Raw genomic sequence first — 184,614 nt, 5'->3', positions numbered from 1 at the left:
TGGTTCGAGCACTACAACACGCTTCACCCGCACAAGGCTTTGGGATATCGATCCCCGCGTGAGTTCTTAAACCGTCAAACAGAAATCTGATCCTGTCCGGTTTTTATGGGGCAACTCCAGTATCGTCAGGAAGCAATACCGGTGAGGAGATTTTTAAACCCCATGCCAAGATCAATATAAGATACATCCAACAGTAGTTGCGCCGAATGCGCAGAATAAGCGCCTCTCGGTAGCTGATAAGAAAAGTCGGCTTGCGAAGGCTCTGGGCAATTGCGGCCGCCCAATCCGAATTCAGCTCAGCCTGCGGGCTTAGAACCTGTGCAAAGTAGTAACGCTCTAGCTGGCGCACGCGACCCCTGTAAATGTCGAAGAACCGATAGCGCCGAGCTTCGATGATCAAGAGCAATGATACTAGTAGCATACCGAACAGAATGACGCCGTGGTGGGAAGTCGGCGTCGATAGCGAGATCGACAGCAATGCCGCAACAACCGTGATGGCCCAATTTGAGGTCCGGTCCAAGCGATCTCGCCAACCGGTCATGCGACCCATCTCCCCACGGTAGTAGTGGATGACCGCATTTATCTTTTCGGATGAGGTGGTCGGAAGTGGAGGCCCAACCTGATCTCCCAGCGCTTGCCCGGCCAGTGGCTTTTGGTTCAGTCCGATCAGCGGTTCCATATGTACCTCCTCCGATGTCAGTATGGGATTAAAATGTCGGAGCCAACTACGGCCTGCCAACATGCAGTATCATCCTGCTATATCGGCCAAACAAAGCAAGAGCATCGGCACGCTGACAAGCAGGACGATAATTGAAAGAGGGAGGCCCCACGGGGGTAATCCCCGAAGCGATAACCGCTTGGTCCCATAACCGCAGTGTTGCACTGGTGACCGACCGGGGTCGGGAAGTCGTAGCCGGCTCCGATGGCGACAGCCGTCAAGAACGCATCCGGTTGAAAGCCGAGGTTCTCCGCAAGAGGGGGCGGCGATCGGAAGCATGACCAGCACTGTTGCGGCGTTATTCAGGAATGGCGCAACTGCAAGGCGGCAACTAAGATACGTGCAAGAGCCCCATAAGGAGGCAGCATCTCCGCGGTTCGAGAAAGCAAGTTGGGCGATCACATCGGTTGTACCGGTCGTCTTCAGCGCGTCGCTGATCGGGATCAAAGCAGCGAGCATGATGAGCATAGGGGCGTCCAGATGACTGTAGATGTCGCGAAGTGAAACCGATCCAGTCACAAACATGAGGAAGGCTGCTCCGAACAACGCGGTCGCTAGTGGCACACAACCGAAGGCGTCGCAGCAACAAGATTAAGAAACGGAACTATGCCATTACGAACACTTCCAAATTTTAGATGCCCACCGACTGCAAGAATCCCCATCCGCGTAGCAAATCAAGCAATTTTTGCGGGTGTTTCTGCAATACAACGAGATCGCCGTTGCGGATCTTGATCTCGCCTAACGTACCGTAAACCGCTTGTCACGGCGGCTGATCGCCAAGAGATTCAAACCGGTATTCTCCAAGGGCGCGACGTCTTTGGCCACTCAAGGCGATCAACCGCGAGTGCTCGCCAACGACTGCTTCGACAGAACTTGCATTCTTGCCGTCCGGAATTTTTGTTTCGGTGAATTGAGAAATCGACATGGCTCGTGACCGCTCGCACGCTGGAAAGCGAAAAGATGCTTCCAAGTCTTATTCCAGGTGTAATTCGCTGAAAATGATATTGTCCACCCTTGAGAGCGCAACACTGACGGCTTGATTTGCGCGCCATGAACCTCTCTGTTATGCGGCTTTGCAATACGGGTACGCCTATATTTTGGTTGCCGTCTCGATAATGCTCGATGCTGCCGTATCTAAGCATGCATGTGTCAAATAGTCGTGGCATCCAAATCACAAGGAGGCGCCCATTGAGCGCGGAACCATCAAAGGCCATAGATAACCGCAGCGCGGTTCCAGGTCATGGTCCATTGGCAAACACGGCATTATCGGGGCGGATGATCCTCATTCTGGTTGGTGTTGCGGTCACCTTGCGGGTCGGCCAGGAAATATTCGTGCCACTGGCCCTCTCACTTCTCCTGACCTTTACGCTTGCGCCTATCGTTTCATTTCTCAGGAAGCGATACGTGCCGAAAATTGCAGCGGTCATTTTAGCGGTCGCTTCCGCATTCTTTATGATTGCTGCATTCAGTTTCGTCGTGGCCGGACAGGTTTCGAATTTGGCGGAGAATATTCCTACCTATCAGCGCAACATCGTCGACAAAGTGCATGCCCTCAGCCAAGCCGGATCGGGAAATGGAGTACTGGCGCACCTGAGCAAGGTAGTGGAGCGGGTCGGAACCGAGATGCAGAATAGGGCGGCGGAAAATAGAGATCCGTCTACGACCGCCCCGACAAATCCCGAACCCCTACCAGTTGAGATTGTTACGCGTTCCAAGCCAATCGAAACGCTTGTTAATGTCATTCTCCCGCTAATCAGCCCTTTCGCGACTGCCGGCCTCGTCATCGTTTTGGTCATTTTCATGTTGTTGGAACGAGAGGAGCTTCGGGACAGGTTCATCCGCTTGGTCGGTCTGGGCGATCTTCATCGAACAACGGCGGCACTTCAGGATGCAGGCAAGAGAGTAGGAAAGTATCTTTTAATGCAACTGGTAGTAAACGCCCTGTATGCTGTCCCGATTACTATTGGTCTATGGCTGCTTGGTATACCAAACGCTGTCCTGTGGGGACTGTTGACGCTGGTTTTACGATTCGTGCCGTATATCGGCCCGGTGATCGGCATGGTCCTGCCGCTGTTCCTGGCATTGGCGATCTCGCCGGGCTGGTCGCTCGTTGCTTGGGTCGCCGCGCTGTTCATCACGACCGAGCTGATCAGTAACAACGTGATCGAACCATGGCTCTACGGCAGCCATACAGGTCTGTCTCCGCTGGCAATCATCATCTCAGCAATCTTCTGGTCGTGGTTATGGGGTCCCCTTGGTCTGATGCTGTCGACGCCACTGACGGTCTGTCTGGTCGTCCTGGGAAGGTACGTTCCACAGTTCAGCTTTCTCGACGTTCTCCTTGGAAATGAACCTGTCCTCCAGCCTCAGGAGAAACTCTACCAGAGATTGCTTTCTGGTGACCCGAGCGAAGCCACGGACAACGCAGAGGAGTTCCTCGAGAACGAATATCTTGTCGACTATTACGAAAGGGTCGGCCTCCCGGCTTTAATGCTCGGCGAGTTGGATCGCCAGCGAGGAGTCATGACCGAACAGCAGATTGCCTTGGTTGCTTCCAGCACTCAAATACTGATCGGCAATCTCGCCGATATTGCGGAGGAAGAAGAGAACGAAGAAGAGGAAGAAAAGCTGGATGAAGGCAAGCCGGTTGGAGACGGCCTGGAACTTCCCGACGGCAAAGGCCGGTCGATAGTATGCCTCGGTGGAAGAGGCGTCTTGGACGATGCCGCAGCTGGGATGGTGGCACAGGTCTTGGCTGTTCAGGGTGCAGAAGTTGTTTTGGCCGAATACAGCGTGAGTGGTGGGCGCAATCTAAACGCTTTGACAACTAACGGAGTAGATACGGTGCTCGTCACATTTCTCAATGGGAACTCAAAATCGCATGCGCGGCAGATCGTCCGGCGGTTGAAGCGTTCCAAGCCATCCTTGCGGGTCGGGATATTCATGCCGATGGCAGATGGCGAACGGCAAATCCGAATCGAACCTGAGGAGATCAGTGCCGACTTCGTTTCCATCAACCTTACTGAAGCTGCCCGAAGCACTCTCGGTGAATCTGATGCGGTTATGCTAAAAACCGCAGCAAGGAAGTTGGCAAGACCGCGACCACGCAGCGGTCGGACAATCGCCGCCTGACCGACGAATTTCATTTGTTTACCTCAGCGCCCCGGTCACGCCTTGATCATGAGAAATTTGACTACGATACGAGCCGCCATGCATCTTGTGCTGCCGCAAGCAGACGCCCTTAATCAATCAGAGTCAGTTTCTCGACGGAAGCAATTTCGGGAAATGGTTGTCACGCGATAAGGACGAAGATTTATCAATTCAGATCTTTCCAAGAGCATAGACTGCGTCCGTACCTGTCGTGACGGGTTTTCGTGCCGGAACTTCCGACCGTGCAACCTTCCGCCAGGATCGTATATCCACAGCAGCTTTGTTCGCCTTACTACAGACGTCGCCTCGGCGTTACCCTCTCTCTCAGCTAGAACGTGAACCCGCTTGGTTTCGAAGCATCTAGTCGCGTGGAAGAAGGCTGTACCGTGCGCGCCCAAGTCCTGAAAAGCTGAGCGCCAGCCCGCGCTTGAACGGTGGCACATGATCGAGGACGCGCAGTACGAGGTTGCGCAGCCGGCGCAGTGGCACCGAATGGACCGTGGCAATCCGTGTCAGCCGCCCGGCCAATGCCAAGACGTCCGCTGCCGCAGGTCTGCGGATGCGGGCATAATCGTCGAGTAGGGTTTCGGGTTCATGGTCACGTACCACGCGTGTCAGCGCCTCGCCGAGCACGATCGCGTCGACCAGGCCGGTGGTCATACCTTGTCCGCCCGCCGGGCTGTGGACATGCGCGGCATCACCGATCAGCAGGAACGGCCCCTTGCGATAGGTCTCGGCGAGCCGGTGTTGGACACGGAAGCGCGAAGACCAGCCGATATCAGTGACGCGTAGGTTCTTAGCCGGTCCGCGGGCATCAAGCAGCTTTTGGATGTCGTCGATACTGGGCTTTTCTGGCGCATCGTCCAGTGTCGCGACGACGCGGAAGGAACCGCCTGGAAGCGGCGCGACAACCACAAGTCCCGCCGGCGAGAGGAACATCGAGACCTCGCGAGTGCCAAATGGCCAGTCCATCCGTACATCGGCGAGTATGAGGGACTCGCCCGATGTGCTGCCCTCGAAGCCGATCCCGGCCGCCTCGCGGATCACGCTGCGCATTCCATCGGCGGCGACAACGAAGCGCGCGTGGATGCTCTGTTCGCCCGTCTTAGTTTTGACGCGAACGGTTGCGCCGCCCGCTGTGGCCGTTGCGGCGAGCGCGGCGGTGCCGCGATGCACCACACCGCCAAGGTCTTTCAATCGTATTGCAAGCAGTCCTTCGGTAGCCGATTGCGGTATCATCAACAGGTGGCGGAAGTGCGAGGGCAGAGAATCGAAGGTTAGATCGAGCAGCGCCTGGCCGCGGTCACGCACCGTGAAGTGGGAGACTGGCAGCGCCTGTGCCTCCATCATGCTGGCGGCGTCGATCGTCTCCAGCATTTCCAGCGTATGTGCGTGTACGACCGCGGCGCGCGAGGTGTTCCGTGGGCCTTCCAGTGCATCGATCAACAGGTGATCCACGCCGGCCGCCTGCAGTCGGGCGGCAAGGGCGAGGCCGGTCGGACCGGCACCAACGATCAGGACTTGAATATCAACGGGCAGCATTGAACGGCTCCTTTAAATTTGCCAACAAGTGTTGACTAATTTAGCCACTTGATTTTGTCAACATCTGTTGGCAAATTAACTCCCATGACAGTACAACGCGCCACTCCCAAATCGATTCGTACCCGCAAGGCGATTGAAACCGCAGCCAGAGAACTGTTTTGCACCAACGGGTTTGAAAGGACCACGGTCCGCGACATAGGCGCCCGCGCCGGCATCGATCCGTCCATGATCATCCGATATTTCGGCAGCAAGGACGCATTGTTCGCGCAGGTCGCGGAGCCTAATCTTCAATTGCAAGATCTCGACATCATCGACATGGACGGGATCGGCGAGGCACTGGTCCGCCATTTTCTCGCACAATGGGAAGGAGAACAGGCGGGCAGAGGGCTGCCGGTTCTGTTGCGTTCGGCGGCGTCAAACGACGACGCGGCCGGCCGGATTCGCGATATTTTCCAGGAGCAGGTTTTCCCAGTGATCTCTCGCGCAGGTCCGCCCGAAACGGCGCCAGATCGTGCTGGGCTGGTGGCGACCCAACTCCTTGGCCTTGCTTTGGCGCGGTACGTTCTCCGGATCCCGCCTGTGGTTGCCATGTCGTCCGACGTCATCGTCAAGACCATCGGCGAGACGGTACAGCGCTATGCAACCAAGGGATGATCGGGGACATCGAGCGTGTTTCCCTGTGTTTCGAGCTCGCGAAGAAGCTTGGGCGCGATCACGGTGCCAAGCGGGGGACAAGATCACTCGCGGACCGTCCTTCAGATGAGGATAATGCGTCTACGCATCGCCGGCTCCAGCTGTGGCGTTGAAGCCGATTAAGGCCGCTGTCCGTGTCAGGTATTCATACTATGAACGGCCCGGAAATTGATTGCCAGCCCCTTTGCCGGTGGTGTCGGTTGGCGGTCGGCTATTGAGACCGTATAGATTGCAAGGTTGTAGTCTACGCACCTCCGAAATCAATTGAAGCGGTACGACAGAGTAGTTCTGTCGATCGGCACTACGAGCGTGTAGGGGTGAATGGTTTCGTCCAGCTTCAAAATGCGGCACAGTGTTAGTGGAATTTTTGCAAGTGCATTGTCTCATGCAACTGAAGCGCCTCGAAGGAACTAAAGCTGTTGGCGGGCATTTTTCTCTTTTGCAGGGGAGACTACAGATGGCACCACGCTCGAACTGGAAAGGGTTTCTCAAGATCGGTCAGCTTACTTGCGCCGTCTCCCTCTACACTGCAGCTTCGACATCAGAACGAATTGCCTTCCACACCCTGAACCGTAAGACTGGAAACCGCGTCCGTCGTGAGTTCGTTGACAGCGAAACCGGTAAGGTGGTGGAGCGGGATGATCAGGTTAAGGGTTATGAAGATTCCAGCGGGCACTACGTCGTATTCGAGCCTGAAGAGGTCGCCGCAGCGGTCCCAGATGCTGACAAGACGCTCGACGCGGACATGTTCATCGGTTGCGATGAAATCGATGATGTCTACTTCGACAAGCCATACTACCTCTCTCCGTCGGATAAGCAGAGCCTTGAAGTCTACACTTTAATCCGCGACGGGCTCGAAAAAAAGAAGGTGGCCGCCATCGCGGAGACCGTGCTGTTCCGCCGTATTCGCAAGCTTTTGATCAGACCGCATGGAAAAGGGCTGGTCGCATCAACTCTCAATTTTGATTACGAGGTTCGCTCGGCAGAAGAGGCGTTTAGCGACACGCCGCATCTGAAAATCGAAAAGGAACTGCTCGATCTTGCCGACCACATTATTGGTAGCAAGATGGGCAAATTCGATCCCAGTAAGTTTGACGACCGCTATGAAGAAGCGCTTACGGAAGTCGTCAAGGCCAAGCTTGAGGGAAGGGAGATCAAGCCTCGCCCGGCTCCGGAACCCACGAAGGTCGTGAATCTGATGGATGCCTTGCGACAGAGTGCGGGTCTCAAGGCTGAAGCCAAAAAGCCGAGCAAGAAATCAACAAAGAGCGCTGACAGTCAACCAAAGAAAAAGGTTCCGACCCGGAAGGCGAGCTAACGGTTCATGACGTCATCTTTTCTTCTTTGACGCGTCCAAGCTCTTTTTAAGTGCATCCATGATGTTGATGACGTTGCTAGGCCCCAAGCTCTCGGCTTTGGGGGCGGCCTTCGTCTTCGGTTTGCCCTTTTTCTTGGCCGCGATCATATCCAGAATGCGGTCTTGTACCGGATCGTCAACGATGGAAGGGTCCCATGGCGTTGAGCGCGCCTCGATGAACTTTTCCATGAGCTGCATGTAGTCGGATTGGGATTTTTTGGGTCCGATCGCTTTAAAGTATTCCGTCGGGTCACGTACTTCGTCGCCATAACGAAGCGTCCATAGGACGATCCCATTGTCGCGGGGCTGGAGCATCACGGCACGTTCGCGCCGATACATAACAAGGCGAGCTATTCCGAAAACACCCTTGGTTGCCATCGCCTCCCGGATGACAGCGAACGTTTCCTCTCCGACCTTGTCGCTTGGGGTCAGATAATGTGGCGTGTCGTACCAGATCCATTCGATGGAATCTTTTGGGACGAAGGTCTCGATATCTATCGTGCGGGTGCTTTCTAGGGCGACGGCGTCAATCTCATCGTCTTCAAGCATCACGTATTCGTCTTCGTCGCGCTCAAAGCCTTTGACCTCGTCATCTTCATCAACCTCGCGGCCGGTCACGGAATCAACGTAGCGGCTGACGACACGATTCTCCGTGGCTCGGTTCAGGGTGTGAAACCGTACTTTTTCACTCTCGGTGGTCGCTGGGACCATGGAGACCGCGCAGTTCACCAGAGAAAGCTTGAGGTAGCCTTTCCAGAATGATCGAGGTGCCATGCAAGATACTCCGTGGGAATTCTTCGTGAACGGCGTGATGCCGCGTTTGTTCCTCTTTGGGGGCACTTTCGATTTATTGGGAAGGATGCGAGGAAAAGGGAGACAGCCGCATCTGCCTCGGCTCCGGGCGTTGAATAGGTTGGATGAACGACGACGGCTGCGTCATCTGCGATGAATGCCTCATTGCCTGATGTATTTCGCTTGGTCGTCGATGTACTTGCAATGCAACCGTCGTATCCCCCTGGACCTCCACAAATCTTCTGGCTGTCACCTGTTAAAGCAACCTGTGATGGATCGTCTACCAGCTTCGGTAAGGACCATGCTAGAATCGGCGCTGACAACAAGTATCAAAGCAACTGCGCAATGAGTTAGCTACTGCCACCAATGAATTACCCTGCCGGCTGGACCACCTGAAAAGGTGGCCTCAAGGAGGGACTATGCAGCGAAATTCTTCTTTGGGCGACCTCCCTTAAGCCATTAAGTCTCGATGAAGCGGCCTTCGCGCCGGACGTTACCTTCCCACCGGTCGAACCCAATTGGGCTGCATCCACTTCCTGGATCCCAAAATTTTGTCCATCAGAGATGGAACATAGAGATCGGCATCGATATCCGGCCAGTGAAGCCCAAGACCCTTGGCCTCGACAACGACGTTGTTCAATTGCGAAGCGGTGGCACCTTTAAGCCCTTGCAGTTCTCGACGGGAAAACCGACGAAAGATGCGTTGTTAAGCACCACAACGATGGCGTCATGCTCGGCATCGTAGCGGGCCGACGTGGTGTATGGCCCCAACTGCGACTTCATTCCGCTCATGTTGGCCATGTCGAACTCAAGATCAGAAATCTCCATATGCCGCGCCATGCTTCGCATGTACCTTGCGCGCATCGTCCAAACTCCTTGCCATCCTACCGGGTTCTGGTTTTCCGAACCCTCTGTTCTCTCTAATTCTGGCAGCCCATCAGGGCAGTTCATGAAAAAAACCGCGGAGCAGTCGTTGCCAATGAGGTGTACATGAGCAGGCCATGATCGTTGGGATAAACGACCGTTCGGGGTCTTCTTATAATCGCTGACGAATTGCCCTTCTACCGCGACGTTTTCGGTCTCACTGAGATTCCTTGCCCGAACTTCCCAGTAAAGGGTGCTGGCTCGCCTGCGGAAGGCTTCAAGTACACCTTGTCGTTTACCCGGAAGGCACCTTCCGGCGGAGCCCGACTATCGATCGAAACGAATGGCATTTCGCGTTCATCACCTCTGATTTCGATGGGGTGGTGGACAAGCTAAATTCCTTTGGCTTCAGCGCCAACCTCGCCGAGGGCTGTCGCTGTTCGGTTATTCAAAGCCTGCCGCACCTCCTCGCGCGGCAGGCTTTTTCGTTTGCATTTCCGCCAGCACAGGATTGCCTCCCAAGATGAACCGCTGATAGTTTCATGGATCAAGCGAATGCCTCAATGTGCGTTCGAAATGTTCGGCGCATATTGCAGGTGAAACTAAAAGTTGACCTCGTTCGCTATATGGGCTATCAGTGGTTTATCGATCTTTTGCTTGCTGAACTTTGGTTGCCGCGCGATTAGCACCGCGCCTGAACGAACTTCCCTATCAAAATCAATCGCTATCACCATCCGCAAGACACCAGTCCTGCGGTCGCTTAACATTGCTTTGAAAGAGTTCATCATGACCACAGGCCAGTAAAATGGTTCAATTCCACCAAGGGCTTCGGCTTCATCCAGCCTGACAATGGCGGCGCTGACGCGTTCGTTCATATCTCAGCCGTCGAACGCGCCGGAATGCGCGAAATCGTAGAAGGCCAAAAGATCGGCTACGAACTTGAGCGCGACAACAAGTCGGGCAAGATGTCAGCCTGTAATCTCCAGGCTGCTTAATTTGGACTGCTTCCGCTTTGACCACGGATGTACTGGCACTGCGGGAAGCTAGTTTTTTGAAGGCCGGACGTTTGTCCGGCCTTTTCATTTTCAGCCCACTCGATTGGAGGACAGATGTCCGGATATAACCACCGCGAACACGCCGAAGCCGCCTTCGGTCATATTCAGTCCCAATTTTTCGCGCGCGGAAACGCGTTCGAGGAGATTGATTATGTGACGACGGCCCGAGAAGAAAAGACACTCCGCCTACGCGAGGCGCGGCTTGCCAAAGAGGATCAGGATCGCCTGAGCGCCTCCACAAAGCCTGCCTTGAAAACCCGCAAGAGGGCCTGATCATGTCCGAGGATCACAGCTACGATCATTCCGATTGGTCGCCCCGCGAACTTCGCGGTGCGCTCGAGGCGGCGGGAGTGGCTCTTTGGTCCTGGCAGGTGGATACCGATGCACTTCTCATGGACAGTCATGGCTACACGCTTTGGGATGTCACCAAAAAGCAACCTCTGACCTTCGAGCGGCTTTCGGAGAAAATACATCCCGCCCGACCGAGACAGGGTTCGGGCGGCGTTTACGGCGACCAGGGGCGTCATCGGTCCGTACGAGATCGATTTCCGGATCATCGTCGACATGGAAGTCCGCTGGATATCCGCACGGGGACGCGGAAACGACGTTGGCATCAAAGACAGGAAGATGACAGGTATATTTCTGGACGTGACGGGCCGGAAAAACGCCGAGGAAAGGCATGAGCTTCCTGCAGGCGAAATGAGCCATCGGGTGAAGAACCTTTTGGCTATCGCCTCAGGCCTGACGCAGATCACTTCGCGGTCTTCGTCCTCTGTCGAAATCATGACTAGACAGCTTACTGGTCGTCTGACGGCACTCGGGCGCGCTCATGAACTGGTGCGACCGCTGTCAAACGGGCAGGGCAATGCGGCACTGCTCGGCGACATTTATACCGTTTGTTGGCACCATATGACGATGATGGAGCGTTCGCCGGGCGGATCAGGGTAGCGGTGCCTCGACTGGGGGTCGGTGAGACGGCCGCCACGGGGCTTGCGCTGGTTGTCCACGAGCTTGCGACAAACGCCGTAAAATACGGCGCGTTATCGTTGCTCGAAGGAACACTTGACGTATCGGGCACCATTGTCAGTGACAATGTGGAAATCCAGTGGACTAAACGCGGCGGACCCGAAGTGAATAGACCAGACGGTCCTGGCGGCTACGGTAGCAAACTTCTAAAGGTGACCGGCCGGATTGCTACCGCGCTGGCCTACGGGCCGCGGGTAGCTTACAAATCGGGACCTCGGCGAACCGGGCGGTTAAGCCCGACTCTCCAAGAAGTTCACAGTCACCACATTCCCATATGGCGTTCGGAATCCTATGAGCAAACCTATATTCGACACTCTGACTGGCATGTACTTCACGGTCGATGACCCCGATGGAAGTTATGGCACGGGGCAAATTATTCGCCTCGCTGCGGAGGGGGTCTACTTTATCCGCTTTGACGGCAACGAGGTGCCGCTCCCCTTGGAACTAGTGTCAATCGGCGAGATGCTGGAGGCCACCGATGAGGAGTACAAACGTTGGCGGTTCTTCGACACGGTCGAGGAACGAGACAAATGGATCGAGTGGCTGGATGCTCCATCGAAGCCTCGCGTGATTTCTCTCGTGAGGCCGACAAAATGAGGGATCAGTCTCGTTCGCTAGCAGTGAAGGCGCGGGGCTAATGGAACGTAATGAACGCCCACCAAGGCCTACATAAATACCCCGCGTGGAACGCAAGGCTTCGGCAAAGGCAGGCGATGCGTACAGGATGGAACGGTTGGGCATCCCCCAGCCTTCTCAGGCAACGACTGCCTGCCTTCCTGATCTTTGCCCTCTCGGACCCGAAGGCCAGGCGCTCACAAGGACTTCTCGCCACGCTTAACCGACTGGCAGGAAACGCGCATTAACCGGTCTGCGCTGAGTAGGTCTGTTTCGGTTGACCGTATCCTGGTTGATGCGCCCTAATGCCGGCCCAAGAGTTTACGAGGACCGATTTCAGGCAGCCGTCGCCCGATCTGCAATTCATCCGGTGATCATTGCCACCGGACCAGCCAACAGAGGGCTTCTATCCGCCCGCGTCTCTATGGCTGCACTCTGGTTGTGGGACAGACATTGAACCTGCGGCCTTCAGGTTATGAGCCTGACGTAATTAGCGGGCTGCTCTACTCAAGGCGCTCATCGACCGAGACCGAAGTGTAATTGGCCCACACGCTCCGAGATATTTCCTCCATCGTCGCATATTCGGCGTCGTCGTCGTCAAGCAGCGTCAGAAAACCGCTATTCGCCTCAATGTCACCAGGGGTGATGAATCCCCATTCACATTCTTCGCAGTGGCCGTAAATATCTTCTGTCGCCAAGTTGCGAAAGAGAAACAGTCGACCTTGGCGACATGATGGGCAGTTTCCGGCGTGGTACCTGAGCATACTCTTCAGTAGGGCAAAGATAATTCGATATCCACCGCTGAGACCCGTTTGGCTACGCAAAGCGAGGTGTCAGGCCACTCCACTCCGACTTGGCCGCCCCAAAGTGATCGGCGTTTACCATGTTGGTTAAACCGGTGGTAACCGCCACGGGCTGTGATGCTCGCAAACTGCGTTTGGAGGATTCACAAATGCCGTACGGTTGGATGTTCATTGGGGCGCTGGTCGCTTGCGCGCTAAGTCTCCTGGCGATCGAACATGATCCGCCGGACCTGACACCCTCGCCCTCGCTTGTCGTTGTCAAACAAACGCCCTAACCGTGCGACTTTCCAGCGTTTCGGAACTTTCGACGATCAATTGGGTTCCCCCGTGGAGGAGACCCACGATGGATGACGAAATTCTCGCAATCGGGCTGATTAACCTGGTTTTTGGCGTCGTGGCTCTGGCGCTTGGATACCTTTATACGCTTCCCCGAGACCACCTACCCGCAGAAATTTCAGCGCCGCTCGCTTTAGCGATAGGCAATCAATGACCGCGCGAAACGTGTTGTTCTTGATCGTCGCAGCGTTCTTCGCTGTTTCGATTCTGCTGATCTACAATGCCTACTACAAGCCCGTTTCGATGAGCGGCGTAGGCTTGCCAGCTGTCACCGATCAGAACTAAATTCCCTAACCAACGAAGGAGAGAGATGTGAGATATTTTGTCGGCTTTGCGCTGCAGGTGAAAGACCGCCCGCATCCAATTATCGAGACCGATGGCGCAGCTCCCGGCTTTTCTGCCGGTCAACTGGTTCGCGTGGAACAGCTGGGACAAGGCTGGTTTCAAGTTCAGCAGGTCTACACCGAGGTCCTACCTGAACAGATCAACACCACGGTTCTTCTTGGCACCCTTGCGCCTGCCGGCGCTTTATCTGCCGATGAGGCTGTTCCAATATTGGATGCGGATATTTGGAAATCCACGATCTAAATTCTGTGACAGCCGTACCTTGCATCGCCACCCAAATGGAGCTTTCCGGTTGATATCTGCACCCAACCGGCGGACAACGTCTGAATGCCCCACTTGAGACGATGGGGTTCGACTAGGGCAGATTGGTTGCGGAGCAGGATTCGAACCCTGCGACATCCAGCAGGTCTGGCGAGCTACCGGGCTGCTCTACTTCGAATGTGGATTGAAAATTCAACGCCGAGCTCCATTTCATTAATTGGAAATTACTTAGGAGGATCCAGCATGAACCGGAATACCCTTATTGGCCTTGCAGTTGCCGCCGTGGTTGTTGTCCTTGCGCTTATTTTCATGATGCCAGGGAGCAATGACACTGCGACAACAACAACTACACCGCCGGCTACGACGACCGAGCCGTCAACCACGACTACGACTCCGACGACAACTCAACCAACGACAACTCAACCGACAACAACACAACCGACAACAACGCAGCCTTCGACCACGACACCAGCTCAATAAAAGCAAATTGAACGCGACCATCCTACCGCGTATGACGGGGTGGTCGCATTTGCTGTCCCGCCGGATGCCTTGAGGAGGCCTGGGGTTCCAATCACGTCGGGCAAGGGCCCATGATTATGAAGCTTGGAGTTCGCCCTGGCACTCGGCAGCCGTCACAATCTCCGTTAAATGCGCAAAACCGATACGTGCTTTCGTGAGAATCGACGAACTGGCCATCGCCAGCATCATAACGTCGTCCAGCACCTCTTTGAGATATTCGGCCGCTCGCCGCTCCGACATAGTCGACGAGGAGCTGGCAACTATCATCACAACAAGACCAAACATGCGGCGGTAGCTGATGGGCTGGCGGGCCTCTCTCAGCCACTCGATACGATCGATGTCCATGCGTTTCCCCAATATTGCTGGTGGCAAACGCGATGGGCCCCCTAAAGTTTCAAGGGGATTCCTGCATGGTAAACACTCAGTTAACGCGCGCCAGGTGCCGAATGCGGTCCTAACAGGACACTGCGGGCGACCGACAAAGGCGAGCCGCCATCAACGCACCATTTTAGATTGAAAGAACCAGGGAACTTTTGCCGTAAGTCTGAGTTCGTTGTTTGAAGGATATCCCAATGCGCAACGGCAAACTAATAGCAGCCCTAATCGTCGCTCTCGCCGTCGTCCTTGCGCTTGCGCTAATTCTTCCCGGCCACGGCGATACAACGCCGGGACAACCATCGCCTCATGCAGTCGAACAGTCTCAGCAGAGACCGCACCTCGTATTCGAGCAGTTGCGCAGGACATGACTATGGAAAAGTCAGAAACGGGACTAGCCCCATCGAATGACACGCCCGCAAAGAACCGGCGCAAGGTTATTGCTGGTGGTGGTGTGGTTATGGTGATCGGCGGCATCGCAGTTGGCGCGTTTATTCTGTACGCGATCATCATGATGTACGGGATTTTCTATTCCCAGTAAGTGGCTCAAAAGGCATACCATCACCAGATGGAAGAACGCATATTTGCGTTCTCTGGATTTCGTCGGCGCCGAATTGACGCAAATCAGCCGAAGTCGCCCTGCCCAATTATACTTACGCAGCAACAAGTTGATCCAAAGCTATATTCACGGAACGTTCTTTGCCAAAGAGTGATATCAACACCTTTGCAACCGAACCCTGGCTGGGCATCTGGGCGGGGGCCTCGAATACGACTGATTGAGAGAGGGCTTGATTTTAAAGTTGCGGATGGATGGAAGCCGACTGTCGTCTTAGCAAACGGATGAGCCTACGCGAAGGCTTGGAAGCGCTTTACGATAATGTAGCCGTCATACGGCTTTGGTCAGCACTTCGCCGAGGGCGGCAGCTTGATCGTCCGGCCTGACGCGTCTTGAGGCGATAATGGATTCCGGCCTTGGAAAGCGAGTTGCCACCTCATGCGCGAGGTCGATACCTGAGTGCTGGCCGGGCATCTGGATATCCGTGAACAGGAAATGGATCGTCTGTTTTTCGATGATATCGAGGGCTTCATTGGCAGTTCCTGCCTCGATCACGACAAACCCAGCGTCTTCCAATGCGTCAATGACAGCCATTCGGATGAGAACTTCGTCGTCGTGTCGCGGCATTCCGGCGATCATCGGATAAAGCGCCTGTTCGTTGACGAGGCAAAGTCAAAGCTTGTCCGACCCGTTCACTGCCTCAGCTGCCTTGTAGGCCATCTGGGCACACCTGAACGGGATCTTATTTCGATGATACTGCGAGAGGTTCCAGATCGCGTTCACACCTTAGTTTCCGGCCGCCGCAAGCCGCTCGACTTACAAGAATTGTCACCAGAGCTTTTTTCGCGAAACGTCCGACTTCGGTCATCATTTCCATCACCCCCGGTATCCCGTCTCAACAAGGGGACATGGCTGCGACAGGTCGTCAACCAAGTAGACATTGCAAAGTTTCATGGTGCCAACATCGTCGGAATTGCTGGTATCCTATCATCGACAGTCCTCCGTGGCACGCCCCCAACTCCAGGAGCCGCTGGAGCCACGGTCTCATAAGGAAGGACTTGTATGTGGATCCGTGGTTGTCGGCGGAACTTGCGCAAGTCACACTCAACAAAGCCGCTCGCTACGAGCAAGCCGCGGCCCTATTTCCAGCTGGTATAGTCGGCGGCAACGCATCCGAACGGGGCTCGATCCTGACCGAAACGCTTCTTCAGCTGATCGCATCCCCATTCGTTCAATGGCGCCGGCATCAGGTTGTTAATGTCCATGCCCGGAGACTGAAACTGCGTTTCGGAGCTCGTCACATACCAAAGCCAGAAGCCGAGCACGCCGACGATAATGAGGAGCAGCACCCCGAAGACAGTTTGAAGTCGCCTCCAGAGCGAGATGGTTTTATTCGGCGTATCGACTAGAACCAGCCGCTGACCGTTGACATCGCGATCAGCAAACGGAGCCAGTGCAGCCACTCGCTCTTCATTTGCCAGCGAGACGCGGTGGAGACGATTATCGAGCAGCACCGGCAAGGCCGTTTTGCCGTGCCTGACGGCTAAGCCGATGGAATGGCCATTGGCCGACCCAATGATCAGCGGTTGTTCGCCGTGCTTCATGCGGGTGTAGGAGGACCGTCCGGTTTTATCGCTGGCAATCTTATCATTGTAGGTAATTGAGAGGACGTCGCGTTTGCGATCGAATGCAGTAATCTCAACCGGCACTGGCACTAGAGACGCCGGGTTGCGCAACTGCCCTTTGACCCGCCAGATGCGCAAGGCAAAAAATATCATTCCAACACCCATCCCGCCCAAAAGCACGGTCAAGACGGCCAGCGTGATGATCCGGTTCCAAAGCTTATCCAAGCCGAGGCTCATGGTCGCTAATTCCGGGTGTTCTGCGGAAATCACTAGGCCGGTTTCATAGTCGCCCATATGGAAATCGACGAACATGATCTCGACATCGGTATCGTAATTTTTGCCGTTGTGGCTGTAGACCAGACGCGCTTCGCAGTCGGTGAAGATAGCTTTGCGAGTGGTGCACTGGCCATTTTGAACGTCACCGCTTTCCAATACCAGCGGGTTTTGGCTGATTTGCAAGTCGCGGTAGACGCCCGGTGCTTCCCAAATAAATATGAACACTGTCAGCACCAGGATGATTGGCGTGGACCAGAAATAAGCCCGCGGTGTCGAGATCACGTCGCGTGCCAGGGAGAGGGGGCGTTTAGGGAGGTTAAGTGTGTGCGTCAACATTAGGGCCTTTCAATATTTCTGCTCATAAATCACGGAAGACCAAAGTTCGGCCACCAGGCTAGCGCCTTGGATGAGGGAGCATCTCGACGAACCTGTCGAACATTGCAACGTCGTATCGGAATGGGTTTGTTGCGCCGTCTGTCTGAGGGAGCCTCTGCGGCAATTCCCACCGGACAAGATCTTGCATGACCGCCGCGAGCGTTTCGTACCACAGCACCATGGAGTTGCTCAGTCTAAGGTGTAAGTCAAAGTTGGGCCGCGATCTGCTGGCGTCGTGGTCTCGTTGAGCCTGAGCGACGTCAGGATCAATTTTCTTGAACAGGTAGCGATCTGCAAAGCCCAGGCGCTGATGATAGAGCGCCAGCCGGGTAAACTTTAGCTGCGCGATCCAATGAGGCTCAGCGACCTCTCCCGTCTGCCACATCGCCCAGATGAAATGCAGCTTCAACGGATCAGTGTCACAAACAGCGACACCGTTAGCTCGCTCCATGGCAACTGCTTCCGACCAACGCCTGGAGTTCCAATCCGTCCATATCCGGGCGGCCTCTCCGGGTCCAGCTTGCCGATCGGGCCGCTTTGCGGGGTAGCTTTCCTTGACTAAATACTGTGCGGCGTGGTGTTGGCACCATGTTGTTTTGCCCGCAGCACTTATGCCTTCGACGACGATGATCATGTATGTTCAGCACTTATTTCAACGAGTGGTTTTCGGTCCGCGACGTTTTTGCCGTAAAAGGCATATTAATACAACGCCAACCAACCGGAAGTGACCTTCAATGCGACGAGGAGCGCCCCTGTTTGGAAACATGCGGCCTATTAGGAGCGACGCGAAATGAACGTTTCCGCGGCATTTCCGGTATACCTAAAACTCACTTATGAGCGCATCCCAGCCGTTTAGGACTCGTTAACCATAAACTCTTAAATTAACGGCTTCGGCAGGCTCTCCTCCCATGCTGTCGAAGTAAAAACTCGGGCCTGAGACTTGTTCTCGGGCCCTTTTTTCGTTCTGCGCCCTGGCGACGACCTCAACTAGCTTCGAGACGTACATCCAGCCATCGGGAACAACCGTCGCTTCATAAGTCTTTACATAAATTGGTAACCCGAAAAGAGGGTTGCATTGGTAAATTCCGCCTTCAGAAAAGAATTCATTTGTCATGACCCTGGAACTGCAGAACGTAATTCTGGAAATGATCGCCCGCGGCGAAGCTTTGCAGGCAACGATCGAACGACTGTGCCTTGAGGTAGAAGCTCTGGTCCCGGGCACCGTTTGTTCGGTATTGTCAGTGGACGCAGGACACCTTCATCCTCTTGGAGGGCCGTCTCTCCCTCACTCCTATTCGGCCGCGCTCGACAATCTACCCATCGGGCCGCTGGCGGGATCCTGTGGAGCCGCTGCATTCCGAGGGGAAGCTGTTTCCGTTACGGATATCGAGCACGATCCTCGCTGGGTAAACTTCAAGGATCTGGCTCTGCCGCTCGGCTTCAAGGCCTGCTGGTCTACGCCGATATTCAGTGGCGACCGTGTCGTCGCGACATTCGCCTTTTACTTTCGAGAATGCAGGAGGCCTAACGACCTTGAACGGCGCATCGTCGATGCCTGCATTCATCTTTGCTCTATTGCAATCGAGCGGGAGGAGCGGGTCTGCGAGCGCCAGCGTTTGACCTATACCGATGTCCTGACGGGCCTGCCGAACCGTGCGAAGTTCAATCAGGTTTTGTCTGAGCATGCAAAGCACGGGGAAGGCGGTTGGGGAGTTCTCCTCGCCGATCTGGACAATCTGAAGGTCGTCAACGACACGTTCGGACACGGCACTGGCGACGAACTCATCCAGGTCGTCGCAACAAGAATTGCCTTGGTGGCGGGCATTGGGCGAGCATTCAGGATCGGTGGCGACGAATTCGCAATCGTGGTTGACAAGGATCCGGCATCTTCATTGTCGATGCTGGCAACAAGGATACTCGAGGTCATCAAGGAGCACGCCCATTGCTGCGGCCACGTCATCGTTCCCGGCGCCACGCTGGGTGGGTGTCTTGCGGGCCCAGGTGAACCCCCCGACCAGGTTCGCCAATGCGCCGATGTCGCGTTGTACCACGCGAAAGAGCGGAGTCGGGGCCAATTCATCGAACACAGCTCGGGGCTCGGTACGACCTTCACGAGACGCTTCCGGGCTATTCGCGATGTCAGTCTTGCGCTTGCCGAACACCGTATACACGCTCATTACCAGCCAATTGTACGGCTCGATTCGGGCGAGGTGGTGGGTTTCGAGGCTCTGTGTCGTATGACGACGCGGTCCGGTGAAATCATCTCTGCTGCCAACTTTCACGAGGCAACTAAAGATGCCCATGTTGCCGCCGAACTGACGCATTGCATGCTCTCGCGTGTTGCCAGTGACATGCGCAGCTGGCTCGACAGCGGACTGCCTTTCCAGCATGTCGGCATCAATCTTTCGGCTGCGGACTTTCATGCCGGCCATCTGCAGGAACGGGTTTGTACGGTATTTGCGGAAGCTGGTGTTCCACTTAAGCACGTTATCCTGGAGGTGACAGAATCGGTTTATCTCGGCCAGCGTGATCATGTGGTCGCCGACGAGATCAAAGCGCTGCGTAACCGCGGGATGCGTGTTGCGCTTGACGACTTCGGAACAGGGTTTGCCTCGCTAACCCATCTCCTGACGGTCCCGGTCGATATCATAAAGATCGACAAGTCCTTCATCGAACGGCTGGTTCCAGGCGACGGCGCCGTCGTCATTGTCGAGGGTTTGCTCAACATTGCCAACAAGCTAGGCCTGCGTGTCGTGGCCGAAGGGATCGAAACTGATACACAGCTTGAGCAGCTGGTGTCTTTCGGATGCAAACTTGGACAGGGATATCTGTTTTCGAAAGCTGTCGATCGGGATGCGGCCACATCGCTACTAGCCCGCTACGGCCAGCATGCGGCGATTGATTGCCTTCCGCTCAGAGCTTGATGGCGATCAGGCGGCGCCAGTTCGGCCACCGCCCGTCTTAGGTGCTGGGCCGTTTCGTTCTACCGAATATGCCGGTCGCTGTTTCTCTTGCTGCGCTCTGCCATAAGTTTACCGATCTCCGGCGCCAGCAGATCATGTCTTTCAGCGAAGGCGACGAATATCCGCGCCAATCTGCTTGTCGATCTCAACCGATATTCCTTGAATGGCGCCCCGCCGGAACGCCAGGTCTTGTCGGGAAGGGAAAGTAGACAGCTCCGCTGTCACAAAACTCTATTGGGAAATTCAGACGCTGCCTTTGATAAAGATTTCCAGACGGAACGTTTTTGCCGGGGGCAGTCGGGTCCCGCCTTCCGCGTTGCGGCGCTTCTCTAATCGGCGGGTTGAGGTCAAGCGCTTTCGCGCTTACTCAAAGCGAAACGAGTTCGAGCAAAGTCCGGTTTCGGCCCAAAGCGGCCCTACCACATTCACTGCAGGCGATGGGGCGAGCAGTCCCTCGATCGCGTCTGCCCGCGCATCCCTCTCGACGGCTGTTCCAAGCCGTCGAGCGACATATTGAGAGCCAAGCTCTGCAGCATCACCGCGTCGGCCGTCAGTCCATGATCGATTGAAATTTGCGTCCGCACGGAGGTGGGCCGCTGCAGCGGTCAACAGGATTGTTGATGAGCGCGTATCGCAGGCGCTTACTTCATTGTTGCCGGATAACCCAGCAGTTTCAGGCACTCTTCCATGAGTTGACGAGCACTGGCTTCGTCGATGATAAGTCGAACCTGATCTCGTTCCGTTTGGATCGTAAGCATGCCCAACTCGGGCGTCTCCGAAATCGTAACAATTTTGGAGCGCAGAACTTTAATTGCCTTGGGCTTCTTCTTCTTCCAGAACATCGGTAGATTTTAGCGGTCCTGAGAAATCCTTCAAGACCGTTTCTATATTAGACTTCGGTTCCAAATTCTCTAAGGCTGGTGGTCTCCCGTAGTCACGGCCAATATCTGGCGTGGCTTGGCGCTCTCTGGTAACCTGCAGCTCATCGATAGAGGTGCTTTCGTGATCCGGCCATTTTTTAAGCTTGCGTTGATTTTGTCTGTTATCGCACCGTCCCTCGCGCACGCGATGTTCGTTGCCAACTATGCGAGTTGGAAAAAGGGCCCTCCAGAGGTCCAACAGGCCTATTTGGTTGGCGTGATCGATGACTGGGCGGGAACATCCACCCCCGGAGAGCCGCCGTGGATGAAAGCCCAACGCACGGGGGTTATCAAGTGCATTAGAGAGCGGGGAATCAGCGCCACCATGCTCGTGGACCTTGTGAATACCCATTACAAAAACTACACGGCCGATTGGCGCGTTCCCCCAGCAATTGTCGTGAAAGATGTTTTGATGGCCACATGTCTGGCTGACGTTAACATCGAGCGGGAGAAAGCCGGGTTCAGCCCATGGGAGCGAAAGAACGCCCAGATTTCCCGCGATAACTGACCGCGTAGGCATTTGAACTTAGGGTGGGGGGCTTGTAATAGGCCCGAAGCCGAATTGACTTGCAGCCAACACCACTTCACCACACGGGTCATCATCGACTGGGCGGCCTCGTACAGCAGCGTTCGCATCATCGCATCTCCGCGGTGAGAAACATGGCCAACTCGGCTGACTTCACCTGATTGATTAAGTACGGGTGTGAGCCCAAGCACGGCTCCGACCGATCGCGAATGGCGGAATCGACTGGGAATATCGACTGTCGGGACATAGGCGAGCGAGACGATAGGTCCGACACCAGGCGAAAGATTATGTGGCAGTATCCGAAGCATTGGTCACATCACAGAAGTGTCCGTTGCACTGGTTCGCTGAGCTGAGGCTGGTCAGGGTCTCCACGCCGCGTCAGTTCGGTTTGTGCGCTAAACCAGATTTCGACATCCCGATCATGAATGAATTCTCGCAGCGTCGTATCGCTCAGGCGATCCCAACCCTTGCCGCGATCCGGACCGGATGGAACGCGGGGCAAAAGGCCGGGCTCATTGCTCCACGCCAAAAGGTTTTCTAGCGATTCTCTGTTGAGAAGATCCCGCAGATGATGGGCCGTGACATAGGCGTCCGGCATTGCGCGGTGAGCGGGCAATCCAGTCTCGTGGTTCAGACCTTGTGGCATGCGTTGGTAGCGAAGCATCTGGTTGGAGAAGCGCGGAAGTTCCGGCCATACACGCATCGCACATTTCCAGGTGCAGATCCAAGGAGTGCCTCCGGTAAAGCGCGGGGTGCAGTACCGCTGCTCGAAGGATGCACGGTGGGCCGCCAACGCATCGATGCGCCCTGCCGGACGAAGAATGCGGGAGGCAACCTGTTTCCAGTAGGGTGCGTCCGCCACGTCTGCGTCTAGAATATGATGCACCGCCATCGTGTCCGGCGAGATCAATCGCCCGGGATTGATGAGCAGCGCGCCGCGCTCATCTGTTACCTGCCAACCGCCGTCCTCATCGGCGATGACGTCCTGCCATCCGATCTCGCAGACGTCGTTCGGTCCATTACCACCGGTCTCCAGATCGATGACGCGAACTCTTGCGTTAGAAAATTCGGCGATGCCTACCTGCCTTTCAAAACCGGGCACTGCTCAGAAATCGAGACCGAGCTGCGGTGATCTCTCGGCCACGGCAATTTCGTTGTTGGTCAGCGAGGAAAGAGTGACCCCAAGCAGTCGAACCGATCGCTTGAACGGAAAAACAGTCGCCAGCAGGCCAGACGCGGCTTCGAGAAGCTCGTGCATCCCTGCAAAGGGTAACGCGACCGACCGGCTTCGCGTTGCCTGGGTGAAATCGGAATATTTGATCTTCACGGTCACGGTCTTGCCCGCGATGCGGTTCGTATCGCAGTAGCGCCAGACTTTCTCTGCAAGCGCCGCTAACTCGGCCTTGGCCAGATCGAGGTTGTTGATGTCTTGGGCGAACGTGTCCTCGGCACCTACGGATTTTCGGATCCGATCCGAGCGGACCTGGCGTTGGTCGACACCGCGGGCAATGCCGTAAAAATAGGGACCCGACTTGCCGAAGTGCTCGGTGAGGAACTGCAGCGACTTATTCTTGAGATCGGCGCCGGTCTCGATCCCGTATTTCCTCATGCGTTCGGTTGTAGCCGGACCTACCCCATGAAATTTTTTGACCGGCAGGGACTCCACAAAGCCCGGTCCGTTCTTCGGGGTAATTACTGCCTGGCCATTGGGCTTGTTGAGATCGCTCGCCATCTTGGCGAGGAACTTGTTGTAGGAAATCCCGGCAGACGCATTCAGTCCGGTCGCCTGCCTGATCTTTGCGCGGATCTCCAGCGCAATCTCGGTGGCAATTTCCATGCCTTTCAGATTTTCAGTCACATCGAGATAGGCTTCGTCAAGCGAGAGAGGCTCGATCAACGGCGTGTATTCTGCAAAAATCCCGCGGATCTGTTGGGAGACGGCTTTGTATACATCAAAGCGTGGGGACACAAAGATAAGGTCGGGGCATTTGCGCTTGGCAGTGATCGACGGCATTGCCGAATGGACACCGAATACCCGCGCCTCATAACTGGCTGCGGCCACCACGCCACGAGCAGCCGACCCGCCTACTGCAAGCGGTTTCCCACGCAAATCGGGGTTATCCCGCTGTTCGACTGACGCGTAAAAAGCATCCATGTCGACGTGGATAATTTTTCGCACTGTGGTCTGCATCATTGCACTCATGGGTCAATCAATCGGTATGGAAACAAAAAGGGAACATAGCAGTTTTCGCAGAAGAATCCAACATTAATGCTGTTTGGACGCACGGACCGCGCAACCACCAGGGTGTTTGCGGCGTTTGTTGCCATAACGCTAGAAACAGGAGATAGGCACATGGCAGACGACAGCACCACGACAATCCGGGCGATTTTCGAGACGCGAGCAGCCGCCGACCTTGCCGTGGAACACTTGGTTCAGCAGCACGGCATCTCTAGACCGGATATTTTCATCCAGTCCGCGACGGACGAAAATACATCCGGTTCAAAGCCGTCGGGTGGTGATGTTTCCCATGAGGGCGGCGATCGCGACGACGCTGCACTTGAGGGGGAGATTGAGGTCTCAGCCGACATCTCAGCCAGCCAGATCGCTGCTGTCCAACGCAGCTTAGGTGAAGCTGGCGCGATCCGCGTCTCTGGTCGATGAGCATGTTCGCAGCCGGCACTGTTTCGGCTTCGAACTCGTATGCGTAGAGGACAATCACCAATGGCCGACAGCCTTTCGACTTACCGCGCCAAGCGCGACTTCAAGAAGACGGAGGAGCCGAGCGGCGAAGCCAAGGTCAACGCCTCGAGCCGCCGGCGGTTCGTTATCCAGAAGCATGATGCCACGCGCCTGCACTACGACTTGCGGCTTGAGCTTGATGGCGTTTTCAAATCCTGGGCCGTAACCAGAGGGCCCTCGCTCGATCCGCACGACAAGCGATTGGCCGTCGAGGTCGAAGACCATCCGCTCGACTACGGCGACTTCGAGGGCACTATTCCGAAAGGTCAATATGGCGGTGGTACTGTCATGCTGTGGGATCGCGGCTACTGGGAGCCGGTGGGTAACAAAACGCCAGAAGAAGCGTTGGCCAAAGGCGATTTCAAGTTTACCTTGGAGGGCGACCGCCTGCATGGCAGCTTCGTCCTGGTGCGCATGCGCCATGACCGCGACGGTGGCAAGCGCACCAACTGGCTTCTGATCAAACATCGCGATGAAGCAGCCGTAGAAGAGAGTGGCGCAGCAATCCTCGACGACAACGAAACTTCGGTCGCATCGGGCCGGACGATGGAAGCCATCGCTGCAGGCAAGGGGAGAAAACCGAAGCCGTTCATGCTCGAGGGTGGGGCCGTGGAAGCCGACGCTGTCTGGGACAGCAATCACGGCCTTGCGGCTGAAGAGCGCGAAACTGGTACAAAGTCCACACTGAAGACTAAGGCGACGAGGAAAAAGCCGACCATTTCGCGCAGTAAGAAATTCGCCATGCCCGACTTCGTTGCGCCACAGCTGTGCGACAACCTCGCGCGTCCACCATCGACCAGCGGCTGGATCCATGAAATCAAGTTCGACGGCTACCGCATTCAGATGCGCATCCAAGGCGGTGAGGTTACGCTCAAAACCCGCAAAGGCTTGGACTGGACGGCGAAATGGTCTGCCATCGCCAAGGCTGCCTTGGCACTCCCCGAGTGCATCATCGACGGCGAAATCTGCGCCCTCGATGAACGGGGCGCACCCGACTTTGCCGCGTTGCAGGCAGCACTGTCGGAGGGAAAAACCGAGGATCTGGTGTATTTCGCATTCGATTTGCTGTTCGTTGGAGAGGAAGACCTGCGGGATTTACCTCTGGCTGAGCGCAAGGACCGTCTGGCAGCACTGTTAGTCGATGCCGGGGAGGACCCGCGTCTGCGCTTCGTCGAGCATTTCGAGACGGGTGGCGACGCTGTGCTGAAATCAGCCTGCCGCCTATCGCTCGAGGGCATTGTCTCCAAGCAGGCTGACGCACCCTACCGGTCGGGCCGGACCGACACCTGGGCAAAGTCGAAATGCCGCGCCGGCCATGAAGTGGTGATCGGTGCCTATGCAAAGACCAACGGCAAATTCCGCTCGCTGCTTGTTGGCGTCAATCGCGGCGAGCATTTCGTCTACGTCGGGCGGGTCGGCACGGGATACGGTGCCAAAACCGTCAAAACGTTGCTACCTAAGCTCCAGGAGATGGAAACTGCCAAATCGCCGTTCACTGGGCTCGGCGCACCGAAGAAGACCGCGGATATCGTCTGGCTGAGGCCGGAGCTTGTGGCTGAAATTGAGTTCGCCGGCTGGACCGCCGATGGCCAGGTCCGACAAGGCGCGTTCAAAGGCTTGCGGGAGGACAAGCCGGCGGCGGAGGTCGAAGCTGATGAGCCTGCGTCTCCTTCACAAGCTGACGTGCCCAATCCGGAGACTGACAAGCCACCGGCCAAGCGGTTCCGCAAGGGCGCAAAAGAAGAGGTCATGGGGGTGATGATCTCTAGCCCGGAGAAGGTGCTTTGGCCTGACGCCGGTGACGGAGAACCGGTCACAAAAGTCGATCTAGCGCGCTACCATGAAGCCGTCGGATCCTGGCTGATCGACCATATCAAAGGCCGTCCGTGCTCGATTATTCGAACCCCCGATGGCATCAGCGGTGAGCAGTTTTTTCAGCGCCATGCCATGCCGGGCACCTCGAACCTGCTGGAGCTCGTGACAGTCTTCGGCGACAAAAAACCCTATCTTCAGATCGACCGGGTCGAAGGCCTTGCTGCCATTGCCCAGATCGGCGGGATCGAACTGCATCCCTGGAATTGCGAACCGGGCCAGCCGGAAGTGCCGGGCCGTCTGGTCTTTGACCTTGATCCCGGCCCCGATGTGGCATTTGATACGGTCGTCGAAGCCGCACGCGAAATCCGCGATAGGCTGGAAGAACTTGGCCTTGTCAGTTTCTGCAAGACGACGGGTGGCAAGGGCCTGCACGTGGTCACCCCGCTCACTGTACCCAAAGGCAAGAAGCTCAGCTGGGATGAGGCCAAGGGCTTTGCGCATGATGTCTGTCAGGAGATGGCACGCGATAACCCAGACCTCTATCTGATCAAGATGGCGAAGGCCCAGCGCGAGGGGCGGATCTTTCTCGACTATTTGCGCAATGACCGGATGGCGACAGCTGTGGCACCGTTATCGCCGCGGGCACGACCGGGGGCGACCGTGTCCATGCCGCTCAACTGGACGCAGGTTAAGGCCGGCCTTGATCCAACACGTTTTACCATCCGGACAGTACCCGGTTTCCTCAAGAAGAGCACGGCCTGGCAGGATTACTGTGACGGTCAAAGACCGCTGGAGCAGGCCATCAAGCGGCTGGCCAAGGCGAAGAAGGCGGTCGCCTGATCAGCGGTCGGACATATTGAAGACGGCGGCGTTATCCTGGGCTTCGCGAAGACCTTTGTAGGAAGCATGACGCAAATTGCCCTCGTCGGTCCACCCCCGAAACTCAATCTCTGCAATTAATGTCGGTTGCGAAAAGACAAGATTCTTGCCCTTCAGCGGCACGGCCGGCGTTTTGATCCGAAGCTTGTCGAGCGTCGCCTTCAGGTAGACCGCGTCCTTCTGCTTGAAGCCAGTGCCGACGGCCCCGACAGAGATCCAACCGGTGCCGCGGCGAGCGGCAAGCAGAAGGCTGCCCAGTCCGCCACGGGCAGATGCCGATTGCTCATAACCCACGACGATGAAACTTTCGCTCTGGATACATTTGATTTTCAGCCAATCGCCATGTCGGCCGGATCGGTAGGTGCTGTCCCGGCGCTTGGCGATAACGCCTTCAAGACCGAGGGAGCGGGCATTTTCAAGAAGTTCGCCGCCATCTCCGTCAACCTCCTCCGAGAGCCGGATCGTGGTGCCCGCGTCATCGAGTAGATCCTCCAGCAGATGGCGTCGGACCGAAAGCTCCGTGCCCGTCAGGTCATGGCCGTCGAAATAGAGGAGATCGAAGGCAAAGAGGACGGCCTCCGTTGACGCCCGCTTTCCACCGCGGCCGCCGAGCGACCGCTGCAACGCGCCGAAATCGGAGTGCCCATCATCGTTGAGCACCACGGCTTCACCGTCCAGAATTGCGGTTCCAACACCGAGCTTGCCGGCCGCGTCGGCAATTGCCGGAAAGCGATGTGTCCAGTCGTGGCCGCCGCGGGTGATGATCCGCACGCCCTTCGGCTCGATATGGATGGCAAGTCGATAGCCGTCCCACTTATTCTCAAACGCCCACTCTGGTCCTCCCGGCGCTGTTGGTTTCAACAAAGCCAGGCATGGCTCGACACGGTCCGGCATGAGATCGAAGGGTAGGTTGGGTTGCGCTGGATCGCGCTGTCGGCGAGGCTTTGACTTGGCGACCTGATTATTCTGCAGCAGCGGTTTGGCGCATTGCCTCATCTGGTAGCTCGTGTTTCGGCGGCGACGGATTTCTTTAGAGCATCCATGATGTTGATAACGTTGCTGGGTCCAGGGGACGACGCGGGTGTCTTGGTCGTGCCTTTTGCCGGTTTCTTCAGGGCTCTCTTCTTGGTCATGATGATATCGAGCAGACGATCTTGGACAGGATCGACCACCATCTTGGCATCCCAGTGCTGGGTCTTCTTCTTGATCAATTGCTGAATAAGGGGCATCAGGTCCGAATCTGCTTTCTCGTCGCCAACGATTTCGAAATAGCTGTCCTGGTCGCGGACCTCATCACCATAGCGCAGGGTCCACAGAACGATACCCTTGCCACGTGGCTCGAGCATGACGGCGCGTTCCCTCCTCGAAATCACCAGCCGTGAAATGCCGACCATGTTCTGCGATGCCATGGCGTCGCGGATAACCGAGAACGCTTCCTGGGCAACGGTCTCGTTCGGGGAGAGGTAGTACGGCGTATCGAGCCATATCCATTCAATCGTCTCACGTTTCGTAAAGGTTGAGATATCGATGGTGCGGGTGCTTTCGAGCGCGACGTTCTCAAGCTCGTCGTCCTCGAGAATGATGTATTCGTCCTCACCGCGCTGGTAGCCCTTGACCTCGTCATCTTCCTTGACGTCCTTGCCCGTAACCGAATCCACATAGTGGCTGACGACACGGTTCTGGGTTTCGCGATTGAGCGTGTGAAACCGGACTTTCTCGCTCTCGGATGTCGCCGGCATCATTTGCACCGGGCAGTTCACGAGTGAGAGTTTCAGGTAACCCTTCCAGTAGGGACGGACAGCCATTGGGTTCTCCTATCAGCCGGCGCGGCGGGTTGGTGCTGCTGCAGTTTTCGCGTTAGCGGGTTTGGCTTTCGCCCGACCGACACCCTTGTTGGCATTGGCTGCCGCCCGATTGGGCTTCTCTTCCTTGGCGCCGAGGCCAGCGCTTTCGCGCAATGCCTGGAGCAGATCGCTCGACTTCGAGACTATCGGAGCCTTCTTTTTTGGCAAGGATCGGCCCTCGATCTTCGCTTTGACGAGTTCAGCTACGGCCTCCTCGTAGCGGTCGTCGAAGGTGCTGGCGTCAAAGCTACCCTTCTTCTTGCCTATAATCAGTTCCGCGATTTCGAGCAGCTCCGGATCGCTTTTCATATCCGGCAGGTCTTCGAAGGCCTCCTCTGACGAGCGGACTTCATAGTCGAAGTTGAGGGTCGAAGCGATAAGCCCCTTTCCGTGCGCGCGGATGAGGACCGTGCGCAAGCGGCGGAAGAGCACCGTTTGGGCGATTGCCGCAACCTTAGCCGCTTTCATACCGTCGCGCAGAAGCACATAAGCATCGGTGCTCATCTTGTCCGGTGCCAGATAATAAGGCTTGTCGAAATAGACATTGTCAATTTCGGAGCAGGGGATGAAAGACTCGATTTTCAGGGTCTTGTCACTGTCTGGGACTGCGGCTGCGACTTCGCCCGGTTCGAGCACGATGTATTGGCCGTTCTCGACCTCGTAGCCCTTGACCTGATCATCACGCTCGACTGGATTTCCAGTCTCGCTATCGACGAATTCACGTTTGACCCGATTACCGGTCTCTCGGTTCAGGGTATTGAATGCAATGCGCTCAGACGATGAGGCCGCCGTATAGAGCGCCACAGCGCAAGACACCTCTCCGAACTTTATGAAACCTTTCCAATTTGCTCGTGGGGCAACCATGATACGCGTACTCCTGATACAACTGACGCGATTCAACGGAATCAAGAACCGAATCGTTCCGAGGCAAAATGAATCATTTTCAGTGACTTAGCTGGGAGCGAGTTCGCGTTTGACAAGTCTGGCCTAGCGTCCTGATTTGAATGCATCTTTTGTCGCTGACGCGCGTTTATCGAGACGACAACCACAAAGGAGTCCTGTCATGACAAAGCGCGAATTGATCGATACCGGCACTGATAAGCGTTATGTCCGCCGTGATGAAGACGGCAAGTTCAGTGAGAGCGTCGATGTCTCGCGTTCCCTCTCGGCGGATGCCCGACACGAAGCCAAGGATGACGCGAAACCCGGCAACGGTGACAAGGGCGATCGCAAGCGCGGATCTGGCCGGTGAAACTCGCCACCTACAATGTCAACGGCATCAATGGCCGCCTCGACGTGCTGATCCGCTGGCTCGCCGAGGCGGAGCCAGACGTTGTATGCCTGCAAGAATTAAAGACGCCAAATGACAAGTTCCCACGCAGGGAAATCGAGCGCGCAGGCTACGGCGGGATCTGGCACGGTCAGAAATCCTGGAATGGTGTGGCTATTCTTGCGCGAGACAGGGAACCAGTCGAGACGCGGCGTGGCCTGCCCGGCGATCTCCACGATAGCCACAGTCGCTATATTGAAGCCGCAATCGACGGAATGGTCGTTGGTTGCATCTATCTCCCCAACGGCAATCCGGCTCCAGGGCCCAAGTTCGAGTACAAATTGCGCTGGTTCGAGCGCCTGCAATCCTATGCTGCAGAGCTACTGGAGCTGGATGTCCCTGTCGCTCTCGTTGGCGACTTCAATGTCATGCCAACGGACCTCGACGTTTATAAGCCTGAGCGCTGGATTGACGACGCTCTGTTTCGTCCGGAAGTGAAGGCGGCCTATGCCGACCTGGTCGCACAAGGGTGGACTGACGCCATCCGGCATCTTCATCCCGATGAGCGCATCTATACTTTCTGGGCATATTTCCGCAATGCATTCGCGCGGGATTCCGGCCTTCGGATCGACCATTTCCTCTTGAGCCCACTCCTTGCTGGAGATTTAAAAGAGGCTGGCGTCGACAAATTTGTCAGAGGGTGGGACCACACCAGTGATCACGCTCCTGTATGGATCGAAATCTAGCCATGCGAAAAAGAGTTCTGTCGCTGCGCCCAAAGTCCGACGTAGCATCGATCGGTATCGTGCGATGAACAGCTCATTTCCCGGTAACAAGAGTTTCGACTGGCCTGGGTTCCACCCTCGGTCTTCAAACATCGATACCCCAAAATTATTTTAATCGCGCAAGGACTTGAATCATCTACTTACCGCTCTGATTCGGCTTATGAATCTTTCGACCTTTTAAATCTGAAGGACAAAATTCCTATAACCCACCCGCTTGACTCTGGCGCCGCTCGGGAACAGAACGTGAACTTCAGGAATTAAAGCGGCATGAAGTCGTCCTTAGTACACACGAACCGACAGGATTCCGTGAGCGATGATGGCTGCCCGCGAGCATGTCATAGCCGATCTACGCAGCCGCATCGCATCCCTCGCGAGTGGCCCTGCGAAGCAATTGGACTGTCTCCCGTTCGGTGTTGGCGAGATCGATGCAGTGCTGCCTGGAGGTGGCTTGGCGCGCGGTGCCCTTCATGAGTTCGCAGGGGGTGGCGCCGGTACGGTCGATGGAGCAGCGGCAGCCCTGTTTGTTGCCGGAGTCGCCGCGCGGACGAAAGGCAAGATCGTCTGGTGTCTGACGCGGCCGGATCTGTTTTTCCCAGCACTTGCACAGGCCGGCCTAAATGCAAACCGGGTCATATTTGTCGAGGGCGACAAGGAAGAGGACGTCCTCGCGTCCATGGAAGAAGCCTTGTCCTATGGGGGCCTCGGCGCGGTTGTGGGGGAACTCGTCCGGCTGCCGATGCTGGCAAGCAGGCGCCTGCAGCTCGCGGCGGAAAAGAAGGGAGGCCTTGCCCTCGTTGTTCGCAGATGGCGGCGGCAAACTGAAGCCAACGACTTTGGCCAACCCACCGCATCGACCACGAGATGGCGCGTCAGCGTGTTGCCATCGGCGGAGTTACCGGTGCCCGGCATCGGGCGGGCAAGATGGTTGCTGGAGTTGATGAGATCGCGTGCGGGCGAGTGTGCTGAGTTTATCGTTGGAGCGTGTGATGACCAGGGTCGTATCGATCTTTCTTCCCGATCTGTCGACGGATCGCATTCGTCGGGCCGATCCCGCCATTCCGGTTGAGCAGGCCATTGCCGTGATTGCAAAGAGCGGATCGAAACGCTGGGTCTCTTCGGCCGATGCTTCTGCAAAGAAGGCAGGTGTCCGCATTGGCATGCCAGCCGCAAAAGCCCAGGCCCTGTTCCAGGGACTGCTGATGATCGACGCAGATCCACGAGCCGACGCCGCAGCGCTCGAACGCATCACCCTTTGGGCGCTCACCCAATATTCCCCGATCGTCTCCGTCGATGCCCCCGACGGTATCGTCATGGACACGGAAGGTGCAGACCATCTCCAGGGCGGGGAGCTTGCGATGCTGACAGGCATCGCCAATCTGTTCAGAGGCAGGGGTCTGATGACACGTGTCGCCATCGCTGACACATGGGGTGCCGCTCATGCCTGCGCGCGCGCGATCAGCCGGGACACCGTCATCGTCCCCCGGGGCGAGACCGTGCGAGCCGTCGAGCGCTTGCCCGTCGCCCTGTTGCGGCTACCGGAAAAAATCGTCAGCGATCTCAGAACTCTCGGATTCCGCACAATCGGGGAGCTTTCGGCGACACCGCGGGCACCGCTGACACTGCGCTTCGGACCTGAGATCGGGCGCCGGCTGGACCAGATGTTTGGTCGCGCCAGGGAGCCCATCGACCCCATCCGCAGTCCCGAGCAGATTGAGGTCAGCCGCTCTTTCCAGGAACCGATCGGGGCCGCAGAGACGATCGATAAATATGTCGGGCGTCTTGTCATCCAGCTCTGCCACGAACTTCAAAGAAAAGGGCTCGGCGTTCGACGTGCCGACCTCATAGTCGATAAGGTCGACAACACCCGCCAGGCGATCCGCGCAGGAATGGCAAAGCCCGCAAGGGACGTAGCGTGGATGACCAAGCTGTTCAGGGACCGCACGGAAAAAATCGAGCCAGGTTTCGGCATCGAGAAGCTGACCCTCGTGGCCGTGATGTCGCAGCCGCTCACGGAGACACAGACGGCATCGTCGTTTATCGAGGATGTCGTCGAAGATATCACGCCCCTCGTCGACATCTTTGGGAACCGCGGCCAACGGGTCTACCGCCTTGCGCCAGTCGCGTCCGATGTCCCTGAGCGCAGCGTCCAGCGTATTGCTGCAACCGCTGATGATGTCGATGTCTTCTGGTCACATCAATGGCCGCGCCCGGTTCGTCTCCTTGCCCATCCGGAACTGGTCGAGGTCATCGCGCTGCTTCCCGACCATCCGCCCGTTTCCGTGACATGGCGCGGCAAACGCCGACGGGTCAAAAGCGCTGATGGTCCCGAAAGAATTTTTGGCGAATGGTGGCAGCGTACGTCTGAATGGGCTGCCGTTCGCGACTACTTCATCGTTGAGGACGACGCAGGCGAGCGGCTCTGGATCTTCCGGTCCGGCGATGGTGTCGATGGCGGGACGGGCTCTCACAAATGGTTCGTGCAGGGGATTTTCGCATGAGATATGCCGAGCTCCAGGCGACGACACATTTCAGTTTTCTAAGGGGCGCAAGTTCGGCGCAGGAGCTGTTTGTGACGGCGAAAGAACTGGGCATTGAAGCGATTGGAATTGTCGATCGCAATTCACTGGCCGGGATCGTCCGTGCTCTCGAAGCCTCCCGTGAAACCGGCGTACGGCTGGTCGTCGGTTGCCGCCTCGATTTGGCTGACGGTATGCCGATCCTGGTCTATCCGACCGACCGGGCAGCCTATTCCCGTTTGACCCGGCTGATCACACTTGGCAAAAGCCGCGGCGGCAAGAACAACTGCCTCCTGCATCTGGACGATGTTGCAGCCTATGCGGAAGGCCTTATCGGCATCTTAATCCCTGATCTCCCCGACGAAACCTGCGCTGTCCGTCTTCGCAAGATGGCCGACATTTTTGGAGATCGCGCCTACCTTTCATTGTCGCTCAGACGACGGCCAAACGATCAGTTGCGGCTGCATGAGCTGTCCAATACGGCCGCGCGTTTTAGGGTGAAGACCGTTATCACCAATGATGTGCTGTTTCACGAGCCGGGCAGACGGCAGCTTCAGGATATTGTCACCTGCATCCGCAACAATACCACGATCGACGAGGTCGGATTCGAACGCGAACGTCATGCTGACAGGTTTTTAAAGCCGCCGGAGGAAATGGAGCGTCTGTTTCCGCGCTATCCGGAAGCGCTGCGGCGAACGATGGAGATCGTTGATCGCTGCAAATTTTCGCTTGAGGAATTGACTTACCAATATCCGGAAGAAGCCATTGTTCCTGGGAAGTCGGCGCAGCAATCCCTCGAGCATTATGTCTGGGAAAGTGTACCGGATCGTTATCCGGAAGGCCTGCCGCCAAAGACCCTGCAGATCGTCCGCCACGAACTCGATCTGATCCAGAAGATGAAATACGCTCCATATTTCCTGACGGTGTTTTCGATCGTCCGTTTCGCCCGATCGCAAGGTATTCTCTGTCAGGGGCGCGGATCTGCGGCAAACTCTGCCGTCTGCTACATCCTCGGCGTCACCTCTATTGATCCGGAAACCAACGATCTTCTGTTCGAGCGCTTCGTCAGCCAAGAACGCGATGAGCCGCCCGATATCGATGTCGATTTCGAGCATGAGCGTCGCGAGGAAGTCATCCAATGGATCTACAAAACCTATGGCAAGGAAAAGGCAGCGCTGTGCGCCACGGTAACGCGCTACCGCGCCAAGGGTGCAATCCGCGACGTAGGCAAGGCGCTCGGCCTGCCGGAGGATTTGATCAAAGCGCTGTCGTCCGGCATGTGGTCCTGGTCAGAAGCGGTCAGCGACCGAAACGTCAAAGAGCTCAATCTCAATCCGGACGATCGCCGGCTGGTGCTAACTCTGCAACTGGCACAGCAATTGATGGGCGCACCACGTCACCTTGGACAGCATCCCGGCGGCTTTGTCCTTACGCATGACCGCCTCGACGATCTGGTTCCCATCGAGCCTGCGAGCATGAAGGACCGCCAGATCATCGAGTGGGACAAGGACGATGTCGAGGCGTTGAAGTTCATGAAGGTCGACGTGCTGGCGCTTGGCATGCTGACTTGCATGTCCAAGGCCTTTGATCTGATCCGCGAGCACAAGGACGACGACCTCGATCTGTCGAAGATCACACAGGAGGATCCCGCGACCTATGCGATGATCCGCAAGGCCGACACGCTCGGGACTTTTCAGATCGAGAGCCGTGCGCAGATGGCGATGCTGCCGCGCCTGAAGCCACGGACATTTTACGACCTGGTCGTTCAGGTGGCGATTGTGCGTCCAGGCCCAATCCAGGGCGACATGGTGCACCCCTATCTGCGGCGGCGCGAGGGCAAGGAAAAAGTCGAATATCCCACGCCGGAGCTGGAAGCCGTGCTTGGGAAGACGCTCGGCGTCCCCCTGTTTCAAGAGTCGGCCATGCGCGTTGCGATGGTCTGTGCCGGCTTTACCGGCGGCGAGGCTGATCAATTGCGCAAGAGTATGGCGACGTTCAAGTTCACCGGGGGCGTCAGCAGGTTCAAGGAAAAGCTGGTTTCCGGCATGGTGCGAAACGGCTATACCGCAGAGTTTGCGGAGAAGACGTTCAGCCAGCTCGAAGGCTTTGGCTCTTACGGCTTCCCGGAATCCCATGCGGCATCCTTCGCACTGATCGCCTATGCCTCCAGCTTTGTGAAATGCCACCACCCGGATGCGTTTTGCGCAGCCCTGATCAACAGTCAGCCCATGGGATTTTACGCCCCCGCCCAGATTGTCGGCTGCGCTCGTGCCCATGGCGTCGAAATTCGCCCGGTATGCGTCAACCAGTCACGCTGGGACTGCACCCTGGAGCGGATCGGCAATACCGGGGGTCATGCTGTCCGGTTGGGCATGCGGGTCGTGAGAGGCCTGGCTGTCGCTGACGCCGCCCGGATTGTCGCCGCACGCATGAACGGTGAGTTTGATTCCGTCGACGACATGTGGCGTCGGTCGGGCGTTCCCGCCGCCTCGCTGGTTGAACTTGCGCAAGCCGATGCGTTCCGGCCGACCCTGCAGCTCGAAAGACGCGACGCGCTGTGGGCAATCAAGGCATTGCGTGACGAGCCGCTGCCCTTGTTTGCCGCTGCTGCCGATCGCGAAATGCAACCCATCGCCGAGCAAAGGGAACCCGACGTCAAGCTCCGGCAGATGACCGAAGGCCACAACGTGGTTGAGGATTATGGCCATACCGGGCTCACGCTTCGCGACCACCCTATCGCCTTTTTGCGAAAAGATCTGGTGAAGCGCAGTATCGTGACCTGCGAAGAGGCCATGACCGCACGGGATGGTCGATGGGTCATGACCGCAGGCCTGGTGCTCGTGCGGCAAAAACCCGGCTCTGCGAAAGGTGTGATGTTCATCACGATCGAGGATGAGACCGGCCCCGCAAATATCGTCGTCTGGCCAAAACTATTCGAAAAGCGGCGGCGGATCGTGCTTGGAGCGTCGATGATGGCGATTAACGGACGCATCCAGCGGGAAGGCGACGTCGTCCATCTCGTCGCCCAACAGCTGTTCGACTTGACCCAGGACCTTTCCGGGCTCGCAGACAGGGACATGGAGTTCAGACTGCCATCCGGTCGCGGCGACGAGTTTGCGCATGGCTCGGTCGGCGGTGGCGATACACGCGATCGGGCACCTTCGCCTAAGCCCCGGGACATTTTTGTCCGTGACCTCCATATCGACACGTTGAAGGTCAAGGCGCGGAACTTCCAATGACGGTCATCTGCTTGTCTGTCGTTCGGTCGCACCCTATCGTGCGGCATGATGAATGATCCTGCACACGATGCCTTCGAGCGCGCAATGGAGCGGTTTGCCGATGGTTATACCCAAGGCCTGTTCGAGGGCCGGACATGGGGCGTGACCGTGAAACGGTCCGCAGATCGCAAACGCATCTGGCTCTACGCCGAACACTTGGCCGGATCCGACATTGTCAGCTTCAATCTCTATCGGCTGCAAGGTGCAGGCCTGGAACTAAAGCCGTGCGAAATGTCGTCCGAAAAGGCCGTCGCTTTCGTGGTCGGCTTCGACAGCGGGTCGTCGACAGCGACCTGATCAGCCGTCGATGCCGGCCCACCACTCAGCATAAGGCGTGTTTTTGGCAAGCTTGCGATTGTAGTCTGGTGCGGCGTCATCCCACCAGACAAGACCGCGCTCTCCGAGGGCGATTTTGGAGTCGTCGACCCGTTTGCGCGCAGCGGCCGTTGCGTCCTTGTCTCCCCTGGCATCCCGAACCGCCCGACGTGCCGCCATCAGTTCGCTTACCAGATTGACGCGTTTCGTCTCATCAAGGCCGGGATCGCTTTTACGCCAAAGCCTACCCCGGACCACGAAATATCGACCGTCGGGAGTGTCTGGATATGCTCGCTCGTCTTTTGTCATTCAAAGCTGCGCGGAGAATAGGTCCGCGGTCTGGCGGGGATGCCCGCCCAGGCCGCCAACCGCCGTGTATCGCGGCAACACCGTCATCCTCTCTTCCGGAAGTGGCCTCTGGAGATTCTTGGCCTCCTTCCAGTCCGCAGTCATCCAGATCTCGCATTCTTCGCGTGTCGTCAGCAGGACAGGCATGGCCTTGGGATGGATTGGTTTGACGATCTCGTTGGGATTGGTCGTCAGGAACGCGTAGATATCGTGCTCGCCCTCACGCGGCGCTTTGATCGGACCCCGGGCACCGGTCCATTTCGTGTGAATGCCTGCAAGCGCGAACACCGGTTGGTCTTCATTCACCACGAACCAGCGCAGGGGCTTCTTGCCAGTTTCAGGATCGGCCACCTGCTCGTACTCACTGAACGCTGTCGCCGGTACCAGGCAACGGTGCCCGACACCAAGCCATTGCTGCCAATGCGGGATCCATGTCTTACGAACATTGGTAACGCCCTTGTCCGGCTTCCCGTCAAGGTGCTCCTCCGGGGTTGGCATGCCCCAGACAGACATGGCCAGTTCGCGTTCACCATTTGCATCGACCCGAACGATCGGGCCGGGACGGTCGGGATGGACGTTCATGGAGGGTGGCAGATTGCCCTCGCGATATCTGGTGATATCGACGAAATCCCGGATGGCTTGCTGATTGCTCGTCAGATTGTAAAGGTTACACATAAAGCCCCTCCCGCTGGCACGAAGATAGACGATCCTGCTCGACTATCAACGCTCAGACGCCGAACGCGTTGCATCCAGTCGGGCGCCTGCAGTTCCTGCATTACAGGAACGGGCCGTCGCACGCCGATAGTAGAAACGTGCTGCGCGAAAAATCTGCCAATTACAGCAGACCAGCAAACGAATGGAGCGACCTTAACGCCTGAACGGCCTGCGCTTTTTCACACTATATTTACACATCAAAAACCCCCGAAGGTTGATATCCAACTTTCGGGGGGCATTTTACCGAGGCCGGGTCCTCGACTACAAGCGGCCGTTTAGCCCGCTAGTGCGTGGTGCTGGATATGAGTGCGTCGATGAGTTTAATCTGCGAGCGATTGCCGCGCTTATATTCGTTGATCAGTATCTTCGCTTCCGCAGTCGCATCCTTGCGCAGAATGTGGTGCTGAGTACACCAGGCATCGAGGACGGACTGGAGCATAGTAAGGTCCATTGGCGGTATTGCGATATCGGATTTATGCATCATTTTCCTCCCAAGGATTGACATCTTTTTGGTGAGAAACTGCCTCCCAGCAGCCTCCAGCGCATTCAACCGTAGTCTAATGTAATAGGCGCACAAGATAAAAATGTGACATTCAGGTTGAGGTACGTAACCGATTTTCTTTATGCAGTAATCACCTGAGCGTCCGGGGTTATGAGGGCGCAACCGTACCACGCACCTGATGCGCGGCAAGACGGAACATTGGTTCCGCCGATGGGTTGATACCACACAATTGCCCGGCTGTCGGTGCAATGTCCCAAGGAAACAATCCCATGGTTAAATTACTCGAAGAGCTGTTCCTGAACACACTCAAAGACGTCTATTTTGCGGAACAGAAGATTGTCGACACATTACCCGACATGGAGCAGGCAGCGACGAATACTCAGCTGAAGTCTGCTTTTCGCAAACACCTTGATGAGACCAAAATCCACGTAACGCGCCTGGAAGCCGTCTTCAATGTGATTGGCGAGGAGCCAGAGGCGAAGACGTGCGACGCCATCCTCGGCATTACCGACGAGGGTGCCGAAATCATGGAAGAATACGAAGGCTCACCTGCCCTTGATGCCGGCCTTCTGGCTGCTGCTCAGGCCGTCGAACATTACGAAATGTCACGCTACGGCACGCTACGCACGTGGGCGCTGGAACTTGGCTATGAAGAAGCCGCCGAGATTCTACAATCTACTCTCGATGAGGAACAAGCCACCGATCTTGCACTCACCGCGATCGCCACGTCCGTCGTAAACCAAAAAGCCGAAGGCTGATCATTCGTTGGGGTCTGACAGGTGTCAGTCCCCGACTTTTGCCAGATAATCGTTATGTCCATAGGTTTTACATATCTGCTCACAAGACTGCGGGGGACTGAGCTGTTGGTCGGCTCAGAGGCGCAGACTATTGACGAGATCAAGTCGTTGCTTGTCGAGAACGGCGTGCCAATTGAAAGCGGCTTGGCCGAGCTTCACCAGGTCGGGAAATTGAAAATCGGCAAACAGACCTCTGAAGGACTGATCGAGACGATTCTTTTGGTGAAGCCATGCAAAGGCGCTGAAAGATCGGCGGCGGACGATCCCGCAAGCCTGCCGCAGAACAAACAGGAAGCAAAATTATGAGCGCTCGTAAGGGAGAACTGACTGCGGCTGACATTGACCGCGGTTGGCCATTTCAAATCGCGCTGGATGGCGCTCTTTGCACGGGCCAACAGAGCGTGGTCCAGGCCGAATTCTGCAAGGGCCTTTCGCGGTGTGTGCGCGGCCATTCTCTGTTCCACGATGACAAAACGTTCGTCGTTCAGTGCTTTTCGCTGAAAGAGGATGCCGAAAAATTCATGAACCGTTTTGGTGGCGAGTGGTTTAATCCACGAGAGCGTGGTCGAGGAAACCAATGGAATAAATGCTCCTAGGTAAAATTTGCCGGACGATAAAAGTGAGCGGGAACGATCCTGTACTTAAGCAACTTGTACTGGAAACGAAGGCACGATCAGATCGTCGGAAGTATTTAGAGCCATCATATCGCAATGATGGAGGGCCCTTTATTAGCTCGCCCTAAATACGACTTGCGAGTGTGCAAAGTCCGACCTGCACAGAGGACGTCCCATGAAGAACTGGCTTTCAAACAGAGCATGCGCTCCCCGCATTTTTGCAGCAGCGACGTTTTCATTCGCCGTACCAGCCCAAGCTGAATGTCGCTCAGCCCTCAACAACCCCGAATGGCCCAGGATCGCACATTCAGTTGCCGCACTGCAACTGTGCGAACAAATACCGGTCGGCCCCAATCATACCGCCAGATTTCAAGTTATTTCGGTGGACATGTGCTCCTTTCCGAGTGGCATCGATTCCGTAACGGCCAGAGCGTTGCTGACCTGCGAATCCGGCGCGGACTCGCTGATCCAGATACCTTCACTTGACAGTGAGGTCTTGGCGACGGTGACTTTTGACACCAAAGCATGTCGTCTTGTGGATTCTGATCTTCAAATCAGCGGTGAGATTGGAGCACTCATGTCTGGCCTAGAAGACACGCAGCAAACTGCTCGCGCCTGGGCCCAGTCCGAATTATCGCACCTGTGCGCATTACAGCGATGAAGCGCAGTGTTCGGCCTATCGAAGGGTGATGCCTGAAAGTTCCTTGGGACCGGCTACCGTCTGGTGTCTTGGCGACAAATCGGTTAGCGCTGCGATTGTGTTTTTAGCCGCAAATCACACTTGAACCCCGACATTGGTTCGATTAACTCAGAATCGGGTTTGTCGAAAGGGATTAACCGGATGGGCACTGGGACAAATCGTACGCTGCTTATCCTTGAGGATGAGCCTTTCATCGCGCTCGATGTGGTGGACGCTCTCCGCAACACGGCCTATAATGTTGTGACGCTGAGATCATGCTCCGACGCGAAGAATTGGCTGCAATTTCAAACGCCTGCAGTGGCGATTTTAGATATCAGTCTGCAGGACGGCGAATGTGCCGAAGTCGCTGCGACCCTTGTTGAACGACAGGTGCCGTTTGTCGTCCACTCGGGTTACGTCGATGGGGCAAGCGAAGTGTTTTCGCATGGCAGATGGATCGATAAGCCGGCGCAGCCGCATGCCATATTGGATGCTGTGAATGCTTTGAATCCCGTACACTGAAATTCGCCGGCGTTTGATGCGATGGCAACCATTTGGCACGCGTACGCCATCTCTACACACGGAAACTGAGGGGATCAGACCGAACTCCTAGATGCAGTGGCCCTCAATGAAGCCGTTTGGCTTGCAGGATGATTTCGACCGATCCATTCAACGGCTGACTGGTTGAGTTCGAGCGCGCCAAACTGGGAAAGATGCGCTAGTCCTCCTCTACAGGAACATCCTCAAAGCTTTGGGGAAGCGATCAGATGGTGACTTCGCTGTTTTCGGTTCGTGTTAAGAGATACCGGATGCCCTTGGTGTTCATGACCTAAATGTCCTGACTTTTCTCAGTGACCACATTTCTCCCAGTTTTGGCGTCCCTGTCGGCGATTGCCCACTCAGTCCCCGTTTTGGTTTAAGCTGGCTCCGCCATCTCAATAATATCCATCTCAGCCGTAAAGTTCGTCCCGTCATTCCTTTGGTAGATGAACTCGCCCTGCAGTTGCGACACGACCCCCTTGATGAGACGAGAACCCATTCCCGAGTGCATGTTTTCGCGGTCGAACCCCACACCGTTGTCACTGATGACCAGGCATGCCCTGCGCTTGGACAACGCCTTCAACGTCACGGCGATTTTCCCGCCCTGGGTATTTGGGAACGCGTACTTGAGGCTGTTTGTGACGACTTCGTTGGCGAGAAGCGCCAAAGGCGTGGCCGTGTCGGCGGAGACATCGATGTCCTCAATGGCATATTCGACTTCGACTGATGCCCCGTAGGACTTGACGAGCATATCAACCACCGCAGTGAGGAGATGCTTAGCCGACACCTTTGCGTATTGATCACGACTGTAAATCTGCTCGTGGACAGCTATCATCGCAGCGATGCGGTCGAACAAGGACTTCTGCACTTCCGAAGGCAGCTGCTGCATCCTAATCAGCGACTGCACAGACTGGAGGTTGTTTTTGACGCGGTGATGGATTTCCCGGAGTAGTAGCTGGTTTTCTTCTAAAGCCACCGAAAGGGCCGTCGAACGGGCGATGTCTCGCGATAAAAGGTGCCTGATCCAGCTTGCAGCCGCGATTAGCCCGATCGCCGCGAGGCACAGCACTCCGACAGCGATCAACATGTCGTTCCAGAAGGACCGCATGCCCGCCTGATATCCGGCGGAACTTACGGCGATGAAATCTGTCCCCTCAACCGACCGATATCCTACGGTCCGGGCGACGCCGTCAGCCGGGGAAACCGCGAAATATGTTCCGGTGGGAGATTTGGGAAGATAGTCCGTGAACAGGACATAGCCGCTCATGTCGAGTGGCCCGCTTGCCAGCGGAAACCGAGCAACGAGCTGGCCATCGCGACGGATGATTCCAACCGTTGAATCTGGCCCCAAATCGGCCGACTCCAAAATGTCCGCGAAGATATCGACCTCGAAAGAAACCATCGCCGCGCCGACAAACGCGCCATTCCGTTCAATGCGGCGACTAAAGACGAAAATCTGCTGACCGTTCTGACGACTGACCAGCAAAGATGAAACGTGTTTCCGCGCGCCCTTTTTAAGCTCCGCAAAATACGGCCTGTCCGTGATCGGAACTGGCTTGACCACAGGATCGGTGGAAAGAAGCGTCGTTCCGTCCCGGTCAACGACATAAGCCTCCACCTGACCAGGAAGGTTTTCCACCGCCTCATTGATGTCCCTTACCTTAGATTTATCCCCGACGCGGACATCGGAACCGAGCGCCTCATCGATTCGCTGAAGGGCTTGCCAGGCGAGGGCGTCAATCCACTTCGCATTGGTAGCAACGATCTTGGAGGCGGCGACGGCTTGGTCCTCCGTCCGTTGCTGGGCGGAGGTCCAGCTTTCGTAAAGCCATAGTCCCAATAGCAGCAGCAACCCTACAAACATCGTCCCCATGACGGCGGTCGCGGCTTTCGACACGGTCGCCGTGTGTAGTCCCTCGAATTTCATAGTCGCCCATCACCCCTTGCGATGCGATCCGTCGCGCGCGTAACCACAGTAGCGAAGCTGTGACGACAGTTCTAGCGACGTGCCGAGGGCGGGAACTTAACCGTCGGCGATCACAAAGACAATCCAAGCCATGGGCGGATAGCGGACGCGGGGCGGTTCGACATAACGCGCGACGACCCGACGACTGGCTCACGTCGGGCACATGTCCCCATGGGCATTCCTCTCTCAGTTGCCTGGCCCCATGCGGGGTCACAAAAGACACCTTCAACTCAACCCCCGCTAATCATTGCCTTTACGCGAAGGGCAAGCGCTTCACTCGTGAAGGGCTTCGTCAACACCTGCATGCCACGGTCAAGGTGGCCGAAGTTGAGCACGGCGTTTTCAGCATACCCGGTAATGAAAAGAACTTTGAGCCCAGGCAACGTTCCGCGCATCGCATCAGCGAGTTGGCGACCGTTCATTCCGTTTGGAAGCCCCACATCAGTCAGAAGCAGATCGATGTCCGTTCTTGTGCGAAGCACCGCCATAGCGGTTGGGCCGTCTCCGGCCTCGATTATCTCGTACCCTAGTTCCTCGAGAGTCTCGACCGCGACCATCCGGACGAGGGGTTCGTCGTCGACGACAAGGATAGTTTCGCGCTCGGCCGCGCGTGGGGCAACGGTCGTCTCCAGCGTTTCGTCGTCAACGTGTTTACCGACAAAACGCGGTAGATAAAGGCTAATCGTCGTGCCTTTCCCGACCTCAGAGTGAATTTTCGCGGTGCCCCCAGACTGGCCCGCAAACCCATAAACCATCGACAGCCCAAGTCCCGTACCCTGACCCGTAGGCTTTGTGGTGTAAAAGGGGTCAAATGCGCGCGCGACCACGTCCTTTGTCATACCTGTCCCGGTATCGCTCACACCAAGCCAGACATACGCCCCAGCCGACAGTCCCGGTTCCCTCGCTCCTCGTTCGTCGAGCATTCGGTTTCCTGTCTCGATAGTGAGTTGCCCGCCGTCAGGCATGGCGTCCCTCGCGTTGATGCAGAGGTTCAGAAGGGCGTTTTCGAGTTGGCCGACATCGACGAAGGTGGTCCACAGCCCGTCCGTTGCAACGGTCTCGACTTGAACGGCCGGTCCAACGCTTCGGGATATCAGGTCGTACATGCCTGAGACGATCCGATTAAGGTCGGCCGCCTTGGGATCTAGCGTTTGCCGCCTTGAGAACGCGAGAAGCCGCTGGGTCAGACCCGCAGCTCGCTTAACAGCGGATTTCGCCCCGACCAGGTAGCGGTCAATATCGGCAATGCGTCCCTGCGTCAGCCGCGTCGTTATCAACTCGAGACTGCCGCCTATCCCTGCCAGAATATTATTGAAGTCGTGCGCGAGGCCGCCCGTGAGCTGGCCGACGGCTTCCATCTTCTGGGAGTGACGAAGAGCTTCCTGCGCGTTCAGGAGCGCCTTTGTCCGTTCTTCGACATGAGCTTCAAGGGAGGCGTTGAGCTCGGCCAGAGCCGCAGCGGTTTCACGCAGGTTGGCCTCTGACCTGACGCGCTGGATGTGCGCCCACGATCGCTCGGTCACCTCTCTGATCAATGCCAGTTCTTCGTTCGACCATACGTGCGGCACCTTGTCGTGGATTGCCATCAGCGCCGTTAGCCTGCCCTCCCTGATTAAGGGCATGCAGATCGTCGCCGCGATTCCGATATCCTGAAAGGTCTTGGCCTCCTCGGGCGCAATTTCAGCAATATTATCGTTGATGATCAGGGGGAATCCCCGGCTGAGGTTCCAGACAGCAAGCTTACCAAAATCAGCAAGGCTATAATGACCAACGATGGACGGCGAGCCCTCCGCCGCCCAGTCGCCCCGAATTGTGAAACCGTCCTCGTCCTCGTCCATGTCGGCGTAGGCGCAGTTTGAAAGTGAAAGATGCTGACCGACCATTTTTGTCGTAATAGCGAGGATGGCGTCGGCGTCGCGACGCATTCCAGTTTCTCGCGCCAGGTCGTCGAGAAACCGCAATCGGGATTCTGATTGCCGAAGGGCGAGGTCGGCCGCTGTGCGCTCGGTGACGTCCACGCCCGACAGGAAGATGTCCGTGACGTTCCCGGAACTGTCCTTAACTGGTTGACAGGCGAAATCGACAAAGCGGTTCTGGACAACGCCGCCTGGCATTGCATGAACAGAGAAGAGTGCTCCGTCAGCTGAATACGGCTCGCCAGTTTTTCTGATGTCGTCTAGTATTGCGAGATAGCCCTGTTCAGCTACTTCGGGCACTGCATCTCGCAACGACCTGCCGACAACATCCCGGTGGCTGACGAGTTCGAGATATGCCTGATTGGCGTACTGTATAATATGATCGGGCCCCGACAGCATTGCCATGAACCCCGGTGCGTTCGCGAACATCTGGCGATAGCGCTCGGTCTCGGACAGAAGCCGTTGCCGCCCCTCGACCGCTTCCGTCGTTTCCACGACGGTATCGATAATTCCGACGACTGCACCACTCTCGTCACGGATCGGGCTGTAGCAGAACGTGAAATACGCAGTCGCCACCCGACCGTTTATCGTCGTCTGTAGAGGGAAGTCCTCAAAATATACGGCGTCACCGCCCATAGCTTTTTCGGCGATCGGCTTAAGTTCGTCCCAGATTTCCCTCCAGCCGGCGCGCAAAGGCTTGCCGAACGCTTCTTCTTTGGCACCCAGCAACGGCAGGTAGCCGTCGTTACAGATCGCGATCAGATCAGGCCCCCAGAACAGGCACTGCGGAAACCTGCTGGCGATCATAGCGTCGACGGTGATCCTGAGGGCGGGAGACCATTTATCAATTGGTCCCAGCGACGTCTGGTCCCATGGAAACGCGCGCACCTTGTCAGCCATCACGCCAGTGGACGAAGGAAATGAATTCACCGGAATCGCGCCCCGATTAAATGATTGAGGCATTAAATAGAGAAGCTCGAGGCAAATGGAAGAGTGGACAGTTGGGGCATGCACCAATGGCTATGCAGTATTTCTTGCGGGTCCTCTCAGCACGGATGTTCAGTGCCGACGCCAACATATCTATCAGTAGTGCAAGCCTGACCGGGACGCGGCTGGAAATCTCACCGAAAACCGTGTGCCTTTGTTGCCCTCCGCGTTAGCAGCATTAAGCTGGCCACCGAGCTGCGCTGACAACGCCCGCACCACTCTCATACCAAGACCACTAAGCGATTGGGAGACATCGAAGTCGTCGGGCAACCCTTTACCTCGATCGGAAACCGCGAGTTCCTGCATTCCTGACTGCTCGTGGTAGGACACAGTAATCGGTCCCGCCCCGTGCTTGACGGCGTTCATCACGAGTTCATTGACGATCAATCCGATCGGTTGAATGAACGCATGCGATATCATGCCGTTACCGCAGACCAGCTGGACCGGTGCGCTAACAATACCGGAGATGTCTTCGCAAAGTCGCCCGAGGTATTCGGATGCCAACATGTCACCAGCGACGTCCTGAGCATATGCGTGACGGTGGACGCGGGCCACGGCAGCAACTCGGTTGGCCGCATCTTTGAGTTCGGCAACAGCTTGCGAAGCGTGCGGTAATTTCCCTTGCATGGTCAGCATCGACGAGACGAACTGCAAGCTGTTCATCACCCTATGGTCGATTTCCTTGGCCAGCATTTTCGAGGTCGCGATCGCCCGTTGTGCTGACAGTCGCAATTCAAGGTGATCCATGACGACAGATGCCAGGTCTTTCAGGTCGTCAATCTGCTTCTGGTCGATGGCCCGCACTTGCTTGTCGATGATGCAGAGGGTTCCAAGGTTGTAGCCATCAAGCGTCCGCAACGGCACGGCAGCATAGAAGCGCAAGCCGAATTCTCCGGCGACGAGGGGGTTGGCGAGCGACCGAACATCCTTGGCTGCGTTTTCCAAGATATATGGATCGTCACCAAGGATTGCGGAGGCGCAAAGTCCAGGATCGCGATCGATTTGTTTTACCGGAACACCGTGGTGCGATTTGAACCAGATGCGATCGGTATCAACGATGCTGACGATAGCAATCGGCACATCAAACAGACGAGCCGCCATTGCGGTGACCCGGTCGAACATTCCGTCTGGAGGCGTGTCCAGGATATCGTACCGGCGCACAGCGGCCATGCGCGAAGCCTCGTTGGATGGAACGATGCTCGGATCGACTTGGAATTGTACCACGCTTGAAGCTCCATTCACGCCTTCCGCCGGCGAAGTCCAAATTCGGTTCGAAGTTATTGCAATCATGACCAAACGTGCGGATTTCGAATGTGTTCCTAGCAGGTTCGCCGCAAACCACGGAAATGAACATTATCGAAGGCACAGATTGGCGTCCCCCGCATTCAAAGATATCGTCATCGGTTGGGACTGTACCGTTCGAAGTCAGTTAATCGATAGCCTTAGGGAGGTCGCGGCTTAGACGGCTTAGTATTTCGTCAGGCGAAAATCCTGTTCTCGCTGACAGATCGACACGCACCTCCGGTCCGAGTGCCTCCGACGACTGGCTATCGTTGATTTCGAACCCGGTTTCGACCCACGATTTCGCCGTTTGTCACGCGGTAGCGTCAGCGGCGGAGTCTTCAGGTATACGGGCTAAAGCCAGCCAGTCTTTTTAAAGCGGTAGAAGAGTACGCCGCACAGGGTAACGATGACCCCCAAGACCACGAAGTAGCCATACCTGCTCTGCAACTCGGGCATGTTTTGGAAGTTCATCCCGTAGATACCAGCGATTGCGGTGGGTACCGCAAGAATGGCGGCCCAAGCGGCGAGCTGTCTGGTGATCGTACCCTGCCGTTGTTGTTCGAGGAGATTACTGGCCTCGAACACTGAGGTAATGACGTCCCGGAGGCCGGACATCATCGTCTCGACGCGTTTTACGTGATCGAGGACGTCCCGAAAATACGGTTTGGCGTTATCGTCTACGCACGGCAGCTCAAGATGCGTCAGTTTTCCGACGACCTCCGCCATTGGTCCCAGTACACGCTGGAACAGGATGACCTGACGGCGCATCCGGAAAATTCGCCTGATCTGCTCACGTTCGAGAAAAGAAGCGAGCATGTGCTTTTCCATTGCGAGCACGTTGTCTTCCATTTTTTCGACCATGGGCAGGTAGCCGTCGACGATGAAGTCGATAATCGCATGCAGAATGTAATCGGGGCCATGGTTCAACAGGTTCGGCGACTGCTCGAGCTGTTCCCTCAATTCCTTGTGCGCGCGTGCCGATCCGTGACGGACGCTGACGATGTGATGCTTCCCGACGAAAATGCAGGTCTCTCCATAGACGATCTTGTCGCCCTCCAGATGCGCGGTCTTGGCTACGACAAAAATCTGCTCGCCGTAAACGTCAACCTTAGGGACCTGGCGGCCGTTGAGCGCATCTTCCACTGCCAACGGGTGCAGTCCGAACATTGCTTTGAGCTTGTGCATCTCATCTGCCGTCGGTTCGGCGACACCGATCCAGGCGAACTCGCCGTCTTTCGGTTTGAACGGCTTTTCACCCAAAGGCAGTTCGTCTGCGCGATTTCCGCCGCGGTAGATGTAGGAGGCAACGACTGTCATGAGATGCATGTGCTTTCATCGATTAGGGATCATGGCCAATTCCTGCGGCGGCGCGATGCCCGGCAAGAGGCTCGTGCGTGCCGAAACTTACAGGCAATTAACTTTGAGTTCTCAGGCGCTTAATCAAGGGAGCCGAAGCGCGAACGAGGACGATGGTGAAGCCGCCGATTACTATGGCGAGAGCCGCCTGAATCGCCGATGTCGTTGTCCAATGAAGGATTTCGCGAAAGTAAGCGGACACGGTACCAATTCCCGTTGCTATGCCTTCGATGAAATGCTCGGGGCCATGATAGCCGAGCTCGGCCATACCATGCACCAGAATGCTCCCTCCGACCCACAGCATTGCGGCCGTACCGATCATTGCCAGTATGCTGAGAAAGACAGGCACTCCCACGACGAGCCCGCGCCCGAACGACCTCAGTAGTCCGATGGGCGTGCCAGCAAGCGCCAGGCCCAGATCGTCGGCCTTCACGATGAGCGCGACGACGCCGTAGACGGCCAACGTGATCAGGATACCAACGGAAGCGAGCACCGCCGCCTGCGTATAGATATTGGACGCGGCAACGTTGGCCAGCGTCAATGCCATGATTTCGGCGGACAGGATGAAATCCGTCCTGATTGCGCCTGAGACCTTCTGGTTCTCCAGTGTGGTTGGGTCGGTTGTTCCCGATACGGCAGTTTCGTGGTCGTGAGTGTCATGAGGCACAAAGGCTTCGTAAAGCTTCTCAGCGCCTTCGTAGCAGAGATAGACGCCGCCAATCATGAGCAGCGGGGTGATAGCCCATGGCGCGAAATAACCGAGGAAAAGTCCGGCTGGCAGGAGGTAGAGAAGTTTGTTTTTTAGTGACCCGAGAGCAATCCTGGCGATGATCGGCAGCTCGCGCGCCGGGGAAAGGCCGACGACATATCGCGGCGTCACCGCCGCGTCGTCGATTACGACGCCTGCCGCTTTCGCGCCGGCCTTTGCAGTCTGCGCGGCAATGTCGTCCAGCGATGCTGCGGCCAGTTTGGCAATTGCAGCGATGTCGTCAAGGAGCGCGATAAGTCCTGTGGCCATGTGAGGTTCCGTTAGTTTTTGAAAGGAGATATTCTTTGGTCGCGCCCATGTCCAGATGGGTGACGCCTGCTCTCTGAGAACAGTCCTCGCCGACTTTGTTGCGAGATCCGAATTCAGATCGAAACTTGCTCCCCGATTTCAACCACGCGGTTTGCCGGAAGCTTGAAGTAGGCCGACGGATCGACACCCAAGCCAGCAAAAGCGATATAGAGGTTTTCCCGCCATCCCGGCAGACCGGAATTGGGATTACCGATCAACGTCCAACGCCCGAGGAACGAGGTCTGCATGAGGAACAGCACGTACTTGAAAGTGACAATGATCGTCAGCGTCCAGACCATCAGCGAAATCACACCAACGACTTCCTGCTGACTAATACCGTCGTGGGAGAACGGCCGAAGGGCTTCCCGAAAGGCATAGAGCGGGCTCGTACCGATATAGCCGAAAACCACCCTGAACCAAGAAGGAGAGACACTTTCACGTATCGGATTCTGGGAAGGGTCGGCGGTGATGGCTGTGATGAAAGCTCCAGCGGCGCTTGGCGCTTTGCAGTGCGTTCACGCTATATGGTGCACCGCAGCGTTCGCGGCAACTATCGCATCTGTCTGGGCTGAATGACGAATGCGCGCGGGTTGCCCTGATTAGCTTTCAGTGCTGTCACGTGTGTCCATGGCCATGTCATGGAGCGCTTGCGTGTCTTCGGGATCGTATTCCGCGGACAGGATGACACTCAAAAACGCCGCGCGGGCAATCTCCTTCTTCGTGGCTTCCGGATGCCGCTCCTTTACCGCGGCAATCAGCGCCTTGGGTTTCATACCCGGCGTCGCGAGTTGCCTGATCGTTTCGGCAATGCCTTCGATCTCACGAAGTTCTTTCTCGCGCATGAGCATCTCCGATGGACAGTTGCCTCGCACACATGCCATTTTTGAATGAGAGTTTCATGACTGTGCCAAAAAGGCGGCCCATCATATCGCACTGCCGCCCTGGAGGGCGTTGCCGCCGGATGCGGCGATCAGACATCCAAACAATCTGAGGAGGTCAACCACGTCCGCTTGGCCACGTGTCCTTCGATTTTTTGCCATACACCCGTGCTTGGCGCCAATGGAAAAGTTCTTGGCCTCTTCGGGGTGTGCGTCGAGACGACCGCGAGGGTCGCATCCGACCGGGCGGCACTGGCCACGGTGGATCGCGAGCGCTCCCGACTGTTCGAGATGACCCGCGACTTGTTCGGGGTCGCGACGATCGACGGCCGGTTGCTCTCGATCAACCCCGCCTGGTCGCGGCAGGCCGTTCGATCAGACGGGTTCCTTTTGAATACGCCCTTCTCGGAAATCATCCATCCTGACGATCTGGCGGCAACCGGGGAGGTCATCAATGCGATGATCGCGGGGAAGCCCGTCCATCAGTTCCATGTCCGCCTTCTCCGAACAGACGGAACGCCGATAGCCTTTGCATGGTCAGCGATGCCCGAGGGACCTGGCAGCGATCTTTTCCACACCGTCGGCCGGGACATCGCTGAGGAGGTGGCCTCCGCCTCCGCGCTCGCCAGAGCACACGCTCGCCGAAATTGCTTAAGGAAAGAACGGCGAGGAGTGCTACGGAAGGCTGATGGACCTGACTCGACAACTGCCCCTCCCGCTCCGACCCGCTGCACTTTTCCGCAGTCCCATCATGGCAGGCTTCGAATGCGGCCTCGTCCATCGCGGTCGCCACGACCTTCTAATCACGACCGGGCACACGGCGGATAGGCGGTTGGCCGATCATTTCCGTATTGTTTGCGAGCACGGACTTCTCACGATCCGTGACGGCCTTGTTCCTGGACATCACGCGCTTGAGCGCCTCGTCGCTGCACGGCACGCGGGCGTTCAGGCGATCTGGGATCTTTCCCACTATCATCGCAATCAGGATCCAGTGCGATGCGCTCGCATCGCGTCCGAGGCCGCCCTTTCGGCGAATGGCGATGAGAAGCTGTGGCTCTGTCCTGTGAACGAGCCTTCGCTCTACCCAATGATCACCGGAATGCCGCGCCACGATGCCATCGAGATGGCGGTCCTCATGGCCAGGGTAGCCCGCGACCATCATCCGGATGTCGGGATCCTAACGAACGACCCCATTACCGGGGTGGGCGAGCGTCAGTTCGAGGCGACGGACGCGATCGTCTCAGCGGTCGACGTGGACGTCGTCGGAGTAAACTATTACCCCCACACGGCGCGAACCTCGCTGGTGAAGGTCCTGCTCGCGACATGGAGGCGGTACCGCAAGCCGATCATGGTGTCGGAGACAAGCTGGCACGACGGCCATCCCGTCCACCACAGTCGGTATCCCGGCTTCAACAAGGGTGGGTGGCTCCGGCACGTGCTGGAGCAAGTCGATGTTGCAGCGTTTCATGGTGCAATCATAGCCGGGGTCTGCTGGCATCCCATCGTTGACTGCCCACCGTGGCACCGGCCATTCTCCGCAGACCGTTGGAGCCATGGTCTCATACGCTCGGACCTGTCGGTTGACCCGGACCTGTCGGTTGAGCTTGCCTCGCTACGCGTTCGCGCTGCGGCTTAGTTTGATTGGAAACCTGACCGGCAGACGCGCGTTATAATATCCATGAGCCACGAAGCTACACCAGACAACGTCGAGCGGACGACTGAAGACGACACTAAACCCGGTGCCGATGTCCGCTTTCTGTTCGACAGAATGACTGTGGAGCGGTTCCGGAAACGTTTTCCCCGCGCCCGGTGGAGTGACTCTCGTCAAACATGGTTTGTGCCAGGCCGCACTGCCTCCGGTCGGTTCACTCGATGGCTGGCAGAAATGGAGGCAGAAGCCGACGCGTTCGGTGACGCGAAGGGCAGGGACGCGTTCGATTTCGATCCGATCGCCAGCATATACTTGAAACTCGTAAGATCGGGCTTCCATATCAAGACTCCTTACTCGAGAACTGTCGTCGACAGGCTCCGAGAGGTTCCTTACTCACGATGGGACAGCGACCGCAAGCTATGGCACGTTCCCTTTCAATCGTTTCAAGATCTCAAAGATCGATGGCCGGAAATCGAGAAAGCAGCACGCCGGAACGAGCCTGAGCAACGCCGACGCCGCGCCGATGAGCGAAAGGGCACCGAGCAGGAAGCGAAGTCGAAAGCGCGGACGGCCGAAAGGAAGCGACGACGCTATCCATTGAACAGCGACGACCTGCCGCCCGTGGGCCGGGTCGTCGCGATCCAGTATGGGCTCGTGGTCTTTGAAGGAATGACCGGAGAGCTCGTTGATCCAGAAGTCGTCGGCGAATTCTACCTCAGCATCACCGACGACCATGTCTGGGGAATTTGGCGGAAACCTACCTTTGAAGAACTCTTGCAGGCGTGGCCGTCGAAAACGCCTCCGGCCCATGGAGCGGGATGGTGGCAGCCGACGATCGAGGAACTCCGGCCGGCTCGGCGGGCGGCAAGCCGGAAGAGGGCGCAACAACAAACGCTGTAGCTTCACCCGGTCGGGCTGATGGCGCTGTTATCGGCGCTTGAGGATCGCCAGGTCGCGGTCCAGGTCACGATTCACTATCATGCCAAGCATCAGATGGTCAGCCAGTTCGACCAAGGCGGCGGCTATCTCTTCTGGGTTCCATCCAGCCTCCACTGCAGAAAGTGCGACATCTGTAAACGGATCGGCCATGGCCTCTTGGCAGCGAAGAAACCGGTCGGGATGGTTGTCGGTCGACGGTGGGGTTATTTGCTTCATCAAAGGGAGATGTCGTTAAACCCCGCACCGTCAAGGCCCCGACCCGGTCTACGTTATAGAAACCGTGGCGAGAGACGTGGAACCTCTCAGTGGTCGTGCCGACTGTTAGAATCTCTTTTAGTGATATTGCCGGAGAGCCAGTAGCGTTTGTCTTCCTGGGAGACGACATTCGAACCAGGCGAGGGCCGGGCTTGGTAGGACGGACGTGGTCGTGATTGGCGAGATTTTTCGGAGCCTCCTGAGACACCGGCCTCTAGGACTTAACACACGCATTCGGTAGTTTTTTCGGCTGGTGAGTCGGTCGGTTTTGGAACTTAGTTGCGTCCGCAGTGTTCTGGGCATGGGACGGTTAACGATCCCGAAGCAGGAGAATCCCATGAACAAACTTCTTATCGCAACGGCTGTAATCGCCCTTTCCGCAACCTCGGTATTCGCACAGGAAACCAAGCCGGCCGCCAACCCCGACGGCGACACCCCGGCAGTCGCGACGCCTTCCGAGCAGAACTCGACCGCACCCGTCGAAGGCGCGAACAGTTTCACCGAAGAGCAGGCCAAAGAGCGCATTGCCGAAGCCGGATATGCCGACGTCACCGACCTGAAGCTCGACGACAAGGGTGTCTGGCAGGGCAAGGCTACCAAGGATGGCAAGCCTCTGATGGTGTCGATGGACTACCAGGGCAACATCGTCGCCAAGTAAGCGCAGTTCAAGAACAAACGAGGAGTAGCAATATGACGAAAACAGTGACCGGTCTTTTTGACACGTATTCAGATGCAAGCTCGGCGGTCGACCAGCTAAAGGCGGCCGGAATCGCCGACGGCGACATCAGCATCGTCTCCAATAATTCGGACGGACGTTACAACGACAACGATAATGACGCTGCCGAAGATGCGGGCACAGGCGCTGGCATTGGCGCTGCCGTCGGCGGCGTTGGCGGGCTGCTGACTGGCCTTGGTATCATGGCGATCCCAGGTGTCGGCCCGGTCGTCGCCGCAGGTTGGCTTGCGGCCACGGCTGCTGGTGCTGTTGCTGGCGCGGTCGTTGGTGGTGCTGCGGGTGGCATTGTCGGAGCATTGACGGACTCCGGTGTCGCTGAGCGCGACGCCCATGTTTATGCCGAGGGCGTCCGCCGCGGCGGTACTTTGGTGACTGCCAAGGTCGAAGATGCCCGCGCCCCGGAAGCCGAGGCGATCCTTCAGCGCTCGAACTGGGTCGATCTTCCTACCCGCCGGACGGCCTATGAGGGGCAGGGTTGGACCTCCTTCGACGACAAAGCCGATCCATACTCGCAGGCGGAAATCGATGCCGAGCGTGCGCGATATGCAGGTCGTGCCTCGTCTCTCTGACGGCTGGTCAACGCTTGTCATGGAACGGGGCCGATACGATATCGGCCCCGTTCGCACGTCACGCCGTCCTCCGATCAGGTCGCCTGCGGTCAAAATTCGTCCCAGTCCGACGCGACGGCGGCCGCTCACTGGTTACCAGCCAAACGGTCCCCCGGGGTACGGACGATATCACGTGGTTTTCCTGTTTAATTTCGCGCCGCAGCCGCATCCGCATGGTTGCTGCCCGTCTTGAACCGACCTCGCGATGCGCACCCAAGCGGCTCGGTTACCTGAAGATTTCGGCACCTGCGGTGATGGAGCGTGAAGCTTTCGCTCCGGGGCGCAGTTAAGAAGCCAGCAAGCGTCAGGGCGGCCACACGGTTGTCATTCAATGATTTGGACGGCATCGACGCGCAACTACTCTAAAATGTTAGACCCCGGCTCAAGGCCAGGCTGGGAATTACGAACAACCTCGCAACGATATTTGCCCAGCCAAACAAACCTCGTGAGCTCGCTACACTTTCTGTACTGGACGGATTTCCATTGAAGTCGCATAGTTTCGTCGCGGAGGTGATCCGAATGGCAAATGACGGCTATAACCATTTTTGTCCGGTGGCGAAGGCATGCGAAATGCTAGAACCCCGCTGGACGCTTCTTTTGTTGTGTGAACTTTGGTCAGGCTCGACCCGGTTTAACGAAATCCGGCGAGGCGTCCCTGGCATGTCACCGACGCTGATGGCCAAACGTCTGCGCGAGATGGAAACGCGCGGTCTCATCACCCGCATAGAAAATCGGGCCACGGGTGAGATCAACTACACGACAACCGCAGTCGCCGATGAACTCGAGCAGATTGTTCACGCGCTTGGCGAGTGGGCCCACCGGAATGTCGATGCCGAGGTGACGCTCGAGAACCTCGACGCGCGACTGCTCATGTGGAACATGCGTCGCAAGATCGACGCGAGGGCATTGCCAAGCACGAAACGAAGCGTCATCGAGTTCACGTACCCTGAATTGCCGGAAGATGAGCGAAACTACTGGCTGATCGCGAAACCCGGTGTTTTTGTCGACTTATGCTCAATGGATCCGGGCCACGACGTCGACCTTTTTGTTTCGGCTGATCTTAAATCCATGACGTCGGCCTGGATGGGGCTTTCCAGTCTGCAGTTAGAAATATCCGAAGGCAGAATCTCATTGATTGGAGATACGGCGATTGCAGCCTCCGTGGACAAATGGCTGGTGCGCAGTTCCTACGCGAGGTGTTAAACCACCTTGGCGTTTGATCCAGAAAGTGTATCAGGGCCGCTACACTTTCTACACTGGCACCTTACCACACGTGGGCGCAGTCTTATCTGGCGAACCAAAGAGCCTTGTGGCCCTATTTTTTCCAGAGGAGGAAGTCATGCAGCCAGCCGTTCCAGTTTCACCGGACTTAACGATCGTTGCGTCCCCTGATCTCAATGCCGTGAAAAATCGACAACAGGTCGCGTGGGCGTCGGGCGACTATGCCGTCATCGGAACCAGCCTTCAGATTGTCGGCGAATCCTTGTGCGAGGCCATCGATATCCGGGCAGGGCAGTCCGTGCTGGATGTCGCTGCTGGAAACGGTAACGCCACGCTGGCGGCCGCCCGACGCTGGTGCGACGTCACTTCAACCGACTACGTACCCGCACTTCTCGAGAAAGGGCGCGCAAGAGCCGCAGCAGAAGGATTGACTGTGACCTTCCAGACTGCCGACGCAGAAGCATTGCCGTTCGAGGACGCATCATTCGACGTCGTCCTTTCCACCTTTGGCGTGATGTTTACGCCGAACCAAGACACCGCCGCCGATGAGATGGTTAGGGTATGCAAACCTGGCGGAAAGATCGGCCTGGCCAACTGGACACCGGATGGATTCATCGGCCAGCTCTTCAAAACGATCGGCAAACACCTGCCGCCGCCAGCGGGTGTAAAGCCGCCATCGCTGTGGGGAACACAGCAGCGCCTTGAAGAGATGTTTTCCAAGAACGGCGCGATTGCGGCGTCGCCGAGGACGTTCACTTTTCGCTATCGATCGCCCGCGCATTGGATCGACGTCTTCCGTACATGGTACGGGCCCGTCCACAAGGCGTTCGCTGCGCTGCCGCAGGGACAGCAGGACATGCTTGAACGGGACCTTCTTGGCCTCATCGGCCAGTTCAATCGCGCCAACGATGGCACCATGGTCGTCGCAAGCGACTATCTCGAGGCCGTCGTGACACGACCGGCAACATAGAAAATCTGGAGGTCGGGGCGGGTGAGACGAGTGATGCAACTCACACCGGAGCTAGTCGAGAAGTGCCATCGGCGTGAGGTCGATCAAGACCGCCACACGGCCTCACCCCTCTGGAGGACGCCGACTATCTGCTATTGATCGACAAGCGTGTCGAACCGATCCCCGAATTCGTGAACCTCACCGGAGGCTTACCTTGACGATCTGAGAACCGGAACTGGAAGACTGACATGTCATTCCGGGCAGATCCCTAAGGCTGCTTTTTATTCCGTTATGGGACAATCTGCACCGCGCTGATAGTCGGCGGCCGGATGCGCCTGTAAGCGGCCTCGACAAACCCGTAGAGACCAAAAGCAAGCAGACCAACGGCAGCAACGGCATAAAGTATTGCACCGAATGGAAGCTGTCGGACCCATGCCAGGGCGTCCGATATTCCCCCCGCCTGATCGGGATCGACCGTGACGGCCGCATAGATGAAAAACACTCCTGTGATGACAAAGACTGAGCCGCGAGCGGCCAAACCGTAGACGCAGATCCAGTCGATCGCAGGTGCGGCCGTGGGCGGGATTTCAAGGTACTTTCGGTATCCATGCCCGACACCCTTGGTGATCTGAGCGATCCCTGCACCGATGACAGCCAGACCGACAACACCAAGTATATAGCGGCCGAACGGTTGTTCGACCAGCCAGGCACTGACACCCTCTTCACCATTTGATCCGCCTTGTCCGCCAAAACGCAAGGCCAGGCTCGCCGCGTAGAAAGCCAGGCTGCTGTAGACGGCAGCGCTGATCAGGAGACCGAAACGTATGCCGTAGCCTTTCAGCGTGTCCGGCTGGCAATCGGCGTTCGCGAAGGCCTGTGCCAGACGCCAGGCGATAAGACCAAGCAGGCCAACAGCGATCAACCCGAGCCAGATTCGGCCAAATGGCTGTTGAAGGACGACGTCGAGTGCTGATCTGGAGTCAGGTTTTCCGCCGCCGAAAGAAGAAAACAAGGCAAGCGCGGCAACAAGGATGTAGACGACGCCACGTCCCGCGTAGCCAGAGCGGGCAAGCCATTGGAACGGTGATTGGGTTTGCATGTTGCCTCGTCGGTGGAGGGGTCGGGGGAACTATCACGTAGCCACGCCTCAACTCCGCCGCAGCCAGCATGTTCCCCTCACTAAGGCAAATTCAGCTGTGGCAGAAACAGCGACTGTCTGTCGATTCAACTCCTAATATAAGAACCTGTTCATTCTTGTGGCAGCCAAAGTCCGCGCAACAGCGGATCGCGTCCGGCCTTGTGCGAAACGACAAGAGGGGCCGCTTTACTCTGGAGCGCGAGGCACGCTCTGCGCCATGCACCTTCCTCCGCTCCCAGCGCCGTCTGAAGCCAGGCAAGCGTCAGGCGTTTCGTTGCTTCCAGCGCGTCGGGTGCCTCGATTTCTGTTTCCTTTGCGTCAAGCCCGGCGATCCCGCCAAGACCGTGCCCAACGTCATGGATCATCAACAGTGCCTCTGCCCCGGGCGCATCGTGAAACGCGTCCGCATGCCATTCAGGCCCGCGGTGCGTGAAACGCGGATTATCCCGATCGCCACAGACTACAAGGCTGGGCGTCGTCAGCATGGCGAAATCCACGTCGAAGAACGGAAAGCGGGCAGCATTCTCGTCCGTCATATCCTTCCCGCCGCGGCCAGGAGCGGCGAGCAGAATGCCCGCCGAAATGCGAGGGTCGGCGAAATCCTCCCCATTCAACTGCGCACCCAACAGCAGCCCGACGGTGTGGCCGCCGAAAGAATGGCCGGCCGCTGCTATCCGTGAGTAATCCAGCCTGCCCTCAACCGCAGGCGCCTGGCGTTCCACCTCTGGCAGTTGGTCGAGGATCGCCTTCATCTCCTCCACACGCTCACGCCAGAAGAACGGCGCGCCGGGTGCGTCGCCGGGCAGTCCTCCGACGCGGGAGCTCGCATGCGTCGGCTGGATCACCGCGAAGCCGCGCTCGGCCCAAAATTGCGCGAGTGGAGCGTAACCGTCTTTTGACGGGATATAGTTGGAGGGTCCAAAGCCATGCGATAGCAGCACGATGGGCAAGTTGTCGCCCGCCGCAGGTGCAGTCAGACGCAGTTCCAGGGGTTGGCGACCGGGCATCGCAAGACGGATCGGGGTGTAGGCCACCGTAAGGGTAGCGTCAGGCGAGGGAATGTTGCCAGCTAGGTCGATCAGATTGTTCATTTGAGATGTCCTATGTAGGGCGGAGCAGGGGTCTACTCAGCGCAGTGGCACGCGTCGCGAAACCAGGCTTGCGCATCCGCACCAGCTGGGATTTTCATCGGCGCTTCCGGTTCGGTTATGGCACGCCACACGGCCTCGGCCACGTCCTCCGGCGTCGTGAATTCTGTGCCGGAACGCAGCGTTGTCAGGTAGTCGCGGACGAATGCATCGTATGGCTCGGGGATCTCCATCCCCATGCGCGCCACCGCATTTTTGCCAAACCCCGTGGTCGGCGCCGAACCCGGAAGGACAAGTTTCGCACGCACTCCGAACAGAGCGGCCTCCAAAGCGAGACTCTCGGTGAAAGCGTTCAGCGCTGCCTTGCTGGCGCTGTAGACGCAGAGTGCGGGCAGCGGCTTGAAGGTGACGCTGGAGCTGATGTTGACGATAACGCCTGACCGACGGATACGCATTTGTGGAAGAACGGCTTTGGTCATCGCCATTGCGCCGAACACGTTCGTTTCGAACAGCTCGCGGACCTTCGCTATCTCGGCGCCTTCCAGCACATTGAGCATGCCGACACCGGCATTGTTGACCAGCGCGTCGATCGGCCCCGCCGCTTCGACCGCATTCATGATGCTGTCCTCGCTGGTAATGTCCAACGCCAGGATTTTGAGTCTTTCATTTTGGGGCAACAGGTCGGTCTGCGGAGTGCGCATGGTCGCGACCACGTCCCATCCTGCAGTCACAAATGTTTGCGCTATGGCGAGACCGAAACCGGATGAGCAACCGGTGATGAGAATGTTTGGCATGTTCTGTCTCCCGACAATTGACTTGCCAAGAGATGGACCTGCGATCCCGGACTTGCTATATTTGATTGTCCGATATGTTTTAGCATGAGTCCGAAACCATGACCGATCCAATCGCCGAAGTCGTTTCCCTGCTCAAGCCAAGCCCGTCAATCTCAAAGCTTGTGACGGGCGGCGGTCAGTGGCTCGTCGAGCGCACGGAACTTGGAAACCCCTTTTATTGCGCCGTGGTCGAAGGCCATTGCCGGATGACGATCACCGGTCGTGAGCCAATGTTGCTGACGGCCGGCGACTTCGTGCTGGTTCCGAAAATCTTCTCGTTCACGATGAGCAGCCTGGAACCGCCGCCGCGCGGAGCGCTTGCCCAGCGTCTTGAGACCAGCCCGGGTGTCTTCCGGCTCGGAGACCCAGAAGCGCCCACGGAGATCAAGGCTATGGTCGGCCATTGTGCCTTTGGATCGGATGACAAGGCTCTTCTCGTCTCGCTGCTGCCAGAAGTCATCCATGTCCAGGGCGAGGGCCGGCTGATGATGCTGGTTGGGATGATAGACGACGAAACGAGAGCCGACCGTACCGCCCGTGAGATGGTGCTTCACCGGTTGCTGGAGGTGCTGTTGATCGAAGCGTTGCGCTCAACGGCAAGCGCAGCGGTCCCACCCGGTCTCCTGCGCGGCATGGCCGATCCGCTGCTGGCGCCGACCTTACGCCGGATTCACGCGGATTCGGGCCGCAGCATGACGGTGGAAACACTCGCGCGGGACGCCGCCATGTCTCGCTCGACCTTCTTTGATCGCTTCCGGAAAGAAGTTGGCGTGGCCCCGATGGAGTACGCGACCGGCTGGCGCATGGCGCTTGCGAAGGAGCTGCTTCGCAAGGATGTTGCCACGGCGCAGATTGCGCAACGCGTTGGCTATGGCTCTGCAAGCGCCTTCAGCGTCGCGTTCAGCCGGTATGTGGGGATGCCGCCCGGCGCATATTCTCGATCTAACGCTGCTGAATAGCGGGGCAGCGCGATGGCGAAAGCGGTCGCCAGACTATATTCCGGTTTTCACCTATCAATATAGGCGGCCAGTTCATCGGGCGTCCCGTTCGGAAAGGCCTGCTTTAGAAAATCCAGGAATGCCGACACGCGAGCGCTCAGCAGGCGTCGCGATGGGTAAAGTGCCCACAACGCGATCTCGGAACCATCTATATCGCCCCAGTGCAGCAAAGTGCCGTCCGCAAGGTCGTGGCTCACCAGCGAAATCGGCAGGCGTGCGGCGCCGACGCCGGCTCGTACCGCATCCCGCACCATGATAAGCGACGACAATGCGAGGATCGGCTCGATGCCGATCTTCCAAGCTCCCTTTGAAGTCGTCACCTTCCAAGTCTGCCGAATACCTGCCCCCCGGACCACGCCGGGCACTGGGTGGTCTCCCGCCGGACGGACGAGCTCGGGGCTTGCCACAACAACGAGCCGGTCGCGCAAAAATACTCGACCGACGAGTGCTTCGTCCGGATCTGGATTGACCCGGATGACCAGATCATAGGCCTCCTCGATCATATCGACGGCCCGGTCTTCCGTGGTGATTTCCAGCCTGACATCCGGATATTTCAGCGCAAAGCCCGCCGCGATCTTACCCATGGCGGTCTGTGACAGAAGAAGCGGTGCGCTGATGCGCAAGCGGCCACGCGGCTTCTCCGCGCCGGAAGCAATCGCCGCCGCTGTTTCGTCCAGCTCCGTTAGCAGAGCGGCTGTGCGCTCATGAAGGGCGCGCCCTTCCTCTGTGAGTTTCAGGTCTCGTGCGCCGCGCTCGAACAGCCGAAGATCGAGGGCAGCCTCCAACTCCGTAACTCGCCGGGACAGAGTGGCTTTGGGGCGACCTGTCGCTCGTGCGGCTTTGCCAAAGCCGCCATAACGCGCGACGAGATTGAAATCAGCGAGGGCAAGGAGGTCCATAAGCGTTCCAACTGTGGGACGGCGCGTCTAAAAAGATGGCCTATTGGACCAACCATGAACCATTCATATTCGGGGTGTCAAGCAACAGCAACCCTGGAGAAATTCCCATGACCATTCTCGTGACCGGTGCCTCAGGCAATGTCGGCGTCCAAGTTATCGAACATCTCATCAACCGCGGCGCTGATGTCCGCGCTCTCGTCCGCGATCCTTCAAAGGCCAATTTCCCGGCGGGTGTTGCCGTCGTAAAAGGCGACTTCCTGGACCCCGACTCCCTGCGCAGGGCCTTTGATGGCGTGTCTACGCTGTTTCTGTTGAATGCTGTTGTGTCCGACGAATTCACCCAGGCTTTGATCGCGCTCAATGTTGCCCGGTCGGCAGGCATCGAACGGATCGTCTATCTGTCGGTGATCCACCCGGACGTCTATGTGAACGTGCCGCACTTCGCCGGCAAGTTCGGCGTCGAGCGGATGATCGAACAGATGGACTTTCACGCCACCATTCTACGCCCGGCCTACTTCATCCAGAACGATCTGATGATTAAGGATGCCATCACCGGCTACGGCGTCTATCCGATGCCCGTGGGCGACAAGGGGCTCGCCATGATCGACGTGCGCGATATCGCGGAGATCGCAGCCCTTGAGCTTCTGCATCGCGAACACGCTGCACAGCCGCTTCCGATCAATCGCATCAACCTGGTCGGCCCACAGACGCTCACCGGCCGGGACATCGCCGCCATCTGGTCAGATGTTCTTGACCGTCCGATCAACTATGGCGGTAGCGATACTGCAGCCTTCGAGCAGAACCTCAAGCAGTTCATGCCGCCGTGGATGGCTTACGACATGCGCATGATGGGCGAGCGTTTCCTAACCGATGGAATGCTGCCTGAAGGCGGTGACGTCGAGCGACTGACAACGCTTCTCGGCCGCTCGCTCCGCTCTTATCGCGACTTTGCCTTCGAAACCGCTGCCTCTGCCTGATGCAAGCGCCGTCCACCACTTAAAACAAGGACCGTCATTATGATCTATTCGACCGCAACTATCCCGGTGAATCCGGAAGGCGAAACCAAGCTCTCCAGGGAACAGGTCTGGAAGGGCCTTGAGCTGAAGGCGCGCGATGCGCGCCTCTTTCTCCCGCCCGGCCTCTGCACCCGCTGCGACGTCGTCGAGGAAAGTGCTGCCCACTTCGTTCGCGAAGCCACCATCGCCGGCTCCGACATCAGGGAGATCATCACCCTCGAGCCGCACAGCAAGGTCACCTTCTTCCAGGCAACCGGCCCCCGTGAAGGCGCCATCATCAATGAGCTGTTCGAGGACGAAGCCGGCGCACTGCAGCTGAAGTTCTACTGCTACCTCGGCCTGCGCGGTAAACAACCTGATGGCCTAGAGGAACAGGCCGAGCAGAAGCAGTTCGACAGTGACCAGGGCTACAAATCGGCCCTCGTATCGACGCTGAAGCGAACCCGCGAGCTGCTCGCAGAAGGCCGGCTCTGATTAACGATCGCAACAACCAGTCCGGGCTGCCTCCTGAGAGGTGCCCAGCCTTTCAAACGGAGCATAGACATGACCACATCCACGACTGACAAAACTCTCGCCGCTGCGCCGAAGATCCTGGTGCTCGGTGCCACGGGGCCGACCGGCCGCCATATCGTCAGCCAGGCGCTCGCCCGCGGCTATGATGTTACTGTCCTGTTGCGCTCGCCGGACAAAGCCACCGATCTGATGGGCGCGAAGATCGTTGTCGGGGACGCTCGGGATGAGAAAGCATTGCGTCAGGCTGTTAAAGATCGAGATGCCGTGATCAGCGCGCTCGGCACACCCGCAAGCCCGTTTCGTGAAGTCACCCTTCTCTCAACCGCAGCCCGCGCGCTTGTCAATTCCATGAAGACGGAACACGTCTCGCGTCTCGTCACCATAACTGGTATGGGCGCTGGCGACAGCGCTGGACACGGCGGCTTCCTGTTTGACAATGTGATCTTCCCGCTGCTTCTGCGCAGGGTTTACGTCGACAAGAACCGACAGGAGGCGATCATCAAGGGCAGTGATGTCGACTGGACCATCGTCCGTCCTGCGATCCTCAACAACAAGCCCGGGCGCGGCACGGCCCGGACACTCACGGACCTGGGCGACTTCCATGGTGGATCGATCTCGCGGGTGGCAAAGTTCACTCTCGATCAGGTCAACAGTGATGCTTGGCTGCGCAAATCGCCGCTAATTACTTGGTGATGCACTGGGGCCGGCTGGATAGGCGTCGCCGGACTGAAGGCGGCGCCTCCTCACCTCGCAAGTGCCAGGCTAACTCTGATATAAGTCAACCCAATCAACACAGGTCGATCAGCATCGTCAGGAAAGCCCGAACAGCAGGATTGGCGCGACGGCTTACCGGCCAGAGCGCCGTGATGTTGTCGCGCTCAACAGCGAAATCGGGCAACACTGGGAACAGTTTTCCGCTCTTTACCCACGATTCGGCAACGAAACTCGTGCTCATGCCAATACCAGCGCCGGCCGCCATCGTTGCCATGACACCTTCGCTCGCATCGACGACGATACCTGAGGGCGGCACGATTTCGACTTCGCGATCGCCGATCCGGAAGGGCCATCGAAACATCTGGCCCGTGCTTTGATAGCGCAGGTTGACGGTTTCGTGTTCCGAAAGATCGTTAGGATGCATGGGAGCACCGTGTTGGGCCAGATAACCGGGCGACGCATAGCAGCAGAGCCGATGCGGTGAGAGCCGGCGCAATATAAGGCGAGAGTCGGCGAGATCACCGATCCGCACAGCCAAATCGACGCTTTCTTCAACCAGATCGACGATTTGGTCGCTCAGCTGCAGGTCAATCGTCACCTTGGGGTAGAGTTCGCGAAACCGCGGAAGTGCGGGCGCGATCACGTGCAGGCCAATCGGCAGCGATGCCGCAATGCGCAAGCTGCCCGACGGCTCCGCCCGTGCCGCCTTCGCCACCTGCTCGATCTCTTCGGCATCGCGCAGCAGACGAAGCGCACGTTCATGCAGATCGCGCCCCTCCGAGGTGAGCGTCATCGATCGTGTCGTGCGGTTGAAGAGCTGAACACCGAGATGCCGCTCGAGCCGCTGGACACTCTTGCTGATGGCCGAGGGCGAGACGGACAGGGAGCGCGCAGCGGCGGTGTAGCTGCCAAGTGACCCGGCACGGGCGAAGGCGATCAACCCGGTCAGGCGTTCGAATACTATTTGTTCCTTCATGGCACTATTAAACGGAATCACGCAGCCATTATCAACCCTGACAAACGGTCATATCTCTCTCTTTGAAACGACAGCTTTGAATGGAGGTTGAGATGACTGAGATGATGAAAGCAGTGCTCCTGCACAGATTTGGTGCTCCGGAGGTCTTGCGCTACGAGGACGCACCTCGACCAACGGCGGCAAGCGGCGAAGTTCTGGTCCGGGTACATGCGGCAAGTCTCAATCCGCCGGATCTCTATCTGCGTGACGGCTATCGTGCGCTGCCGCCAGAATGGCAGCCCGATCCTATATTTCCGTTGATCCTGGGCACCGATGTTTCGGGCGTGGTTGCGGCGGTTGGCGACGATGTTTCGGGATTCAGCGTCGGCGACGACGTGTATGCGATGGTGCGTTTCCCGGAGGATCTTATGAAAGGCAGCGGCGCCTATGCCGAATATGTCCGAGTGCCGGTATCTGAACTGGCGTTGAAGCCGGCAGGGATTGATCATGTTCAGGCGGCCGGGGCGCCCATGTCACTGCTGACGGCCTGGCAGTTTTTGGTTGACCTCGGCCATGACGCAGCAAACCCCTTCCAGCAGTTCCGTCATGCGCCAATCCCGCTCGATGGCAAAACGGTGTTGGTGAACGGCGCTGGAGGCGGCGTTGGACATCTGGTGGCCCAGGTGGCGAAGTGGAAAGGGGCGCGCGTAGTCGCTGTCGCGTCCGGCAAGCATGAGGCACTGCTGCGTGAACTGGGCGCAGACGCCTTCATCGATTACACCAGATCGGCCGCAGAAACGGTCGCAGAGGATGTCGATCTCGTAGTCGATGCCGTCGGCGGTGCGAACATGGAACGCTGGTTGACGGTCCTCAAGCCGGGCGGAGCTCTGTATCTCGTCAATCCTCTGGGGTTTTCGGGCCATGATAACGCGGCAATGCGCGGTATCACGGTTTCCTCGACACAGGTTCGCTCCAGCGGCGCGCAGTTGGCCGAGGCTGGTCTCTTGCTGGAGAACGGCACAATCCGTGTCGTCGTTGACAGCACCTATCCGTTGGCAGACACCGCGATTGCGCATCAGCGTGCCTCTCTCGGCGGCGTTCAGGGCAAGATCGTGCTCGTCGTTTCCTGATCACTGGGGCGCCGATTGCAAGCAAACCGACGATCAGGGCCACCATAAGGAATGCCTCATGCTCATCGTGACCGGATATGTGCAGGTCGAGCCCTCTGAGCTCTCGCAATTTTATAATGAGTTTCGCGTTCTCGCGACGGCTACGCGACAACGGACCGGCAACCTCTCCTATGATGGCGCTGTGGACGATCCGCAAGCCGGTCGGTTTCTCGTGATAGAGAGGTGGGAAGATCAGGCGTCGCTCGGCGCTCATCTGGAGGCCGCCGACACGGTGGCTTTCGTCAACCGATGGCGAGTCCGAATGTGGGGCGACATTCAAAAATATGACGCTTCAAAAGGGCGTGGCCTCATGGACTGACGGAGGACTGAACTGATGGGCAGATGCTCCTTCCGCCGGTATCGGAATAATGCCTGCTTCGTGCTGTGGTGGTGCCTACGGAGGCGGTCACTTCTCTTCTTGGGCAGGTTTACGATGGTGTAGCACAATTGGTGAATGCTTAGGAGGTCGGCTCCGGAACAGGAGGTTCCGGATTTCTTTAGTCATACCGCAATGCCGCAATTAGCGCTCTGAGTGCCGGTGGTGATTGTCGCCGGCTTGGATGGTAGAGACGAAACCCCGGAAAGCTCGGGCACCAGTCTTTGAGAACTTGTACCAGCGCACCCGAGGCGATGTCTCCTGCTACATCATGTTCCATGATATAGCCAAGCCCGACGCCGGCCCGCACGGCTGCCAATGGAAGATCGCCGTCATTGGCAATCAAAGGTCCGCTGGTGCGGATCTTGATATCCTTGCCGTTCTTTTCGAATTCCCACGGCAGCAACCCGCCCGATGTAGTCAGTCGATAGCCAATGCAGGCATGGCGATCGAGATCGTAGGGCGTTTGCGGCGGTGCAATCCCCTCGAAATAGGAGGGCGTTGCGACCACCACTGTTCGGAGGTCCGGGCCGATTTTGACAGCAATCATGTCTTTCTCAACGGTCTCGCCGAGCCGGATGCCGGCATCGAAGCCGGCCGCGACGATATCGGTGAAGCTGTCATCGATGTTAACCTCGACCCGAACCTCCGGATTGGCAAGCAGGAAAGCCGGCAGCTTTGGCACGAGCACCATCTTTGCGGCATAAGCAAACGTGGTCAACCGCACCGTGCCGGACGGATTATCGCGCCATTCCGCCAGCGCGCCCAATCCGCTCTCAATATCTGCAAAGGCAGGATTGAGAGATTGCAGCAGCCGTTCCCCGGCTTCGGTCGGCGATACGCTGCGGGTCGTACGCGCTAGAAGGCGCACTCCCAGCCGCTCCTCTAACCCGCGCATCGCATGGCTAAGCGCAGACGGCGACATGGCCAGGATGGCCGCAGCCCGCGTGAAGCTGCGTTCGCGTGCGACCGCAGCAAAAACCATGAGATCATTGAGGTCGTTTCGTTCCATTGCTGCATGATGCTCATAAGTTCATGCGGCGGGCAACGCTGATCCCTGCAGGTCATCAGCGGTGCATGTAGGCATACAAACGCTTTTGCTTCTGAACGGAAGCGAATGGGTTCAATGAAGATCATTTTCGGTGGTTGACACTGGTTTGATGCCGGGATAGTTATACGTATAAGTGATACGTATCAGCGAGGGACAGGTGAAGCGCGCAACGCAAAAGGATGTAGCGGTTCTGGCCAGAGTTTCTCAGGCTGCAGTATCAATGGTGCTGAGCGGGGGCGACGTCTCGTCTGTGTCGGCCGACACTCTTGTTCGTATCCGGCAAGCGGTGCGCGACCTAGATTATGTTCCAAACCGATCTGCCCAAGCATTGAAAACCAACCGCACCATGACGGTGGCGTGCATTGTTCCGGACATCACGAACCCGTTCTATCCGTCTCTGTTGCGAGGCGTCCAAACAATTTTGGAGGCGGAAAACTACGACGTCATCTCGATCAATACCGACGGATTGCGAGATCGCGAACAGCACTTTCTGGAGTGGCTGAGGCAGGGGCGGGTGGACGGAGTGATCGGCGTATTTTGGACTGTGCGTGCACCCGAATTTGCCCCACTGATTGAAGCAGGCTTACCTATCGTTCGCATCGAGTCCGCGAAAAAGACGGGCGGATCGCTGGCGATTGATGACATTTACGTCGATGGTCGTTCGGCCGCGCATGACGTCACCCGGTACCTTGTAGAAAAGGGGCATCGCCAAATTGGCATGATTGCGGGCCATGGCGGTCCGGAGTCGGTGCGTGTGGAGGGCTACAGGACGGCGCTTCAGGCCGCCGGACTCGACGCACAAATCGTGGTCGATGACGTTTTTACCGAGGAAGGTGGATTTCGCGCAGCACTGGCTCTTCTCGATGGCGTCCTTAGACCGACTGCGATTTTTGCCGCAAACGATCTGATGGCAATCGGAGCCATGCAGGCGATCCGCGAACGTGGCCTAAGCATACCTCACGATATTGCAGTCGTCGGCTTCGACGACATTTCCGCGTCCAAGCTTGTATCGCCGCCGCTGACTACCGTCGCCCAGTTTCAAAGCGGGATTGGCATGAAGGCGGCAGAAATCTTGATGGAACGCCTGTCCGGCAGAAAGACAGGTGCAGGAACGGTGCTGGAAATGCCGTTTCGATTAATTGAACGCGGATCAGCCTGATTGTCAGGCTGTTCAAAAATCCTTGGAGGAGGAAACTATGAACGCACGTACTCTCATAAAGACGTTTGCCGCGTTGTTGTCGGCGAGCGCGATTTGCAGCACTGCGCTTGCGCAGGACAAGAAGCCCGTATCCTGGTGGTATGAAAACGCTGCACCCGAAAACCAGCAGTTCCTCAAAGATCTACTTGTGAAGCCGTTCAACGAAGAAAGCTCGGATGCGGCGCTGTCGATTGATTTCCGTGGGGCTGAACTCGACAAGCAGTTGCGTATCGCGATGCTGTCGGGCAGCGGGCCGGATGTCGTCTACACTGCTGGCCCGAGTTACGTTGCCAGCATGGCGCAGGCCGGACAGCTTCTTCCACTGGACGACTATGCAGCAAAGATGGGATGGAACGATCGGATCCTGCCTGTGTTCCTTGAGCTCGGAAAATACGACGGCAAACTGTATGCACTGCCCAAGACGTACGAGACCCTCGGCCTTTTCTACAACAAGACGCTATTTGAGAAGAACGGCTGGACACCGCCCAAGACTATTGCCGAATTCGAGGCGCTCGCTGAGGCCATGAAAGCCAAGAACATCGTGCCGTTCGGCGCGGGAAATGCCGATTGGCGTCCCAGCAACGAGCACTACGTTTCCATCGTGCTCAACTCCGTTGCCGGGCCGGATAACATGTACAAAGCACTGAAGGGCGAGATTCCATGGACTTCTGAACCCTTCGTCAAAGCAGTTGATACCCTCAATAAATGGTGGCAGGCCGGATATTTCGGGCCAAATTATTTCTCGCTGACCGGTGAACAGGCCTTTGCCCAAATCGCAACGGGCGCAGCGGGCATGGCCCCCACAGGCACATGGAATTTCACGAACGTTCCTAAGTATTTCAAGGAAAACAATGCCGAACCTGGCTTCGTCGGCTTTCCAAGCGGGAAGGGCGTGGCCTATCCGATCTATGCTCTTGGAATCGGATCGACGTTTTCCATCGCGGCGGGCTCGAAGAACCCGGATGGTGCGGCGGAAGTCGTGAACTATGTATTTAGTGACAAGTTCTACGGGGACATGAATACAGTCTGGCAGGGCGAATGGAACACACCGCTCCGTGATCTTAGCAAGGTGAAGGTGGGCGACGCCGTGCTACCGCTTTACACCGAGACGATGAAAAACCTGGCGGACTCGGTTAACAAAAACCAGTACGGCTACACCACTTGGACGTTCCTGCCACCAGCGACTGATACATATCTTGTTAGCGGCATCGAGGAACTTTGGCTGGGTAAAACAACCACGGCCGAATTTCTTACGAAGCTCGATGCAACTTTCCAGCAGGAAAAGGCAGCGGGTAAAGTCCCTGCTATCCCAGCCCGCCAGTAAACCAAGACCCTTTCATAAAGCACGATCTGGAGACGGTAGCGGCAGATGCCGCTACCGTCAGCCTGGAGACGAGCATGCATAGACTCTACATTTTACCGACACTTGCCATCAACGCGATCATCATTCTGGTGCCCGCGATGCTCACCGTCACATTGGCGTTTTTCCAATGGGACGGAATTTCTGCCCCGGTCTTTGCCGGGCTCGATAATTTTCGCGCGTTATCCGATGACGGCGTGTTCTGGAACGCGCTTACCAACAACCTCATCTGGACAGCAATCTTCTTGATTGTGCCCGTGGCAATGGGGCTATTGGCGGCCACAATGCTGTTGCTTGTCGATCGAGGCCGGACATTTTTCCAGGTCGTCTACTTCCTGCCCGTTATCATCGCAACCGCGATCACAGCGCGGGTCTGGCAAGGGATGATCTATAGTCCGGTCACAGGCGTGTTCGGCCTGCTGCAACATACTGGGCTCCCGATCACCAACCCGTTATCGCAGCCGTCCATGGCGCTGTTCGGAGTGGCGGCCGTCGATCTTTGGCATTGGTGGGGTTTCCTGTGCGTCATCTTCTTTGCAGCGCTAAGGCAGGTGCCACAGGAGCAAATCGAAGCAGCCAGGCTCGAGGGTGCAACCTTCTGGCAGATGATGCGGTACGTTTTGCTGCCCGGAATCCGTCCCACCATAACGCTCATGATGATCATGACGGTCATATGGTCCTTCCTGGTTTTTGACTTTGTCTACATCCTCACCCAGGGCGGTCCGGCATTCTCAAGCGAAGTGCTTTCCACGCTCGCCTATCGCAAGGCTTTCTACGACCTGAACGTCGGCCAAGCTGCGGCAACATCGCTCGTCATCAGCGTATTTGGCCTGATCGCGACGTACTTCTACATCCGAATTCAGTCAAAGGAGACCGAACAATGAGACTGGTCGAAAGCCGTCGCACGTTGACGGTCACCTATATTTGCCTGGGAATCGCAGCGTTCATTGCGCTTTTCCCTATTGCCCTTCTGGTTCTGAACTCTCTCAAATCGGCGCAGGAGATCGTCCTCAATCCGCTATCGTTTCCAAAAACCATCCGATGGGACAATTTCAGCCGAGCGTGGGCTGACGCACACTTCAGCCAGACCTTCCTGAATTCCGTCATGCTGACTGCTACGACGATCATTATGGTCTGTACAACTGGATCCGCAGCGGCATACGTGCTGGCCCGCAAGAAAATCAGACGATGGAAGGCGGTTACAGGATACCTACTGGCGACTACGACTGCACCGATCCAGCTCTTCCTGTTCCCGTTGTATTTCGCCTTTGCACGGCTTGGATTGATCAACAACATTTTCGCGGTCGCTCTTGTGTACACCGCCATCTACAGCCCGTTCGCTATCATGCTTCTTAGGACCTACTTCCTGGCCGTGCCCAAGGAGCTGGAAGAAGCCGCGTTGATCGACGGTGCGACGCACTGGCAAGTGTTCACAAAGGTCATGCTGCCAATGGTCTCACCAGGCATCCTGACAGTCGCACTCATTATTGGGCTTTATTCCTGGAACGAGTTCCTGATCGCCACGACCTTTCTTCAGCAGCAGGACAGCACGACCGCCGTGGTTTCGTTCTTCCTCCTTAGCGGCCAGTACAGCTCCGACTGGGGCGAGATCATGGCCGCCGCTCTCATCATCGTACTGCCAATCGTCATCCTGTTCGTCTTTCTGCAGCGCCGCTTTATTGAGGGCATGGCAGGCGGATCGGTAAAGGGCTGATCCGCGACAACACTTTTAAGGTGAAATCTATGACAATCCCAAACGACTATCTGGAACGCGTCTACGCAGGCGTACTGGGCAAGCTGATCGGCGTTTATTTGGGCCGACCGTTCGAGCAATGGACCCACCAGCGCATTATGAGGGAGCTCGGCCCAATCGAGTATTACGTAAATGAGCAACTAAATGAACCCCTCGTCGTTACCGATGACGATGTAGCCGGGACTTTTACGTTCGTGCGAGCCCTTGAGGATTATGGCATCACGGCAGACCTCTCAGCTGAAGATATCGGCAAGGCGTGGTTGAATTACATTGTAGAGGAGAAGTCGATCCTGTGGTGGGGCGGCAATGGCAACTCGACCGAACATACCGCCTGGCTCAATCTCAAAAATGGGATTCCTGCACCTCACAGCGGGTCGATGGCAACCAACGGATCAACCGTCGCCGAACAAATCGGGGCGCAGATATTTGTCGACGGCTGGGCGCTTGTGTCACCTTGTCAACCACAATTGGCTGCACAACTGGCGCAAAAGGCTGGCAGCGTGAGCCACGATGGTGAGTCCGTATATGCGGCCATGCTGTGGGCGGCGATGGAGGCGGAGGCCTTTCGTTCCGCTGATATCAATCACCTCATCGATACTGGTCTATCGGTAATCCCGAAAGACAGTCTGATTGCAAAGCTGATTGCCGAAATTAGAGATTGGCGCAAAACTGACGACGACTGGATGGTGACGCGGCAGCGTATAGAAGACCAGTACGGGTACGCACAGTATCCGGGAAACTGCCACGTTGTGCCGAACCACGCCCTGATGATCATGTCTGTGCTATACGCCCCCGATGATTTCCAGCGCGCGCAGATGATCGTCAACACCTCGGGGTGGGACACAGACTGCAACGCGGGTAATGTCGGCTGTTTGATGGGAATTATGCTCGGCTTGGAGGGAATTGACGCTGGGCCTGACTGGCGCGGCCCCATCGCAGACCGTCTCCTGATTTCGTCTGCCGATGGTGGTAACTCCATCAACGATGCAGTCCGGATGGCCTACTATCTGGCCAACCTCGGACTGACGCTTGCAGGACATGCGCCACTCAGTGCTCCGAAGGCAGGTGCGCAGTTTCATTTCTCCCTACCGGGCAGCACGCAGGGCTTTAGGTCGCAGGATGGTCAGATTCGTTTGTCTGTCACAAACATTGCGACTGAGCACGGACGAGCGCTTGCCGCACGGTTCGAGGCTCTTGGCCCTGGCCAGGTTGCTGCGGTAACCACCCCGGTCTTTTCGCCCCGCGAAGTTTTGCAGATGAAGGTCTACGATCTCATGGCGACACCGTTGATCTATCCGGGGCAAGATCTCGAAGCGGCCGTCGCCGCAGACGTAAGCAACATAGGTGCGCTGTCAGTGACCTTGAGACTGCGGGTATACGATGAGTACGACAATCTCAGAACCCTCGATAGCGCTCCGGTCGCACTCCAACCCGGCGATAGTTCAGTGCTTCGATGGACGATTCCTGATTTGAGAGGTCAACCTATCGCCGAGATTGGCGTCGCCTTCACTGCATCAGGCAAGCGTGCCGACGGTTGCATCGTCATTGATCACGTTCGTTGGAGTGGAGCGCCGCAACTCACTCTGCAAAGGCCCGAAGAGGAGGGTACCTTTTGGCGCATGGCTTGGGTCAACGGAGTCAGTTTCTTCTCCAAACGTTTTCCGCCGAGCTTTCGCATCTCCCAGGATCGCGGTGATGGGATCATCATTCACGGAACCCGCCAATGGACGGACTACACCGTCGAAAGCGACGTCATGTTGCATCTTGGAACTGCAGGGGGACTTGCCGCTCGGGTTCAGGGCCTGCGCCGCTACTACGCGCTCCGACTTGTGCGCAAAGGAAGACTTCAGATTATCAAAGTCCGCGACGACGTCACCACCATTCTTGCGGAGGCAGCGTTCCCCGTAGAACTCGAAGTCACGGTGAGCATGAAACTGATGGTCCTCGGAACGCGGATACTAGGAGAGGCGGATGGAACTGCGATTGAGGCGTGCGACGACGGCGACCAAGCGTTCCTCGATGGTGGTATCGGTCTCGTTATTTCCGACGGCGCGATATCAACGCCCAGCATTACTATCGGTGCGGCGGAGACGATGATCGCAGACGTGGACACCGCAAAGGAGACTTCTGATGTCCTTCGTTGAGATCAACAATGTCAAAAAGTCCTATGGCGCACACCCGGTTTTGCATGGCATCGACGTCGCCATCGACGAGGGCGAGTTCGTGGTTCTGGTTGGACCTTCGGGCTGTGGAAAGTCCACTTTGCTGCGCATGATCGCCGGACTTGAAGATATTTCGGGAGGGACGATCGGGATCGCGGGGCGAGTGGTCAACCACCTTCCACCCAAAGAGCGAGACATCTCTATGGTGTTTCAAAACTACGCACTTTACCCACATATGACCGTCGCCGAAAACATGGCATTTTCGATGACATTGGCGGGAGCTGCGAAAGCTGAGAAGGCAAAAAGAGTTGGTGAGGCTGCCGAAATTCTTGGTCTCACACCGTTGCTCGATCGCTATCCGCGGCAGCTTTCCGGCGGACAGCGTCAGCGCGTCGCCATGGGGCGGTCAATCGTGCGGAAACCCCAGGTGTTTTTGTTCGATGAACCGCTATCGAATCTCGATGCCAAGCTCCGAGTAGCCATGCGCGCCGAAATCAAGGCGCTTCACCAGCGCCTTGGGACGACCATTGTCTATGTGACGCACGATCAGGTCGAGGCGCTAACAATGGCGGATAAAATCGTCGTCATGCGAGACGGCCACGTCGAGCAAATCGGCGCTCCGTTGGATCTGTATGATTTTCCGGACAACACATTCGTCGCAACATTTATCGGCTCCCCGTCGATGAACCTAATTGAAGGGACCATTCGCAGTGGCGACAAGGGAATGATCTTTGTTGCCGACAACGGTGATAAACTTCCGCTTGCAGATCGTAAACTTCCAGATGGAACCAGAGTAACTTATGGAATCCGGCCCGAACACCTCGCTCTCTCAGATGCGGAGCGCGGGATAGCAACCAAAATCGTCCTCGCCGAGCCGATGGGTTCGGAAACCCAGGTGCTACTGGCGCTGGGTGGTGTGAAGGTAGTCGGCGCCTTTCGGGAGCGAACATCGTACGTTTCCGGGGAAACCATGTACGTGGCGCCGGAATTGAACAAGATTTGCTTGTTCGCCGCCGATACCGGTAACCGCATTGCGTGACTGTATCGTACAAGGGCCGAAGTGAGAACGAAGTGTGGCTCAGGGAAAGCAAGCCGTTGACTCCCTTACGACGATACGAGGGGAAAGCAGGATCGGCCCGTCTACTGCTCCCCGCCCCAATACGGCTCGTATAGCGATTTCCGCAATTTCCTGGATGGGCTGTCTAACCGTTGTCAGTCTTGGCAGAACAAGGGATGCAAGCGGTATGTCGTCGAACCCGATGATCGATAAGTCCTCCGGCACTCGGATGCCCATATCCCGTGAGCATCTAAGAAGCCCGATAGCCTGCTGATCGTTGGCTGTAGCGATAGCCGTTGGCCTTATCTCGACCGGAACCGAAAGGAGTTTTCTGCCCATCTCCTCGCCGGACTTGTAGTCGAACTGACCCTCGACGACTGTGAGCTCAACGTCCTTTCCAAATCGTCCGGCGGCTGTTGCGATCGCATCGCTGAAACCTTTCAACCGCAACAGCGAGACCTCGGTTGTCCTTGGACCGCCAATGTAGCCGATGCGGATGTGCCCGAGCGTTAAAAGATGTTCGGCCGCCAGCCTCCCCCCTTCGATGTTGTCTACCGATACAAGCGAGTGTCCGGCAAGCGGGCGGTCAATCGTCACGCAGACCATGTCTTTGGACAACCGTTCACTGACGAGACTATTGCTGACGGGAGCAATCACAATTCCCGCAGGCACGCGTCCGAGGAGACTCTTGATCTGGGTCTTTTCTGCTTCTGGGTCATCGTGGGTATTGGCAAGCAATACGGAATACCCAACCGCGGACGCCAAGACTTCGAGATGCTTTGCAAGGTCCGCAAAAAACGGGTTGGTTATATCAGGTATCACCAAACCAATTATGTCTGATTTGTTCAGCCGCAGGCTGCGTCCAAGACTACTAGGACTGTAGCCCAGCTTCTCTATCACCTCTTCGACCCGGAGCCGAATGGCTCGGTTCACGGTGGCGTTCTTGCCAAGAACGCGAGACACGGTTCCAAGCGACACTCCGGCATCTCGTGCGACATCTTTAATTGTCGGCTTCAAATCTGTTCTCCATCATTCCCGGCAGGACGAATAACATATGTGATGAAAAGTACCAGTTCTCGCCATGAAACGTTTCATATTGACCTTCAAGATTTTTCCCATTACCAAAATGTAACGTTCTCATAGAATTTATGAAACGTTTCACCGATGGCTGGAGGGCTGTCGGACCAATGGAGGAATGGTCATGAAGATTTTCACTATCGCATCGATTCTTGCGCTCTCTATCACGACAGCGCTGCCAACACTTGCCCAGGCCGCCGACAAGCCCGTTGTCGGTCTCGTCATGAAGTCGTTGGCCAACGACTTTTTCAAGAACATGCTCGAGGGTGCAGAAGCCCATAACAAGAAGCGCGGTGACTACGAGCTCAAAGCTATCGGAATGCAGAACGAGACTGATTTCGAGAGCCAGGTGAACGGCGTCGAAAACTTCATCACGCAGGGTGTCGACGCAATCGTTATCGCCCCGGCGGATTCTCGTGCCATGGTCGCTCCTTTGAAAAAGGCTATGGATGCAGGCATCACCGTCATCAATTTCGACGTCTCGCTCGACGAACAGGCGAAAAAAGACGCTGGGATCGATCTGGCTTTCGTCGGACCTGATAATCGTGCCGGCGCCAAAATGGTTGGCGAGGCCCTGGCCAAAGAACTGGGTGAGGGCGGCAAGGTCGTAATCATCGAAGGCAACCCCGGTGCGGACAACGCCGCCCAGCGGAAACTCGGTTTTGAAGATGCGGTTGCGGCTGGCAAGTTGGAGCTCCTGGATTCGCGCACCGCGCATTGGGAAACCGAAGAAGCCAATTCGGTCTTCTCGAACATGCTGACTGCTCACCCGGACATCCAAGGCGTTCTCGCCGCAAATGACTCGATGGCCATCGGTGTTGTCAAAGCTCTGGATGCAGCGGGCCGCAAGGACATTAAGGTCGTCGGTTTCGATAACGTTCCAGCCGTGGCTCCTCTCCTGAAGGATGGCAAACTGCTTGCGACCGTTGATCAGTTTGGCTCGCAGATGGCAGCGAACGCCATCGACAAGGCGCTTGCAGTCGTCGCAGGCGGACCAAAGCTCGAGGGCTGGATCAAGACGGACATCGAATTGGTGACGAAGGCCAACGTGAAGTAACTCCTGCAAGCGCAGCCGTGCCGGACTGTTCCGGCGCGGCATTTTCCGGAGGTTCTTCGATGATCATCTCACAATCAAACTCGACGTCACCTTCCGCTCAGGGGGATATGACGACGAAGCCAGTTCTTGAGTTGCAAGACATCAAGAAGAGCTTCGGGGCTACAGTCGCGCTTAATGGCGTGAACCTGTCTGTAAACAGCGCGGAAGTTCACGGTCTCATCGGCGAAAACGGCGCAGGAAAGTCAACACTGATTAAAACGCTTTGCGGTATCGTCAAGCCAGACTCTGGCTCGATAAAGCTCGCGGGCGAGGCTTACACACCCCAGACCCCAAGGGACGCCAAAGCGAATGGGTTGCAGGTCGTACACCAGGAATTCAATCTGCTTCCCTACCTTTCCGTCGCAGAAAACATCTTCATCGAACATCTGCCTCGCAACATTTTGGGCGTGGTGAAGCGGCGTGAGATGAACGAGCGCGCTCGTGCAGCACTGGATGCGATCGGTCTCAGCGACATCGATGTGCGCTGGCCAGTTGAACGGCTAGGGATTGCTCACCGACAGCTTGTAGAGGTTGCGCGTGCTTTGATGACGGAAAGCCGAGTTCTAATTCTGGACGAACCAACTGCAACGTTGACGTCACGCGAGACCGAGCGGTTATTCGCCATCATTGGAGGCCTCCGTGCCCGCGGCGTCGCAATCATATTCGTTTCTCACCACCTCGACGAAATCTTCCGTATGTGTGACAGGGTGACAGTTCTGAGGAACGGCGAAACAGTATTTTCTAGTGCTATCGACGACACCGACCAGGATGAGCTCGTTCGCAGCATGGTTGGTAAGCAGCTACAAAAGGAAATGGCTAGTGACGTTGCTTCCAGCGCCGGAAGCGAAGTTGTCCTCTCCCTCAAAAATTTCCGGCATGTTCAATCTCCGCATCAGGACGGCGTATCCTTCGACTTGCATAAGGGCGAGATACTCGGGGTCGCTGGGCTTGTCGGCTCGGGCCGGACGGAACTGCTGCGTGCGATATCGGCAGCCGAGCTCCCTTTGTCCGGGCAATTGACACGGGATGGGAAGGTTGTTGCGTTTCGCTCGCCTAAAGATGCCATCGAAGCGGGAATTGGATTTGTTACCGAAGACCGGAAAGATCAGGGTCTCATCTTGTCCATGACGATCGCCGCAAACGTGACGCTAGCGTCTCTGCAGAAGGTGTCCAGCATGGGACTGCTCGACAGGAACGCCGAAAATCTGGTGACCCAGCGGTTGGGATCGGATCTTCAGCTTAAATATGGAGGAGCCGGCTACAACGTTTCTACGCTGTCTGGCGGAAATCAGCAGAAAGTCGTTCTTGCCAAGTGGTTGGCGCGCAACCCTCGCGTTCTCCTGTTGGACGAGCCAACTCGTGGCGTCGATGTTGGAGCGAAAGCGGAAATCTATGCACTTATCCGCCGACTTGCTGAAGATGGCCTAGCACTTCTCATTGTCTCTTCGGAACTCCCCGAGTTAATGACGCTTTGCGATCGCATCCTTGTAATGTCGCAGCACCGGATCGTCGGCGAAGTTCCCCGACCGGAGTTTTCGGAAGAAAAAATATTGACTTACGCCTACCAGGGCGAACGACGAAAGGCGGAGCATTGATCATGGACGCAGTTGGAAACCCGCCTTCGACAGGCAGCAAAGAGAAGCCCATGACGAAGATTTCGATGAAACTTGTACTTCGGGACGCAGGGATCGGCATCGCCCTTTTGGTTTTGATCGTTTTTTTCTCGCTGAGCACGGAGCATTTCCTTAATCCAAATAACATCTCAAATATCCTCACGCAGATAACCATCAATCTGATCCTGGCCATCGGCATGACCTTCGTGATTCTCATCGGGGGCATAGACCTGTCCGTCGGATCAATGCTTGCGTTATGCGCGGTAGTCGGCGGAAGCGTGCTTACGATTCCTGATCTCGCGGTTTGGCAGGCCGTAGTCCTCGCAACCGTCGCTGCAGTGGCGACAGGCGTCATTTGTGGGTTCTTGAACGGGTGGATCAGCGCGTTCTGGGGGCTTCCTTCGTTCATCGTCACTTTGGGTATGCTCAACATCGCCCGTGGCGCCGCATTGCAAGTGACCGACGCGCGGACGATCTATTCGTTTCCGCAGACATTCAACGACTTTGGATCGAAAATGTTGTTCGGTATTCCGGTCGTTTTCCTGATTGCTTTGGCCCTGGTCGCATTCGCGTGGTTTGTACTTTCCAAAACCGTTTTTGGCCGACTGCTCTACGGTATCGGCAACAATGAGGAGGCTGTGCGACTGGCTGGCCATTCACTTATGTTCTATAAAGTCGCCGCGTTCACAATTGCAGGAGCGCTCGTCGGGATCGCGTCTATCATCTACATGGCGCGCCTGAACATCGCGAGCCCGATTATCGGCATTGGATTCGAACTCAATGCAATTGCTGCGGTTATTATCGGTGGGACCAGCCTAAGTGGGGGCCGGGGCACGGTTATTGGAACCCTGCTCGGAGCTTGCATCATTGGTGTGTTGGCGAACGGCCTAATTCTATTCGGCCTGAGCGACTTTCTGCGCCAGATGATCACGGGCGTTGTCATCATCCTCGCCGTGATCATCGATAAATATCGCGAGCGTATCACAGCGGTTTAACGGAGAGCCGAACGGTGTGCCCAGCCAAGGCGGCGCACCGTTTTGCTTCCATGACCTGCCAAGGCAGTGTGATACTTGTTAACCCGGCAAGAACGCCCTCAACGGCCACGCCTGGCGCCCCTTGATGCAGCGGGGCGGCACATTCCAGAATATCTAAATTGATAAATTCGGAGCGGGGCGTACGCGCCAGAACGCGCACTCCCAGCCCCTCCTAAAACCCGCGCATCGCATGGCTACGCGCGGACGGCGACATGGCCAGGATGGCGGCAGCCCGCGTGAAGCTGCGCCCCGTGCGACCGCAGCAAAAGCCATGGAGATCATTGAGGTCGTTTCGATCCATTGCTGCATGGTGCTCATAAGTTCATGCGGCAGGCAACCGCTAATCCCTGCAAGCCATCAGCGCTACATATCCTCATACAAATGAAGGAGAATAAGCATGGATTTGACCAGCTATCGTACACTTGGAAAATCGGGCCTGATCGTTAGCCCAGTGGCACTTGGCACCATGACCTTCGGCGCGGAGCGCTCGGGTTCTGGTGAAACTGCATCGCGCGCTGTTTTTAACGCCTATGTCGATAAAGGCGGGAATTTTCTCGACACCGCAGATGTATATTCTGGCGGCCGCAGCGAAGAGATGCTCGGCGGCTTTCTGGCTGACAGCGGTCTGCGTGACCGGCTCGTCGTCGCCACCAAGTCCGGCTTTCCGCGCGGCCAGGGCACACCGCTTTGGGGTGGCAATGGCGCCAAGAATATGCGCATTGGTATGGAAGGCTCACTGAGACGCTTGCAAACAGATTATATCGACATGTACTGGATGCATGTCTGGGACCGCACGACACCAGCGGAAGAAGTGTTGCAAACGCTGACGGATGCGGTGAGGTCGGGAAAAATCCTGCATTACGGTTTTTCCAATACGCCTGCTTGGTACGTGGCGAAAATCGCTACACTGGCCGGGGTGCATGGCCAGCCAACCCCAATCGGCCTTCAATATGCCTATTCGCTGATCGACCGCGGCGTGGAACTGGACCTACTCCCGGCTGGTTCCGAATTGGGGATGGGCATGGTGCCATGGAGCCCGCTCGCTGCCGGACTGCTGACCGGAAAATACGGTCGCGATAAGATTGCTGATGCCGGGCGGGTCAACGCTCTGCCTGATAAGGCCTCGGTGGCAAGCGATGCCGAGAGTGACGGACGTTTGAACGGCGATAATCCATTCGGCGGTATGCTGTTTACCGAGCGCAATTTCGATGTCGTGGATGTCGTGAAGAGCGTGGCAGCCGAACTCAGGCGATCGCCGGCGGAAGTCGCACTGTCTTGGGTAGCGAAGCGTCCCGGTGTCTCGTCTGTCTTGATCGGAGCCAGCCGCGTCGAACAGCTGCTCCAGAATATCGCATCGCTCGAAGTCGTGCTAGACGACAGCCAACTCGAACGTCTGCAGCAGGCGACGGCTCTGCCGCAGCTAAACCCCTACTTTATCTTCGAAATGCCGACGAACCGAATTTTCGGAGGGCAGGCGGTCGAGGGTTGGCGCGCCTGATATAGACAGCTTCCACCGCCTTCGCAGTGCGAGGGCGGTGGAGAAACGCTCCCCTGATCGTGTCAAAACGATAGATTGAATTTCACGTTTCTTCTGGGCATCACGTTAGAGGCGAGAGACACAGTTGATCCGAGGCAACTCCGGGCATCCGTGACGTCAATCAGAGAACGCATGTGGCAAAAGGTGTCTACCGCCTATTCCGTCCCGCGTTGTTGGGTCGATATCGGACACTCAGAGTGTCCCCATTTGGGACCTCCTTACGACAACGGATCTTTCTTCGCCGGTAGTCTGATTGGTAAAGTGTAAGCAATCCTACGGGATTACTGTCACCGCCATCCCCTCGAACGAACTGGCGCGCGATAGGTGCAAATCGGCAGCATTGCTCTTGTCTTCCTGTTCTCTAGGCCATGCAGTGGAAGGCCTTACACTGGAAGCATCGGAGGGCAGTCCGATCAGCGATCGTTGGTATTAAAACGGTGGCGACACGCACTGAGCTCGCACAAGCCATCTCGTGTGGACACCATCTTCGTTTCGCGTCCTTCATCGAATGCGCAGAAACCTATATCTGCGACGTAGCGGTCATAAAGCGTCAAGCCTGGCGACCTGCTTGATGGATAGCGCACGATAATCGCACCCTTAGCGTCGATCCTTTCATTAACTTGGGCACAAGATTGATCCTGTCCGTTCAAGCGATCGATCGCAGACGCTGAAAGCGGTATGAGTGCCGCAACGACACATAGGCAGCGTCCGTACCATAAGAGCATTTTAAGTCTGGTCATTGTCGCGCCCCTAGCTACAGAATTCAGTAATTTGCTAATTTGTGATCGTAGCTTGCTTTTTCCTTGATCCGGGGGAGATCCAGGAAGCTGGCGTGAGTTGTGGTGAGAAACAGTATGGAGTCTGCGGGCGCGCAGAGCTGGGTCAGAAATTTTGGTCAAAATCAGTCAGCCTTCGTTCGTCCGGCCCGGCGGAAAGACCCCCATTCAAGAAGGCTGGCCGCCGTGCGGTGGGCATTTGACGGGTGACATCGATCCTTGAGGGCTCGCCAGCGCTCCCTTCGGCTGATAGCAATTTACGCGTGGTCTCTTGTCAAGCGAAGATCGATCTCACGGTCCATAAAGCTCCATTCAATGGTCGATCTTAATTGGCCGAGCATCTCCTCAAATGCCGCCTCGTCCGTAGGCGCGTAATCGAGAAATCCTAAAAAATCGAAAGGGGCTTCAGTTCCCATGTCTCTGCAATGAAGCAGCCGTCGGGCAACAGCTGGGAGATAACGGAGTCCGATCGCAATATGGTGTGACTGTTCCTCAAGGATGGAGCGGCGTTCATCTTGTGCGAGGGCCCACCAATTCGCGTTTTTGCGTAAGAGAATTAGCGCTGCATTGGTCGCCTCAGCCCGGCCGATGGGGGCCTGCTTTTCAACCAGTTCGAGCTTTTCCGAACGGGTTGTGTATCGTTCATTTGTTGCGACCCCGCGGAGTACCCAAGCGGCATCGGTTGAAATCACCGGTCGATTGCCGGAAATCATTGCCAACCGGGAAACTAATGCTATGGGGGAACCCCGAAGAGTGCAATGGGAGGTGACCGACCATTCGCCTGTGTCGCCGCCAACAAATGTCGTGGTTCTCCGATCTATTGTGTCCGTTTTATCAACATCCGTCATTGTATCTCCCAGTAGTTCAATGCCGATGCGGCAAGAAACCACCTTGCCGCTGGACAAGCACCGCATCATTTCTTGCTTCCTCGGAGCAGGAGATATTACAGACGAAACCATATTTCTTTCGAAAAGGACCGGTCGCGTCGTTACAGATCCTAACGCAACATGATGGGGAGCCCCGTCATAGTTTATGCCACCTTGATCTTCTGACGACCACAGAAGCCCCTTTGCAGGCGTCCCCGATATGGCATCGTAGTCGGAGAACGAACGGCCTTTTCGCTCCTGGATACGGTAGTTGCGCCGGTCGTCCCACGACATTTTTGCTCCTCCCGAGCTGTTTCGTCGGTTCAGACGAGATATCAGAAGACCTGTCTGAGCAGGTGCGGATCCTTGGCTACGCTTGCTGAAATGGCGCCGTAGCTCATCGGTAAATGAACGCATTTTCTCTTCGAACAAGGCTACAGCGGCGGTGACCTGCTTCCGCGCGGCGGTCACCACCATCTTCTTATTACGGGCGAGGGTCATTTCCTGGACCGTCAGCTTCGCGGCTGCGAGCGTTCGGGAATTGAGGCGATATCCTTGGTGTCGATCTGAGCGCCGATCCGCATGCGCTCGAGAATTTCTTGCCGGGAGCCGACGTCGGCTGCGACGAGCGCCTTCATCACAGTGAACGAAGCGCGCCTTGCGTAGGATTTCCTCCGATCCTTTCAGGGCCCTTGAAAACCCGACGTAGGTCGACAGTTCCAGGGCAGGGAGATTGCAGCGCGCTTTCAAGAAATGTTTTGCTTCGGCCGGCGGGACGGCTTCCATTAGTTTTTCGACCTCGGCCGCCATCTGCAGAACCTTATCAGTCATCTGCTCCTGAAGCTGAAGGATCCGGTTGCGTGCAGTGGAAAGTGCTTGTGCCTTGACGTCGATATCGCTCTTTCGATGTGTCCATTTAGGACGTCCATACGGCATCGGATATTTCAGGGCGGGTAATCGGATTGGTAAAATGTGAGCGATCGCACAGGATTCAACGTCGTTGCACTCATCGCCGATTTGTGCAAGCGCCCGAATACATCAGATAGCATTGCGCTATGCCTGCGTGTCCGTCAGTAGGCCATCCGCTCAGCGATCGTTGCTGTGAGACCTTTCGCGGCAGGCACTGAGCGAACACATCCCATCGCGGGTGGATATTGCCGTGGACTGAAGCAATTCATCGGATTCGCAAAAGCCGACATCTGCCACGTAGCGGTCATACAGCGTCAAGCCTGGTGGCCTTTTCGACGGATAGCGCACGATAACCGCGCCATCGGCTTTGACCTGCTCATTCACTCCGTCACAGGAATAATCCTGGGCGTTCAAGCGGTCTATGGCCGCCGTTGGAAGGGGCATTAGGGCCGTAATGACCCCATAACACAGGAAGCGTGCGTTTATTGAGAATATTTTAGTTATCGTCATTGTCGCGTCCCTTGTTCCTGAATTGAGGAATTCCTGATGCATGATCGTAGCTTCGCTGTCGCGTTGATCCGAGGAAGATCGGAGAAGCCGGCGTGAGTTTTGGTTAGAATGGCCTTGGGTGTATGGGCGCGCATTTAGGTGCGCCGTTCCTGCAGAGCCGGGCGCTGTGTCATTTAGCTTGAGACTGAGTTCGACGAGCCGCAGGCGGCATCGAAGGCTGCGATACCGAGATTGCCCAGGGATTCGGTTAAACTGAATTCCGCTGCTGCCTATCTTGAAGTATACGGCGTCTGTCACCCACCAGGCTGACCGGCACACAATGAGCAAATCGGGTTCGACACCACAGGGATCGTGTCGGATCTCAACGCGCAGACTGGAGGGTTTCACTGCGGGTTTGGTGGCTGCTCAACGGCCATTAAGCGTGGTCTCTTAGCAATCGTATATCGATCTCACGATCCATGAAGCTCCATTCAATGCTCGCCCTCAGTAGCCCAAGCATGTCTTCAAAAGCGGCCTCGTCGGCAGGGGCGTAGTCGAGAACCCTAAAAGGTCGAAAGGCTTCCGATCCCATGTCTCTGCAATGAAGCAGCCGTCGGCGGACGTTGCCTCGCGGCACATGTTCGAGCAATCAGGGAAATTGTTCGTTCCAAAGGCTCGAACAAAAGTCTAATAGAGGAAAGCCGCTTCATTGGAGGCCCGGCCAGAGGTGTAGAATTCGGCCTGGTTCGGGTCTTCCAGTTTTGACAGTTCCGCCCCGATGAGCTCGAATGCATCATCTTACGAAATCGATCGATATTTGTCCGTTTCGGCGTCGTATCTGGCTGGTTCGCCTTCAGAAACGTCGCAACGCCTTGAGCGATGACTTGTTGCTCGGCCAGTACCTTTGCCACCGCCTGCAATGCACCCATCCGCCCGCGGCAGCATCATAGGCTTGGACCCCGTCCGGCCGTACGTCTGGCATCGAAATCTTCCTCAGTGAAAGCGAACCATGCACAGGTGCGAAACTAAATGGTTGCGGCTGCTCATATTCGTGGGTTCAGTTCGTGACGGTGGTGGAGACCGCGAAATTGTCTTCCAGCATTTGAAACTTCGAGATCTTTCCTCCCAATATCGTGAGGATAATCGCGAACTCAGATATGACCGATTTGCCGGATTTCATCGACAGCGTCTCAATATTACCAACGATGACGGCTCGATTTTCGCTGGAATACTTTCGACCTCGAACTGAGCGGATTCGATGATCTGACGGGTCTCGTTCAGAAATGAGACCAGTCCATTTCGGACCTGGCATAAGTCTGCCCAAGAAAGTGCCTTTTGATCACCATGAATTTCAAAAATGAGGTCATCATGGAACGCCTCAGCGATCTTGCCGGGGTCATCGCCTCGTCCAATGCATCTGATCAGATCTCGAGCGATCACAACATTGTACTTTTGGCTCATCTTGTCTGCTCCGAGCTGCATTGTCTGGGGCAACTTCAGGACCGAGAGCAACTTGGCTATCAGCCCTCCGTCAGATCGTTTGGGCGATACAGTTTTCCTTCCTCGGCCTTGTAGAAATACTGGCTCGCAACGAGCCAGCCCTTGAGCGGCCTTAGGGGCGGAATGCACGTTGCAAGTAAGAAAGGCCCCGTTACAAAGAGCTGGGTCCAGATGGACGCGTTGAACCGCACTTCCAGCCACACTGAAAGCAGTACCGTCGGCACGCACGCGAAACAAATGACGAAGAACGCTGGGCCATCTGCCGGATCAGCGAATGAATAGTCCAAGTCGCAGACCTCGCATTTCGGCTTCAACTTCAGGAAGCCTTCAAAGAGGTGTCCCTGTCCGCATCGAGGACACAAGCCGCGAATTCCCGTCTGTACGGGCGGGAGCGGAGGATAGTCCCTTTCTGCGTTCATTAACTCATCCTTCGCGTTTCGCTTTTTTGGGATATCTACCAACGTAGGTTGGACCGCTCTACCTTCGGAGCAGTTGACCGAGGGCAGGGTTCCGTGGCCGGCCTGCCGCAGGCACATCTTAAAATCCGAAGGCTGTCAGGCCAGGATGATCATCCGGCCGTCGGCCGAGCGGCCAGTGAAATTTCCGATCACCTTCGGCAATCGGATGCTCATTTATGCTGGCGTGGCGATGCCGCATCAGGCCGTCGTCTCCGAACTCCCAGTTCTCATTTCCATAGGCGCGCAACCAGTTTTCGCTGTCATCGCGAAACTCGTAGGCATACCGAACTGCGATACGGTTCCCATCAAAAACCCAGAGATGCTTGATAAGTCTGTACTCCAACTCCTTGGCCCATTTGCGTGTGAGAAACTCCTCCACAGCATACGGCCCACAATGAATTCGGCTCGATTGCGCCACCTCGTGTTCTCGGAGTAGGCGAGCGCAACCTTCGCCGCGTCACGGGAATTCCACCCATCTTCCGCAAGTCGAACCTTCTGAATTGCCGTTTCGAACGAATATTGGGGAAGTGGAGGGCGCGTCATGGAAAATTTCCTTTAGACTCTCTTTTGCTCCAGGTTTGCAGGCAGTTTGTCGGCAAGCCACCGGAAAACTAAAGGTCCTTTCGGGTGAAAGTTAACACATCCCTTTGAATGCGCGCCCAGCGTCTCATCGCGTTCACCGCACTATCACTGGCCGAATGTCAGTTCGGAAGCGAGACGTCATAAGACGGCGTGAAAATTTGTTAGCGCCACCGAAGCAACCGAGGTGTCGACGCCGGCAGATTGTCCGGCGGACCATGGCGCCTCGCACGACAACTCACGCCGTTTGCCGACGTCTAACAGGACTTGCTCATCGGGAAGATGTAACCGTCCAACTGACACCCCGCTAACGTCAAAGGAAAATTCCTCATGAGTATCAACCGCGAAGAAGTCGAGCGTCGTCGCATGCGCCCACTGGCAACTCCTACTGATCTTTCCAAGGAAGCAAGTGCCGATACGTCGGCCTCGCTGACGACGCTGCTAGCCGATGTATTCTCACTCTATGTAAAGACGAAGAACTTTCACTGGCACATTTCGGGTCCTCATTTCTGCGAATACCACCGGGTGCTGGATGAGCAGGGGGATGAGCTGCTTTCAATGACCGACGCCCTCGCTGAGCGCGCCAGGAAGATCGGCGGCGCCACGATTCGATCCGTCGGTCACATTTCCCGGCTGTCGCGCTTGTCGGACAATGATGCAGATTTCGTGACCCCCAAGGACATGATGGCGGAACTCTGCCAGGACAACAGAGCGCTCGTGGCAGCTATGAGGGCGACGCACGACCTCACCTCAGAACTCAGAGACGTGGCGACAACGAGTCTTTTGGAAAACTGGATCGATCAAGCCGAGCGGCGTGCTTGGTTTTTGTTTGAAACCGGACGTGACGTTCAGTAGCTCCATCAGGCCTCCCAACAGCGAGATCCGTCGCTGATGAACCGCAGCGACGGCGTCATTTCAGTCTGGAAATAAACTTTTGAGGGCGCTACTCGAGGGTACTCAGATGAAAATTGTAAACGTTGAGAAGCCTGTTGTGCGAGTGGTGGATGACGACACTGCGGTCAGGGCCTCTCTTGTCGGGCTCATGCGGTCGAACGGGTTGAATGCGGCTGGATTCGGGACGACCCGCGCGCTCCTCGAGGCGGATGACCTTAGCAAGCCGGGCTGTCTCATTCTCGACGTTCATCTCGAAAACGAATGCGGATTGGAGTTCCAATCCTATCTCAAGCGGTCCGGAAATAAGACCCCCGTCATCATCATGACAGGTCACGGCGACATCCCCATGACGATCCGGGCGCTCAAAGGTGGCGCGTCGGATTTCCTGTGCAAGCCGATTCCCCATCGAGACTTGATGGAAGCCGTGTGCAACGCGATCGAAGCGGATCGTCGAAATAGGCGGGAGATTGAAGCGTTGGGGGAACTCCACGAACTGGCGGGACGACTGACCCCGCGGGAGCGGGAGGTCATGGACGCTGTCGTCGGCGGATTAATGAACAAGCAGATCGCGGCAAAGTTTGGGATTAGCCTTGTGACGGTGAAACTTCATCGAGGGAAGGTCATGCGCAAGATGGAGGTTCGGACGATTGCCGACTTGGTCAAAAGGGTGGAGCTAATTAGGTTTCGCTAGCACAATCAGGTGCGGGCTTGTTGGCTCACCAATCATTCGGAATTCGAAGGGGCTTTTGTTCTCTGAAACCTTGGTCCGACAGTGCTGCCCAGTAGTCACGCGAAAGGTAGAGTCGCGTTTCCGAGCAATGTTTTCAAGAGTTCTCCTATTTTTGAAGGAAGATCGACGTGGTTCCATCCCCCATTGTCGATGCACGTTAAAAGCGACGGGGTGACAGCAGTGGGCCAGCCGACCGAAGTACTCAACGATCAAACGATAAATCCAATCGAACTGCGCAAGGCTTTCGGCACATTCGTCACCGGCGTGACGATCGTGACCACGCGAGACCAACCAGGGGCGCCCAGGGGAATGACGGCGAACTCGTTCACGTCCGTCTCGTTGGATCCTCCCCTTGTGTTGATCTGCATCGGTAAATCTGCCCTGAGCTGCGAGGCGTTCGAGAAATCATCTTCGTTCGCTGTGAACATCCTCCATGAGGGTCAGAACCAGCTCGCTGCGGTCTTCGCGTCCAAGTCGCTTGACAAGTTTGAGAACGTCGCCTTCGACACGGTACACACGGGCTCGCCCGTTCTGACCGACAGTCTCTCTTGGTTTGACTGCTCAGTTTACAGCAAAATCGACGCGGGCGACCACGTCATCCTCATTGGAATGGTGCGAGCTTTCGGCACGAGCCCAGCAGCTCCACTAGGGTTTTGCAGGGGCAGATACGCCCATGTCAAAGACGCGCTACCCGATGGATGGCTTCCGTCCCAAGGCATGGTCATGGGCTATCTGATCGAGAAAGACGGCAAAATCTTGCTCCGCTCGGACGGCAAAGGAATGTTCGGACTTCCAGTCTCCAAGAAGCGAAAAACGGGAAGTTTCATCGAACTGGCCGGCGGGAACGAGATCAAGGTCATCCCTGAGAGCACTTTCCTTTACTCGGTGTTCGATGTCTCCGACGGCGATCCGGGCTACATTGTATACCGGGCCTCGCTCGCATCGGACTTCGATCCGGCGGCCCTAGCGCCTGAACTTCAATTTTTCTCGATCGACCAGCTGCCACTTCAAGAAGTGGCAACTCACGACCTTCGGGCCGTACTCAGGAGATATATCCGCGAGCACGCAGACAATCGCTTCGGCATCTATATGGACCATCCAGATGGCGGGCGGATCGCGATGCTGGAGTCCGAGATGTCGAGCTCGCGCGTCAACACTGACACCGCACACAACTTCAAGCATGTCGCTGCGGGAGTTTGAGCGATGGACAATGCGAAAATTCCTCTGACAACGCCTACAGCCACTGACAACGCGGTCTTTGGAAAAAAGCTCTATGGCGGATCTCATGAACCCGTTTATGGCGGCGCGCTATCATTCATGCGTCGCCGCTTTTCCCGCGATCTGACTGACATCGATGTGGCGATTTGGGGCATTCCCTTCGACGCCGCGGTTTCCAACCGCCCCGGCGCGAGGTTCGGTCCACAGGGCGTTAGACGCGCATCTTCGATACTTGAAGGCGACCCCCAGTATCCATTTCGGAGAGATCCATTCGAAAATCTCGCCGTCGTCGATTACGGGGACTGCGCGCTTGATTTCAGCCGGCACAGCGAGGCCCCGTTTCACATGGAGGCTCAGGCACACGAGATCGTCAAGACTGGAACGACCCTGCTGACAATCGGCGGCGATCATTTCATCACGTGGCCGATGCTCAAAGCGCACGCCCGACGCCACGGACCAATGGCCCTGGTACAGTTCGACGCTCATCAGGACACCTGGCTCGACGACGAAGGACGGATCTCGCATGGCTCATTCGTTGCCCGCGCGGTTCACGAAGGCATCATTATTCCAGAGAGCTCCATCCAAGTCGGTATAAGGACCCACGCGCCTGATACTTGCGGCCTTGAAATCTTGTACGCGGATGATGTGGAGCGACTTGGGATTGACGGCGTCGTCAAGCGCGTCCGAGACCGTGTAGGGGATGCGAAAACCTACATTACCTTCGATATCGATTGTCTCGATCCTGCTTTCGCCCCGGGAACTGGGACCCCTGTCGCCGGCGGCCTTTCCTCACGCGAGGCGCTAATGATCCTGCGACGGCTTGGAACGCTCGACATCGTTGGCGGCGATGTCGTCGAGGTGGCTCCCGCCTACGACCATGCGGATATTACGTCCATCGCGGCCGCCGCGGTCCTGCAACATTACCTTTGCCTTCTCGCAGAAAAGAAAGCGGGCGTGCTTGGTTTCGAGGTTTCGGCTGGTTTGTGGTGACAGGAAACAGCCAAGGAGCCCCGCCAACTCACCAACAAAGCAGCAACCGCATTACGTCGCACCTAAAGCGAAACGTCAGTATTGAATGAGATGTCCATGAAAAGAGCAGTCAGCACGATCGAAGGGTCACGGCAGAATCTCTACATTGGGGGCAGATGGGTAGAACCCCATAGCGGCGTTTACGTGAAGAGTTTCGATCCGACAACGGGAATGCCATGGTACGAGTTTGGCAATGCCGACGCGCAAGATGTCAGCGATGCGGTCGACGCCGCGCGGGCGGCATTCGAAAACCCGCAATGGCGTCGCATTACCCAGACGGACCGCGGAAAGCTCGTTCGAAGGCTCGCGGAGCTCGTTCTTGAGAACGCCGACGTCCTTGCGGAAATCGAGACCCGCGACAACGGGAAGCTGCTGAAAGAAATGCGCGCCCAGATGCGAGCGTTGCCAGACTCCTATACCTACTTTTCCGGAATGGCTGACAAGTTGCTGGGTGAGACCGTTCCCGTCAACAAGCTCGATATGCTGAATTTCACGATGCGGGAGCCGATCGGCGTGGTTGGCATGATCACGCCGTGGAACTCGCCCCTCATGATGCTGACGGGCACTCTTGCACCCTGCCTGGCGATCGGCAACACCGTCGTCATCAAGCCTTCCGAGCACACGTCGGCGTCTACGCTTGCTCTTGCCGAGCTCATCGAGGAGGCGGGCTTTCCTGCAGGTGTCGTGAACGTCGTGACCGGCGGAGGCAAGACGACCGGTGATGCGCTGGTGCGGCACCCTGGACTGTCCAAGATCGTCTTCACCGGGAGCACGACCACAGGCCGGACAATTGCTGCGAACGCTGCCCACAACCTGATTCCCTGCCAGATGGAATTGGGAGGGAAATCCCCGCATGTCGTGTTCGGAGATGTGGACATAGACCGCACGGTCAACGGCGTCGTGGCCGGGGTGTTCGCCGCTGCCGGGCAGACGTGTGTGGCTGGATCCCGTTGTTTTGTCGAAGCGAGCATCTACGATCGTTTCGTGGAGGCTTTGGTCGAGCGGACCGGTCGCATTATGGTTGGACATCCCATGAATGACGCGTCGGACATCGGTCCGCTGGCGATACCGGAGCAAATCGGCAAGCTCAAGCATTACGTTGCGTCTGGCGTCTCCCAGGGAGCACGCATCGCAGCAGGCGGCAAACAGCCTAGCCGGGAAGACCTCGCCGATGGCTGGTACTACGAGCCGACCGTAATGACCGAGGCGACGAACGACATGACGTTCATGCGCGACGAGCTGTTTGGCCCCGTCGTCGGCATCGTCCCTTTCTCGTCTGAGGAGGAGATGATCTCGCTGGCGAACGACACACGCTATGGCCTTGCTTCAGGGATCTGGACCAAAGACATCGACCGCGCGATGCGTTTCGCCAACAAGGTCAATGCCGGAACGGTCTGGATCAACACATACCGCTCGGCCGCCTTCATGTCCTCGATGGGGGGCTTCAAGGAGAGCGGATACGGCCGAAGGGGAGGGTTTGACGTGATGCGCGAGTTCTCAAGGGTCAAGAACGTCGTCCTCGATTACTCCGGCGCCATGCAGGATCCCTTTGTCATTCGTCTGCGCTGACACGCTTCAATAATCGGAGAAAAAAATGAAGTTCTCAGTTTCCCTTTATCTTGAACGAAAATCACCCCAGATGCAGATGGGGGAGGTGAAGCAGAATCTGCTTGATCTCGCGAAGATGGCAGACCAGGGTGGGTTCGAAGCGATCTGGACTGCGGAGCATCACACCATCGAGCTCACCGTCGCCCCAAATCCATTCACTGTGCTGACATGGCTTGGGCAGCACACAGAACAGATACGGTTGGGCACTGCGACCATCGTGGCACCTTATTGGGACCCGATCCGCCTGGCCGGTGAAGCAGCGCTTTGCGATCACCTCACGAACGGGAGGCTCGAACTCGGTATAGCGCGAGGATCCTACCAGTACGAGTTCGACCGGATGGCTGGCGGAATTCATCAACAAAAGGGCGTTGCCTACATGAAGGAACTGCTGCCTGCGGTCCGCAAGCTGTGGGAGGGCGACTACGCGCATGACGGAGAGTTCTGGAAATTCCCGACTGCGACATCAGTTCCAAAGCCACTACAGCAGCCGCATCCCCGGATATGGGTCGCCGCTCGGGATCCTGGCACGTTCGACTGGGCTGTCGGGCAGGGGGCAAGCATTCTCTCGACGCCTCTCGCCGCCCCGAACTCCGAGATCGCAGTCCTGGGCGCGAAATTTGACAAGGCAGTCGCGGATCATCCGGAGGTGGCCCGTCCAAGGTTTATGATGCAGCGTCGGGCCTGCGCATTTGAAAAGCCTGAAGACAAGCAAGTGGCGATCGAATGCAGCGTGGAATATGGGCGTCTATTCGAAAACCTCTTCCAGAACCTCGGAAACATCAAGAATGGTTTTCCAGAACCGGTCCCGTATGACTCCGTGTCCGGGAAGGAGAACTACAATCCCGAGAGCATCGCACGGAATTTCCTATTCGGCACCCCGGACGAACTGATTGAAAAGCTTCTGATGTACGAAGCGGCTGGCGTCGACCAGGTCAGCCTCGGAATAAACTTCAATCTGCCCGTGTATCTTCAGAAGAACACGATCCGGTTGTTCGCAAAAGAAATCATCCCGTTCTTCGCCGATCGTGAACGACGGGTGAGGTTGGACGCAGCGCAATGATGGAACGTCAATTCACAACGAAGGATGCGGTGCTGAGCTACCGGATCGACGGTACAGGGGAACGGCCGCTCCTGTGTATACACGGGGTCGGGTCATCGAAGGAAGCGTGGGCCGATGTTATCACGCTTCTGTCGAGCGAGTACAAGATAGTGACTTTCGACTTGAGAGGACATGGCCAGTCCACAAAGATCAAAGGGCGCTACGAAATCGACCACTTTGTCGACGATGCTCTTTCGATCGCTGATGCTGTGGGATTCAAGAGATTTCATCTCGCTGGCTTTTCGCTTGGTGGTCTGATCGCGCAGCGGATAGCCTTGATGCACGATGAGAGGGTCGAACGACTTTATCTGCTTTCCACTGTCGCTAACCGAACGGATGAGGAACGGTCGAAAGTCCTTGCAAGGCTCGCTGCATTACAGAGTACCGAGCGCGGTTCGCACTACGATGCGTCCATGGTTCGGTGGTTTTCCGACGAATTCAGGGAGACCCATCCAGAACTGTTGGCTGAGTTGAGAGATCGCAATGCTCAGAACGACCCTGAATGCTATGCCGCGTCCTATCGGGTTCTGGCGGAAACCGATTTCGGCGGCCTTCTTGATCAGATTCGATGCCCGACACTGATCGCGACAGGCGAGGGCGATGTAGGATCAAATCCTCGTATGGCACAGTCGATGCACGAAGCGATCCGCGGATCGGAACTGCATATACTGCCGAAATTACGTCATTCCATCTTGACAGAGGCGCCTGAGCAGGTGGCCAACCTTATCCGAAACTTCGCAGCAGAGGGTTGACGAACGTGGACGGTCAATTGAAGCGGGATGGCGAGAAAATCCGGAGACAGGTCCTGGGGGACAAGTATGTCGAGCGGGCGATCAACGACGCCGACGCTTTCTCAGCGCCGTTCCAGGATATGCTCAATGAATATTGCTGGGGCACTTGCTGGACCGATGACGGCCTCGATCTCAAGCAGCGGAGCCTTCTAAATCTTGGTATGCTCGCCGCGCTGGGGCGAATGCATGAATTCAGTCTTCATTTCCGAGGGGCGATTAGGAACGGCCTTTCAGAAGAAGAGCTTCGATCAGCGTTGATGCAGATCGCGGTCTACTGCGGCGTTCCCGCGGGCGTTGAGAGCTTCAGGGTCGCGCAGCAGGTACGTAACGAACTTGAGATGGAGTCCAGCGAGGTCCCCAATGATCTTTGAGGAGCGCATCTACAGGATCCGAAGCGGAATGATGAGCAGCTACCTCAAACTTGTCGGCCAGGAGGGGCTGGCGATACAGCAACCCATACTTGGAGATTTAATCGGTTACTTCGTGACCGAAATCGGCGACCTCAACCATGTCGTCCATCTGTGGCGCTTTCAGAGTTACGAAGACAGATCGCTCCGTCGGAGGCGTCTATCGGAAAACGAGTTATGGCAATCTTTCACGCCGCGTCTATCGGCCTGCATTGAGACAATGGAGAACCGAATTCTGACGCCAACTGATTTTTCGCCGTTGCAGTAGAGAGGCCGTGGAGCAACAACAGCCGCATCGGGAGAGGAAAATCCGCTGCGGACAATCTGGGAACAACAGCATGACTGAACGGCTTAGAATCGAGAACCTCTACAAGGTCTTTGGCGGTAGTCCCGAGCGAGCGATGTCGCGTCTCCGGAGCGGTTCGACCAAAGAGAAGGTGCTCGCCGACACCGGCCTTGTCGTCGGCTTGAACAATGTCAGCCTATCGGTTCCATCCGGGTCGATATACATGATCATGGGACTATCGGGCTCTGGAAAGTCAACCTTGGCCCGTTGCATCAATCGCCTGAATGAGCCAAGCGCCGGTAAGATCCTGCTGGACGGCGAGGATCTTGTCGCGCTCGGTGAAAGACAGCTGCGGGAAGTCCGTCGCACCCGAATTTCCATGGTCTTTCAGCACTTCGCGCTCCTCCCCAACAGAACGGTGACGGAGAATGTGGAGTTCGGTCTCAAGCTTCGCGGGATACCGCCAGCAGTCCGTCGCCGGAAGGCGGAAGAAATCCTATCGATTGTCGGACTTGCCTCTTGGTCCCATCGCCTACCTCACGAACTGAGTGGAGGGATGCGGCAACGCGTCGGTCTCGCACGCGCACTCGCGACCGATGCCGACGTTCTGATAATGGATGAGGCGTTCAGCGCTCTCGATCCGTTGATCCGCGCTGAAATGCAGGAAGAATTGCTGCGTCTGCAACGAACCTTCCAGAAGACGATCCTCTTCATCACGCACGATTTTCAGGAGGCTCTCAAGCTCGGTACTCGCATCGCGATCATGGCAGACGGTGAACTCATGAGGGAAGGCGAGCCACAGGAGATCGTGCTCGATCCCCAAAGCGACTATGTGACTTCCTTCACGAAGGACGTCGATCGGTCTCGTCTGTTCGACGCGAGAGCGGCGATGAGACCAGGAGAGGTCCAGACCATCCGTGGAAGCCAATTCGCGCTCTGCGAATACGGGGCGATAGCACTGGACAGCGGCAATCGTGTCAAAGGTCACATTGCACTCAAGGACATCGACAGGCTTCGCGCCGGCGACGACATGTCCACGCTTTTAAGTGCTGACTTCAAAACGGTCCCTCCGGACGCAAAACTTCTCGATGTTTCCCGTCTGTACAAATCTGGACGCCCGCTCGTCGTAACGGATGAAGATCAACGCTTCATCGGTACGGTCTGCGCCGAATCCATTCTGAGCCAGATTGCAGCCCTGCCCACCGGATCGGCATCTGCGAGGAGAAACCCCAATGTTTGACGCCGATGATCTTGCAGTTTTCCCTGTCGCTGACTGGATCCAAACGGGAGTCGAATGGCTTTCTTTCAATTTCCGTCCGGTGTTCGTGGCGATCAAGTGGCCGATCGAAAGTATTCTGATGTTCAATCAGGATGTCATGCAGTCTGTCCCGTTCCCGGTAATGGTGATTGCGATCACGCTGGCGGCCTATCTGCTTGCTACACGGTCTACTGCAGTTTTTACCGCTGTTGCCTTGATCGTCATTGCTGGCCTGGGCGTCTGGGTGGAGGCAATGACGACACTGTCCCTCATCATGACTGCGATCGTTCTGTGCACGATCATCGGAATACCGATTGGGATCTGGTCTGCCAAAAGCGATCGAGTTTGGAGCGTGGTCCGGCCAATTCTCGACGTCATGCAGACGACGCCGACTTTCGTGTACCTCGTCCCGGTCGTCATGCTGTTCGGCGTAGGAACGGTCCCCGGCGAAGTGGCGGTCATAATCTCGGCAGTGCCGCCGCTGATTCGCTTTACCAACATCGGCATTCGACAGGTTGATATCGAGATCGTCGAGGCTGGGCATGCGTTTGGCGCCGATCCACGGCAACTGCTCTGGGAAATCCAGTTGCCCCTCGCCATTCCCACAATCCTCGGCGGCCTGAACCAGACTGTTTTAACAGCGATGGTGATGTCGGTCGTCGTGGCCATGATCGGAGCCGAGGGTCTGGGCCTCGTGGTCATGCAAGGTCTCGGTCGGCTTGATGTCGGCAGCGCCGCGATCGGCGGCATCGCGATCGTACTTCTGGCGATGATCCTCGACCGCATCACCCAAGAAATGGCGACGAAGAAGTCCGCTACGAGGACACCCAGCGCCATGAGCAAGGCGCTCAAGCGCCTGCTTTTCCCGGACAAACTAGAAAAAGCGGCAAACCTGTCCTGAGCGAAACGCACATCCAACAACACAAAAAGGGGAATAAAATGAGACGTTTTAACCACTTCACGGCCCTTGCCGCGGGCTTTGCCGCAGTCGGTTACGGGGCGATGGCGAATGATCTTCCAGGAGAGGGGAAAACCGTTCGGTTTGCTCGCGGCGACAGTCTGGGCGCTAACTACATTCAGGACGAGATCCTGATCGCAGGGCTGAAGAAGCTTGGCTACGACGTCAAGCTATCGACCGTCAGCACCAATGTCTTCTTCCAGGCAGCAGCGCAGGGCGACCTCGACGTCGCAGCGGACATCAACATCCCGCAGGAGGTGGCCGCCTACACCCCGGTAAAGGACAGGGTCGATCTCATAGGCGACGGAAACATCGTCGGAGGGGGTACCAATGGATATCTCGTCGATAAAAAGACCGCGGACGAATATCACCTCACAAGTATCGATCAGCTTAAAGACCCCAAGATCGCGGCGCTGTTTGACACGAACAGCGACGGCAAAGCTGATCTGGTAAACTGCGATCCGGGTTGGCAGTGCGGAGACGTGGTCGACTACCAGGTGGAGAAGTTCGGGCTATCTGATACGGTCAAGACCGTTCGCGGCAAATACGAAGTGCTCCTGGCTGAGACATTTGCCCGGTTCAAGCGTGGCGAACCGACCTTGGTGTATACTTGGCAGCCGTCTTGGGTCACCGACACTTTGAAGCCGGGAACGACCACCGTCTGGCTTCCCATTCCTTTCGACGCTCTGCCGCCCGGCATCGAGGCCAAGAACGGACACCTCGTCAAGGGCGTCGTCGGTTGCGCCGGTGGACAGGATCCATGCCGCATGGTGACCGGGTCCTGGAACTGGATGGCCGCCGGAAACAAGAAGTTTCTTCAAGAGAACCCATCCGTCAGGGCATTCCTCGCGAAAACTGTTTGGCCGACCACCACATGGGCCGAGTGGGAATCGACGTTGAACGACAACAGCACTGATCGCGCGATCAAAAAAACCGCAGAAAAGTGGATCGCCGAAAATCAGACCGTGTTCGACAAATGGGTTGCTGAAGCGTCCACGGCGACCAACTGACCACCCACGTTAATCGATCCTCCGTACGCTGGATCCGGGCGGAGACGACCACGATGGCGACAGAGGTTTCGGCGCCTCCCGTCGTGAATGTTAGAGGAAAAGGATTTCAGATGAACATGGAACTGCGACCGAATTGGAGCGACAATGAACTGAAGGATGCGGCCAGCCAGCACCTCATCAGCCCATCGGAAGAGATGGCGAAGCTCGGTCAGGGCGATCGCCCTCTATTCAGCCGGGCCGATGGCATCTACATCTGGGACAGCAACGACAAGCGTCTGATCGACGGGCCGGGCGGAATGTGGTGCGCGCAGGTGGGCTACAACTCAAAGGAAATCGCGGACGCAATCCACGATCAGGCTCTCAAATTGAGCTACGCATCCCCTTGGTATTTTCACAATGGACCTGCCGCCACTCTCGCTCAGAAGATCTCGGAGCTCGCCCCCGGAGACCTGAACCACACATTCTTCACGACTGGCGGATCCTCGGCGGTCGATTCGGCACTTCGCTTCATGCAGTTCTACAACAATGTTCTCGGCCGTCCGAGCAAGAAGGCTATCATCTGCCGGGTGGATGGTTATCACGGCAGCACCCAGCTAACTGCAGCCTGCTCGGGCCGCGCATGGAACAGGCCGAATTTCGATCTGGAATCCGATCTTATCTCTTTCATATCAGCTCCGAACGTCTTCCGTCGTCCGCGCGGCATGACCGAAGACGCGTTCCTGGACTTCCTGGTCGATGAGTTTCGTAGCAAGGTCGAGGCTTTGGGGCCGGAAAACGTAGGAGCATTTCTTGCCGAGCCCCTCCTTGCCTCCGGCGGAGTCCTCATCCCACCTAGGGGCTACCACAAGCGCATTCTTGAATTCTGCCGAGCGCACGACATCCTGTACATCTCGGACGAGGTGGTGACGGGCTTCGGACGCTGCGGGCACTGGTTCGCATCTGAAGATGTCTTCGATATCGTTCCAGACATCATCACTTTTGCCAAGGGGGTGACTTCGGGATATGTCCCGCTTGGAGGCTTCATCATATCCGACGCCGTCCTATCGCGAGTGAGTGGTACCAACTCCAAAGGTAGCTTCTTCACCAACGGCTACACTTACAGCGGACACCCGGTGAGCTGCGCAGCGGCGCTCGCAAATATCGACGTCATCGAGCGCAGGAATATTCTGGAACACGTCCAACATATTGCGCCGTACTTCCAAGCGAAGATAAATGCTCTCGGAGAGCTCCCGCTTATCGGGAATGCCAGGGGGACGGGTCTGCTCGGATGCGTTGAATGCGTGACGGATCCTTCCGCTGATGCAGCCACGAAACTAGACGCCGAAGTCGCTCTGAGGATTGACAAGGAATGCTACGAAGCCGGTCTCATCGTCCGCCCGATCGGCAGCATGTGTGTGTTATCTCCAGCGTTGGTGATCACCCGTGACGAGATCGATCAGATGATGACCATATTGCATGACAGCATCGTCAGGGTCGAAAACGAGCTGCGCTCGGAAGGCAAGTTCTAACTTAGGCGCCCTCGCAACCGATTTAGTGTGACTGCGAGGGCATTTCAATCATTTAGCAACTTGAATATGCGGACGGCGAGTTCGAGTTCGAAGCGTCTGCTGGACGTGTCCAGGTCGAGCTTGAAGAGATCGGTCATGCGCGTCAGCCGATACCGCAACGTCGTGACATGGATACCAAGTCGATCGGCACATTGCTGGTTACGGTAGCCCGCGTCCATGAACGCTTCCAACGTCTCAAAAAATTGCGTTTCGTTCTCGGCGTCATGCTGCAAAACGGGGCCTAGCACCTCTTTCGTAAATACACGCACCTGGGCGAGATCCGCGGATACGAGAAGCATGCTGAGCGGCCCGAGCATGCTTGTCGACACGACGCCGCGCTTTCCGAGGGAGACGGCGATGGAAAGGACGCTCGCCTGTTTCCTAAATTGATCGCGGTATTGTGCGAGGTCGCTGCATACGTCCCCGACGACCATAGTGGGAAGTTCGTGACTGGCGCGTCCCAGCTCCTGTACCAGCCGGTTCATCAGCGGTTTAACAACCTCAAGGCTTTTCGAGCTGCCGACGGGAAGTATAAAGATCATCGCATCCGGGCGGGCTATCACGACGGCTCTAGGGTCAATATGCTCGGCCAAAAACGATAGTCCGCGCAACATGCTGTTCCATACGGTCTCGGGAATCCTATCGGCGTCAACGAACGAAATCATGATCATTCGGTTCGGGGAGTTCAGCTTCAGACCGTATTTCAACGCCCTTTGAGCAACGTCGTTCTCCGACTTCCATGTTCCCTCGATAATTTCAAGGAAGAGCGCGTCGAGCGAACGTTGTTCGAACTGGAAGCGGATGAGGTTTCTCATCAGCTGGACGCTCAATGCCTGCTTGGCACTCTCGATCAGCAACAGATCCATCTCTTGAATGTCTTCATCGCCGAGCAGACAGAGCGCTCCGGCTGATTGGCCGTCGATTTCCAGGAGACGAAGTCGCGCGATCGTACTGAAATTTTGCGTGCCTCTCGCATAGGAGAGGTCGACCTTGGCCGACGTCGCGTTCTTGAGGCCTTCCCGGCAGACCGACTGTATCCTAGTCGCCAGCTCTCGCTCGACGTACTCGCCCCACTCCTGATCGTCGAAATATCGCGGGTCTGGTGATCTTCCAGGGAGGACCGTATTGGTGGTGGAGTCTATGACAAGCATGGGCTGGTTGAGCGCCGGACCGATCACGGCGGCAAGATTCTTGACAGAATCATCCGAGAGCGCTTGTTCCATCCACTGCGTGTGTCTAGCGAGCACTTCCTGCTTCTGCTCGACCGCCTTTTGTTGATCAAGAATGTTTCTTTGCTTTTCGAGCGCGATAGTGCCGAGCTGAACGATGAGTTTGATAAGAGCCAGGTCGTCAGGCGAAAGCGACTTGATCTCGCGCGACACCAGAGTGAGCACGATCGGCCGGGAGTCGATGTCGGTGCAGTTCATCGGAACGACCAGGACGCTGCTGTAGTTCTTCTCGATCGATTCCTTTTGAAACCCAGGAAATTCCGCCGATGTCTTCGCGTTAGATATGAATACCGGCTCATTGTATCGGAGGGCTACGAGAGAGGGGCTCGTCGCAAGGGCCCAGTTTGCGGCTCCCGCATTGGGAAGCAGACTGGGATCGTACCGAACCGTGACGTAGGCGTATCCACTCGCGAGATCGATACTCATGATCGTTCCGCGGTACCAGCCAAGGTGTCTACATGCAGCAGCTATCATCTGACGGAGGATGGTGTCCGTATCCCGCTCGGCATTGATTAAACTCGCTATGTCGCTCAACGTCGCGATCAATTGCTTGGCGTCCAAGTGTCCCACCTCCAAAATCCGGTTCGTCCTCACTTTCAACAATGAATGGCTCAAGTCTTCCTCAATTTCAATGAAGATGCACTGCGGCTTTTCCTTCAGATGTTCACCCAGAGCGTTCCAACCTTGGGGGAAATATGCGTCCGAAGATCCGCAAAATCGTAACAGTGGTTGAGGAGCTGTTCATTGAAGGCGGGAGAGCCGCTGACAAGCCTGTAACGGCGGTCGCGGTGATAGCCGTATTAACCAATCCTTGGGCAAATCTGCCTTTTTCAGATGATCTGAGACCCGTAATTGACGTCTACGCCCCGGCGCTTGGACAGGAAATGACCCGTCGCTTGATTGCGGTGATGCCGGCTTCCTGTATCGAAGCCTATGGAAAGCTTGCAGCAGTAGGTCTCGACGGCGAGATCGAACACGGCTCAGCACTGATCCACACGCTTCGGTTCGGCAACATCTTTCGTGAAGCGTCCGAGGGAACCACCTACCTGAGTTTCACAAATACAAGAAACACTGCTGGCGCGCTCTTATCGCTTCCGATGACACATAAGAGCGTCGCGGGTACGCGTTCCCACTTTCTCACAATGAATCTGCAGGTGTCGGACGCACCGCGACACGACGAAGTTTTGATTGCCATTGGAGCTGCGGACGGCGGGAGACCTCACGCCCGTATCGGCGACCGTTTCAAAGACATGGAAGAAATGGGGATCAATCAGTGAGCATATCAATGTTTAATCATGGGTCACTCAATGTCGGCAGCGCTGGGGGAGCGGGGGCACCTCAGGTGCTGGACAGAAGATGCTTCTACATTAACGGCGAGTGGCGTCCTGCGCAGGAGGCAGCGACAATTGTCGTAACCAATCCTGCCAACGAAGGGGCCTATGCCGTCGTCTCTGCCGGATCGCCTGCAGATATCGACGCTGCAGTTAAGGCTGCCAGAACTGCTTTTGACGATTGGAGCCGGCTGGCTCTAAATGAGAGAGTGGCGTTCATCCGTCGCATTGCGACGTTCTACGAAGAGCGCATCGATGAGATGGGAGCGGCAATCTCAAATGAGATGGGAGCGCCCATCTCCATTGCAAGGAATTCGCAAGCCGGGTCAGGGCTTTACCATCTCAAAGCCTTCCTAACCGCGCTTGATGACTTCAAATTCGAGCATCTCTTGCGTCCAGGCCTCGATAACCAGCAGATAGTTCATGAGCCGATTGGAGTTTGCGGACTTATCACGCCGTGGAACTGGCCGATGAACCAGCTCGCACTGAAAGTTATTCCTGCGCTATTGACGGGATGCACAGTCGTCCTGAAGCCTTCAGAAATCGCGCCCATCTCCAGCATGTTATTCGCAGAGTTTGTAGATGCAGCCGGGATTCCAAAGGGGGTGTTCAATCTCGTCAATGGCACGGGTGCGACGGCCGGTGCGGCGCTGTCGGGCCACCCAGATGTGGACATGATCACTTTTACGGGCTCTACCCGAGCTGGTACCGCAATCTCCCGCGCCGCGGCCGGCAACATAAAGCGTGTTTCCCTGGAATTGGGTGGCAAGTCACCGATGCTGGTATTTGCTGACGCGCCGCTGGAGGAAACGGTTCGACGATGTGTCGCTCAATGTTTCGACAACACTGGGCAATCGTGCAACGCTCCGACCCGGATGCTCGTCGAACGTCCAGTCTATGAGCAAGCGGTATCCATCGCGAAGAAAGCCGCCTTGGCGGCTAAAGTCGGCGCTTCCGATGTTGAAGGTGATCATCTGGGACCAGTCGCCTCCTTTGCGCAATTTCGGAAAATCCAGGAAATGATCCATGTGGGGATAGAGGAGGGCGCGCGGCTTGTCGCAGGGGGACCCGGCCGACCGCCTGGCTTTTCTTCGGGCAACTACGTCAATCCCACGGTATTCGCAGACGTGGACAATAAAATGCGGCTAGCTCAGGAAGAGATTTTCGGCCCGGTTCTCTGCATCATACCCTTCTGCACGGAGGAAGAGGCGGTTCTGATCGCAAACGACAGCCCGTTCGGTCTAGCGGGTTATGTCGAAACGGCGGACGCCGAACGTGCCAAGCGCGTAGCTCGACGTCTGCGCACGGGAATGGTGCAGATCAATGGCACTGCAAAAGCGCCGGCCAGTCCGTTCGGGGGCTATAAACAGTCCGGTAATGGACGCGAGGGGGGAACGTGGGGATTGGAGGATTTCCTTGAGGTGAAGCTGATAAGCGGTTGAACCAATAGCTCGACCAACATGTAAAGCAGGGGTCTCAAAAAATAGGCCAAAAGGGACGGGATGAAAGTGCAGGTTGCAGCAGCTCGCTCCCCGTCTTTAACGTGGACACTGATGCCCCGGCTGCGATATGACGCTCCAGCTGAATGATGGCTAAAGATTTGATGATGAAAAAGATCCCGAAATCCGGTGCGCCCATCACCGGACGAGTTTCGCCGTCGTCAGCCACACTTCGGCAGCTCTACATGTTGTCTGGAAACCTCTGCGCCAAACCTACCTGCAATACCGTTCTGCTCAATGCGAATGGAACCATAGTAGGGGAAGTGTGCCACATCCGCGCGGAAAAGCCGGGCGGCGCCAGATACGACGCCACAATGAATGAAGAAGAGCGTCGGGCTCCCGCGAATCTCATCTTGCTTTGCAACGTTTGCCACAAGCTGGTGGATACTGAGCACAAGAAGTACACGGTAAATATCCTGAGCAGATGGAAATCCGAGCGCGAGGAAAAATTCGAAGCCGTCGGTGACACGCTTCGGCAACGCTACGCCGAGCAAATCGAGGATGAGGCGGAGACCGTCGATTCCAGTTCACCGAAGTCACTCAAAGGTCTGATCAAACATCTCGATGACCAAAACGTCGTCCATCTAATCGATCCAGCTACATACCAAGAGATCACATCGTACTGTGGCAAGCTCAAGCATCTATCGGCTCCGGATCGATCGCTAATGAGAGCGATCGTGGAAAAGAGCCTTTCATTGGGAGGCCGTCGAGAAAATGATTACGGAATTTCCATTCACCCTAACGATCTCAAAACGATCAAAATTGACGGCAAGCGACTGTCCGAGTACCGCATAAATAAATTGGCGGGCACACTCGAAGGGCATGGCCTTGGCTCGCTCGACTGCGACTCGGAGCCAGCTCTGTTCGTCTCTGCTCCAGATGAATCTGTTGCGTAGTCCGATTTCCAGGCGTATGTCGCGAAGAGCGGTCGATCGCTCAGAGATGTCATCGATGACCTCAAATTTGGTCTCCTCGACAAATTAGAGTCTGGTCCGGTGTCCGTTCATCCGATACAGCATCTCGAAATTGCCTCTACTCGCCGATAATCGACTACATGGCGGCTGCCAGTCGGGCGACGATCTTTTGAACCGCCCGGTCTTCGACGTCCACCTTCTCCGTGGCAGCTTCCACCACCTGTGGCAGGTAGACTCCGACGTGTGACGGATGTGACTCAGGGAGTGCCTCCCGGTAGCAGAGGATCATCAAAATCAAGACTATAGAAAACACCATCGGGGCTCCGATTGTGACAACTGGGGATTCTTCATCTCCAAAATCCTTCATGCTGATCTCCTTTGTTTCGGCTAGGTGAGTGACCCCGATGGGCGCGCGACTGGAGGACCGCTCCGGAGAGAGGTTGGTGGTGACATTCGAAACCTGGCTAAGACAAGTAAGTGGCGGCGTTGGCTAGATCGTGCCCAACTACTTCAAATTGGATGAATCCCGGAGTGGATAGAAGAATGTTGCCAGCAAAAGTGCTGCCAGACCTCCGAGAAATTGGGCGATGACGAAGGCGCCGACTGCGACGGGCGACGGCCCATACGACGACGCGACGAGGGCGATCGTCACTGCAGGGTTGGCGAGCGAACCAGTCGGGGTCGCAAGTATTCCTCCGCACAGCCAGGCGCCGACTGCAAATGGCCCGGCCTGCCGGCTGCCATTCCTGCTGCAGCAGAGGACGACCATCATCAGGGCGAACGCAGAGACAAACTCACTTAGAATAAGTCCGGGATCTGGAATGCCACCGGAGGCAAAACGGGGGGGCAGGTCGAACATTGCCAACGAGATGATTGACCCTAGGGTAGCTCCAGTCGTCTGGGCAACGATATATGCTAGGGCGCAGTCCAGACGCCGTGTCCCAGATTTCCATTGCAAAAATGAGATCAGGGGATTGAAATGCCCGCCTGACACAGGCCCGAAAGCGATAATCAGCGCGACCAGACTTGCGGAGATCGCGGCTGCCGACGCGAGGGCGGCCATGTTCGGATCTTTGAACTGATGTGCAACCGCGGCCGAGCCCGAGATAGCTATCATCAGAAGCATTGTGCCCAGTCCCTCGGCGGCGGCGCGAGGTGGTATGGAAGCATGCAGTGAGGACTCGACAAAGCAGGCACGGCTCGACCGAAAGGAAACCGTTACGGCGTCTCGTTCCATCTCGCTTCGACCTCCTGCATTTTTAGCGCTAGCTCCTCCGGCGTGAGGAGTCGTTTCTGGAAAGCGATGTTGGCGAACGTAGCAATCCAGCGCTCGTAGTAAGTAAGTTTTCCGACCAGGTCAGAACCGAGGGACTCCACCCCGCGCCGTTTCTCCTCGGTGTTTATGATCTTGTAGTAGTCAAGGACGTCAGCGAGCGCGTGGCATCGCTTCTCCCAAGGCTCAAGCACGTGATCGACCTGTTCAATCCGGTCAGCAGACAACCCACCGATGTCGTTGGGCAACCGTTTCAGAAGATGCTCGGTGTCAGTCATCAGAGAGCCCTCCAAGTGGGGTTGGAACCTGGATCACCCCGATCATCGCGTCGCGTGTGACAAGAGCAGCCAACTGTTCTTCGTTGAAGCCGTCGGTTCCAGCGGGTCGCATTGGCAGTACCAGGAACCTCTGGATAGCAGTGGAATCGCTTACACGAACCTCGACGTTGTCGGGGATGTTCGTGCCAAATTCGGCCAAGACTTTTCGGGGCTCGTAGACCGCCCGTGCCCGATATGGCTTCAGCTTGTACCAATCCGGGGGTAGGCCGAGGACCGGCCTCGGATAGCAGGAGCAAAGGGTGCAGACGATCAAGTTGTGAACGGAGGGGGTGTTCTCCAGGACGATGAGGTCGGTGTCGTCATAAAAAGTAATCCCAAACTCTTCGCAAGCTGCCCGTCCGTCGTCCAAGAGCCGCGCACGAAAATCAGGGTCGGACCACGCCTTCGCTACAACCTTTGCGCCCAGTGCGGGGTTCCGAGAATCGAGTAGTTCAATCTGGTGACGAATATCGTTCGCTGTGAAGAACTTTTTCTCGATCATGAGTTCTTCGAACGCCCGTTCCATGATGTCGTAATAGCCTGGACGTCCTTCAACGATCGCTGCGTGCGGGTGATCGTGGTCGTGGTCGTGGTCGTGGTCATGATTGTGATCTGAGCTGCTCATGTAGCTTCTCCTTTCAACCAGGTCTCGAAGACCTCAATCCTTAGGCTGTCAGTCGGCGCGCCCTCGTACGTGCTCCAGATCGTGTTCATCGGAATGGCGAGCCTGTAGTAGTGTCGGAGGGATCCTGCGTTTCGTCCGAACCCTTCTTCTTCATTGTTGACGGCCTTCCGCTTGATCACTTTCTCCACGGTGGCGAGTTTTCCGCGAAGGTAGTTCGGGACGCGGTAGTGACCGACGGGAGCACGCTCGTCGATCCGCACGGTTGCGCCCGGAAGAAACACCGGAAGCTCCCCTATCGCATCGACAACGCCGATGGTGTTGTGACTGTTGTTCATCTGGTGACTCCAATTTAGGCTCGAGAGGCGTGGTTGGATGCTATCAAAGATGCGTTCCATGGAATTTCCGTTTCGTCCGAACACGGTGGAATCCAGCGTGCAGAGACGTAATTTAAGCCTCTGGGTTGGGTTGGCTCCCCACGATCAGTCTTTTTGAGCGCCGCACATGCCATGGAAAGAGGGGGTACACACACGGTTCTAGCCCACACAACTCGAACGTTCCAAGCACTGCTTCTGCGGCGCCAGCTCGTCTGCCATCATCGCTGTCCACCAGGCGGATCGTAATATAATTCGTGTTGGCATGGCGCACTCGATAGGTGCCTCCGCCACCCTCCAACGTGTCGCCGGTTCGAAAAAGTTCAAAACCGAGGACATGTACGCATCCATTAGAGAGCCTATCGGCGCCCGATGGGCAGGTGGCCAACCCCTCGAACATGGAGCCCTCGATGAGGACTCGGCCCTTCCTACGCAACTTGAGGGAGCTGTGTCTTGTTGCAACGACAACAGTGCCGTTGTCAGCTCCGAAGTCGAAAAGCTGGGCTGTCACGTCGAAAGAGCGTGCGACGCCACCCATCGAGACCAGTGGATCCAATGAGTTCACGAAAGACATCTTTCGTCCCAAACTGCAGGCCAGTTCTGCCGTTGCTCGCGACAGCGTGCGATGGCGATACGGCAGGAAGTTCCGTGTTGCATCCATCGGGCGAGATCCTTCTGCAACCTCAAATGATTGCGTCAGCCTATGCGAGGAAGCGGTCTCTTACTATCACACTGAGGTACAGTGGTGACCTGACGAACCACTGAACGCCGGGCGAAAAAAAGGCCGCTCCCCGGCGAAGGAGCGGCCAATTTGGGTCATCTGGACCCTGTCTCCAAATGCCTAGAGGGGGAGGGCATTTGGCAGTGGCAGCGCGGAGACAGCTGCCCACATCGTCTGGGAGGATAAGACGACGTGACCCGTATACTGTAGGCCATTCTAAAATGCCGTGTCACTGGACTCTGGTATAGCATCCAGACGGAACCCATCCTGGTGAGCTACTTCCTCTCAAACGCGGTTTTCCGCGGTCACAATCATGGGATCGAAGAGTCTTCGCTTTGACGACTTAGCTTCGATTTTTCCCGTACCACAAATTCGATCAGGCAGCGTGTGCCAACTTGGAACTGGGAGACTGGTTCCTTCCCGGTTAGAACGCTTTCGTCACATCATCGTACGAATTCGATAAACCCGCTCCTTCACTGCGTTCATCATGCGGTTTTCGATTTTCCAACACCTTTTGCGAAGGAGTAGTTCATGACCCACATCGTCACTCGCCCATCGTTGTCACCGTCGCCGGTCTCAGTGGAAGACCTAATGCCATGGGCTGCGTTCGTTGGAATCCTTCTTCTTATGGTGCTTTATTTCGTCGGGGCAGAGCAGGGTGCGACCGCGCTCCTGCCTGGCAGCGATGTGCACGAGTTCGTTCACGACAGTCGGCACTTGCTGGGTTTCCCGTGCCATTGAGGAGTTCGCCATGATCCAGAAACTGCTCATTGCCGGTATGTTGTCGGGTTTCCTGATCTCGCTTGCGGCGTTCGGCTATGCGAGGCTATTTGCGGAGCCTACAATCGAACTTTCCATATCGATGGAACAGGATGCCGACGCCCACGGCACCCATCCACATGAGGAAACTATAAGCCGAAATGTTCAGCGGAACGCCGGTCTGTTCACAGGCATCGCCAGCTTCTCCGTCGCGCTTGGTGGGCTGCTGGCGATCTTAGTGGCATTCACACACGGTCGAATAGGCGTTGGGACCCGCGCAAGCGTCTGGCTGGTCACCGCTGCGTCCTACGCTTCCGTCGTCGTGCTTCCCCAACTGAAGTACCCGGCAAGCCCGCCAGGCGTGGGAGCGGCAGAAACGATCGGGAGCCGAACTGAACTGTTCTTCATCGCTGTTCTGGTATCAATCGCATCCGTGATCCTGTCGATATGGGTGACCCTTCAGCTCGGGCGTTACCTCTCATTTTCCAAGTCCGCCTTGGTGGGAACTGTTGTATTCATCGGACTGGCGTCGTTGGCACACCTTGCCCTCCCGACGGTAGACGAAGTTCCAGACGCTTTCCCGCGCGAACTGCTTCAGGAATTTCGCCTGCACGCCTGGATTCTTCAGGTTATCATCTGGGGCGGCCTAGGGGTCGTTTTTGCAGAAATGGCCAAATATCTGGTCGATAATAGCGACCTGGACAACCACGCGGTGCGCTACATTTCGCCGAATGCGTAACCGCCGGAACGCGGTCCGTCTTCCCTGCCTTTCGCAGCCGATCTCACAAGATCTAACTGGACTTCACACCGATTTACTCGCAGACTTTCAACTGCTTGTCCGTCAAACAGAGAGGACCGTGCCGGTGGGCTGCAGGGTCACAGGCGGGGGTAGATAGACAAATTGAAGGCGTTTTCGGCGGCGGATGCCATAATCTGGTGTGAATGCCTCGCTTCTCGGAGGTAGTCCCGCCGACGACTGAGGGAAAAGGAATGCTCTGCCGGCAACATCCTGCCGCGGGAGCTGGGAAGATCCTCGATGACACCTGCTAGGATACTTGTCGTTGAAGACGACCGGGTCGTCTCCCGAGACATCCAGCTGAAACTATGCCGAATCGGTCACGCGGTCGCAGGTCACACTGCGAGGGGCGAGGACGCCGTTTCACTGGCAATCGAGACGAGAGCGGATCTCGTTCTCATGGACATCCGTCTTGAAGGAGCCATAGACGGTGTCGAGGCCGCCCGCCAAATACGCGACGTCTGTAGGCTTCCCGTTATATTCCTGACTGCATATGCTGACGACGAGACGGTCAAGCGTGCGAGCCTCACCGAACCTTTTGGATATCTCTTGAAACCCTTCGACGACTCACAGCTCCGGACTGTTGTCGAAATGGCGGTCTACAAGCATGGAGCGGAGCGACGTCTTCGCGAGAGCGAGCGACGCTACGCCACCACTCTTTCGAGCATCGGCGATGCCGTGATTGCGACCGATGAAAGCTCGATTATCACCTTCATGAATCCAAGCTCCGAACTTCTAACGGGATGGCCTTCACTGCAGGGCGTGGGGCGTCCATTGGACGAGGTGTTTCGCGTGACGAGCGCGACGACACGTCGACCGGTCAAGGAACCGGTTGCGGAGTTCATGAGTTTCGGGGCGGACGCCGGGTTCGCAAGGCAGACAATCCTTGTGACAAAGGATGGTCGGGAAATTCCGATCGAAGACAGTGGGTCCCCGATCATTGGGGATACGGGGGAGTTGACCGGGGCCGTCGTCGTCTTCCGAGATGTCTCGGAACGAAACAGGGCTCAAGAGCGGCTCAGAAAAGCTCACCAGGAACTTGCCCATGTCGGCCGTGTGGCGACGATTGGCGAGCTTACGGTGTCGATCGCCCATGAAATCAACCAACCTTTAATGGCTATAACGACCAACGCCGCTGCCTGTATGACCTGGCTCGCAGGCGCGCAACCTAACATCGATGAGGCGAAACAGGTTGCCGAGCGTATTATCCGGGACGGCCATCGGGCAGGCGAAGTCGTCGCCAGCATACGCGCGCTTGCTCGAAAATCGGACCCAACGATGTCATCGGTCGATCTAGGCAGTTTGATCCTCGAGGTGGTGCTGCTCCTGCAGGGAGAGATGCGCAGATTCGCGATTTCGGCTGAAACGCAGCTTTCAAACACCGCACTGCGTGTGCGCGGGGATAGAGTTCAACTACAGCAACTTGTCCTCAACCTGCTGATGAACGGTATGGATGCCATCATAGCGGCGCACAACGAGCCACGGCTTCTACGGATAACGACGGAGGAGAACGCCAACGACTCGATCACCGTCACCGTGTCAGATACAGGTGTCGGGCTTGCTGAAGGCACTGCAACAAAGGTGTTTGACGCCTTTTTCACAACTAAGCCCGACGGCATTGGAATGGGACTTTCGATCTGTAGATCGATTGTCGAGGCCCATGGAGGTCGACTTTGGTGCTCGAATAATCGTGATATGGGAAGCAGCTTCCACTTCACTGTCCTCAAAATGGCAGAGGCGACAAGGGCGTGAGTGATCTCGGGGTGCAAGAGCGCATATTGAAATTGCCCTGGGCGACTGACGATTTTCCCGTTCGAGCTGGCCCGGTGCTCGTCGCAGGCCTAACGACAACGATGAGGTGGGTGGATGGATAGCTCCGCGTACACGCTCACGGAACTGTGCAAAGAGGCTGACACGACGCTCTATCGTGGTCATGGTGGCATCGCGTCGGCGCCGTTTCTCCTTGTCGTCGCCAACATTGGCAGGCCAGATGCCGCCGGAAGGATAGCTCGTGAGTACGGGTTGGCGCATGGACTGGATAGAGCATGGGCGCTACGTCCCCACGAGCTGACGTCACATGACGGAAGAGGTGCACTGGTCCTCGAAGATCCGGGTGGCTGCCCTCTTCAATCGCTTCTCGCAAAGCCCGTTGAGATCGCGTCGTGCCTTCGGTTAGGCCTCGGGATGGCGTGGGCATTGCGGCAGGTTCACGGCAGCGGCATAATTCACCTCGATCTTCGGCCATCCAACATATTCGTAGGCGCGGACCATGCGGTTCGGTTAACTGGGTTCGGGTCTGCCTTGCTGACGCGCGAAAAGGGTGGCGATGACAATGCCCAAGGCTTTGTTCCCGGCCACTATGAATACATGTCTCCCGAACAGTCCGGGCGAGCGCAAAGAGCGCCGGATCAACGAAGTGACCTTTATGCGCTTGGCGCGATCATGTACGAAATGCTGACCGGGGCTATTCCATTCAACGCGTCAGACGCGACGGAATGGATCCACTGCCATATAGCGCGGCAACCGGTTCCACCGAAGACAAAACGCGAAGACGCGCCTCTCGCACTCTCGGATATAATATTGAAGCTCCTGGCCAAGTCTCCGGAGGAGCGGTACCAAACCGCCGCGGGACTTGAACATGATCTGAAGTACTGCCTATCGGAATGGAGCGCGACAGAAGAAGTGGGCATGTTCGCGCTCGGCGTGCACGATACGGCCGACGCAATGGTGTTACCCCGGAATCTATACGGAAGAGAAGGCGAGCTTGAGGCCCTCGCCACGTCATTCAACCGAGTCGCAGAAGAGGGGGGAAGCGAACTATTCCTGATATCCGGATACAGTGGTGTGGGAAAGTCTTCGATCGTAGACGCCTTCCTCACGTCAGTGGGCCAATCCGACGCGATCGTGGCGTGCGGTAAGTCGGACCAATATAGATCGGATATTCCCTACTCAACCTTAACTGCAGCCTTTGCGGAAGTGGTGGATAAGTTGCTCAGGATGAGTGACGGCGAACTTGCACCATGGCGTGAAGCGATCTTGGAGGCGCTTGGACCGAACGGCCAATTGATGGTGAGCCTCATTCCGCAACTCGAGCTGGTGATTGGCGTCCAGCCGCAAGTCGCACAAGTGTCACCTTGGGACCAGCAAGCCCGGTTCCAGCGTGTGTTCCGTCGGTTCATCGACGTGTTCGCCCGAAACGGACGACCTCTTGTGCTCTTTCTTGATGATCTTCAATGGCTGGACGCAGGGACGCTGGCGCTGCTCGAGGCACTGATTTCGGACGGTGGCATGCGAAATCTCCTGGTCGTTGGCGTGTACCGGGAAAACGAGATCGGAAACGATCATCCGCTTGCAAGTGCATTGCAGCGCATTCGCCTTTCCGGCCGCCCTATGGTCGAGATCACGCTCTCTCCGCTGACGAAAGCTCACTTGACCGAGCTTGTCGCGGAAACGCTGGCGACATCTGCGGTACACTCTAAGCAACTCGCTGAATTGGTGTTCGAAAAAACAGAGGGAAACCCATTTTTCGCAATTCAGTTCCTTCATTTGCTTGCCGACCAGGGACTGTTGAGATTTGACCACTCCAACGGGCAGTGGCTGTGGGAACTCGGAAGCATTCGCAAGCAGGCCATCACGGAGAACGTTGCCACGATACTCGCAGCGAAATTCGAGCGTTTGGCTGAACCTACGCAAGTAGCTCTAGGGATCATGGCCTCTTTCGGTAGTCCAGCCGAATTCCGGACGTTGAAAACAATCTTGGGAGGGAGCGACGAGGAATGCAGGGCGGCGCTTCAAATGGCCGTGAACGCGGGCTTTATACATCTGAACGGAGAGTTCTACGAGTTTCTGCATGATCGCCTCCAGGAGGCGGCTTACTCGTTTATCCCGGTTGAAAAGCGCGGAGCAGTGCACCTTAACATCGCGCGAGCGATGTTTTCGTCCCTGTCCGCGGTCGAGCTCGACGAGAATATTTTCGCCGTCGCTGGACAATTCAACCGCTGCCAGTCTTTGGTTACGGCAGCATCCGAAAGGGAGCTGGTTGCCCAGCTTAATCTGTTTGCGGCGAAGCGCGCCAAGATTTCGACGGCTTACCTTTCGGCGCTCGAGTACACTAAGGCAGCTGTTGCCATGCTTACCGCAGAACGGTGGGAGATGCAGTACGACCTCACATTCGCCCTTGCCATCCTAGAGGGGGAATGCAAACTCTTGATCGGAGCGTTGGCCGACACATTGCGCCTGGCTGAGATAATCAAGCCAAACTGCCGTACGAAGACTGACCAGGCGCTGGTCTGTTGCCTGCAATCGGACGTGCACGTCATCCGGTCCGACTACGCCTCAGCGATCAAGGTGACATCTGACTGCTTGGTCCTGTTCGGAATCGATATCCCCGCTGATCCGACGCGCATGGAGGTCGACAAGGCTTTCGCGAATATATGGACCATTCTCGACGGGCGTTCGATCTCGGGTCTGGTCGATTTGCCAAGAACAGAGGACCCCGACGTCGAAGCTACAATGCGTATCTTGCAAGCCCTCTTCACGCCGGCTGGGCTTCATGATTCAAACCTGCTTTATCTGGTACTCTGCAACATGGTGGAGATTACGGTGAAGCACGGCACGACGCCTGCTTCACCGATCGGTCTCGGTTGGTTTGGGATGGCTCTCGGCCACGTATTTGGAATATACGGGGATGCGCTCCAATTCGGTCTTCTTGCATCCGCGATTGTCGAGCGAAACAATTTTCTGGCAGAAAAGGCCAAGACTGATTTTTGCCTGCAGATGCTCTTGGTTTGGTCCAGGCCGGTATCTGAAGGCCTCGACACTGTGAGAAGTGCCTTTACCACGGCAACTTCTACCGGCGACGTGATTACGGCGTGCTTTAGCGCCGTTCACATCGTCGCAGACCGCCTTTTGCGGGGCGATAACCTCCAAGCGATCCTGGAGGAAATACGTCAAACGTTGGCATTCGCTCGAAACGCTAGATATCGCGACGTCATCGATTGCATCGTCATTCAAGAGCGGTTTGTACAGACAATGCGCGGTGAAACGCCATCCTTTTCGTCCTTTGATGGCGAAGGATTCGACACCGAACTTTTCGAAGCCCAGTTTACACCCGACCGCATGTCGATGATGACGTTCTTCTATTGGACCTCTAAAGGTGCGGCGCGCTATCTATCGGGAGACCTCGACGAGGCGGCTGAAGCCCTGCAACATGCCTTGGAACTCGTCCCGAAATCGCACGGGCACATACAAAGAGGTGACATCGCATATTACACAGTACTCACCAGAGCGGCTTTGTTGGAGTCTGCGATCAGTCCGGACGACGTCGCCATTCACCAACAGGAGATCGAATTCCACGCCGACTTGCTGCAGAAATGGACGGGTACATGCCCCGAAACGTTCGCGGACCGAAATGCCCTCGCGCATGCGGAGATTGCGCGTCTCAAGGGGCAAGAGTTAACGGCAATGCAACTGTATGACGACGCGATTGAGTTATCTCGGAGGAATGGCTTTATACAGAACGAAGCCATCGGCAATGAACTCGCGGCGAAATTTCACCGTTCTCGAGGTGCGGCAACCATCGCCGACGCCTATCTTGCAAAGGCTCGTGAGTGCTATTCGGAATGGGGGGCACACGGCAAGGTGCGCCAGCTGGACCAACTCCATCCGCGTAACAGCGATAGAAAAGCTTTGCCCACATTGGAGCGGGTGACGCTTAACAGTTTCGAAAGGCTCGATCGCTCGACGATCATCAGCATCTCGCAGGCAATATCCAGCGAGATTGATCTCAGGAAGCTGATAGAGGCCTTGATGAAGGTCGCGCTCCAAGACTCCGGTGGGGAGCGGGCCGTGCTCGTCCTCGTGCAACAAGCCGACTTGCAGATCGAAGCTGAAGGAAGAATTGTCGATGGGAGCATCGGCGTCAGATTTCCAGAGACCCCAGTGGTACCGACAGACCTTCCGATGTCGATACTTCGTTACGTGATGCGATCGGGGGACAGTGTGCTGATCGATGATGCCGTCGACCGCAATCCTTACGCAGCTGATCCATACTTCACGGGAGAAGCATTCCGTTCCGTTCTTTGCGTACCCATCGTCAAGTATCAGAAGGCGATCGGTGCTCTCTATGTTGAGAACAACCACCTATCGCGCGTGTTCACGCCCGAGCGGCGTGAAATACTCTCACTTGTCGGCCTGCAGGCAGGCATCTCACTAGAGAATGCCCGCCTTTTCCGCCATGTCCAGCAAATAACAAGCGTCAGTCGCAGGGCGGAGAGCGAACTCAAGCATTCGATTGATCTAATCCCTGCGTTGGTATGGAGCGTGTATTCCTCCGGCCGGGGCGCGGTGTTCAACAGGCAGTGGCACGACTACACGGGGATTTCGCCGGAGGTCGCTAGAGACGGTGGCTGGATAGCGTCGTTCCATCCTGACGACCGAGAAAAGGTGATGGTGAAATGGCGTGAACTCGTGGACCACGAGATAGCTGGCGAAGTCGAGGCCCGCCTTGTTCGTACCGACGGTACATCGCGCTACTTTCTGGTCAGGGCCGCCCCTTTGCGAGACGACGAAGGCGTTGTCGTCAAATGGTATGGAACGAATACAGATATCGACGATCTGAAACGCTCCGAGCAGTTGGTCTTCGAGGAAAGGCGGCTGCTCGAGATGGTTGGTGCGGGAGACGCGCTGCCGCGGATTATCGACGAGCTTAGCCTGGTGCTTGAGCGATTTATCGAGAGATCTGTCGCACTCGTCATTCTTTTCGATCCAGAGAGCCGTAGAATTGTGCAATGCCAAGCGCCAAGCGCCGAGGAACGGTTCGCGCGGACAATTCTTGAACGAAGCCAAGCTGGAATGGGTGCGTCGCTCTGGGAACAGTGGGCCATACGCCAAGAGACGACTTTTTGCGCTGCCGTCGAGGATCAGCCTACGACATCGCCCTTCCGCGACCTAGCGTTGGAAAATGGCTTTCGGGCTTGCTGGTCCACGCCGATACTGTCGTTCGACCGTCGACTGCTGGGTCGGTTTGGCGTGCTGTTTCGATCTTCACGGGGGCTGATGCCTCATGAGATAAAAATCGCCGAGCAACTCGTTCGATTGGCGGGCATCATCATTGAGCGGAAGCAGGCCGAGGATGCGCTCAGAAAAAGCGCGACCCTGCTTGCGGATGGTGAAATGATCAGTCATGCCGGAAGTTGGACGTGGAATGCCGCAACGCGCCGTGTTTCGTGGTCCGCTGAATGCGCGCGCATTTTCGGGTTCGCTCCCGATGAGCGCGGATTGCCCTATGAGGCAGTTCTACAGCGTATCCACCCGGACGATAGACCGCTGATTGAAGCACGGCGGGCCGCGACCCAGCCCTCCGGCGACGCAAGTTTCGAGCATCGGATATTGTTATCGGACGGATCAGTAAAATTGGTCCACGCCCGAGACAAGGTGAGCTTCGATAGCACTGGAGCGGTCGCCGAATACTTCGTGACGGTCCTGGACATCACTGATCGAAAAAAGAACGACGATGAGATGAGGCGGTTGGTTTCTCTGATCGAGAACAGCAACGAGTGCATCGCTTATGCAGCTTCAATATACGACATCACCTACGTGAACGATGCGTGGCGTCGGACGATCGGGCTTGACCTCGACGAAGACCTCGCGTCTTACCAGATGGGTGATTTCCTGACGGCCGAAGCGTTCGCAGCACTTACGGGACACGTGCTTCCCATTCTCTTGCGAGAGGGGCACTGGCAGGGCGAGTGCTCCCTTCGCCACCTGCTGACCGGTGAGGTCATCCCTGTTCACAAAACGATTTTCTTCATTTTGGATTCCAAGACAGGTGAGCGCAACGGCATCGCCACAATTTGCAGAGACATCACCGAACAAAAGCGGATGAACGGCAACCTTCAAGCATCGCTCAAAGAGAAGGAGGCGCTGTTGAAGGAGGTCCACCACCGAGTGAAAAACAATCTTCAGCTCATAAGCAGCTTGCTTAGTCTGCAAGCTGAACGGATAGACGACGCCGGCGTTTCGGAACTGTTTGCCGAGAGCCGGGATCGTGTTCGATCAATGGCGCTTGTCCATGAAAACCTTTACCGGGCGGGTAACTTTGCGAATATATCTATGCAGACACATGTCCAGAACCTTTGCGCCAATCTCATGCATGCCTACAGTATGAAGGGGCAGAATGTTGAGTTGGTCACTTTTGTTGACGACATGGAGCTCGACCTTGACCGGGCGGTATCAATTGGCTTGATCATCAACGAGCTGGTCTCCAATTCGCTCAAGCACGGCTATCCGGATGGCCGGCGGGGCCGTGTCGAAGTCCAATTAAAAGCATTAGAGGACGGTTCAAGCGTCCTGTCGGTGGGAGATGACGGCGTCGGGATGCCCGAAGATTTTGACAGCGATCAGGCGGATACGCTGGGCCTGCAACTCGTTCACGACCTAACTGATCAGCTTCACGGTACAATCGAGGTTTTTCGTCAAAGCGGAACTATATTCACAGTGACATTCGGTCCTCTGCCAAAGGCGGCTCACTCCATCTAACGCGAAATCACAGCCTTTCCTGCCAAAGGAGAATACAATCAGAGACTTGCGCCGTAGTTGCAAGATCATGCTTTGAATTCAGATCGGCGGGGAGAACGAGCGTTATGGCGCAGAGTGTGGTCGATCTCGAACAACGTCGATACGAGCGTGGCAGGCAGATCGTCGATAAGCTTGACCGGGACGCTGACGACAAAGTTATTGCGGCACTGTCCGACATAGCTCCCGATTTTTCCCGATACATTTTCGAATTCGCATTTGGCGATATCTATAGTCGTCCCGGACTAGATTTGCGTTCACGTGAAATCGCAGCCATTGCCTCCTTGGCAGCGTTGGGAAATGCGTCGGCCCAACTTAGGGTTCAGATCGAAGCGGCTATGAACATCGGGTTGGATCGCGACGAAATAATCGGACTGATCATCCAAACGGCCGTTTACTCTGGTTTCCCGGCGGCTATGAACGAATTGCTTGTTGCCAAGGAAGTTTTTTCCGCGCGATCGCGTCCTCTTGAATAGGCTCTGCGTGAGCGTCTAACGATGATTGAACAGTGTAGGAGCGGGATGGACCACTCAGGAATTTTTCTTGCATTCGCGCTTGTTGGAGCAGTCGCATTCGTGGGCGCGATCGCGAAGCGCTTCAACATCTCCAGCGTGATCGCCTTCGTCATCGCGGGCGTCGCCATCGGACTTGTTCCGATCGTTCCCGTGGTACATATCGAGCCCGAAATCGTTCTGATGCTGCTCCTTCCCCCGCTTCTCTATAGCGCCGGCGTTGGAATGAGTTGGCGGGGCTTGAAGTACAATATCGGAACGATTTCATTTCTTGCGATCGGCGGGGTCATCTTCACCGCTCTCGGCGTCGCCTACGTTCTCAATACACTTTTCGGGATCGACTGGCTCATAGGCCTCTTGCTTGGCGCGATCATTGCGCCTCCAGACGCCGTTGCGCCGATGGCTATCGTCAAACGGCTCGTGGTTCCGGACCGGCTCGTCACGATCATCGAGGGCGAAGGGCTAGTTAATGACGCGACCGCGCTCATCCTGATTGGTTTCACGGTCAGCGCTCTGCAGGGCGGAGACCTCTCGCTTCTGTCCGCCGCGGGGCGCTTCACCCTTATCGTAGTCGGCGAGATCGCCTGGGGAATGGCTGTCGGCAGGCTTCTTCTCGAGTTACGCAAGCTCGCGCGTGATCCACATGTCGAAATCATTCTCTCGCTGATGACGCCCTTCCTTGCCTTTTGGGTGCCTCAGGCAATTGGCGGTTCGGGTGTCCTGGCTGCCGTTGCTGCCGGGGTCTACGTGTCGTGGAACGGTCCGAGATACATCGCTCCAGCGACCCGGCTTCAGGGTTACTTCGCTTGGGATCTCGTCACATATGTGATCGAAGCCGTGGCGTTCTTCCTAACCGGCCTCCAAGTCCGCACCATCATCGAATCCGCTGACATGGGCATATGGACCCACTACCTTGCGGTGGCCGTAACGACCGGTCTGATTGTGATCGTGCTACGCTTCCTGTGGGTGTTTGCAGGCACCTTCCTCCCAAAACTCGCGGCCAGACGGTTCGGGTTCGGACCCACTTTGCGATGGAGATACGCAGCAGTGATAAGTGTGACCGGAGTTCGCGGCGTCGTGTCGCTGCTCGCGGCGCTCTCAATTCCAGACCTAATCGCTTCCGACGGCTCAAACGCCAAGCCGATGCTGCTCGTTGTAACGCTGTGCGTGATCATCGCCAGCATGATCGGCGTCGATGCGGTTCTCCCTTCGATCGTCCGTCGGTTGGGATTGGCAAACGAGGGTGCCGCTGAAGCCAGCGAGAAGCGGTCTCGCGAAATCCAGGCACGCCTGGACGCAGTTCAAAAAGTTCTAAGCGAGCTTGAGACCTTTAATGAGGGGACGTGGACAGCCGAGTCTCTCGCCGAGCTCAGACGGAAACATGAGGACCGCCACATCCTTTATAAGCGCATTCAGCACAACCGCGAGGAGGGCAGCGCCAATTCTGATTATCCGGAGATTCAGCTGAGGCTCATCGAGGTTGAGCGCCAAGAGATCGCGTCTCTCTATGCTGAACAGCGACTAGACGATGAGGCGAGGCGCCGAATCGAGAGGGAGCTCGATCTCGAGGACACAAGGCTTCGCCACATTATCCAGGGGTCCACCTGATCATCCCATCGCGTCTAACTGGATCTCACAGGAACATGCTCGTGCTTCGGCGGATAATTCGTCACATTGGCCACGAGTTGATCCTTTCAATCTTTCTAAGGCTTCTCCCGCGGACCTCGCTCTTCGGGAGCGCAAGAACAACCTTATCGATCTGTCAGAGCTAAGATGCCGCCCTTCAGGTTGAAGGCCTAGTGACAGAGGACAGGAAACCAAGATGACTTTGCCGCTAGTCCCCGCGTCCTTTTTCGGAATAGTGCTGGGTCTGGCAGGGCTCGGGAGTGCGTGGAGAGCCGCCTCCAAACTTTGGGGGCTGCCGCCGGTGATCGGCGAGATAATCAGCCTGGCCGCAGTGGCCGTCTGGATTTTACTTGCTGTCCTCTATGGCCTGAAATGGATTTTAGCAAAGCACGAGGCGCTGGCGGAGGCGAGGCACCCGGTTCGGCTCTGTTTTATCGGGCTGGTCGGCGTCTCGGCAATGCTAGTCGCTCTGGCTTTGCTTCCGTATTCCAAGGCAGGCGCATGGACGTTCTTCATCGCCGGATGCTCCTTTGCGTTTTCATACGCAATCTGGAGCACTGGGCGCCTATGGCGGGGCGCTCGTGACCCGGGCACCACCACCGCCGCACTCTACCTTCCAACGGTTGCCACGTGTTTCGTTTCCGTCATCCTTTTAGGCGTGCTTGGACACCCGGATTGGGGACAGCTCGCCTTCGGGGCAGGGATGTTTACCTGGCTGGCGATCGAATCCGTGCTTCTCCAACGAATGCTGACCGTTGCGGAAATGCCGGAGGAGATGCGTCCAACTCTCGGCATTCAGCTTGCCCCGCCGGCTGTAGGATGCGTTGCCTACCTCAGCATCACCACCGGTCCGCCGGACACGTTTGCTCACATATTGCTGGGATATGCGATCCTGCAAGCCCTACTACTCTTCCGACTTGGAGGTTGGATATTGGCGCACCGTTTCGCAGCGTCCTACTGGAGTGTCGCGTTCGGTGCCAGCGCGCTTGCGTCCTCCGCGGTTAGGATGGTCGAACGCGGTGAAGTGGGAGCCGTTGCTACACTGGCGCCATATCTTTTCTTGGTCGGTAATGTGATTGTCGGGCTCATCGCGGCGGGGACAATATACCTAATTGCAAAGGGACGAATGACACCGATGTCGCCAATGGTGAAACCGGTAGGGGGCGAAATCATTCGTTTGACCCGGTCGGCCAAAGACGTGCAGTGATGCTCTGGCAGTCGCGACTGGCCATACCAAATCTTCACAGCAGTCAAAGAGGACGTTCTATGACAACTGAAGTCACCGGAGAAATCCTGATCGGACAGTCTACAATGACCGGGCAGGGGAAGCCGATGCATGCCGTCAACCCGTCGACGGGGGCTCGCCTTCAACCGCCGTTTTCCATGGCGAGCGCTGCCGACGTCAATCGAGCCTGCCAATTGGCGGATGCAGCCTTTAATGCATATCGAGCGTTGGATTTGGAGGCCCGAGCGGTATTTCTCGAGACGATCGCTGCCAACATCGCCGATCTCGGCAGTTCGCTGATCGATCGTGCGATCGCCGAGACGGGTCTGCCTGCCTTTCGGCTCGAGGGAGAATTCGACAGGACCGTCAAACAGCTCCGGCTTTTCGCGTGGGTAGTGAGGGACGGGGAGTGGCTCGATCTCAGGGTGGACCCCGCGATGCCGAACCGAAAGCCTCTGCCCCGCCCCGATATTCGCCTGCGTCAGATTCCCCTGGGGCCTGTCGCAGTTTTCGGCTCAAGCAATTTCCCGCTGGCGTTCTCGGTTGCTGGAGGGGACACGACTGCTGCCCTCGCCGCTGGCTGTCCAGTCGTTGTAAAAGGGCATCTGGCCCATCCTGGAACTGGTGAGATGGTCGGCCGTGCAATCCAGGCCGCCGTAACCTCCTGCGGTCTCCCGGAAGGTGTCTTCTCACTCGTGACCGGTCCGAATGAAACCGGGGCAGCGCTTGTCCGCCATCCCGCAATGAAGGCTGTCGGCTTCACTGGCTCTCGGATAGGCGGTCTTGCCCTGCAGGCCATCGCCGCCGCGCGTGCCGAACCGATCCCCGTCTATGCCGAGATGTCGAGCGTGAACCCGGTATTCCTGCTTCGACAAGCGCTAGCGTCAAGAGCGGAGGAGATGGCGACTGCCTTTGTTGCCTCGTTTACTGTGGGGGCGGGCCAACTGTGCACCAATCCAGGCTTGCTGATCGCCATAGACGGCCAGGATGTCAACCGCTTCACCGGGGCTGCCGCAACATCTCTCAAAGAGAACGACGCCGGACCAATGCTGAGTGCAGGCATCCATGACGCATTTTTAAACGGTGTCGCGAGACTGGCCGGACACACCGGCGTCTCGACTGTTGCGAGAGGCCGCGACAGCGACGGCGTCAACCGTACGGCCGCAGCATTCTTCGAAACGACTGCCTCGCAGTTTTGCGCCGATCCAAGTCTCGCGGAAGAAGTGTTTGGAGCGTCGGCCTTGTTGGTTCGATGCGCCGATTTCTCTGATGTCCTTGCGGTCGCGAATGCGCTCGAAGGGCAGCTGACAGCAACCCTTCACCTCGATGACGGCGACCTCGAAGACGCTTCAGAGCTATTGCCGATCCTCGAACGGAAGGTCGGACGAATCCTTGCGAATGGATGGCCGACCGGCGTGGAGGTGTCTGATGCAATGGTGCACGGCGGGCCTTTCCCGGCTACGTCGGACAGCCGGACAACGTCGGTCGGGACGATGTCGATCCGACGCTTCCTGCGTCCTGTTTCGTATCAGAACCTTCCTGCCGGTCTTTTGCCGCAGGAACTCAGACCGGGCATAGTGGGATCGATGCCGCATCTTTTGGACGGCAAGAGAGCTTGACCCATCGTTAGAAAACTGAGCTGGAGGGCGAGCCGACTTCACCGGCAACGTTGCCGGGCGCCTTGTTTTCGCCTCCTGTGTCGTCAATGACGGCGTCGCGCCAAGTGGCGCCGATTTTCATAAAGGACATGTCATGATTGGGAAATTCGCTATCGCCGCACTGTCGCTGGTCGCCGCCGCTCAGGCCGCGCATGCTTCAAGCGGCAAGGCCTGGGACGCACTTTTTGCGAAGGTGAACGGGACTTGTATCGGTCAGTCGAGGATGGTTTCCCCAGAAGCTTCCGCGCCGATCGTGTTCGATGACGCGGCTGGCAAGGTCGCAGTCCTGCTTCGCGAGTCTGCAGGCAAAGGAAAGTCCAAAACGAATGTGATGTGCCTCTACGACAAAAAGACGGGTCGGGCGTCGATCGCTGAGTATCATTGGCTCGGTAACTAACCCAGCTTACGACTGCGCCGTTCATCATCGACGGCGCAGTCGGCAAACCTCATTTCACGAGAATGGTCACATGACAGTGGGACTTCATTCCCGTGACGAGGATCTGATCATCAAAGGCCACGAACCCACTTTCGCGTGCGCCGCCTTTTAAGGGCACAGAGGATCCAGCCCAAAGCTGGATTAAAATCAAACTTCGCGAACGTTCTCCGCTTTGGCTTTTCAAGTCCTTCGATCCTGGCCCACTTCTTAGCTCACCTTCTGTCCCTCCAGCAGGCAGCCGCCGCCTTGAAGGGCCGATACGTGAACAAACAAATCCTGACCTCCGTTTTCCGGTGTGATGAAACCGAAACCCTTATCATTGTTAAAGAACTTAACGGTACCTGTAGCCATTCGAAATCCCTTTGTTCTGTGGGGGCGCGTCGGCAAGTCGAGACAGGCCTTTGCTAGCCAGGCAGCTCGCTAAAAGCGCTTACTCTTGCATCAGATGCCCAGCAGCTGTGCACTGGGGTCATGGTCCGCCGATTGTATAAGGCAATGACCGCTCCCATATCCGCTATCAGTAAACACCTTCACGGAAATGTTGCGGCGAACATCCAGCAATCTGCTGTACGAGGTCGCGCGCGTAGGAGCCTTGGATGCATACGATACCGAAAAGTTTGAGCGAGATGACGTCTAAGGAGCGAGCTAGCTTGGTGACCGTGGTCGTGCAGGCGTTGCGCTCGATGGCGGATGACGCCTTCGAGAACGGCAATGCGCCGTTGGCAGCGAACGCTGTGTCCATCGCATACTCGATCATCGGATGTTCGACGGAGCGCTCCGATACGCATGTCGAAGCCGCAAGTCTGCTGTTGGAGCAGGGAATGCATTTCATGCAGGCATACGAGCACCCTGCTTCGGATCGCAAGCTGTTCCACTAAAGAATGTTGGAAGCCTTGATAGACGGTCATGGGACGCCGCGAACCGAGTTTCGACCCGGCCGTCTAAATTGAGCCTGTCGGCTCACAACCAAATATACGAAGGACATCCCATGACCATGTCCATTAGTAATCTGAAGGCTTTCTCACCTGCCAAGACAGTGCAGGGAGAAGCTGGTCAAATTGTCAGGCGCGCGCGCGAAGCACTCGGCTACTCGGTTGACGACCTTGCTGAGACTTGCGGTCTGACGACGCAAGAAATCGACACAATCGAACTCGGTGCAGACGCCGATCCTGTACGGCTTCGCCGCGTGGCAGCCGCTCTGCAGATCGATCAGTCGATTTTTGAGTGAACCAAAGGGACAGAGCGGCGGCAAAGATTGGATGCCGCCCTCGCACTCTGTTGCCGCCCGCGAAAAAAACCGCTCGACGCCGCCACCCTTCATGGATCGGGTCAAATCTCGGAATCTCCATATGACAGTGCCAGTGCATCGAGAGGACTGCGCAGTTCATGGCGAATAATGGCTGAAGACTAGATCGTCGTCGGACTTAAGCTTGGTGTGACAGGTGAAACAGGAGTTCATAAGCTCCTTGCTGGGATTGGCATGCCCATTTTCGAACTGCCCATAGCCCCAACCTCCAGTCGATGCGTACCTGGTTGAATCCTTGACGCTTATCTGAACATTGGTGGCGGCGCCCGCCACAAACGACTGGGGTTGTGGAAAAACGGCGTTGTTTCGTGGGGAGGATTCGTAGCGGTACGCCAGTCGCGCAATCACCGTTCCGTCCGGAAACGGGCGCGTCCCGTCCCGGAACGCTTTCAGCGCGATGTCATTTCCCAGTATCGCGCGTATATCGTTGTTTTTACCGGCTTCGTGCGCGACCGTTATCACCTCCCACTTTCGGTATCCGTCGGGCAGTCTGACTCCGAAGATGGGTGAACTGGAGGCGCCATCATCTGCGATGGCAATCGAGAGCGAAATCAAAACCGCTAGCATTCCCAATGACAAAGGCCATGCGTAGTTGACTTTCATTGCTCTCTCCCGCGCTTTCCGATTGGGACTGCGCTTCTGGGCGGGCTCCTTCGATGGAGCTCGTCGCAATCCGTGTGGCGGGATTGTAGGTCCAATACTATATTGTGCCGAGCGAGTTCGCGTGAGGTGGAGTTAAATTGAGCGAGCACCACTTACCCGCCAATTCTGGCCTGTTGGCGAAATCTCAACCTTAGAGAGATATGATGATAGCTAGTGATCGGATTTGGATTTGGAGATGTATCGACTGGGCTTCTTTTTGGTGTCATTTTTATCCATCGCCGGGCAAGACATGAGATCAACTTCCCACGCGCAGGACCTCCCAGTTCTTGCTGGTATGGCAACCCGCCCTGGTTCTTGCGAAAAACTGATTATGGCTGGTCGGAGTTTTTCAGAACACTGCAAGGGAAAAATCGTCCAGTCCATCTACACGACCGGGAGGACGGGATTTACAGTAGTCATCGGCGACGAGGGCGCTGTCGCGACCTTCAGCGCGATGGAAGGTGAAAGGCCAGACGCCGACAGTCAGTTGCAGAGCCTAGACAAGGCCATCTTCAATCTCGGGATTGAGGGGATCGATCCCAGTGTGCAAGAACTTTCCGGCAATTGTGCTACAGTAATCCTTACAAGGGACCAATGATCAATCAGTGCTGGGTCGCTCAGTCTGCGAATGTTGCCCTCGCGCCAAGATATTCGCGCGCCAGCTGTCGGATCGCATCAACCGCGACGCTCATGGGCCATCCTACGCTCTCCGCCCTTCCAGCAAGATGAATGAAGACCTCCGGCGTTTCAGGTCCGGCAGCAGCTTCCACGCTTACATCGGCTAGCAAAATGAGATCATTAAATGATGGTCGTATCGCTTCGACAGCCTTTTCTAAGTCGATGGGGCCATCAGGGCGAGCGATTGATTGCATGGGTGCCATGAGACGGTTCTCCTGGTTAAAACGGGGTTGACGGAGATCGCGGCTTTGAAAAGACTTGTTCATATATCGGTTCGGCGGCGGATCTTGGCAAGGACCCAAGGTTCCCCTCGTCGTTTTCGGGTCGCTATAGAGGTACCGCTTCTAATGAAGAAGCCGCCAAGAGTCGTTTCCCCTATTTGCCGTATGTGTAACAACTTCAGCTATGAGGTTTTTCTGACATCTTTCGCAGGAACCCCCGCAGTTTCGAAAGAAACATTTCTGGAGCATTGTGTTCGTCTTGGTGCCCAACTACGTCGGCACGCTGCATGAGTTGACCCCGTCGGGCCAACACTTCTAAGCTCTGAACGAGTTCCGGCTTCCGTGCGATTGCATCCGACACCGCCGCTTTGTCCAGCCTGTACGCAGTTACTGGAGTAAGTGCCGACGCCGTAGCGGCGTAAGGTCGCCCCGTGATCATGCCTATCGCACCCAGACTTCCACCCGGACCTAGTCGATAGATCACTCTGTCGCTCGCAACGCTAGGATCCGTGATCTGCACACTTCCTGATGCAATCATGAATATGGAGTGGGACTCATCGCCCTGCTTGATCAAAATTTCATCGGCCGCGAACCAGACCTCTTCCAGGTGCTCCGCCAGCAGCGCACGATCTTCAGCTGCGAGAATGCCGAACCAGTCCGATTCCTGAAGCAGGATGGTTGTGGTGGGGACTTCGGGACTTGTCACGCTTTGCGTGCCAGCAACTGCCAAAGAGATCCCCGCATGGCGAAGATGGTTTTGGACGTGGCCAAGCAACTCGGTACGCGCGTCAACGAATGCTTCGATACTCGGAATAGCAAAACTGATGTCGTAGGCGACGCCGTCACCCCGTAGTTCGCTTCGGGCCACCGAAGGCGGTGGCTTGTCAGCCAGCAGCGTGCACGTCTTGACCGCGGCGGTGAGGACGGACATGCATCGATCTGGTCGCTCGTTGGCCGCTAGCATGACTGTGATCGAAACCCCGCGGATGGTCGTCGGCAGACTGTGATTAACCAGACGAGCCTTTGCCATCACGTTATTTGGGACGATCGCTACATCTCGGTTGAGCGTTGCAATGTGGGTCGAGCGCCAGTTTACCTGCATGACGCGCCCTTCGATGCCACCTTCGACCCATATCAGATCGCCGACGCTGTATGGGCGCTCAATTCCCACCGCAATACCGGAGAACACGTCCGAGAGACTGCTTTGAAGTGCGAGCCCAAGTACGATGGCGATAACACCGGAGGTCGCCAACAGTCCGCCGATCGGTACGGAGAAGACCAGATCGATTATGGCGAACAAAGCAACTAGGTAAATGACTGCGGCCAGGAGGTCAGAAACGATGCGGCTCTCGCGTGGCTTGGTATCGAACACCACGAACAATCTTGTCAGGCCGATTGCACATTGGGCCGTCACGATCCACCAGCCAAATTCGATCACCTGTTGCCAGGCGCGTACATCGGGCTGCTGTAGATCGTACTGGGGAGCTAAGGGAGAGCCGAGGGCCTTGTGCACGAAGAATGTCAGCACGACGAACGCCATCACGCGCCATGCTGCCCGTGTCCAGAGCGCCCAGCGCGATATGAGCCAAGGAACTACGGCTGTCGCGAGTAGTAACAGGGTTGAGCCAACGAGAGCGGCGTCGGTGCTTAAAATCATCGTGATCCGCCCGTTGATGGCTCCGCAATGCCCACCGCGAGCACGGTCACATCCGGAGGCATGTGTTGCATTCGACAAAGTGTTCACGATAACTCGCTAGGACCAGCAAAAGCCAGAGGCAAGAAAGCATCTCCCACGGCTTGCACCGCGTTTACCGATGACGAATTTTCGCCTTGCCGATCCCGCGCAACCCAATACGTTCTCGTTTGACGGGTCCGAATCAAGATTTCAATCATGAGTAACCTCTTTGCTGTGCGGGCGACACACGTGGGTGTGACGATCGTTTCGACTGTGCTGATTGGGGGAGTGCCGCAACCGCACAATCGCTCTCCGGCGTCACCATTGGCAGCGACAAAGGCGCTCTCAATCAACTCGGCGTCGCTCAGACCTCATCTCATGCCTGGGGCCACACTCCGCGGTGAATTTTGCATTGCCGGGCGGCAATGATCTTTCCGCTACGTTTCTACGGTCTAGCGGCAGGATCGTGTACTTGGAGACGGATTGGGGCGGACAAGGGGGCGGGGCGTATTCCGACTTCGAAGGTTTCAAGTATGGGGAAACTTCGCTTTCCGCAATCCGCATGCGGTTCGGTCATAACGGACTTATGTTCGACGCGAGGCCCCCCGTGTCATTGGCCGGTGACGGGGCACTCATTTTCTTCAACTACTACGAAATATCGGGAAAACGCCAGGTGGCGACGTTCGTGACGACGGTCACTGCCTCTGTCCTGGCCGAGCTTCAAGCGTCACATGGAAATGAAAAGCTCGGCGACTTCATAGCCCCTTATGCTAAACTCAGCGCTGTTATACTGGCCGAACAAGACTACGCGGACACGATTTGGGGCGCGAAGAAACCTTACGATTCTGGCTACGGGCCTATTAATTGGGGTGGCGAACCGTCCGGGATCAGTGGTCAGAACCGGCTCTCCAATGTTTCTCCTGACGATTATAGCGTGGAGGATATCTTCACGGGAAAGACAAAGCTTCCCGATTTCAAAGCGCGTGACGCAAAGTTCAACAGCTTCCGAACTCGTATCCGCAACGCTTTAAACGGGGGCCTAAACTTTGCCGGCGAATACTCTGTCGTTCAGATCGGGTGCGGGAAAGGATGCACATTCGTCGTCGTAGCGAGCAATCGCACGGGACAACCATTCAACTTCCCTCGCGGTGGCGAAGATAGCATGTACCTGAGCTTGAAGTATCAGCTTTCGAGCAGGCTCTTCACTACCCAATGGGCGTCCTACGACGAAAGCAATGCTACCTCGAATTCTTCGAGTTCGACCAAGGGAATTGGAAAGCGCTCTCCAAACGCTACGTCGGCCCACTGGAGGCGTGATACAAGACGATTGACGAAAATCTCAATTGACCTTCGGGCGACTTTAGCGCGGGAGGCGAAAAATGATGTTAAGAAATTCACGTAAAGTCTTGGTCGAGTTGGTGTTTTTGCCGTTTCTGGAAGATGCGCTCGCGCGTTTTGCGTATCTAAATCCCACAGTCCAGGTGGAAATCGGTCCCCCGATCACGCTTACGGGTCCCGCCGGTCTAGACCTTGCCGAAGCCGTGCGCGATTTCCAGTTCACACTTTGCCGACAGAAGATCTACGCAGAAACACAATCGGTTCGGAGTGCGCTGATCCATGGAGTGATGGGCCGATGAATGTATTCCCATTGAAATTCGGCCGGCTTTCAGATGGCAACCTTCTTTTCACGTACGATGCGGGCGGATATTTCAAGTCAGGCGAAGACTTTCTTGGGCGCTATGCGAGGGACAGGCTCGATGACCGCGATCATGAGTACTTGGCACAGAATGGTCACTCGTACCTTGGCGTCGACGACCCGTCCTTCAACGCGTTCATGTATCGGTGGGCAAACAGACTGTATGCTCCCGTTGGGCTCGACTACGTCATTCTCGTGCCGACCCGCGCTGCAATCTAGCCTGTGGCTATTGCCAGGTTTCCCGCGTCAACGAGAATACACCGGGATTTGATTGGGACGAGGCGACGCTCGAAGTCGTCCTGAAGTTTTTGGATAGCCTGACGACAAAGCGTCTTAAGGTGGAATTCCAAGGCGGAGAGCCCCTGTTACGGCTGGACTTGCTTGAAGGCGACCGTGCCTTTTGTCGTCAACGCTTCGAGCATGCCGAGTGTGTTGTCTGTACAAACCTGCAATTGCTCGGTCCCGCTGAATGGGATTTCATCTCTGCAGTCGACACTCACGTCAGCACCTCGCTCGACGCGGATAGAGAGATCCACAAGCACCAACGCACGGTCACCGACGTGCGAACCGAAGAATTTTTCCAAAATCTGCGCCGCGTCACTTCAGAACTTGGTTCTTCCAAGCTGTCGGCGTTACCCACACTGGACATCCGAAATCTGCCTGAACCTGTCTCGGTGATTGCAAGCTTCACTTCCCACGGCATGCGATCAATCTTTTTTGAGGCCCGTAAACTATCAAGGATTCGCGAGGAAGCAGTTTCAGGCGCTGAAGAGCGCGAAAAAGTGGAACGCCTATCATTCGTCTTCATCGACGCCGTCGTCGAGTACAATTGGACCGCACTCGAGCCGATCGAGGAGTACTATCTCGTTCACTGTCTTCGGCGCGTGCTGAGGGCAGGGCATAACAGACACTCCGATCTTCGAAACCCGAACATTCTTGGAGACAGCTACCTCGTTATCGACCACGACGGGGTGTTCCATCCTACCGACGAGGCGCGAATGGTCTCACGCATTGGACAGATTGATCTGTCGATGGGAAACCTGAGGACTGGATTGGATCGGAGCTTGTTGACCGCACTCAATCAGGCATATTGCGGCGTCGACCTCGTCGATGATCTTTCGCGCTACGGCCGGATCGATCTCCCCAAAAACCTCACGGACTTCTGTCAGCGCCATACCCATATTTTCGATAAGGTGTTCGAACTGATTTATTCAGAAGACCCGAAGGTGCAGAAATCTGTCGCGATATGGGCGGGCATGCCTGAGTTCGACACTGCGCTTGCGAAGGTGCACTCGTGATCGACTTGAGGCTTAAAATCGACCCCCTGCGACTTGTTGAGCCCCTTGTCGTAAGGCTCTGCAACGTTGGCGCAGCCGCAACTGATCATGACGCTGTCTTGATTGGACGTGAAGGCGAACTTCACGAATATGATTACTGTGGTTTCTCTCTGATCGTCCACTCGCCCCCAAACACCGAGATTGGCGGTGACGTGCTGCTCCTTCTGCCGGGTCAGGCGAGTGCACATCGTCTCACAAGGGCAGATTCCAGGCACAACACCTTACTCGTCACGGAGCAATGCGATCAGCTCTGCGTAATGTGCTCTCAGCCACCGCCGAAGAAACAGCATTCCGACCTCTTCGACCAATTCGCCACCGCGGTAACGCTCGCGCCGAATGATTCGTACGTCGGCATCTCAGGGGGCGAGCCGATGTTGCACAAGGAGCGGCTGTTTACATTCCTCGAGACGTCGGCCGCTCTGCGCCCCGATGTCCGCTTCCACATTCTGACCAATGGCAGCATTTCGAACCAGGCGACATCGCGCGGCTGAGTGAGATTGGCCTGGATCGAATCCTTTGGGGGATTCCTTTGTACGCCCGGACCGCCACCCTTCACGACGAAATCGTCGGCAAGCGAGGAGCTTTCGTGCGCCTTGAGGAAACGTTGTCGATGCTGATGCTCGCCGGCGCCTCAGTCGAATTGCGTACCGTTGTGATGCGGCAGAATTTCTCGGACTTGCCCGCACTCGCAAGGCATATTCATAACCGACTTCCGTTCATCTCCGTCTGAGCGCTGATGCAGTTAGAGCGAATTGGCTTTGGTCGCATGAACTGGGACACTAGCTTCATCGACACGTCGAAAGATTTCGATGCGTTAAAGTCGGCGGTTAACATCGCCATCACCCACGGAATTGAAGTCTCTCTTTACAATTTTCCGCTTTGCTCGGTGCCTGAGCCGTACAGGAGGTTGACGCCGTCCACCATTTCCGACTGGAAGAGAAAGTATCTTGACGTTTGTGAGACATGCAACTCGCGCGATGCTTGTGGTGGCTTCTTCGAGTGGTATAAGCATTCAGAGGGGTTTGGGGAGATTTCGCCTTTATGAAAACGCGGTTGTTTACGATTCCGACGCTGCTCGCGGCTGGCTTCATACCGAGTAAGCTCGACGCGGCGCCGATCAGCGCCATGATGTCGAAAAGCGATCTTTCGTTATCGATCTTCCAACGCCTCCAGCTACAGCACGTTTACACACTCGCTGGCCATCGCTCCCATTCCAGTCATCGGTCGCATTCGAGCCACCGATCTTTGGGCGGTGGCGGATATGTGGCGCGGACACCTCGATTTTACAGCTCCGAGCCAGTCCTACCAAAGGTCCCCACTTTACCGGGTGCAGCCGGACACGACCGTGACCACGCCGGGCTCAGCAGCCGGGATCATGGACCCAAGCTACTATCCCGCAGTCCCGTTGAAGCAGGAACGGAAGGTTCTTCCTGGCAATTCGGACAAATTCAGACAGATCGTTATCCAGGTGCAAAAGGCACTGAGCCTCTTTGGCTACTATGACGGCGTCATCGATGGAAAAATCGGACCCCAGTCTAAGGTGGCACTCGCCAAATTGCAGGAGGACTACGGTTTGAAGGTGACAGGCACCATCACGCCCGAGGTGTTAAATTCGCTGAACATCCGCGCCTACTGACGACGAATAAGTTTCGGCTGTCTGAATGATCAGCACTCTTGCCGATCAAGTACCCGTGCGGTGCAAATTGGCCGGACATTTCGGCTATCTACGCCGACAACTCACAGCGTCTCACGCCAGCTAATCCGATCTCCTTGGCGCTGTCAGTCTCAAGAATGCTAAACCGGCGTCGATATTCCGAAGGAAACCGACATGCGCCGCGTTCTTCCTGTCCTCGCCCTGCTTGCCTGCGCCACGCCAGCGGCTGGCGACCAAATAAACCATCATGCCCACGCCGGTTCGACAGACCAGCCACCTACGACGCCGTTTTCGATGTCGATGAGGCTCTCGATGTCGAAGATGCACTCCGCCATGATGTCTGCGCCACAGTCTGGAATTCCAGAACGTGACTTTCTGGAGCAGATGTTGCCACACCATCGAGGAGCCGTTGACATGGCGAAGGCTGTTCTGTTGGCCACGTCCGATATGGAGATCCGAAATCTAGCCCAGTCGATAGTCACCGAACAGGAATATGAGATTCAGCTCATGACTATCATGCTCGAGAAGATGTCAGCGCGGGTGTCTACCGAAGGGGCTGCGCGATGAACCGCTCGATCTTAATGTTGAGCGCGCTTCTCCTCGCGCAGGATGCGTCGGCCGATCCGAGCTCGAAAGACCGTGTCTACGCCGCAGATCAAAACAGCAACACCGTAAGCGTGGTTGATCCATCGACGAACCGGCTTCTCGGCTACATCAAGCTTGGTGATCCGCGGCCATACGTCCTCAGCGCCTTATACAAAGGGCAAGTCAACGTACATGGGCTCGGATTCTCACCCAATCACCGGACGATTGTCGTCGTATCGACCATTACAAATTCAGTCACCTTCGTTGATACCGCCACAAACCATGTGAAAGGGACCGCCTACATTGGTCGAAATCCCCACGAGGCATTCTTCACTCCGGATGGGAATGAGGTATGGGCGACGGTTCGTGGCGAAGATTACATATCGGTGATAGACGCATCGACCTACCTGGAAACCGCCCGAATTCCCACAACCTCTGGTCCGGGAATGGTCATGTTCTCGGTCGATGGAGAGCGGGCTGTGGTGTGCAATAGCTTCAACCCCGTCGTCGAAGTGTTCGACGTCAAGACCCGAAGACTTTTGAAATCGATTCCGGTCGTTTCGCCGTTCTCACCGTTCATCCAAGTGACGCCCGATGGACGGGAGGCGTGGCTTACCCACAAGGATGTCGGAAAGGTGACGAGGGTGGACCTCAAGTCCCTGACGGTGGCGGGCGTCATCGACACCGGCCCGATAACGAACCATTTGGCTTTTGCAAAAACAGCCGAGGGACTGAGAGCCTACGTCACGGTTGGAGGCGAAAATCTTGTCAAAGTCTATAGTGCTGATCAAGCGTCGGACCTGGTGACGACTATCGCAGTTGGCGCGCTGCCGCACGGCATCTGGGGTTCCGATGACGGTAGCAGGATCTTTCTTGCTCTCGAGAACGGAGACGGGGTCGATGTGGTGGAAACGGCCACCAATACAAAAATCGCCCACATACCTTCCGGGCAGGCACCTCAGGCCCTGATCTATGTCTCCAATGCCGTCCCTGAAGGCAACGGTCTGCAAAATCTGACCCCAAGGAAAGATGCCCCCGAAAACTCAACAGCACTTTTGAAATCTCAAGACGGCAGGGGCGGCAGAGGTTTGATCGTTTCCCGAAATCTCGGCTTGATCGACACCGTCGATGTAAGTGTCTACAATTTGCGGCCGGCGACCGATTACGAAGTCTTGTTCGACGGCAAACTTCCACCGGTAGCGGCGTTCACGACAGACGCCAAGGGGAACGCAGTGGCTAGCGCTCTCGGGCCGACCAGAAAAATCACACCGGCCTCGAACCAGGATACGAAAACGGTCGTGAGCGTCGTGGTTCCCGGTGACACGAGTCGGCCAGTCCTTCTTGGAGAATAAATGCCAACGCAGAAAGTGGGTTGGAGGCTGAATTCGTACCATTTCGATAAACAAAGCGAACTCGCTGTGGTTTTCTCAGGTTGGGGCTCCGGACGCACTTCTATGGCTGGTTGCGGAATCGATTTCTAAGCAAGGCCGCAATGGACGACTTCTCGAAGGCTGCCACGCCGGACCAGCCGTCTGTCACGACATTGAGAGGCGAGCTCCCAACCCATCTTGACGCTCGTTTATGGACCGGTTTTGCGCTCGGTGACCACACTTCCAGCGATGGGCGTGATCCGCGGCGGAAACGGATTGGAACTGTTTTCCGGGGCCGAAGACGGTCTGGAGCCAAGCTGCGCAGCCGCCAAATCGAGGCACGCCTATTTCTCGGTACGCCGATGAGATCTGTCAGTTGCGAAAGATTCCTACTCCAGCAGGTGCTTTCAAAAATTATGCTGACCGCCGCTGAGGCGATCTCCTGTGTGGAATGCCCCCGCAAAATCTGCTTGGTAACGCAAGAAAATCAACGTGGACATGTTAATGTGCGCTTAGAAGACTACGGCCTCAGACAAGACCCTGTTGCTTTCGACCAGGTTTTTGAAGCATTCTACTCCACCAAAACCCGATGGCACGGGGATGGGTCTCGCAATATGCCGATCGATCGTAGAAGTGCACGGCGGCAAGATCATTGCACATCCCGGACCGTCGGGAGGAGCCGTCTTCGAGCTGACGATACCATGTGCAAGGGGGCATTGATGAACAACGCGTCTGAGACAACTGCACCGCAAGTTGTCGTCATCGAAGACGACGTAGGCGTTCGGGAATCGCTTGTCGGGCTCCTGCGCTCAATGAAATTCAGCGTCTCGGCCTTCTCATCCACCTCGGAGTTTTCCTCAAAAGGCAAGCTGGACGAGGTCGGCTGTATGATTTTGGATGTCCGGCTGCCTGGTCAAAGCGGGATCGAGTTTTACGAAGAGGCCCGTTCCAAAGGGTTCCAAAGGCCGGTCATCTTTATGAGCGGCCACGCCGACGTTCCGATTGCCGTTCGGGCGATGAAGGCCGGAGCCGTCGAATTTCTTACCAAGCCGGTGCGCGAACAAGATCTCCTTGACGCGATCCACGCTGCTCTGAAACGCGATACGCGCTCCTCTCGGATGGAGCAGGCGGCGTCAGATGCTCGAGCGGGATTCGAATCGTTGACGAAGCGAGAGCAGGAGGTGCTAGTTCGGGTTGTCGAGGGTCAGCGCAACAAGCAGATTTCTGCGGCTTTGGGAATAACAGAAGCTACCGTGAAGTTGCACCGCGGTAACGTCATGCAGAAAATGCACGCGCAAACGCTGCCGCAACTGGTGCGTCATTTTGATTTGTTGGATTTCGGCGATCAGGTAGCAATTTCCTCATCGGTGTAGCCTTACGTCAACAGATTGGATTAAAGGATCTAGGATGGTCGGGACCACGAAGTCATCGCTCGTCGCCTGCGTGGAGGATGACGAGCCTGTTCGGGACGCTCTACGAGGCCTTCTGCGCGCATCCGGGATCGACGTTGCTGCCTTTTCTTCAGCAGAAGATTTCCTTGAGTCCGAGGAGCTTCAGAAAACAGCTTGTCTTGTCACGGACATCCAGCTCGGCGGGATTTCTGGTCTTGATCTGCTCGAAAGACTATCGGGAAGCTCACGCATTCCCACGATCCTTATAACCGCACATTCCGACGTCGCCGCTGGCGATCGGGCCAGGAACTCCGGCGCGATAAGCATCTTCTTGAAGCCTGTAAGTCCGACCGCCTTACTGCGGGCGATTCAGGCCGCCTTGTCGTCCTAGCGCGGACGACGCGAAGGCCCCGTGGAAGCGGCGGACCAACGACAATCAACGGCGCCTCACGGCATCTCGCTGGAACCGAAGCCCAATCAATACGATCATGCGTGCCAGACCAACGAAGCGAGAAAACCGTCTCCGTCATCGAGGCCTTATTTCGGAGGTTGTCATGACGAACTCAGTCGATGTCACCTTTCGGTCCGCCATGTATTTTAAAGGACCGTCCCCCCTTGTCGCGATCGGCGACGAACCGGCTCCTCGATTGATCGTGGACCCGCCGTTGCCTGGCCCACTTGCCCGCGGGCATGTGTTCATACAGTACCGAACCGAAAACATCAGGATCGTTCCGGTGTTCGGGGAAGGGGCTCTCGACGTGTCACCACGAGTTGGTCACCTTCATATAACCGTCGACGACCTTCCGTGGCACTTCGTCGATGCAAGTGGCGAAACACTGATCGTGGTCGGACTGGCCGCCGGCAACCACAGAATCTTGGTTCAGTTGGCGGACCCGATTCACCGTGTACTCACGGAAACGTCCGTCGCATTCGTCGTCCCGGACATGGGCTAAGCCTCACCGCTACAAGGTGATCGCTAGCGGAATCCTCGCCGCAACATGACGCGCCCAGGCAGCGATCTCCTGGAAGAGGTCCTCGCACTCATAACGTCGCAAGGACCTCTTTCTTCCCAAAAAATGCTAGGCAAACCCGCAATGATGTAGCGACTTCAGCAGTCGCTAATCATTGCGGATAAAACACGTCCGCACCAATCACGGCCTCAAAGTCTAGCCAACGGTTGCAAAGCTCCGTGTGAAGCCGCTTTCGAAGCTTGGTCCGAGAACCGGACCTGGCTCGCGGACTTCTCCCAATTTTTTTCAAACGCTGCGTTGCGCCCCAACCCCAACGGCAATTATCGGTCCTTTTCGCATCGAGCGCAGTACAACATAGAAAACAGGCGTCAGAAACAATCCGAAGACCGTCACGCCAAGCATCCCCGAGAACACCGCCGTCCCCAAAGACTGCCTCATCTCGGCGCCTGGTCCGGTGGCCAAAGCAAGCGGGAGGACGCCAAAGATGAAGGCGAACGCCGTCATGAGGATCGGGCGCAGACGAAGGTGACTTGCCTCGACCGCAGCGTCAACGACTGACTTGCCGTCTTCTTCCGCCTGCCGGGCAAACTCCACGATCAAGATCGCGTTCTTTGCGGCCAATCCGATCAGAACGATCAAACCGATTTGCGTCAACACGTTATTGTCCATTCCCCGGAGTGATACCCCGATCAAGGCAGCGAGCACGGCGAGGGGAACGATCAGGATGATTGCCAAGGGCAGCACCCAGCTTTCGTACTGAGCGGCGAGCGCCAGGAAGACAAATATGACCGAAAGCGCAAAGATGTAGACCCCGGCATTTCCTGTCCGGGTTTCCTGATAGGCAAGTTCGGTCCATTCGAACGAGACGCCGGGCGTCAGTATCTTGGCGGCGATAGACTCCATTTTCTTGATAGCGGTACCAGTCGAGGTGCCGGGAGTTGGGTTTCCTTGAAGCGGAACGGAGACATACATATTGTAGCGTTGGACAAGAGTGGGGCCGCTTGTATCTTGGATCCATCAGCGTCCCGAGCGGGACCAAGGCGCCCTTTGCCGATCGCACCTTCAGTGCCAACATGGCATCCTTGTCCATCCGAAACTGTCGATCAGCTTGAGCCCTTACTTGATAAACTCTTCCGAAAGCATTGAAGTCATTCACGTATGATGTTCCAAGGTTGATCGACAACGCGCTGAAGACGTTGGTGACTGGAACGTTTAGGTAGCGGGCTTTGTCTCGGTCGACTGCCAAGTAGTATTCGGGGCTGGAATTCGAGAATGTGGTGAAGACGCCAGTCAAGCCTTCGGTGGATGCGGCCTCCGCCATCATCTCGCGGGCGAGCCCTAGCGCTCTCGTCATGTCGGAGTTCTCTTCATCGAGGATCTGCATCTTGAAGCCGCCGGCGTTTCCGACGCCGCGCACCGAAGGGGGCGGGATCGCAATGATGAAGGCTTCCTCGATTTCCTGAACCTTCTCGTTAAGCTCTGCGATGATCTTGTTTGCCGTAGCGCCGATTGGCTCGCGCTCCTTGAACGACTTAAACGGCGTAAACACCAATCCCGAGTTTGACGCTGCGGTAAACGTTGCACCGCTGAAGCCGGGAAACTGGATGGCATTGCGAACTCCGGGCACCGCTTTGGCGATTGCACCGACCTTCTTTACGACTTCGTCGGTGCGGGCGAGGGACGCGCCGTCCGGCAACTGGATGACGAGGATCGCATAGCCTTGATCCATGACGGGGACGAATCCCGAAGGAACGATCGTCGTCATGAACCACGTCGCGACAAGTAGTGACGCGAAGACGATCAACGCCGCAGTGCGGCCGATCCAGCCCCCGACGAGCTTGCGAATGATCCATGAGTAGCCGTTGCTGACCTTGTCGAAACCCGTGTTGAACCCGTTTGCCAGAACCGCGCCGGCCCGGCTCGCGATGTTCCTCGGCTCCCTTATACTATCGTGGCTTCGGAGAAGGATGCCAGCGAGAGCGGGTGACAGCGTAAGCGAGTTCAACGCCGAGATCGCCGTGGTCACGGAGATGGTGACTGCGAACTGATTGTAAAATTGACCTGAAATGCCCGGAATGAACGCCGTCGGCGCGAAGACCGCGATCAGCACCAGCGAGATGGCGACCACTGCTGTCCCTACTTCGCCCATGGTAACGTGAGATGCCTCCTTGGGCGTCATGCCGCGCGCCAGGTTTCTCTCGACGTTTTCCACCACTACGATGGCGTCGTCGACGACGATGCCGATTGCGAGGACAAGTCCGAACAGCGTCGACTTCGAGGGCCGAAGTCGCCTCGTTGTAGGCGCTAAGGTACGGTCGTTGGTCGATGACAAAGAGGAGGTCGCCCCTGTTTACCAACGCGCCGTCTTCGAAGTGGATCTCCTGAAGATAACCTCCAATGCGGGACCTGACGGTCACTTGCTCGACCGCGTCGAAGCGTCCAATAAACTCGTCGTTGTCGACGACGTCTCGCACCACGGGTTTTGCAACAGTAACCCAGGGGGGCGTGTTCTGGGCATTGCCGGGAGCGATCAAGGCTAGAAGCAGGGGGCCTCCAACACTCAGGGTCCGAAGCAAGGAAGTCCTCATGTTCATCTCCATCGGGGGTACGCCGGTCGGTTTGACTTCCCGTCGCAAATGAAGATTTTTCAGGCCCGATTTTGTGAACGAGAAGTGCAGCGGGCGGGTCCGCGTGCCCGAGGAGAGACGACCGACATTCACAGGCTTGGGCCGCACTAGGCAGGCATGCGGATATTGTCCGCTTGTCGACGACTTCCTTCAGTTGGCGTGGTGGTCCACCTTCGGGAAATCGACTTCGGTTTTGAAAACCTCGTTCATGTAGTTGGTGAACGTGTTAGCGGCGACATGGGCAACGATCTCGAGCAATTCGCCGTCGTCAAATCCGGCCGCCCTCATCGTCTGGAGCTCTTCCTCCGTGACGCTCCCGCGCTCCTCCGCCACCTTGACGGCGAACTTCACGGCGGCGTTCGCTCTGGCGTCCGAGGAGCCCCCCCGACGAGCTGCTGCAATCTCGTCGATGCTGAGTTTCGCGACGTGCGTTCCGGTGTAAGTGTGTGCGGCGAGGCAGTATCCGCAACCGTTTTTCTGGGCTATCGCCAGTGCGATCCGCTCTCGGATCTTCTTGTCGAGCTTACCTTTTCCGAGCGCACCGCTCAGCGAGGCGTAGGCTTCAAGGACGGCCGGACTGTTCGCCATCATCCTGAAAATGTTCGGGACGCTGCCCATCTGTTTCTTTATGGCTTCGAGTGTGGGCCTGGCAGCCTCCGGCGCGGCTTCGATGGACGGGTGAAGTGGGATGCGTGTCATACTGGACTCCTTGGGAAAAAGCCGGTCTTGCGGCGCCTGCGTTCTCTCAGTGCATGTCGTGGCGTAACTGCCCGCCAGTGTCTGGTGGAATATCGCGAACTGCACTCTGTCGGTATTGCAGGTAGAGAATAGAGGAAGCCGGCAGACCGCGACGGGCGTCCCGCCATCTACGCGGCGTGGCCATCGTCATCTTCTTGAAGACCGTCGTAAAATGCGGCTGGTTCTGGAAGCCACATTGAAGCGCGATATCGACGAGCGGAAGATCGGTCTCATGCAGAAGCTTTGCCGCGGACTGGATGCGAAGGCGGAGCAGGAACTCATGCGCACTCATGGAGGTGGCCGCTTTGAAGGTCGCGGCAAAATGCGTTCTTGAGAACCCTGCGACGTCGGCAAGCTCTTCGAGAGTGACGCGCCGGTCTAAACGCGCTTCTGCATAGCGCTTGACGCGGTTTAGCCGCCATGCCGAAAGGGGGTGGACGCGTGGAAGCTCCTGGTAGCGATCAAATGCGACGCTTGAGAAGTTCTGCGTGAGTTCGCTTCGGCGTACGACAGAACTCTCGAGGATCTCACCCATGATCTCTAACAGCCTTGGATCCCGGATGTTGAATCGTCCGCCCACCACTTCGCCGGGCCACCGGTGGCGCTCGTGCAAAAACGTCAGGACGTAAAGACAGGCGTCGGACTGCAACTCGACCGATATGGGATCGGGGCCCTCGACAAAGGCCACGCTGTCTTCGATCATGACGCCGTGGTAGAGAAGCCGTCCCTTTTGCTCGAGGCGTAGTTCGGAGTCGCGCGCGGCCAGTACGAATGTTCCGGCACCCGATGCGAGCGAGGTCGTGATGGAAAGGTTGCCGTTCTCGCGGGTGAGTTTCGCGAGGAAGATGTTAGGGTCAGCGACTTTGAGGTGTTCGACGTGAAGGCTCTCTTCGAACGTCTCGAACACGTCACCCGCCGTACCCAAGCTCACCTTGATGGCGCTATTGGTCTGCATTGGATGCTCCATGATTTCAGAGGCGTGGCACGAGCGAGCGCTATTCGTCGCCAGCGGCTCGCTCAATCATTGCGGAGACCAGATCCGGGTGCGAAATCATCACGACATGCGAGGCGCCTTTTACCGCGACGGTCTCTTTCGAGCCGGCGCGTTTTGCCATGAATGCGTGGAGCGTCGGAGGGATGTTCTTATCCTCCGTTCCGAAAATGAACCGTGAGGGAAGGCTTTTCCAGGCGGGGCTGCTCGAAGGATCTTCGAAGGCCTCGGCGGCGATTGGCCGCTGTTCAACGCCCATCACTTCGGCTTTCGATTGCGGGACGTCGGCGGCGAACTGCTTCCAAAATTTGCTCTGGAGAATGTATAGGTCGTGCTTTCCGTCGGGCTGCAATACCGGAGGAGCGAGGGTTTCACCCAACGTGCTGCCGGGAAACTTCTTTCCCAGAGCGCTTACGCTTTCACCGTCTTCGGGCGCAAGTCCAGCCACATAGACGAGGGATTTCACGTTCTTGCCTTCGACGTCGGTGATTACAGACCCGCCATAGGAATGCCCTACGAGTACGACCGGACCGTCGATCGTTTTAACGACGGTCGATACGTAGTCTGCGTCGTACTTCAGCCCGCGCAATGGGTTGGCGACCGCGATCACGGGGTACCCGTCTTTGAGAAGCTTCGCGACGACCCCGCCCCAACTTGCAGATTCGGCGAATGCACCATGCACAAGGACAACCGTCGGCTTTGACGCGGCCAGTGCCGATTGGCTGAGAAGCAATGCGCCGACCACCGCCGAAATGGAGAGTATTTTGTTCATGGAGAGTAACCTCGTTTGGCCCTGGACTGCTTTCCGAAGGGGCTGGTTTCGCTTCCATGAACCTACAGTGCGAATACTCGGACATGTTGTGAGATGTCGAGATGTGGCGTGAGTTGTGGTGGGTGGGAATTCCTTGAGCAGTATGCATCACACGCGTAGCGGGATTCAGCTATTTCGACAGAGAAACGCGCACCCGGAGGCACGCGTTTGTTCGGCTAGACTGATATCAACGATACTAATAAACGGCCCCCTCTGACCTGCCGATTGCGATATTGACGGCAGTAAGCAAATCCTGATAGCGCACCGGCTTTGTTAAAAACTCAAGTGCGCCCGCTTTCATTGCCTGGACACACATTTGCACGTCGGCGTGACCGCTTATGAATATGATTGGATAAGATAGCCCCTTTCTCTGGAGCTCGGCCTGAAATTCCAGACCGCTCGTGCCGGGCAGGCAAACGTCGAGGATGATGCAAGATGGCGCTTGTGGCAAAGTGCTCTCTTCAAAACTCCGGACAGAAGAATATGAGGTTACGTCCAGTCCCACGGAACGCAGCAGGCTTGAAATCGCGTCGCGGACCCCTTCATCGTCCTCAATAAGCACGATCGCCGAGGCCGTCGCCGGCTTAACGGTTGTGAACGATGGATCAAGAGAAATTGCGTCAGAAGGAACGAGGTCGTCCTGGGAGCCTTCGCGGACCAGCATGTATCCCCTGCGAACGACAGTTTTCACTATTTCTCCGTTATCGCCCAGAGCTCTTCGGAGCGATCCAACTTGGAAGCGAAGGTTGCATTCTTCGACGACCATTGACGGCCAGACCTCGTTGAAGATCTCGATCTTTGTGACGATCCCACCATTCGACTTCAAGAGGACCATGAGAAGATCGAAAGCTCTTCCGCCGATTTCCCTTGGCTTTCCATCCATCAAAAGCTGTCTTGAATGCGGGATTGCGCAGAAACGACCGAAACGAATTGCGTCGCCTCCGATCTCGCCTATCGTCGCCAAGTGCACTGACGTCGATCCGTCCGCTGGTTGGAGATCGTCGATCGCTGAAGACATCTGGACTTGCATGGCTCACTCCCCGTCGGCTGCCAAGTTCCGTCGTATTGATTTAGGTGACTCCGTATCCTCCTCCGCGACGCGCGGAAGACGAGTTCCCGTGATGCGATTTTAAGCAATCGTAATGAAGCGGGGGGAGCTATTCAATTCGACTTACGTAAGAACATGCGCAAATACGGCGATGAAAAACTAGACCAAGGTCTAGGTCGCGAAGCGCTTGGGCATAAAAATGGAAGGTGCCTCACGGCATCTCACTTCGCCTTACGACAACTAGCTCGCTCCCAAGAGTGGATATCGGTACCAGTAAGGCAAGGCCATCAGCGGTTTACAAGGCTACAAAGACTGTAAGATGAGGGAGAGGGTGCTGCCATAGATTAAGGCGCAGTATTTCTTCTTTTTCATTCAGCTTTGACGATGGCAAGCGGCAACGTCCTCGACTGATAAGTCAGCCGATCAGGTCGAGGCGGCCGCCACGCGGGCCTCCCCTGCGTGGCGGCACTCATTCATCAACGCTCGTTCAACAGATGGAGCCTCACATGACAAAACATTCGAACGCTCTCTCCCGACGTGGATTCTGCTTGTGCTGCCTCGGCGCTGCGACATTCGCGACGACCGGCGGATGGTTGACTCCGCGCGAAGTGTTTGCCGCGGCGGAAAGCCAGGTCAATATTATCCGCCGGGCGGCGGTGACAGCGGACATCACGACCACGAAGCTGAGGGGCGGCGTCTCCGTGCTGACGGGTTCCGGAGGAAACGTCGGCGTCATCGCAGGGAAGGACGGCAAGCTTCTTGTCGACGCCGGCATAACGGCCACCCGTACACGTATCGAGAAGGCCCTTTCCGACATTGGTCCGGAGCCGATCACCCACCTTGTCAACACACATTGGCATTTCGACCACACCGATGGAAACGAGTGGCTGAACTCCGAGGGTGCTGCGATCTTGGCCCATCCAAACACCCTCAAGCACCTTGCCTCAGCGGTACGTGTAGACGACTGGAATTTTGATTTTCCTCCGTCGCCGAAAAGCGCGTTGCCAACGCAAATTATGAAGAACGACAAGGAGATGCTGAGGCACAACGGGCAATCGATCGCGTTGAAATACTACGGCCCAGCCCACACCGACAGCGACATCTCCGTTTTCTTCGAAGAGTCCAATATCATCCACGTAGGCGACACGCTGTGGAACGGCATTTATCCGTTTATCGACTACTCGACCGGCGGCAGCATCGACGGGCAGATCAATGCCGCCGAGGCCGACATTAAGATGATTGACAAGGAAACCATCGTCATTCCTGGCCACGGCGACATCGGCAACAGGCAGGATCTGATCGTCTGGCGGGATATGCTCGTTGGCGCAAGAGAAAACGTCGCCAAGCTGAAAAAGGATGGACGTACGGTCGAGGAGACCATCGCGGCCAATCCGACCGAAAAGTGGGATGCGAAATTCGGGCAGTGGGTCATCCCGCCAGCGCTGTTTACGCGCTGTGTATACGAGGGCGTTTAAGCCGGAAGGCGACCCGAGCCACTGAGGAGTTCGCACATGCACTCGAAACCGATCGAACATCGTACGACGCATACTTTCGACGACACCTTGTCGGCGATCATGATGGCCATCAACAAGGCAGGCCTGACGATCTTTGCCGAGATCGACCATGCGAAGGTAGCTCGGGAGAACGGTATGGCGATGCCGGAGACCCGTGTTCTCATATATGGAAATCCCAAGGCGGGGACGCCCGTCATGCTCGATACGCCTCTATCCGCATTGGACTTGCCATTGCGGATCCTCGTTCGCGAGCTCCCAGGGGGCAGATCTGCGATAGCGTTCCACTCGCTGTCAGAAGAACTGGGAGCGCTAGGCGTGAAGGAACGCGACGCCGGCCGTCTTGACGAGGTCCAACAGATGATTGCCAAAGCGGTCGATTACTTCCGGGTATCCGCGACCGCTGTAAAATAAGGGTTTTCGCCCGACGTTCTCGAAAGACCGGTTCAACTCTGGCAGCGACAATCACGTCGAACGATGAGTTCGACTTAAGGTGAGCCACCCCGAAAACTTGCGGTCATATATCCAACAAGTCGTTTAGGAGATGAGATGCGCCTCTACCACCACCCAATATCCGGCCATTCTCATCGTGTTCTCCTGTTCCTTGCACTGTTGAAGGAACCAGTCGAGCTGATTGAAGTGGACATTCTCTGCGGAGAGCAGAAGACGAAGGAATTCCTGGAACTCAACAAATTCGGCCAGGTGCCAGTGCTCGATGACGACGGAATCGTTGTGGCCGATTCAAACAGCATACTTGTCTATCTCGCAATGAAGCTGAAGAGGCACGACTGGCTTCCCGCCGATCCTTTGAGGGCGGCTGAGGTGCAACGATGGCTCTCTGTCGCTGCGGGCGAACTCGCCTACGGCCCGGCAGCGGCGCGCCGGATTAAGCTGGTCGGCGACAGGGCGGTCTCCGACGAGATAATGCGGCGATCGCAGGCATTGCTGGCCGTCCTCGACAATGAGCTCGGGAGCCTCGACTGGCTCGTGGCCGATCGTCCGACGTTGGCTGACGTGGCGCTCTACAGCTATGTCGCACGCGCCCCCGAAGGCAACATAGATCTGACTGACTATCCGTATGTGCAAGCGTGGCTTTATAGGATCGAATCCCTCGAAGGTTTCGTGCCGTTTGTGAAGACGCCGATCAATCTGACAGCAGCATACGCCTGAGCCAGCCTCATGTTGAGGATGAGACCGGCGGCAAGTCACTTGCCGACGAAGAACCGTTGTCGCCATTTCGCTTACTTTGAGAATGAACAGAAACGCATAACGGCTTGGGATTGGAGAATAAAATGACATCTGAACTGGCCTTACCCCTTACCCGACGCGATGCGCTCATTGCGGGGTCGGCTGCTGCACTCGCTCTTGCTGTCGCCCCATCGGCGAAGGCTGCGACCAAACACAAAGCATCACAAATGGAGAACGAGCCAATGGGTACCGTGAAAGTCAAAGACGGAACAGAGATCTTCTATAAGGACTGGGGAAACAAGGATGCGCAAGCGATCATGTTCCACCATGGCTGGCCGCTGAGCAGCGACGACTGGGATAACCAGATGCTCTACTTCATTAGCCAAGGCTATCGCGTGATCGCGCATGACCGCCGCGGCCACGGTCGGTCCTCACATAGCCGTACCGGGCATGAGATGAATACGTACGCGGCGGACGTCGCCGAAGTCGTCGAAGCACTCGATCTTAGGAACGCGGTTCACGTCGGTCACTCCACGGGCGGGGGGGAAGTGGTGCATTACGTGGCTCGCGCGAAGCCCGGCCGTGTGTCGAAAGCTGTGATAGTAGCTGCGGTTCCGCCCGTGATGCTGAAGTCCGATAAAAATCCGGGAGGCCTCCCGATGGAGATCTTCGATGGCCTTCGAAAGGCCTTGGCCGACAATCGCGCGCAATTCTACATCGACGTGCCGACCGGCCCATTCTACGGCTACAACCGCCCAAACGCCAAGATTTCGCAGGGGCTCATCAACAACTGGTGGCACCAGGGCATGATGGGGGCGGCCAACGCACATTACGAGTGCATCAAAGCATGGTCGGAAACCGATTTCACGGAAGACCTCAAGAAAATCGAGGTCCCCGTTCTGGTGATGCACGGGACGGACGACCAAGTCGTTCCATATGCAGATTCGGGACCGCTTTCCGCAAAACTGCTGAAGAATGCGACCCTCAAGACCTACGAAGGCTATCCGCATGGAATGCTTTCGACGCACCCGGAAGTCTTGAACCCGGAAATCCTCGCCTTCATCAAAGCCTGAGAAAAGCGCGGCGGGCGGCAGGTTTCGCCCGCCTCGTTCCCAACTGTCAGAAACCGCTGGCACCTATCGCGGTCCGATGACCCATCGGAGAGCTGCGAGGTTGTGTCTCACCGAAACTCACAGGCTCTTGCGCCAACTTATTAGCTCTGTAGGCGCGACGAGCGTATTTTGGCGGACGTGCCGCCACACCACAAAGGATAAAGACATGCGACTTCAAGGAAAGATCGCCGTGGTCACCGGCGCAAACAGCGGCATTGGGCTCGCCACCGCGAAGCGATTTGCGGAGGAGGGCGCCAAAGTGTTTATGACAGGCAGGAGACAGGATCAGCTCGATACGGCCGTCGGGGAGGTTGGAGGCGACGCTGTCGGAGTTCAAGGTGACGTCTCCAACCTTGGAGATATAGACCGTCTCTTCGAATTAGTGAAAGCCCAGGCGGGGCATATCGACGTTTTGTTTGCGAACGCGGGCAGTGGCGAGTTTGCTCCGCTGGGACATATTACTGAGGACCATTTTGATCGAACCTTTGCCACGAACGTTAAGGGAACGCTGTTTACTGTTCAGAAGGCGTTGCCGCTTCTGAAGGAGGGATCGTCCGTTATCTTAACCGGTTCGACGGCAGCGTCGACGGGGACGCCGGCGTTCAGCGTCTACGCTGCAACAAAGGCGGCAATTCGGAGTTTTGCTCGCGGGTGGATCGTCGATCTTGGTCACCGCGGCATCCGAGTTAACGTTCTTTCTCCTGGTCCGACTTCGACGCCGGGATTCCATGGTTTGGGATCGACCGAGGAGGAGAAGCGCGAGATGATGCGTATGACCCTTGCCGGCGTCCCTCTCGGGAGAATGGGAAAGCCTCGGGAAATTGCAAACGCAGCGCTTTTCCTAGCATCCGACGAGAGCAGCTTCGTTACGGGCACCGAGCTTTTTGCGGACGGTGGCGTGGCTCAAGTCTAGCATTGCTGCCAGTTGTCAAAGGCTTTGCTTTCGCGCAGGCGAAATGATTTGATCACGATCCGGCTTGTGGGAAGCCGATGGGAGCGTCGTGATGATTGTGTCTCAATCATTATTGGAGCCACTGGTCGAGGGCGGAAGTTCCGCCCTCTACCGCTATGTCTCGCATGAGGGGGGCACCTCGGTTTTGATGGTAACGCCGACGTCGCGCATAGCCCCAAAAGATGCAACGCAATTCCTGAAGCGAGAGCTTGCAATCACCGACTGGTTAGATGCCTCTTGGGCGGCCAAGCCGCTGGGCATCGAACTTCACGATGGAAAGCCGTTCCTGATCCTTCACGATGCAGGCGGACAACCCCTGCGAAAATTTCTGCGCGAGCCTTTTGAAATCGGACGGTTCTTGTCTGCAGCAGTCAATGTCGCCGCCGCCGTCGCAAAAGCACATGGACGCGGCATCGTCCATAAGGACATTCGACCAGAAAACATTCTGATAGATGACGCAGACTGCGTTCGGCTGGCGGGTTTTGGACGAGCGTCGGTGGTGACGGGCGATCTCGATCTGGACGACGCATCCGCGGGAAAACCCGACACGCTACAGTACATCGCACCGGAACAGACTGGCAGGATCAAGAAAAATGTCGACGCCCGCAGCGATCTCTATTCGCTTGGCGTCGTATTTTACGAAATGCTGACGGGTGAACTTCCCTATGTGGCTTTCGACCCTGCGGAATGGATCCATTCTCACGTGGCGAGGCGGCCGATCCCGGTCAATCAACGCGTCGATGGGGTGCCACCAGTTATAGCGGCAATCGTCGAGAAACTGCTGTCGAAGAACTCTGACGACCGTTACCAGAGCGCGGTCGGCCTACAGGTGGATCTGCGCCGGTGCCTTGATGCTTGGATGGCGACGGGTAGGTTAGAGAAGATCGAAGTATCGAGCGAAGAGCCGCGGAACCGTCTCAAAGCTCCAGGCGGACTGTATGGCCGCGCCGAACAGTCCGCGGAAATCAAATCGGCATACGACCGGGTCGCGACAACCGGACGGACGGAGGTAGTCCTGATTTCGGGTTCGGCAGGTGTCGGAAAGTCTTCGATCGTCTATGATCTGCGTGAGACTGTTCAGGCCGCCGGGGGCATGTTTGCTTCTGGAAAGTACGACCAATACACTCGAGATATCCCGTATGCGACCATCGCCGAAGCTTTCCGACGGCTGGTCCACCGAATACTCAGCTTAGGCGACGTCGAGCTGGCTCGTTGGCGCGGCGATCTCCTCGATGCCCTCGGCCCGAACGGGCAACTCATGACTAATCTCATTCCTGAGCTTGCGTTGATAATTGGCGAACAGCCTCCGCCGCCGCCTTTGCAGCCACATGAGGCTGGAGAGCGCTTTCATCTTGTGTTCCGTCGGTTCCTTGGAGTTTTTGCTCACTCGACCCATCCCTTGGCTTTGTTCGTTGACGACGTCCAATGGCTGGATCATGCCACGATTGAACTTCTTGAGAGGATAACAACAGACACTGAATTGCGCCATCTACTCGTAATTTGCGCCTACCGCGATGATGAAGTGCCGCCAGAGCATCCGTTTGTTGCCGCACGGAAGGCCATGTGCGTCGGCGTTGTCGGGCTAACTGAGATCAGACTGACATCTCTTGATCGCGTAGCGATTGGACAACTGATTGCCGATATGCTTGGAGCAGACCCACCCGCAGTAAGCTACCTAGCGACAGTCGTCGAAGACAAAACCGGAGGGAATGCTTTTTTTGTGTTGCATTTCTTGGAGGCGATTGAGGCGGAGGGACTGATCAACGTCGATATGGAGACCGGCGTCTGGCAGTGGAACGAGGGCCGGATACAGGCTTCGCGGATAACGGATAACGTCGCCGACCTGGTTGTGAAAAAGCTGACAAAACTTCCGCCATTGACGTTGGAAATGGTCAAGGTGCTCGCTTGCCTCGGAACAAGCGCGACTGCTGAGATCCTCAGCATTGTCACGGAGAACTCGACCCAGCAAGTCGTGGGGATCCTTTGGGAAGCGGTGGGTGCGGGTCTTTTGTTCCGCATCAACGACGCGTATGTCTTCGCGCACGATAAAGTTCAAGAAGCCGCCTATCGCATGGTCTCGGAAGACGAAAGGGACGCCGCTCATTTCAGGATCGGGAGCGCGTTTATTTCGAAGATCTCGCCGGAAACCCTCCGACAAAGAGCGTTCGAAGTCGCCGACCAGGTCAGCCGCGGCATTCGGTCATTCGCTTTGAGTGAGATTCGTTTCGAAGCTGCTTACGTCTGCCTCGAAGCCGGGAAGAGAGCGAAAGCGACTGCCGCCTACCTTTCCGCGTTAAAGCATCTTCGTACCGGTCTGCTTATCGTGGGGCAAACTGGATGGCAGCGCTATTCGCTGAAATTTCAACTGGAGCTTCAGCGTGCTGAGTGCGAGTATCTTTCGGGCCGGCATGAGGTTGCCGAGAAGCATCTGATGGATTTGGCGCGTCATGCACGAACACGTATAGATCGCGGAGCGGTGGTCGGCCTGCGGTCGTCGCTCTACCTGACGCTCGGTGACCAGGCGAAGGCCGTAGACGTTGCTTTGGAATACCTGCGGGATTTCGGCATCGAGTGGACTGCGCATCCATCCGACAGTGAGGTTCGGGCGGCGGTGGATGATCTATATCGTCTCTTACAGGGACGACCTATCGAGCAACTTGTGGAATTGCCCAAAATGTCCGACCCGGAATGGCTCGCGGCTATGGAGGTGCTCGCCTACACTATTTTGCCGGCGATCCTCACAGATGCAAACCTAGAGGACATCATCTATACACAGATGGTCTCCTTGAGCTTGAGACACGGCAACTGTGACGCTTCATGTTATGCCTACGTCTCCGTTATTATTCCGCTGGGTATTCGGTTCGGTGATTACGCATCGGGCGGCAGATTCGGACAGCTCGGTCTGGAACTTGTCGAGACCGAGGGCATGGCGCGTTTCAAAGCACGTGTCTACTCGTGCTACGGGTGCTTTGTTGTCCCGTGGACGCAGCACATGGCGCTATCGGAGCGATTCTCCCGCAATGCAATCAAACTCGGAGAAGCGACCGCTGATCTCGTTTTCAGCGTCGCTGCCGCTCAAGCCTTGGTATCACAAATGCTGATCTCGGGGACCGAACTCTCGTCGGTGGAAAACGAGGCGCAAAACTTTTGGGAGGACGCGAAAAGGACGGGATTTCTGCTCGCGGCAGACGCAGCCGTTGGCCAACTCCTTTTTATTGAAGACCTTCGCGGGGAAGATGATTCCCACCACGCGCTCAAACTCCCAGATAGGAAATCCTACGAGCAATACCTTCTGACCGCAGGCGAACGGTTGAAGCTCGTACTTGCCTGGTATTGGATTCACCGGCTGCAAGTTCTTTTCTTACAAGGCGACTACCATGGCGCGCTGGACGCCGCACGAAAAGCGGGCAAGAACACGAGCGCTAGATCATTCATCGAGGTTGCGGAATATCATTTTTACAGCGCGCTCACCCACGCCGCGGTGGCTAACGACGTCCCGACGACGGAACGACAGATACACCTCGACGCGCTCCGTATTCATAAGACGTACGTTGACACCTGCACGGAGGCCAGCCCGGAAAACTTTAGCAATCGAAGCCTTCTTTTGGCCGCTGAGACGGCGCGTCTTGAGGGTAGGCAGATAGAAGCTCTCAGCTTATACGAGCAAGCGGTTTATTCGGCAAGGCAATATGGTTTCATTCAAAACGAAGCTGTTGCAAACGAGATGGCGTGGCAATTTTGTGCAAAAGCCGGCTTGGCAACGTGTTCAGCAGCGTTTTTACGAAAAGCCCGATCATGCTACTTGGCCTGGGGAGCGATAGGGAAGGCTCGAGATCTAGGGCTCCGATATGAAAAAACAGCAGACGAGCTGCGAGAGGAAGCTGCCTTGTCCGAGTTCCAGCAACCGGATGTTGCCGCGGTCTTGACCATGGCGCAGGCCGTGTCCGGCGAGATAGTTCTTGAGCGGCTCATTGAACGGTTGATGATAACGGTGCTGGAGCATGTTGGCGCCGAGCGGGGCGTTCTTCTACTTCGGGAAGAAGGTCGCTTGGAAGCAGTTGCAGAGGCAACAACGGCGCAGGAAGGGATCTCGGTCGTGACCAAGCGCTCGGGTAGCGTGGTTCTACCGCATGCAATTCTGCAGTTTGTATCGCACACGCAAGATGTTGTGATCCTAGACGATGCATCGAAGTCGGACCTATTCAGTGCCGATGACTACTTCAAACATGCAGGGTCGGTTTCTGTTCTTTGCCTGCCTTTAATCAGGCAGAAGCAACTCGTTGGCGTGCTCTATCTCGAGAACAGTCTGTCATCCCACCTATTCACTCACGACCAGGTAGCAGTGCTCAGAGTGCTTGCTTCGCAAGCAGCGATTTCGCTTGAAAACGCTGGCCTTTATCGTGACGCCCAGAACAATCAGGAGCTGGCTCGGAGGGCGGCTGAGGAACTTCGCGTCTCCTACGACATGGTTCCTGCTCTTGTCTGGAACACGCAGCCGGACGGCAGCTACCCTGTTTTCAACAAGCGGTGGCATGACTACACTGGAATCTCTGAGGAAGCTGCGCGCGAAGGTGAGTGGGTGGCCTCGTTCCACCATGAAGACAGGGAGAAGGTGGTCTTAAAATGGCAGCATCTCCTCGAGGCTGGAATCGCAGGTGAGATTGAAGCCAGGATCTTGCGATACGACGGACAACCGCGCTCGTTTCTCCTTCGGGTCGCTCCCCTCAGAGACGAACATGGCGCGACGCTCAAATGGTTCGGGACAAGCACCGACATCCACGACTTGAAACGCATTGAGGAGGCACAGGAACTTCTCGCTCGCGCAGGTCGATTGACTGCCTTGGGAGAGATGACCGCGTCAATTGCCCACGAGGTGAACCAGCCCTTGATGGCGATCGTCACCAACGCGGCGACATGCATTCGTTGGCTCAGCCACGACCAGCCCGACATTGAAGAGGCCCGGCAAGCGGCCGAACGTATTATCCGCGATGGTCATCGCGCCGGGGACGTGATCACAAGCATTCGAGCGTTGGCACGTAAATCGCCACTGGTGATGGAGAACGTCGATGTAAACAGCATGATCGAGGATGTTCTCGCACTAACGCGTGGCGAGTTACAAAAAAACAGAATCCAGCTTGAGGCCGTACTGAACCCAGCGACCTCATCGGCTATCGGCGACAGGCCCCAGTTACAACAGGTCGTGTTGAACCTCATGTTAAACGCCGTTGAGGCAATCAATGCCTCAGGATTCGCCCCAGGGAGAATCCAAGTGCGATCCGATCGGCTCGACAGCGGCGACGTACGCATCATGGTGACGGATAATGGTCCCGGCGTCGCAAACGTAGACCAGTTGTTTGACGCGTTTTACACCACCAAGCCAGGTGGGTTAGGAATAGGGCTTTCCATATGCCGCTCCATCGTTGAGGCGCACGGCGGCAAGATCTGGGTAAGTCCTGCAAAACCACTCGGAAGCACGTTTTGCTTTACGTTGAAGGCGGGGGAGGTGGTGGATCCAGCGCTAAGATGACCTCGGAAAGCCTCAAAGCGACGTCGCTTCGCCCTAGCTGCTCCGCCAGCAATGCGGCGCCGACACATGCCTTGACCAGTCGGTCATCGTCGGTTGGCGTTGGCTCGATGGGATATACGATGCCAGCAAATTGCGTCAGCTCGCGATTGTTGGTGCGAAAGCAGCGTCCGAAAGATGCCACCGGTCGAAACTCGTTCCCAATGCCGCGTACACGATATTCGCAACGGTAACCCCCGTCCATCGTTATTGCATTGTGGATTTCAAGCGCTACCCGACTCAGGTCGTCCGGGTGAACACGGTCGAGGTAGCAAGCCATTCGCTGTCCTTCAAGAGCGCTCCTAAGGCTGAAGCCAAAGAGCTCGGCAACTGCGCTATCCCCAAAAACCAAGTCTGCGCCGAGATTCCACGTGAAGATTCCGGCCTCTGCAGAATGTGAAATAATGGCATTGTACAAGTCATTTTCAGGCATCGAGAGCGATCCCAACTGCGGTGAAGCGCAGGTGTTCTAACAACTCCTAGAGGAAAATTCAACTTAAGGATGATTGATCTCACAAGATCTCTCACCAACACGCTGGTCGATAGGTAACGTAGCGGACGCCATTTGAAGGCACCGAGAGCCGCGACCATTATGCAATCGTGCTTTTCGGAAATCCGCTCGACTTTAACTGAAGTACGATTGTTAGGAAGGCCTGCATCAGAAGGAGAAGCTCGATGGCTAAGGGTATTCGGACATCGCGTGCCGGAACGAAGTCCGGTAAATTTACACAAAGAGAGCTCGGCTCAGCGGAAGAAGCTGCCGAGCGAATTAAGCGCCGCGCCTACCGGATATGGGAAGCCGAGGGTAGCCCGGACAACCGCCATGATGAACATTGGCTGCAAGCGGAGCATGAGGTGATGCACGGGTTTGACATTCTCGAGGGAGATGACATTCCCAATCTCGCGGCGCTACGGGAAGCCGCGCGCGAGCACACCGACGCATTCATCGTTGCAACTGATCTGATAGATGCTGATCAGCGCGAGGCGACGCCGGGGATGCGCGAGCAGCCTTGACCCTGAGGGCTGGCTTGCTAGTCGAACGAGACAAAGGGCGCCGTTGTCGAGTGACTGGCCATGAAGGGGCCCGACAGATGAGCGCTAAGGGGAACATGCTGAACGAACGGGTTGCTAGCCGAAAACCCAGCGAGTGACTAATGACGCGCGTTGACGTAGGGGTCTGTAGCGACAACGGATTTCCCCCCGTTTTTCAGTGATCAAATATCGCGGTGACCTTTAATGGATAATCTCCTCGCAATGCGAGCGTTTGCGCGAGTGGTACAATCTGGCAGCTTCACCAAAGCTGCTCACACAATGAACATTCCGAACTCGACCCTCACCAAACTCGTTCAGACGCTTGAGAGCGGGCTGAAGATGAAACTTCTAAACCGCACGACGCGGCGAGTAGTCGTCACGCCTGATGGTGAACGTTATTATAACCGACTACTTCCGCTTTTGAGCGACTTCGATGAACTGAATGGCAGCGTCTCGTCGGTGCAGTCGAGGCCTTCGGGAAGAATCAGGGTCGAGATGGCTTCTGCCACCGCTCAGTCCATCGTCATTCCCGCGATTGCCGAGTTTCTCTCCGATTATCCCGACATTGTCGTCGAGTTAAAGATTTCAGATGCCCAGGCAGATTTGATCGGTGACGGTATCGACTGCGTTGTCCGGGCAGGGGCGCTAACGGACCCTTCCTTGATCGTCCGTCACCTCGCGGACCAAAAAATAGTCACGTGCGCATCCCCTGCTTACTTGTCGAGGGTCGGGACACCCCAGACTCCGCGTGATTTGGAACAGTTCCATGTAGGGGTCGCTTACATGAACGCCCATACTGGGGCCTACTTTCCTTTCGACTTCTCTAAGGATGGGCAAAAGGAAGTTATCAGGTGTAACCAGCGTATAGCCGTCGCTGAGGGTGGAGCATATGTTTCCGCCGGGCTGGCAGGCCTTGGCGTCATCCAGGTACCTCTTCACATGGTGAGCCAGCACCTGCAGGAGGGCAAGTTATCGCAAATTTTGGAGGAATGGCTCTCGGATGTCCGGCCCTACTACTTGGTATATACCCCGAATAGGCATGTCAGCGTCAGGCTCCGTGTGTTCATTGATTGGCTATCCCGAACCTTCGCGAATCTCGAAATTTAAAAGTATCTGCGTGTGAGGCCGCCATCGTTTGCTGATGGCGGCTCCAGCAGCCGGTGGACGAGGCCAAGTCCCACTGAAAAGCGAAACTGCCACCCCTCCAATCGAAAAATCCGCATCGATTTTTCACGCCCGTGAAAACTGATCCCACGATGAGAAGCCTAATCAATCCGGCGAACAATACGCATCTAGCCAATACCATTCATGTGAGTGGCGATAGGGCCTTGGCTCGGGCGATCGGACGTCTCCGCATGGCCTCATAGCCAACGTAAGCTAAAAGGAACGTTCATGGGACAGCTTGCTGGAAAAATTGCCGTTATCACCGGCGGTAACAGTGGTATTGGCTTGGCGACGGCGAAGCGGTTTGCCGCTGAGGGCGCCGAAGTGATTATCACGGGAAGGCGACAGGCCGAACTTGACAATGCCGTAAAGGAAATTGGCGGAACCGCGATTGGTTTCTGTGGGGACGTTTCATCACTGGACGATCTCGACCGACTATTTGCTTTGGTCAAAAAGCAGAAAGGGCGTCTCGATATCCTTTTCGCTAATGCCGGTTCGGGTGAATTTGCAGCCCTCCCAGACATTACCGAGGCGCACTTTTCCAAGACGTTCGACGTCAATGTAAAGGGTACGCTTTTCACGGTTCAGAAAGCGCTCCCGCTCATGAGCGCTGGCGGCTCCATCGTTCTGACAGGTTCGACGACCGCTAGCGAAGGCACGCCGTCATTCAGCGTGTATGCCGCTACAAAGGCAGCTATCCGGAGCTTCGCTCGCAATTGGATACTTGACATCAAGGGCAGCGGAATCCGCATCAATGTACTGACCCCCGGCGCGACTTCAACGCCAGGCCTTCACGGCCTCGCAACCAATTCCGAGGAAGACAAAGCATTCACGGAATTTTTGGCAGGACGGACGACAGTTGGCCGTATTGGCCAACCCGAAGAGATCGCGGCTGGTGCGCTTTTCCTGGCATCCGATGAAAGTAGCTATGTCAACGGTATCGAACTTTTTGTCGACGGCGGTTCCGCTCAAATCTGAGGTGTCCATCCCATAAAGGATCAAAACTCAAGATGTCGATCCCGGCGACTAGGGTGAGGATCCGACAGTGCAGTGGTGGGTCGGGGCAATCTCCGACCCGACACCTGCGCGGTGAAGATCCCTTCTGACTGTACAGCTAGTTGGACCGTGACCTAGTTGCACATGTCCGGCATTTCAGACAAAGCTTCTGGTCGTAACCACTTGTCGCTTTTTGCTAGTCATCTGCCAAATGTTTAGCAAGTTTCGCTAGCTCTTGAAGTCATTACCGCCAGGGGCAGGATGGCCAGTGTCAGTTGCTACCTGATACCGATTAAGACTATTGTCGTCGCCCCATACTCGGTACAACTTCGGCTCCCGCCTCACGTTGAGTACGAGCTGACTGACTTTGGCCACAGCCTAGCCAGAGTTCTCGCCCCGTTGCGCGAATGGGGCACACGCCACTCGTCCGAGGTCGCTATCATCGTTCAAAATCGACGCCGAGCGTCAGAGGCGGCATAGCGCCTTCGGTCACCAAAAGCAGCCATTCTGTTAGGGAATCACGAATGTCGGTAATGAGTTATGTTCAGGAGTAGCTGCATCCGGGTTCATGGGCTACGACACGTCAACGGCCAGGTTTGAGCTCTCCCCCGAACAAGGGGCGGTCTTCGCGATCGATGAGAGCCCAGTCAACATGATCGGCGGATACATGGCGCTGGAAGCGGTACATACTGATCGCCGGGAACTACCCACGCCTTTCGTTATGGCGGAGGTGTTTCATGAACTGATCGCTGCAACTGCATGTTTTGTCGCACAGATCGCTTCTTCTGGCTTGGCTACAAGGCCAATTCGTTGAAAAAAACTGGCTCCCATCGTTTGAGTGCGTCGTGGAAGAGCTTGAGCGCAGTGCTTTGGTTGCGGATGTCGGCTGTGCTTTGGCTCGTCGACCCTGATCATGGCAGAAGCGTTTCCCAACTCGCGTTTCATCGGCATCGATTTTCACGCCCATTCAATCGAACATGCGAAGCAACATACCAAGGGATTGGCCAGTGTGCAGTTCCAGACAGCAAGAGCTCAAGACTTCCAACTCTCCGGTTTTGATCTCGTCACCATGTTCGACGCGCTCCATGGCATGGGCGACCCGGTCGGAACCACTCGCCATGTCGCCAAATCCCTGAAGCTGGATGGCGTTCTGATGCTCGTCGAGCCCCTGGCAGGCGAAAGTCTCGCTGACAACCTCAATCCGATAGGGCGGATCTTCTCTGCCGCTTCAGCCAATACCTGCGTCCCTGCAGTACTGGGCCAAGAGGTAGAACCGCATTGGGCGCGCAAGCCGTCGACGCAAGTGTCAAGTGAAGGGTGGTCGCCAACCACCCAGCACGATTGTTTCGGAGCGCAATGTGCGGTCGTTCGCCGCGGGATTCCAACTGATCCGTTGACGAGAACCCAATCAAACCTTCTACTGTCTCGGAAATGTAGGAGGCAGTTCGTGGAATATCTGGATTGGATTGCGATCGTCTTCTTCCTGATCGCCTGGATCGGAATAGAGCCTATGATGGCGGTCGGCTGGCCTCGTCGGACAAACAGCCTTCTTCTCGACATGGCACGTGTGCGCAAAGCCTGGATGCGCGAAGTCCTGACACGCGATAACAACTTCATCGGTGACGCCGCGATTCTTGGCCATACCATCAATTCGGCCTCATTTTTTGGATCCGCCAACCTGATCGTCATTGTCGGAATGAGCAGCGCGCTGTTCATGGAGCCCAATCTTGGCGTAGATACCGGGATCATTGCCAAGTTTACGGATGCCGGTCCGACCTGGTTGTTTCAATGCAAAGTCGTACTCGTAATGACAACCTTGCTGCGCGGATTGTCGGATTTCATCTGGGCCGTCCGCCAAATCAACTATTGTCTCGCCGCCATCGGTGCGAGCCCCTCAAGGGAGGAACAACGCGACATCGAAGCGTGGACGGAAGCGCTGACCCTGGTCGTCAATCCAGCACTGCGATCTTTCAGTGTTGGCGTTCGTTCCTACTATTTCACCGTCATCGCGGCTTTATGGTTCCTTGGGCCGATTGCTTTCATCGTTGCCACAATTTGCGGCGTCGGGCTCCTGATTTGGCGGCAAAGCTGGTCCGACGCCGCCAAAGGCATCATGGCTATCCGCAAGTTGCTGGATGAAAATCCTTCGCCTCCGCCCATCGCAACAATTTCCAAAACTAAAGAGCAAGCCCAACCAAAGATAGGAAAACGGAAATGAAAATCGAACGCACAGCTTCAGCACATTGGACTGGAGGCCTAAAGGACGGGAAGGGTGCTATCTCTACCAAGAGCGGTGCACTCAATTCCTACCCATATGGATTTGCAAGTCGCTTCGAGGGTATCGCTGGAACAAATCCAGAGGAACTCATCGGTGCGGCCCATGCCGGATGCTTCACCATGGCACTTTCTCTGATACTTGGAGAGGCAGGCCTTACGGCGGAAAGATTGGATACGACCGCCGCGGTGACGCTTGAAAGCGTCGACGGTGGCTTTGCCATCACCGCGATTAACTTAAAGCTCATCGCCAAGGTTCCTGGAACCGATGAAGCGGCGTTCAATGACCTTGCGAACAAAGCAAAGGCCGGATGCCCGGTTTCGAAAGCATTGGCAGCGGTTCCAATCACGCTTGAAGTCAGCTTCGGGTGACCTGAGTTTCCCGACTTGGCAATGTGTCCGGGAGATCACTTATCGTCGGTGACGAAGGCATCGGAGAAACGATCGGGCGTGGGCGCCAGGGGATCTACGATGTGGCCATGGATGCTCAGGACATGACCGCGCGATCATGACGTGCTGGAAGCGTTGAACCACGCTTTGGCAAGTGATCACGCTCGGCGCGAAGAGCAAAACCAACGGCTGCATTGCGCCGTCATATCAGCCATAAAGGCAAATCATCGGACTGCCGGCGAGCAGGCATCGGCCCGGCTGCGGCGTGACGTCGCCTGTGCACCAACGCGTAAGTTAACTCGCCGGTGGCGGATGTCCTTTCCGATCCGCACGGGCAAGCGATCGTCAATGCAGGACGATCGACTACCAGTGAGCCGGACCGCCATTGACGGAGGCGCGTCTAATAGGTGGAACGCTAAAATGACATCCGCGCGCGCAGGCGCGGGCCGATCCAGTCAAGGAAGCGCCGCACCTTCAGCGACAGCGGATCGGCTGGTCCGCGAATAACATTTACTGGCAGCGGCTCCGGTGCGAACTCCGCCAACAATTCCTGCAGAGCGCCAGAGTGCAAATGTTCGTTGATCTGGTAAGAAAGCACGCGAATAATGCCGATGCCGGCCAGCGCAGCCTGAATGGCAGCCTCTGTCGTGTTGACCGCGAGTTTGAGGCGTGGTTCGACGGCGAAGGCCGCGCCGTCCCGGCGGTATCGCCACTCCGGGGCGGTCGCGAACCCCTGAAAGCTTATGCCATCATGCGAGGCGAGGTCTTCCGGCTGACGAGGTACTCCTCGGCGGGCGAGATAGTCGGGGCTGGCGCAGATCACCCGGCGGACGGTACCAACCCGTGTTGCAATAATCGCGCTGTCCGGCAGGTGTCCGATCCGTAGGGCTACGTCGACGTGCTCATCCGTCAGACTTAGCTGCCGATCAGTGAGAGTCAGCCGCATGCTGATATCGGGTTGTTCCTTGAGGAATTCGAGCACAATCGGCAGCAGATGGCGCTCGCCGAAGGCAATCGGCGCGGTCACGTGCAGCCCGCCACGCAGCGCTCCATAATCGCCGCTGGCCTGCCGTTCCGCCGCGTCCAGTTCCTCGAGAATGTGACGTGACGCGGCGATAAAGGCGCGTCCCTCATCCGTTAAGGCAAGGCCGCGGCGGGTGCGCAAGACCAAGCGAACGCCAAGATGCCTTTCAAGATCGGCCACCTTGCGGCTGACCGTGGCCAGCGGCGCATTCAGCCGCCGTGCCCCGGCAGATAGACTGCCGGCATCGACCACGACCAATAGCACCGCCATCGCGTCAAAACGATCCATCGAAGCCTTCCATTAAATGAGAAGAATGTTTCCACAATACCAAGATACCCAGTTGTTTATGGATGTCATAGCCTTTGCGTCGCCATAGGTCCCACCGTGCTGCTGATACGGAGAAAGATGTTATGCCCCAACTTTCACGTCGCGCTTTCGCTGGCGCCCTGCCTCTCGGCCTCATCGGTGGAAGCCTCCTCGGTCCAGGCCTGCTCGGCGGCTCCCCCGCCCGTGCGGCGACGCAGGTCGCTGCCAAGGCGCCTGTTGCGGTGAACCCGTTCGCGCAGATCCGCATCGGCAGGTTTACTGTTACGGCGCTGACGGACGGCTATGCCGACATGCCGTATGACTACTTTCCGGGACGCTCGGCGCCCGAGGTCGAGAGAGCGGCAACCGCACAGTTTACCGCCCGGCCAAGTGGGGTCCGGTTCCTCTTCAACCAATATCTCATCGAGGATGGCGAGCGCCGGATCCTGATCGATGCCGGTGCGGCAGGTTCGATCGGGCAAACGGGACAGTTGCCACAGGCACTCGCCGCGCTTGGACTGCAACCCGAGCAGATCGACGCGGTCATCGTAACGCATATGCACCAAGACCACATGGGCGGGCTTGTTCTGGGGGGCAAGAACAACTACCCCGGCGCCGATCTTTATATCGATCGTCGCGACGTTGCCCACTGGACCGATCCAGCCAAGCGTAACGGTTCACCTGATTACCTGCAGACGAGCTTCAGGATGGCGGAGGAGGTCGTGCGGCTATACCCGAGGCTCCAGGCGATCGACGGAGAGCGCGAAATCATGAGGGGTGTTTCGATCGTCGACCTGACCGGCCACACACCCGGTCATATCGGCGTTCGGGTCGAAGATGGCGGGAAGAGCATGATCATGGTTTCGGACATGATTTTTCCCGTTGTGCATCCGGCCGCGACCGATGTGTTTTTCCTGTTTGAACAGGACCGTGCTGCTGCGAAAGCCATGCGTGATCGCTTCTATCCGCTAGCCGCGTCAGAGGGTGCGCTCATCGCTGCCACGCACATGCCTTTCCCTGGCCTTGGCCGTATTGTCGCCGATCGTGGGGAGATGCGTTGGCAGGTCGCGGACTGGGCCCTGCAGGACTGACGTAAGCGATTAGCGGTCTGGACGCTAAAATTGCTAAGAACTAATGGGCTTAACAAGATAGATCGCACCGTAAGACAGTGATGGGAGCTTGCCGGAACAGGGGATTAATGATGTCATATCGCTTCCTTGAGGTTGCTGTGACGCCGCGCGTCAGAGCCGCTCAGGCGGACATGGGTGTGGAACAGATCCGGTTGGGTTCTGACAGCCGGCCAGACGCTCTCACAGAAGAGGAGGTCGCCTTCATCGCGGCATGTGACAGCTTTTATATGGCATCCGTCTCCGAAACGGGCTGGCCGTATGTTCAACATCGTGGAGGAAAAGGCGGCTTCCTCAAGATCGTCGATCAGCAAACATTGGCCTTTGCCGACTACAGGGGGAATCGCCAATATATAAGTGCCGGCAATTTCGCCGCCAACGATCGGGCCTGTCTATTTGTAATGGACTACGTGCGACGGGCTCGGCTCAAAATATATGTCCACGTTGAGCGGTTGACGCTCGGCGCCGACCAGGGCCTCACCGAACTCGTGTCCGATCCCACCTACAAAGGCCGAGCAGAGGCGATTTTCAGGCTTCGGCTTGAGGCGTACGACTGGAACTGCCCTCAGCACATCACCCCGCGCTACACCGAACAGCAGGTTGAACAGGCAGTCGCCCCTCTTCGTGAGCGACTGCAGCGATTGGAAACAGAAAACGCGACGTTGCGAGCCCAGTTGGGAGGACCTTGAAGATGAGCAAAGCTCCGCGACCACCAGTTCCCCCATTCACGTTCGAAAGCGCAGTCGAGAAAGTGCGGCTTGCCGAAGACGGATGGAACAGCCGTGACCCAGCTAGGGTTGCGTTAGCGTACACCGTGGACAGCCAGTGGCGGAACCGTGCGGAGTTTGTCACTGGGAGGGAAGCGATTGTGGCGTTCCTTTCGGCAAAATGGCGGCGGGAGCTCGACTACCGTTTGATCAAGGAACTCTGGGCGTTTAGCGACACTCGTATCGCCGTTAGGTTTGCCTATGAATGGCACGACGACAGCGGGAACTGGTTCAGATCGTTCGGGAACGAGAATTGGGAGTTTGACGGCAGCGGCCTGATGCAAAAGCGCTATGCCTGCATCAACGACTTGCCTATCCGCGCCGACGACCGTTGCTTTCAGTGGCCGCTTGGTCGCCGGCCTGATGATCATGCCGCGCTCAGCGAACTCGGTTTTTAGTCGAGCCTGACCGTTCTCTTTTCATTTGGGACTGAAAGGTCGCGGCTCAGGAGCCAATCTTGTATCGAAGTTTTCAGAACGCTCATTTCTAGAAAAGGAAGACGCCATCGAGGTAACCGACGCCGGAGAGCTTCACGTGCACCGCAGCTCGGCCGATCGCAAATCTCTGCACCGAGGTTCCGGATGTGTCCTGCTTTGACAATTTTGACAACGGACTGTCTGTCTCCGGCCCCAAAGGACTTGATCGCCCGTAAACCCGAAAATACGCGCAGCCGCCGAGCGGCCCGGATATCGCTTAATTCACAACGAAAGTCCGAACAGGCGAATGGATTGTGAAATCTCCCACGTCACTGGCGCGCGTTAAGGAAAACCAGCCCGTCTAATGGCATTGCCAATGCCGGTCTATTTGGAACATCCGCCAAACCCATCCCACAGTCGCTTGCCGGCTGCTCCCTGCATCGCGTTTGTTTCTCGCGGGCGCGCATCACGTTGAATGCCTTCGTTGGCATTCGGACGTAAACGGATATGGCGTCAACCAATTACCCCAGGCTCGCCATCAACCTTGCTCCACGACAGCGCTCGATCACAGTTTGTGTTGCGTAGCACGGGAGAGTGAAAAGCACGTCGCGGAACCTTCCCGTATTTTCGAGGTTATGAATATGCCGCATCGAGTACGCGCGGCAATTTTTATCACCTAACCCTTTGGCCCGCTGTGCACCCACGGCGGGCCTTTTGTTCCTGCTCCAACAGATTCGGCCGTTTCCCCTGGTGGCTTATCAGTCGCAATCGAGTTTCTGGCGAACAATTGCTCCCACTCAAATGGCCAGTCTCTGCCACGAGGGCATACAGCGGTCTCGGCACTGTCCTGAGGCGATGCCGAGGCTTAACTCATACAACGCGGTGCGGCCGCTGGCCGAGCAGTGGGCCGGTCAAAGAAAAAGGCCACCTTTTACCGACCTTACCCAGTCGCCGCAGAGCAAGTGCCAGTACATCCGTGGTCAAATCCTGTGGGCGAGCTCTGTGACCCAATATGGACTGATGATGTGTTGGCTTCAAGTCGATCAACAGCTGTAGGGAGCCACCTCATGTTGTCCGAACTTGGCTCAATCGATAACCTCAGTCTCGTCATCAACCTTTGTCCACGTCATCGACCATTCGTCCATACCCCCGTTATGGGTATAGGTGCCGTGATCATGCACCTCGGCATCTAGCGAGACGAACTCTGGCGGCGCTACGCCGGGAAGATCCAGTACGCGCAGATACTCTCGAAGTTCGTCCAGATCGCTGACCTTTTTGATATCCTGTCGGCCGGGTTTCGAAATCGTCCACGCATAAAGGGTCATGATTTTTTGCTCTCATCCACATATGCTTTGACCAACCTGTCGGCTGAGGGGAACGCACCGAAATCGGTAGCATCGCCGCTGTCTGCCGCGTCCTCGTCGGGATTGGGATGATCCGTGTACATAATGCGCAGATTTTTCAAAACTTCTTCCATGGCGTTGATCGTCTCGATCGTGCCCCAGCCATGGGTCGTTGCTCGATCGAGTATATCTTGCAGGGATCCCTCAACCTCTTCCTGACAGAGCAGATGACGATCCTCGTGGGATACCGGATATTTGGGCGTATTAATCATTTTTGTCCTCCAATCGTGCAGAACTGGAGTTTGATCTCGTTTGTTCCACAGCATGGCGCGCCGGGTTAACTGCTGCGCCGCTTGCTCTCTTCCAAGCTTTGCTTCAACGCAGCCATGATGTCGATGACGTTGTCCTTGGGCCCGGTCGGAGATTTCTTCACAGCCGATTTCTCAGGTTTTTTCATCGCCTTCTTCTTTTCAGCGATCAGCTCAAGCAAGCGATCCTGGATTGGATCCGTGATTGGTAACCATTTCTTCGTTTGCTGTTTGATCAGCTGTTTCATCAGAGGGGCAAGGCCGCCCTCGGGTTGCGCCCTGATGTTTGAGAAATACTCTTCCGCGGGTCTCACCTCATCGCCGTAGCGCAGCGTCCATAAGACGATGCCGTCGTCACGTGGCTCAAGCATCACAGCGCGCTCGCGCTGGCCGAACACCAGGCGGGAAATCCCGACGACATTCTCTGAGCGCATGGCGTCGCGGATGACGGCGAAAGCGTCTTCCCCGACCTTGTCATTGGGAACGAGGTAGTGCGGCTTCTCCAGCCAGATCCACTCGATGGAGTCGCGCGGGGTGAATAGATCAATCTCAATAGTCCGGACGCTTTCAAGAGCCACCGCGTCCAGCTCTTCCTCCTCAAGAACGATGTAATCGCCTTCGCCGCGCTCGTATCCTTTCACCTCATCGTCCGGATCAACCTCCTTACCGGTGAGGCTATCGACATAACGAGAGGCAACGCGATTGCCGGTCGCACGGTTCATGGTGTGAAAGCGCACCTTTTCGCTGTCGCTGGTGGCGGGAGATAGGGCAACGGGGCAGGTGACCAACGATAGTTTCAGATAGCCTTTCCAGTATGGTTTGACGGCCATGGCTTAGCCCGCCTTCTTGCGAGCAGCCGGCCGTGCCGCCGGAGTTGCCCGCTTTGCTGCAGCTGCCCGGGGTTTGGTTGCCCGCGCCGATCCAAAGCCAGCACTCATGCGTAGCGCTTCCATGAGGTTGGTTGAAGGCTTGACCTTTGGCTGTCTCTTCACCGCAACCGACCTGCCTTCCAGCTTCGACTTCACGAGCTCGGCCAGTGCGGCGTCATATCGATCGTCGAAGGTTCGAGGATCGAACAAGCCCGCCTTGGTTTTGATAATGTGCTTTGCCAAGTCGAGCATCTCGCCCTCAATCTTCAACGCCGGGATATCGGCGAATGCGTCCTTCGCCGAGCGCACCTGATAGTCGAAGTTCAGAGTGGTCGCGATAAGCCCATCGCCGTGAGCGCGGATCAAAACTGTTCGAAGCCGTCGAAAAAGCACTGCCTGGGCAAGTGCCCCGACGTTGGATTCCCGCATTGCGTCGCGGATCAAAACAAACGTTTCCTCGCCGATCCGATCGGGAAGGAGATAATAGGGCTTGTCAAAGTAAAGGTCATCGATTTCGCCAACCGGCACGTAGGACTGAATTCGGAGCGTCTTGTCGCTCTGGGGGACAGCTGCGGCCAGCTCTTCCGGCTCGAACAAAACGTAGCGATTGTCATCGACCTCATAGCCTTTGATCTGATCCTCTTTTTCAACGACCTTCCAAGTGTTTATGTCGACATATTCGCGCTTCACGCGGTTGCCAGTTTTTCGGTTGAGGGTGTTGAAGCTCACGCGCTCTGATGTAGACGCAGCGCTATGCAGCGCAACAGGGGAACTGATCTCGGCAAACTTCAGAAAACCCTTCCAAAGAGCACGTCCGGCCATATTGATCTCCCGATGAGCGCGGATCCCATGAGGGCAGAGTACGTTTGTTCCGGTTAATACGCGAATCAATTGTGGCATTTAGCATTCTGTCTATAGTAAGATGAACCAATCCACGGGTATTGCGTTGAAGGAGTCTGTTTCCGCAATCCCATGACAGGAGGGTGATGCAATGAATGCGCAACTCCATATCGACGGGTCGTTCCAGGCCATGCGACAGGCCTTGGATGAGGCCAACCGGGAATTCGCGAATACAGGCGCGGATCGTCACAGAGACGCCTTGCAGCACCTCGGCCGCGTGGTGATGAACTCGATCGCTGCTATCATAGAGACCGACGGCGGAACCGACGGATATCTGTACGATGCAGATGGCATCGCACAGGATATTGAGGCTGGCTATCACAAGTTGCTTGAACAAGAAGAGGCCGCCGAGCCTGACCTCGCGCCGCAACAATCAACTCACGGAACGTGGAACCTTAGTCAGCAGGGGGTAGGTCGATGATCACTGGCACGGATTTGCTGCAGATTTCTCTTGCCCGCGTCAATATGGATCGGACCGATCTGGAGACAGCCGGCGTAATCGAACGAGGGGAAGCGGGCGACAAAGCTTGGTCTAACTTCGGTCGAGATATGGATACCTTCATTCTAAAGCTACCCGAAGAGCGCCGTGCCGCTCTGGCGGCAGCAATCCAAAGGCAATCCGGTGAAAGTTTAGGGCTATCTCACTAATCCCCCGAATGAGGGATGCTTGAGCTAAACCGAAAGTGGTATTGATTTGGCCGTGAGTGCGGCGCGACCTCACCACCCCGCGCATCCGGTTTCGCGGGGTGGACTGCGACTTGGCTTATTTCGTTACCGTCCCTGTGTCAGCGTCCAGCGGTTCTTGATCGAGATGCTCCACCGCCTGGACTGCAAGTTCCTTGGATGCTGCATAACCCTGGCGGACCCCGAGCCGGCTGATGTCATCTCGGGTTCGGTTTGACCACTGCCACGCACCTTCCGCGCCCAGCCTTCCCTCCAGCGTCACTCTTCCGATTTTTCTCTCGCCGTCGTAGCCTACAAAATCATAGTCGGGCGAGAAGTAAGTTGGTAGCCATCGATAATCGTGTTGTACAATCTTCGGGGACATCGCTGTCCACTCCTTCCCGTGAGAAATTTGTCCAAGGTCGCCCGGCCCCATTTACGATTGAGGGCGGCAAAATGCGCCTCCGTGAAGCAAAAGGAAAGTTGTTTTGGTAACTCCTTGCGGCGGCGAGGATTTCCCCAGCTGGATAATACGCCACGACATCCCCCTCAGTTCCGCGCCTCCGACAGCCCATTCCAGTAGTCTGTCGCCAAATGCTCGATGCAGCGCCAGTCAGTTTCTCCGCTGCCGCGCTCTTTCCCGAACGATCCCCACTTCACGCACCCCTCATGACCGCACCAGTGCTCGAAATGCACCGGAGAGTTGGGGTGAACATTTGACCTGTCGTCGCTCATGGTCGATCTTTCATTTGACGACTTTGGCCGGGTAGGACCCGCACCTGGTTTCCCGGCAGCAGCTCTATGAGCTTCTCTTGATCCAAAGCTATCAGGGCGTTAACAATCTCGTGCTCGCCGAAACCCTTGCCAACCATGGGAACGCCCACACCGTAAAGACTTGTAGCTTCAGTTCCGAGCCCTTGCAGGATATCCAGTAGTTCCGTCCTGATCTCGTCGTAGCGACTCACATCAATCCTGCGCGATCTGCATATTGAAGGTGATGCGCCGAATCTGAAGAACATCTTCAAGGGCACTGATGGCGTCGTGCTCGCCCAGGCCTTGCGCCATCAAACTGTCGATTGCCTCGGCGACCAATATCGAAGCGATACTTCGGCTTTCCCACTGCCGGTCGACACATTCAAGATTGTCAGGCATGAGCATTCTCCTCTACAAAGTCCCGTTCGAAGCTCGGCTGCCAACCACGGGTAAACCCGATGCTCATGCCAATCTGCGTGACGGCCAGCTGCTCCTTCAGAAACTTAATGTCAGCCAGAAGGGTTCCAATGGTGGCGCGCACGTCGCCACTATGGAAGGCGAGGGCGGCGGCGATATCATCGACCGGGCCGGAAAATTGGATATCATGCGCGGCGGCGCTGATCGTAGGCATGGATTATCCTTTTCCATCGCCGGAGCAATGGATCAAACGTGCATAAATTTCAGATTGGCGTTCCGCATCCGCCGTGGATGTTCCTATTATGTTCTTGATTGAGGGAGAGTCAAGGCCATCCGAAAAGCTTCGCGATCGATGTGCTAAGTGATATCGAAATAGCGACTACGGCCGCGCACCGACGAACAGATAAAGAATGATGTCGAAAATTTTGCCACCCATCCGCAACTCCGGAATCAAAGCATTTTACGCGCCGGTGGGAAGGTAAGACTTAACGTTCGTGGGATGCCAATGAAATCAACGGGCTGTTGTTAGCACCAAGGCGTAGATTTCAGGGATACCCATACTCGTGGCGGAGATGGTCGGACATCTCGGCCGTTAGTGGCAGCATGCGGGCGAGGGGCAGGGTGCTCGATCAGGGTTCGATTCTTCGTTGCGAGAGCCATGAGCTGTCTGCCAACGATAGAGCAATGGCATTACATTGATGGCTCGAGCGAACACCGCGCGGATTATAATTCGTCAACTTCGTTGTTCGATCACATTCACGCCAGAAAGCATGGTGATTAACTGGTCTTCTGTTTGAGACGGCGTATGGCCTCTTCTGCGCGAGACCATGAATGTCAATGGGCGAAGGTGCCATGCATACCGATCGACCTCGACGAGCGTTCCATTGGCGAGATCGTCGGCGACGAGGTCTTCTGGCATATGTCCCCAGCCTAATCCAGCCTTGAGCAGGTCGTGTTTTGCTCCCAATTCATTGACCATCCAACGCCTTTCGCCAGCGACCGACACAGACGATTTCTCAGCATTGGGCTGGTTGTCGGTTACGACAATCTGGACATGCCGGCCGAATTCGTCCCGCGACGCCGCACCATCGAAACTGGCGAGTGGGTGCGATGGGGCGCAGACGGTCACCATGACTGCATCGCACAGTCGGTGCCTCTCGATCGCGCTCGGTTTCAACTCCGGAACATCAGCGGCGGTAACCGCGAACACGCATTCGCCTTCAAGAACCAATGCCTCTCCGCCCTGCATCGTCGTCATTCGAAGGTTCACCACCGCGGTGGGCGATTCCAGGCTGATCTGTTGCAGGCATGCGATCAAGTGTTTGCGTGGAAAATAGACATCGACGGCGATCGAGAGTTGCGGCGCGCCTGACTTAAAGATCGAACGGGCGCGTGTCTTCATCTCTTCGGTGCGCGCGATAACAGCCCTTGCGTCAGGAAGTAAACTCTTGCCCGCGGGACTAAGCGTTGCGCGCCGCGTATCGCGTTCGAAAAGTTCGACAGACAGCGCCGTTTCCAACGCGGAGACGGCATGACTGACCGCAGACTGCGCACGACGAAGGCTTTTCGCCGCCTCGGAAAAGCTCCCGGCATCACACACGGCCACGAAGGTACGAAGCTGGTTGATAGTCACGCTGTCAAGCATTGGCTTATCCAAAGAGTAGATCGTTAGCAGCGATATTACGTCAATTACATAGATAAGATAAAGCGCCTAAATACTTCTCACGACGTCGCCACTCTTAACTTGGAAGGCCATCCGATGGCTCAACAAACGAATGTCCTCACCACATCGGGCCGATGGTTCGAGAAGGTCCTAAGGCTATTCAAAGCCAAGCCTTCGTCCCCGACCATCGCAGCATTGAGACAGACACCGCAGAGGTTCGATATGCCCACCCTTCTAGTAATCGAAGCAAGTCCTCGATACGACTTCTCTACATCCCGCAAGCTTACCGCCGTCTTCGTCGACCGATGGAAGGTCGAAAACCCCAGCGGGACAGTGATTGTCCGCGATCTTATGAAGACGAACCTTCCGTTCGTCGATCTCCCCTGGATCATGGGTGCTTTCACGCCACCAGAAACGCATTCTCCGGAAAGCATCGCGGCAATCAAGGTGTCGAATGACCTGGTTGCAGAACTAAAGGCAGCGGATCAGATCGTCATTGGTACCCCGATGTTCAACTTCTCGATCCCAGCCGTCCTGAAAGCCTATATCGACCATATCGTGCGTGTAGGCGTGACCGTGTCGTCCGACAACAACGGTCTTCTCATTGGCAAGAAGGCAAACATCATCCTCGCGAGTGGTGGCGATTTCTCGCCCGGCTCTCCAGTCGAGAAATACAATCAAGCAAGCGGCTACCTGCGGCAGGTTCTCGGCTGGATAGGGATCGTAGACGTTGATTTCATCCTCGCGGGGCGTGCCCGCGCTGGCGACTATGGCGAGCAGGCCGTCGAGGAATTCGGCGAACTCGCTTCTTCGGCCGCCGCTCGTCCCAGCGTCTCGCCTTTTGCAACTATTGCACCATAGTGGAGAACATCATGACATACAGCATCATAGGAACAGGTAGCGTTGGCCTAACGTTGGCGGGCTTCTTCGCAAAAAACTCAATCCCAGTCCGGGTCGCGAACACACGAGGCCTGTCAGCAGTCGCTTCCTCGATCGACGGCCTTGGCGATGCCGTCAAACCGTCTGCTATAGAGGACGCGTTGGACGCGGACATCATTTTCTTCGCTGTTCAGTTTTTGAACTTCAAGGATGTCGGAAAACTGCGTAGCGACTGGTCAGGGAAGATTGTGGTGGATGTGACAAACTCGGCATTTCTTCCACCAGAGGTCCAGGAGCGCGAGCTGCAAGGCCGCCTGTCGTCGGAGGTAAATGCGGATCGCATTCCGGGTGCAAAGTTGGTGAAAGCATTTAACCAGCTTCCCATGCAGGGCCTGACTGCGCCTGTGCCGGCTGGCGGTCGCCGTGTCATATTCATTTCCAGCGATCACGGCGATGCGAGCGCGGCTGTCGCATTGCTCACGCATGATCTTGGGTTTGCACCAATCGAAATTGGCAAGATTGCCGAAGGTGGTCGCCTTATTCAGGCCAGAAACGCTCTTGTGTTCCAAAATTTGGTCAAGTTCTGATCCAAGGCACCCCAGCAGGGCCGGATCCGGCCCTGCAGCCAAAAAGTCAAGACGTCTTTAACTGTCAGGGGAAAGGCAGTTGAAGAATATTGAGTTCCCCAAACATGATCGCTGCCAGTTCGATTCCTTTCAAAGTGACCTGTCTCATTCAGTTGGGGCACGGCCCGAGACTTCCTTACCGCGATGTGAGCCAGGTTTCGCCAAACCACTGACGATGGCGTCCACGCGACTGGTCAAGAAGATCACGCAGCTAATTTGTTTTTGTTATAACGCGGGCTAGGAAATGGAAAACTTACCTGAATGGTCATGGACTTACGGAGCTACGAAGGGCGGAATTGAGGCGGTGCTGCATTTGACCGAAAGCCCTCATTGACGTCGATCCATGCTTTTTGATCAAACGACTGTGCCATGGCGTGGACGGTCTGCTCGATGCGTAACGCCTCCTTGAAATCGATCGCCGAAAATGGTTCGCCGCCAATGGCGCGAATCAGTTCGCGGCACTCGATGATTTTCAGGTCATTGAAGCCGAGGCCATGTCCCGGCGCCGGAATGAACTGACCGTATGGCGCATGAGCGGGGCCCGCCAGGACACGGCGAAAGCCCTGTTCAGTGGTGTTGCCTTCGGCCTGATAGATTTCGAGCTCGTTCATGCGTTCCTGATCGTAAAGGATCGAGCCTCTGGATCCATAAATCTGTAGCGCGATGCGCCCCTTTCGCCCCCAAGCGGCGCGGTTTGCCATCAGCACGGCAGAGATACCGTTGTCGAGCCGCATCAGGATATTGGCGCCATCGTGGTTTTCGACCGCCCTGCGCCCGCCGTCCTTCAAGGGCCGGTCGGCGTATGGTTTCGCCATGTCGGCAATGACCGAACGGACATGGCCGAAAAGATACCAGAGCAGCGACAGGGGATGCACCGCAAAATCATCCAGTGCACCATAGCCCGCCGTCCGTTCGCTCTTCCAGAAGAAGGCAGCCTCAGGATCGGCCATGAAATCCTCGTCCATTTCGACACGGACATGGTTCACGATACCGATCGCTCCTTCATCAATCATCGTCTTCATATGGCGCACGATCGGGTTTTGAATATAATTGTAGCCCATAATTGCAACCCTGCCCGAAGCCTCGGCGGCTTTGAGCATGCGTTGCGCATCGGGAAATTCAGGCGACATCGGCTTTTCGCACCAGACATGCTTGCCGGCTTCGAGTGCCGCAATGGCCATCTCGGCATGGAACTGGTTGGGCGTAGTTATCGAGACGACATCGACGTCCGGATCATCCACAAGCCGACGCCAGTCAGTGGTTGCCTTTTCAAAGCCAAAACCATCGGCGCGCGTGGTGGCAAGTTCGACATTGGCTTCAGCCAAATGCACCAGCCTCGGGCGGACGACGTCGCCGAAGACTGTTTTGACCGCGTTCCACGCCAGTGCGTGGCACTTGCCCATATACCCCGTGCCGATCAAGCCGACGCCCAATGATTTCATGTCAGTTATCCTCGCCACCTGTCTTGCAGACCGTCAAACCGTCTTGCGTTTTTTCTGCCTGTAAACGTCGACCACGACCGCAGCGACGATGATCATGCCTTTGACGATTTCTTGGTAATAGGCATCCACCCGCAGGAACGTAAATCCGGAGGTCATCACCCCCAGGATGACTGTGCCGATGACCGTGCCGGTTATCCGCCCGACGCCGCCGGCAAGTGATGTGCCACCAATGACAGCGGCGGCGATAGCGTCGAGTTCGTACATCACGCCCATGCCGGCTTGCGCTGTCTGGGCACGGGCAGCTGTGACGACACCGGCGAGACCTGCCAGCATGCCGGCAATAGCATAGACCTTAATCAGATGCGCCTCGACATTGATGCCGGAGACGCGGGCCGCCTGAACATTGGCGCCGATAGCGTAGGTGAACTTCCCGTAGCGGGTATAGCGAAGCGCGATATGGAAGATGAGAGCCACGACAAGGAAAACGATAACCGGCCAGATGCCCGTTCCGATAAAGGTGAACTGCTCCGTCAGGCCTGATACCGGCTGGCCCTTAGTGTACCACTTCGACAAACCACGCGCAGAGACCATCATGCCCAGCGTCGCGATGAAGGGGGGTATCTTCGTCTTGGCGATCAGCCAACCGTTGATCAGCCCGGCAAGAAGACCAACTGCGAGCCCCAGCCCGATCGGCACGATGGCGGGAAGGTCGGTTAGCGAAGGAAAAAGAGCGCGCGGCCAGGTCGATGACTGGGCGACGCTCGCGGCAATCATCGCAGTGACGCCGACAACGGAACCGGAGGAAAGATCGATGCCGCCAGTGATGATCACTTGTGTGACGCCGACTGAGATAATGCCGATGACGGCCACCTGCAGGATCATGATCGTCAGGCGCTGGCTATTCATCAAGAAGCTCTGGCCGACGAACACCCAACCAAGCACCTCATAAACCATTGCGATGCCGATCAGCACCAGGAAGATATTGAATTCCGGCGGGATACGCCGCTTGCTGGTCGACGGCGATGCCGTTGCGGCCGAGGCTTCTATCTTCGTGCTCATGTCTGTCCTCCCTGATGGTATTTGTAAAAGCGCGCCATCACTGCGCTGCAAGTTCCATTACCTTGACCTGGGTTGCTTCCGCCCGACTTAGGAAGCCCGTAACCCGACCTTCATGCATCACCATGATGCGGTCGCTCATTCCGAGAACCTCCGGCATTTCCGACGAGATCATGATAACGGCAACGCCATCGCGAGCGAGTTCCGTCACCAGCCGGTGAATTTCCGCCTTGGCGCCGACGTCGATGCCACGCGTAGGCTCGTCGAGAATGAGAATGCGAGGGTTGGTCAAAAGCCAGCGGCCGATCAATGCCTTTTGCTGGTTGCCACCGGAGAGATTCTCAATGCGCTCCTGCAAGTTCGGCGTCTTGACCCTAAGCTTGCGTGCCATCTCCTCGCACTTTTTTGATATCGCCTTCTGATCGACGAAGCCCATCTTGACGAACTTGTCTTGCAACACCGCGATCTGCATGTTTTCCAAAACATCGAGGATGAGAAGGCAACCGGTTTCCTTTCGGTCTTCGGTGAGGAAGGCCATACGGTTGCGGATCGCTTCGGTCGGTGAAACGATCTTCACCGGCTTGCCATTAATTTCGATCGATCCCGAGCTTGCCCGCGTGACGCCGAACAGTGTTTCTGCCACATTCGAACGGCCGGAGCCAACAAGACCGGCCACGCCAAGGATTTCGCCGGCGCGCACGTCGAAGGATACATCGTGGAAGACGTCTTTGAGACAGAGCTCTTTCACCGATAGAACGATATCGCCGATCGGCACCTCTTCCTTGGGGAACATCTGGGTGATCTCGCGGCCGACCATCATCTTGATGATGTCGTCGCGGGTCACGTCCGTGGAAGCATGCGTGCCGATATATTTGCCGTCGCGGAACACCGAGAACTCGTCAGCGATCTCGAACAACTCGTTCATTTTGTGGGTGATGTAGACGATGCCGATGCCCTGGCTGCGCAGGTCTCGGATGATGGTGAAGAGATGGGCGACTTCGCGCTCGGTCAGCGCCGATGTCGGCTCGTCCATGATCAACACGTCGGACTCATAAGACACTGCCTTTGCAATCTCGACCATCTGGCGATTGGCGATCGAAAGATCACGCACCTCTGCCTGGGGATCAAGTGCGATGTTCAGGCGCTTAAAGAGCTCAGCCGTCTTACGGTTCATTTCGCCGTGGTCAACGAACCCGAACCGGGTGAGGGGTTCGCGGCGGATCCAGATATTTTCGGCGACTGTCATGAATGACATCAGGTTAAGCTCCTGATGGATCATCGCGATGCCGTTTTCCAGCGCATCCAGAGGTGATTTCAGCTGGATATCGACACCCTTAAATTTTACCTCGCCCTTGTCGGGCGTATAGATGCCGGCAAGGATTTTCATCAATGTCGATTTGCCCGCGCCGTTTTCGCCCATCAGTGCATGCACCGTGCCTCGCTTTAGCCGGAACGACACGTCATCGAGCGCTACCACGCCCGGAAACTCCTTGCGTACGCCTTCAACAGCGAGAAGATATTCGGCATTGGGTACGGCGCCACTGGCACGTACGGCTGCCATTGTTGTCGGACTGACCATGTGTTGATGCCTCCCTGTCGCCTTAAATGTCCGGGACCTGCGCCATTGAGCGGCACGGTCACCTTTTGGCTTTCGTTGCGCATCGCAATGCGCCGGTCGTCACGGAACCGGGCAGTCCAGGGCGCGGATGAGCGCGCCCTGGTGATCTGGCTCAGTTCTTCGCCTGATAGTCCTTGAGGTTGGCTGGGGTGACCAGTTCGAAAGGAATATAAACCTTCTTTTCGACTGTTTCGCCGCGAGCAAATTTTAAGGCAGCGTCAAGTGCACCCTTGCCTTGGCCAGCGGCGTTCTGAAACACCGTAACGTCGAGATCACCTGCTGCCATGGCGGCAAGAGCGTCCTGCGTGGCGTCGACGCCTCCAATCACGACTTTGTCCATCGGCCGGCCGGCAGCCTTCAGTGCTTGAATGGCGCCGATGGCCATCTCATCATTGTTGGCTATAACAGCGTCGAATTCCAGGCCGGCCGAAAGCCAGTTGGTCATCAGGTCGGCACCCTGGGTGCGCGACCAGTTGGCCGTCTGCTCTTCAACGATGGTAATCCCCTTACAGGCGTCGGTTGCCAGAACGTCGTGCACGTCCTTGGTGCGCATGCGGGCGGCCTGGTTGGAAAGCTCGCCCATCATAACGACCGCTTTGCCCTTGCCGCCGAGCAGCTTGCAGACTTCCTGGGTTTCCAGCGTGCCCGATTCTAGTTCGTTGGATGCAACGAAAGCCTGCTTCTCCGGGAGCGTGTCGATATTGATAGGCTCGCGGTTGACGTAAACCAGCGGAATGCCGGCATCGGCAGCGATCTTCGACATGGCGGCAGTCGCATCGGTATCGACCGGGTTGACGACGATGGCATCGACGCCGGCAGCGATGAAGTTCTGGATCTGGCTTTGCTGCTTGGCAACGTCGTTCTGCGCGTCCTCGACCTGGAGCGTGACGCCGTCGAGCGTCTTTGCATAATCCTGCATGCCGTTGCGCAAGACGGTCAGGAAGTTGTCATCGAACAGGGCCATCGAAACGCCAACGTTTTCGGCATGAGCCGCTGTCGACATCATCACAGCCAGAGCTGCGCCCATAATCATTTTCTTCATGATGTAGTTCCTCCACAAAACGGTGACCGGCGACCACCCTCCACAAGCCGGAGGCGCCCCATTCCCGGTGACGCCCAATTCCCGTAAGTTGCCTCTCCCAAGGCCGCCCAAGATCAAAACAGAATAAACAAACCACTAGTTTGCTAATACGGAATAACTATTCCATTTTCTGGTTCGAACGTCAAGGGAGTTCCAATCGTCACTCGTGCGAAAAAAACGGCCCGAAACACGTTTCCTTCATACCTTGCCCGAAAGGAACTGCATGCTCTCGCGAACCGCTACCTTGATTTCGGCGGATTGATGGACCTCCGATGAGAATGGCTCAAATGAGAATGGACCGGCATATCCCTTTTCCAGCAGCGTCCGGATCTGGCCGGCATTGTCCAGCCGGTCGGTGGCATCGACGAGAACGCGGTGCGGATCGCGCATGGCGCTCACGCTGACGTCCGGATCGGCGACGCCGGATATATGAACCAACCCAGTCATCTCAGGGTGGAATTTTTCTTCTCCTGCCAGATGATGATGGAACGTGTCATGCACGATTTTGAACCTATTCTCTCCTGAAACGGCGCGAATGGCCTCCACCGCCTCGGTTTTGGAACGCAGCGAGCAGATTTCAAAGCCAAGCGGCTCGACAAGGCCGGTAATCCTTGCATCTTCCAGCATCGGTTTCAGCGCGCTCAGCGCCCTCCGGAGGTTGGCCTGCCGCTCGCCGTCGGCCTGCCCGCTGCCGTCATTGACCGGGACGAGAACCAGCGCCTTGGCGCCGCAATCGCGCGCGTAGGTAATGAGGTCCTGCGCTTCGCCGGCGCGGGCCTCGTTCCACTCATTGAACCGTTGCAAGGCATTGATGGAGATGATCGTTAGTTCGTGCTTTTCAGCTAGGGCCTTGATCTCGCCGGCCGGGGTCCCGTCGATGATGGCGTTTCCGTCGAGGTCGTTGCGAATTTCAACGGCTGCAATGCCGAGCGATGCCGCCAAGCCGAAAAAGGCGTCCGGCGAAAGTGCCGGAGCCGTCATATGATTGAGCGCGAATGAAAGGGTGGTCATCGTTGTTGCTTCCTCCTGCAAAATGAACGGGCCGGGGAGGACGGGCCCGCTCGATTTTTGAAGCGTGCGGCCCGGTTGCAAATCTCTCCCTAAGGGCCTGAGGATCAGCAGCTTATTGCAGAACAGTCAAAGCAGAACGCATCATTTCTCTGTCATTCGTGAAAGAAAGCGGAAACGGGTTGAGGGAATTCTATCATTTGCGTGTCGTCCCGATCAGATATTTTCCGGCGTAAAAATATCAAAGGGCAAAAATGTCTGGCCGGGAATGCTGCCGATACCGCGATCGATGGCGGCGACCATCTGCCCGATCAGTTCGCGTGCGATCGGTGCGGCGGGTGTGGAAATTGCCATGGTTACCAGATCCTCTGCAAGCGCAGCGCGCGATTCAGGCGTCAGTTCGTTGACGACAACTAGCAGTTTTCCGGCACGCTTCTCTTCCGCCAGCGCCGTGATCGCACCCTCCATGCCGCCGCCACAGACATAGAAGCCAATGAGATCGGGATGCCGCTGCAGGAGATTTACGGTTGCCTCATGGGTAATCTCGGCGGTGTCCAGGTTGACCAGCGTATCCAGTACCTCGAATTCGGGCGCATTCTCGCGAAAATAAGACCTGAAGCCGATCTCGCGTAGTTCATGGCCGTGAAAACGGTGGCTGCCGATGAATGTTGCGACCTTGCCCGGCTTACGCGCCACTTTGGCGATCATCCAGGCCGCGGTGCGCCCAACCGTGCGGTTGTTGAGCCCAACATAGCCCTCACGCACGCCGACGGCGAAATCGGACAGGACTGCAAAAACGGGAATCCCCTTTTCCCGTAGGCCTTCCACCGCCGCCGTCACGGCCGGATAGTCCGGGCAGACAAGTGCCACCGCCTGGTTGCGGGCGGCAACAGCTTTGAGCTTTTCCGTCAATGCCGTCGGCGTTGCGCTCATATTGTAGTCGATCTGGGGAATGATGCGTACGCCGGGCGCCGAAAGGGCTGCAGCCTCGATCTCCTTGGACAGTGACTGATAGAAATGCTGGTTCGGTTTCTGCAGGATGAAGCCCAGCTTATATTGCGGCAGATCCTCGAAGACCCTCTGACGCAACAGGCTGACGGCATGGTAGCCGATCGTCTTGGCCGCATCGTAAACGCGACGCGCAGTTTCCTCCCGAACTTTGTGGCGGCCGTTTAGAACGCGATCAACGGTGGCGACGCTCACGCCTGCGGCATTGGCAAGATCGGTAATGGTCGGGCGTCCACTCATCGGTTCTCCTGATAGAAACCATCATTCCAGTATGAAAGCTGTGATGTGTTTTGATAGATTACATCAAGGCTGCATTGAGCTGCAATGAAAGTCAACCTATTCTGATCGCATAGGCCAAGACCGGAGGGCGGGAGGATAAAATGGATAAGGTTGCCACGAAACGCGACTACAGCCTGCTCGGGCGCGATGCTCAGGCCGCCGTCGACAGCGGACTTGCCGCCGCCGAATGGTATCACACCGATATTCCACGCAAGCAGATGAAAGAGCTGATGAAGCGCGAGGATGGCCCGGCCATCCGCGATACGGCAATCTGGCTCGGCAGTATGGTCTTCACCGGCGCACTCGGCGTCTATTTCTGGAGCTCCTGGTGGTGCGTGCCGTTCTTTCTGATCTATGGCGTCATGTATGGGTCGGCATCGGATTCGCGCTGGCACGAATGCGGCCACGGTACTGCCTTCAAGACGCGCTGGATGAATGATGCTGTCTACCAGATCGCCTGTTTCATGATCATGCGCAACCCGGTGACATGGCGCTGGAGCCACACCCGCCACCATACGGATACGGTCATCGTCGGCCGCGATCCCGAAATTGCCGTCATGCGTCCCCCGGACCTGTTCAGGCTGGTGCTCAATTTCTTCGGCCTGCTGGATGCTGGCTATGCGATGATTGACATGGTGCGCAACGCAGCCGGTATCATCAGTCCGGCCGAAAAAACCTTCATCCCTGAGCAGGAGCAGCCTCGTGTCATCCGTGTCGCCCGCATCTGGATGCTGATCTATGGGGCAACGCTTGTTCTGGCACTTTACCTCGGCTCCATCCTGCCGCTGATGCTGGTAGGACTGCCGCGGCTCTATGGCGCCTGGCATCATGTCCTGACCGGGCTTCTACAGCATGGCGGCCTTGCCGACAATGTTATTGACCACCGCCTAAACAGCCGAAGCGTCTACATGAACCCGTTCAGCCGGTTCGTGTACTGGAATATGAACTATCACGTCGAACATCACATGTTCCCGATGGTGCCCTATCATGCGTTGCCCCAGCTGCATGAGATGATCAAGCATGACCTGCCGGCCCCGAACAGGTCGATGCTGGAGGGCTACTGCGAGATGATCCCAGCCTTCCTGCGGCAGCTGAGAAACGAAGATTTTTTTCTCAAGCGCGAGCTTCCACCGACGGCCAGGCCATACCGCGAGGAATTTCACGCCGAGCCAATCGCCGCCGAATAGAGCGGTATCAACACCAAAACTGAATGGAGGAAACGATGAGCAACTGGGTGGAAGTCTGCGCAACGGACGATATCGACGAAGAGGATGTCATCCGCTTCGACCACGACGGCAAAACCTTTGCGGTGTACCGCAGCCCAGACGACCGGTTCTTTGCGACCGACGGACTCTGCACCCACGAGAAAATCCACCTTGCCGATGGGCTTGTCATGGACGACATCATCGAATGTCCAAAGCATAACGGCCGCTTCAGCTATATGACCGGCGAAGCCAAGGGTGCCCCTGTATGTGTCAACCTCAAGACCTATCCGGTCAAGGTTGAATCCGGCAGCGTCTTCCTTTCACTCGGGTGAGGGACGAACCATGACCCATATCGTCATCATCGGGGCAGGGGAGTGCGGCGCGCGTGCAGCTTTTTGTCTGCGCGAAAAGGGTTTTTCGGGAGAGATCACCCTTGTCGGCGCCGAGGAACATCTACCCTATGAGCGCCCGCCGCTGTCAAAGGATGCGCTGCTGCTCGGCCATGCGCCCAAGCTGGTCTCCGATTCTGCCCGTTATCTAGAAGCAGGCATTACGGTCTTGACCGGCATCAGCGCAGAAAATATCGAGCCGCTCAAGAAGACGGTGCGCTTGTCCGATGGCCGCAACCTCGCCTATGACCAATTGCTTTTGACGACCGGCGCGCGCGCGCGCCCGTTTCCGGGCCAAAATCCAATTGCGGCAGTGTCCGAGACGCGCGTCCGCACATTGCGAACCCATGGTGACGCCGTTGTCATTCGCGCCGCCCTGCAGCCCGGCACCCATCTTGCCATTATCGGCGGCGGGTTCATCGGCCTTGAATTGGCGGCAACCGCGCGCAAGCTCGGCGCGCGTGTCACGCTGATCGAAGGCCTGCCCCGCATCCTCAGCCGCGGCGTCCCGGAAGAACTCGCTGCTGTGGTCGCCGAACGGCACAAGGTCGAGGGTGTCGACATCTTGTGCGGCGCCAAGATCCGGGGTCTGGAAGAAAGCCATAACAGCGCGACAATCCTGCTTGAAGACAACAGCACGATTGCCGCCGACCTGATCGTTGTCGGCATCGGCGCCGTTCCGAACGTCGAGCTTGCCCGTGATGCCGGACTTGCTATCGACAACGGCATCGCCGTTGACGCATGTTTGCGAACATCTGTGCCGGACATCTTTGCGGCAGGCGACTGCTGCTCCTTTCCTCTGTCGCATTATGGGAATCGCCGCCTGCGGCTGGAAGCCTGGCGTAACGCCCAGGACCAGGGCCAGCTTGCCGCCGCCAATCTGCTGGGGGCAGAAGAGACGATCACAGCCGTTCCCTGGTTCTGGTCGGACCAATACAACTTGACGCTGCAGATTGCTGGTCTTGCCGATGGCGCGGTCCAGACCGTCCGCCGTGAGATGGCTTGCGGCGCCTTCATTCTCTTCCATCTCGATGTCGAGGGCCGACTGATCGCCGCCAGCGGCATCGGTACCGGCAATACGGTTGCCCGCGATATCCGCCTTGCCGAAATGATGATTGCAGCTGGCATCCATCCAGATCCGGCCGTGCTCGCCGCGCCGGAAACCAAGCTGAAGACGCTGCTAGTGGCCTGAGGGCCGCTGGACCCGACACAGAACCAAACCGCCGCGACCGCCCTAGGCCGCTGCGGCAACGGAGAAATATGCCATGAGACACCGCCGACCAACCGTCGCCGACCTTCTCTCGATGAAGGGCAAACGTCAGCTGAGCATGCTGCGCGTCGAGACACTGGAGGAGGCAGAGGCCGCCGAACGGGGAGGGGTCGATCTCGTCTCCTTACCGCCATCGCTTCTCAGTCCTGTCTTCCGCGAGGCGGCACCGTCCGTCTTTGCCTTTCCCGGTCTCGAATATGGCGATCTTGTCACGGCAGATGAGTATATTCGCGCCGCTTTCCAGGCGTTGAAAGCCGGTGGCGACGCGGTCTATTGCGCCGCCGGTCTTTCGACCGTCCGCCGCATGCGAGAAGAGGGTATCCCGGTTTGCGGGCATGTCGGCCTCATTCCTTCAAAAGCGACCTGGACCGGCGGTTTCCGCCCGGTCGGCAAGACGTCGATCAACGCACTCGAAATCTGGCGGCAGACCAAGGCTCTCGAAGAGGCAGGGGCGTTTGCCGCAGAGATCGAAGTCGTACCGGGCGAGGTCGCGGCGGCGATCAGCCAACGCACCACCATGCTGATGCTGTCGATGGGCGCGGGCACCGGCTGTGACGCGCAATATCTTTTTGCAGACGATGTGCTCGGCGCCAACAGAGGCCATGTTCCGCGTCACGCCAAGACCTATCGGAACTTTGCCGCCGAATATGACCGGCTGCAACAGGAGCGCATCGCCGCATTCAGCGAATATGTGGCCGATGTCAAATCTGGCGCCTATCCCGCCAAATCGCATCTGGTCGGTATCGACGCATTGGAACTGGAAGCGTTCCTGCAGTCGCTGACATAATTCCACGCCAGCGGCTTCTCGTTCGTTCCTCACCGGAACATGACTGCGGCGCGCGTCTGCAAGCTGGCAGCGCCGTGAACATTCAAAACTTGCACATCTGCAAAGTCACGAAAGCAAAACATACAATGCGAAACTACGTTCTGACCGTATCGTGCAAATCCACCCGTGGAATCGTCGCGGCGATTACCGGGTATCTGGCCGACGAGGGTTGTTACATCACCGACAGCTCGCAGTTCGACGATATGGAGACGGGCCTGTTCTTCATGCGCCTGACCTTCATCAGCCAGGAAGGTGCCACGCTCGACAAGCTGAAGGCCGGCTTCGAGGCGGTAAAGACCCGCTTTGGCATGGAAGCGGATATTCTCGACAGCGAGCATCGAATGAAGGTGCTTTTGATGGTGTCGCGCTTTGGCCATTGCCTCAACGACCTGCTCTATCGCTGGAAGATTGGCGCCCTGCCGATCGAGATTGTCGGTGTCGTCTCCAACCATTTCGAATATCAGAAGGTCGTCGTCAATCACGACATCCCGTTCCATCATATCCCGGTCACCAAGGCCAACAAGCCGCAGGCAGAAGCCCGGATCATGGATGTGGTCGAACAGACCGGCACGGAACTGATCGTGCTGGCCCGCTACATGCAGATCCTGTCGGACCAGATGTGCCAGAAGATGTCGGGCAAGATCATCAACATCCACCACTCGTTCCTGCCGTCGTTCAAGGGTGCCAACCCGTACAAGCAGGCCTATGAGCGCGGTGTGAAGCTGATCGGTGCGACGGCGCATTATGTGACCGCCGATCTCGACGAAGGCCCGATCATCGAGCAGGACATCGCCCGCATCACCCATGCGCAGTCGGCGGAGGATTACGTCTCGATCGGCCGTGATGTCGAAAGCCAGGTTCTGGCCCGCGCCGTGCACGCCCATATCCACCACCGCACCTTCATCAACGGCAACCGCACTGTGGTGTTTCCGGCAAGCCCGGGAAGCTATGCGTCGGAACGCATGGGCTGATTTTCCGATCAGCGGGTTCAACCGCGGTTTGTTTTCGGAGTTGGCGGGATGGAGGCCGGGCAAGATCGAAAGTATCTCGTTCGCAGCATCGTGTGCTGCGGTAGACACTAAATCAATGTTCGATGGTTGGCACTAAAGCTCGATGGCGCACTAAAAGATTAGTTCCATAAATCGCATTATGCAATCCGTCCGTGTAGCGGCATTTTAGAAATGCGACATATAGGCTAGTTAGAGACGCGACAGTCGTCGCCTCTTGGGATGCTGGTCGAACGTCAGCATTGGGAAGCAAGACAAGCGACGTGCATCGTGGTCGAGGCCATCTGTGTTCGGAGTCGTCATGTCTTGTTTGATTGTTATGTCTCAGAAGGAATTGCATCGTCTTGAACTAATCCAGCAGATTCGGGCTCGGAGGCTGACTGTCGTCGAGGCGG

180 protein-coding genes, 1 tRNA gene and 10 pseudogenes are annotated in these 184,614 nt (G+C 56.6%); 116 read left to right on the top strand and 75 right to left on the bottom strand.

What is annotated here, in order from left to right; genetic code table 11:
* Positions 1 to 90 (top strand): integrase core domain-containing protein (locus ACP7E6_RS23535; protein ID WP_426232134.1); only part of this gene is annotated, 90 nt, incomplete at its 5' end.
* Positions 91 to 139: 49 nt separating this feature from the next.
* On the opposite strand, the pseudogene ACP7E6_RS23530 reads toward ACP7E6_RS23535, so the two are convergent.
* From ACP7E6_RS23530 to ACP7E6_RS23520, 3 genes and pseudogenes are all read right to left on the bottom strand, one after another.
* Positions 140 to 679: pseudogene (locus tag ACP7E6_RS23530) on the bottom strand (DUF2270 domain-containing protein); the annotation flags it as partial.
* 69 nt (positions 680 to 748) lie between these two features.
* Positions 749 to 1,243 carry an SLC13 family permease gene (locus tag ACP7E6_RS23525; RefSeq protein WP_426232122.1) on the bottom strand — a complete coding sequence of 165 codons (495 nt, stop codon included), beginning with the start codon at positions 1,241 to 1,243 and terminating at the stop codon, positions 749 to 751.
* A 235-nt stretch (positions 1,244 to 1,478) separates the two neighbouring features.
* The gene (locus ACP7E6_RS23520; protein ID WP_426232121.1) at positions 1,479 to 1,688 is read right to left on the bottom strand and encodes a hypothetical protein; all 210 of its coding nucleotides are present in this window, start codon (positions 1,686 to 1,688) and stop codon (positions 1,479 to 1,481) included.
* 170 nt (positions 1,689 to 1,858) lie between these two features.
* Here ACP7E6_RS23520 and ACP7E6_RS23515 point away from each other — a divergent pair, with 170 nt between their 5' ends.
* Entirely contained in the window at positions 1,859 to 3,850 is a 1,992-nt protein-coding gene (locus ACP7E6_RS23515; protein ID WP_426232133.1) for an AI-2E family transporter, read from the top strand.
* 378 nt (positions 3,851 to 4,228) lie between these two features.
* Here the strand turns inward: ACP7E6_RS23515 and ACP7E6_RS23510 are convergent, their stop codons facing one another.
* The gene (locus ACP7E6_RS23510) at positions 4,229 to 5,410 is read right to left on the bottom strand and encodes an FAD-dependent monooxygenase (protein ID WP_426232120.1); all 1,182 of its coding nucleotides are present in this window, start codon (positions 5,408 to 5,410) and stop codon (positions 4,229 to 4,231) included.
* Positions 5,411 to 5,464: 54 nt separating this feature from the next.
* On the opposite strand from ACP7E6_RS23510, the gene ACP7E6_RS23505 reads away from it, so the two are divergent.
* Together ACP7E6_RS23505 and ACP7E6_RS23500 are read left to right on the top strand one after the other, a co-directional pair.
* On the top strand, positions 5,465 to 6,064 hold the full coding sequence (locus tag ACP7E6_RS23505; RefSeq protein ID WP_426232119.1) for a TetR family transcriptional regulator: 600 nt from the start codon (positions 5,465 to 5,467) through the stop codon (positions 6,062 to 6,064).
* Between the two features lie 496 nt (positions 6,065 to 6,560).
* Positions 6,561 to 7,421: a Ku protein gene (locus ACP7E6_RS23500; protein WP_426232132.1), complete on the top strand. Its 861-nt coding sequence runs from the start codon at positions 6,561 to 6,563 to the stop codon at positions 7,419 to 7,421.
* Between the two features lie 12 nt (positions 7,422 to 7,433).
* Here the strand turns inward: ACP7E6_RS23500 and ACP7E6_RS23495 are convergent, their stop codons facing one another.
* The 3 genes from ACP7E6_RS23495 to ACP7E6_RS23485 all read right to left on the bottom strand — a co-directional run bounded on the left by ACP7E6_RS23495 (position 7,434) and on the right by ACP7E6_RS23485 (position 9,080).
* Positions 7,434 to 8,234, bottom strand: a complete 801-nt coding sequence (locus ACP7E6_RS23495) for a Ku protein (protein WP_426232118.1) — start codon at positions 8,232 to 8,234, stop codon at positions 7,434 to 7,436.
* Positions 8,235 to 8,745: 511 nt separating this feature from the next.
* Positions 8,746 to 8,892 (bottom strand): DUF2442 domain-containing protein, encoded by a 147-nt coding sequence (locus tag ACP7E6_RS23490; RefSeq protein WP_426232117.1) that lies wholly within the window; start codon positions 8,890 to 8,892, stop codon positions 8,746 to 8,748.
* A complete protein-coding gene (locus tag ACP7E6_RS23485; RefSeq protein ID WP_426232116.1) occupies positions 8,889 to 9,080 on the bottom strand; it encodes a hypothetical protein in 192 nt (63 codons plus the stop codon). The genes ACP7E6_RS23490 and ACP7E6_RS23485 overlap by 4 nt, the downstream gene beginning before the upstream one ends.
* Positions 9,081 to 9,902: 822 nt before the next feature.
* Here ACP7E6_RS23485 and ACP7E6_RS23480 point away from each other — a divergent pair.
* The 7 genes and pseudogenes from ACP7E6_RS23480 (at position 9,903) to ACP7E6_RS23450 (ending at position 13,539) form a co-directional block, all read left to right on the top strand.
* A pseudogene (locus ACP7E6_RS23480) lies at positions 9,903 to 10,111 on the top strand (cold-shock protein).
* A 114-nt stretch (positions 10,112 to 10,225) separates the two neighbouring features.
* Positions 10,226 to 10,444 (top strand): hypothetical protein, encoded by a 219-nt coding sequence (locus tag ACP7E6_RS23475; RefSeq protein ID WP_426232115.1) that lies wholly within the window; start codon positions 10,226 to 10,228, stop codon positions 10,442 to 10,444.
* A 291-nt stretch (positions 10,445 to 10,735) separates the two neighbouring features.
* The gene (locus ACP7E6_RS23470; RefSeq protein WP_426232114.1) at positions 10,736 to 11,119 is read left to right on the top strand and encodes an HWE histidine kinase domain-containing protein; all 384 of its coding nucleotides are present in this window, start codon (positions 10,736 to 10,738) and stop codon (positions 11,117 to 11,119) included.
* A gap of 369 nt (positions 11,120 to 11,488) precedes the next feature.
* Positions 11,489 to 11,794: a hypothetical protein gene (locus ACP7E6_RS23465; RefSeq protein ID WP_426232113.1), complete on the top strand. Its 306-nt coding sequence runs from the start codon at positions 11,489 to 11,491 to the stop codon at positions 11,792 to 11,794.
* A 1,164-nt stretch (positions 11,795 to 12,958) separates the two neighbouring features.
* Entirely contained in the window at positions 12,959 to 13,105 is a 147-nt protein-coding gene (locus tag ACP7E6_RS23460) for a hypothetical protein (RefSeq protein WP_426232112.1), read from the top strand.
* Positions 13,102 to 13,236, top strand: a complete 135-nt coding sequence (locus tag ACP7E6_RS23455; RefSeq protein WP_426232111.1) for a hypothetical protein — start codon at positions 13,102 to 13,104, stop codon at positions 13,234 to 13,236. Before ACP7E6_RS23460 ends, ACP7E6_RS23455 begins: the two co-directional genes overlap by 4 nt.
* 27 nt (positions 13,237 to 13,263) lie before the next feature.
* Positions 13,264 to 13,539, top strand: coding sequence for a hypothetical protein (locus ACP7E6_RS23450; protein WP_426232110.1), 276 nt, complete (start codon positions 13,264 to 13,266; stop codon positions 13,537 to 13,539).
* A 123-nt stretch (positions 13,540 to 13,662) separates the two neighbouring features.
* Here the strand turns inward: ACP7E6_RS23450 and ACP7E6_RS23445 are convergent.
* Together ACP7E6_RS23445 and ACP7E6_RS23440 are read right to left on the bottom strand one after the other, a co-directional pair.
* Positions 13,663 to 13,735 (bottom strand) — tRNA-Arg (locus ACP7E6_RS23445).
* Between the two features lie 416 nt (positions 13,736 to 14,151).
* A complete protein-coding gene (locus ACP7E6_RS23440; protein WP_426232109.1) occupies positions 14,152 to 14,421 on the bottom strand; it encodes a hypothetical protein in 270 nt (89 codons plus the stop codon).
* A gap of 403 nt (positions 14,422 to 14,824) precedes the next feature.
* On the opposite strand from ACP7E6_RS23440, the gene ACP7E6_RS23435 reads away from it, so the two are divergent.
* Positions 14,825 to 14,992, top strand: a complete 168-nt coding sequence (locus tag ACP7E6_RS23435) for a hypothetical protein (RefSeq protein WP_426232108.1) — start codon at positions 14,825 to 14,827, stop codon at positions 14,990 to 14,992.
* A 345-nt stretch (positions 14,993 to 15,337) separates the two neighbouring features.
* Here ACP7E6_RS23435 and ACP7E6_RS23430 read toward each other — a convergent pair whose 3' ends face one another.
* The 4 genes from ACP7E6_RS23430 to ACP7E6_RS23415 all read right to left on the bottom strand — a co-directional run bounded on the left by ACP7E6_RS23430 (position 15,338) and on the right by ACP7E6_RS23415 (position 18,397).
* Positions 15,338 to 15,646 (bottom strand): response regulator transcription factor, encoded by a 309-nt coding sequence (locus ACP7E6_RS23430; RefSeq protein ID WP_426232107.1) that lies wholly within the window; start codon positions 15,644 to 15,646, stop codon positions 15,338 to 15,340.
* A 500-nt stretch (positions 15,647 to 16,146) separates the two neighbouring features.
* Entirely contained in the window at positions 16,147 to 17,244 is a 1,098-nt protein-coding gene (locus tag ACP7E6_RS23425; protein ID WP_426232106.1) for a hypothetical protein, read from the bottom strand.
* 58 nt (positions 17,245 to 17,302) lie between these two features.
* Entirely contained in the window at positions 17,303 to 17,917 is a 615-nt protein-coding gene (locus tag ACP7E6_RS23420; RefSeq protein ID WP_426232105.1) for a hypothetical protein, read from the bottom strand.
* A 228-nt stretch (positions 17,918 to 18,145) separates the two neighbouring features.
* A complete protein-coding gene (locus tag ACP7E6_RS23415; RefSeq protein ID WP_426232104.1) occupies positions 18,146 to 18,397 on the bottom strand; it encodes a hypothetical protein in 252 nt (83 codons plus the stop codon).
* Here ACP7E6_RS23415 and ACP7E6_RS23410 point away from each other — a divergent pair.
* Positions 18,396 to 20,207, top strand: a complete 1,812-nt coding sequence (locus ACP7E6_RS23410; protein WP_426232103.1) for a putative bifunctional diguanylate cyclase/phosphodiesterase — start codon at positions 18,396 to 18,398, stop codon at positions 20,205 to 20,207. The two genes, ACP7E6_RS23415 and ACP7E6_RS23410, sit on opposite strands and share 2 nt — an antisense overlap.
* 680 nt (positions 20,208 to 20,887) lie before the next feature.
* On the opposite strand, the gene ACP7E6_RS23405 is transcribed toward ACP7E6_RS23410, so the two are convergent.
* Positions 20,888 to 21,088, bottom strand: a complete 201-nt coding sequence (locus ACP7E6_RS23405; protein WP_426232102.1) for a hypothetical protein — start codon at positions 21,086 to 21,088, stop codon at positions 20,888 to 20,890.
* A gap of 160 nt (positions 21,089 to 21,248) precedes the next feature.
* Here ACP7E6_RS23405 and ACP7E6_RS23400 point away from each other — a divergent pair, with 160 nt between their 5' ends.
* Positions 21,249 to 21,674 (top strand): hypothetical protein, encoded by a 426-nt coding sequence (locus ACP7E6_RS23400; protein ID WP_426232135.1) that lies wholly within the window; start codon positions 21,249 to 21,251, stop codon positions 21,672 to 21,674.
* 59 nt (positions 21,675 to 21,733) lie between these two features.
* Here ACP7E6_RS23400 and ACP7E6_RS23395 read toward each other — a convergent pair.
* The 3 genes and pseudogenes from ACP7E6_RS23395 to dinB all read right to left on the bottom strand — a co-directional run.
* Positions 21,734 to 21,970, bottom strand: a pseudogene (locus ACP7E6_RS23395) (transposase); the annotation flags it as partial.
* 38 nt (positions 21,971 to 22,008) lie between these two features.
* The gene (locus tag ACP7E6_RS23390; protein WP_426232101.1) at positions 22,009 to 22,794 is read right to left on the bottom strand and encodes an exonuclease domain-containing protein; all 786 of its coding nucleotides are present in this window, start codon (positions 22,792 to 22,794) and stop codon (positions 22,009 to 22,011) included.
* 3 nt (positions 22,795 to 22,797) lie between these two features.
* Complete coding sequence (gene dinB / locus ACP7E6_RS23385; RefSeq protein WP_426232131.1) at positions 22,798 to 23,886, bottom strand: DNA polymerase IV; 1,089 nt, start codon at positions 23,884 to 23,886, stop codon at positions 22,798 to 22,800.
* A gap of 159 nt (positions 23,887 to 24,045) precedes the next feature.
* Between dinB and ACP7E6_RS23380 the strand changes: the two genes are divergently transcribed.
* The gene (locus ACP7E6_RS23380; protein WP_426232100.1) at positions 24,046 to 24,354 is read left to right on the top strand and encodes a hypothetical protein; all 309 of its coding nucleotides are present in this window, start codon (positions 24,046 to 24,048) and stop codon (positions 24,352 to 24,354) included.
* A gap of 60 nt (positions 24,355 to 24,414) precedes the next feature.
* The gene (gene ligD, locus ACP7E6_RS23375; RefSeq protein ID WP_426232099.1) at positions 24,415 to 27,087 is read left to right on the top strand and encodes a DNA ligase D; all 2,673 of its coding nucleotides are present in this window, start codon (positions 24,415 to 24,417) and stop codon (positions 27,085 to 27,087) included.
* Here the strand turns inward: ligD (ACP7E6_RS23375) and ligD (ACP7E6_RS23370) are convergent, their stop codons facing one another.
* Genes ligD (ACP7E6_RS23370) through ACP7E6_RS23360 form a run of 3 tightly spaced genes read right to left on the bottom strand, consistent with a single transcriptional unit; the run spans position 27,088 to position 29,834 of the window.
* Positions 27,088 to 28,122: a non-homologous end-joining DNA ligase gene (ligD, locus tag ACP7E6_RS23370; RefSeq protein ID WP_426232098.1), complete on the bottom strand. Its 1,035-nt coding sequence runs from the start codon at positions 28,120 to 28,122 to the stop codon at positions 27,088 to 27,090.
* Positions 28,119 to 28,931 carry a Ku protein gene (locus ACP7E6_RS23365; protein WP_426232097.1) on the bottom strand — a complete coding sequence of 271 codons (813 nt, stop codon included), beginning with the start codon at positions 28,929 to 28,931 and terminating at the stop codon, positions 28,119 to 28,121. Before ACP7E6_RS23365 ends, ligD (ACP7E6_RS23370) begins: the two co-directional genes overlap by 4 nt.
* 12 nt (positions 28,932 to 28,943) lie before the next feature.
* Positions 28,944 to 29,834 carry a Ku protein gene (locus ACP7E6_RS23360; protein ID WP_426232130.1) on the bottom strand — a complete coding sequence of 297 codons (891 nt, stop codon included), beginning with the start codon at positions 29,832 to 29,834 and terminating at the stop codon, positions 28,944 to 28,946.
* Positions 29,835 to 30,033: 199 nt separating this feature from the next.
* Here ACP7E6_RS23360 and ACP7E6_RS23355 point away from each other — a divergent pair, with 199 nt between their 5' ends.
* From ACP7E6_RS23355 to ACP7E6_RS23330, 6 genes are all read left to right on the top strand, one after another.
* The gene (locus tag ACP7E6_RS23355) at positions 30,034 to 30,222 is read left to right on the top strand and encodes a hypothetical protein (protein ID WP_426232096.1); all 189 of its coding nucleotides are present in this window, start codon (positions 30,034 to 30,036) and stop codon (positions 30,220 to 30,222) included.
* On the top strand, positions 30,219 to 30,986 hold the full coding sequence (gene xth, locus ACP7E6_RS23350) for an exodeoxyribonuclease III (RefSeq protein ID WP_426232095.1): 768 nt from the start codon (positions 30,219 to 30,221) through the stop codon (positions 30,984 to 30,986). The genes ACP7E6_RS23355 and xth overlap by 4 nt, the downstream gene beginning before the upstream one ends.
* A gap of 352 nt (positions 30,987 to 31,338) precedes the next feature.
* Positions 31,339 to 32,091 carry an ImuA family protein gene (locus ACP7E6_RS23345; protein ID WP_426232094.1) on the top strand — a complete coding sequence of 251 codons (753 nt, stop codon included), beginning with the start codon at positions 31,339 to 31,341 and terminating at the stop codon, positions 32,089 to 32,091.
* The gene (locus ACP7E6_RS23340; RefSeq protein WP_426232093.1) at positions 32,012 to 33,523 is read left to right on the top strand and encodes a Y-family DNA polymerase; all 1,512 of its coding nucleotides are present in this window, start codon (positions 32,012 to 32,014) and stop codon (positions 33,521 to 33,523) included. The genes ACP7E6_RS23345 and ACP7E6_RS23340 overlap by 80 nt, the downstream gene beginning before the upstream one ends.
* On the top strand, positions 33,520 to 36,780 hold the full coding sequence (locus ACP7E6_RS23335) for an error-prone DNA polymerase (RefSeq protein WP_426232092.1): 3,261 nt from the start codon (positions 33,520 to 33,522) through the stop codon (positions 36,778 to 36,780). The genes ACP7E6_RS23340 and ACP7E6_RS23335 overlap by 4 nt, the downstream gene beginning before the upstream one ends.
* Before the next feature lie 48 nt (positions 36,781 to 36,828).
* Positions 36,829 to 37,116 carry a hypothetical protein gene (locus ACP7E6_RS23330; protein WP_426232091.1) on the top strand — a complete coding sequence of 96 codons (288 nt, stop codon included), beginning with the start codon at positions 36,829 to 36,831 and terminating at the stop codon, positions 37,114 to 37,116.
* Here the strand turns inward: ACP7E6_RS23330 and ACP7E6_RS23325 are convergent, their stop codons facing one another.
* From ACP7E6_RS23325 to ACP7E6_RS23315, 3 genes are all read right to left on the bottom strand, one after another.
* On the bottom strand, positions 37,117 to 37,443 hold the full coding sequence (locus ACP7E6_RS23325) for a hypothetical protein (RefSeq protein WP_426232090.1): 327 nt from the start codon (positions 37,441 to 37,443) through the stop codon (positions 37,117 to 37,119).
* The gene (locus tag ACP7E6_RS23320) at positions 37,444 to 38,157 is read right to left on the bottom strand and encodes an SOS response-associated peptidase (protein ID WP_426232089.1); all 714 of its coding nucleotides are present in this window, start codon (positions 38,155 to 38,157) and stop codon (positions 37,444 to 37,446) included. It abuts the gene before it with no gap.
* Positions 38,158 to 38,479: 322 nt separating this feature from the next.
* Positions 38,480 to 38,677 (bottom strand): hypothetical protein, encoded by a 198-nt coding sequence (locus tag ACP7E6_RS23315; RefSeq protein ID WP_426232088.1) that lies wholly within the window; start codon positions 38,675 to 38,677, stop codon positions 38,480 to 38,482.
* Positions 38,678 to 38,967: 290 nt separating this feature from the next.
* On the opposite strand from ACP7E6_RS23315, the gene ACP7E6_RS23310 reads away from it, so the two are divergent.
* From ACP7E6_RS23310 to ACP7E6_RS23290, 5 genes are all read left to right on the top strand, one after another.
* Positions 38,968 to 39,456 carry a ferritin-like domain-containing protein gene (locus ACP7E6_RS23310; protein ID WP_426232087.1) on the top strand — a complete coding sequence of 163 codons (489 nt, stop codon included), beginning with the start codon at positions 38,968 to 38,970 and terminating at the stop codon, positions 39,454 to 39,456.
* Between the two features lie 54 nt (positions 39,457 to 39,510).
* The gene (locus ACP7E6_RS23305; RefSeq protein ID WP_426232086.1) at positions 39,511 to 39,801 is read left to right on the top strand and encodes a hypothetical protein; all 291 of its coding nucleotides are present in this window, start codon (positions 39,511 to 39,513) and stop codon (positions 39,799 to 39,801) included.
* On the top strand, positions 39,798 to 40,091 hold the full coding sequence (locus ACP7E6_RS23300; RefSeq protein WP_426232085.1) for a hypothetical protein: 294 nt from the start codon (positions 39,798 to 39,800) through the stop codon (positions 40,089 to 40,091). Before ACP7E6_RS23305 ends, ACP7E6_RS23300 begins: the two co-directional genes overlap by 4 nt.
* 193 nt (positions 40,092 to 40,284) lie before the next feature.
* Positions 40,285 to 40,770, top strand: coding sequence for a hypothetical protein (locus tag ACP7E6_RS23295; RefSeq protein WP_426232084.1), 486 nt, complete (start codon positions 40,285 to 40,287; stop codon positions 40,768 to 40,770).
* A 120-nt stretch (positions 40,771 to 40,890) separates the two neighbouring features.
* The gene (locus ACP7E6_RS23290) at positions 40,891 to 41,310 is read left to right on the top strand and encodes a response regulator (RefSeq protein ID WP_426232083.1); all 420 of its coding nucleotides are present in this window, start codon (positions 40,891 to 40,893) and stop codon (positions 41,308 to 41,310) included.
* A 394-nt stretch (positions 41,311 to 41,704) separates the two neighbouring features.
* Here ACP7E6_RS23290 and ACP7E6_RS23285 read toward each other — a convergent pair whose 3' ends face one another.
* The 7 genes from ACP7E6_RS23285 to ACP7E6_RS23255 all read right to left on the bottom strand — a co-directional run bounded on the left by ACP7E6_RS23285 (position 41,705) and on the right by ACP7E6_RS23255 (position 50,736).
* Positions 41,705 to 43,255, bottom strand: a complete 1,551-nt coding sequence (locus ACP7E6_RS23285) for a sensor histidine kinase (protein WP_426232082.1) — start codon at positions 43,253 to 43,255, stop codon at positions 41,705 to 41,707.
* Positions 43,256 to 43,524: 269 nt separating this feature from the next.
* On the bottom strand, positions 43,525 to 46,110 hold the full coding sequence (locus ACP7E6_RS23280; protein ID WP_426232129.1) for an ATP-binding protein: 2,586 nt from the start codon (positions 46,108 to 46,110) through the stop codon (positions 43,525 to 43,527).
* A 183-nt stretch (positions 46,111 to 46,293) separates the two neighbouring features.
* Positions 46,294 to 47,421: a sensor histidine kinase gene (locus tag ACP7E6_RS23275; RefSeq protein WP_426232081.1), complete on the bottom strand. Its 1,128-nt coding sequence runs from the start codon at positions 47,419 to 47,421 to the stop codon at positions 46,294 to 46,296.
* Positions 47,422 to 47,832: 411 nt separating this feature from the next.
* A complete protein-coding gene (locus tag ACP7E6_RS23270; protein WP_426232080.1) occupies positions 47,833 to 48,798 on the bottom strand; it encodes a magnesium and cobalt transport protein CorA in 966 nt (321 codons plus the stop codon).
* Between the two features lie 97 nt (positions 48,799 to 48,895).
* Positions 48,896 to 49,855 (bottom strand): DUF808 domain-containing protein, encoded by a 960-nt coding sequence (locus ACP7E6_RS23265; RefSeq protein ID WP_426232079.1) that lies wholly within the window; start codon positions 49,853 to 49,855, stop codon positions 48,896 to 48,898.
* A gap of 113 nt (positions 49,856 to 49,968) precedes the next feature.
* Positions 49,969 to 50,364 (bottom strand): KUP/HAK/KT family potassium transporter, encoded by a 396-nt coding sequence (locus ACP7E6_RS23260; protein ID WP_426232128.1) that lies wholly within the window; start codon positions 50,362 to 50,364, stop codon positions 49,969 to 49,971.
* 129 nt (positions 50,365 to 50,493) lie between these two features.
* Positions 50,494 to 50,736, bottom strand: a complete 243-nt coding sequence (locus ACP7E6_RS23255) for a hypothetical protein (RefSeq protein WP_426232078.1) — start codon at positions 50,734 to 50,736, stop codon at positions 50,494 to 50,496.
* A gap of 868 nt (positions 50,737 to 51,604) precedes the next feature.
* Between ACP7E6_RS23255 and ACP7E6_RS23250 the strand changes: the two genes are divergently transcribed.
* Together ACP7E6_RS23250 and ACP7E6_RS23245 are read left to right on the top strand one after the other, a co-directional pair.
* Positions 51,605 to 52,408, top strand: a complete 804-nt coding sequence (locus ACP7E6_RS23250) for a glycosyl hydrolase 53 family protein (RefSeq protein WP_426232077.1) — start codon at positions 51,605 to 51,607, stop codon at positions 52,406 to 52,408.
* Positions 52,409 to 52,450: 42 nt separating this feature from the next.
* Entirely contained in the window at positions 52,451 to 53,323 is an 873-nt protein-coding gene (locus ACP7E6_RS23245) for a hypothetical protein (RefSeq protein WP_426232076.1), read from the top strand.
* Positions 53,324 to 53,350: 27 nt separating this feature from the next.
* Here the strand turns inward: ACP7E6_RS23245 and ACP7E6_RS23240 are convergent, their stop codons facing one another.
* Positions 53,351 to 53,578, bottom strand: coding sequence for a hypothetical protein (locus ACP7E6_RS23240; protein WP_426232075.1), 228 nt, complete (start codon positions 53,576 to 53,578; stop codon positions 53,351 to 53,353).
* A 376-nt stretch (positions 53,579 to 53,954) separates the two neighbouring features.
* Here ACP7E6_RS23240 and ACP7E6_RS23235 point away from each other — a divergent pair, with 376 nt between their 5' ends.
* From ACP7E6_RS23235 to ACP7E6_RS23220, 4 genes are all read left to right on the top strand, one after another.
* Entirely contained in the window at positions 53,955 to 54,275 is a 321-nt protein-coding gene (locus tag ACP7E6_RS23235; protein ID WP_426232074.1) for a PepSY domain-containing protein, read from the top strand.
* Between the two features lie 32 nt (positions 54,276 to 54,307).
* A complete protein-coding gene (locus ACP7E6_RS23230) occupies positions 54,308 to 54,922 on the top strand; it encodes a general stress protein (RefSeq protein ID WP_426232073.1) in 615 nt (204 codons plus the stop codon).
* Positions 54,923 to 55,480: 558 nt separating this feature from the next.
* Entirely contained in the window at positions 55,481 to 56,164 is a 684-nt protein-coding gene (locus ACP7E6_RS23225) for a winged helix-turn-helix transcriptional regulator (protein ID WP_426232072.1), read from the top strand.
* Positions 56,165 to 56,300: 136 nt separating this feature from the next.
* A complete protein-coding gene (locus ACP7E6_RS23220; RefSeq protein WP_426232071.1) occupies positions 56,301 to 57,152 on the top strand; it encodes a class I SAM-dependent methyltransferase in 852 nt (283 codons plus the stop codon).
* Positions 57,153 to 57,420: 268 nt separating this feature from the next.
* On the opposite strand, the gene ACP7E6_RS23215 is transcribed toward ACP7E6_RS23220, so the two are convergent.
* The 3 genes from ACP7E6_RS23215 to ACP7E6_RS23205 form a co-directional block, all read right to left on the bottom strand.
* Positions 57,421 to 58,230: a DUF1206 domain-containing protein gene (locus ACP7E6_RS23215; RefSeq protein ID WP_426232070.1), complete on the bottom strand. Its 810-nt coding sequence runs from the start codon at positions 58,228 to 58,230 to the stop codon at positions 57,421 to 57,423.
* 149 nt (positions 58,231 to 58,379) lie between these two features.
* The gene (locus tag ACP7E6_RS23210; RefSeq protein WP_426232069.1) at positions 58,380 to 59,360 is read right to left on the bottom strand and encodes an alpha/beta hydrolase family protein; all 981 of its coding nucleotides are present in this window, start codon (positions 59,358 to 59,360) and stop codon (positions 58,380 to 58,382) included.
* A gap of 32 nt (positions 59,361 to 59,392) precedes the next feature.
* Entirely contained in the window at positions 59,393 to 60,151 is a 759-nt protein-coding gene (locus ACP7E6_RS23205) for an SDR family oxidoreductase (RefSeq protein ID WP_426232068.1), read from the bottom strand.
* A gap of 98 nt (positions 60,152 to 60,249) precedes the next feature.
* Between ACP7E6_RS23205 and ACP7E6_RS23200 the strand changes: the two genes are divergently transcribed.
* On the top strand, positions 60,250 to 61,149 hold the full coding sequence (locus ACP7E6_RS23200) for a cupin domain-containing protein (protein WP_426232067.1): 900 nt from the start codon (positions 60,250 to 60,252) through the stop codon (positions 61,147 to 61,149).
* Between the two features lie 47 nt (positions 61,150 to 61,196).
* Here ACP7E6_RS23200 and ACP7E6_RS23195 read toward each other — a convergent pair whose 3' ends face one another.
* Positions 61,197 to 62,087: a LysR family transcriptional regulator gene (locus ACP7E6_RS23195; RefSeq protein ID WP_426232066.1), complete on the bottom strand. Its 891-nt coding sequence runs from the start codon at positions 62,085 to 62,087 to the stop codon at positions 61,197 to 61,199.
* Between the two features lie 107 nt (positions 62,088 to 62,194).
* Here ACP7E6_RS23195 and ACP7E6_RS23190 point away from each other — a divergent pair, with 107 nt between their 5' ends.
* The 3 genes from ACP7E6_RS23190 (at position 62,195) to ACP7E6_RS23180 (ending at position 64,309) form a co-directional block, all read left to right on the top strand.
* Entirely contained in the window at positions 62,195 to 63,064 is an 870-nt protein-coding gene (locus ACP7E6_RS23190) for an SDR family oxidoreductase (protein ID WP_426232065.1), read from the top strand.
* 39 nt (positions 63,065 to 63,103) lie between these two features.
* A complete protein-coding gene (locus tag ACP7E6_RS23185) occupies positions 63,104 to 63,577 on the top strand; it encodes an SRPBCC family protein (RefSeq protein WP_426232064.1) in 474 nt (157 codons plus the stop codon).
* A 69-nt stretch (positions 63,578 to 63,646) separates the two neighbouring features.
* Complete coding sequence (locus ACP7E6_RS23180) at positions 63,647 to 64,309, top strand: NAD(P)-dependent oxidoreductase (RefSeq protein ID WP_426232063.1); 663 nt, start codon at positions 63,647 to 63,649, stop codon at positions 64,307 to 64,309.
* A gap of 94 nt (positions 64,310 to 64,403) precedes the next feature.
* On the opposite strand, the gene ACP7E6_RS23175 is transcribed toward ACP7E6_RS23180, so the two are convergent.
* Positions 64,404 to 65,306 (bottom strand): LysR substrate-binding domain-containing protein, encoded by a 903-nt coding sequence (locus tag ACP7E6_RS23175; RefSeq protein ID WP_426232062.1) that lies wholly within the window; start codon positions 65,304 to 65,306, stop codon positions 64,404 to 64,406.
* A gap of 92 nt (positions 65,307 to 65,398) precedes the next feature.
* Between ACP7E6_RS23175 and ACP7E6_RS23170 the strand changes: the two genes are divergently transcribed.
* Both ACP7E6_RS23170 and ACP7E6_RS23165 read left to right on the top strand, forming a co-directional pair.
* On the top strand, positions 65,399 to 66,415 hold the full coding sequence (locus ACP7E6_RS23170) for an NADP-dependent oxidoreductase (protein ID WP_426232061.1): 1,017 nt from the start codon (positions 65,399 to 65,401) through the stop codon (positions 66,413 to 66,415).
* Positions 66,416 to 66,473: 58 nt separating this feature from the next.
* Entirely contained in the window at positions 66,474 to 66,773 is a 300-nt protein-coding gene (locus ACP7E6_RS23165; RefSeq protein ID WP_426232060.1) for a putative quinol monooxygenase, read from the top strand.
* A gap of 178 nt (positions 66,774 to 66,951) precedes the next feature.
* Here the strand turns inward: ACP7E6_RS23165 and ACP7E6_RS23160 are convergent, their stop codons facing one another.
* A complete protein-coding gene (locus ACP7E6_RS23160; protein WP_426232059.1) occupies positions 66,952 to 67,842 on the bottom strand; it encodes a LysR family transcriptional regulator in 891 nt (296 codons plus the stop codon).
* A 196-nt stretch (positions 67,843 to 68,038) separates the two neighbouring features.
* Here ACP7E6_RS23160 and ACP7E6_RS23155 point away from each other — a divergent pair, with 196 nt between their 5' ends.
* The 6 genes from ACP7E6_RS23155 (at position 68,039) to ACP7E6_RS23130 (ending at position 75,393) form a co-directional block, all read left to right on the top strand.
* Positions 68,039 to 69,040: a LacI family DNA-binding transcriptional regulator gene (locus ACP7E6_RS23155; RefSeq protein ID WP_426232058.1), complete on the top strand. Its 1,002-nt coding sequence runs from the start codon at positions 68,039 to 68,041 to the stop codon at positions 69,038 to 69,040.
* 37 nt (positions 69,041 to 69,077) lie between these two features.
* Positions 69,078 to 70,403, top strand: coding sequence for an ABC transporter substrate-binding protein (locus tag ACP7E6_RS23150; protein ID WP_426232057.1), 1,326 nt, complete (start codon positions 69,078 to 69,080; stop codon positions 70,401 to 70,403).
* A 74-nt stretch (positions 70,404 to 70,477) separates the two neighbouring features.
* Entirely contained in the window at positions 70,478 to 71,323 is an 846-nt protein-coding gene (locus tag ACP7E6_RS23145; RefSeq protein WP_426232056.1) for a carbohydrate ABC transporter permease, read from the top strand.
* Entirely contained in the window at positions 71,320 to 72,153 is an 834-nt protein-coding gene (locus tag ACP7E6_RS23140; protein WP_426232055.1) for a carbohydrate ABC transporter permease, read from the top strand. Before ACP7E6_RS23145 ends, ACP7E6_RS23140 begins: the two co-directional genes overlap by 4 nt.
* A gap of 29 nt (positions 72,154 to 72,182) precedes the next feature.
* Entirely contained in the window at positions 72,183 to 74,336 is a 2,154-nt protein-coding gene (locus ACP7E6_RS23135) for an ADP-ribosylglycohydrolase family protein (protein ID WP_426232054.1), read from the top strand.
* Positions 74,323 to 75,393: an ABC transporter ATP-binding protein gene (locus ACP7E6_RS23130; RefSeq protein ID WP_426232053.1), complete on the top strand. Its 1,071-nt coding sequence runs from the start codon at positions 74,323 to 74,325 to the stop codon at positions 75,391 to 75,393. The genes ACP7E6_RS23135 and ACP7E6_RS23130 overlap by 14 nt, the downstream gene beginning before the upstream one ends.
* A gap of 39 nt (positions 75,394 to 75,432) precedes the next feature.
* Here ACP7E6_RS23130 and ACP7E6_RS23125 read toward each other — a convergent pair whose 3' ends face one another.
* A complete protein-coding gene (locus ACP7E6_RS23125; protein ID WP_426232052.1) occupies positions 75,433 to 76,428 on the bottom strand; it encodes a LacI family DNA-binding transcriptional regulator in 996 nt (331 codons plus the stop codon).
* Positions 76,429 to 76,612: 184 nt separating this feature from the next.
* On the opposite strand from ACP7E6_RS23125, the gene ACP7E6_RS23120 reads away from it, so the two are divergent.
* The 4 genes from ACP7E6_RS23120 (at position 76,613) to ACP7E6_RS23105 (ending at position 81,729) form a co-directional block, all read left to right on the top strand.
* Positions 76,613 to 77,545, top strand: coding sequence for a sugar ABC transporter substrate-binding protein (locus ACP7E6_RS23120; protein WP_426232127.1), 933 nt, complete (start codon positions 76,613 to 76,615; stop codon positions 77,543 to 77,545).
* Between the two features lie 59 nt (positions 77,546 to 77,604).
* Positions 77,605 to 79,179: a sugar ABC transporter ATP-binding protein gene (locus ACP7E6_RS23115; RefSeq protein WP_426232051.1), complete on the top strand. Its 1,575-nt coding sequence runs from the start codon at positions 77,605 to 77,607 to the stop codon at positions 79,177 to 79,179.
* A 50-nt stretch (positions 79,180 to 79,229) separates the two neighbouring features.
* Entirely contained in the window at positions 79,230 to 80,192 is a 963-nt protein-coding gene (locus tag ACP7E6_RS23110; protein ID WP_426232050.1) for an ABC transporter permease, read from the top strand.
* A 436-nt stretch (positions 80,193 to 80,628) separates the two neighbouring features.
* Positions 80,629 to 81,729, top strand: a complete 1,101-nt coding sequence (locus tag ACP7E6_RS23105) for an aldo/keto reductase (protein ID WP_426232049.1) — start codon at positions 80,629 to 80,631, stop codon at positions 81,727 to 81,729.
* Positions 81,730 to 82,801: 1,072 nt separating this feature from the next.
* Here ACP7E6_RS23105 and ACP7E6_RS23100 read toward each other — a convergent pair.
* The 5 genes and pseudogenes from ACP7E6_RS23100 to ACP7E6_RS23080 form a co-directional block, all read right to left on the bottom strand.
* Entirely contained in the window at positions 82,802 to 84,346 is a 1,545-nt protein-coding gene (locus ACP7E6_RS23100) for a hypothetical protein (RefSeq protein ID WP_426232048.1), read from the bottom strand.
* A gap of 150 nt (positions 84,347 to 84,496) precedes the next feature.
* Complete coding sequence (locus tag ACP7E6_RS23095; protein ID WP_426232047.1) at positions 84,497 to 84,829, bottom strand: hypothetical protein; 333 nt, start codon at positions 84,827 to 84,829, stop codon at positions 84,497 to 84,499.
* A 597-nt stretch (positions 84,830 to 85,426) separates the two neighbouring features.
* Positions 85,427 to 85,790, bottom strand: a pseudogene (locus tag ACP7E6_RS23090) (CbbBc protein); the annotation flags it as partial.
* Positions 85,791 to 86,328: 538 nt separating this feature from the next.
* A complete protein-coding gene (locus ACP7E6_RS23085) occupies positions 86,329 to 86,727 on the bottom strand; it encodes a DUF983 domain-containing protein (RefSeq protein ID WP_426232046.1) in 399 nt (132 codons plus the stop codon).
* 118 nt (positions 86,728 to 86,845) lie between these two features.
* A pseudogene (locus ACP7E6_RS23080) lies at positions 86,846 to 87,309 on the bottom strand (DUF1348 family protein).
* A gap of 366 nt (positions 87,310 to 87,675) precedes the next feature.
* Between ACP7E6_RS23080 and ACP7E6_RS23075 the strand changes: the two are divergent.
* From ACP7E6_RS23075 to ACP7E6_RS23015, 13 genes are all read left to right on the top strand, one after another.
* Positions 87,676 to 88,200 carry a Dps family protein gene (locus tag ACP7E6_RS23075; RefSeq protein ID WP_426232045.1) on the top strand — a complete coding sequence of 175 codons (525 nt, stop codon included), beginning with the start codon at positions 87,676 to 87,678 and terminating at the stop codon, positions 88,198 to 88,200.
* Positions 88,201 to 88,306: 106 nt separating this feature from the next.
* The gene (locus ACP7E6_RS23070) at positions 88,307 to 88,930 is read left to right on the top strand and encodes a response regulator transcription factor (RefSeq protein WP_426232044.1); all 624 of its coding nucleotides are present in this window, start codon (positions 88,307 to 88,309) and stop codon (positions 88,928 to 88,930) included.
* A gap of 219 nt (positions 88,931 to 89,149) precedes the next feature.
* Positions 89,150 to 90,169, top strand: a complete 1,020-nt coding sequence (locus ACP7E6_RS23065; protein WP_426232043.1) for a flavin reductase — start codon at positions 89,150 to 89,152, stop codon at positions 90,167 to 90,169.
* A gap of 3 nt (positions 90,170 to 90,172) precedes the next feature.
* Complete coding sequence (speB, locus tag ACP7E6_RS23060; protein WP_426232042.1) at positions 90,173 to 91,177, top strand: agmatinase; 1,005 nt, start codon at positions 90,173 to 90,175, stop codon at positions 91,175 to 91,177.
* 96 nt (positions 91,178 to 91,273) lie between these two features.
* The gene (locus tag ACP7E6_RS23055) at positions 91,274 to 92,785 is read left to right on the top strand and encodes an aldehyde dehydrogenase (protein ID WP_426232041.1); all 1,512 of its coding nucleotides are present in this window, start codon (positions 91,274 to 91,276) and stop codon (positions 92,783 to 92,785) included.
* Between the two features lie 25 nt (positions 92,786 to 92,810).
* Positions 92,811 to 93,884 carry an LLM class flavin-dependent oxidoreductase gene (locus ACP7E6_RS23050; protein WP_426232040.1) on the top strand — a complete coding sequence of 358 codons (1,074 nt, stop codon included), beginning with the start codon at positions 92,811 to 92,813 and terminating at the stop codon, positions 93,882 to 93,884.
* Positions 93,881 to 94,675, top strand: coding sequence for an alpha/beta fold hydrolase (locus ACP7E6_RS23045; RefSeq protein WP_426232039.1), 795 nt, complete (start codon positions 93,881 to 93,883; stop codon positions 94,673 to 94,675). Before ACP7E6_RS23050 ends, ACP7E6_RS23045 begins: the two co-directional genes overlap by 4 nt.
* A gap of 5 nt (positions 94,676 to 94,680) precedes the next feature.
* Positions 94,681 to 95,085 carry a carboxymuconolactone decarboxylase family protein gene (locus ACP7E6_RS23040; protein ID WP_426232038.1) on the top strand — a complete coding sequence of 135 codons (405 nt, stop codon included), beginning with the start codon at positions 94,681 to 94,683 and terminating at the stop codon, positions 95,083 to 95,085.
* Positions 95,086 to 95,113: 28 nt separating this feature from the next.
* Positions 95,114 to 95,389: an NIPSNAP family protein gene (locus ACP7E6_RS23035; RefSeq protein ID WP_426232037.1), complete on the top strand. Its 276-nt coding sequence runs from the start codon at positions 95,114 to 95,116 to the stop codon at positions 95,387 to 95,389.
* A 70-nt stretch (positions 95,390 to 95,459) separates the two neighbouring features.
* Positions 95,460 to 96,647: a quaternary amine ABC transporter ATP-binding protein gene (locus tag ACP7E6_RS23030; protein ID WP_426232036.1), complete on the top strand. Its 1,188-nt coding sequence runs from the start codon at positions 95,460 to 95,462 to the stop codon at positions 96,645 to 96,647.
* Positions 96,640 to 97,566, top strand: coding sequence for an ABC transporter permease (locus ACP7E6_RS23025; protein WP_426232035.1), 927 nt, complete (start codon positions 96,640 to 96,642; stop codon positions 97,564 to 97,566). The genes ACP7E6_RS23030 and ACP7E6_RS23025 overlap by 8 nt, the downstream gene beginning before the upstream one ends.
* Positions 97,567 to 97,604: 38 nt before the next feature.
* The gene (proX, locus tag ACP7E6_RS23020) at positions 97,605 to 98,633 is read left to right on the top strand and encodes a glycine betaine/L-proline ABC transporter substrate-binding protein ProX (protein ID WP_426232034.1); all 1,029 of its coding nucleotides are present in this window, start codon (positions 97,605 to 97,607) and stop codon (positions 98,631 to 98,633) included.
* A gap of 110 nt (positions 98,634 to 98,743) precedes the next feature.
* Positions 98,744 to 100,141: an aminotransferase gene (locus ACP7E6_RS23015; protein ID WP_426232033.1), complete on the top strand. Its 1,398-nt coding sequence runs from the start codon at positions 98,744 to 98,746 to the stop codon at positions 100,139 to 100,141.
* A gap of 44 nt (positions 100,142 to 100,185) precedes the next feature.
* On the opposite strand, the gene ACP7E6_RS23010 is transcribed toward ACP7E6_RS23015, so the two are convergent.
* The gene (locus ACP7E6_RS23010) at positions 100,186 to 101,970 is read right to left on the bottom strand and encodes a helix-turn-helix domain-containing protein (RefSeq protein WP_426232032.1); all 1,785 of its coding nucleotides are present in this window, start codon (positions 101,968 to 101,970) and stop codon (positions 100,186 to 100,188) included.
* 134 nt (positions 101,971 to 102,104) lie between these two features.
* Here ACP7E6_RS23010 and ACP7E6_RS23005 point away from each other — a divergent pair, with 134 nt between their 5' ends.
* The 3 genes from ACP7E6_RS23005 (at position 102,105) to ACP7E6_RS22995 (ending at position 105,135) form a co-directional block, all read left to right on the top strand.
* On the top strand, positions 102,105 to 102,686 hold the full coding sequence (locus ACP7E6_RS23005) for an amino acid synthesis family protein (protein WP_426232031.1): 582 nt from the start codon (positions 102,105 to 102,107) through the stop codon (positions 102,684 to 102,686).
* An 8-nt stretch (positions 102,687 to 102,694) separates the two neighbouring features.
* Complete coding sequence (locus ACP7E6_RS23000; protein ID WP_426232126.1) at positions 102,695 to 104,182, top strand: aldehyde dehydrogenase family protein; 1,488 nt, start codon at positions 102,695 to 102,697, stop codon at positions 104,180 to 104,182.
* Positions 104,183 to 104,325: 143 nt separating this feature from the next.
* Complete coding sequence (locus ACP7E6_RS22995) at positions 104,326 to 105,135, top strand: hypothetical protein (RefSeq protein ID WP_426232030.1); 810 nt, start codon at positions 104,326 to 104,328, stop codon at positions 105,133 to 105,135.
* Between the two features lie 154 nt (positions 105,136 to 105,289).
* Here ACP7E6_RS22995 and ACP7E6_RS22990 read toward each other — a convergent pair whose 3' ends face one another.
* The 5 genes from ACP7E6_RS22990 to ACP7E6_RS22970 all read right to left on the bottom strand — a co-directional run bounded on the left by ACP7E6_RS22990 (position 105,290) and on the right by ACP7E6_RS22970 (position 107,703).
* Positions 105,290 to 105,520: a hypothetical protein gene (locus ACP7E6_RS22990; RefSeq protein WP_426232029.1), complete on the bottom strand. Its 231-nt coding sequence runs from the start codon at positions 105,518 to 105,520 to the stop codon at positions 105,290 to 105,292.
* Positions 105,521 to 105,658: 138 nt separating this feature from the next.
* Positions 105,659 to 106,390 (bottom strand): aquaporin, encoded by a 732-nt coding sequence (locus tag ACP7E6_RS22985; protein WP_426232028.1) that lies wholly within the window; start codon positions 106,388 to 106,390, stop codon positions 105,659 to 105,661.
* On the bottom strand, positions 106,372 to 106,704 hold the full coding sequence (locus ACP7E6_RS22980; RefSeq protein ID WP_426232027.1) for a nitrile hydratase: 333 nt from the start codon (positions 106,702 to 106,704) through the stop codon (positions 106,372 to 106,374). Before ACP7E6_RS22980 ends, ACP7E6_RS22985 begins: the two co-directional genes overlap by 19 nt.
* Positions 106,697 to 107,368 carry a nitrile hydratase subunit alpha gene (gene nthA, locus ACP7E6_RS22975; protein WP_426232026.1) on the bottom strand — a complete coding sequence of 224 codons (672 nt, stop codon included), beginning with the start codon at positions 107,366 to 107,368 and terminating at the stop codon, positions 106,697 to 106,699. The genes ACP7E6_RS22980 and nthA overlap by 8 nt, the downstream gene beginning before the upstream one ends.
* The gene (locus ACP7E6_RS22970) at positions 107,365 to 107,703 is read right to left on the bottom strand and encodes an SH3-like domain-containing protein (RefSeq protein ID WP_426232025.1); all 339 of its coding nucleotides are present in this window, start codon (positions 107,701 to 107,703) and stop codon (positions 107,365 to 107,367) included. Before ACP7E6_RS22970 ends, nthA begins: the two co-directional genes overlap by 4 nt.
* Positions 107,704 to 108,991: 1,288 nt before the next feature.
* On the opposite strand from ACP7E6_RS22970, the gene ACP7E6_RS22965 reads away from it, so the two are divergent.
* The 9 genes from ACP7E6_RS22965 (at position 108,992) to ACP7E6_RS22925 (ending at position 124,007) form a co-directional block, all read left to right on the top strand.
* The gene (locus ACP7E6_RS22965) at positions 108,992 to 109,201 is read left to right on the top strand and encodes a CbtB domain-containing protein (protein WP_426232024.1); all 210 of its coding nucleotides are present in this window, start codon (positions 108,992 to 108,994) and stop codon (positions 109,199 to 109,201) included.
* A gap of 10 nt (positions 109,202 to 109,211) precedes the next feature.
* Entirely contained in the window at positions 109,212 to 109,958 is a 747-nt protein-coding gene (locus ACP7E6_RS22960; protein ID WP_426232023.1) for a CbtA family protein, read from the top strand.
* Between the two features lie 297 nt (positions 109,959 to 110,255).
* Positions 110,256 to 111,767 carry an ATP-binding protein gene (locus tag ACP7E6_RS22955; RefSeq protein WP_426232022.1) on the top strand — a complete coding sequence of 504 codons (1,512 nt, stop codon included), beginning with the start codon at positions 110,256 to 110,258 and terminating at the stop codon, positions 111,765 to 111,767.
* A 114-nt stretch (positions 111,768 to 111,881) separates the two neighbouring features.
* A complete protein-coding gene (locus tag ACP7E6_RS22950) occupies positions 111,882 to 118,553 on the top strand; it encodes an AAA family ATPase (protein ID WP_426232021.1) in 6,672 nt (2,223 codons plus the stop codon).
* Positions 118,554 to 118,657: 104 nt separating this feature from the next.
* Positions 118,658 to 119,065, top strand: coding sequence for a carboxymuconolactone decarboxylase family protein (locus ACP7E6_RS22945; RefSeq protein ID WP_426232020.1), 408 nt, complete (start codon positions 118,658 to 118,660; stop codon positions 119,063 to 119,065).
* Between the two features lie 45 nt (positions 119,066 to 119,110).
* On the top strand, positions 119,111 to 120,709 hold the full coding sequence (locus tag ACP7E6_RS22940) for a Na+/H+ antiporter (protein ID WP_426232019.1): 1,599 nt from the start codon (positions 119,111 to 119,113) through the stop codon (positions 120,707 to 120,709).
* 214 nt (positions 120,710 to 120,923) lie between these two features.
* Entirely contained in the window at positions 120,924 to 121,934 is a 1,011-nt protein-coding gene (tehA, locus tag ACP7E6_RS22935) for a dicarboxylate transporter/tellurite-resistance protein TehA (protein WP_426232018.1), read from the top strand.
* Positions 121,935 to 121,993: 59 nt separating this feature from the next.
* On the top strand, positions 121,994 to 123,571 hold the full coding sequence (locus tag ACP7E6_RS22930; RefSeq protein WP_426232017.1) for an aldehyde dehydrogenase (NADP(+)): 1,578 nt from the start codon (positions 121,994 to 121,996) through the stop codon (positions 123,569 to 123,571).
* A 133-nt stretch (positions 123,572 to 123,704) separates the two neighbouring features.
* On the top strand, positions 123,705 to 124,007 hold the full coding sequence (locus tag ACP7E6_RS22925) for a hypothetical protein (protein WP_426232016.1): 303 nt from the start codon (positions 123,705 to 123,707) through the stop codon (positions 124,005 to 124,007).
* Between the two features lie 249 nt (positions 124,008 to 124,256).
* Here the strand turns inward: ACP7E6_RS22925 and ACP7E6_RS22920 are convergent.
* A pseudogene (locus tag ACP7E6_RS22920) lies at positions 124,257 to 124,397 on the bottom strand (cold-shock protein); the annotation flags it as partial.
* Between the two features lie 299 nt (positions 124,398 to 124,696).
* Between ACP7E6_RS22920 and ACP7E6_RS22915 the strand changes: the two are divergent.
* Both ACP7E6_RS22915 and ACP7E6_RS22910 read left to right on the top strand, forming a co-directional pair.
* Entirely contained in the window at positions 124,697 to 124,924 is a 228-nt protein-coding gene (locus ACP7E6_RS22915) for a hypothetical protein (RefSeq protein WP_426232015.1), read from the top strand.
* 110 nt (positions 124,925 to 125,034) lie between these two features.
* On the top strand, positions 125,035 to 125,274 hold the full coding sequence (locus ACP7E6_RS22910) for a helix-turn-helix domain-containing protein (RefSeq protein ID WP_426232014.1): 240 nt from the start codon (positions 125,035 to 125,037) through the stop codon (positions 125,272 to 125,274).
* Positions 125,275 to 125,430: 156 nt separating this feature from the next.
* On the opposite strand, the gene ACP7E6_RS22905 is transcribed toward ACP7E6_RS22910, so the two are convergent.
* Positions 125,431 to 125,919 (bottom strand): cytochrome P460 family protein, encoded by a 489-nt coding sequence (locus tag ACP7E6_RS22905; RefSeq protein WP_426232125.1) that lies wholly within the window; start codon positions 125,917 to 125,919, stop codon positions 125,431 to 125,433.
* 271 nt (positions 125,920 to 126,190) lie between these two features.
* Here ACP7E6_RS22905 and ACP7E6_RS22900 point away from each other — a divergent pair, with 271 nt between their 5' ends.
* On the top strand, positions 126,191 to 126,592 hold the full coding sequence (locus ACP7E6_RS22900) for a hypothetical protein (protein WP_426232013.1): 402 nt from the start codon (positions 126,191 to 126,193) through the stop codon (positions 126,590 to 126,592).
* A 19-nt stretch (positions 126,593 to 126,611) separates the two neighbouring features.
* Here the strand turns inward: ACP7E6_RS22900 and ACP7E6_RS22895 are convergent, their stop codons facing one another.
* Both ACP7E6_RS22895 and ACP7E6_RS22890 read right to left on the bottom strand, forming a co-directional pair.
* Positions 126,612 to 126,938 carry a hypothetical protein gene (locus tag ACP7E6_RS22895; protein ID WP_426232012.1) on the bottom strand — a complete coding sequence of 109 codons (327 nt, stop codon included), beginning with the start codon at positions 126,936 to 126,938 and terminating at the stop codon, positions 126,612 to 126,614.
* Positions 126,939 to 127,071: 133 nt separating this feature from the next.
* Complete coding sequence (locus ACP7E6_RS22890; RefSeq protein ID WP_426232011.1) at positions 127,072 to 128,433, bottom strand: cyclic nucleotide-binding domain-containing protein; 1,362 nt, start codon at positions 128,431 to 128,433, stop codon at positions 127,072 to 127,074.
* Positions 128,434 to 129,040: 607 nt separating this feature from the next.
* On the opposite strand from ACP7E6_RS22890, the gene ACP7E6_RS22885 reads away from it, so the two are divergent.
* The 12 genes from ACP7E6_RS22885 (at position 129,041) to ACP7E6_RS22830 (ending at position 137,554) form a co-directional block, all read left to right on the top strand.
* Positions 129,041 to 129,970, top strand: a complete 930-nt coding sequence (locus tag ACP7E6_RS22885) for a hypothetical protein (RefSeq protein ID WP_426232010.1) — start codon at positions 129,041 to 129,043, stop codon at positions 129,968 to 129,970.
* Complete coding sequence (locus ACP7E6_RS22880) at positions 129,948 to 130,205, top strand: hypothetical protein (protein WP_426232009.1); 258 nt, start codon at positions 129,948 to 129,950, stop codon at positions 130,203 to 130,205. The genes ACP7E6_RS22885 and ACP7E6_RS22880 overlap by 23 nt, the downstream gene beginning before the upstream one ends.
* Before the next feature lie 205 nt (positions 130,206 to 130,410).
* Entirely contained in the window at positions 130,411 to 131,562 is a 1,152-nt protein-coding gene (locus ACP7E6_RS22875; RefSeq protein ID WP_426232008.1) for a radical SAM protein, read from the top strand.
* 98 nt (positions 131,563 to 131,660) lie between these two features.
* The gene (locus tag ACP7E6_RS22870) at positions 131,661 to 132,092 is read left to right on the top strand and encodes a hypothetical protein (protein WP_426232007.1); all 432 of its coding nucleotides are present in this window, start codon (positions 131,661 to 131,663) and stop codon (positions 132,090 to 132,092) included.
* A 275-nt stretch (positions 132,093 to 132,367) separates the two neighbouring features.
* Positions 132,368 to 132,646 (top strand): hypothetical protein, encoded by a 279-nt coding sequence (locus ACP7E6_RS22865; RefSeq protein WP_426232006.1) that lies wholly within the window; start codon positions 132,368 to 132,370, stop codon positions 132,644 to 132,646.
* 300 nt (positions 132,647 to 132,946) lie between these two features.
* On the top strand, positions 132,947 to 133,237 hold the full coding sequence (locus ACP7E6_RS22860) for a peptidoglycan-binding protein (RefSeq protein WP_426232005.1): 291 nt from the start codon (positions 132,947 to 132,949) through the stop codon (positions 133,235 to 133,237).
* 192 nt (positions 133,238 to 133,429) lie between these two features.
* Positions 133,430 to 133,822 (top strand): DUF305 domain-containing protein, encoded by a 393-nt coding sequence (locus ACP7E6_RS22855; protein WP_426232004.1) that lies wholly within the window; start codon positions 133,430 to 133,432, stop codon positions 133,820 to 133,822.
* Positions 133,819 to 135,192, top strand: coding sequence for a YncE family protein (locus ACP7E6_RS22850; RefSeq protein WP_426232003.1), 1,374 nt, complete (start codon positions 133,819 to 133,821; stop codon positions 135,190 to 135,192). The genes ACP7E6_RS22855 and ACP7E6_RS22850 overlap by 4 nt, the downstream gene beginning before the upstream one ends.
* Positions 135,193 to 135,753: 561 nt before the next feature.
* Positions 135,754 to 135,930, top strand: coding sequence for an ATP-binding protein (locus tag ACP7E6_RS22845; RefSeq protein ID WP_426232002.1), 177 nt, complete (start codon positions 135,754 to 135,756; stop codon positions 135,928 to 135,930).
* Positions 135,930 to 136,583 carry a response regulator transcription factor gene (locus ACP7E6_RS22840; RefSeq protein WP_426232001.1) on the top strand — a complete coding sequence of 218 codons (654 nt, stop codon included), beginning with the start codon at positions 135,930 to 135,932 and terminating at the stop codon, positions 136,581 to 136,583. Before ACP7E6_RS22845 ends, ACP7E6_RS22840 begins: the two co-directional genes overlap by 1 nt.
* Positions 136,584 to 136,617: 34 nt before the next feature.
* Complete coding sequence (locus ACP7E6_RS22835) at positions 136,618 to 136,992, top strand: response regulator transcription factor (RefSeq protein ID WP_426232000.1); 375 nt, start codon at positions 136,618 to 136,620, stop codon at positions 136,990 to 136,992.
* 163 nt (positions 136,993 to 137,155) lie between these two features.
* Positions 137,156 to 137,554, top strand: a complete 399-nt coding sequence (locus ACP7E6_RS22830; protein ID WP_426231999.1) for a DUF6130 family protein — start codon at positions 137,156 to 137,158, stop codon at positions 137,552 to 137,554.
* A 303-nt stretch (positions 137,555 to 137,857) separates the two neighbouring features.
* On the opposite strand, the pseudogene ACP7E6_RS22825 reads toward ACP7E6_RS22830, so the two are convergent.
* The 6 genes and pseudogenes from ACP7E6_RS22825 to ACP7E6_RS22800 all read right to left on the bottom strand — a co-directional run.
* Positions 137,858 to 139,841, bottom strand: a pseudogene (locus ACP7E6_RS22825) (efflux RND transporter permease subunit); the annotation flags it as partial.
* A gap of 4 nt (positions 139,842 to 139,845) precedes the next feature.
* Positions 139,846 to 140,160: pseudogene (locus tag ACP7E6_RS22820) on the bottom strand (biotin/lipoyl-binding protein); the annotation flags it as partial.
* A gap of 189 nt (positions 140,161 to 140,349) precedes the next feature.
* Entirely contained in the window at positions 140,350 to 140,898 is a 549-nt protein-coding gene (locus tag ACP7E6_RS22815; protein WP_426231998.1) for a carboxymuconolactone decarboxylase family protein, read from the bottom strand.
* 46 nt (positions 140,899 to 140,944) lie between these two features.
* On the bottom strand, positions 140,945 to 141,892 hold the full coding sequence (locus ACP7E6_RS22810) for a helix-turn-helix domain-containing protein (RefSeq protein WP_426231997.1): 948 nt from the start codon (positions 141,890 to 141,892) through the stop codon (positions 140,945 to 140,947).
* 40 nt (positions 141,893 to 141,932) lie between these two features.
* The gene (locus tag ACP7E6_RS22805) at positions 141,933 to 142,700 is read right to left on the bottom strand and encodes an alpha/beta fold hydrolase (protein ID WP_426231996.1); all 768 of its coding nucleotides are present in this window, start codon (positions 142,698 to 142,700) and stop codon (positions 141,933 to 141,935) included.
* A gap of 235 nt (positions 142,701 to 142,935) precedes the next feature.
* Positions 142,936 to 143,769 carry a response regulator gene (locus ACP7E6_RS22800; RefSeq protein ID WP_426231995.1) on the bottom strand — a complete coding sequence of 278 codons (834 nt, stop codon included), beginning with the start codon at positions 143,767 to 143,769 and terminating at the stop codon, positions 142,936 to 142,938.
* 524 nt (positions 143,770 to 144,293) lie between these two features.
* Between ACP7E6_RS22800 and ACP7E6_RS22795 the strand changes: the two genes are divergently transcribed.
* The 6 genes from ACP7E6_RS22795 (at position 144,294) to ACP7E6_RS22770 (ending at position 154,077) form a co-directional block, all read left to right on the top strand.
* Complete coding sequence (locus tag ACP7E6_RS22795; protein ID WP_426231994.1) at positions 144,294 to 145,262, top strand: MBL fold metallo-hydrolase; 969 nt, start codon at positions 144,294 to 144,296, stop codon at positions 145,260 to 145,262.
* 36 nt (positions 145,263 to 145,298) lie between these two features.
* Entirely contained in the window at positions 145,299 to 145,712 is a 414-nt protein-coding gene (locus ACP7E6_RS22790; RefSeq protein WP_426231993.1) for a DUF302 domain-containing protein, read from the top strand.
* Positions 145,713 to 145,847: 135 nt separating this feature from the next.
* On the top strand, positions 145,848 to 146,468 hold the full coding sequence (locus tag ACP7E6_RS22785) for a glutathione S-transferase family protein (protein ID WP_426231992.1): 621 nt from the start codon (positions 145,848 to 145,850) through the stop codon (positions 146,466 to 146,468).
* A gap of 260 nt (positions 146,469 to 146,728) precedes the next feature.
* Positions 146,729 to 147,559: an alpha/beta fold hydrolase gene (locus tag ACP7E6_RS22780; protein ID WP_426232124.1), complete on the top strand. Its 831-nt coding sequence runs from the start codon at positions 146,729 to 146,731 to the stop codon at positions 147,557 to 147,559.
* A gap of 205 nt (positions 147,560 to 147,764) precedes the next feature.
* On the top strand, positions 147,765 to 148,511 hold the full coding sequence (locus ACP7E6_RS22775; RefSeq protein ID WP_426231991.1) for an SDR family oxidoreductase: 747 nt from the start codon (positions 147,765 to 147,767) through the stop codon (positions 148,509 to 148,511).
* Between the two features lie 91 nt (positions 148,512 to 148,602).
* The gene (locus tag ACP7E6_RS22770; protein ID WP_426231990.1) at positions 148,603 to 154,077 is read left to right on the top strand and encodes an AAA family ATPase; all 5,475 of its coding nucleotides are present in this window, start codon (positions 148,603 to 148,605) and stop codon (positions 154,075 to 154,077) included.
* Here the strand turns inward: ACP7E6_RS22770 and ACP7E6_RS22765 are convergent.
* Complete coding sequence (locus tag ACP7E6_RS22765) at positions 154,034 to 154,546, bottom strand: PAS domain-containing protein (RefSeq protein WP_426231989.1); 513 nt, start codon at positions 154,544 to 154,546, stop codon at positions 154,034 to 154,036. The genes ACP7E6_RS22770 and ACP7E6_RS22765 overlap by 44 nt on opposite strands.
* A 242-nt stretch (positions 154,547 to 154,788) precedes the next feature.
* Here ACP7E6_RS22765 and ACP7E6_RS22760 point away from each other — a divergent pair, with 242 nt between their 5' ends.
* The 8 genes and pseudogenes from ACP7E6_RS22760 (at position 154,789) to ACP7E6_RS22725 (ending at position 159,951) form a co-directional block, all read left to right on the top strand.
* Positions 154,789 to 155,127 (top strand): DUF2934 domain-containing protein, encoded by a 339-nt coding sequence (locus tag ACP7E6_RS22760; RefSeq protein WP_426231988.1) that lies wholly within the window; start codon positions 154,789 to 154,791, stop codon positions 155,125 to 155,127.
* Between the two features lie 222 nt (positions 155,128 to 155,349).
* Positions 155,350 to 156,252: a LysR substrate-binding domain-containing protein gene (locus tag ACP7E6_RS22755; RefSeq protein WP_426231987.1), complete on the top strand. Its 903-nt coding sequence runs from the start codon at positions 155,350 to 155,352 to the stop codon at positions 156,250 to 156,252.
* Positions 156,253 to 156,537: 285 nt separating this feature from the next.
* Positions 156,538 to 157,287 carry an SDR family NAD(P)-dependent oxidoreductase gene (locus ACP7E6_RS22750; RefSeq protein ID WP_426231986.1) on the top strand — a complete coding sequence of 250 codons (750 nt, stop codon included), beginning with the start codon at positions 156,538 to 156,540 and terminating at the stop codon, positions 157,285 to 157,287.
* A 279-nt stretch (positions 157,288 to 157,566) separates the two neighbouring features.
* Positions 157,567 to 157,785 carry a winged helix-turn-helix transcriptional regulator gene (locus tag ACP7E6_RS22745; protein WP_426231985.1) on the top strand — a complete coding sequence of 73 codons (219 nt, stop codon included), beginning with the start codon at positions 157,567 to 157,569 and terminating at the stop codon, positions 157,783 to 157,785.
* An 88-nt stretch (positions 157,786 to 157,873) separates the two neighbouring features.
* Complete coding sequence (locus tag ACP7E6_RS22740; RefSeq protein ID WP_426231984.1) at positions 157,874 to 158,119, top strand: hypothetical protein; 246 nt, start codon at positions 157,874 to 157,876, stop codon at positions 158,117 to 158,119.
* 99 nt (positions 158,120 to 158,218) lie between these two features.
* A pseudogene (locus ACP7E6_RS22735) lies at positions 158,219 to 158,416 on the top strand (class I SAM-dependent methyltransferase); the annotation flags it as partial.
* Between the two features lie 345 nt (positions 158,417 to 158,761).
* Positions 158,762 to 159,442, top strand: a pseudogene (locus tag ACP7E6_RS22730) (DUF599 domain-containing protein); the annotation flags it as partial.
* A gap of 77 nt (positions 159,443 to 159,519) precedes the next feature.
* Positions 159,520 to 159,951 carry an OsmC family protein gene (locus ACP7E6_RS22725; protein WP_426231983.1) on the top strand — a complete coding sequence of 144 codons (432 nt, stop codon included), beginning with the start codon at positions 159,520 to 159,522 and terminating at the stop codon, positions 159,949 to 159,951.
* A 433-nt stretch (positions 159,952 to 160,384) separates the two neighbouring features.
* Here ACP7E6_RS22725 and ACP7E6_RS22720 read toward each other — a convergent pair whose 3' ends face one another.
* Positions 160,385 to 161,281 (bottom strand): LysR family transcriptional regulator, encoded by an 897-nt coding sequence (locus ACP7E6_RS22720; RefSeq protein ID WP_426231982.1) that lies wholly within the window; start codon positions 161,279 to 161,281, stop codon positions 160,385 to 160,387.
* A gap of 122 nt (positions 161,282 to 161,403) precedes the next feature.
* Between ACP7E6_RS22720 and ACP7E6_RS22715 the strand changes: the two genes are divergently transcribed.
* The 3 genes from ACP7E6_RS22715 to ACP7E6_RS22705 all read left to right on the top strand — a co-directional run bounded on the left by ACP7E6_RS22715 (position 161,404) and on the right by ACP7E6_RS22705 (position 163,591).
* The gene (locus tag ACP7E6_RS22715; RefSeq protein ID WP_426231981.1) at positions 161,404 to 162,390 is read left to right on the top strand and encodes an MBL fold metallo-hydrolase; all 987 of its coding nucleotides are present in this window, start codon (positions 161,404 to 161,406) and stop codon (positions 162,388 to 162,390) included.
* Positions 162,391 to 162,500: 110 nt separating this feature from the next.
* Positions 162,501 to 163,115 (top strand): pyridoxamine 5'-phosphate oxidase family protein, encoded by a 615-nt coding sequence (locus tag ACP7E6_RS22710; RefSeq protein ID WP_426232123.1) that lies wholly within the window; start codon positions 162,501 to 162,503, stop codon positions 163,113 to 163,115.
* Positions 163,116 to 163,117: 2 nt separating this feature from the next.
* Positions 163,118 to 163,591, top strand: coding sequence for a DUF1348 family protein (locus ACP7E6_RS22705; protein WP_426231980.1), 474 nt, complete (start codon positions 163,118 to 163,120; stop codon positions 163,589 to 163,591).
* 1,103 nt (positions 163,592 to 164,694) lie between these two features.
* On the opposite strand, the gene ACP7E6_RS22700 is transcribed toward ACP7E6_RS22705, so the two are convergent.
* The 4 genes from ACP7E6_RS22700 to ACP7E6_RS22685 form a co-directional block, all read right to left on the bottom strand.
* Entirely contained in the window at positions 164,695 to 164,934 is a 240-nt protein-coding gene (locus tag ACP7E6_RS22700; protein WP_426231979.1) for a hypothetical protein, read from the bottom strand.
* Complete coding sequence (locus tag ACP7E6_RS22695) at positions 164,931 to 165,224, bottom strand: hypothetical protein (RefSeq protein WP_426231978.1); 294 nt, start codon at positions 165,222 to 165,224, stop codon at positions 164,931 to 164,933. Before ACP7E6_RS22695 ends, ACP7E6_RS22700 begins: the two co-directional genes overlap by 4 nt.
* 65 nt (positions 165,225 to 165,289) lie before the next feature.
* Positions 165,290 to 166,090, bottom strand: coding sequence for a Ku protein (locus ACP7E6_RS22690; protein ID WP_426231977.1), 801 nt, complete (start codon positions 166,088 to 166,090; stop codon positions 165,290 to 165,292).
* Positions 166,091 to 166,093: 3 nt separating this feature from the next.
* Positions 166,094 to 166,951: a Ku protein gene (locus tag ACP7E6_RS22685; RefSeq protein ID WP_426231976.1), complete on the bottom strand. Its 858-nt coding sequence runs from the start codon at positions 166,949 to 166,951 to the stop codon at positions 166,094 to 166,096.
* A gap of 169 nt (positions 166,952 to 167,120) precedes the next feature.
* On the opposite strand from ACP7E6_RS22685, the gene ACP7E6_RS22680 reads away from it, so the two are divergent.
* Both ACP7E6_RS22680 and ACP7E6_RS22675 read left to right on the top strand, forming a co-directional pair.
* Complete coding sequence (locus tag ACP7E6_RS22680; protein ID WP_426231975.1) at positions 167,121 to 167,450, top strand: hypothetical protein; 330 nt, start codon at positions 167,121 to 167,123, stop codon at positions 167,448 to 167,450.
* Complete coding sequence (locus ACP7E6_RS22675; RefSeq protein WP_426231974.1) at positions 167,447 to 167,677, top strand: hypothetical protein; 231 nt, start codon at positions 167,447 to 167,449, stop codon at positions 167,675 to 167,677. The genes ACP7E6_RS22680 and ACP7E6_RS22675 overlap by 4 nt, the downstream gene beginning before the upstream one ends.
* Before the next feature lie 115 nt (positions 167,678 to 167,792).
* Here ACP7E6_RS22675 and ACP7E6_RS22670 read toward each other — a convergent pair whose 3' ends face one another.
* The 3 genes from ACP7E6_RS22670 to ACP7E6_RS22660 all read right to left on the bottom strand — a co-directional run bounded on the left by ACP7E6_RS22670 (position 167,793) and on the right by ACP7E6_RS22660 (position 168,844).
* The gene (locus ACP7E6_RS22670; RefSeq protein ID WP_426231973.1) at positions 167,793 to 168,077 is read right to left on the bottom strand and encodes a hypothetical protein; all 285 of its coding nucleotides are present in this window, start codon (positions 168,075 to 168,077) and stop codon (positions 167,793 to 167,795) included.
* A gap of 346 nt (positions 168,078 to 168,423) precedes the next feature.
* A complete protein-coding gene (locus ACP7E6_RS22665) occupies positions 168,424 to 168,657 on the bottom strand; it encodes a hypothetical protein (RefSeq protein WP_426231972.1) in 234 nt (77 codons plus the stop codon).
* A 1-nt stretch (position 168,658) separates the two neighbouring features.
* The gene (locus ACP7E6_RS22660) at positions 168,659 to 168,844 is read right to left on the bottom strand and encodes a hypothetical protein (RefSeq protein ID WP_426231971.1); all 186 of its coding nucleotides are present in this window, start codon (positions 168,842 to 168,844) and stop codon (positions 168,659 to 168,661) included.
* On the opposite strand from ACP7E6_RS22660, the gene ACP7E6_RS22655 reads away from it, so the two are divergent.
* Entirely contained in the window at positions 168,843 to 169,178 is a 336-nt protein-coding gene (locus ACP7E6_RS22655) for a hypothetical protein (RefSeq protein ID WP_426231970.1), read from the top strand. The two genes, ACP7E6_RS22660 and ACP7E6_RS22655, sit on opposite strands and share 2 nt — an antisense overlap.
* A 417-nt stretch (positions 169,179 to 169,595) precedes the next feature.
* On the opposite strand, the gene ACP7E6_RS22650 is transcribed toward ACP7E6_RS22655, so the two are convergent.
* Positions 169,596 to 170,507: a LysR family transcriptional regulator gene (locus tag ACP7E6_RS22650; protein WP_426231969.1), complete on the bottom strand. Its 912-nt coding sequence runs from the start codon at positions 170,505 to 170,507 to the stop codon at positions 169,596 to 169,598.
* Between the two features lie 114 nt (positions 170,508 to 170,621).
* Between ACP7E6_RS22650 and ACP7E6_RS22645 the strand changes: the two genes are divergently transcribed.
* A complete protein-coding gene (locus tag ACP7E6_RS22645) occupies positions 170,622 to 171,386 on the top strand; it encodes an FMN-dependent NADH-azoreductase (RefSeq protein WP_426231968.1) in 765 nt (254 codons plus the stop codon).
* Between the two features lie 11 nt (positions 171,387 to 171,397).
* The gene (locus ACP7E6_RS22640; protein ID WP_426231967.1) at positions 171,398 to 171,991 is read left to right on the top strand and encodes an NADPH-dependent F420 reductase; all 594 of its coding nucleotides are present in this window, start codon (positions 171,398 to 171,400) and stop codon (positions 171,989 to 171,991) included.
* Between the two features lie 320 nt (positions 171,992 to 172,311).
* Here the strand turns inward: ACP7E6_RS22640 and ACP7E6_RS22635 are convergent, their stop codons facing one another.
* The 6 genes from ACP7E6_RS22635 to ACP7E6_RS22610 form a co-directional block, all read right to left on the bottom strand.
* A complete protein-coding gene (locus ACP7E6_RS22635) occupies positions 172,312 to 173,472 on the bottom strand; it encodes a Gfo/Idh/MocA family protein (RefSeq protein ID WP_426231966.1) in 1,161 nt (386 codons plus the stop codon).
* Positions 173,473 to 173,505: 33 nt separating this feature from the next.
* Complete coding sequence (locus ACP7E6_RS22630) at positions 173,506 to 174,531, bottom strand: ABC transporter permease (protein ID WP_426231965.1); 1,026 nt, start codon at positions 174,529 to 174,531, stop codon at positions 173,506 to 173,508.
* Between the two features lie 37 nt (positions 174,532 to 174,568).
* Complete coding sequence (locus ACP7E6_RS22625; protein WP_426231964.1) at positions 174,569 to 176,107, bottom strand: sugar ABC transporter ATP-binding protein; 1,539 nt, start codon at positions 176,105 to 176,107, stop codon at positions 174,569 to 174,571.
* Positions 176,108 to 176,258: 151 nt separating this feature from the next.
* Entirely contained in the window at positions 176,259 to 177,188 is a 930-nt protein-coding gene (locus ACP7E6_RS22620; protein ID WP_426231963.1) for a sugar ABC transporter substrate-binding protein, read from the bottom strand.
* 237 nt (positions 177,189 to 177,425) lie between these two features.
* The gene (locus ACP7E6_RS22615; RefSeq protein ID WP_426231962.1) at positions 177,426 to 178,238 is read right to left on the bottom strand and encodes a TIM barrel protein; all 813 of its coding nucleotides are present in this window, start codon (positions 178,236 to 178,238) and stop codon (positions 177,426 to 177,428) included.
* Positions 178,239 to 178,451: 213 nt separating this feature from the next.
* Positions 178,452 to 179,483, bottom strand: coding sequence for a LacI family DNA-binding transcriptional regulator (locus tag ACP7E6_RS22610; protein WP_426231961.1), 1,032 nt, complete (start codon positions 179,481 to 179,483; stop codon positions 178,452 to 178,454).
* Positions 179,484 to 179,623: 140 nt separating this feature from the next.
* Between ACP7E6_RS22610 and ACP7E6_RS22605 the strand changes: the two genes are divergently transcribed.
* From ACP7E6_RS22605 to purU, 5 genes are all read left to right on the top strand, one after another.
* Entirely contained in the window at positions 179,624 to 180,709 is a 1,086-nt protein-coding gene (locus tag ACP7E6_RS22605) for a fatty acid desaturase family protein (protein ID WP_426231960.1), read from the top strand.
* A 35-nt stretch (positions 180,710 to 180,744) separates the two neighbouring features.
* Positions 180,745 to 181,059, top strand: a complete 315-nt coding sequence (locus ACP7E6_RS22600; protein WP_426231959.1) for a MocE family 2Fe-2S type ferredoxin — start codon at positions 180,745 to 180,747, stop codon at positions 181,057 to 181,059.
* Positions 181,060 to 181,069: 10 nt separating this feature from the next.
* Positions 181,070 to 182,308, top strand: coding sequence for an NAD(P)/FAD-dependent oxidoreductase (locus ACP7E6_RS22595; RefSeq protein ID WP_426231958.1), 1,239 nt, complete (start codon positions 181,070 to 181,072; stop codon positions 182,306 to 182,308).
* Between the two features lie 73 nt (positions 182,309 to 182,381).
* A complete protein-coding gene (locus ACP7E6_RS22590; protein WP_426231957.1) occupies positions 182,382 to 183,173 on the top strand; it encodes a 3-methyl-2-oxobutanoate hydroxymethyltransferase in 792 nt (263 codons plus the stop codon).
* Positions 183,174 to 183,298: 125 nt separating this feature from the next.
* Entirely contained in the window at positions 183,299 to 184,183 is an 885-nt protein-coding gene (purU, locus tag ACP7E6_RS22585) for a formyltetrahydrofolate deformylase (RefSeq protein ID WP_426231956.1), read from the top strand.
* The last annotated feature ends 431 nt before the right edge of the window (positions 184,184 to 184,614 follow it).

This window comes from Pararhizobium sp. DWP3-4 (assembly GCF_049898205.1).
Lineage (GTDB): Bacteria > Pseudomonadota > Alphaproteobacteria > Rhizobiales > Rhizobiaceae > Pararhizobium.
This window is presented reverse-complemented; position numbering and strand designations above follow the sequence as displayed.

What these genes read in the sequence shown, in the direction of transcription:
- tehA (WP_426232018.1), top strand. Translation starts at nt 120,924, where the DNA reads ATGACTTTGCCGCTAGTCCCCGCGTCCTTTTTCGGAATAGTGCTGGGT.
- ACP7E6_RS23330 (WP_426232091.1), top strand. Translation starts at nt 36,829, where the DNA reads ATGAATGATCCTGCACACGATGCCTTCGAGCGCGCAATGGAGCGGTTT.
- ACP7E6_RS23045 (WP_426232039.1), top strand. Translation starts at nt 93,881, where the DNA reads ATGATGGAACGTCAATTCACAACGAAGGATGCGGTGCTGAGCTACCGG.
- ACP7E6_RS22795 (WP_426231994.1), top strand. Translation starts at nt 144,294, where the DNA reads ATGACAAAACATTCGAACGCTCTCTCCCGACGTGGATTCTGCTTGTGC.
- ACP7E6_RS22605 (WP_426231960.1), top strand. Translation starts at nt 179,624, where the DNA reads ATGGATAAGGTTGCCACGAAACGCGACTACAGCCTGCTCGGGCGCGAT.
- ACP7E6_RS22770 (WP_426231990.1), top strand. Translation starts at nt 148,603, where the DNA reads ATGATTGTGTCTCAATCATTATTGGAGCCACTGGTCGAGGGCGGAAGT.
- ACP7E6_RS22840 (WP_426232001.1), top strand. Translation starts at nt 135,930, where the DNA reads ATGAACAACGCGTCTGAGACAACTGCACCGCAAGTTGTCGTCATCGAA.
- ACP7E6_RS23175 (WP_426232062.1), bottom strand. Translation starts at nt 65,306, where the DNA reads ATGAAGGAACAAATAGTATTCGAACGCCTGACCGGGTTGATCGCCTTC.
- ACP7E6_RS23510 (WP_426232120.1), bottom strand. Translation starts at nt 5,410, where the DNA reads ATGCTGCCCGTTGATATTCAAGTCCTGATCGTTGGTGCCGGTCCGACC.
- ACP7E6_RS23280 (WP_426232129.1), bottom strand. Translation starts at nt 46,110, where the DNA reads ATGGCTGACAAGGTGCGCGCGTTTCCATGGGACCAGACGTCGCTGGGA.
- ACP7E6_RS22965 (WP_426232024.1), top strand. Translation starts at nt 108,992, where the DNA reads ATGACCCACATCGTCACTCGCCCATCGTTGTCACCGTCGCCGGTCTCA.
- ACP7E6_RS23420 (WP_426232105.1), bottom strand. Translation starts at nt 17,917, where the DNA reads ATGATCATCGTCGTCGAAGGCATAAGTGCTGCGGGCAAAACAACATGG.
- ACP7E6_RS22610 (WP_426231961.1), bottom strand. Translation starts at nt 179,483, where the DNA reads ATGAGTGGACGCCCGACCATTACCGATCTTGCCAATGCCGCAGGCGTG.
- ACP7E6_RS22625 (WP_426231964.1), bottom strand. Translation starts at nt 176,107, where the DNA reads ATGGTCAGTCCGACAACAATGGCAGCCGTACGTGCCAGTGGCGCCGTA.
- ACP7E6_RS22835 (WP_426232000.1), top strand. Translation starts at nt 136,618, where the DNA reads ATGGTCGGGACCACGAAGTCATCGCTCGTCGCCTGCGTGGAGGATGAC.
- nthA (WP_426232026.1), bottom strand. Translation starts at nt 107,368, where the DNA reads ATGAGCAGCTCAGATCACAATCATGACCACGACCACGACCACGACCAC.
- ACP7E6_RS22995 (WP_426232030.1), top strand. Translation starts at nt 104,326, where the DNA reads ATGATGGCTAAAGATTTGATGATGAAAAAGATCCCGAAATCCGGTGCG.
- ACP7E6_RS23005 (WP_426232031.1), top strand. Translation starts at nt 102,105, where the DNA reads ATGCGTCCGAAGATCCGCAAAATCGTAACAGTGGTTGAGGAGCTGTTC.
- ACP7E6_RS22950 (WP_426232021.1), top strand. Translation starts at nt 111,882, where the DNA reads ATGGATAGCTCCGCGTACACGCTCACGGAACTGTGCAAAGAGGCTGAC.
- ACP7E6_RS23265 (WP_426232079.1), bottom strand. Translation starts at nt 49,855, where the DNA reads ATGGCCACAGGACTTATCGCGCTCCTTGACGACATCGCTGCAATTGCC.
- ACP7E6_RS23430 (WP_426232107.1), bottom strand. Translation starts at nt 15,646, where the DNA reads ATGATCGCCGGAATGCCGCGACACGACGACGAAGTTCTCATCCGAATG.
- ACP7E6_RS23355 (WP_426232096.1), top strand. Translation starts at nt 30,034, where the DNA reads ATGACAAAGCGCGAATTGATCGATACCGGCACTGATAAGCGTTATGTC.
- ACP7E6_RS22685 (WP_426231976.1), bottom strand. Translation starts at nt 166,951, where the DNA reads ATGGCCGGACGTGCTCTTTGGAAGGGTTTTCTGAAGTTTGCCGAGATC.
- ACP7E6_RS22680 (WP_426231975.1), top strand. Translation starts at nt 167,121, where the DNA reads ATGAATGCGCAACTCCATATCGACGGGTCGTTCCAGGCCATGCGACAG.
- ACP7E6_RS23440 (WP_426232109.1), bottom strand. Translation starts at nt 14,421, where the DNA reads ATGGACATCGATCGTATCGAGTGGCTGAGAGAGGCCCGCCAGCCCATC.
- dinB (WP_426232131.1), bottom strand. Translation starts at nt 23,886, where the DNA reads ATGATGCAGACCACAGTGCGAAAAATTATCCACGTCGACATGGATGCT.
- ACP7E6_RS23140 (WP_426232055.1), top strand. Translation starts at nt 71,320, where the DNA reads ATGAGACTGGTCGAAAGCCGTCGCACGTTGACGGTCACCTATATTTGC.
- ACP7E6_RS22645 (WP_426231968.1), top strand. Translation starts at nt 170,622, where the DNA reads ATGGCTCAACAAACGAATGTCCTCACCACATCGGGCCGATGGTTCGAG.
- ACP7E6_RS23185 (WP_426232064.1), top strand. Translation starts at nt 63,104, where the DNA reads ATGATCTATTCGACCGCAACTATCCCGGTGAATCCGGAAGGCGAAACC.
- ACP7E6_RS23095 (WP_426232047.1), bottom strand. Translation starts at nt 84,829, where the DNA reads ATGACGATAACTAAAATATTCTCAATAAACGCACGCTTCCTGTGTTAT.
- ACP7E6_RS22700 (WP_426231979.1), bottom strand. Translation starts at nt 164,934, where the DNA reads ATGACCCTTTATGCGTGGACGATTTCGAAACCCGGCCGACAGGATATC.
- ACP7E6_RS23285 (WP_426232082.1), bottom strand. Translation starts at nt 43,255, where the DNA reads ATGAAATTCGAGGGACTACACACGGCGACCGTGTCGAAAGCCGCGACC.
- ACP7E6_RS23055 (WP_426232041.1), top strand. Translation starts at nt 91,274, where the DNA reads ATGAAAAGAGCAGTCAGCACGATCGAAGGGTCACGGCAGAATCTCTAC.
- ACP7E6_RS23295 (WP_426232084.1), top strand. Translation starts at nt 40,285, where the DNA reads ATGAAGAACTGGCTTTCAAACAGAGCATGCGCTCCCCGCATTTTTGCA.
- ACP7E6_RS23050 (WP_426232040.1), top strand. Translation starts at nt 92,811, where the DNA reads ATGAAGTTCTCAGTTTCCCTTTATCTTGAACGAAAATCACCCCAGATG.
- ACP7E6_RS23475 (WP_426232115.1), top strand. Translation starts at nt 10,226, where the DNA reads ATGTCCGGATATAACCACCGCGAACACGCCGAAGCCGCCTTCGGTCAT.
- speB (WP_426232042.1), top strand. Translation starts at nt 90,173, where the DNA reads ATGGACAATGCGAAAATTCCTCTGACAACGCCTACAGCCACTGACAAC.
- ACP7E6_RS23255 (WP_426232078.1), bottom strand. Translation starts at nt 50,736, where the DNA reads ATGCGCGAGAAAGAACTTCGTGAGATCGAAGGCATTGCCGAAACGATC.
- ACP7E6_RS23190 (WP_426232065.1), top strand. Translation starts at nt 62,195, where the DNA reads ATGACCATTCTCGTGACCGGTGCCTCAGGCAATGTCGGCGTCCAAGTT.
- ACP7E6_RS22615 (WP_426231962.1), bottom strand. Translation starts at nt 178,238, where the DNA reads ATGACCACCCTTTCATTCGCGCTCAATCATATGACGGCTCCGGCACTT.
- purU (WP_426231956.1), top strand. Translation starts at nt 183,299, where the DNA reads ATGCGAAACTACGTTCTGACCGTATCGTGCAAATCCACCCGTGGAATC.
- ACP7E6_RS23070 (WP_426232044.1), top strand. Translation starts at nt 88,307, where the DNA reads ATGAAAATTGTAAACGTTGAGAAGCCTGTTGTGCGAGTGGTGGATGAC.
- ACP7E6_RS23015 (WP_426232033.1), top strand. Translation starts at nt 98,744, where the DNA reads ATGAACATGGAACTGCGACCGAATTGGAGCGACAATGAACTGAAGGAT.
- ACP7E6_RS23435 (WP_426232108.1), top strand. Translation starts at nt 14,825, where the DNA reads ATGGAAAAGTCAGAAACGGGACTAGCCCCATCGAATGACACGCCCGCA.
- ACP7E6_RS23085 (WP_426232046.1), bottom strand. Translation starts at nt 86,727, where the DNA reads ATGAACGCAGAAAGGGACTATCCTCCGCTCCCGCCCGTACAGACGGGA.
- ACP7E6_RS23410 (WP_426232103.1), top strand. Translation starts at nt 18,396, where the DNA reads ATGACCCTGGAACTGCAGAACGTAATTCTGGAAATGATCGCCCGCGGC.
- ligD (WP_426232099.1), top strand. Translation starts at nt 24,415, where the DNA reads ATGGCCGACAGCCTTTCGACTTACCGCGCCAAGCGCGACTTCAAGAAG.
- ACP7E6_RS23495 (WP_426232118.1), bottom strand. Translation starts at nt 8,234, where the DNA reads ATGGCACCTCGATCATTCTGGAAAGGCTACCTCAAGCTTTCTCTGGTG.
- ACP7E6_RS23515 (WP_426232133.1), top strand. Translation starts at nt 1,859, where the DNA reads ATGCATGTGTCAAATAGTCGTGGCATCCAAATCACAAGGAGGCGCCCA.
- ACP7E6_RS23120 (WP_426232127.1), top strand. Translation starts at nt 76,613, where the DNA reads ATGAAGATTTTCACTATCGCATCGATTCTTGCGCTCTCTATCACGACA.
- ACP7E6_RS22895 (WP_426232012.1), bottom strand. Translation starts at nt 126,938, where the DNA reads ATGAACAAGTCTTTTCAAAGCCGCGATCTCCGTCAACCCCGTTTTAAC.
- ACP7E6_RS22635 (WP_426231966.1), bottom strand. Translation starts at nt 173,472, where the DNA reads ATGAAATCATTGGGCGTCGGCTTGATCGGCACGGGGTATATGGGCAAG.
- ligD (WP_426232098.1), bottom strand. Translation starts at nt 28,122, where the DNA reads ATGAGGCAATGCGCCAAACCGCTGCTGCAGAATAATCAGGTCGCCAAG.
- ACP7E6_RS22855 (WP_426232004.1), top strand. Translation starts at nt 133,430, where the DNA reads ATGCGCCGCGTTCTTCCTGTCCTCGCCCTGCTTGCCTGCGCCACGCCA.
- ACP7E6_RS22960 (WP_426232023.1), top strand. Translation starts at nt 109,212, where the DNA reads ATGATCCAGAAACTGCTCATTGCCGGTATGTTGTCGGGTTTCCTGATC.
- ACP7E6_RS23315 (WP_426232088.1), bottom strand. Translation starts at nt 38,677, where the DNA reads ATGCATAAATCCGATATCGCAATACCGCCAATGGACCTTACTATGCTC.
- ACP7E6_RS23145 (WP_426232056.1), top strand. Translation starts at nt 70,478, where the DNA reads ATGCATAGACTCTACATTTTACCGACACTTGCCATCAACGCGATCATC.
- ACP7E6_RS23415 (WP_426232104.1), bottom strand. Translation starts at nt 18,397, where the DNA reads ATGACAAATGAATTCTTTTCTGAAGGCGGAATTTACCAATGCAACCCT.
- ACP7E6_RS23380 (WP_426232100.1), top strand. Translation starts at nt 24,046, where the DNA reads ATGGCAGACGACAGCACCACGACAATCCGGGCGATTTTCGAGACGCGA.
- ACP7E6_RS22780 (WP_426232124.1), top strand. Translation starts at nt 146,729, where the DNA reads ATGGGTACCGTGAAAGTCAAAGACGGAACAGAGATCTTCTATAAGGAC.
- ACP7E6_RS22775 (WP_426231991.1), top strand. Translation starts at nt 147,765, where the DNA reads ATGCGACTTCAAGGAAAGATCGCCGTGGTCACCGGCGCAAACAGCGGC.
- ACP7E6_RS22970 (WP_426232025.1), bottom strand. Translation starts at nt 107,703, where the DNA reads ATGAACAACAGTCACAACACCATCGGCGTTGTCGATGCGATAGGGGAG.
- ACP7E6_RS22590 (WP_426231957.1), top strand. Translation starts at nt 182,382, where the DNA reads ATGAGACACCGCCGACCAACCGTCGCCGACCTTCTCTCGATGAAGGGC.
- ACP7E6_RS22880 (WP_426232009.1), top strand. Translation starts at nt 129,948, where the DNA reads ATGATGTTAAGAAATTCACGTAAAGTCTTGGTCGAGTTGGTGTTTTTG.
- ACP7E6_RS22720 (WP_426231982.1), bottom strand. Translation starts at nt 161,281, where the DNA reads ATGGATCGTTTTGACGCGATGGCGGTGCTATTGGTCGTGGTCGATGCC.
- ACP7E6_RS23165 (WP_426232060.1), top strand. Translation starts at nt 66,474, where the DNA reads ATGCTCATCGTGACCGGATATGTGCAGGTCGAGCCCTCTGAGCTCTCG.
- ACP7E6_RS22790 (WP_426231993.1), top strand. Translation starts at nt 145,299, where the DNA reads ATGCACTCGAAACCGATCGAACATCGTACGACGCATACTTTCGACGAC.
- ACP7E6_RS22805 (WP_426231996.1), bottom strand. Translation starts at nt 142,700, where the DNA reads ATGAACAAAATACTCTCCATTTCGGCGGTGGTCGGCGCATTGCTTCTC.
- ACP7E6_RS22865 (WP_426232006.1), top strand. Translation starts at nt 132,368, where the DNA reads ATGAACTGGGACACTAGCTTCATCGACACGTCGAAAGATTTCGATGCG.
- ACP7E6_RS22710 (WP_426232123.1), top strand. Translation starts at nt 162,501, where the DNA reads ATGTCATATCGCTTCCTTGAGGTTGCTGTGACGCCGCGCGTCAGAGCC.
- ACP7E6_RS23115 (WP_426232051.1), top strand. Translation starts at nt 77,605, where the DNA reads ATGATCATCTCACAATCAAACTCGACGTCACCTTCCGCTCAGGGGGAT.
- ACP7E6_RS23335 (WP_426232092.1), top strand. Translation starts at nt 33,520, where the DNA reads ATGAGATATGCCGAGCTCCAGGCGACGACACATTTCAGTTTTCTAAGG.
- ACP7E6_RS23365 (WP_426232097.1), bottom strand. Translation starts at nt 28,931, where the DNA reads ATGGCTGTCCGTCCCTACTGGAAGGGTTACCTGAAACTCTCACTCGTG.
- ACP7E6_RS23305 (WP_426232086.1), top strand. Translation starts at nt 39,511, where the DNA reads ATGTCCATAGGTTTTACATATCTGCTCACAAGACTGCGGGGGACTGAG.
- ACP7E6_RS22905 (WP_426232125.1), bottom strand. Translation starts at nt 125,919, where the DNA reads ATGCTAGCGGTTTTGATTTCGCTCTCGATTGCCATCGCAGATGATGGC.
- ACP7E6_RS22650 (WP_426231969.1), bottom strand. Translation starts at nt 170,507, where the DNA reads ATGCTTGACAGCGTGACTATCAACCAGCTTCGTACCTTCGTGGCCGTG.
- ACP7E6_RS22980 (WP_426232027.1), bottom strand. Translation starts at nt 106,704, where the DNA reads ATGACTGACACCGAGCATCTTCTGAAACGGTTGCCCAACGACATCGGT.
- proX (WP_426232034.1), top strand. Translation starts at nt 97,605, where the DNA reads ATGAGACGTTTTAACCACTTCACGGCCCTTGCCGCGGGCTTTGCCGCA.
- ACP7E6_RS22830 (WP_426231999.1), top strand. Translation starts at nt 137,156, where the DNA reads ATGACGAACTCAGTCGATGTCACCTTTCGGTCCGCCATGTATTTTAAA.
- ACP7E6_RS23340 (WP_426232093.1), top strand. Translation starts at nt 32,012, where the DNA reads ATGACCAGGGTCGTATCGATCTTTCTTCCCGATCTGTCGACGGATCGC.
- ACP7E6_RS23500 (WP_426232132.1), top strand. Translation starts at nt 6,561, where the DNA reads ATGGCACCACGCTCGAACTGGAAAGGGTTTCTCAAGATCGGTCAGCTT.
- ACP7E6_RS23205 (WP_426232068.1), bottom strand. Translation starts at nt 60,151, where the DNA reads ATGCCAAACATTCTCATCACCGGTTGCTCATCCGGTTTCGGTCTCGCC.
- ACP7E6_RS23235 (WP_426232074.1), top strand. Translation starts at nt 53,955, where the DNA reads ATGAACAAACTTCTTATCGCAACGGCTGTAATCGCCCTTTCCGCAACC.
- ACP7E6_RS22785 (WP_426231992.1), top strand. Translation starts at nt 145,848, where the DNA reads ATGCGCCTCTACCACCACCCAATATCCGGCCATTCTCATCGTGTTCTC.
- ACP7E6_RS22760 (WP_426231988.1), top strand. Translation starts at nt 154,789, where the DNA reads ATGGCTAAGGGTATTCGGACATCGCGTGCCGGAACGAAGTCCGGTAAA.
- ACP7E6_RS22890 (WP_426232011.1), bottom strand. Translation starts at nt 128,433, where the DNA reads ATGGCGTTCGTCGTGCTGACATTCTTCGTGCACAAGGCCCTCGGCTCT.
- ACP7E6_RS23035 (WP_426232037.1), top strand. Translation starts at nt 95,114, where the DNA reads ATGATGAGCAGCTACCTCAAACTTGTCGGCCAGGAGGGGCTGGCGATA.
- ACP7E6_RS23030 (WP_426232036.1), top strand. Translation starts at nt 95,460, where the DNA reads ATGACTGAACGGCTTAGAATCGAGAACCTCTACAAGGTCTTTGGCGGT.
- ACP7E6_RS23460 (WP_426232112.1), top strand. Translation starts at nt 12,959, where the DNA reads ATGGATGACGAAATTCTCGCAATCGGGCTGATTAACCTGGTTTTTGGC.
- ACP7E6_RS22695 (WP_426231978.1), bottom strand. Translation starts at nt 165,224, where the DNA reads ATGATTAATACGCCCAAATATCCGGTATCCCACGAGGATCGTCATCTG.
- ACP7E6_RS22600 (WP_426231959.1), top strand. Translation starts at nt 180,745, where the DNA reads ATGAGCAACTGGGTGGAAGTCTGCGCAACGGACGATATCGACGAAGAG.
- ACP7E6_RS23455 (WP_426232111.1), top strand. Translation starts at nt 13,102, where the DNA reads ATGACCGCGCGAAACGTGTTGTTCTTGATCGTCGCAGCGTTCTTCGCT.
- ACP7E6_RS23525 (WP_426232122.1), bottom strand. Translation starts at nt 1,243, where the DNA reads ATGTTTGTGACTGGATCGGTTTCACTTCGCGACATCTACAGTCATCTG.
- ACP7E6_RS23245 (WP_426232076.1), top strand. Translation starts at nt 52,451, where the DNA reads ATGAGCCACGAAGCTACACCAGACAACGTCGAGCGGACGACTGAAGAC.
- ACP7E6_RS23425 (WP_426232106.1), bottom strand. Translation starts at nt 17,244, where the DNA reads ATGTTGACGCACACACTTAACCTCCCTAAACGCCCCCTCTCCCTGGCA.
- ACP7E6_RS22660 (WP_426231971.1), bottom strand. Translation starts at nt 168,844, where the DNA reads ATGCCTGACAATCTTGAATGTGTCGACCGGCAGTGGGAAAGCCGAAGT.
- ACP7E6_RS23230 (WP_426232073.1), top strand. Translation starts at nt 54,308, where the DNA reads ATGACGAAAACAGTGACCGGTCTTTTTGACACGTATTCAGATGCAAGC.
- ACP7E6_RS23345 (WP_426232094.1), top strand. Translation starts at nt 31,339, where the DNA reads ATGATGGCTGCCCGCGAGCATGTCATAGCCGATCTACGCAGCCGCATC.
- ACP7E6_RS22910 (WP_426232014.1), top strand. Translation starts at nt 125,035, where the DNA reads ATGACCATGTCCATTAGTAATCTGAAGGCTTTCTCACCTGCCAAGACA.
- ACP7E6_RS23485 (WP_426232116.1), bottom strand. Translation starts at nt 9,080, where the DNA reads ATGGAGATTTCTGATCTTGAGTTCGACATGGCCAACATGAGCGGAATG.
- ACP7E6_RS23105 (WP_426232049.1), top strand. Translation starts at nt 80,629, where the DNA reads ATGGATTTGACCAGCTATCGTACACTTGGAAAATCGGGCCTGATCGTT.
- ACP7E6_RS23325 (WP_426232090.1), bottom strand. Translation starts at nt 37,443, where the DNA reads ATGACAAAAGACGAGCGAGCATATCCAGACACTCCCGACGGTCGATAT.
- ACP7E6_RS22945 (WP_426232020.1), top strand. Translation starts at nt 118,658, where the DNA reads ATGGCGCAGAGTGTGGTCGATCTCGAACAACGTCGATACGAGCGTGGC.
- ACP7E6_RS22595 (WP_426231958.1), top strand. Translation starts at nt 181,070, where the DNA reads ATGACCCATATCGTCATCATCGGGGCAGGGGAGTGCGGCGCGCGTGCA.
- ACP7E6_RS23470 (WP_426232114.1), top strand. Translation starts at nt 10,736, where the DNA reads ATGGAAGTCCGCTGGATATCCGCACGGGGACGCGGAAACGACGTTGGC.
- ACP7E6_RS23240 (WP_426232075.1), bottom strand. Translation starts at nt 53,578, where the DNA reads ATGAAGCAAATAACCCCACCGTCGACCGACAACCATCCCGACCGGTTT.
- ACP7E6_RS23150 (WP_426232057.1), top strand. Translation starts at nt 69,078, where the DNA reads ATGAACGCACGTACTCTCATAAAGACGTTTGCCGCGTTGTTGTCGGCG.
- ACP7E6_RS22765 (WP_426231989.1), bottom strand. Translation starts at nt 154,546, where the DNA reads ATGCCTGAAAATGACTTGTACAATGCCATTATTTCACATTCTGCAGAG.
- ACP7E6_RS22705 (WP_426231980.1), top strand. Translation starts at nt 163,118, where the DNA reads ATGAGCAAAGCTCCGCGACCACCAGTTCCCCCATTCACGTTCGAAAGC.
- ACP7E6_RS22745 (WP_426231985.1), top strand. Translation starts at nt 157,567, where the DNA reads ATGGCCAGTGTCAGTTGCTACCTGATACCGATTAAGACTATTGTCGTC.
- ACP7E6_RS23025 (WP_426232035.1), top strand. Translation starts at nt 96,640, where the DNA reads ATGTTTGACGCCGATGATCTTGCAGTTTTCCCTGTCGCTGACTGGATC.
- ACP7E6_RS22690 (WP_426231977.1), bottom strand. Translation starts at nt 166,090, where the DNA reads ATGGCCGTCAAACCATACTGGAAAGGCTATCTGAAACTATCGTTGGTC.
- ACP7E6_RS23220 (WP_426232071.1), top strand. Translation starts at nt 56,301, where the DNA reads ATGCAGCCAGCCGTTCCAGTTTCACCGGACTTAACGATCGTTGCGTCC.
- ACP7E6_RS23180 (WP_426232063.1), top strand. Translation starts at nt 63,647, where the DNA reads ATGACCACATCCACGACTGACAAAACTCTCGCCGCTGCGCCGAAGATC.
- ACP7E6_RS22990 (WP_426232029.1), bottom strand. Translation starts at nt 105,520, where the DNA reads ATGAAGGATTTTGGAGATGAAGAATCCCCAGTTGTCACAATCGGAGCC.
- ACP7E6_RS23000 (WP_426232126.1), top strand. Translation starts at nt 102,695, where the DNA reads ATGTTTAATCATGGGTCACTCAATGTCGGCAGCGCTGGGGGAGCGGGG.
- ACP7E6_RS22670 (WP_426231973.1), bottom strand. Translation starts at nt 168,077, where the DNA reads ATGTCCCCGAAGATTGTACAACACGATTATCGATGGCTACCAACTTAC.
- ACP7E6_RS22900 (WP_426232013.1), top strand. Translation starts at nt 126,191, where the DNA reads ATGTATCGACTGGGCTTCTTTTTGGTGTCATTTTTATCCATCGCCGGG.
- ACP7E6_RS22940 (WP_426232019.1), top strand. Translation starts at nt 119,111, where the DNA reads ATGGACCACTCAGGAATTTTTCTTGCATTCGCGCTTGTTGGAGCAGTC.
- ACP7E6_RS22810 (WP_426231997.1), bottom strand. Translation starts at nt 141,892, where the DNA reads ATGCAGACCAATAGCGCCATCAAGGTGAGCTTGGGTACGGCGGGTGAC.
- ACP7E6_RS22715 (WP_426231981.1), top strand. Translation starts at nt 161,404, where the DNA reads ATGCCCCAACTTTCACGTCGCGCTTTCGCTGGCGCCCTGCCTCTCGGC.
- ACP7E6_RS22655 (WP_426231970.1), top strand. Translation starts at nt 168,843, where the DNA reads ATGAGCATTCTCCTCTACAAAGTCCCGTTCGAAGCTCGGCTGCCAACC.
- ACP7E6_RS22675 (WP_426231974.1), top strand. Translation starts at nt 167,447, where the DNA reads ATGATCACTGGCACGGATTTGCTGCAGATTTCTCTTGCCCGCGTCAAT.
- ACP7E6_RS23195 (WP_426232066.1), bottom strand. Translation starts at nt 62,087, where the DNA reads ATGGACCTCCTTGCCCTCGCTGATTTCAATCTCGTCGCGCGTTATGGC.
- ACP7E6_RS23215 (WP_426232070.1), bottom strand. Translation starts at nt 58,230, where the DNA reads ATGCAAACCCAATCACCGTTCCAATGGCTTGCCCGCTCTGGCTACGCG.
- ACP7E6_RS23075 (WP_426232045.1), top strand. Translation starts at nt 87,676, where the DNA reads ATGAGTATCAACCGCGAAGAAGTCGAGCGTCGTCGCATGCGCCCACTG.
- ACP7E6_RS22750 (WP_426231986.1), top strand. Translation starts at nt 156,538, where the DNA reads ATGGGACAGCTTGCTGGAAAAATTGCCGTTATCACCGGCGGTAACAGT.
- ACP7E6_RS22725 (WP_426231983.1), top strand. Translation starts at nt 159,520, where the DNA reads ATGAAAATCGAACGCACAGCTTCAGCACATTGGACTGGAGGCCTAAAG.
- ACP7E6_RS22815 (WP_426231998.1), bottom strand. Translation starts at nt 140,898, where the DNA reads ATGACACGCATCCCACTTCACCCGTCCATCGAAGCCGCGCCGGAGGCT.
- ACP7E6_RS22630 (WP_426231965.1), bottom strand. Translation starts at nt 174,531, where the DNA reads ATGAGCACGAAGATAGAAGCCTCGGCCGCAACGGCATCGCCGTCGACC.
- ACP7E6_RS22800 (WP_426231995.1), bottom strand. Translation starts at nt 143,769, where the DNA reads ATGCAAGTCCAGATGTCTTCAGCGATCGACGATCTCCAACCAGCGGAC.
- ACP7E6_RS23160 (WP_426232059.1), bottom strand. Translation starts at nt 67,842, where the DNA reads ATGGAACGAAACGACCTCAATGATCTCATGGTTTTTGCTGCGGTCGCA.
- ACP7E6_RS23360 (WP_426232130.1), bottom strand. Translation starts at nt 29,834, where the DNA reads ATGGTTGCCCCACGAGCAAATTGGAAAGGTTTCATAAAGTTCGGAGAG.
- ACP7E6_RS23465 (WP_426232113.1), top strand. Translation starts at nt 11,489, where the DNA reads ATGAGCAAACCTATATTCGACACTCTGACTGGCATGTACTTCACGGTC.
- ACP7E6_RS23135 (WP_426232054.1), top strand. Translation starts at nt 72,183, where the DNA reads ATGACAATCCCAAACGACTATCTGGAACGCGTCTACGCAGGCGTACTG.
- ACP7E6_RS22850 (WP_426232003.1), top strand. Translation starts at nt 133,819, where the DNA reads ATGAACCGCTCGATCTTAATGTTGAGCGCGCTTCTCCTCGCGCAGGAT.
- ACP7E6_RS23110 (WP_426232050.1), top strand. Translation starts at nt 79,230, where the DNA reads ATGACGAAGATTTCGATGAAACTTGTACTTCGGGACGCAGGGATCGGC.
- ACP7E6_RS22930 (WP_426232017.1), top strand. Translation starts at nt 121,994, where the DNA reads ATGACAACTGAAGTCACCGGAGAAATCCTGATCGGACAGTCTACAATG.
- ACP7E6_RS23300 (WP_426232085.1), top strand. Translation starts at nt 39,798, where the DNA reads ATGAGCGCTCGTAAGGGAGAACTGACTGCGGCTGACATTGACCGCGGT.
- ACP7E6_RS23130 (WP_426232053.1), top strand. Translation starts at nt 74,323, where the DNA reads ATGTCCTTCGTTGAGATCAACAATGTCAAAAAGTCCTATGGCGCACAC.
- ACP7E6_RS22620 (WP_426231963.1), bottom strand. Translation starts at nt 177,188, where the DNA reads ATGAAGAAAATGATTATGGGCGCAGCTCTGGCTGTGATGATGTCGACA.
- ACP7E6_RS23270 (WP_426232080.1), bottom strand. Translation starts at nt 48,798, where the DNA reads ATGACAGTCGTTGCCTCCTACATCTACCGCGGCGGAAATCGCGCAGAC.
- ACP7E6_RS22985 (WP_426232028.1), bottom strand. Translation starts at nt 106,390, where the DNA reads ATGGAACGAGACGCCGTAACGGTTTCCTTTCGGTCGAGCCGTGCCTGC.
- ACP7E6_RS23310 (WP_426232087.1), top strand. Translation starts at nt 38,968, where the DNA reads ATGGTTAAATTACTCGAAGAGCTGTTCCTGAACACACTCAAAGACGTC.
- ACP7E6_RS22925 (WP_426232016.1), top strand. Translation starts at nt 123,705, where the DNA reads ATGATTGGGAAATTCGCTATCGCCGCACTGTCGCTGGTCGCCGCCGCT.
- ACP7E6_RS23320 (WP_426232089.1), bottom strand. Translation starts at nt 38,157, where the DNA reads ATGTGTAACCTTTACAATCTGACGAGCAATCAGCAAGCCATCCGGGAT.
- ACP7E6_RS23170 (WP_426232061.1), top strand. Translation starts at nt 65,399, where the DNA reads ATGACTGAGATGATGAAAGCAGTGCTCCTGCACAGATTTGGTGCTCCG.
- ACP7E6_RS23100 (WP_426232048.1), bottom strand. Translation starts at nt 84,346, where the DNA reads ATGCCGTATGGACGTCCTAAATGGACACATCGAAAGAGCGATATCGAC.
- ACP7E6_RS22755 (WP_426231987.1), top strand. Translation starts at nt 155,350, where the DNA reads ATGGATAATCTCCTCGCAATGCGAGCGTTTGCGCGAGTGGTACAATCT.
- ACP7E6_RS23200 (WP_426232067.1), top strand. Translation starts at nt 60,250, where the DNA reads ATGACCGATCCAATCGCCGAAGTCGTTTCCCTGCTCAAGCCAAGCCCG.
- ACP7E6_RS22740 (WP_426231984.1), top strand. Translation starts at nt 157,874, where the DNA reads ATGGGCTACGACACGTCAACGGCCAGGTTTGAGCTCTCCCCCGAACAA.
- ACP7E6_RS23210 (WP_426232069.1), bottom strand. Translation starts at nt 59,360, where the DNA reads ATGAACAATCTGATCGACCTAGCTGGCAACATTCCCTCGCCTGACGCT.
- ACP7E6_RS23405 (WP_426232102.1), bottom strand. Translation starts at nt 21,088, where the DNA reads ATGTTCTGGAAGAAGAAGAAGCCCAAGGCAATTAAAGTTCTGCGCTCC.
- ACP7E6_RS22955 (WP_426232022.1), top strand. Translation starts at nt 110,256, where the DNA reads ATGACACCTGCTAGGATACTTGTCGTTGAAGACGACCGGGTCGTCTCC.
- ACP7E6_RS22640 (WP_426231967.1), top strand. Translation starts at nt 171,398, where the DNA reads ATGACATACAGCATCATAGGAACAGGTAGCGTTGGCCTAACGTTGGCG.
- ACP7E6_RS23225 (WP_426232072.1), top strand. Translation starts at nt 55,481, where the DNA reads ATGGCAAATGACGGCTATAACCATTTTTGTCCGGTGGCGAAGGCATGC.